The 230,686-nt window shown below is 37.8% G+C and carries 227 protein-coding genes, 1 tRNA gene, 1 other RNA gene, 2 pseudogenes and 3 other annotated features (2 of these 234 only partly in view); of the genes and pseudogenes, 197 read left to right on the forward strand and 34 right to left on the reverse strand.

All coding sequences use genetic code 11. From position 1 onward, the window contains the following. The 32 genes and pseudogenes from BK580_RS06310 to pheA all read left to right on the forward strand — a co-directional run. Positions 1-1,260: the final stretch of a valine--tRNA ligase gene (locus BK580_RS06310; protein ID WP_078379513.1), read on the forward strand. It extends 1,383 nt beyond the left edge of the window; only the last 1,260 of its 2,643 coding nucleotides appear in the window; its start codon lies off the left edge, out of view; its stop codon occupies positions 1,258-1,260. Between the two features lie 67 nt (positions 1,261-1,327). Further along, on the forward strand, positions 1,328-2,638 hold the full coding sequence (locus BK580_RS06315) for a bifunctional folylpolyglutamate synthase/dihydrofolate synthase (protein ID WP_078379514.1): 1,311 nt from the start codon (positions 1,328-1,330) through the stop codon (positions 2,636-2,638). Between the two features lie 103 nt (positions 2,639-2,741). Continuing rightward, positions 2,742-4,478 (forward strand): sensor domain-containing diguanylate cyclase, encoded by a 1,737-nt coding sequence (locus BK580_RS06320; RefSeq protein WP_078379515.1) that lies wholly within the window; start codon positions 2,742-2,744, stop codon positions 4,476-4,478. A gap of 667 nt (positions 4,479-5,145) precedes the next feature. Then, positions 5,146-6,591: a VanW family protein gene (locus BK580_RS06330; protein WP_078379517.1), complete on the forward strand. Its 1,446-nt coding sequence runs from the start codon at positions 5,146-5,148 to the stop codon at positions 6,589-6,591. 32 nt (positions 6,592-6,623) lie between these two features. Beyond that, positions 6,624-8,291, forward strand: coding sequence for a GspE/PulE family protein (locus BK580_RS06335; RefSeq protein WP_078379518.1), 1,668 nt, complete (start codon positions 6,624-6,626; stop codon positions 8,289-8,291). 9 nt (positions 8,292-8,300) lie between these two features. After that, the gene (locus BK580_RS06340) at positions 8,301-9,350 is read left to right on the forward strand and encodes a type IV pilus twitching motility protein PilT (RefSeq protein WP_078379519.1); all 1,050 of its coding nucleotides are present in this window, start codon (positions 8,301-8,303) and stop codon (positions 9,348-9,350) included. Then, positions 9,343-10,551, forward strand: a complete 1,209-nt coding sequence (locus BK580_RS06345) for a type II secretion system F family protein (protein WP_078379520.1) — start codon at positions 9,343-9,345, stop codon at positions 10,549-10,551. The genes BK580_RS06340 and BK580_RS06345 overlap by 8 nt, the downstream gene beginning before the upstream one ends. 95 nt (positions 10,552-10,646) lie before the next feature. Next, positions 10,647-11,090, forward strand: a complete 444-nt coding sequence (locus BK580_RS06350; RefSeq protein ID WP_078379521.1) for a competence type IV pilus major pilin ComGC — start codon at positions 10,647-10,649, stop codon at positions 11,088-11,090. A 2-nt stretch (positions 11,091-11,092) separates the two neighbouring features. Next, positions 11,093-11,845 carry a prepilin peptidase gene (locus BK580_RS06355; RefSeq protein ID WP_078379522.1) on the forward strand — a complete coding sequence of 251 codons (753 nt, stop codon included), beginning with the start codon at positions 11,093-11,095 and terminating at the stop codon, positions 11,843-11,845. A 24-nt stretch (positions 11,846-11,869) separates the two neighbouring features. After that, entirely contained in the window at positions 11,870-12,850 is a 981-nt protein-coding gene (gene pilM / locus BK580_RS06360; protein ID WP_078379523.1) for a type IV pilus biogenesis protein PilM, read from the forward strand. A gap of 2 nt (positions 12,851-12,852) precedes the next feature. Then, positions 12,853-13,473 carry a PilN domain-containing protein gene (locus BK580_RS06365; protein WP_078379524.1) on the forward strand — a complete coding sequence of 207 codons (621 nt, stop codon included), beginning with the start codon at positions 12,853-12,855 and terminating at the stop codon, positions 13,471-13,473. Next, a complete protein-coding gene (locus BK580_RS06370) occupies positions 13,470-14,186 on the forward strand; it encodes a hypothetical protein (RefSeq protein ID WP_078379525.1) in 717 nt (238 codons plus the stop codon). Before BK580_RS06365 ends, BK580_RS06370 begins: the two co-directional genes overlap by 4 nt. 164 nt (positions 14,187-14,350) lie before the next feature. Then, positions 14,351-15,457: a hypothetical protein gene (locus BK580_RS06375; RefSeq protein ID WP_078379526.1), complete on the forward strand. Its 1,107-nt coding sequence runs from the start codon at positions 14,351-14,353 to the stop codon at positions 15,455-15,457. Between the two features lie 219 nt (positions 15,458-15,676). Continuing rightward, the gene (locus tag BK580_RS06380; RefSeq protein ID WP_078379527.1) at positions 15,677-16,234 is read left to right on the forward strand and encodes a Maf family protein; all 558 of its coding nucleotides are present in this window, start codon (positions 15,677-15,679) and stop codon (positions 16,232-16,234) included. 87 nt (positions 16,235-16,321) lie between these two features. Further along, on the forward strand, positions 16,322-16,993 hold the full coding sequence (radC, locus tag BK580_RS06385) for a RadC family protein (protein WP_078382660.1): 672 nt from the start codon (positions 16,322-16,324) through the stop codon (positions 16,991-16,993). Between the two features lie 193 nt (positions 16,994-17,186). Continuing rightward, positions 17,187-18,203, forward strand: a complete 1,017-nt coding sequence (locus BK580_RS06390) for a rod shape-determining protein (protein WP_078379528.1) — start codon at positions 17,187-17,189, stop codon at positions 18,201-18,203. A gap of 19 nt (positions 18,204-18,222) precedes the next feature. Beyond that, complete coding sequence (gene mreC / locus BK580_RS06395; protein WP_078379529.1) at positions 18,223-19,113, forward strand: rod shape-determining protein MreC; 891 nt, start codon at positions 18,223-18,225, stop codon at positions 19,111-19,113. Next, positions 19,110-19,631, forward strand: a complete 522-nt coding sequence (gene mreD / locus BK580_RS06400) for a rod shape-determining protein MreD (RefSeq protein ID WP_078379530.1) — start codon at positions 19,110-19,112, stop codon at positions 19,629-19,631. Before mreC ends, mreD begins: the two co-directional genes overlap by 4 nt. Positions 19,632-19,730: 99 nt before the next feature. Further along, positions 19,731-20,450, forward strand: coding sequence for a septum site-determining protein MinC (gene minC / locus BK580_RS06405; protein WP_078379531.1), 720 nt, complete (start codon positions 19,731-19,733; stop codon positions 20,448-20,450). A gap of 3 nt (positions 20,451-20,453) precedes the next feature. Further along, positions 20,454-21,251: a septum site-determining protein MinD gene (gene minD / locus BK580_RS06410; RefSeq protein WP_078379532.1), complete on the forward strand. Its 798-nt coding sequence runs from the start codon at positions 20,454-20,456 to the stop codon at positions 21,249-21,251. Positions 21,252-21,321: 70 nt separating this feature from the next. Continuing rightward, positions 21,322-22,290 carry a glycerophosphodiester phosphodiesterase family protein gene (locus tag BK580_RS06415; RefSeq protein ID WP_078382661.1) on the forward strand — a complete coding sequence of 323 codons (969 nt, stop codon included), beginning with the start codon at positions 21,322-21,324 and terminating at the stop codon, positions 22,288-22,290. Between the two features lie 248 nt (positions 22,291-22,538). Beyond that, the gene (locus BK580_RS06420; protein ID WP_078379533.1) at positions 22,539-23,312 is read left to right on the forward strand and encodes a M23 family metallopeptidase; all 774 of its coding nucleotides are present in this window, start codon (positions 22,539-22,541) and stop codon (positions 23,310-23,312) included. Further along, complete coding sequence (locus tag BK580_RS06425; protein WP_235864000.1) at positions 23,305-24,174, forward strand: M50 family metallopeptidase; 870 nt, start codon at positions 23,305-23,307, stop codon at positions 24,172-24,174. Before BK580_RS06420 ends, BK580_RS06425 begins: the two co-directional genes overlap by 8 nt. Before the next feature lie 25 nt (positions 24,175-24,199). Continuing rightward, on the forward strand, positions 24,200-25,657 hold the full coding sequence (locus BK580_RS06430) for an Rne/Rng family ribonuclease (protein ID WP_078379534.1): 1,458 nt from the start codon (positions 24,200-24,202) through the stop codon (positions 25,655-25,657). 47 nt (positions 25,658-25,704) lie between these two features. Further along, positions 25,705-25,794 (forward strand) — a sequence feature (ribosomal protein L21 leader region). A gap of 15 nt (positions 25,795-25,809) precedes the next feature. Further along, on the forward strand, positions 25,810-26,118 hold the full coding sequence (gene rplU / locus BK580_RS06435; protein WP_078379535.1) for a 50S ribosomal protein L21: 309 nt from the start codon (positions 25,810-25,812) through the stop codon (positions 26,116-26,118). A 15-nt stretch (positions 26,119-26,133) separates the two neighbouring features. Next, positions 26,134-26,460, forward strand: coding sequence for a ribosomal-processing cysteine protease Prp (locus BK580_RS06440; protein WP_078379536.1), 327 nt, complete (start codon positions 26,134-26,136; stop codon positions 26,458-26,460). A gap of 12 nt (positions 26,461-26,472) precedes the next feature. Beyond that, the gene (rpmA, locus tag BK580_RS06445; protein ID WP_078379537.1) at positions 26,473-26,763 is read left to right on the forward strand and encodes a 50S ribosomal protein L27; all 291 of its coding nucleotides are present in this window, start codon (positions 26,473-26,475) and stop codon (positions 26,761-26,763) included. Positions 26,764-27,089: 326 nt separating this feature from the next. Next, positions 27,090-27,230: pseudogene (locus tag BK580_RS24020) on the forward strand (Spo0B domain-containing protein); the annotation flags it as partial. After that, positions 27,207-27,638: a Spo0B C-terminal domain-containing protein gene (locus tag BK580_RS06450; protein WP_408055256.1), complete on the forward strand. Its 432-nt coding sequence runs from the start codon at positions 27,207-27,209 to the stop codon at positions 27,636-27,638. The pseudogene BK580_RS24020 and the gene BK580_RS06450, both read left to right, overlap by 24 nt. Before the next feature lie 72 nt (positions 27,639-27,710). Then, positions 27,711-28,994 carry a GTPase ObgE gene (gene obgE, locus BK580_RS06455; protein ID WP_078379539.1) on the forward strand — a complete coding sequence of 428 codons (1,284 nt, stop codon included), beginning with the start codon at positions 27,711-27,713 and terminating at the stop codon, positions 28,992-28,994. A 316-nt stretch (positions 28,995-29,310) separates the two neighbouring features. Continuing rightward, positions 29,311-29,754, forward strand: coding sequence for an ACT domain-containing protein (locus BK580_RS06460; protein WP_078379540.1), 444 nt, complete (start codon positions 29,311-29,313; stop codon positions 29,752-29,754). Between the two features lie 49 nt (positions 29,755-29,803). Beyond that, on the forward strand, positions 29,804-30,667 hold the full coding sequence (gene pheA, locus BK580_RS06465; protein WP_078379541.1) for a prephenate dehydratase: 864 nt from the start codon (positions 29,804-29,806) through the stop codon (positions 30,665-30,667). A gap of 126 nt (positions 30,668-30,793) precedes the next feature. Here the strand turns inward: pheA and BK580_RS06470 are convergent, their stop codons facing one another. Next, positions 30,794-31,330, reverse strand: a complete 537-nt coding sequence (locus BK580_RS06470) for a transcription repressor NadR (protein ID WP_078379542.1) — start codon at positions 31,328-31,330, stop codon at positions 30,794-30,796. Positions 31,331-31,347: 17 nt separating this feature from the next. Further along, positions 31,348-32,481, reverse strand: coding sequence for an IscS subfamily cysteine desulfurase (locus BK580_RS06475; RefSeq protein ID WP_078379543.1), 1,134 nt, complete (start codon positions 32,479-32,481; stop codon positions 31,348-31,350). A gap of 150 nt (positions 32,482-32,631) precedes the next feature. Between BK580_RS06475 and nadB the strand changes: the two genes are divergently transcribed. The 13 genes from nadB to yajC all read left to right on the forward strand — a co-directional run bounded on the left by nadB (position 32,632) and on the right by yajC (position 45,078). Continuing rightward, positions 32,632-34,191: an L-aspartate oxidase gene (gene nadB, locus BK580_RS06480; RefSeq protein WP_235864001.1), complete on the forward strand. Its 1,560-nt coding sequence runs from the start codon at positions 32,632-32,634 to the stop codon at positions 34,189-34,191. Positions 34,192-34,205: 14 nt separating this feature from the next. Then, entirely contained in the window at positions 34,206-35,045 is an 840-nt protein-coding gene (gene nadC, locus BK580_RS06485; RefSeq protein WP_078379545.1) for a carboxylating nicotinate-nucleotide diphosphorylase, read from the forward strand. A 14-nt stretch (positions 35,046-35,059) separates the two neighbouring features. Further along, a complete protein-coding gene (gene nadA / locus BK580_RS06490; protein WP_078379546.1) occupies positions 35,060-36,163 on the forward strand; it encodes a quinolinate synthase NadA in 1,104 nt (367 codons plus the stop codon). A 149-nt stretch (positions 36,164-36,312) separates the two neighbouring features. After that, positions 36,313-37,635, forward strand: coding sequence for a SafA/ExsA family spore coat assembly protein (safA, locus tag BK580_RS24105; RefSeq protein WP_139364848.1), 1,323 nt, complete (start codon positions 36,313-36,315; stop codon positions 37,633-37,635). Between the two features lie 234 nt (positions 37,636-37,869). Next, positions 37,870-38,610 (forward strand): NAD(+) synthase, encoded by a 741-nt coding sequence (gene nadE, locus BK580_RS06500; protein WP_078379548.1) that lies wholly within the window; start codon positions 37,870-37,872, stop codon positions 38,608-38,610. Between the two features lie 98 nt (positions 38,611-38,708). Further along, positions 38,709-39,461: a YhcN/YlaJ family sporulation lipoprotein gene (locus BK580_RS06505; RefSeq protein WP_078379549.1), complete on the forward strand. Its 753-nt coding sequence runs from the start codon at positions 38,709-38,711 to the stop codon at positions 39,459-39,461. Positions 39,462-39,882: 421 nt separating this feature from the next. Beyond that, positions 39,883-40,446 (forward strand): intercompartmental signaling factor BofC, encoded by a 564-nt coding sequence (locus BK580_RS06510; protein WP_078379550.1) that lies wholly within the window; start codon positions 39,883-39,885, stop codon positions 40,444-40,446. A gap of 232 nt (positions 40,447-40,678) precedes the next feature. Continuing rightward, positions 40,679-41,290: a Holliday junction branch migration protein RuvA gene (gene ruvA, locus BK580_RS06515; protein ID WP_078379551.1), complete on the forward strand. Its 612-nt coding sequence runs from the start codon at positions 40,679-40,681 to the stop codon at positions 41,288-41,290. Between the two features lie 17 nt (positions 41,291-41,307). Beyond that, a complete protein-coding gene (gene ruvB, locus BK580_RS06520) occupies positions 41,308-42,309 on the forward strand; it encodes a Holliday junction branch migration DNA helicase RuvB (RefSeq protein ID WP_078382663.1) in 1,002 nt (333 codons plus the stop codon). Then, on the forward strand, positions 42,309-42,506 hold the full coding sequence (locus BK580_RS06525) for a DUF2905 domain-containing protein (RefSeq protein ID WP_078379552.1): 198 nt from the start codon (positions 42,309-42,311) through the stop codon (positions 42,504-42,506). The genes ruvB and BK580_RS06525 overlap by 1 nt, the downstream gene beginning before the upstream one ends. Before the next feature lie 79 nt (positions 42,507-42,585). After that, on the forward strand, positions 42,586-43,614 hold the full coding sequence (queA, locus tag BK580_RS06530) for a tRNA preQ1(34) S-adenosylmethionine ribosyltransferase-isomerase QueA (protein ID WP_078379553.1): 1,029 nt from the start codon (positions 42,586-42,588) through the stop codon (positions 43,612-43,614). A gap of 20 nt (positions 43,615-43,634) precedes the next feature. Further along, entirely contained in the window at positions 43,635-44,774 is a 1,140-nt protein-coding gene (tgt, locus tag BK580_RS06535; RefSeq protein WP_078379554.1) for a tRNA guanosine(34) transglycosylase Tgt, read from the forward strand. A 43-nt stretch (positions 44,775-44,817) separates the two neighbouring features. Beyond that, complete coding sequence (gene yajC, locus BK580_RS06540) at positions 44,818-45,078, forward strand: preprotein translocase subunit YajC (RefSeq protein WP_078379555.1); 261 nt, start codon at positions 44,818-44,820, stop codon at positions 45,076-45,078. 53 nt (positions 45,079-45,131) lie between these two features. Here yajC and BK580_RS06545 read toward each other — a convergent pair whose 3' ends face one another. Beyond that, positions 45,132-45,521, reverse strand: a complete 390-nt coding sequence (locus tag BK580_RS06545; RefSeq protein ID WP_078379556.1) for a TIGR04086 family membrane protein — start codon at positions 45,519-45,521, stop codon at positions 45,132-45,134. 178 nt (positions 45,522-45,699) lie between these two features. Between BK580_RS06545 and BK580_RS06550 the strand changes: the two genes are divergently transcribed. Continuing rightward, positions 45,700-46,356 (forward strand): DUF421 domain-containing protein, encoded by a 657-nt coding sequence (locus tag BK580_RS06550; RefSeq protein ID WP_078379557.1) that lies wholly within the window; start codon positions 45,700-45,702, stop codon positions 46,354-46,356. Positions 46,357-46,410: 54 nt separating this feature from the next. On the opposite strand, the gene spoVB is transcribed toward BK580_RS06550, so the two are convergent. Further along, positions 46,411-47,967 carry a stage V sporulation protein B gene (gene spoVB, locus BK580_RS06555; protein WP_078379558.1) on the reverse strand — a complete coding sequence of 519 codons (1,557 nt, stop codon included), beginning with the start codon at positions 47,965-47,967 and terminating at the stop codon, positions 46,411-46,413. A gap of 159 nt (positions 47,968-48,126) precedes the next feature. On the opposite strand from spoVB, the gene BK580_RS06560 reads away from it, so the two are divergent. The 8 genes from BK580_RS06560 to dtd all read left to right on the forward strand — a co-directional run bounded on the left by BK580_RS06560 (position 48,127) and on the right by dtd (position 58,378). Continuing rightward, complete coding sequence (locus BK580_RS06560) at positions 48,127-48,405, forward strand: post-transcriptional regulator (protein ID WP_078379559.1); 279 nt, start codon at positions 48,127-48,129, stop codon at positions 48,403-48,405. 202 nt (positions 48,406-48,607) lie between these two features. Then, positions 48,608-50,860, forward strand: coding sequence for a protein translocase subunit SecDF (gene secDF / locus BK580_RS06565; RefSeq protein ID WP_078379560.1), 2,253 nt, complete (start codon positions 48,608-48,610; stop codon positions 50,858-50,860). A 416-nt stretch (positions 50,861-51,276) separates the two neighbouring features. After that, complete coding sequence (locus BK580_RS06570) at positions 51,277-52,170, forward strand: cation diffusion facilitator family transporter (RefSeq protein WP_078379561.1); 894 nt, start codon at positions 51,277-51,279, stop codon at positions 52,168-52,170. Positions 52,171-52,197: 27 nt separating this feature from the next. Next, entirely contained in the window at positions 52,198-52,485 is a 288-nt protein-coding gene (locus BK580_RS06575) for a LapA family protein (protein ID WP_078379562.1), read from the forward strand. An 86-nt stretch (positions 52,486-52,571) separates the two neighbouring features. Beyond that, entirely contained in the window at positions 52,572-54,917 is a 2,346-nt protein-coding gene (recJ, locus tag BK580_RS06580) for a single-stranded-DNA-specific exonuclease RecJ (RefSeq protein ID WP_078379563.1), read from the forward strand. A gap of 14 nt (positions 54,918-54,931) precedes the next feature. Beyond that, positions 54,932-55,444: an adenine phosphoribosyltransferase gene (locus BK580_RS06585; RefSeq protein WP_078379564.1), complete on the forward strand. Its 513-nt coding sequence runs from the start codon at positions 54,932-54,934 to the stop codon at positions 55,442-55,444. A gap of 280 nt (positions 55,445-55,724) precedes the next feature. Beyond that, positions 55,725-57,923, forward strand: coding sequence for a RelA/SpoT family protein (locus tag BK580_RS06590; protein ID WP_078379565.1), 2,199 nt, complete (start codon positions 55,725-55,727; stop codon positions 57,921-57,923). 14 nt (positions 57,924-57,937) lie between these two features. After that, positions 57,938-58,378 (forward strand): D-aminoacyl-tRNA deacylase, encoded by a 441-nt coding sequence (dtd, locus tag BK580_RS06595; RefSeq protein ID WP_078379566.1) that lies wholly within the window; start codon positions 57,938-57,940, stop codon positions 58,376-58,378. A 45-nt stretch (positions 58,379-58,423) separates the two neighbouring features. On the opposite strand, the gene BK580_RS06600 is transcribed toward dtd, so the two are convergent. Further along, entirely contained in the window at positions 58,424-60,196 is a 1,773-nt protein-coding gene (locus tag BK580_RS06600) for an N-acetylmuramoyl-L-alanine amidase family protein (RefSeq protein ID WP_078379567.1), read from the reverse strand. Between the two features lie 240 nt (positions 60,197-60,436). Between BK580_RS06600 and BK580_RS06605 the strand changes: the two genes are divergently transcribed. From BK580_RS06605 to ssrS, 4 genes are all read left to right on the forward strand, one after another. Further along, positions 60,437-60,613, forward strand: a complete 177-nt coding sequence (locus BK580_RS06605; RefSeq protein ID WP_078379568.1) for an RNA polymerase subunit sigma-70 — start codon at positions 60,437-60,439, stop codon at positions 60,611-60,613. Positions 60,614-60,783: 170 nt separating this feature from the next. After that, positions 60,784-61,067, forward strand: a binding site (T-box leader). Positions 61,068-61,191: 124 nt separating this feature from the next. After that, on the forward strand, positions 61,192-62,472 hold the full coding sequence (gene hisS, locus BK580_RS06610) for a histidine--tRNA ligase (protein WP_078379569.1): 1,281 nt from the start codon (positions 61,192-61,194) through the stop codon (positions 62,470-62,472). 3 nt (positions 62,473-62,475) lie between these two features. Beyond that, positions 62,476-64,248, forward strand: a complete 1,773-nt coding sequence (gene aspS, locus BK580_RS06615) for an aspartate--tRNA ligase (RefSeq protein WP_078379570.1) — start codon at positions 62,476-62,478, stop codon at positions 64,246-64,248. Between the two features lie 65 nt (positions 64,249-64,313). Next, positions 64,314-64,503: non-coding RNA, 6S RNA (gene ssrS / locus BK580_RS06620), on the forward strand. A 727-nt stretch (positions 64,504-65,230) separates the two neighbouring features. On the opposite strand, the gene BK580_RS06625 is transcribed toward ssrS, so the two are convergent. Then, positions 65,231-65,578, reverse strand: a complete 348-nt coding sequence (locus BK580_RS06625) for a sunset domain-containing protein (protein WP_078379571.1) — start codon at positions 65,576-65,578, stop codon at positions 65,231-65,233. Positions 65,579-65,792: 214 nt separating this feature from the next. Here BK580_RS06625 and BK580_RS06630 point away from each other — a divergent pair, with 214 nt between their 5' ends. Further along, positions 65,793-66,560 (forward strand): tRNA threonylcarbamoyladenosine dehydratase, encoded by a 768-nt coding sequence (locus tag BK580_RS06630; protein WP_078379572.1) that lies wholly within the window; start codon positions 65,793-65,795, stop codon positions 66,558-66,560. Between the two features lie 44 nt (positions 66,561-66,604). On the opposite strand, the gene BK580_RS06635 is transcribed toward BK580_RS06630, so the two are convergent. After that, positions 66,605-67,264, reverse strand: coding sequence for an RsfA family transcriptional regulator (locus BK580_RS06635; RefSeq protein WP_078379573.1), 660 nt, complete (start codon positions 67,262-67,264; stop codon positions 66,605-66,607). Between the two features lie 172 nt (positions 67,265-67,436). After that, positions 67,437-68,705 (reverse strand): replication-associated recombination protein A, encoded by a 1,269-nt coding sequence (locus BK580_RS06640; RefSeq protein ID WP_078379574.1) that lies wholly within the window; start codon positions 68,703-68,705, stop codon positions 67,437-67,439. 221 nt (positions 68,706-68,926) lie between these two features. Here BK580_RS06640 and BK580_RS06645 point away from each other — a divergent pair, with 221 nt between their 5' ends. From BK580_RS06645 to BK580_RS06765, 24 genes are all read left to right on the forward strand, one after another. Beyond that, a complete protein-coding gene (locus BK580_RS06645) occupies positions 68,927-69,598 on the forward strand; it encodes a YczE/YyaS/YitT family protein (RefSeq protein WP_078379575.1) in 672 nt (223 codons plus the stop codon). Between the two features lie 34 nt (positions 69,599-69,632). Next, complete coding sequence (gene cymR, locus BK580_RS06650; RefSeq protein WP_078379576.1) at positions 69,633-70,049, forward strand: cysteine metabolism transcriptional regulator CymR; 417 nt, start codon at positions 69,633-69,635, stop codon at positions 70,047-70,049. A gap of 128 nt (positions 70,050-70,177) precedes the next feature. Further along, a complete protein-coding gene (locus BK580_RS06655; protein ID WP_078379577.1) occupies positions 70,178-71,326 on the forward strand; it encodes a cysteine desulfurase family protein in 1,149 nt (382 codons plus the stop codon). An 18-nt stretch (positions 71,327-71,344) separates the two neighbouring features. Then, positions 71,345-72,460, forward strand: coding sequence for a tRNA 2-thiouridine(34) synthase MnmA (gene mnmA / locus BK580_RS06660; protein WP_078379578.1), 1,116 nt, complete (start codon positions 71,345-71,347; stop codon positions 72,458-72,460). 140 nt (positions 72,461-72,600) lie between these two features. Continuing rightward, entirely contained in the window at positions 72,601-73,254 is a 654-nt protein-coding gene (locus BK580_RS06665) for a tetratricopeptide repeat protein (RefSeq protein ID WP_078379579.1), read from the forward strand. Between the two features lie 19 nt (positions 73,255-73,273). Beyond that, on the forward strand, positions 73,274-75,682 hold the full coding sequence (gene recD2 / locus BK580_RS06670) for an SF1B family DNA helicase RecD2 (protein ID WP_078379580.1): 2,409 nt from the start codon (positions 73,274-73,276) through the stop codon (positions 75,680-75,682). Between the two features lie 26 nt (positions 75,683-75,708). Continuing rightward, positions 75,709-76,182: a PRC-barrel domain-containing protein gene (locus BK580_RS06675; RefSeq protein WP_078382664.1), complete on the forward strand. Its 474-nt coding sequence runs from the start codon at positions 75,709-75,711 to the stop codon at positions 76,180-76,182. 12 nt (positions 76,183-76,194) lie between these two features. Continuing rightward, complete coding sequence (locus BK580_RS06680) at positions 76,195-76,392, forward strand: hypothetical protein (protein ID WP_078379581.1); 198 nt, start codon at positions 76,195-76,197, stop codon at positions 76,390-76,392. A 22-nt stretch (positions 76,393-76,414) separates the two neighbouring features. Then, entirely contained in the window at positions 76,415-76,570 is a 156-nt protein-coding gene (locus BK580_RS06685) for a YrzQ family protein (RefSeq protein ID WP_078379582.1), read from the forward strand. A gap of 255 nt (positions 76,571-76,825) precedes the next feature. Then, complete coding sequence (locus tag BK580_RS06690) at positions 76,826-77,716, forward strand: nitrilase-related carbon-nitrogen hydrolase (RefSeq protein ID WP_078379583.1); 891 nt, start codon at positions 76,826-76,828, stop codon at positions 77,714-77,716. 140 nt (positions 77,717-77,856) lie between these two features. After that, the gene (locus BK580_RS06695; protein ID WP_078382665.1) at positions 77,857-79,200 is read left to right on the forward strand and encodes an NAD(P)-dependent oxidoreductase; all 1,344 of its coding nucleotides are present in this window, start codon (positions 77,857-77,859) and stop codon (positions 79,198-79,200) included. A gap of 24 nt (positions 79,201-79,224) precedes the next feature. After that, positions 79,225-80,511, forward strand: a complete 1,287-nt coding sequence (preA, locus tag BK580_RS06700) for an NAD-dependent dihydropyrimidine dehydrogenase subunit PreA (protein WP_078379584.1) — start codon at positions 79,225-79,227, stop codon at positions 80,509-80,511. A gap of 16 nt (positions 80,512-80,527) precedes the next feature. Continuing rightward, positions 80,528-81,952, forward strand: a complete 1,425-nt coding sequence (hydA, locus tag BK580_RS06705; protein WP_078379585.1) for a dihydropyrimidinase — start codon at positions 80,528-80,530, stop codon at positions 81,950-81,952. A gap of 142 nt (positions 81,953-82,094) precedes the next feature. Next, complete coding sequence (locus tag BK580_RS06710) at positions 82,095-83,561, forward strand: NCS1 family transporter (protein WP_078379586.1); 1,467 nt, start codon at positions 82,095-82,097, stop codon at positions 83,559-83,561. Positions 83,562-83,575: 14 nt separating this feature from the next. Continuing rightward, the gene (locus BK580_RS06715) at positions 83,576-83,803 is read left to right on the forward strand and encodes a hypothetical protein (RefSeq protein WP_078379587.1); all 228 of its coding nucleotides are present in this window, start codon (positions 83,576-83,578) and stop codon (positions 83,801-83,803) included. A gap of 72 nt (positions 83,804-83,875) precedes the next feature. Next, positions 83,876-84,109 (forward strand): hypothetical protein, encoded by a 234-nt coding sequence (locus tag BK580_RS06720; protein WP_078379588.1) that lies wholly within the window; start codon positions 83,876-83,878, stop codon positions 84,107-84,109. Between the two features lie 146 nt (positions 84,110-84,255). Next, a complete protein-coding gene (locus tag BK580_RS06725; protein WP_078379589.1) occupies positions 84,256-85,866 on the forward strand; it encodes a PucR family transcriptional regulator in 1,611 nt (536 codons plus the stop codon). A gap of 221 nt (positions 85,867-86,087) precedes the next feature. Further along, on the forward strand, positions 86,088-87,554 hold the full coding sequence (locus BK580_RS06730; protein WP_078379590.1) for a CoA-acylating methylmalonate-semialdehyde dehydrogenase: 1,467 nt from the start codon (positions 86,088-86,090) through the stop codon (positions 87,552-87,554). Between the two features lie 54 nt (positions 87,555-87,608). Next, the gene (locus BK580_RS06735) at positions 87,609-88,967 is read left to right on the forward strand and encodes an aspartate aminotransferase family protein (RefSeq protein ID WP_078379591.1); all 1,359 of its coding nucleotides are present in this window, start codon (positions 87,609-87,611) and stop codon (positions 88,965-88,967) included. 749 nt (positions 88,968-89,716) lie between these two features. Continuing rightward, positions 89,717-90,775: an AI-2E family transporter gene (locus BK580_RS06745; protein WP_235864002.1), complete on the forward strand. Its 1,059-nt coding sequence runs from the start codon at positions 89,717-89,719 to the stop codon at positions 90,773-90,775. 42 nt (positions 90,776-90,817) lie between these two features. Further along, positions 90,818-91,050: a binding site (T-box leader), on the forward strand. A gap of 234 nt (positions 91,051-91,284) precedes the next feature. Then, on the forward strand, positions 91,285-93,918 hold the full coding sequence (alaS, locus tag BK580_RS06750; protein WP_078379593.1) for an alanine--tRNA ligase: 2,634 nt from the start codon (positions 91,285-91,287) through the stop codon (positions 93,916-93,918). 79 nt (positions 93,919-93,997) lie between these two features. Then, positions 93,998-94,264 carry an IreB family regulatory phosphoprotein gene (locus tag BK580_RS06755; RefSeq protein ID WP_078379594.1) on the forward strand — a complete coding sequence of 89 codons (267 nt, stop codon included), beginning with the start codon at positions 93,998-94,000 and terminating at the stop codon, positions 94,262-94,264. A 3-nt stretch (positions 94,265-94,267) separates the two neighbouring features. Then, a complete protein-coding gene (gene ruvX / locus BK580_RS06760; RefSeq protein ID WP_078379595.1) occupies positions 94,268-94,684 on the forward strand; it encodes a Holliday junction resolvase RuvX in 417 nt (138 codons plus the stop codon). Between the two features lie 16 nt (positions 94,685-94,700). Next, positions 94,701-94,985, forward strand: a complete 285-nt coding sequence (locus BK580_RS06765; protein ID WP_078379596.1) for a DUF1292 domain-containing protein — start codon at positions 94,701-94,703, stop codon at positions 94,983-94,985. A 49-nt stretch (positions 94,986-95,034) separates the two neighbouring features. On the opposite strand, the gene BK580_RS06770 is transcribed toward BK580_RS06765, so the two are convergent. Continuing rightward, the gene (locus BK580_RS06770) at positions 95,035-95,487 is read right to left on the reverse strand and encodes an RrF2 family transcriptional regulator (RefSeq protein WP_078379597.1); all 453 of its coding nucleotides are present in this window, start codon (positions 95,485-95,487) and stop codon (positions 95,035-95,037) included. Positions 95,488-95,784: 297 nt separating this feature from the next. On the opposite strand from BK580_RS06770, the gene mltG reads away from it, so the two are divergent. From mltG to BK580_RS06810, 8 genes are all read left to right on the forward strand, one after another. Beyond that, the gene (gene mltG, locus BK580_RS06775) at positions 95,785-96,906 is read left to right on the forward strand and encodes an endolytic transglycosylase MltG (RefSeq protein ID WP_235864003.1); all 1,122 of its coding nucleotides are present in this window, start codon (positions 95,785-95,787) and stop codon (positions 96,904-96,906) included. 277 nt (positions 96,907-97,183) lie between these two features. Beyond that, positions 97,184-97,846: an O-methyltransferase gene (locus tag BK580_RS06780; RefSeq protein WP_139364849.1), complete on the forward strand. Its 663-nt coding sequence runs from the start codon at positions 97,184-97,186 to the stop codon at positions 97,844-97,846. Continuing rightward, entirely contained in the window at positions 97,843-98,769 is a 927-nt protein-coding gene (locus BK580_RS06785) for a peptidase U32 family protein (RefSeq protein ID WP_078379598.1), read from the forward strand. Before BK580_RS06780 ends, BK580_RS06785 begins: the two co-directional genes overlap by 4 nt. 22 nt (positions 98,770-98,791) lie before the next feature. Next, positions 98,792-100,063: a peptidase U32 family protein gene (locus tag BK580_RS06790; protein ID WP_078379599.1), complete on the forward strand. Its 1,272-nt coding sequence runs from the start codon at positions 98,792-98,794 to the stop codon at positions 100,061-100,063. A gap of 4 nt (positions 100,064-100,067) precedes the next feature. Beyond that, a complete protein-coding gene (gene udk, locus BK580_RS06795) occupies positions 100,068-100,703 on the forward strand; it encodes a uridine kinase (RefSeq protein WP_078379600.1) in 636 nt (211 codons plus the stop codon). Between the two features lie 142 nt (positions 100,704-100,845). Next, positions 100,846-101,319, forward strand: coding sequence for a transcription elongation factor GreA (gene greA, locus BK580_RS06800; RefSeq protein ID WP_078379601.1), 474 nt, complete (start codon positions 100,846-100,848; stop codon positions 101,317-101,319). A gap of 48 nt (positions 101,320-101,367) precedes the next feature. Then, complete coding sequence (locus tag BK580_RS06805; RefSeq protein WP_078379602.1) at positions 101,368-103,158, forward strand: peptidoglycan D,D-transpeptidase FtsI family protein; 1,791 nt, start codon at positions 101,368-101,370, stop codon at positions 103,156-103,158. A gap of 94 nt (positions 103,159-103,252) precedes the next feature. Continuing rightward, positions 103,253-103,918: a YrrS family protein gene (locus BK580_RS06810; protein WP_078379603.1), complete on the forward strand. Its 666-nt coding sequence runs from the start codon at positions 103,253-103,255 to the stop codon at positions 103,916-103,918. A gap of 130 nt (positions 103,919-104,048) precedes the next feature. Here the strand turns inward: BK580_RS06810 and BK580_RS06815 are convergent, their stop codons facing one another. Further along, positions 104,049-104,258, reverse strand: a complete 210-nt coding sequence (locus BK580_RS06815) for a DUF2536 family protein (protein WP_078379604.1) — start codon at positions 104,256-104,258, stop codon at positions 104,049-104,051. Positions 104,259-104,415: 157 nt separating this feature from the next. Between BK580_RS06815 and BK580_RS06820 the strand changes: the two genes are divergently transcribed. The 5 genes from BK580_RS06820 to BK580_RS06840 all read left to right on the forward strand — a co-directional run bounded on the left by BK580_RS06820 (position 104,416) and on the right by BK580_RS06840 (position 109,916). After that, positions 104,416-105,057 carry a class I SAM-dependent methyltransferase gene (locus BK580_RS06820; RefSeq protein WP_078379605.1) on the forward strand — a complete coding sequence of 214 codons (642 nt, stop codon included), beginning with the start codon at positions 104,416-104,418 and terminating at the stop codon, positions 105,055-105,057. A gap of 90 nt (positions 105,058-105,147) precedes the next feature. Beyond that, the gene (gene mtnN, locus BK580_RS06825; protein WP_078379606.1) at positions 105,148-105,849 is read left to right on the forward strand and encodes a 5'-methylthioadenosine/S-adenosylhomocysteine nucleosidase; all 702 of its coding nucleotides are present in this window, start codon (positions 105,148-105,150) and stop codon (positions 105,847-105,849) included. A 35-nt stretch (positions 105,850-105,884) separates the two neighbouring features. Further along, positions 105,885-106,808, forward strand: coding sequence for a PLP-dependent cysteine synthase family protein (locus tag BK580_RS06830; protein WP_078379607.1), 924 nt, complete (start codon positions 105,885-105,887; stop codon positions 106,806-106,808). Position 106,809: 1 nt separating this feature from the next. After that, a complete protein-coding gene (locus BK580_RS06835; RefSeq protein WP_078379608.1) occupies positions 106,810-107,946 on the forward strand; it encodes a bifunctional cystathionine gamma-lyase/homocysteine desulfhydrase in 1,137 nt (378 codons plus the stop codon). A gap of 434 nt (positions 107,947-108,380) precedes the next feature. Then, positions 108,381-109,916 carry a carboxypeptidase M32 gene (locus BK580_RS06840; protein WP_078379609.1) on the forward strand — a complete coding sequence of 512 codons (1,536 nt, stop codon included), beginning with the start codon at positions 108,381-108,383 and terminating at the stop codon, positions 109,914-109,916. Positions 109,917-109,963: 47 nt separating this feature from the next. Here the strand turns inward: BK580_RS06840 and BK580_RS06845 are convergent, their stop codons facing one another. After that, positions 109,964-110,143: a hypothetical protein gene (locus BK580_RS06845; protein WP_078379610.1), complete on the reverse strand. Its 180-nt coding sequence runs from the start codon at positions 110,141-110,143 to the stop codon at positions 109,964-109,966. A 257-nt stretch (positions 110,144-110,400) separates the two neighbouring features. On the opposite strand from BK580_RS06845, the gene BK580_RS06850 reads away from it, so the two are divergent. Together BK580_RS06850 and BK580_RS06855 are read left to right on the forward strand one after the other, a co-directional pair. After that, positions 110,401-110,637: a YrhC family protein gene (locus tag BK580_RS06850; protein ID WP_078379611.1), complete on the forward strand. Its 237-nt coding sequence runs from the start codon at positions 110,401-110,403 to the stop codon at positions 110,635-110,637. Between the two features lie 600 nt (positions 110,638-111,237). Next, positions 111,238-111,378, forward strand: coding sequence for a YrzI family small protein (locus BK580_RS06855; protein WP_078379612.1), 141 nt, complete (start codon positions 111,238-111,240; stop codon positions 111,376-111,378). Positions 111,379-111,605: 227 nt separating this feature from the next. Here the strand turns inward: BK580_RS06855 and BK580_RS06860 are convergent, their stop codons facing one another. Continuing rightward, the gene (locus tag BK580_RS06860; protein ID WP_078379613.1) at positions 111,606-112,382 is read right to left on the reverse strand and encodes a thermonuclease family protein; all 777 of its coding nucleotides are present in this window, start codon (positions 112,380-112,382) and stop codon (positions 111,606-111,608) included. 213 nt (positions 112,383-112,595) lie between these two features. Here BK580_RS06860 and BK580_RS06865 point away from each other — a divergent pair, with 213 nt between their 5' ends. Beyond that, positions 112,596-113,552 carry an ABC transporter ATP-binding protein gene (locus BK580_RS06865; RefSeq protein WP_078379614.1) on the forward strand — a complete coding sequence of 319 codons (957 nt, stop codon included), beginning with the start codon at positions 112,596-112,598 and terminating at the stop codon, positions 113,550-113,552. Next, positions 113,549-115,072, forward strand: coding sequence for an ABC transporter permease/substrate-binding protein (locus BK580_RS06870; protein WP_078379615.1), 1,524 nt, complete (start codon positions 113,549-113,551; stop codon positions 115,070-115,072). The genes BK580_RS06865 and BK580_RS06870 overlap by 4 nt, the downstream gene beginning before the upstream one ends. Before the next feature lie 46 nt (positions 115,073-115,118). Here BK580_RS06870 and BK580_RS06875 read toward each other — a convergent pair whose 3' ends face one another. Next, positions 115,119-116,015: a helix-turn-helix domain-containing protein gene (locus BK580_RS06875; protein WP_078379616.1), complete on the reverse strand. Its 897-nt coding sequence runs from the start codon at positions 116,013-116,015 to the stop codon at positions 115,119-115,121. Between the two features lie 203 nt (positions 116,016-116,218). Here BK580_RS06875 and BK580_RS24025 point away from each other — a divergent pair, with 203 nt between their 5' ends. The 4 genes from BK580_RS24025 (at position 116,219) to BK580_RS06890 (ending at position 120,173) form a co-directional block, all read left to right on the forward strand. Then, complete coding sequence (locus BK580_RS24025; protein WP_268877365.1) at positions 116,219-116,341, forward strand: hypothetical protein; 123 nt, start codon at positions 116,219-116,221, stop codon at positions 116,339-116,341. Between the two features lie 26 nt (positions 116,342-116,367). Continuing rightward, entirely contained in the window at positions 116,368-116,604 is a 237-nt protein-coding gene (locus tag BK580_RS06880; RefSeq protein WP_078379617.1) for a hypothetical protein, read from the forward strand. A gap of 298 nt (positions 116,605-116,902) precedes the next feature. Next, the gene (gene sigK, locus BK580_RS06885; protein WP_078379618.1) at positions 116,903-117,616 is read left to right on the forward strand and encodes an RNA polymerase sporulation sigma factor SigK; all 714 of its coding nucleotides are present in this window, start codon (positions 116,903-116,905) and stop codon (positions 117,614-117,616) included. A 784-nt stretch (positions 117,617-118,400) separates the two neighbouring features. Then, on the forward strand, positions 118,401-120,173 hold the full coding sequence (locus BK580_RS06890; protein ID WP_408055238.1) for a M3 family oligoendopeptidase: 1,773 nt from the start codon (positions 118,401-118,403) through the stop codon (positions 120,171-120,173). Between the two features lie 125 nt (positions 120,174-120,298). Here BK580_RS06890 and pssA read toward each other — a convergent pair whose 3' ends face one another. Continuing rightward, positions 120,299-120,838, reverse strand: coding sequence for a CDP-diacylglycerol--serine O-phosphatidyltransferase (pssA, locus tag BK580_RS06895; protein WP_078379620.1), 540 nt, complete (start codon positions 120,836-120,838; stop codon positions 120,299-120,301). A gap of 125 nt (positions 120,839-120,963) precedes the next feature. Here pssA and BK580_RS06900 point away from each other — a divergent pair, with 125 nt between their 5' ends. After that, positions 120,964-121,746, forward strand: a complete 783-nt coding sequence (locus BK580_RS06900; RefSeq protein WP_078382669.1) for a phosphatidylserine decarboxylase — start codon at positions 120,964-120,966, stop codon at positions 121,744-121,746. Between the two features lie 83 nt (positions 121,747-121,829). Here the strand turns inward: BK580_RS06900 and sda are convergent, their stop codons facing one another. After that, complete coding sequence (sda, locus tag BK580_RS06905; RefSeq protein ID WP_078379621.1) at positions 121,830-121,970, reverse strand: sporulation histidine kinase inhibitor Sda; 141 nt, start codon at positions 121,968-121,970, stop codon at positions 121,830-121,832. Positions 121,971-122,430: 460 nt separating this feature from the next. On the opposite strand from sda, the gene BK580_RS06910 reads away from it, so the two are divergent. Genes BK580_RS06910 through BK580_RS06945 form a run of 8 tightly spaced genes read left to right on the forward strand, consistent with a single transcriptional unit; the run spans position 122,431 to position 127,467 of the window. Continuing rightward, the gene (locus tag BK580_RS06910; protein ID WP_078379622.1) at positions 122,431-122,946 is read left to right on the forward strand and encodes a YqeG family HAD IIIA-type phosphatase; all 516 of its coding nucleotides are present in this window, start codon (positions 122,431-122,433) and stop codon (positions 122,944-122,946) included. A 5-nt stretch (positions 122,947-122,951) separates the two neighbouring features. Then, a complete protein-coding gene (gene yqeH, locus BK580_RS06915; RefSeq protein WP_078382670.1) occupies positions 122,952-124,055 on the forward strand; it encodes a ribosome biogenesis GTPase YqeH in 1,104 nt (367 codons plus the stop codon). A gap of 23 nt (positions 124,056-124,078) precedes the next feature. After that, entirely contained in the window at positions 124,079-124,915 is an 837-nt protein-coding gene (aroE, locus tag BK580_RS06920) for a shikimate dehydrogenase (protein ID WP_078379623.1), read from the forward strand. Next, entirely contained in the window at positions 124,909-125,208 is a 300-nt protein-coding gene (gene yhbY / locus BK580_RS06925; RefSeq protein WP_078379624.1) for a ribosome assembly RNA-binding protein YhbY, read from the forward strand. Before aroE ends, yhbY begins: the two co-directional genes overlap by 7 nt. 18 nt (positions 125,209-125,226) lie before the next feature. Continuing rightward, positions 125,227-125,793: a nicotinate-nucleotide adenylyltransferase gene (locus BK580_RS06930; protein ID WP_078379625.1), complete on the forward strand. Its 567-nt coding sequence runs from the start codon at positions 125,227-125,229 to the stop codon at positions 125,791-125,793. After that, entirely contained in the window at positions 125,786-126,364 is a 579-nt protein-coding gene (gene yqeK, locus BK580_RS06935) for a bis(5'-nucleosyl)-tetraphosphatase (symmetrical) YqeK (RefSeq protein WP_078379626.1), read from the forward strand. Before BK580_RS06930 ends, yqeK begins: the two co-directional genes overlap by 8 nt. Further along, positions 126,364-126,714: a ribosome silencing factor gene (gene rsfS / locus BK580_RS06940; protein WP_078379627.1), complete on the forward strand. Its 351-nt coding sequence runs from the start codon at positions 126,364-126,366 to the stop codon at positions 126,712-126,714. The genes yqeK and rsfS overlap by 1 nt, the downstream gene beginning before the upstream one ends. Further along, positions 126,715-127,467, forward strand: coding sequence for a class I SAM-dependent DNA methyltransferase (locus BK580_RS06945; RefSeq protein WP_078379628.1), 753 nt, complete (start codon positions 126,715-126,717; stop codon positions 127,465-127,467). 88 nt (positions 127,468-127,555) lie between these two features. Here BK580_RS06945 and comER read toward each other — a convergent pair whose 3' ends face one another. Then, on the reverse strand, positions 127,556-128,374 hold the full coding sequence (gene comER, locus BK580_RS06950) for a late competence protein ComER (RefSeq protein ID WP_078379629.1): 819 nt from the start codon (positions 128,372-128,374) through the stop codon (positions 127,556-127,558). An 82-nt stretch (positions 128,375-128,456) separates the two neighbouring features. On the opposite strand from comER, the gene BK580_RS06955 reads away from it, so the two are divergent. The 3 genes from BK580_RS06955 (at position 128,457) to BK580_RS06965 (ending at position 132,076) form a co-directional block, all read left to right on the forward strand. After that, entirely contained in the window at positions 128,457-129,116 is a 660-nt protein-coding gene (locus tag BK580_RS06955; RefSeq protein ID WP_078379630.1) for a helix-hairpin-helix domain-containing protein, read from the forward strand. 62 nt (positions 129,117-129,178) lie between these two features. Continuing rightward, positions 129,179-129,748: a ComE operon protein 2 gene (locus tag BK580_RS06960; protein ID WP_078379631.1), complete on the forward strand. Its 570-nt coding sequence runs from the start codon at positions 129,179-129,181 to the stop codon at positions 129,746-129,748. A 15-nt stretch (positions 129,749-129,763) separates the two neighbouring features. Next, positions 129,764-132,076 (forward strand): DNA internalization-related competence protein ComEC/Rec2, encoded by a 2,313-nt coding sequence (locus BK580_RS06965; protein WP_078379632.1) that lies wholly within the window; start codon positions 129,764-129,766, stop codon positions 132,074-132,076. A gap of 130 nt (positions 132,077-132,206) precedes the next feature. Here BK580_RS06965 and BK580_RS06970 read toward each other — a convergent pair whose 3' ends face one another. Next, entirely contained in the window at positions 132,207-132,341 is a 135-nt protein-coding gene (locus tag BK580_RS06970) for a YqzM family protein (RefSeq protein ID WP_078379633.1), read from the reverse strand. A 336-nt stretch (positions 132,342-132,677) separates the two neighbouring features. On the opposite strand from BK580_RS06970, the gene holA reads away from it, so the two are divergent. Further along, positions 132,678-133,706 carry a DNA polymerase III subunit delta gene (gene holA, locus BK580_RS06975; RefSeq protein WP_078379634.1) on the forward strand — a complete coding sequence of 343 codons (1,029 nt, stop codon included), beginning with the start codon at positions 132,678-132,680 and terminating at the stop codon, positions 133,704-133,706. Between the two features lie 545 nt (positions 133,707-134,251). Here holA and rpsT read toward each other — a convergent pair. Then, complete coding sequence (rpsT, locus tag BK580_RS06980; RefSeq protein ID WP_078379635.1) at positions 134,252-134,518, reverse strand: 30S ribosomal protein S20; 267 nt, start codon at positions 134,516-134,518, stop codon at positions 134,252-134,254. 306 nt (positions 134,519-134,824) lie between these two features. Between rpsT and gpr the strand changes: the two genes are divergently transcribed. From gpr to deoC, 13 genes are all read left to right on the forward strand, one after another. Beyond that, a complete protein-coding gene (gene gpr / locus BK580_RS06985; protein WP_078379636.1) occupies positions 134,825-135,961 on the forward strand; it encodes a GPR endopeptidase in 1,137 nt (378 codons plus the stop codon). Between the two features lie 70 nt (positions 135,962-136,031). Beyond that, a complete protein-coding gene (spoIIP, locus tag BK580_RS06990; RefSeq protein ID WP_078379637.1) occupies positions 136,032-137,222 on the forward strand; it encodes a stage II sporulation protein P in 1,191 nt (396 codons plus the stop codon). Positions 137,223-137,240: 18 nt separating this feature from the next. Further along, positions 137,241-137,597, forward strand: coding sequence for a YqxA family protein (locus tag BK580_RS06995; protein ID WP_235864004.1), 357 nt, complete (start codon positions 137,241-137,243; stop codon positions 137,595-137,597). 147 nt (positions 137,598-137,744) lie between these two features. After that, the gene (lepA, locus tag BK580_RS07000; protein WP_078379638.1) at positions 137,745-139,580 is read left to right on the forward strand and encodes a translation elongation factor 4; all 1,836 of its coding nucleotides are present in this window, start codon (positions 137,745-137,747) and stop codon (positions 139,578-139,580) included. Between the two features lie 117 nt (positions 139,581-139,697). Then, positions 139,698-140,837, forward strand: coding sequence for a radical SAM family heme chaperone HemW (gene hemW, locus BK580_RS07005; protein WP_078379639.1), 1,140 nt, complete (start codon positions 139,698-139,700; stop codon positions 140,835-140,837). Positions 140,838-140,918: 81 nt separating this feature from the next. Further along, positions 140,919-141,950 carry a heat-inducible transcriptional repressor HrcA gene (gene hrcA, locus BK580_RS07010; protein WP_078379640.1) on the forward strand — a complete coding sequence of 344 codons (1,032 nt, stop codon included), beginning with the start codon at positions 140,919-140,921 and terminating at the stop codon, positions 141,948-141,950. 128 nt (positions 141,951-142,078) lie between these two features. Then, positions 142,079-142,642 carry a nucleotide exchange factor GrpE gene (gene grpE / locus BK580_RS07015; protein WP_078379641.1) on the forward strand — a complete coding sequence of 188 codons (564 nt, stop codon included), beginning with the start codon at positions 142,079-142,081 and terminating at the stop codon, positions 142,640-142,642. A gap of 232 nt (positions 142,643-142,874) precedes the next feature. Next, on the forward strand, positions 142,875-144,707 hold the full coding sequence (dnaK, locus tag BK580_RS07020) for a molecular chaperone DnaK (protein ID WP_078379642.1): 1,833 nt from the start codon (positions 142,875-142,877) through the stop codon (positions 144,705-144,707). 173 nt (positions 144,708-144,880) lie between these two features. Then, entirely contained in the window at positions 144,881-146,011 is a 1,131-nt protein-coding gene (gene dnaJ / locus BK580_RS07025) for a molecular chaperone DnaJ (RefSeq protein ID WP_078379643.1), read from the forward strand. Positions 146,012-146,035: 24 nt separating this feature from the next. Next, positions 146,036-146,977: a 50S ribosomal protein L11 methyltransferase gene (gene prmA / locus BK580_RS07030; RefSeq protein ID WP_078379644.1), complete on the forward strand. Its 942-nt coding sequence runs from the start codon at positions 146,036-146,038 to the stop codon at positions 146,975-146,977. Between the two features lie 15 nt (positions 146,978-146,992). After that, positions 146,993-147,745 (forward strand): 16S rRNA (uracil(1498)-N(3))-methyltransferase, encoded by a 753-nt coding sequence (locus BK580_RS07035; protein ID WP_078382672.1) that lies wholly within the window; start codon positions 146,993-146,995, stop codon positions 147,743-147,745. Between the two features lie 10 nt (positions 147,746-147,755). Then, positions 147,756-149,120, forward strand: a complete 1,365-nt coding sequence (mtaB, locus tag BK580_RS07040) for a tRNA (N(6)-L-threonylcarbamoyladenosine(37)-C(2))-methylthiotransferase MtaB (RefSeq protein ID WP_078379645.1) — start codon at positions 147,756-147,758, stop codon at positions 149,118-149,120. A 160-nt stretch (positions 149,121-149,280) separates the two neighbouring features. Continuing rightward, positions 149,281-149,952 (forward strand): deoxyribose-phosphate aldolase, encoded by a 672-nt coding sequence (gene deoC, locus BK580_RS07045; RefSeq protein WP_078379646.1) that lies wholly within the window; start codon positions 149,281-149,283, stop codon positions 149,950-149,952. Between the two features lie 106 nt (positions 149,953-150,058). Here the strand turns inward: deoC and BK580_RS07050 are convergent, their stop codons facing one another. Then, the gene (locus BK580_RS07050; RefSeq protein ID WP_328589041.1) at positions 150,059-150,988 is read right to left on the reverse strand and encodes a Na/Pi symporter; all 930 of its coding nucleotides are present in this window, start codon (positions 150,986-150,988) and stop codon (positions 150,059-150,061) included. A 62-nt stretch (positions 150,989-151,050) separates the two neighbouring features. Here BK580_RS07050 and BK580_RS07055 point away from each other — a divergent pair, with 62 nt between their 5' ends. The 28 genes from BK580_RS07055 to BK580_RS07190 all read left to right on the forward strand — a co-directional run bounded on the left by BK580_RS07055 (position 151,051) and on the right by BK580_RS07190 (position 177,249). Beyond that, the gene (locus tag BK580_RS07055) at positions 151,051-151,614 is read left to right on the forward strand and encodes a flavin reductase family protein (protein ID WP_078379647.1); all 564 of its coding nucleotides are present in this window, start codon (positions 151,051-151,053) and stop codon (positions 151,612-151,614) included. 154 nt (positions 151,615-151,768) lie between these two features. Beyond that, a complete protein-coding gene (rpsU, locus tag BK580_RS07060; protein WP_010196218.1) occupies positions 151,769-151,942 on the forward strand; it encodes a 30S ribosomal protein S21 in 174 nt (57 codons plus the stop codon). Between the two features lie 15 nt (positions 151,943-151,957). After that, on the forward strand, positions 151,958-152,401 hold the full coding sequence (locus tag BK580_RS07065) for a GatB/YqeY domain-containing protein (protein ID WP_078379648.1): 444 nt from the start codon (positions 151,958-151,960) through the stop codon (positions 152,399-152,401). A 207-nt stretch (positions 152,402-152,608) separates the two neighbouring features. Beyond that, the gene (locus BK580_RS07070) at positions 152,609-153,943 is read left to right on the forward strand and encodes an NfeD family protein (protein ID WP_078379649.1); all 1,335 of its coding nucleotides are present in this window, start codon (positions 152,609-152,611) and stop codon (positions 153,941-153,943) included. A gap of 22 nt (positions 153,944-153,965) precedes the next feature. Further along, positions 153,966-154,961, forward strand: a complete 996-nt coding sequence (gene floA / locus BK580_RS07075) for a flotillin-like protein FloA (RefSeq protein ID WP_078379650.1) — start codon at positions 153,966-153,968, stop codon at positions 154,959-154,961. Positions 154,962-155,024: 63 nt separating this feature from the next. Beyond that, positions 155,025-155,606: a hypothetical protein gene (locus BK580_RS07080; RefSeq protein WP_078379651.1), complete on the forward strand. Its 582-nt coding sequence runs from the start codon at positions 155,025-155,027 to the stop codon at positions 155,604-155,606. A gap of 110 nt (positions 155,607-155,716) precedes the next feature. Continuing rightward, positions 155,717-156,001, forward strand: coding sequence for a sporulation protein YqfC (yqfC, locus tag BK580_RS07085; RefSeq protein ID WP_078379652.1), 285 nt, complete (start codon positions 155,717-155,719; stop codon positions 155,999-156,001). Between the two features lie 15 nt (positions 156,002-156,016). Continuing rightward, positions 156,017-157,204, forward strand: a complete 1,188-nt coding sequence (gene yqfD / locus BK580_RS07090; protein WP_078379653.1) for a sporulation protein YqfD — start codon at positions 156,017-156,019, stop codon at positions 157,202-157,204. A 3-nt stretch (positions 157,205-157,207) separates the two neighbouring features. Further along, positions 157,208-158,173, forward strand: a complete 966-nt coding sequence (locus tag BK580_RS07095) for a PhoH family protein (protein ID WP_078379654.1) — start codon at positions 157,208-157,210, stop codon at positions 158,171-158,173. Positions 158,174-158,272: 99 nt separating this feature from the next. After that, the gene (locus BK580_RS07100; protein WP_078379655.1) at positions 158,273-160,507 is read left to right on the forward strand and encodes an HD family phosphohydrolase; all 2,235 of its coding nucleotides are present in this window, start codon (positions 158,273-158,275) and stop codon (positions 160,505-160,507) included. Beyond that, complete coding sequence (gene ybeY, locus BK580_RS07105) at positions 160,504-160,980, forward strand: rRNA maturation RNase YbeY (RefSeq protein ID WP_078379656.1); 477 nt, start codon at positions 160,504-160,506, stop codon at positions 160,978-160,980. The genes BK580_RS07100 and ybeY overlap by 4 nt, the downstream gene beginning before the upstream one ends. After that, positions 160,955-161,353 carry a diacylglycerol kinase family protein gene (locus tag BK580_RS07110; protein ID WP_078379657.1) on the forward strand — a complete coding sequence of 133 codons (399 nt, stop codon included), beginning with the start codon at positions 160,955-160,957 and terminating at the stop codon, positions 161,351-161,353. Before ybeY ends, BK580_RS07110 begins: the two co-directional genes overlap by 26 nt. Before the next feature lie 117 nt (positions 161,354-161,470). Then, on the forward strand, positions 161,471-161,869 hold the full coding sequence (locus BK580_RS07115; RefSeq protein ID WP_078379658.1) for a cytidine deaminase: 399 nt from the start codon (positions 161,471-161,473) through the stop codon (positions 161,867-161,869). Further along, positions 161,862-162,770, forward strand: coding sequence for a GTPase Era (era, locus tag BK580_RS07120; protein WP_078379659.1), 909 nt, complete (start codon positions 161,862-161,864; stop codon positions 162,768-162,770). The genes BK580_RS07115 and era overlap by 8 nt, the downstream gene beginning before the upstream one ends. Before the next feature lie 238 nt (positions 162,771-163,008). After that, positions 163,009-163,149 carry a YqzL family protein gene (locus BK580_RS07125; RefSeq protein ID WP_078379660.1) on the forward strand — a complete coding sequence of 47 codons (141 nt, stop codon included), beginning with the start codon at positions 163,009-163,011 and terminating at the stop codon, positions 163,147-163,149. Positions 163,150-163,257: 108 nt separating this feature from the next. Further along, complete coding sequence (recO, locus tag BK580_RS07130; RefSeq protein WP_078379661.1) at positions 163,258-164,019, forward strand: DNA repair protein RecO; 762 nt, start codon at positions 163,258-163,260, stop codon at positions 164,017-164,019. 331 nt (positions 164,020-164,350) lie between these two features. Next, positions 164,351-165,238 carry a glycine--tRNA ligase subunit alpha gene (gene glyQ / locus BK580_RS07135; protein WP_078379662.1) on the forward strand — a complete coding sequence of 296 codons (888 nt, stop codon included), beginning with the start codon at positions 164,351-164,353 and terminating at the stop codon, positions 165,236-165,238. After that, a complete protein-coding gene (gene glyS / locus BK580_RS07140) occupies positions 165,231-167,312 on the forward strand; it encodes a glycine--tRNA ligase subunit beta (protein ID WP_078379663.1) in 2,082 nt (693 codons plus the stop codon). Before glyQ ends, glyS begins: the two co-directional genes overlap by 8 nt. Positions 167,313-167,527: 215 nt before the next feature. Continuing rightward, positions 167,528-168,157, forward strand: a complete 630-nt coding sequence (locus BK580_RS07145) for a transcriptional regulator CcpN (protein WP_078379664.1) — start codon at positions 167,528-167,530, stop codon at positions 168,155-168,157. A 14-nt stretch (positions 168,158-168,171) separates the two neighbouring features. Then, positions 168,172-168,981 carry a pyruvate, water dikinase regulatory protein gene (locus BK580_RS07150; RefSeq protein ID WP_078379665.1) on the forward strand — a complete coding sequence of 270 codons (810 nt, stop codon included), beginning with the start codon at positions 168,172-168,174 and terminating at the stop codon, positions 168,979-168,981. Positions 168,982-169,241: 260 nt separating this feature from the next. Further along, positions 169,242-169,715, forward strand: a complete 474-nt coding sequence (locus BK580_RS07155; protein WP_078379666.1) for a YaiI/YqxD family protein — start codon at positions 169,242-169,244, stop codon at positions 169,713-169,715. A 31-nt stretch (positions 169,716-169,746) separates the two neighbouring features. Beyond that, on the forward strand, positions 169,747-171,561 hold the full coding sequence (gene dnaG, locus BK580_RS07160) for a DNA primase (RefSeq protein ID WP_078379667.1): 1,815 nt from the start codon (positions 169,747-169,749) through the stop codon (positions 171,559-171,561). Positions 171,562-171,606: 45 nt separating this feature from the next. Then, a complete protein-coding gene (gene rpoD / locus BK580_RS07165) occupies positions 171,607-172,731 on the forward strand; it encodes an RNA polymerase sigma factor RpoD (RefSeq protein WP_078379668.1) in 1,125 nt (374 codons plus the stop codon). Between the two features lie 110 nt (positions 172,732-172,841). Beyond that, complete coding sequence (locus BK580_RS07170; RefSeq protein WP_078379669.1) at positions 172,842-173,372, forward strand: hypothetical protein; 531 nt, start codon at positions 172,842-172,844, stop codon at positions 173,370-173,372. Between the two features lie 181 nt (positions 173,373-173,553). Further along, positions 173,554-174,693: an acyl-CoA dehydrogenase family protein gene (locus BK580_RS07175; RefSeq protein ID WP_078379670.1), complete on the forward strand. Its 1,140-nt coding sequence runs from the start codon at positions 173,554-173,556 to the stop codon at positions 174,691-174,693. Positions 174,694-174,902: 209 nt separating this feature from the next. Beyond that, entirely contained in the window at positions 174,903-175,274 is a 372-nt protein-coding gene (cccA, locus tag BK580_RS07180) for a cytochrome c550 (RefSeq protein WP_078379671.1), read from the forward strand. Positions 175,275-175,424: 150 nt separating this feature from the next. Then, positions 175,425-176,144: a tRNA (adenine(22)-N(1))-methyltransferase gene (locus BK580_RS07185; RefSeq protein ID WP_078379672.1), complete on the forward strand. Its 720-nt coding sequence runs from the start codon at positions 175,425-175,427 to the stop codon at positions 176,142-176,144. Further along, the gene (locus tag BK580_RS07190; RefSeq protein WP_078379673.1) at positions 176,131-177,249 is read left to right on the forward strand and encodes a Nif3-like dinuclear metal center hexameric protein; all 1,119 of its coding nucleotides are present in this window, start codon (positions 176,131-176,133) and stop codon (positions 177,247-177,249) included. Before BK580_RS07185 ends, BK580_RS07190 begins: the two co-directional genes overlap by 14 nt. 378 nt (positions 177,250-177,627) lie before the next feature. On the opposite strand, the gene BK580_RS07200 is transcribed toward BK580_RS07190, so the two are convergent. Both BK580_RS07200 and vrrA read right to left on the reverse strand, forming a co-directional pair. Then, the gene (locus BK580_RS07200) at positions 177,628-178,578 is read right to left on the reverse strand and encodes a 4-hydroxy-3-methylbut-2-enyl diphosphate reductase (RefSeq protein WP_078379675.1); all 951 of its coding nucleotides are present in this window, start codon (positions 178,576-178,578) and stop codon (positions 177,628-177,630) included. A 138-nt stretch (positions 178,579-178,716) separates the two neighbouring features. Continuing rightward, on the reverse strand, positions 178,717-179,436 hold the full coding sequence (vrrA, locus tag BK580_RS07205; protein WP_078379676.1) for a VrrA/YqfQ family protein: 720 nt from the start codon (positions 179,434-179,436) through the stop codon (positions 178,717-178,719). 328 nt (positions 179,437-179,764) lie between these two features. Here vrrA and BK580_RS07210 point away from each other — a divergent pair, with 328 nt between their 5' ends. Next, on the forward strand, positions 179,765-181,072 hold the full coding sequence (locus BK580_RS07210) for a DEAD/DEAH box helicase (RefSeq protein WP_078379677.1): 1,308 nt from the start codon (positions 179,765-179,767) through the stop codon (positions 181,070-181,072). Positions 181,073-181,282: 210 nt separating this feature from the next. Continuing rightward, positions 181,283-182,182, forward strand: coding sequence for a deoxyribonuclease IV (locus BK580_RS07215; RefSeq protein ID WP_078379678.1), 900 nt, complete (start codon positions 181,283-181,285; stop codon positions 182,180-182,182). Positions 182,183-182,222: 40 nt separating this feature from the next. Here BK580_RS07215 and BK580_RS07220 read toward each other — a convergent pair whose 3' ends face one another. Next, on the reverse strand, positions 182,223-182,477 hold the full coding sequence (locus tag BK580_RS07220) for a DUF2624 domain-containing protein (protein WP_078379679.1): 255 nt from the start codon (positions 182,475-182,477) through the stop codon (positions 182,223-182,225). 152 nt (positions 182,478-182,629) lie between these two features. On the opposite strand from BK580_RS07220, the gene BK580_RS07225 reads away from it, so the two are divergent. The 5 genes from BK580_RS07225 to BK580_RS23515 all read left to right on the forward strand — a co-directional run bounded on the left by BK580_RS07225 (position 182,630) and on the right by BK580_RS23515 (position 186,859). Further along, positions 182,630-184,042 carry a sensor histidine kinase gene (locus BK580_RS07225; RefSeq protein ID WP_078379680.1) on the forward strand — a complete coding sequence of 471 codons (1,413 nt, stop codon included), beginning with the start codon at positions 182,630-182,632 and terminating at the stop codon, positions 184,040-184,042. Between the two features lie 393 nt (positions 184,043-184,435). Beyond that, on the forward strand, positions 184,436-185,206 hold the full coding sequence (locus BK580_RS07230; protein WP_211279076.1) for a metal ABC transporter ATP-binding protein: 771 nt from the start codon (positions 184,436-184,438) through the stop codon (positions 185,204-185,206). Then, positions 185,206-186,042, forward strand: a complete 837-nt coding sequence (locus BK580_RS07235; protein WP_078379682.1) for a metal ABC transporter permease — start codon at positions 185,206-185,208, stop codon at positions 186,040-186,042. The genes BK580_RS07230 and BK580_RS07235 overlap by 1 nt, the downstream gene beginning before the upstream one ends. Next, positions 186,043-186,462, forward strand: a complete 420-nt coding sequence (locus BK580_RS07240; protein WP_078379683.1) for a Fur family transcriptional regulator — start codon at positions 186,043-186,045, stop codon at positions 186,460-186,462. 232 nt (positions 186,463-186,694) lie between these two features. Next, a complete protein-coding gene (locus BK580_RS23515; RefSeq protein ID WP_169864841.1) occupies positions 186,695-186,859 on the forward strand; it encodes a hypothetical protein in 165 nt (54 codons plus the stop codon). A 154-nt stretch (positions 186,860-187,013) separates the two neighbouring features. Here the strand turns inward: BK580_RS23515 and BK580_RS07245 are convergent, their stop codons facing one another. Beyond that, complete coding sequence (locus tag BK580_RS07245; RefSeq protein WP_078379684.1) at positions 187,014-187,595, reverse strand: 5' nucleotidase, NT5C type; 582 nt, start codon at positions 187,593-187,595, stop codon at positions 187,014-187,016. Positions 187,596-187,798: 203 nt separating this feature from the next. Between BK580_RS07245 and BK580_RS07250 the strand changes: the two genes are divergently transcribed. Continuing rightward, positions 187,799-188,212 carry a DUF4190 domain-containing protein gene (locus BK580_RS07250; protein WP_078379685.1) on the forward strand — a complete coding sequence of 138 codons (414 nt, stop codon included), beginning with the start codon at positions 187,799-187,801 and terminating at the stop codon, positions 188,210-188,212. Between the two features lie 35 nt (positions 188,213-188,247). Here the strand turns inward: BK580_RS07250 and ispG are convergent, their stop codons facing one another. The 3 genes from ispG to BK580_RS07265 all read right to left on the reverse strand — a co-directional run bounded on the left by ispG (position 188,248) and on the right by BK580_RS07265 (position 190,746). After that, positions 188,248-189,345, reverse strand: a complete 1,098-nt coding sequence (ispG, locus tag BK580_RS07255) for a flavodoxin-dependent (E)-4-hydroxy-3-methylbut-2-enyl-diphosphate synthase (RefSeq protein WP_169865251.1) — start codon at positions 189,343-189,345, stop codon at positions 188,248-188,250. A 165-nt stretch (positions 189,346-189,510) separates the two neighbouring features. Next, entirely contained in the window at positions 189,511-189,855 is a 345-nt protein-coding gene (locus tag BK580_RS07260) for a hypothetical protein (protein WP_078379687.1), read from the reverse strand. Positions 189,856-189,963: 108 nt separating this feature from the next. After that, a complete protein-coding gene (locus tag BK580_RS07265) occupies positions 189,964-190,746 on the reverse strand; it encodes a DUF1189 domain-containing protein (protein WP_078379688.1) in 783 nt (260 codons plus the stop codon). 245 nt (positions 190,747-190,991) lie between these two features. Here BK580_RS07265 and BK580_RS07270 point away from each other — a divergent pair, with 245 nt between their 5' ends. The 12 genes from BK580_RS07270 (at position 190,992) to phoU (ending at position 203,866) form a co-directional block, all read left to right on the forward strand. Then, positions 190,992-192,632 carry a Na/Pi cotransporter family protein gene (locus BK580_RS07270; protein ID WP_078379689.1) on the forward strand — a complete coding sequence of 547 codons (1,641 nt, stop codon included), beginning with the start codon at positions 190,992-190,994 and terminating at the stop codon, positions 192,630-192,632. 70 nt (positions 192,633-192,702) lie between these two features. Further along, complete coding sequence (locus BK580_RS07275) at positions 192,703-193,182, forward strand: DUF456 domain-containing protein (protein ID WP_078379690.1); 480 nt, start codon at positions 192,703-192,705, stop codon at positions 193,180-193,182. A gap of 117 nt (positions 193,183-193,299) precedes the next feature. Beyond that, positions 193,300-193,392 (forward strand) — tRNA-Ser (locus BK580_RS07280). Positions 193,393-193,657: 265 nt separating this feature from the next. Continuing rightward, complete coding sequence (gene pfkA, locus BK580_RS07285; RefSeq protein ID WP_078382674.1) at positions 193,658-194,617, forward strand: 6-phosphofructokinase; 960 nt, start codon at positions 193,658-193,660, stop codon at positions 194,615-194,617. A 131-nt stretch (positions 194,618-194,748) separates the two neighbouring features. Then, positions 194,749-195,357 carry a superoxide dismutase gene (locus BK580_RS07290; RefSeq protein ID WP_078379691.1) on the forward strand — a complete coding sequence of 203 codons (609 nt, stop codon included), beginning with the start codon at positions 194,749-194,751 and terminating at the stop codon, positions 195,355-195,357. 210 nt (positions 195,358-195,567) lie between these two features. Further along, the gene (locus BK580_RS07295) at positions 195,568-196,857 is read left to right on the forward strand and encodes an MFS transporter (protein WP_078379692.1); all 1,290 of its coding nucleotides are present in this window, start codon (positions 195,568-195,570) and stop codon (positions 196,855-196,857) included. A 124-nt stretch (positions 196,858-196,981) separates the two neighbouring features. Continuing rightward, a complete protein-coding gene (locus tag BK580_RS07300; protein ID WP_078379693.1) occupies positions 196,982-199,129 on the forward strand; it encodes a peptidoglycan D,D-transpeptidase FtsI family protein in 2,148 nt (715 codons plus the stop codon). Between the two features lie 236 nt (positions 199,130-199,365). After that, positions 199,366-200,346: a PstS family phosphate ABC transporter substrate-binding protein gene (locus BK580_RS07305; RefSeq protein ID WP_078379694.1), complete on the forward strand. Its 981-nt coding sequence runs from the start codon at positions 199,366-199,368 to the stop codon at positions 200,344-200,346. 105 nt (positions 200,347-200,451) lie between these two features. Continuing rightward, positions 200,452-201,402 carry a phosphate ABC transporter permease subunit PstC gene (gene pstC / locus BK580_RS07310; protein WP_408055257.1) on the forward strand — a complete coding sequence of 317 codons (951 nt, stop codon included), beginning with the start codon at positions 200,452-200,454 and terminating at the stop codon, positions 201,400-201,402. A gap of 37 nt (positions 201,403-201,439) precedes the next feature. Continuing rightward, on the forward strand, positions 201,440-202,324 hold the full coding sequence (pstA, locus tag BK580_RS07315) for a phosphate ABC transporter permease PstA (RefSeq protein WP_078382675.1): 885 nt from the start codon (positions 201,440-201,442) through the stop codon (positions 202,322-202,324). Between the two features lie 50 nt (positions 202,325-202,374). Next, positions 202,375-203,178 carry a phosphate ABC transporter ATP-binding protein PstB gene (pstB, locus tag BK580_RS07320; protein ID WP_139364974.1) on the forward strand — a complete coding sequence of 268 codons (804 nt, stop codon included), beginning with the start codon at positions 202,375-202,377 and terminating at the stop codon, positions 203,176-203,178. A gap of 25 nt (positions 203,179-203,203) precedes the next feature. Then, positions 203,204-203,866, forward strand: coding sequence for a phosphate signaling complex protein PhoU (phoU, locus tag BK580_RS07325; RefSeq protein WP_078379697.1), 663 nt, complete (start codon positions 203,204-203,206; stop codon positions 203,864-203,866). A 210-nt stretch (positions 203,867-204,076) separates the two neighbouring features. On the opposite strand, the gene BK580_RS07330 is transcribed toward phoU, so the two are convergent. Then, entirely contained in the window at positions 204,077-204,688 is a 612-nt protein-coding gene (locus BK580_RS07330; protein WP_078379698.1) for a CGNR zinc finger domain-containing protein, read from the reverse strand. A 119-nt stretch (positions 204,689-204,807) separates the two neighbouring features. Here BK580_RS07330 and BK580_RS07335 point away from each other — a divergent pair, with 119 nt between their 5' ends. Further along, the gene (locus BK580_RS07335; RefSeq protein ID WP_078379699.1) at positions 204,808-205,281 is read left to right on the forward strand and encodes a hypothetical protein; all 474 of its coding nucleotides are present in this window, start codon (positions 204,808-204,810) and stop codon (positions 205,279-205,281) included. A gap of 193 nt (positions 205,282-205,474) precedes the next feature. On the opposite strand, the gene lepB is transcribed toward BK580_RS07335, so the two are convergent. Beyond that, positions 205,475-205,996 carry a signal peptidase I gene (gene lepB / locus BK580_RS07340; RefSeq protein ID WP_078379700.1) on the reverse strand — a complete coding sequence of 174 codons (522 nt, stop codon included), beginning with the start codon at positions 205,994-205,996 and terminating at the stop codon, positions 205,475-205,477. Between the two features lie 274 nt (positions 205,997-206,270). Between lepB and BK580_RS07345 the strand changes: the two genes are divergently transcribed. After that, the gene (locus BK580_RS07345; RefSeq protein ID WP_078379701.1) at positions 206,271-206,651 is read left to right on the forward strand and encodes an ArsR/SmtB family transcription factor; all 381 of its coding nucleotides are present in this window, start codon (positions 206,271-206,273) and stop codon (positions 206,649-206,651) included. Beyond that, positions 206,641-208,770 (forward strand): heavy metal translocating P-type ATPase, encoded by a 2,130-nt coding sequence (locus BK580_RS07350; protein WP_078379702.1) that lies wholly within the window; start codon positions 206,641-206,643, stop codon positions 208,768-208,770. Before BK580_RS07345 ends, BK580_RS07350 begins: the two co-directional genes overlap by 11 nt. Positions 208,771-208,863: 93 nt before the next feature. On the opposite strand, the gene BK580_RS07355 is transcribed toward BK580_RS07350, so the two are convergent. Both BK580_RS07355 and BK580_RS07360 read right to left on the reverse strand, forming a co-directional pair. Next, entirely contained in the window at positions 208,864-209,373 is a 510-nt protein-coding gene (locus tag BK580_RS07355; RefSeq protein WP_078379703.1) for an endolytic transglycosylase MltG, read from the reverse strand. Further along, the gene (locus tag BK580_RS07360; protein ID WP_078379704.1) at positions 209,363-209,746 is read right to left on the reverse strand and encodes a hypothetical protein; all 384 of its coding nucleotides are present in this window, start codon (positions 209,744-209,746) and stop codon (positions 209,363-209,365) included. Before BK580_RS07360 ends, BK580_RS07355 begins: the two co-directional genes overlap by 11 nt. A 250-nt stretch (positions 209,747-209,996) precedes the next feature. On the opposite strand from BK580_RS07360, the gene BK580_RS23300 reads away from it, so the two are divergent. Genes BK580_RS23300 through BK580_RS07370 form a run of 3 tightly spaced genes read left to right on the forward strand, consistent with a single transcriptional unit; the run spans position 209,997 to position 213,989 of the window. Then, on the forward strand, positions 209,997-210,479 hold the full coding sequence (locus BK580_RS23300; RefSeq protein WP_169864844.1) for a DUF4912 domain-containing protein: 483 nt from the start codon (positions 209,997-209,999) through the stop codon (positions 210,477-210,479). 1 nt (position 210,480) lies between these two features. Then, a complete protein-coding gene (locus BK580_RS07365; RefSeq protein ID WP_169864847.1) occupies positions 210,481-213,144 on the forward strand; it encodes a glycosyltransferase in 2,664 nt (887 codons plus the stop codon). 14 nt (positions 213,145-213,158) lie between these two features. Further along, positions 213,159-213,989, forward strand: coding sequence for a nucleotidyltransferase family protein (locus tag BK580_RS07370; protein WP_078379706.1), 831 nt, complete (start codon positions 213,159-213,161; stop codon positions 213,987-213,989). 45 nt (positions 213,990-214,034) lie between these two features. On the opposite strand, the gene rpmG is transcribed toward BK580_RS07370, so the two are convergent. Next, entirely contained in the window at positions 214,035-214,184 is a 150-nt protein-coding gene (gene rpmG / locus BK580_RS07375) for a 50S ribosomal protein L33 (protein ID WP_010194590.1), read from the reverse strand. 485 nt (positions 214,185-214,669) lie between these two features. Here rpmG and BK580_RS07380 point away from each other — a divergent pair, with 485 nt between their 5' ends. From BK580_RS07380 to BK580_RS07405, 6 genes are all read left to right on the forward strand, one after another. After that, a complete protein-coding gene (locus tag BK580_RS07380; protein ID WP_078379707.1) occupies positions 214,670-215,242 on the forward strand; it encodes a 5-formyltetrahydrofolate cyclo-ligase in 573 nt (190 codons plus the stop codon). Next, positions 215,220-216,017: a DUF92 domain-containing protein gene (locus BK580_RS07385; protein ID WP_139364852.1), complete on the forward strand. Its 798-nt coding sequence runs from the start codon at positions 215,220-215,222 to the stop codon at positions 216,015-216,017. Before BK580_RS07380 ends, BK580_RS07385 begins: the two co-directional genes overlap by 23 nt. A 101-nt stretch (positions 216,018-216,118) precedes the next feature. Continuing rightward, positions 216,119-217,063, forward strand: coding sequence for an L-lactate dehydrogenase (locus tag BK580_RS07390; protein WP_078379709.1), 945 nt, complete (start codon positions 216,119-216,121; stop codon positions 217,061-217,063). A gap of 79 nt (positions 217,064-217,142) precedes the next feature. Further along, complete coding sequence (locus tag BK580_RS07395) at positions 217,143-217,322, forward strand: hypothetical protein (protein ID WP_078379710.1); 180 nt, start codon at positions 217,143-217,145, stop codon at positions 217,320-217,322. A gap of 181 nt (positions 217,323-217,503) precedes the next feature. Continuing rightward, on the forward strand, positions 217,504-219,219 hold the full coding sequence (locus BK580_RS07400) for a methyl-accepting chemotaxis protein (RefSeq protein ID WP_235864006.1): 1,716 nt from the start codon (positions 217,504-217,506) through the stop codon (positions 219,217-219,219). 147 nt (positions 219,220-219,366) lie between these two features. Beyond that, entirely contained in the window at positions 219,367-220,887 is a 1,521-nt protein-coding gene (locus BK580_RS07405) for a rhomboid family protein (protein ID WP_078379711.1), read from the forward strand. Here BK580_RS07405 and BK580_RS07410 read toward each other — a convergent pair. Continuing rightward, on the reverse strand, positions 220,862-221,743 hold the full coding sequence (locus tag BK580_RS07410) for a hypothetical protein (protein WP_211279009.1): 882 nt from the start codon (positions 221,741-221,743) through the stop codon (positions 220,862-220,864). The genes BK580_RS07405 and BK580_RS07410 overlap by 26 nt on opposite strands. Before the next feature lie 185 nt (positions 221,744-221,928). Between BK580_RS07410 and BK580_RS07415 the strand changes: the two genes are divergently transcribed. The 7 genes and pseudogenes from BK580_RS07415 to BK580_RS07445 all read left to right on the forward strand — a co-directional run bounded on the left by BK580_RS07415 (position 221,929) and on the right by BK580_RS07445 (position 229,982). Continuing rightward, positions 221,929-223,365 (forward strand): spore germination protein, encoded by a 1,437-nt coding sequence (locus BK580_RS07415; RefSeq protein WP_078382677.1) that lies wholly within the window; start codon positions 221,929-221,931, stop codon positions 223,363-223,365. A 162-nt stretch (positions 223,366-223,527) separates the two neighbouring features. Continuing rightward, positions 223,528-223,717, forward strand: a pseudogene (locus BK580_RS07420) (YqgQ family protein). Between the two features lie 16 nt (positions 223,718-223,733). Then, entirely contained in the window at positions 223,734-224,693 is a 960-nt protein-coding gene (locus tag BK580_RS07425) for an ROK family glucokinase (RefSeq protein WP_078379713.1), read from the forward strand. A 360-nt stretch (positions 224,694-225,053) separates the two neighbouring features. Continuing rightward, the gene (locus BK580_RS07430) at positions 225,054-226,955 is read left to right on the forward strand and encodes an LTA synthase family protein (protein ID WP_078379714.1); all 1,902 of its coding nucleotides are present in this window, start codon (positions 225,054-225,056) and stop codon (positions 226,953-226,955) included. 167 nt (positions 226,956-227,122) lie between these two features. Next, positions 227,123-228,316 (forward strand): M14 family metallopeptidase, encoded by a 1,194-nt coding sequence (locus BK580_RS07435; RefSeq protein WP_078379715.1) that lies wholly within the window; start codon positions 227,123-227,125, stop codon positions 228,314-228,316. A gap of 196 nt (positions 228,317-228,512) precedes the next feature. Further along, on the forward strand, positions 228,513-229,646 hold the full coding sequence (locus BK580_RS07440) for a YqgU-like beta propeller domain-containing protein (RefSeq protein WP_078379716.1): 1,134 nt from the start codon (positions 228,513-228,515) through the stop codon (positions 229,644-229,646). Between the two features lie 18 nt (positions 229,647-229,664). Continuing rightward, a complete protein-coding gene (locus tag BK580_RS07445; RefSeq protein ID WP_078379717.1) occupies positions 229,665-229,982 on the forward strand; it encodes an MTH1187 family thiamine-binding protein in 318 nt (105 codons plus the stop codon). A 172-nt stretch (positions 229,983-230,154) separates the two neighbouring features. Here BK580_RS07445 and BK580_RS07450 read toward each other — a convergent pair whose 3' ends face one another. Both BK580_RS07450 and BK580_RS07455 read right to left on the reverse strand, forming a co-directional pair. Next, a complete protein-coding gene (locus tag BK580_RS07450; protein WP_078379718.1) occupies positions 230,155-230,328 on the reverse strand; it encodes a DUF2759 domain-containing protein in 174 nt (57 codons plus the stop codon). 101 nt (positions 230,329-230,429) lie between these two features. Beyond that, on the reverse strand, positions 230,430-230,686 hold the 3' portion of the coding sequence (locus BK580_RS07455) for a hypothetical protein (protein ID WP_139364853.1). The gene runs 229 nt beyond the window's last position; the window shows 257 of its 486 coding nt (coding positions 230-486); the start codon falls outside the window, past its right edge; it ends in the stop codon at positions 230,430-230,432.

A 230,686-nucleotide genomic window follows, 5' to 3' on the forward strand; every position in this document is an offset into this window, starting at 1 on the left:
ACTATGGGTTGGCCGGAAACGGAGTCTCCAGATTATCAACGTTACTATCCAACCGATGTTCTGGTAACAGGCTATGATATTATCTTTTTCTGGGTATCCCGTATGATTTTCCAAGGACTTGAATTTACTGGTGAACGACCATTTAAGGATGTTCTCATTCATGGTTTGGTACGTGACGAAGAAGGACGTAAAATGAGTAAATCCCTTGGTAACGGTGTTGACCCAATGGATGTAATCGAAAAGTATGGAGCGGATTCTCTGCGCTATTTCTTATCGACAGGAAGCTCACCAGGCCAGGACTTACGCTTTAGCTTTGAAAAGGTAGAAGCAACCTGGAATTTCGCAAATAAGATTTGGAACGCTTCTCGCTTTGCACTGATGAACATGGGTGATATGGAATATAAAGATATCGACTTAAGTGGTGAGAAATCTGTTGCAGACAAGTGGATTTTAACTCGTTTAAATGAAACTATTGAAACAGTAACAAAACTTGCAGAAAAATATGAGTTTGGTGAAGTGGGTCGTGCCCTTTATAACTTTATCTGGGATGATTTCTGTGATTGGTATATTGAAATGGCGAAGCTCCCTCTATATGGCGAAGATGAGGCGGCGAAGAAAACTACGCGTTCGATTCTAGCGTATGTGTTAGATAATACGATGCGATTGTTACACCCGTTCATGCCTTTCATTACCGAGGAAATTTGGCAGCAACTTCCACACGAAGGAGAGTCCATTACAATTGCAAAATGGCCTGAGGTACGTGCTGACTTAACTGACAGTGAAGCGGCGGCAGATATGCGATTATTAGTTGATATCATCCGTAGTGTTCGTAATGTACGTGCAGAAGTAAACACACCTATGAGCAAGCAAGTTAAATTACTTATAAAAACGAAAACAGCAGAAATTTCAGCTAAGCTTGAGCAAAATCGATCTTACTTAGAGCGTTTCTGTAACCCAAGTGAGCTAATCATCGGTACAGATGTTTCCTTAAATGAAAAGGCAATGACAGCTGTTGTTTCAGGAGCGGAATTGATTCTTCCATTACAAGGTTTGATTAATATCGATGAAGAAATTGCTCGTTTACAAAAGGAACTTGCAAAGCTTGATAAAGAAGTAGAACGTGTGCAGAAGAAGCTTTCAAACCAAGGTTTCATCGCAAAAGCACCAGATCATGTAATTGAAGAAGAAAAAGCAAAAGAAAAAGATTATGTGGAAAAACGTGAAGCAGTTCATGCTCGCATCGAAGAGTTAAAGGGTTAAAAATTATAATAAGGCGAATCCGATATGGATTCGTCTTTCCTATATAAGAATGGAAGGGACTCTAAAGATGGTACATACATATGAAGAAGCATTAAGTTGGATTCATTCTAGGCTTCGCTTTGGGATAAAACCAGGTGTAAAGCGAATGGAGTGGATGATGGAAAAACTTCAAAATCCACAAAAGAAAATAAAAACCATTCATATAGCTGGAACGAACGGAAAAGGATCAACGGTTACCTATATTCGAAATATTTTGCAACAGGCAGGCTATCGAGTAGGTACATTTACCTCTCCATATATCGAACATTTTAATGAAAGAATAAGTGTCGATGGTGTACCTTTTTCTCAGGAGCATATGGTAGAACTGGTGAACCTGATAAAACCTTTAGCAGAGGAATTAGAGGAACATGATTTAGGAAGTCCAACTGAATTCGAAGTGATCACAGCTATGTCCTTTTATTATTTTTACCATATGGCGGAAGTGGACATTGCCATTTATGAAACCGGACTAGGAGGCAGGTTTGATTCGACTAATATAATTCATCCATTAGTCTCTGTCATAACGAATATTGGGCATGATCATCAAGCCTTTTTAGGAGATACAATTGGCGAGATTGCGTTTGAAAAAGCAGGTATTATTAAAGCTGGCGTCCCTGTTGTTACAGCAGTTGCTCAAGAAGAGGCAATAGAAGTAATCACTACTATTGCAAAAGAAAAACAAGCGCGTCTTTATCAACTTTCACAAGAATTAAAAATAGTAGAGTACCAACTATCAGAGAGCGGAGAAGTGTTTTCTCTTCAAACACCTTTTGGCAAACTTAATGAGTTAACTTTGACAATGAAAGGTCGCCACCAAGTGGATAATGCGGCATTGGCTGTAATGGCTTGTTTATATATCAAGAGCTATTATTCTTTTTTTGTAGAAGAAGAACATATTCGTAATGGGTTAGAAAAGGCCTATTGGGCAGGGCGGTTAGAGGAGTTATCTTCAGAACCGCACATTATAGTAGACGGTGCCCATAATAAAGAAGGAATTCAAACACTTGTTCAAACTGTAAAAAATCGCTATCACGCAAAAAGAGTACACCTAATATTTAGCGCATTATCAGATAAGCCATTAGATGAAATGGTTCAACTATTAGATGAAGTAGCTACCTCGATTACCTTTACCTCTTTTGACTTTCCGAGGGCAGCTACGGCAGAATCACTTTTTGATAAAAGTAATCATTCGATAAAGTGGTTTGAAGAAAATTGGAAAGAGGCAGTGAATTCAATTTTACCAACTCTACATAAAGAAGATTTACTGTTGATTACAGGGTCCCTCTATTTTGTTTCGGAAATTAGGAATTATTTCTTAGAGTCGGGAAAAAGAGAATAGGGAGAATTAGCCTAGATTTATTGTGACAAAAGTTAGAAAATTTGATAAAATTACCTTATTGCCTAATTTAGTTTAAAGTTTCTATCAGAAGGGAGGGGTAAGTATGGTAGCTCAAGCGGTTAGTGGTCGAATGCAAAGGTTTATTTGGGTAGCCTTCTTTTTATTTTTTCCAATGGTTCTTTGGTTAGGATATCATCTTTCTCCAGTTGCCATCGAGGAATTACCTATCCTCCATCTAGTGGGGTTTGCGGTTCTCATTATCATACTTTCCCTTATCCCAATAGTTGTAGGAGATGTCCCACTATTTTTAACCCAAGGGGTATCTCTTGCTGTATTCTTATCTTTTGGGTTATTTGCAGAAATGGTGTTAACACTTATTTCTGTAATAGCTTTAATGACTTATATAAGGGTTAGCAAGCAGAATTTACACAGAATCCCAATTAATTTATTTATGTTTGCTAGTTTATCACTTCTAAGCGGCTTGATTTTTTACCTATTAGGCGGGACACATGGAGATGCTCAATTGTTAAATACCGGAGTAGCTATTCCGATTCTCGCTCATGAGTTTGTCTATTTTACTTTAAATCAAATTTCCTTGTATTTTATCCATATTTCACTATACAAGAGAGAGAGAAAATTCATTACAACAGACTCAAAGTGGGACGGTATCACAAGTTTAATAGTTCTCCCGGTAGGTCTTATTTTGTATGTCCTTTATGAGCAACTTGGAATCGTTGCCATTTTTTATGTAGGTTTACCATTTGTTATTTTAACAATGATTCTCAAACTATATCATTCTAGTCAAAAGGTGAATCATTATCTTCAACAAGCAGCGGGTATCGGTCATCAGTTAACAGAACGTTTAGACACACAGGAAGTTCTTGATGTGTTTTTGGACAAGGTTTCAACCCTTTTTCCTGTAGATTATGCAGCGATAATTGATGTTAACAAAGATGATAAATTGAAGATTCTTCGGGTGATTGATAAGGAAAATACCATTGCCATCAACACGGAATTGCATTTAGTAGACGAGGAATTGTTAGCATATATTTTAGAACGCAGAAAAAGCATTTGTTATTTCACAAAAAAGGAATGGAAACATCTAACTAAAACCCATCTTTCTCCTTCTATTCAAAGTGTCATGTGTGTTCCTGTATCACGAAATCAAAAAATTGAAGGAATTGTTGTTTTAGCAAGTACTTCTAAAAGAGCATATGATAAGTCGCAACTTATGATTGTTGATATTTTAGCCTCTTATTTCGGCGTTGCGTTAGAAAAGGCACGTCACTATCAAGCAACAAAAAATAGAAGCGAGCGTTGTGCACTAACAAAGCTATATAATTACCACTATTTCGAAAATTTATTGGAAAAGGAATTTGAAAAACTTAATAAAGGAGATAATCAGTGTCTTTCCTTGTTGTTACTTGATTTAGATCATTTTAAAAAGGTTAATGATACTTACGGGCATCAGAGCGGCAATGAAGTTCTCCTTCAAGTAGCAGAACGTTTATCAGCCATCATAGGAGATAGAGGAACAGTTGCAAGGTATGGTGGAGAAGAATTCGTGATTCTACTACCAAACATAGATCGAACTAAATGTTTCGAACTTGCTGAAACGGTCAGAATTCACCTTGCCAACCGATCCTTCGCGCTTAAGCAGCATATAGGAGATGCGCAAGTAGCACAGCTTGTTAAAGTTACAGCGAGCATCGGATTTGCTACAGCACCATTTGATGCAGAAGATTGCCTAGAACTTATTCGCCTTGCAGATCGTGCGATGTACGTAGGGGCAAAGCAAGCAGGTAGAAATAAAGTTGCGGAGTATAAGAAGACGTCATAAAAAGAAGAAGGACACACTCATAAATGGGTGTGTACCCTCTTCTTTTTTAGTAAAGAGATTTTATCTAAATGGGTGGGAAAATTCACTGTGAAATTAAGGTTAATTAAAATGGGGATTTTTCCAATCAAGCAAAAAGGGTAGGTATTTTCTATGGGAAGAAGTGTCTTAAAATTGACGGTGGAGAAATTTAATATAATTCGTCTAGTAATCTCCTATTTCCAAAAATCTAGCTTTATTATACAATAACAATATCTTACTTACTTCTACAATTTTTGTAAATATAGAGAGAGTGGTGGAGTTTTGTATACTTATATTGGTGGACTACTTTTTTACCTCGTGGTTTTAGCTATATTATTTAAATTTTCCTTTGGATATAGTAGAAAAGGAAAAGTGACGATCGCAGTCATAATATTTGTTTCAAGTTTAGTTGGTTTTTCTGTATACAAATTGTTTACTCCATTGCATTCGATTTTACTAATAATTTTGCTTCTCCTATTATCTACGATTTTCCTACAAAAGCGTTCCTACATGTACCAGGCAAAGGCTGATAAAAACGAATTTTGATAATGAAAGATGGAAGAAAAAGAATAGAAACATAAGTACTCTATACTTCTATAGGAAAGTGAATATAGAACGATAAAGAATGGTGTATTATGGGGGGAAAAAGATGCAAGGTCTTAAGCTTTTTGGTGTAATGCTTGTTGGAACACTTCTCGTGTTTTTTGCTGGTCAATACGGCCCAATTGTGGTTGCAGATAAAATTATTCCGAAGAAATTTAACAATGAAACGTTAATTGGAACAGAATTGGTAGAAAATAAATCGAAAGCAGAAGCAGCTGCAGAACTTAATGCAGCAGTGGAGTTATGGAAAAAAGAAGGCACTATTTATTTGGAGTGGTCTGGAGAATTAGCTGCAATTGATAAAAACGAGTTTGAATTCCAGATTGAAAAATCAGTAGAAGAAGCTATTGATGGCATGGGAAATAATTTAATGGTAAATCTGCCTGATTTTACATTCTTAAGTATATTAGAGCAATTAACTGGTGATACGCAAATAAACGCAGATATAGATTTAGTAAAGTTGAAAAATGATATTGAAGCAGTAGCATCCAACCTAACGAAGGAAGACACGAGCTTTTCGATTTCAACTTATTTTCTTGATAGCACATCTACGGATGAAATTCTACATGAAGTATCAATGCAAGTAGGGATAAGCATTGCAGGAGAACTAGAAGGTATCTCCTCCATTACTGTAGATTCTAGTTCTGCTTTTTCATTGAAAGCTTGGCTGGAGGAAGCAGAAATAGAGTTGAGTGATGAAAGCAGTAGCGTTTTGGCTTCTTTGCTCTATCAATTAGTTCTTCCAACAAATATGGATATTTTGGAAAGACATATCTCAAAAGAATTACCAGAATGGTCAAGGGCAGGGTATGAAGCCGCCTTTAAAAAAGATAAAATGGACTTTCGAATTTATAATCCTAATAATCATGCATGGACTATAGAAATCACTAGATTAAATAATAATTTAAAAGGGACAGTGAGTGGACAACCCTTGCTTTTGTCCTACGAAATAATTGAAGAAACAAGGGAGAGCTATACGCCTAAAACGATTGTTCAATATTCTGCACTTTTACAGCAGAATCAGAAGCAAATAAAAGAAACTGGAAAGTCAGGGGAGTATGTCGTTCTTAATAGGCAGATAACGGATAGTGATGGAGAGATTGTAGAGACAACACTTATTGCGAAAGATTTCTATGCGCCTATTCAACAAATAGAAGTGCATAGCATAACTAAGCCAACTCCTCCACCGAATCAGGAAAATAATAACGGGACAACACCTAACAACTCTAATAATGGTAACAATGTTGGAAATAATACTGGCAATAATGTCAACAACAATACCAATAATAATTCAGGGAACAACACCAACACTGGGAATAATACTGGAAATAATTCTGGTACCAATTCAGGGAATAATAATACTGGAAACAATGGAACTAATACAGGCACTAACACAGGAAATTCGAATTCAAATGAAATCTCTGGAAGTAATAACTCTTCAAATGGAAATAACGCATCCGGGAATAATCCAACATATCCTGCTGGAAAGTAGATTGAAAAATTAGCATAAAAAGGATGGCCAGAATGATTGAAACGAGAAAACGATTAGGGGACTTATTAGTAGAAGCAGGAATTATTACTGCTGACCAACTACAAGTAACATTAAATGAAAAATCGAAAGGTCAAAAAATTGGAGATGCGCTACTTCAAAGAGGTTACATTACAGAGCAACAATTAATCGAAGTGTTAGAATTTCAATTAGGAATTCCACATGTAAGCTTGTACCGATATCCGTTTGATGAAAATCTAATGCATGTCATTTCCAAAGATTTTGCTAAGCGTAATTTAGTCATTCCTTTAAAAAAGGAACATGATAAACTCTATGTCGCAATGGCTGATCCAATGGATTATTTCTCTATAGATGATTTGAGACTATCGACAGGTTTTGAAATTGAACCAGTAATTGCTACAAAAGATGATATTTTGCGTTCCATTAATAAGTTTTATGAGGTAGAGGATTCGCTAGATGAATTTATGGATATTATCGAGCCTTCTACTGGAGTTAATATAGAGGATGAAGGTATGACACAGGATGATTCACCAGTTGTTCGATTGGTGAATCAAATCTTGCAGAATGCTGTGCAACAGCGAGCGAGTGATATTCATATCGATCCACAGGAAACAAAGGTTGTGGTACGTTATCGGATTGACGGGGTATTGAAAACAGAACGGACCTTGCCCAAACACACACAAAACGTGTTAATTGCCCGCATTAAAATACTTGGAAAAATGGATATTACCGAACATCGTATTCCTCAGGATGGTCGCATAAAAACGAATATGGATTTCCATCCAGTTGATGTGCGTGTATCTACCCTTCCAACAGTTTATGGGGAAAAAGTTGTCTTGCGTATCTTAGATTTAAGTAGTTCTTTAAATGATTTATCTCAACTTGGATTTAACCCGAAAAATTATGAGAGATTTATTGACCTTATTACGAAACCTACAGGAATTATTTTGATAACCGGTCCGACAGGTTCAGGTAAATCATCTACTCTTTACGCTGCCCTTAATCACTTAAATAGTGAAGAAGTAAATATCATTACGGTTGAGGATCCGGTTGAATATCAATTAGAAGGAATAAACCAAATTCAAGTAAATCCTAACGTTGGAATGACCTTTGCCAAAGGACTTCGAGCTATTCTTCGCCAAGATCCAAATATTATTATGGTCGGAGAAATCCGTGATAAAGAAACAGCTGAAGTAGCAATAAGAGCATCTTTAACAGGTCATCTCGTTTTAAGCACGCTCCATACAAATGATGCCATTAGCACGATTACACGATTAATCGATATGCAGGTAGAGCCTTTCTTAGTTGGTTCTTCTGTAAATGGAGTTATTGCCCAAAGATTAGTTCGGAAGGTATGTCGTGATTGTATGAAACAGGACGAGCCTACCATTCGAGAACAGGAGATTTTCGCAAAAAGAGGCTTAACAATTGAAAAGATAGCTCGTGGAAAAGGTTGTGGAACCTGTAACATGACTGGATATAAAGGCCGGATTGCAATCCATGAGTTATTAGTAATCAATGATGAAATGAGAAAAGTCATCATGAATAATCAGTCGGTCTCCAGAATAAGAGAACTTGCATATGAACAGGATACAGTATTTCTCATAGATGACGGTTTAATGAAAGTAAAACAGGGGTTAACAACGACAGAAGAAATTTTGCGTGTTGCTCTCCAAGATTAGGTGGAGTATATGATCAATCAATTACAAGAATGGTTACAATTTGCATTTGATAATAAAGCATCAGATATCCATCTTTCTGTAGGTGTATCACCTGTTTTTCGAGTAAACGGTGAATTAATTAAGTATGTTGATAGAGTGCTTTTACCTGAGGATACGCATACCATTGCCAAAGAAATGATTCCTCCATTTATGTGGTCTACTTTTGAGGACAAAGGAGAATTGGATTTTTCTTATAGTGTCCCTGGCATTTCAAGATTTAGGGTGAATGCTTATAAGCAGCGTTCCTCTATTGCACTTGCTATTCGTATTATCCCAACAAGTGTCCCAAGTATAGAGTCTTTAGAATTACCACCCATTCTCAAAAATCTAGCGGAAAAACCTCAAGGGCTCATTTTAGTAACAGGTCCTACTGGGAGTGGAAAATCCACAACGCTTGCTTCTATGATTGATTATATGAACTCTACAATGAAAAAGCATATTATCACATTAGAGGATCCAATTGAATATTTGCATAGGCATAACTTGTGTATGATAGATCAACGAGAGATTGGTACAGACACCAGGTCTTTTGCAAATGGATTACGTGCTTCCTTGCGACAAGACCCAGATATTATTCTAATTGGAGAAATGAGAGATTTAGAAACGATTCAAACTGCCATAACAGCAGCGGAAACTGGACATCTAGTTTTAGGCACCTTACACACGACAAATGCACCATCTACTATTGATCGAATAATTGACGTGTTCCCAGGCCCACAACAAGCACAAATTAGAATCCAGTTAGCGTCCGTTCTTGTTGCTATTCTTTCGCAACGCTTGTTTCCTTCGATAGATGGTCTATCACGTAAAGTTGCTACAGAAATCCTAATTAATAATTCGGCAGTAGGAAATTTAATTAGAAATGAAAAAATCCATCAAATTCAAAATGTCATGCAAACTAGCAGGGCTCAAGGGATGCATACATTAGAAATGAATATAAAAGAGCTGATACAAACAGGTCAAATCTTGAAATTGTCAGCAGAAAGCTTTATACAGGAGTCGGATAGCTATCATGCCTAAGTTTAAATATGTTGGAAGAGACAGGAACGGAAAACGAGAAGGCTCCATTATTAGTACTTCCCGAAGAGAAGCGTTTATTAAATTAAAAGAGGAAGGTATTCGTGTACTTCACATGGATGAGGTACCAGAGTCCATCTTCACGAAAGATATTACAATTGGAAATCCCGTAAAGCTACAAGATTTTGTTGTCTATTTACGACAGTTCTCTACTTTAATACGTGCAGGAGTACCTGTAGTCGAGGCGACAAATGTCTTGGCAAATCAAACAGAAAGTAAGGCACTTAAACGTGCCTTATTAGATGTGGAAGGAGATTTGCGGCAAGGGAATTCGCTGTCTTTTGCTACGGCAAAATACCCGAAAATATTTTCCACAATGTTTATCAATATGATCAAGGCTGGGGAGGCAAGTGGAGCTCTAGACGAAACCTTGGACCGAATCGCTACACAATATGAAAAACAGCATGAAACCAAACAGAAGATAATCTCGGCTTTAATATATCCAGCAGTCCTTGGAGTTATTGCAATAGCCGTTATTATATTCTTGTTGGTTGGTGTTGTACCTACGTTTGTTTCAATGTTTGCAGACTTCGGAGCACAGCTTCCGTTCATTACGAGATTTGTCTTAGGTTCAAGTGAATGGATGCAATCTTATTGGTGGTTAGTTCTTGGTTTATTTGCCTTTCTTTTTGTTGGAATCTCGATCGTTAGAAAGCAGAAAAATTCAAAGTATTACCTAGATTACTTTTTATTAAAGCTACCGATATTCGGTAAGCTCTTACAAAAAGCGTCGATTGCAAGATTAACTCGTACACTTAGTTCCTTACTTTCTAGTTCTGTTCCAATACTACAAGCAATTGCCATTGTCGAGAAAATAGCAGACAACGAAGTAATTGCAAAAGTCTTGGCAAATGCGAGGGGTTCTTTAGAAAAAGGAGAATCATTAACTACTCCGATGAAAGCTCACTGGGCATTTCCACCACTTGTCACACAGATGATATCCATTGGTGAAAGCACGGGGTCACTAGACGTCATGCTAGACAAGATAGCGGAGTTTTATGAAAAAGAAGTAGATAATGCAACGGATCGATTAAAGAGTTTAATAGAGCCAATTATGATAGTTTTACTCGCTACAATAGTAGGGACTATTGTCACAGCTATACTAGTTCCAATGTTCGATATTTTTAATCATATTCAGATGTAAATGGAAGCAGATTCTTGTTGTTTTTTGTAATCTAGTATAATAGAATTATATTATAAGCTTTTCAATTTATTTCCAATCAGGAGGAAGAAAAAAGAATGATGAAAAAATTCAGAAATTTATTAAAGAATGAAAAAGGTTTAACGTTAATTGAGTTATTAGCGGTTGTAGTTATTTTGGGGATTATTGCGGCGATTGCTGTGCCTAGTATTGGGAACTTGATTGATAATTCAAAGAAGGATGCACATGCAGCTAATGCACAACAAATGATTAACTCTGCCCGATTATTAGTAATTGAGGATACATCAAAATCAGTAGGTTCACAAACTATCACTTTAGATGAACTTATTGACGGGAATTTCATTGAACAAATCGAAGATCCTGACAAAAAAGGTTATACCAATGGAGAAGTAAAATTGGATGAGGGTAAAGTAATTGAAGTAACACTTATAACTTCATTAAGAACTACTAATGCAAAAATTGATGCAAGTAATAAAACATTAAATGTTACAAGAGCTGATGTAAAACCTACAACACCATAATCATGGTATTATATATTTTTTATATTATGATCTTCGCACTCCTCCTAGGCTCCTTCTACAACGTAGTTGGCCTTCGGATTCCTAAGGGGATGTCGATTGTCGCGCCTAGGTCACATTGTACAAGCTGTAAGCAAACTTTGACGGGGATTGATTTGATTCCCGTTCTTTCATATGTTTTTTCCAAAGGGAGATGTCGGTACTGTCAAAAGTCCGTGTCTCCTATTTATCCATTATTCGAGCTTTTAACTGCCGTACTATTTGTCCTAGCTCCCTTGTTCATGGGTTGGACTTATGAACTAGTAATTGCTTGGACCCTCATTTCTCTGTTAATCATCATCGTGATTACGGATATTCATTATATGCTTATTCCTAATAAAATTTTATTGTTTTTCTTTGGGCTTTTTGTGATAGAAAGAGTATTTATACCATATCAGTCTCTCTTTGATCATGGCCTTGGACTGATTGTAGGCTTTGCTATTCCTTTCCTAGTTGCTTTCGTTTCGAAAGGTGGTATGGGAGGAGGCGACATCAAGCTTTTTGCAGTACTCGGTTTTGTTCTTGGGTGGGAGCTTGTTGTGTTAACTTTCTTTTTATCTTCATTAATTGGAATGATAATAGCGCTTATTGGCATGTTTTTTGGTAAAATAAAAAAAGGTGTTCCATTTCCATTTGGTCCATCAATTGCCATTGCAGCACTTATTAGTTATTTTGCAGGTGAAACTCTATTGAAATGGTATTTTTCTCTACTCTTCTAGTAAATCACAAAGGAGTTCTATTGAATGGAATTTTCGTTTTTACAACCTAAACATAATAATTTTATTAATATTACGTTTCGAGACCATGTTATTAGAATGGTAGAGTTAAAAAGCCTGGATCCCTTAGTTGTTAAGAGAACAAAGGAACGTTTTCTGCCCCCTAATATTATTCGCGACGGGAAAGTTGTCGATGAGAATATTTTTCGTCTGATTTTTGAGGAATGTGTGGAAGATTGGGGATTAAAGCGGAAACATGTAAGATTTGTCGTACCGGATCAATATGTGGTGACCAGAAAGCTTTCGATACCATCTAACATTATGGATGATGAAATTATTGGTCATTTATATTTAGAACTTGGTTCCACCATTCATCTTCCTTTTGAAGACCCGGTTTTTGATGTTCATGTTTTACATCGTTCAGAAACAACTGAGTTAGTCCTTTTTGCTTCACCGGAAGAAATAGTATCTGGATTTTCTCGGATTTTAGAAGATTATAAGCTAAAACCGACTGTTGCGGATGCCTCCTCCTTATGTTTATATCGCTTGTATTATGAATTTGGACAGCGTAATGAAAAGGATCATTTGTTAATTATTCATTTTGATGTGAGCTGTATTACCTTAAGCATCTTTATGGGACATGTTCCTGTATTTGTGAGAACGATTGCTGTTCCGCAAGAGTTAAAAGTGTGGGAAGTATCTGAAGCGAATACGCGATTAGAATGGTCTGGTGACATTGTTCAATTTAATGTGTTTTTAGAGGATTTTTTGAAAGAAGTAGAAAGAATTATGAACTTTTTCCGCTATTCCTTAAATCAAGGAACCGAAGAAGTAAAGCGAGTTCTCCTATATGGTGATCACCCGAATCTTCCTTTGGCACTATCGAAATTAAGAGAACGTATGACGGTGAAGGTTGATACGTATGAGCAAGAAGTAAACACACAAGATCAAGAGGTTGTTGACCCTAAGTATTATTTTCCACTCGGGTTAGCTTTAAAAGAGGTGTAGCAGTGAAATCGTTAGTTGAAATAAATCTATTACCTAGAAAACAAGCGCGAAACATTACTACGCCTCTAGTCTATGGAATTTGTACTTTTTTTGTCATATTGGTCGTAGTCTCATTTTTTGTTTTTTCTACCTTAGTCAATCAAGATTTAAACAAGGCTGAGCAGGAACTACAGGCTGCTCAAGCACTACGTGTTGAAAAAGAAGAAGCCATTCTAAAGCCACAAAGCTCTTCTTCTATTCAACGCTTAGAAAACACTATTGTATGGGCGGAAGAATATCCAGTTGAAATGGTACCAGTTATGCAAGAGCTTGTACGCTTATTACCTTCAAGAGGCTTTGTTCAAAATTTTACTTATTCAGAAACAGGTACTTTAAATGTAACGGTGCAATTTGATGAATCAAGAGACGCTGCTTACTATTTACATCATTTGAATGAAGCAAGTTATTTTAAAGTAGTGAATCTAACAAGTATTTCTACTTCTACCATTGATGAGGAAGCTTCTAATGATGTACTTCCAAGGTATATTGCCCAATACGATCTCATATTTGATCGGAACGCAATAAAGACTGCTTTAGAAATAGAAGCAGAGGAAGATGCAGAAGATGGGGGTGGAGAGTCATGATTATAGAATTGCAAAAGAAGCACTATATCATCTTTTCAGCCATCGTAAGCTTTTTAGTTATTGGTATCATTCTATTTTATTATGCTAGTTATGTGCCAAAGCAGACTTTACTTAGTCAAAAGGAACAAGAGATTCAAGTGGAAGAACAATTGATAAAGATGCTGGAGCAACAGCAGGCATCAGCTGGTTCTGGTTTGGGTAACACGATTGAATTGCAAAGAAAAATACCGGTTACCCCATATGTAGAACAGCTTCTTCTGGAACTGGAGAAAGCGGAGGTAGTATCTAACAGCCGAATTACCAATATGACTTTTGGTGAATCCGACTTCACTCCAACTACTACCTTAGATGAATATATTGATTCACACACTATAAATGCAGAAGAGGAAAAACAGGAGCAAGAAGCTGCTTATTTACCGGAAGGGTTAAAAAAGGTAACGGTTAGTCTAACTGTAGAGTCAGAAAACTATGAAGAACTCACCTTGTTTTTGGAAGGATTAGAAAGCTTAACTCGAATCACTCAAATAGAGTCGGTAGCATTTACAGGAATGCCTGAACTAACTTCCATCACACAGGAAATTGAATCACTTACTTATACGGTGCAGGTTTCTGCATTCTATCATCCAGAGCTAAGTGATTTGATAGAGGACCTACCTCCAATTTCTGTACCAGAACCAAGCAATAAAACAAATCCATTTATCGACAATGAATAAATTATTTCCGAGGAAACAGTCGAATCCACAAGTTGCTTGGGGATTGTGTCGGAAAAGAATTAGAACAAGACGACAAAAGTCTTGTTCTTTTTTTTATGCTCTATGATAGGATAAAACAAATCAAATAAAGGCATATTTTGTCATGGTAGACGGAGGTGGAAAATATGGACAGGCAAGAAGTAAGAATTAAGATTAATGGGCAAGAAAAATCATTTCCAAGTAAGAAAAATAAAGAGAAGAAGACGGGGAAGACAAAGACACATATTCCTGAAACGAAAACTAGTTCCTTCCCGGAAAATGACTTGCCGTTGATTATTGTAGATGAAATGGCAGCTGCTGCGGAAAAAAAAGAGGAGGAAGAATTTGAATGGGTGCTACCTAAGGAACCGGAGAAGCAGGTAACACCAAAGACAACACCTTACATTGAAGATTTACGAAACATGAACAAAAACAAAAGCAAAGGGATTACAAAAAAACAACCTACACCTATAAGTAAGAAAAAGAAGCTTACTCCTCCCTCCTTTCCTAAGCAATTATTTTTATCTATTGTAATGGCTGTTGGCATAGGTACTTGCCTTGGTTTCCTTATTTTAGCGATTATGAATATGTCAGATAAGCCCCTAAATCCAGCTCAGCAAGTATCGGGACAAACAACAGATGGTGCAAATGGTGCTACTACAGAAAATCCTGGTACTACTTCTGGAGACCAAACTGTTACGTTATCATCTCTTGGGGTTGCGGTGCTTCAGGCGGAAGTATATTCCAATTCAGAAGCAGCAAATGCTGAAATTCAAAAACTTCAAGAGTCTGGCTTTTCTGCCATATCATTAGACTCCGAACTCTTCTTTGTATTTATGGCGGTTGGGACCGGTTTGGACGGAATGAAGGAGATTGGAAAAGAAGCAGAAAAGAAAGGGTTTAAACCTTATGCAAAAGAAATTACTATCCCTGAAAAAACCTTCTCTTCCATCACCGAACAGGATGCACTTCTACTACAAGAAGGACAAGGACTTTACAAAGAACTTATTGCTACGTCCGCTCTTTTATTACAGGGGGGAGCTATCGATCCTGCAACGGTCGAAAGGATGAATGGGCACTATCAAAAGATTTCGGCTGTAAAAGAAGAAAATACAACGGATGGACCAAAAGAATGGAAAACCTTACTAGTGGGAGCCTACCAAAACATCCAAGAATATCAAAGCTCCAAAGAAACCAATCAACTTTGGGACGCACAACAAAAACTGCTCGAAGCGACTGTTTTCCTTTATTAACCAAAATGGGCCTGGTACTAATTTGCAAATATAGACAATAATCCTGATATGTAAGCTCAACTTTCAAGCAGGCATCAATGGTTTTTTTGATGTCTGTTTTTGGTGTGAAAAATTACTTTGGGTTTAGTTTGGATTTGTTTGTTTTGGGTTGGATTTTTGTGATACGATAGGTCTGTGTCTCTCTCTTGTTTGAATACTATAGAAAAAGGTGATAAAAACATGAAGCCTCTTATTTTAGCCTCTGGATCCCCCAGAAGAAAAGAACTTCTCCAACAAGTAAAACTCTCCTTTGAAGTGAAGGTCAGCAACATAGAAGAAACCTTTGACCCATCTAATGCCCCAGAAGAAATTGCCATGAACCTTGCTTTCCAAAAAGCAAATGATGTTGCGCAGAAGAGTACGGATGCGGTTGTTATTGGATCCGATACAATTGTTGTGTATGACGGTCATGTACTAGGCAAACCGAAAAATCATGATGACGCAAGGTACATGTTAAGGATACTAAGTGGCAATACTCATTATGTAATAAGTGGAGTTGCCATCATTAGTGAGGAGAGGCAAGTGTCCTTCTATGAAAAAACAGCCGTTACTTTTTGGGATCTAACGGACGAAGAAATTGACTATTATATTCAGTCAGGAGAACCGATGGATAAGGCAGGTAGCTATGGTATTCAAGAAGTGGGTGCTCTTTTTGTCAAGGAAATAAAAGGTGATTATTTTTCCGTGGTGGGACTTCCATTGTCTAGAACGGTTCGTGAACTAAAAAGCTTCTTTTAGTGCGGAACATAGCCCTCCAACTAAGAACAGTCAGAAGGCTTACTTAGTAAAGGAGGAACGAAATTGGATACACCAGCAACTACATTAATGATTAGAGACTACCCAGAGGACCAACGACCAAGAGAACGACTCATTCAAGATGGTCCGAAAAGTCTATCGAACCATGAACTCTTAGCTATAATGCTCCGCACTGGTTCTAAAGAGGAATCAGTGGTGCAGCTTGCCAACAAACTTTTAACAACATTCGAAGGTCTCCGGCTATTAAAGGATGCCTCCGTAGAAGAAATGACAAATATTAAAGGAATTGGCACAGCAAAAGCAGTACAAATTTTAGCTGCAGTAGAACTCGGACGCAGGATTCATCGTCTACAATATGAAGACCGTTATGTAATTAGGTCTCCAGAAGATGCGGCTAACTATGTGATGGAGGATATGCGATTTTTATCTCAAGAACATTTCGTATGTTTGTATTTGAATACTAAAAACCAAGTCCTTCATCAGCAAACTATCTTCATCGGAAGCCTTAATGCCTCAATCGTGCATCCGCGTGAGGTGTTTAAAGAAGCTTTCCGCCGATCGGCAGCTTCCTTTATCTGCATTCATAATCATCCTTCAGGAGATCCATCTCCTAGTCGTGAAGATATTGAGGTGACAAAAAGATTAAATGAATGCGGGAAACTTATCGGAATAGAGCTTTTGGACCATTTGATAATAGGAGATCAAAAATTCATTAGCTTAAAAGAAAAAGGCTATGTGTAAGTACTATGCTTTTTTATAATCCTACGCTATAATATTACTCATGAGTTTGGAAGGGACAAACCTTGCCAGGCTTTCATCTTCTTAAAACTAATTTATCCACATGTTGATGAAATAAATGAGGGCACATTTTGTTCGCTTTTATCACTTTTTTACCACAATAAAGCAATAGTATCAGAAAGGGAGATACACATTTATGTTTGGAACGAGAGATCTTGGTATTGACTTGGGAACAGCCAATACATTAGTTTTTATTAAAGGAAAAGGTATTGTTGTGCGAGAGCCTTCTGTTGTTGCACTTCAAACCGATACAAAACAAATAGTTGCAGTAGGTAACGATGCGAAAAATATGATTGGTCGTACTCCAGGAAACGTAGTAGCATTACGCCCAATGAAGGATGGCGTTATTGCTGATTACGAAACAACAGCAACCATGATGAAATATTATATAAAACAAGCATTGCGTAATAAAAATGCTTTTTCACGTAAGCCGTATGTGATGGTTTGTGTTCCATCTGGCATTACAGCTGTAGAAGAAAGAGCGGTTATTGATGCGACTCGTCAAGCTGGTGCGCGTGATGCGTATCCAATCGAAGAGCCATTTGCAGCTGCAATCGGGGCGAATTTACCAGTTTGGGAGCCAACAGGTTCGATGGTTGTAGACATTGGTGGAGGAACGACAGAAGTTGCAATTATTTCTCTTGGAGGTATTGTAACGAGTCAATCCATTCGTGTTGCTGGGGATGAAATGGATGATGCTATCATCGCTTATATCCGTAAGCATTATAATTTAATGATCGGAGAACGAACTGCTGAAGCCTTAAAGCTTGAGGTAGGTTCAGCGGGAGATCCAGAAGGTATTGAACCAATGGACATTCGTGGTCGTGATTTATTAACAGGTCTTCCAAAAACAGTGGAAATTTCCGCAAAAGAAGTGGGAGAAGCGTTAAAAGATACGGTTACTGCAATTGTTGATTCAGTGAAAGCAACGCTTGAGCGTACGCCTCCTGAGCTAGCTGCTGATATCATGGATCGTGGAATAGTTCTCACTGGTGGGGGAGCTTTATTACGTAATTTAGATAAAGTAATTAGTGACGAAACAAGAATGCCAGTTATCATTGCAGAAAATCCATTAGACTGCGTAGCAATTGGAACTGGAAAAGCATTAGATTATATTGACGAATTTAAAAAGAAATCAAGAGATTATCGCTAATAAAAGAAGGTGTTAAGTTATGCCACAATTTTTTCTCAATAAAAGGCTAATTATTTTGTTGGTGAGCCTAATTTTTCTAGTGGCATTGATTGGTTTCTCTTTAAAAGAACGGGACGATGTAACATGGCCTGAACAGTTTGTTAAGGACTCAACAGGCTTTGTTCAATCAATCTTTTATAGGCCCGCACATTATGTTGCGGGCTTCTTTGAGAATATAGGCTACTTAAAAAATACGTACGAAGAGAATAAACTTTTACGTGCTAGACTAGAAGAATATGCTATGTTAGAAACGAAAGTTCACAAGTTAGAACAAGAAAACGAAAAGATTAGAGAAGTAATCGGCGAGCTTGACTCGTTGAGAGATTATGAACCACAGCCTGCAACAGTCATCGGTAGAAATCCTGATCAATGGCGGGAGCAAATTATCCTCAATAAAGGCAAGCAAGATGGCGTGGAAAAAGATATGGCAGTTATAACTGCTGGTGGATTAATAGGAAAAGTGAAACATGCTAATCCTTTTACCTCGTCCGTGCAGCTATTAAGTTCTTTAGATCCGAAAAACCGCATTTCTGCCTATATTCAAGGAGATGAAAGCATCTTTGGACTCATCGAAGGGTATGATGACGAAAAAGGAGCACTCCTGTTAAAACGTATTCCACATCAGGCACAAGTACAAGAAGGACAAACTGTTTTGACCTCTGGTCTTGGTGGGATTTTTCCTGAAGGGTTAATTATCGGGGAAGTCACTGACGTAGTACCAGATGAATACGGGCTAACGCAAATGGCTTACATAAAGCCTGCTGCGAACTTCTATGATATTAGTCAAGTAATGATTGTAAAACGCACCTTAATATCCGGAGATGAAGTAGTACCTGTCGAAGAAGCAACAGAAGAGGGGGATGCTGAGTGAGAAAATATGTCTTACCAGCCCTAATTCTTTGCTTGTTTGTTTTTGAGAGTATGAGTATAGATCTTTTTAACATAAGAAGCATCAATGAAGATTGGATTATTGTTCCGAGATTTGTATTAATTACGCTTATTATCTGTACAATTTATACCGGTCCTTATATAGGGATGATTTTTGGTATGGTGTTTGGCTTCCTTTACGATATTGTTTATACCGAAATATTGGGTGTTTATCTATTCGCATTCGCGATAGCAGCCTATTTTGTTTCGAAAATTATGAAGGTAATACATGCAAATATCTTTATTTCTTTGTTTATGATTCTTTTTGCAATTGCTATTGTAGAGTATCTCGTTTATGGAATTCATTTTTTAATTGGAACAACTGTTATGATGCATCCTGAATTTTTCACTACACGCCTGTTACCTACTCTTGGTTTTAACGGGATTGTTTCGCTTATTATTATTTTTCCTTTGAAACTATTCATGGAAAGATTAGCAATAGAACAAAAAGAGGAACTTTAAGAAAGCTGTCTAGAATAGTCAGCTTTTGTTATACATACCCATTCTATTACTCTCTTTTTTCATTTTTTATAGTCGTAGGAAAAAGGAAATAGAAGGACTATGTCGAATTATATACTTGTTGAGGTGAACGTCGTGAATAGACAAAAACAACAGTATGTAACCATTAAGGGCACTAAAGAGGGCCTAACTCTGCATCTCGATGATACATGCTCGTTTCCAGAGCTACTTGCTGAAATAGAAGCAAAATTGACGTCGAATAGTAATACTGATGATTCTCATTTTTTAGGTGTACGATTAAAAGTGGGGAATCGTTATTTAACTAATAATCAGCAAGAAAAATTACGCAATGTCATTCGAAGTAAAAAGAATTTTATTGTCGAAGAAATTGAAAGTAATGTCATTACAAAAGAACAGGCCATACAGTGGAAAGAAGAAAATGAAATTGTCCCAGTAGCAAGAATGATACGCTCAGGACAAGTCCTTGAAGTAAAAGGAGATCTTCTCTTAATCGGGGATGTGAATCCAGGTGGTACGGTGAAAGCAGGGGGGAATATTTTTATTCTTGGTGCCTTGCGTGGGAATGCTTATGCTGGTCTATTAGGTAAAAATGATGCGATCATTGCAGCAAGTCTAATGAAACCTGCATTGCTATCAATCCATGAAACAATTAACCGCGCCCCGGATCTCAGTGAACAACTTGATGGAAGCAATGAGATGGAATGTGCCTATATAGATAACCAAGAAAGAATTGTTATCGATCGCTTACAATTGCTTTCACATCTAAGACCGATGTTAACAAGGCTTGAAAGGAGAATGTAAGAAGTGGGAGAGGCTATCGTAATTACGTCTGGTAAAGGTGGAGTCGGCAAAACGACAACTTCTGCAAATATAGGAACAGCTCTTGCCTTAGCAGGTAAACGTGTATGTTTAGTAGATACAGATATTGGTTTAAGAAATCTGGATGTCGTGATGGGACTTGAAAACCGCATCATTTATGATTTAGTTGACGTTATTGAAGGACGTTGCAAAACACATCAAGCCTTAATTAATGATAAACGCTTTGAATGTCTAAAGCTCCTACCAGCTGCACAAACAAGTGATAAAACAGCTGTAAAGCCAGAACAAATGAAAAAGCTGATAATAGAATTAAAGCAGGACTATGATTATATTATTATCGACTGTCCAGCAGGAATAGAACAAGGTTTCCAAAACGCTATTGCTGGTGCGGATCGAGCAATTGTCGTTACTACTCCTGAAATTTCTTCTGTTCGTGATGCAGATCGTATTATCGGTTTACTAGAAAAAGAAGAGATTGAGCCACCAAAACTTGTTGTTAACCGAATTCGTAATCATATGGTGAAAAATGGGGAAATGCTAGATGTGGATGAAATTGTTTCCATTTTGGCAATCGATATTATTGGAATTGTAGCAGATGATGACAGTGTGATTCGTGCTTCTAATAGTGGAGAGCCTATTGTGATGGACCCAACAAGCAAAGCATCTATTGCCTATCGAAATATTTCTCGCCGTATACTTGGTGAGTCTGTGCCATTGCAATCCTTAGATGAAGAAAACAAAAGTGTTTTGTTTAAAATTAAGAAATTTTTTGGTGTACGTTAAGCTGAAGTTAAGCCGTCTCTTATAAAAGGGGCGGTTTATTTATTCAATGAGAAAGGTAGGTGTAGTAGCTTTGAAAACTAGTAAAAAAGTTATGCAAAAAATACTAATTGCTTTCTTACTATTACTCTTATTATTTTTTATCAATAACACCTCTTTATTTTCAAAACAAGAAAAAGGTGAGCCGTTGTTATTAGCACACCGCGGTGTTCATCAAACATTCTCGATGGAAGGTATTCAATATGATACATGTACGGCCGAGCGAATTTTTGAACCAGAACATGCTTATATTGAAAATACCATACCATCTATGAAAGCAGCTTTTGAAGCGGGAGCAGATATGGTGGAATTAGATGTTCACCCAACCACAGACGGCGAATTTGCTGTGTTTCATGATTGGACGTTGGAATGCCGAACAAATGGACAAGGAGCGACTAGAGAGCATTCAATGGATGAGCTTCGTGCATTAGATGTTGGCTATGGCTATACGGCTGATGAGGGACAAACCTATCCTTTACGTGGTAAGGGAGTTGGTCTGATTCCTACGTTGGGAGAAGTCTTGCAGCAATTCCCGAATAAAGAGTTATTAATTCATATTAAAAGCGATGATCCAGAAGAAGGAAAGTTATTGGCTAATTATCTTTCAGATTACACGGTCGGAAATTTTTCTAATCTGAGTGTGTATGGAGGAGACAATCCAATTGCTACATTAAAGGAAGAATTACCGGAGCTTCGTGTAATGTCAAAAGCGTCGATGAAGAGCTGTCTAATCCCTTATTTCATTATCGGATGGACTGGTTATGTTCCAGAAACATGTGGAAATAGCCAGCTGCATATTCCTGAAAAAATTGGACCGTGGTTATGGGGTTGGTCCGGGAAGTTTCATGAGCGAATGGAGAAAGTTAATACAAGAGTTATTTTAGTAGCCGGAGATGGCGGTTTTTCTGAAGGATTTGATCAAGTAGAAGATCTTGAGAGAATCCCGGAACATTTCTCAGGTTGGATTTGGACGAATCGGATTGATTTAATCGGATCTGAATGATTAAAGGGATTAGAGTTAAATTTGAATAATACCTATAAGTTAGTAAGTACTCTATGCTTACTAACTTATAGGTGTTTTTTTGTATCGAGAAAAGTAATTTGAAAATGAGAAATAAGCAAGTATAAGCCCTTAGCCACATTCCTAGTTTGGGGAAAGAAAAAATTCCATCTTACTTTTTCTCATACCGTCATATCCACTAAGGACAAGTCATAAAATGGTACAAACATAGTAGGGGGAAGGGTGTTTGTATGAATGAACGGTTAGATGAAATTAGAAGAAGAGCCGCAAAGCGTAAACGAACAAGACAAACGCAGCTCACTAAGCATAAACAAGTATCCTCGTATGTGATGAGAGATGAAGAAAAGTATGGAAACAGCTATACGTCATTTGAAGGTGGGACAGATGGCAACAAGGAGCACCCATTATTTAATAGAGAGTTATTTCTTTTTAAAATTCTAGCCTCAGCGATTTTGGTGTTGGTCATTGGCATTATGTTTCAGAATCAATCGGCTGCACTTGAGAAACCGAAACAGTTTGTTGTTGATACAATGGATAAGAGCTTTCAATTTACTGCTTTTACTTCATGGTATGAGGAGCAGTTTGGGAAACCATTAGCACTATTACCGTCAACACCAAAAGAAAAAGAAGTGGATCAAGTAAAAGTGGAATATGCGATTCCTGCCTCAGGAAAGGTGTTTGAAAGCTTTCAGAGTAATGGACAAGGCGTGATGGTGGAAACGTTGGCTGGTTCAAAAGTGGAAGCCATGAAAAATGGAACTGTTACATTTGTTGGGATTAAACAAGAAACCGGAAAGACCGTTATCATTCAACATGCAGACGATACGTATTCATGGTATGGACAACTAGGTGAAGTGGATGTGAAGTTCATGGATTTTATTAAAACGGGTACAGCGATAGGGAGAACAACAACACTTGAGGATGGCTCCAAAGGAATGTTTTATTTTGCTATTCAAAAAGGAAATGAATTTATCGACCCTATGCAGGTGATATCATTTGAATAATAAATGGCTTAGGCTATTTCAAAAAATCCATATACATCCGATTTTCTGGCTAATGATTGGGCTTGCTATTTTAACTGCGAATTTCTGGGAGCTTTTGATTCTTTTTATCATTGTGCTCGTTCATGAGCTAGGACATTGCGTCGCAGCTACTTTTTATTCATGGAGAATAAAGCAAGTTCTTATTCTTCCTTTTGGTGGGATGGCTGAAATGGAGGAGCATGGAAATCGACCGTTAAAGGAGGAACTGGTCGTTACTCTTGCTGGTCCGATACAACATTTATGGCTTGGGGCGGCAGGCTTTTTTCTCTATAAAATGGGGGTGTTGTCGCCAGGTATTTGGGAGCTGTTTTTTACTTTTAATACGATGATATTCTTAGTTAACCTCCTTCCAATCTGGCCGCTTGATGGTGGAAAGCTGATGAGTATTGCATTAAGTAAATTTACTTCTTTTGCAAAATCTCATGAGCGTACGTTGCAATGTTCTTTTCTATTTTTATCGATTTTTTTCCTAGGTTATTTAGTGATTGATCCTTTGCATCTAAATATGTGGATTATCTCATTATTTCTTTTTTATTCGCTTTATTCAGAGTGGAAGCAACGTCACTTTGTGTTTATTCGTTTTCTATTGGAGAGGTATTATGGGAAAACAAATTCCTTTTCAAGTATCACGCCAATTGTGGTGGATGATACGGAGAAAATACATCAGGTGCTACAACGTTTTAAGCGGGATTGTAAGCATAATATAATCATTATGAAAGGCAATAAGAAGCAGACTCCATTAGATGAAAATGAGTTATTGCATGCTTATTTTAAGGAGAAGTTGACGACAATTGATATAGGAGATATCCTGTATTCATACTAAAAATCGAAAGTCGAGGCTACTCCAATTGATTGAGCTTATTATGAATATGCGAGCAACAGAAAAACGAGTTGCCGTAAAAGAACAAGATAAGATAGTAGAGCTATTACTTGAACGGCCTACTATTCACCATATAGAAGGAAATATTTATGTTGGTCGTGTTGTGAATGTGTTGCCAGGGATGCAAGCTGCTTTTGTAGACATTGGACAAAAGCAACCAGGGTACATTCACCGCGACCATTTGTGTGCGTATCAATTATCTCCACTCTCTAAAGGGGAGAAAGAAAAGAAGAGTATTTCTCATTTTGTTCATCAAGGTGAAGCGATTCTAGTACAAGTGGTGAAAGAGGGAGAAGGAACAAAGGGACCGAAATTAACAGGTCTTATTGAATTTCCTGGATTACATATTGTATATCAGCCTTTTGGAAAGTATAAAGCCATTTCAAAAAAAATGAGTGAACATAAGCGAAAGCAATGGCGCGAGCTCCTTTTTAGCTGGTGTACCGAGGAAGAAGGGGTTATTGTAAGAACAGCAAGTGAGCAGACCCCGGCCGATGTGGTGGAAGTGGAACTGTTAGAACTGCAACAACAATTCATTGAGGTACAAAATAAGATGGCAGAGTCTCCTGTACCAGCCTTGCTTCATAAAGAGGACCATTTTTTATCGAGACTATTAAGAGAGATTCCAAAAAGTGAAATCAAGCTAATTGAAGTGGATGATGCACCAACCTTTCAAGCGTTAAAAAAACAACAATACCCAGTGCGCTTTTATCAAGGCAAGGAAGGCATTTTTGCGAGGCGAGGAATGGAGCAGGAGCTTGAGAAAGCCTTAAAGAAAATAGTGTGGCTTCCAAGTGGAGGGTATATTATTATTGAACATACAGAAGCGATGACGGTTATAGATGTCAACACGGGTAAATTTATAGGGAAATCAGGACTGCAGGAAACAGTGCTGAAAACAAATAAAGAAGCGGCAAAAGAAATCGCTAGGCAACTCCGGCTACGTCAAATTGGTGGGATTATCATCGTGGATTTCATTGATATGGCAAATAAAGATGAGCAACAGCAGGTTCTGCAAATTGTCCAAGCTGAAGTGAAAAAAGACCGTTCTATTGTGCGTGTTATTGGCTTTACTGAGCTTCATCTCCTTCAATTAACTAGGAAAAAAATTCGTGAGCCACTTACTAATTTGTTATTACAAGCATGTGATCCATGCCATGGGAAAGGGGCAGTTTACTCTGCTGAAACCATTGCCTATCAGCTTGAAAGAGAACTTCTTGAATATAAAGGGTCAGATGTCGAAGCGGTTATCATTGAGGTGACCGAAGAAGTGAGGGAGATAGCGATTCACCTCCCAAACTTACTAGAGAGAGTAGGCGTGGAGGTTTTTTTTGCAAAAAAAATCGGTGTGCCTAGTTTTATCGTACGATTTACAGGTACCATAGTGGATGCAAAAGAACGTTTAAAAACGCTAGAACCTTATTGACAGAGGGCTTTTAAATATGCTAAGATGTTCTTTGTTAGTTTGTAGCACCCGTGCTACAACCGCACAGTCCAGGTTCCCCTAAAATATGGACGTTTTTTCGTTACATATGCCTGAAACTGGCGAGTCTGAGTCTATTGAGGAGGTGCAAGAGAATGTACGCAATTATTGAAACAGGTGGTAAGCAAATCAAGGTAGAAGCAGGTCAAGTGATCTACATCGAAAAGCTTGATGCAGCTGCAGGTGACACAGTAACGTTTGACAAAGTTCTTTTCGTTGGTGGCGACAATGTTAAAGTTGGTAGCCCACTAGTAGCAGGAGCTTCTGTAACGGCTAAAGTTGAAAAACAAGGTCGTGCGAAAAAGATTACTGTATTCAAGTATAAAGCTAAGAAAAACTACCGTAAAAAACAAGGTCATCGTCAACCTTACACTAAAGTTGTTGTTGATGCGATCAACGCATAATTTAAAGGTGATTGGATGATTAAAGTTACAATTAAACGAAACGATCATCAAATAATCGAATCGTTTACCATAACTGGACATGCTAACTTTGCCAAAAAAGGATCCGATATTGTGTGTGCTGGAGTATCTGCTGTATCTTTTGGTGCGGTAAACTCTATTATAACACTTTTGTCTGTTACTCCTCAAATTGAGCAAGGGGCAGATGGCTTTCTTCGCTGTTCGATTCCCTCTGACATAGAGGAGTCAACAAAAGAAAAAATTCAATTGCTGCTAGAAGGTATGGTCGTATCTTTAGAGACGATTGAACGTGATTATGGAAATTATATAACCATTTCTAAGTAGGAGGTGGAATACATGTTAAGATTAGATCTTCAGTTCTTTGCTTCCAAAAAGGGAGTAGGTAGTACTAAAAACGGTCGTGACTCACAGTCAAAGCGTCTTGGCGCTAAGCGTGCAGACGGTCAACTAGTTTCTGGTGGTTCTATTTTATACCGTCAACGCGGTACTAAAATTTACCCTGGAGCAAACGTTGGACGTGGAGGAGACGATACGTTATTCGCGAAGGTTGACGGAATCGTTCGTTTCGAGCGTTTAGGTCGTGACCGCAAACAAGTTAGCGTATATCCTGTTGCTCAAGAAGCATAATCTCAGTAAAACTCTAGCCTAAGTTTAAGGTTAGAGTTTTATTTTTTTAGAACAAAAGTGCAAGCTAGGCGCAGGAGATGGACGTAACTACCCTCACTAACCACACGTCCACCATAGCGTTTTTTTATACTTTATTTTTTACTAGAAGAGTTACACAAACAAAGAATCAACCTCATCATTTACAACCAAACTAATACAATTCTACATCTTCTCTTGAATTCCTAACGGTGTCTGGCCCCTATAGGAAAAAAATATGCTATAATCGTATACATATAAGAAGAATATGGAATTATTTCTAGGAGAACCAAAATGATGAAAAAAGAGGTACGTTGGATGTTTTACGCCATTCTAGGCATGATTGGTTGAATCGGTTGCAGCTGATTAAGGCGAATATGTCTTTAGAGCGGTGGGATCGGGTAAATAATTTAATAGATGAGATTGTACTGGAAGCAAATCATGAGTCTAATTTAACCAATTTACAGGCACCTTTGTTGGCGGAATACCTTGTGACATTTCATTGGGAGCCACGTTTGTTCTCTGTGGAATATGAAGTGATTGGGGAAAATGGGATAGATTTATCCAGGGAAGATCAATTGTTATACGAATGGATTTCCTCCATGTTTACAATGCTTGAGAACGTTGTAAACGTCAAAGCGGACAATCATTTGTTTTTAAGTATACAGCTAGAAGAAAAGGAAGTTCGTTTCTTTTTTGAAATAAGTGGAATAATAGAAGATACAGATAGATTATCTGCTTGGATACAAACACAACCGAATTATTTTGTGATTGAAAGTAGCAGTGTATCCCCCGAGGAATGCGTTATACAGCAAGTTTTTACTAAAGGAAATAATAATAAAGCTGACGGTGCTAGTTAGTTTATTTATAAATAGAGAAGAAATATTGCAAGCCATAGTAGGATTTGCATCTTTAGATCGGAGTGAAAAGCAATGTTTGTCGATCAGGTCAAGATTTATGTAAAAGGTGGAGATGGCGGAAACGGTATGGTAGCCTTCCGTCGTGAAAAATACGTTCCAAATGGTGGACCAGCAGGTGGAGATGGCGGGAAAGGTGCGGATGTTATTCTTCAAGTGGAAGAAGGCTTACGTACACTAATGGACTTCCGTTATAAACGACATTTCAAAGCAACTCGTGGTGAACACGGGATGTCCAAAAATCAACATGGTAGAAATTCTGAAAGCATGATAGTTAAAGTTCCTCCAGGTACTGTTGTAATGGATGATGATACGAAAGAAGTGCTAGCTGATCTTACCGAACATGGACAACAATATATAGTAGCCAAGGGTGGACGAGGCGGACGTGGTAACACACGATTTGCAACACCAAGAAACCCAGCTCCAGAAGTTGCCGAAAATGGTGAACCAGGACAAGAGCGCTATGTTGTATTGGAATTAAAGGTTTTAGCAGATGTAGGTTTAGTTGGTTTTCCAAGCGTAGGAAAGTCAACCCTTCTATCGGTGGTTTCTGCAGCAAAGCCGAAAATTGCTGAATACCACTTCACTACGATTGTTCCTAATCTTGGTGTGGTAGAAACAGAAGACAGCCGTAGCTTTGTTATGGCAGATCTACCAGGATTAATTGAGGGTGCACATCAAGGGGTTGGACTTGGTCATCAGTTCCTTCGCCATATTGAGCGGACAAGAGTAATCATTCATGTGGTGGATATGGGTGGTCTTGAAGGCCGAGATCCATACGATGATTATGTCACGATTAACGAAGAGTTAAAGGAATATAATCTCCGTTTAACAGAGCGTGCTCAAATCGTAGTTGCGAATAAAATGGACATGCCAGATTCTGAAGAAAACCTTGCTAGGTTTAAAGAACAGCTTGGGGACGATGTGAAAGTTTTCCCGATTTCTGCTCTTACTCGCAGTGGTTTACGTGATTTATTATACGCAGTGGCAGATGAGCTGGAGCATGCTCCAGAGTACCCACTTTATGAGGAAGAAGCGATTGAACAGCGCGTTGTGTACAAGCATGAAAAAGAAGAAACTGGCTTTATTATCACAAGAGATCCAGATGGTGCATTTGTTCTTTCTGGAGAAGCTATCGAAAAGCTATTTGTTATGACAAACTTCAATCATGAAGAATCCATCCGTCGTTTTGCACGTCAACTCCGTGGAATGGGAGTAGACGAGGCATTAAGACAGCGTGGTGCAAAAGATGGCGATCTCGTTCGTTTACAGGAATATGAGTTTGAGTTCGTAGAATAGAAACAATTCAGAAGAGGGGGAGAATCTTTACCCCTCTTTCTTTACATGGCTTTTTTGTATAGGCAATACAATTATTATCTATGCGAAAAGAGTTTTTCATTGATTGAATAAGAAATAAAAACGCAAGGCGGATGGTGTTGTTAGTAAGGGTAGTGACGTCCAGCTCCAGCGCCTAGCCCCTCGAGGTCACAAGTCATGCCCATCTAGAGGTTAAAAAGCAACCTCAAGCTGTGCCTGCCTTGTGCTCTGCCTGGGCTGAACGAGGCGCTTGCGCTTTTGTTCTTAGAAATCTGTCTGAAACAAGGAGAGATTGTAGATGCTAGAGGAAAAATTTTTTTTGGTACGGGAGGATGTCCTTCCCGAAGCGATGAAGAAAGCGCTTGAGGTCAAAGAAATGCTTGCAAGGGGAAAGGCTGATTCAATTGCTGAAGCAGTTATGCGAGTGGATTTGAGTCGCAGTGCTTTTTATAAGTATCGAGATACTGTCTTTCCCTTTCATACCATGGTAAAAGAAAAAATTATGACATTATTTTTTCACTTAGAAGATCAAACCGGAGCATTATCAGAACTACTTGCAACAGTTGCTTCTGTAGGCTGTAATGTGCTTACTATTCACCAAACTATTCCGTTACAAGGGAAGGCAAATGTAACGCTTTCGCTTGATATGTCTGGTTTAACTGGTGATATTCATGCTTTACTTTCCATGTTAAAGCGATTAGAATTTGTAGATAAAGTAGAGATATTAGGAACCGGTGCCTAAACAATTGCATCGGCTTTTCTATAGAGACTAGCAGAGGAGAGTAGGGAAGATGAATCAGAGAGTTGGATATTTAGGACCAAAGGCAACGTTTACTGATATGGCTGTAACAAGTTTTTTTCCACATAGCGCTAAGAAGGCCTATGCAACAATTCCAGCATGTATGGATGCGGTATTAAATAATGAAGTAGAATTTGCGGTTGTACCGTTAGAAAATGCGATTGAGGGCTCAGTCAATGTGACGCTTGATTATCTAATCCACGATTGTCCATTGCCGATTGTAGCGGAATTAATCGTACCTATTAGTCAACACTTATTAGTGCATCCAGACCATGTGAATAAAGAAGAATCAATCGAAGTGATTTATTCACATTCACATGCGATCGCCCAGTGTCATAAGTTTTTACATAATAAATACCCCAATGCTGTATATGAAACGACTTCATCTACTGCTTCCGCAGCTAAGCTTATTTCTGAACATCGACTATCTAAGCGGGCTGCATGTATTGCTAATTCTTTAGCAGCAAAGGAATACAAGCTATCGGTGTTAGCAGAAAACATCCATGATTATGAAAATAATCATACAAAATTTATTGTGTTACATCAAGATGAAGCAATGCGTCTTGACAATCGTGTACATAATGTTGATAGTGAGAAAACGACACTGATGGTAACACTCCCTTCCGATCAATCAGGGGCGTTGCATCAAGTATTATCAGCTTTTGCTTGGAGAAAACTGAATCTATCGAAAATTGAATCACGCCCGATGAAAACAGGCCTTGGCAATTACTTCTTCATTATCGACGTTAACCAACATTTAGACGAAATCCTACTACCCGGGGCAATCCGAGAACTAGAAGCGCTAGGCTGCGCCGTTAAAATACTAGGAAGCTACACTAGTTATTTATTAAAATAAGGGGAAAAGGTGCTAGGTGTCGTTTCTCCTGTTTTTAAAATTAATATCAATAATAAAGCAAAGGAGTAGAGGGTTCATTACTGAAACCTCTACTCCTTTGTAGTTGCTTAAACTGTTAATAGGTGGTTATTCTAGGAGCATGCCGGCTTTTTTTAGGGCGCTGCATGCGGCGTTGAGCTTTTCTTCGGAATCGGCTTCTAGCGTGTGTAGATGAGTTCCATCGGTTAATTGAGACAGGTAAGCTGCTTTTGTTTCTTGAATTTTTTGAATAAAATCATCGACTTCTGTTCTCGTGCTTACCATCACAGATGCTGTTAAATCACCATAAACAGGGTGTTCTATTTTCACATCTTTAATGGTAACGCCATGATCCACAATTATATAAAGCTCTTCTTTTGTTTGCTCAGGGGTATGAAAAGATACAATTATACGTTCTTGTTTCTTCTTTTCACCAGGAGATCTTAAAAAAACATAGCCTTGACTTGTTGCCAGGATGGGCTCATTTTTTGCTTTTAATAAGGAAATATCCTGAACGATTACTTGTCTACTTACATTTGTTCGACTAGCTAGCTCGCCACCAGTCAACGGTTTATTTTCAGTTTGTAACCAATGTAAAAGGAGTTCTCTTCTCTCTGCTCCGAGCACTTTTTTATCTTGATTCATTTTTTTAACACTCCTTTTTACGCTTTTATTTCATCAATCAAGTCCTTCAGGGCAGCAACAGCAGCTTCCACATGCGCATGAGTTGTATCCTTTCCAAACGATAATCGAATAAATTCTCTAGCTTCTTCTGCAGTTTTCCCCGTAGCCATCATAGTGCGTGAAGGAGATTGGGAACCAACCTGACAGGCACTTCCAGTAGAAATGGCAATTTGTTTACGATTGCATTCTAACATGACATGTTGTCCTTCAATCCCTTGTATGCGAAGTCCAATAATGTTAGGTAAGCATGTTGCATCCTCTGCTTCCAACACAATAGGAAGTGATAACTGTTTCACTTTTTCTATAAAAAAATGTCGTAGCATTTCATCCTTCTCTTGATTAACCTCCATTGAATTATGCATCATCTGAGCTGCTGAAACAAAGGAAGCAATTCCTGGTACATCAACTGTTCCAGGCCGCATTCCACGCTCATGACTGGCACCCTCGTAAAGAGGAAGCCAAGATACAGAGGGGTTGATGTATAAAGCTCCTACCCCTTTTGGACCATAAATTTTATGGGAAGAAATAGAAAGGCTGGACAAATGAAGCTTTTCCACATCTATTGGTATTTTACCAAAAGTTTGGACACAATCACTATGAAAGAGAATATTCTTTTCCTTTAATAAGTTTCCGATGTCTTCTAATGGTTGAACTATTCCTGTTTCTGAATTCGCATGATGGATAGAAACAAGACATGTATCTGCTTTAATGCTTTTCTCCAATTGATGAAGTGAGATTATTCCCTCATGGTCCACATCTAGAAATGTGACCTCATATCCTTCTTTTTCTAGACTCACACATTGTTGATAAACTGAAGAGTGCTCGGTTTTAGTTGTAATTAGATGCCTTCCTTGTTTTTCGTTCCCTTTTAAAAGCGAGCGAATTGCTAAGAAGTTAGATTCACTTCCTCCGCTAGTAAAGTAAATTCCTTCTTTTTTTCCATGGATCATTTTTGCAGTTTCTGACCGACATGTTTCAAGAAGAGCTTGAGAAGATGTTCCAATATCGTGCAAGCTACTACTATTTCCAAAATAATGTTCTGCTACTTGCTGGTATACTTCCAACGCTTCTGCGCTCATTGGTGTAGTTGCGGCATAGTCTAAGTAAATCATGGGCTAACTCCCTTCAAGTTCGAAAAACTAACTAGAAATAGAATACAGTAACTCCGACTCTATTTGTCTGGTAAAAAAAAATTCTTGTCATTAGTTTAAATTTATGTAAATATAGGTGTCAAGACACTTATGTATACAGGGGGTTTTTTTGTGTCTCAAAAGCATAGTGATGTAATTGTTGTTGGAAGTGGTCTTTCTGCTTTATTAACAGCAAATTACTTAAGTAAGCATATGAATGTGATGGTTTTCACAAAGTCTAATAAGTACGAAAATAATTCTTTTCTTGCTCAAGGTGGAGTAGCAGGTGCCATTGCGGTAACAGATACATGGCAGCAGCATTTTGACGATACGCTAGTCGCAGGCTGTGAGCATAATGACAGATTGTCAGTAGAGCTGTTAACAAAGCTTGGCCCTGCATTACTTCAGGAACTTATAGATAGCGGTATGCGATTTGACCAAGATCGAAATGGTAATCTCTCCCTTGGAATGGAAGGTGCTCACTCTGAGCGTCGAATTTTACACGCAGGTGGAGATCAAACTGGAAAACAACTGATGCTATGGCTTCATTCTCAAATTTCTAAATCTGTTACCATCTTGGAACAGGAAACTGTAACAAGTTTGCTAGTAGACAATAGTCGTTGTTATGGAGTCAATACGCTTCGAATTAATGGGGAACGAAAAGAATATCATGCTTCCCATATCATTTTTGCTACAGGTGGAGCTGGAGCACTTTATTCCTATACCTCCAATAACGAAAGTGTTACGGGGATGGCATTAGCGTTAGCTTATCGAGCAGGTGCTATTCTTACAGACTTAGAATTCATGCAATTTCACCCAACCATGCTACGAGTGGGGAACCAAATAGCTGGATTAATTTCAGAAGCAGTTCGCGGTGAAGGCGCTTTTCTAATTAATAATGAAGGTACCAGAATCATGTCAGGCATACATCCACAAGGTGATTTAGCCCCAAGGGATATTGTGTCTCGTGCGATTTTTCATGAAATGGAACAAGGAAGACAGGTTTTTTTAAATATTGAAAACGTACCTCAATTTAAAGAACGCTTTCCTTCTATCACAAAAATGTGTTTAGATAACGGGATTTTCATCGATAAGAAGCTTCTTCCTGTCGTACCGGGAGCTCATTTTTTTATGGGAGGTATTCAAACCGATATTCATGGAGAAACATCGATAGCTGGCCTTTATGCTGTAGGGGAAGTGGCATGTAATGGGGTTCATGGAGCAAATCGATTAGCAAGTAACTCATTATTAGAGGCGATTGTTTTTTCAAGAAAGTTAGCAGAGCATCTTTTAACTAAAAGGATAGAAAACAATGTAATGCCTAAAAAGAAACTAAAAGAATTTTTTTCACATAGAAAAGAAATGATTACTCTGCCGACAAAAGTAGAGATACAAAGCAAAATGATGAAGTACGCTGGTATTGTTCGACATGAAAAAGGCTTACGAGAACTTATAGCATGGGTAGGAGCCTATAAATGCTATTGGGATGAGCTTGATGAAATAGAAGTTTGGTTGTCTTTAGAAGAAATCGAATTAGTTTATATGTTGCAAATCAGCTATTTAATTGCAACATCAGCCTTAACAAGAGTGGAGAGTAGAGGCGCGCATTATCGTTCGGATTTTCCGTGCTTGAATGATGAATGGAGACAGAAAAGAATCTATCATCAAGAAAAAGTAAAGATGCTGGTGTAAAGGAGAGGAATCGGTTGAATAAGTTTAAGCTTCAGGATATGTTACGCGATTTTTTTAAAGAGGATATTGGCGAAAGAGATCTTACATCAGAAGTATTGTTTGATGAAGCCTCTGTTGGTTCTGGAGAGTTTATTGCAAAAGAAAATGGAGTATTCGTAGGTGAAGCCATCATTCAGGAGGCGTTCGTGCTCATCGATCCACAGACGAAGATTACCTTTAAGAAAAAGGATGGTGAAAGGGTCGAAAAAGGAGAAACGATAGCTTCTGTTCAAGGGAAAATGCGAGCGCTTTTAACTGGAGAACGAGTCATCTTAAATCTTATACAGCGTCTAAGTGGGATTGCTACCTTGACGGCAAAAGCTGTAGAGACACTCGATAGTGAAATAACAAAAATCTGTGATACGCGAAAAACTACACCAGGCTTAAGAATGTTAGAAAAGTATGCCGTAACTTGTGGTGGTGGTTATAATCACCGTTTTGGATTGTATGATGGTGTCATGATAAAAGATAATCATATTGAATTTACCGGTTCTATTACAAAGGCGGTCAATAAAGCACGTCAAGGTATCGGCCATATGGTCAAAATTGAAGTAGAAACCGAAACTAAAGAACAGGTGATTGAAGCGGTGAACGCAGGGGCGGATATTATCATGTTTGATAATCGAACACCTGCTGAAATAAAGGAATTTATTCAATATGTTCCAAAAAACGTAACAACAGAAGCATCCGGTGGAATTACCTTAACTAATTTAGCGTCTTACCGAGATACAGGTGTTCACTATATTTCATTAGGTTTTCTAACACATTCAGTTTCTTCTTTAGATATTAGCTTTAATGTAGGCACCAAAGGGTAAAGGGGAGTTAGTTTATGAATATTTTAGATTTAGTCAAAAAGGAAAATACGGTTCTTCCAGCTCGATATCGAGAAATGTCGACAACGGAAATGAAAAGTCGTGTGATAGCCATAAAAGAGAAGCTAGGGGAAGACTTATTTATTCCTGGGCATCATTATCAAAAAGATGAAGTAATCGAATTTGCAGATGCTACAGGAGATTCATTACAATTAGCACAAGCAGCAGGCAGTACAACAGCTTCATATATTGTGTTTTGTGGTGTTCACTTTATGGCAGAAACAGCAGATATCCTTACAAACGAAAATCAGGTTGTCGTGCTTCCAGATATGCGTGCAGGCTGTTCGATGGCCGATATGGCCGATATTCATCAGACAGAACGAGCATGGGAAAAGCTTCAGAAAGTATTTGGAGATACGATGCTTCCATTAACTTATGTTAATTCAACAGCTGCAATTAAGGCTTTCTGTGGAGAGCGTGGAGGAGCTACGGTAACATCATCTAATGCCCATAAAATGGTCGAGTGGGCATTTACAGAAAAAGAAAGAATCTTATTTCTACCTGACCAACACTTAGGTAGAAATACCGCATTTGATTTAGGAATACCGCTCGAAGAAATGGCTGTGTGGAATCCGATAACAGATGAGCTTGAATTTGAAGGAGACCCTTCTACTGTAAAAGTGATTTTATGGAAAGGTCATTGTTCTGTGCACGAAAAATTCACGGTTGAAAATATTAAAGAGCTTCGCAAAACAGTTCCTGATATGAATATTATTGTTCACCCAGAATGTACAAGAGAAGTCGTGGAACTTAGTGATCAAGCAGGTAGTACGAAATATATTATCGAAACGATTGAGAAAGCTCCAGCTGGTAGTAAATGGGCGATTGGTACAGAGATGAATCTCGTTAACAGAATCATTCAACAGCATCCGGACAAAGAAATAGTGTCTTTGAATCCTAATATGTGCCCGTGTTTGACGATGAATCGTATCGACCTACCACACTTATTATGGGCATTGGAAAGCATTGAAGATGGAAATGTAATAAACAGAATCACGGTGGAAGAAGACGTCGCGAAAAACGCAATATATGCACTAGAGAAAATGCTCGCAAATGCATAAGATATAAATGGACATCCAAAGTATTTCTTTGGATGTCCATGTTTTTTATCATATATTTTCCTTTTAAAGCATAAGTTGATGTGAAGAATAGTGGCAAAATGCCCACTCGAGACATAGACTGTAAAGACTTTGCTAAGGAGGGAAAACCCTTGAAAATCCATATCGTACAAAAGGGAGATACATTGTGGAAGATTGCTCAAAAATATAATGTGAATTTTGATGAGCTCAAGAATTCAAACTCACAGTTAAGCAATCCTGACATGATTATGCCTGGAATGAAGATAAAAGTGCCAATGGCAGGTGTACCGGTTAAAAAGGAAGCACAAGTATTAGGAGTAACAAAAGAAGCTCCGAAAGTAATGGGTGTGAAAGAGGCGCCAATCGCGCAGCACCCGTATAAAGAATTGCCAAAGAAACCGGAAGTAAAAGAGGAACCGATTAAAGAGGCTCCAAAAGCGCCATATGTGCCGAAAATACCGCAATTGAAGCCGTATTTTCCAGAAATTGATGTGAATAATTATTACACACTAAATGTCACAAAAGCGCCGGAAGCGAAAGCACCAAAGCAAGTGGCACCAAAGCAAGTGGGACCAAAGCAAGTGGCGCCGAAAGGGAAAAGTCCAGAACCAGAAGTGATGGGTGTAGAGCAACCTCCACCGGCACAACAAATCCCGTATCAACAAATCCCGTATCAACCTGAATATTGTGCCCCTGTCTCGCCAATTATGCCTGGAACAGGGTTACATGGGTATCCTTTCCCGCATGGTGGGCACCATGGACATCATCATGGCCATCATGGTGGTTATGGAATGCCAGGAGGCTATGGGATTCCAGGAGGTTACGGGGTGCCAGGCGGTTATGGAATGCCAGGCATGGTACAGGGAATACAAGGTGGTATGCCACATTTCCCAATGGGTCAAGATATGATGGATGATTCAGAGGATTGGGATGCTGCTCAAATGCAACAACTACAACAGATGGGGCAAATGCCTCAAATGGGTCAACAAGAACAGAGCCCTTCTGCGGTAGCAGGCGTGCAGGATCAAATGGGTGCACAAGGGATGCCTGGATTCCAAGGGATACCACAAGGAATGCCAATGTGGCCAGGCGGTTACCCATGCTATCCAGTTTCTCCAGTTGCCCCTGGACCTGGGTTTGGTCATATGGGAGGATTCCCACAAGGAGCAGCACCAGGACAACAAGCTGTAGCGGGTGCAACTAATGAAGCAGACTGTGGTTGTGGAGGACCTACTCCGCAACAGATGGGTTATCGAGGTCAAGTACCTTATGGATATCCACCAGCTCCGCCGTATGGAATGATGTACCCTGGATACGGTGTTCCACAACCCGGTTATCCAATGGGTGCTCCAGGATACTTTGGACCACAAGGCTATGGATATGGCCCAACTAACGAAGAATATCGTAATAATGGATCCGATTTTGATGGTCCAGAATATGATGATGAAAGCTAATACAAGTTTTTTTTAGAGACGATTTCACTAGAAATCGTCTCTTCTTCTGTCTTTTTTGCTAGTTCGATGGAACCTATCCTCAGTAGGAGTGGTTTAATTCTGCTTTTATTAGTGAAATTACTTAATATAGCTCTCCTTATTTCTTAAAACTTGGAATTTAGGCAAACAATTTTTGACGAATTATCACAAAATGATACAATAATGTATATTGTCATTAGGAGGGAAGAATAAGCAATGGAAGAAAAAATTTCTAAAATTGTACAGTGGATACAAGATAAAGTAGAAGAAGCAGGATTAAACGGTGCCATTGTTGGAGTAAGCGGAGGGATTGACTCTGCTGTAGTAGCTCATTTAATCAAAAGAGCTTTTCCAGAGCAATCATTAGGTGTCATTATGCCATGCAAAAGTGATCCCAAAGACCAAGAATATGCGTTGGAAGTAATCGAAAGCTGTGGAATTAATCACACAACGATTGATCTTTCTCAAACTCATACCGCCCTTTTCTCCGTAATGGAGCAGCAATTAAAAGAAAAAGGAGAATGGAATGAAGCGACTGCACGACTTGGAGATGCCAATACCCGTGCGCGTTTAAGAATGACGACACTCTATGCAGTAGCAAATAACTATGGTTATTTAGTTGTTGGTACAGATAACGCTGCTGAATGGCACACAGGTTACTTTACGAAGTATGGTGACGGTGGAGTGGATCTTGTGCCGCTCGTCCATTTTACTAAAGGTGAAGTTCGTGACATGGCTAAAGTTCTTGGTGTACCAGATTCTATTATTAATAAGCCACCAAGCGCAGGACTTTGGGAAGGGCAAACGGATGAAAATGAGATGGGCACTACCTATAATATGATCGATAGCTACTTAAAAGGAGAACAAATTCCTGAAAAAGATAAGCTAATCATTGATTCCATGCACAAAAGAACTGAACATAAACGTCAGTTAGCATTTGCTCCTCCAAAGTTTTAAGCAGTTGGTTGGAACTGACAAAATAAAACACCCCTTAATTAGTCAAGCTAAGGAGGAGTACATCATGTACTCAATTGACTGGTTAGGGGGTTTTTACATTGAGGAAGTCTGTCTTAACCGTTACTTCAGCTGCATTTTTATTAGGTGGATTAGCAGGATGTGGAACCGGGGATAGAGCCGCAGACAATAGGTATTATGAAGAAACAAGACCTATTGGCTATTATACGAGCGAAAACAACCCATATGTAAACCATGACCGTAACCGCCAAGTGAGCAATGACAGAAGAAGCGCATATCGATTAAATGATAACGATGGCCCATTAAATGAGATAATGGACCGTGCTGTAATCTATGGTGAGCGTAATAATCATAACAATGCCCGTAACCGTACTGCTCCTCTTCCTACAGGGAATAGAGGAGGGATGTTTGGAGATCGAGATCGTGCACCAAACTTTAGCCGTAAAGATATCAACTATCATGGGCAATTAAACGGCCTAGAGCGCACCGCTGATCCATCTTACTACAACAACTATCAAGGCCGTCTAACAGAACAACTTGCTGACCGTGCCTCAAAAGTGAAAGGTGTAGAAGACGTCCGTGCCGTAGCCTATGGCAATGACATCTTAGTAGCTGTTGAGCCACAGAACGGTGCAAGTGAACAAAAAGTACGCCAAGACGTCCGCCGCGCAGTCCAACCACTAGTTAATGGAAAAGACTGTCGCGTCGTAGTAGACCAAGGAGCATTCACCACAGTACTCGGAGTAGACAATGACCTACGTGACGGAGGTCCAGTAGACGACATCAACAATAAAATCCGAGACCTAATCAACACAACCTTACCAAATCGTTAACAACAAGTACCATCAAAAAAGAGGCAGACCACAATCTGCCTCTTTCCTATTTAATCAATAATTTCCTAAAACAACTTACATCAAAAAATTTAAAACCCCCAACTTTCAAAGAACAATTGACAACCAAAGGTTCTCACGTAACTCCAATAAGTTCTCACGCTTCTTTCCAAGGTTCTCACGTAACTCCAGTAGGTTCTCACGCTTCTTTCCAAGTTTCTCATGTAACCCCGATATGTTCTCATATTTAGCAATTTAAATACCCCCCAACCAATCCTACTCACACTTACATTACACGCTGAAACAAAACTATTTTAAAAACTCTAGGTTAAATCTTCCTAAATTGGTCAAACTAAAAAAGTAAAGACTAGCTTAAATACTTTCAGGTAAGAAATCTTATAGAATGTGAGGGGGGTTATCCAAGATGAAACCCATCATTCCAAAACCAACATGGTTTATCGTCGTCGCATTTATTACTACTTGTGGAATACTCTACACCTTTTCCGCTTACCAAAGTGCTGCTGATGAACCCCAGAATGTCAGTGAAGAAGTATTAGACGCCTATGAAGTTAATGCACCTTTAACACTAAAAGTCGTGCTAGAACGCATTTATTTAGATGGAGAAGTTAGTGAGGAAACATTACAAGAAACGGTTTGGGCAATGGAGGATTTTTGGGCAGAATATGAGGAATGGCAAGTAATAGATTTAGATGAAGAGCAAGTTGTTTTTCAACAATATGTTGATGATATTTCACCATTATTAAAGACAAACGGCTATTTCGGATTATCAGGTGACGGAGTCTTGACGATTTTTGAAGGCAAGCCACAAGAAGCTTCAAAAATCATACAATCTTTCTTTCAAATTGATGTAGGGAAATTAGAAAGTCACCAACATCAACAGTTAAAAGGTGGCATAAAAGTAGTAACGAAAGACGATTATGTGCAGGTATTGGAAACATTTAAACGATATTCTTCTCAAAAACAATAAAACAGGCTGGCGATTTCGCTAGTCTGTTTTTCAGCATGTAAAAGAACAAGAAGATAGCTTAACAATTGATTCAAAGTATGCTATCTTTTTCTTTTGGTCCTTTTTAACATAAAAAATCACCCTGCCATTTACAATAATAACGATACAAATCCTTTATCTAATCAAATGATGCTTAGCAGAACTTTATGGTAAAATGGAGAGCAGATGATAATTAAAGGAGAGTCTCGTAACATTGATAGATTTTATTAGAGGTTTCGTGGAATATGTATCCCCAGAGTACGTAGTAGTGGAAGTGATGGGTGTTGGCTACCAAGTTCACACTCCAAATCCTTTCATTTACTCAGTAAATCGAGATAAAGAAGTGACAATTTTTACATATCAGCATGTAAGAGAGGATATTCTTGCTCTTTATGGATTTAAAACGAGAGAAGATAAAAACCTTTTTATGAAGCTGCTTAATGTGACAGGGATAGGTCCCAAGGGAGCATTAGCAATCCTCGCATCTGGTCAACCAGCACAAGTGGTTCATGCCATAGAAAATGAGGATGAAAAGTTCCTTGTTAAATTTCCTGGGGTAGGAAAAAAGACAGCAAGGCAAATTATACTGGATCTAAAGGGTAAGCTAAACGACCTTGTACCAAGTGCCTTTCCTGATCTGTTTCAACCAGGTGTGGATGTACCTAATACAAACACAGACAACGTCGCGCTCGAGGAAGCGTTGGAAGCGTTACAGGTCCTTGGGTATGGCGAACGGGAAATAAAGAAAATCATGCCCGCATTACAGAAAGAAGAGCTAACAACAGATCAATATATTAAGAGAGCGTTACAGCTACTCCTAAAGTAAGGAGGTGAGAGTATATGATGGATGACCGAATGGTATCAAGGGATGCGACACTGGAAGATCAATCCTTAGAATTTAGTTTACGGCCTCAAACGTTACAACAATATATCGGACAAGATAAGGTCAAAGCAAACTTAGAAGTATTCATACAGGCAGCAAAAATGAGGCAAGAAACCTTGGATCATGTACTCTTGTATGGGCCTCCTGGACTTGGAAAAACAACCTTGGCTGCGATTATAGCTAATGAAATGGGTGTGCAGCTTAGAACAACGGCAGGTCCTGCCATTGAACGTCCTGGAGACTTGGCTGCAATCCTTTCTTCATTAGAACCGGGTGATGTCTTATTTATTGATGAGATTCATCGGCTTCATCGATCCATTGAAGAAGTTCTTTATCCAGCGATGGAAGACTATTGCTTAGATATTGTGATAGGAAAAGGTCCTAGCTCCAGATCTGTACGTTTGGACCTTCCACCTTTTACTCTTGTTGGTGCTACAACAAGAGTGGGGCTCCTAACGGCTCCCCTAAGAGATCGATTTGGTGTATTAAGTCGTCTTGAGTACTATAATGAAGAGCAATTAACAGAAATTTGCATGCGTACCGCACAAATTATTGATATTGGATTAGATGAAGATGCAGCTCATGAAATTAGTAGAAGATCGAGGGGAACACCTCGTATAGCAAATAGATTATTAAGACGAGTCCGTGATTTTGCTCAAGTTTTAGGGAAAACTACGATTAATGTTTCTCTAGCAAAAGAGGCATTGGATCGACTACAAGTTGACCGACTCGGGTTAGATCATATCGATCATAAACTCCTAATGGGAATTATTGAAAAGTTCCGTGGTGGTCCAGTTGGGGTAGATACAATTGCAGCAACAATTGGCGAGGAGTCTCACACTATTGAAGATGTGTATGAACCATATCTTCTGCAAATTGGATTTTTACAAAGAACACCAAGAGGTCGAGTAGTGACGGATTTAGTATATCGCCACTTTAATATGGAGGTGCCTAACGAATAATGGAACTTCCTAAGATGTTGATGGTCGTTGGGGGAATCTTACTTTTAGTAGGACTATTATGGCAAGTTATTGGGAAAATCCCTGGAGACATTGTAGTGAAAAAAGGGAACTTCACCTTCTTTTTCCCAATTGTCACCTCTATCATTATTAGTGTGGTACTTAGTCTTATCTTTTATTTTATTGGTCGTTTTCGTTAAAAAGTTATAAATGGAAAAACTTTGTTAAATCAACAGCGGCGTTTAAGAGAGTCAAAAGGAAAGAAGAAAAGGTGAACGTATGAAAATAGAATTATTTGATTTCCATTTGCCAGAGGAACTAATTGCACAAACTCCTCTTGAACAAAGGGAAGCCTCACGATTAATGGTATTAAACAAAGATACAGGTGCAATTAAACACGAAAACTCTTTTCGTTCTATTTTAGAATATGTAAAAGAGGGCGACTGTCTAGTACTAAATGATACGAGAGTATTACCTGCTAGACTTTTCGGTGTAAAGGCTGGAACAGGAGCTAAGATAGAAGTACTACTGTTAAAGCAAATCGAAGGCGACACGTGGGAAACCCTCATTAAGCCAGCAAAACGCGTAAAAGTAGGAACCGAACTTTCGTTTGGCGATGGCAGATTGACAGCTATCTGTGTAAATGAAAGTGAGCACGGAGGACGGCAATTAGAATTTCGTTACGAGGGAATCTTTTATGAAGTACTAGATTCTTTAGGGGAAATGCCACTGCCACCTTATATTAAGGAACAATTAGAAGACCGTGACCGTTATCAAACGGTTTTTGCTAGAGAAACAGGCTCTGCCGCTGCTCCAACAGCAGGTCTACATTTTACAGAAGAGCTTATAGATGAACTTCATAACCGCGGAGTTCACACAGCTTTCATCACACTACATGTAGGGCTAGGTACTTTCAGGCCAGTGAGTGTGGATACAGTAGAAGAGCATGATATGCATGCAGAATTTTATCAAATAACAGAAGGGACAGCACGACTGTTAAATGATGTTCGCTCACAAGGCGGGAAAATTATTACAGTAGGGACCACTTCTACAAGAACCTTGGAGACGATTGCACGAGATCATAGTGAGTTTGTCGAAGCAAGTGGGTGGACCAACATATTTATCTATCCAGGCTATAAATTTAACGCAATAGATGGAATGATTACAAACTTCCATCTACCAAAATCAACCTTAATTATGTTAGTAAGTGCCCTTGCTGGACGAGAACAAGTTATGAACGCATATGAGGAAGCAGTAAAGGAAAGGTTTCGTTTTTTCAGCTTTGGAGACGCGATGCTGATTATATAAGAGGTACTAAGGAGAATCCAATGACAGCAATTAGATATGAATTAATTAAAACATGTAAACAAACAGGAGCACGTCTTGGCATCGTGCACACACCACACGGGTCTTTTGAGACACCAGTATTTATGCCGGTGGGAACATTGGCTACGGTAAAAACGATGTCACCAGAGGACATTAAAGAAATGGGAGCCGGTATCATTTTAAGTAATACCTACCACTTATGGCTTCGTCCTGGAAATGAGATTGTAAAAGAAGCGGGCGGCCTTCATAAATTTATGAACTGGGATCGTGCTATTTTAACTGATTCAGGTGGATTTCAAGTATTTAGTTTAAGTGAATTCCGCAAAATTGAAGAAGAAGGGGTTCATTTCCGCAATCATATGAACGGAGACAAGCTTTTCTTATCTCCAGAAAAAGCAATGCAAATACAGAATGACTTAGGTTCTGATATTATGATGGCATTTGACGAATGTCCACCGTTCCCAGCTACTCATGAGTATATGAAGCGCTCAGTGGAACGTACGTCTAGATGGGCAGAGCGTTGTCTAAACGCACACCAAAGACCACACGATCAAGGGTTATTTGGAATCGTACAAGGTGGAGAGTATGAAGACTTGCGCAAGCAAAGTGCACAGGACTTAATTTCCATGGATTTCCCTGGTTATGCCATTGGTGGATTATCAGTAGGAGAACCGAAAGATGTGATGAATCGTGCATTAGAATTTACAACCCCTTGGTTGCCAACAAATAAACCGCGTTATTTAATGGGGGTAGGTTCACCGGATTCTCTAATTGATGGAGCAATTCGTGGGATTGATATGTTTGATTGCGTACTACCGACTAGAATTGCACGTAATGGGACATTAATGACTAGTGAAGGGCGCTTAGTCGTGAAAAACGCGAAATTCGCCCGTGATTTCGGTCCTTTAGACCCTGAGTGTGATTGCTATACTTGTAAAAATTATTCCAGAGCGTACATCCGTCACTTAATAAAATGTGAAGAAACTTTAGGAATTCGCTTAACAACTTACCATAACCTTTATTTTCTGGTAAAATTAATGGAGCAAGTCCGTCAAGCGATCAGAGAAGATCGACTTGGTGACTTCAAAGAAGAGTTTTTTGAGAAATATGGTTTTAATAAACCTAACGCTAAAAACTTCTAAAACCTCTTCCAATAAATCAAATGAAAGAAAGGAGGAACTATAGATGGATATTCTTGGAGTAATTTGGCCTTTACTATTAATGTTTGCTATTTTCTACTTCTTACTAATACGTCCACAGCAAAAACGTCAAAAGCAAGTTCGTGAAATGCAAACAAACCTGCAAAAGGGAGACAGAATTGTCACAATTGGTGGCTTACACGGAATCGTGGATGCACTTGATGAGGACAAAATCGTTCTAAAAGCAGGTGACGGATCTCGTCTTACATACGATCGTCAAGCGATTAGAGATGTAAACAAAGACTAATTAAGTTTTATAAAAGAGCATGGCCACCATTTTTGGGACCATGCTCTTTTTAATTAGACTTTTGCTACTCCTCCACCACTTAGATTCACCCCAATAATTCCTCCTAAAGTAGCGACTCCAATAAATCCAAGATGAAACAATAATTGATGAATCGAGAATAATGAGTCGTTTCCTAAGTATTGAAATAGGAAAATAACAAGTGTGTAGGCTCCTCCTGTAGCGGCTCCGAGAATCCAGCCTTTTTCTTTCCCTTTTCCTCCTGAAACGAACCCTCCAATAAATAAAGCTAAAAATGATAAAGTTAGTATAATCCACGCTACACTAGACTCTTGTAATGCCGTCAATCGTAATAATAAAGAAAAAATCAAGCTGGTAGCTATCGCAAATATAAAAATGGTGATGAGGCCATACATTATGGCAAGCCCTAGTCTCTTTGATTCCATGTTCCTCTCTCCCTTCCTAGTACATGCTAAGTAATACAAGCATATTCACAACATTTAAAATATAGAATATAAATTTTTTTGGAAAATGCTTCTGTACATGATTTTTTGGGGGGAGTAAAGAATAGAAGTAACATTGTATTCTTTTAGACCTTTGATTACAAAGGAGGCAGACGAAACGATGGAAGAGTACGTTATTATCATTGCACGGACCATTTTCTTATATATCGTGATACTCTTTATCTTCCGTGTCATGGGCAAGAGAGAAATTGGAGAGTTGAGCGTTCTTGATTTGGTTGTATTTATTATGATTGCGGAGTTAGCTGTAGTGGCGATTGAAAATCCGAAAGATGAATTGCTTACCGCCTTATTACCAATGTTCATCTTGATGGGGGTTCAAATAGTCCTGGCATACATTTCCCTTAAGAGTCAACGGATAAGAGATATAATAGACGGAAAGCCAAGTGTCATCATTAATAAAGGGAAAATAGATGAAAAAGCAATGAAAAAGCAGCGTTACAATTTTGATGATTTACTTGTTCAGCTTAGAGAAAAAAATGTTAAAAATGTAGCTGACGTAGAGTTCGCCATTTTGGAAGCATCAGGTAAATTATCTGTTTTTGAAAAAAATCAAGATAAAGAAAACAATGAAGAAGGTACACTTAATTTACCACTTATTATGGACGGGGTTATTCAAGAAGAGCATCTAGTAGAAATCGGGAAAACAAATTTATGGTTACGTCAACAATTACGTGGACTTGGGTATAAAGACTTTAAAAACATTTCATTTTGTAGCTTTAACAATGGGGTGTTTTTTATAGACATAAAGGAGGAGTAAAAAGAAGTGGATTTCTCTTGGAGAGAGCCACTTCTTCTTTGTGCATTTTTTGATTTATTTAGTAATCCACTTCTTAATAAATGGTACACGAGCGAGTTCTTCACGCTTCACTAGACCAAATAACAATAATAAAGCGATATATAAACAGCAAGTCAGTGCAATAAATAGAACGCTTCGTTGACCGAGAGAAACATCTAACAGCAAATGATCATACATCCATTTACCGCTAAGCGTACAAATCGCCATAGTAATTCCGCTCTTTACATAATCCCTCACATATAAAGAGTAAGAGAGAACCTTCATGATTGTCGCCATGTGTAAGAGTGTTACTAGCATCATCCCTATCACAATACCAAGAGCCGCGCCCATAATTCCAAAGGCTGGTTTGCTTGCAAGTACAAAGATTACGGCCGTTTTCACAAAAGCTCCGATAAAACTATTGATCATCGCAGCCTTAGCAAGGTCTAATGCTTGAAGAGTAGCTTGCAAAGGACCTTGGAAATAATAGAACAAGAAAAAAGGCGCCATTACTTTAATATAAATGGCAGCTTTACTACTTCCGTACATTAAGAGCATTATGGGGTCGGCAAAAACAAAGAGTAATACTACAGCAATCCCACCTGTCGCGAAGGACAAACGGAGTGCTTGTTGGAGTCGATGTTCGATTAGAATAGTATTTTTTTTTGCAGCCGCTTCACTTATTGCAGGAACTAAGGCGGTGGATAAGGAATAAGTAATAAAGGATGGTAGCATAAGGAGTGGAAGGGCAAACCCAACAAGCTCCCCGTATTGTTTCGTTGCAAGAGAAGTTGCAACACCAGCGATGGCTAAGCTTTGCGCTACTACAATCGGCTCAAAGAACCAGGCAATGGAACCAATCATTCTACTACCGGTAGTAGGTATCGCAATGCGCATCAAGTCGTTGAAGGTTTGCTTTCCTTCTCCAACATAACTAAAAAACTTAGCCCGTAATCGAAATTTCTTTTTGTTTTTGAAAACGAAAATCATGTAAAGTAAGGAGATTAATTCCCCAACGACAGCAGAAAGCATCGCACCGGCCGCAGCAAATTCTATTCCATAAGGGAGAAGCGCCTTTGTACATGCTGCAACTAACGAGATACGTACCACTTGCTCAATAACTTGAGAGATAGCAGAAGGCTTCATATTTTGCTTACCTTGGAAGTATCCTCGTAGAACAGAAGAGATCGCAATAATCGGGACAACTGGCGCAATAGCTAGGAGCGGATAATAAGTTCTTGGATCAGTAAACAAATGATTCGATAAATATGGAGCTAGGAGAATCATTGCTGGTGTGAAAATTAAGCTTAAGGCTCCCGTCGTTGCAAGCGAGACGACGAGGATTTTCTTTACCTTCCTGTGATTCCCCTGTGCTTCTGCCTCAGCAACAAGCTTTGAAATAGCAACAGGTAATCCTAATTGAGTGATCGTAATAGTAAGCACGAGAGTCGGAACTGCCATCATATAGAGGCCTACGCCTTCCTCGCCTATAAACCTTGCTACCACAATGCGATTAATAAACCCCAATATTCGGGTAATAAATCCAGCTATAATAAGTATTAACGTTCCCTTTAAAAAGGTTTGCTTTGTCATGCTATAACCTGCCTTCTCAATTGACGTCTTATCGTATACAATTATCTATATGCTTGTACATAGGCCAAGCATGACAAGGAATTAGTTGCTTTTTAGAGAGAAAAGTACTTCATTAATCAATATAATTTCAATAGTAGTACTAGAATGGAGGTACAAGCGATGAAAGAAACGAATTATCATGCTTATGATCTTTTCCGAAGTGACTTAACGCCTGTTTTGCAAAGCAAGCTCGAGGAATTTCAACTATTTGGCTATGATACGATATCTGAGAATGAATTATGGGAATGCTTAACGAAAAAAATGTGGAAGCGTCCAGAATCTAAGATGCTACATCAACTTGTAAATGATGTTTATAGCCTAGCGATCACTGATTACATGAGCTATATCACCATTGAAGCGTATAAAGCACCGAATTATTTTTTAGAACGGAAAGATTGAGATTCATTTTCAACAATAATTGACAGTGAGAAAGAGTTAACTCATAATGATTCTTGATGGCAAAATATTGGCTTTTTTTGAAAAAATCATTTTTAGATTTGTGCACTTTTTACATAAATAGAAAAGAGAAGACTATGTTTTCGCCAATTTATTAATTTGAAAGTAAAACTCACCCATTGTAATAACAGAAGGAGGATTTTTCGTGGTTAAAAGAAGTCGGATAGTGGCGTTCTTATTACTTCTCGTTTTGATTGGAAGTTCAATTGGAATTTTCGCCAATCCAGTAGCAAACAATACGAAGTTAGGCTTAGACTTACAAGGTGGATTTGAAGTACTGTATCAGGTTAAGCCGATTAATGAAGAGAGCACCATTGACCGTGATACACTCGTCAGCACTGTAAGTGCCCTTAATAAACGTGTGAATGTATTAGGGGTTAGTGAGCCTAGAATCCAAATTGAAGGCGATGATCGCATTCGTGTGCAGCTTGCGGGGGTTGATGACCAGTCCAAAGCGCGCGAAATATTATCGACAGAGGCGAAATTAACTTTTCGAGACATTGATGATAACTTATTGATGGATGGATCTGCCTTGGCAGAGGGGGGAGCATCCCAATCCTTTGATAGAGATAATAAACCGAGTGTTGCTCTTACTTTGCGTTCAGCTGAGCAATTTGCTGCAGTTACCCGCCAAGTTGTTGAAATGGGGCCAGGACGCAACTTAATGGTTATCTGGCTTGATTTTGAAGAGGGAGTGGACTCCTATCAAGCAGAGGCCCAAAAACAAGATCCAAAGTTTCTTTCTTCGGCAGGTGTTAGCCAAGTTTTTAATGACACCTCTGTACAAATAACCGGTGGAAACTTTACAGTCCCTTCTGCCAAAGAATTGGCGGACCTATTAAATGCTGGTTCCCTGCCTGTAGAACTAGAAGAAGTATATTCTACTTCTGTAGGAGCACAATTCGGTGAAGCTGCATTGGAGACGACAGTTCTTGCTGGTATTATTGGGATTGCAGCTATTTTCGTGTTTATGCTAGTTGTCTACCGCTTACCGGGTATCGTTGCAGTTGTGACCTTAAGCGTTTATATCTTTTTAGTTATGCTTGTTTTTAATCTTATGAATGGTGTATTGACATTACCGGGTGTAGCGGCACTTATTCTAGGGGTAGGGATGGCAGTTGATGCCAATATTCTCACCTATGAGCGCATAAGAGAAGAATTAAAATTAGGTAAGTCTACGATGTCTGCTTTCCGTTCTGGAAATAGAAATTCGCTTTCTACGATTATGGATGCAAACATAACAACCTTACTTGTAGCCGTTGTTATGTTTATCTTCGGGACAAGCTCTGTTCAAGGGTTTGCTACTATGTTAATTGTTAGTATTTTACTAAGCTTTTTAACAGCTATTGTTGGAAGCCGTTTATTACTAGGATTATTGGTGAATAGTCGTGCTTTAAATAATAAGCCACAACTATTCGGTGTGAATAAGAAGGATATATTAGATATCAATCAAACAGATGAATTTACCGAACCACCAAATAAATTCGAAAATTGGAATTTCCTAAAATATCGCAAAAAAATGCTCGTGTTCTCAGGTGTGATGGTAGTAGCCGGTATTATCATTCTAGCAGCTTTCCGGTTAAATTTAGGCATCGATTTTGCCAGTGGGACACGAGTGGAGATCTTAAGTGAAACTTCCCTAACAGTAGAAGAAGTTCAGGAAGAATTTTCTTCAATTAATCTTGAGCCAAGGGACGTCATCTTATCAGGTAATAATAGTGAAATCGCTGTTGCGCGATTTTTAGATAGCTTTTCTCAGTCAGAAATCGCACAAATTAAAGCACTTTTCTCTGAGAAATTTGGATCTGAGCCTAATATAAGTAGCGTTTCTCCGACGGTCGGTCAAGAGCTTGCGCTTAATGCAATTTATGCGGTATTAATAGCGTCTATAGGAATAATCATTTATGTATCTATTCGATTTGAATGGTTATATGCACTTGCAGCAATTGCTGCCTTGCTCTTTGATGCATTATTTGTATTAGTGTTCTTTAGCATTTCTCGTTTAGAGGTGGATATTACCTTCATTGCAGCGATTCTTACGGTTATTGGTTATTCACTGAATGATACGATTGTAACCTTTGACCGGATAAGAGAAAATCTGAAGAAGAAGAAACGAGTCAAAACTTTTGAAGATTTATCTGATGTCGTTAATCGAAGCTTACAACAGACCTTAACTCGTTCGATTAACACGGTAGCCACTGTAATGTTTGCGGTTGTTGCGTTAATGATTTTTGGAAGTGAGTCTATTCTTAACTTTTCTGTAGCTTTATTAGTTGGACTTATTGTAGGAACGTACTCTTCATTATTCGTTGCTGCACAGTTATGGTTAGTTTGGAAGCATAAACAAATGAATAAGGTGAAAAAAGCCCCTGTTGAGGATTTAGAGCCTGAGGTTTAAATAAGGAATGCCGCAGAATAGAATTATTCTGTGGCATTTTTATATATTTTAAAAGTGGGATGTTTCATTTGATTCTTAGGATGCCCTGAAAATACGATGGCCTTTTTGAACACCCTGATGATTTCCGTGCCAGCCGTTCGCTTTCCGCGGGCGGTCTCGGGAGCCTCCTCGGCGAAAGGCGCCTGTGGGGTCTCCCTTCGACTCGCATTCCCGCAGGAGTCTCACGCCTTGCACTACAATCATCAGGGAAGACGGGTTAAACATTAACGTTTAATGTGGAACTTAGTTTCGTATTTTTGTCATCCATTTTCCATAGGGTTAGTCACTTAGATAGCTAATTTCTATAAAGAAAGTTCAAGCTAAGGAAAAGAAGTGGAAGATTTCGGGTACAATAAAGGAAGAAAAGGGGTGGGAGAATGGACCATGAAGAGCGGTTTAAAAAAGCAGAATTTGCCGCTATGCTAGGGGTTGTTGGAAACATCATTTTGGCAATATTTAAAGGGTGGATTGGGGTTATTGCAAACAGCCGTGCGTTAATAGCTGATGCAGCCCACTCTGCTTCGGATGTTACGGCTTCTTTAGCTGTCTATATTGGGCTGAAAGCTGCAAAAAGACCACCGGATAAGGATCATCCATATGGTCATGGGAAAGCTGAAAATATCGCAGCGATCATCGTAGCAGTCATCTTGGTGATTGTTGGATTTGAAATCGGCAAATCATCTTTTTATGCTTTTTTTGAACCGATAGAAGCACCCAAATCGGTAGCAATCATCGCTGTCATTATTTCCATTATCGTAAAAGAAGCAATGTTCCGCTATAAATACAATTTAGGTAAGAAAATCAAAAGCGATGCCATCATCATTAATGCTTTTGAACACCGATCAGACGTTTATGCTTCCATCGCTGTTTTAATTGGAATTATTGGGGCCATCTTTGGTAAATACGTCGGTATTGATTGGTTAGTATACTTAGACCCAGTTGCTGGATTAGTTGTTGCGGTTCTTATTATACTTATGGCATGGAAATTGGGGCAAGAGTCCATTCATAATACTTTGGATCATGTGATGCATGAAGAGGATGCGGAGGAGTTTCGAGAGGTTGTCCTGACTGTTCCTGGAGTAAAAAAAATAGACGAACTTCACGCTCGAGAGCATGGTTACTATGTAATAGTTGACTTGAAAATCTCTGTTGATCCTTATATCACAGTGGAAGAAGGACACAAGATTGGAAAAGTTGTAAAGGCAAAACTTCTTGAAAATAGTGATGTGCAAGATGTTTTTGTCCATATTAATCCATATTCTGATTCATAGGATACTAAATTTTGGGGAGGGGATTAGTTGAAAACACAGTGGTATCTTTTGGCCGGAGTGGTATTTACAATCATTGTTTCAATATTTGCCGTATTGAATGTTGCGCCAGTAGAGGTTAATTTTTTATTTGGTACTGCGGAATGGCCGCTAGTTTTAGTTATTTTATTTTCTACTTTGATGGGGATTGTTATTGCAGGTTCGATTGGAATCTATCAGGTGGTTATCGTAAAAAGAAAAATGCAGCAAAAGAACCCAGAAGCACTTCTGAAGGAAAAAGAGGGAAAAGCAAAGGTGGTAAGAAAACACGGACAATAACGTCGGTGTTTTTCTTTTTTCCAATAACCTTTATTGAAGGCACTACTACTCTCTAGTATAATAGGGAGGCTAAGGGAGGAATTCGTTTGTTAGCTTCTAAATCACGTTGGAATGTAAATAAACCTAATATAGAAAATGTTCAACAACTAGCAGAATCCTTACAGATTGCTCCTCTAATTGCTTCTCTTTTAGTAAATAGGGGACTAGACGAGCTAGAGTCGGCAAAGAAATTTTTAAATACGCATGATCAGGAATTTCACGATCCTTATCTTTTAGAAGATATGGAAAAAGTCGTTAAGAGAATAGAGAAGGCCAAAGAGAATGAAGAAAAGGTATTAGTTTTCGGAGATTATGATGCAGATGGTGTGAGTAGTACCACTGTGATGGTAACGGCTCTCCGTGAGATGGGAGTAATTGTAGAATTTTACATACCTAATCGCTTTACAGAAGGGTATGGACCAAATGAAGCTGCTTTTAGACAGGCAAAGGAAAGTGGCTTTTCCGTTATCATAACGGTAGACACGGGGATATCAGCCTTAGATGAAGCTATTATTGCGAAAGAAATGGGTCTTGATTTAATCATAACAGATCATCATGAGCCAGGTCCTGTATTGCCAGATGCATTTGCTATTATTCACCCTAAAAAGGAGACATGCTCATATCCTTTCAAAGATTTAGCTGGGGTAGGAGTAGCTTATAAGGTTGCACACGCACTCTTAGGTAAGAATCCTGAGCACTTATTAGAGATTGCGGCGATAGGAACGATTGCAGATCTAGTGCCACTTGTGGATGAAAATAGACTGTTAGCTTCCAAAGGGATAAAGAAAATGCAACAAACAAAAAGGGTTGGACTTCTAGCATTGCTTCAAAAATGTGGCGTAGAGCCTCATACCATTACAGAAGAAACAATTGGTTTTTCTATTGGTCCAAGAATCAATGCTGTAGGGCGGTTGGATGATGCAGATCCCGCTGTTCATTTATTGATGACAGAAGATGTGGAAGAAGCAAAACAGCTTGCAGAAGAAATGGAAGCTTATAATAAAGAGAGACAGCAAATTGTGACACAAATTACCGAAGAAGCCATTCGACAAGTGGAGGAAAAATATTCTCCTGATGAAAATGCTTTTATTATTGTAGAAGGTTACAATTGGAATGCTGGTGTGGTCGGGATTGTTGCTTCAAGACTAGTTGACCGCTTCTATCGACCAACGATTGTCTTGAGCTTAGATGAAGAAAAAGGAATTGCCAAGGGTTCAGCCCGTTCCATTATTGGTTTTGACCTTTTTGAGAATTTATCTAGTTGTCGAGATATACTTCCACACTTTGGAGGACACCCAATGGCTGCTGGTATGACATTAAAGCTACAAGATGTCGAAGAGTTACGTACTAGAATGAACGAACGCGCAAATGAGATTTTAACAGAAGAAGATTTCACACCAATCACAGAAGTAGATATTGAGTGCGATTTGGCTGATGTAACGATTGAAACAATTGAACAATTAGAAAGACTTGCACCATACGGCGTAGCAAACCCGAAGCCTAAGGTTTTAGTAAAGAACGCTTTCCCTCAACAGATTCGTCAAATAGGGAATAAGAACAATCATTTAAAATTAGTGGTTGAAAAGGATGGAAGTTCATTAGATTGCGTTGGATTTGGTTTTGGTGAAACCTATCATCATGTATCACCAACGGCTTCGCTTGATGTTTTAGGTGAACTGGCCATTAATGAGTGGAATAATTTCAGGAAGCCTCAGCTTTTTGTGAAAGACTTGCGAGTTTTAGAATGGCAGTTATTTGATATTCGCTCTATTAAACAGTTAAATCAAGCATTACAAGGAATAGATAAAAAGAAATTACAAATACTGTTTTTTAATACGACAACAATAGAAGCACTTAAATTAGGGGAGGAATTTCTTCCTTATACTACACATGTAATAACAGGAACAGAAGTGGACTTAAATGATAAATATGTTGTTTTATTGGATATACCAAGTGAAGAAGAAATGCTAGCAAGTCTATTACAAAGTGCTAATCCTTCACGCATCTATGCTTCATTTTATCAAAAAGAAAATCACTATTTTTCGACAATCCCGACAAGAGATCATTTTAAATGGTATTATGCTTTCTTAACTAAAAAAGGGCCGTTTGATTTAACTAGATACGCAGAAGATATTGCTAAACATCGTGGTTGGTCAAAGGAAACAATAGATTTCATGTCACAGGTGTTTTTTGAACTAGAATTTGTTACAATAGACAAGGGCTTTATCGCATTGAATCATGCGGGGAAAAAACGAGATTTTGAAGAATCTCCTACTTATCGCAAAAAGCAGCAACAAGTGATGCTTGAAAACTTGTTTTTATACTCTTCATTTAAACAATTAAAAGCGTGGTTTGATACTCAGCTAACCAAACAGTGCACTGTTCATTCATAGGAGGAAAAAAGAAGATGGATTTAAAGAAATTTATCACAATCGTTCCTGATTGGCCAAAGCCAGGAATTCAATTTAAAGATATTACAACATTAATGGATAATGGCGATGCATATCGTTATGCAACAGACCAAATCGTGGAATACGCACGTGAAAAGCAAATTGACGTAGTTGTTGGACCAGAAGCTCGTGGGTTTATTATTGGTTGTCCAGTAGCATACTCTTTAGGGGTTGGCTTCGCACCAGTGCGTAAAGAAGGTAAACTTCCTCGTGAAGTAGCAAGAGTGGAGTACGGCTTAGAGTATGGAAAAGATGTTCTAACGATCCACAAGGATGCCATTAAACCAGGACAACGCGTCCTTATCACAGATGACCTTTTAGCAACAGGTGGAACCATTGATGCAACCATTAAATTAGTACAAGAGCTAGGTGGGGTGGTAGCTGGAATCGCATTCCTCATTGAGCTATCCTATTTAGATGGTCGCGATAAATTAGATGGTTTTGATATTCTAACATTGATGAAATATTAAATCATATACAGACTAGAGCAACTCTAATTTGCTCTAGTTTTTCTTATATTCCCCTCAATAACTAAACTTCTTGAACATAAAAAGAAGGGAATTACAGCTTTATTCTTGAAAATAGTCTTTATTTTACAGTGATTCCTAAAAAATATGTCGACAAATCTTTATTTTTGCCACATAAACTCTTTACATTCCCATAAAATTTCACGATAATAATTACAATATATTTTATTTAAACGTTTCAATTTTTCATACAAATAAGAGAAAGTCAAAAGGTGAGTAGAAAATGGCAAATGAGCAAGTGTTAACTGCAGACCAGGTGATAGATAATGCGAGGCGCTATTTAAAGAGCGAGGACATCGCGTTTTTAGAAAAGGCTTATGAGTTTGCTAAAAATGCTCATGCAGAACAATATCGTAAGTCAGGTGAGCCTTATATTATACATCCAATACAGGTCGCAGGAATCCTTGTAGACCTTGACTTAGATCCATCTACTATTGCTGCTGGATTTCTTCACGATGTTGTAGAAGATACTTCTGTAACATTGGATGAAATAAAAGAGGCTTTTAATGTCGAAGTTGCAATGCTTGTTGACGGCGTAACGAAACTTGGGAAAATTAAATACAAATCTCAAGAAGAGCAGCAAGCTGAAAATCATCGCAAAATGTTCGTTGCGATGGCGCAGGATATTCGAGTGATATTAATAAAACTTGCTGATCGTCTGCATAATATGAGGACGTTAAAGCATCTTCCGCAAGAAAAGCAGCGTCGTATATCTAATGAAACACTAGAAATATTTGCACCTCTTGCACATCGTTTAGGAATTTCTAAGATTAAATGGGAATTAGAAGATACTGCTTTACGTTATCTGAATCCTCAGCAATATTATCGAATTGTAAATTTAATGAAACGTAAGCGTGCAGAACGTGAACTTTATATAACAGAAGTTATGACTGAGGTAAATGAACGTTTAGATGAAGTAAGCATCGATGCGGACCTATCTGGACGTCCAAAGCACATCTATAGCATTTACCGTAAAATGGTGATGCAAAACAAGCAATTTAGCGAAATTTATGATTTGTTAGCCGTGCGTATTATCGTTAACAGTATAAAGGATTGTTATGCAGTACTTGGCATTATTCATACCTGTTGGAAGCCAATGCCTGGTCGATTTAAAGACTATATTGCAATGCCGAAACCAAATATGTATCAATCGTTGCATACAACTGTTATCGGACCTAAAGGTGATCCACTTGAAGTGCAGATACGTACTTCTGAAATGCATCAAATCGCTGAATATGGAATCGCTGCTCACTGGGCGTATAAAGAAGATAAAGTGGCAGACGAACGAGCAACTTTAGAAGATAAATTAACCTGGTTCCGCGAAATTCTCGAATGGCAAAATGATGCAACAAATGCAGAAGAATTCATGGAATCTCTGAAGATCGACCTTTTCTCTGATATGGTATTTGTCTTTACACCAAAAGGCGATGTAATTGAGCTTCCATCTGGATCTGTTCCCATCGATTTTTCTTATCGAATTCACTCGGAAATCGGTAACAAAACAATCGGTGCTAAAGTGAATGGAAAGATGGTAACACTTGATTATAAGTTAAAAACAGGAGATATTATTGAAATTTTGACATCCAAGCACTCCTATGGCCCAAGTCAGGATTGGCTAAAATTAGCGCAAACTTCTCAGGCGAAGAATAGAATTCGTCAGTTCTTTAAAAAGCAAAGAAGAGAAGAGAATGTTGAAAAAGGACGAGACCTTGTTGAAAAAGAAGTTAAGGGCATGGATTTCGATTTGAAAGAAATATTAAGCGCTGAGAACATTAATCGAGTTGCAGAAAAATTCAACTTTATGAACGATGAAGATATGTTTGCAGCAGTTGGCTATAATGGTATCACAGCTTTACAAGTTGCCAATCGTCTAACCGAAAAACAGCGTCGCAAGCGTGATCAAGAACAGCAAATAACAGATATCACAGAGAATGCTGAGAAAAAGAAAACCGTACCAGCTAAAAAGAAAAAGGATGCGGGAGTCGTTGTTCAAGGAATAGACAGTCTCTTAGTCCGTCTTTCCAAATGTTGTAATCCTGTTCCTGGTGATGAAATCGTTGGATTTATCACAAGAGGTCGTGGTGTTTCCGTGCACCGAGCGGACTGTGCTAATGTGGTAGCCGAAGGGACTAACGACCGCCTTATCGATGTAGAATGGGAAAGTGACTTTAAAGATAATCGCGAGTATAATGTGGAAATTGAAATTACAGGCTATGATCGTCGTGGCTTATTAAATGAAGTGTTACAGGCGGTTAATGAGACAAAAACAGACATAAATGCCGTTTCAGGGAGATCAGATCGCAATAAGATGGCAACCATTCATATGGCAATTGCGATTCATAATATTAGCCATTTGCATAAGGTAGTAGAGCGAATTAAGCAAATTCCTGATATTTATGCTGTGCGAAGAATTATGCAATAAGTGAGGGTTTTCCAATGAGAGTAGTGTTACAACGAGCCAAAAAGGCTGAAGTACGTGTAGATAACGAAGTAGTAGGTAAGATTGATAAAGGTTTAATGCTACTTGTCGGGGTCACTCATGAAGATTCCGTACAAGACGCAGCCTATGTCGCAGAAAAAATTGTGAACTTGCGTATCTTTGAAGATGAAAATGAAAAAATGAATCTATCCTTATTAGACGTGGAGGGCCAGATCCTTTCCGTTTCCCAATTTACATTATACGGAGATTGTAAAAAAGGAAGACGTCCAAACTTTATGGATGCAGCAAAACCAGATCATGCCCAAATGATCTATGAATTTTTTAACGAAAACCTACGTGATAAAGGGATAACTGTTGCCACTGGTGAGTTTGGTGCCATGATGGAAGTAGATTTTATTAACGATGGGCCTGTGACTTTAATCGTAGAGAGTAAATAGAGAAAACATAAAAAGACAAGTGCTGGTTTAACAGCACTTGTCTTTTTAGTTGTCTTTGAAATATTGAGCTAAGCCTTGATAAATAGCAGTCGAAGCTCTTTCTTGGAAATCACTCGAAAGCACCGTAAGCTCTTCTCCACGATTACTAATATAACCAAGTTCAAGCAATAATGATGGCTGACGATTTTCTCTTAGAACAAGGTAATTATCCTGACGGACATTGCGATCTCGTAAATTGGTTAACTGTATGAGCGATTGGTGTACATAATTTGCTAAATACTTATCAGGAGCTTGATAGTAATATGTTGTGGTCCCAGTCACACTTGAATCATCGATACTATCATAATGGATACTAATAAATGCATCAGCACCGTGATAATTAGCTGTTCGTGCTCTTGCAGGCAAGCTGACAAATGTATCATTTTGTCTCGTTAAAAAGACAGTTGCACCCGCAGCTTTTAGTTTATCCTGAAGTAATCTGGATGTACGTAGAGTCAAATCCTTCTCATATGTTCCTTGCACACCGATAGCACCCACATCTCTACCACCATGACCTGGATCAAGGACAATCACTTTATTTTTTAAGTATTGTTCCGCTCCTGCTCTAGTAATCGTTGGTGTTTGCCCTTTTGTCGCAACAATCCATCCTGCTACATATGCCTCTGTACCATCTGATAGTTCAATTTTGTACCAGTTATTCTCGATACCAATGATTGGAAAAGAATCACCTTCATTTGCTCGATAAATAACTTTAGCAGAAGTGGTAGGTTCATTGCGGATATTTGTTCCGTTATCGAGAATAATGATGCTTCCTTCCCCATTTAAGGTGGAATGGTTAACGGATAATGGTTTTTTTTCGAGGAACCAACCGGCTACCCAACCAGTTCTTCCGTTGTCATACTCGATTTCGCACCAATTATTTCTCTCACTAATGATGGTCACATTCGTACCTTCTAAAATTTGATCCACAATTTCCCCATTGAGATTAGGTTCTTCTCTAACATTTAACCCTGAAACAGATATTGTGGCACTAGTTTTACTCCCACTTTCAGAGCTTTCGTTAGAACTATTGTGATTTTCTAATTTTGCGTAGTCGTGATGAATCCATCCGGTTTTCTTGTCATAAGAAATTTTTAGCCAATTAGACCTTTTCTCTACAACATTTACTATTTTTCCTTCTGAAAGAGAATCTAGCACTTCACTCTGAGTAGATGGTTCGCTTCGAACATTCAAACCATCTGTAGTAACGGTTGCTGTTTGGTTCGTTTTTGGAGCAGGTTGATTTTCGGAATCATCTGTTGTTTCCTTCTGCTTTTTAGCATGAATACTAACAAATTCATTCGATACCCAGCCTTCTATTCCATTAGTTCTAATTTTCACCCAGTTCTCATTTTGATCGATATAGCTTACCTGGTCTGTACTGTGAATAAAGCCTACCACGTTAAAATTCGTACCTGGTCCTGAACGAACTCGCAAGTCATCGGTTAATACTTGAACTTCTGAAGAAGTATTAGAGCCCTGTGGGGTAGGGGTAGATTGGTTGTTTTCTGATACAAGATAAGTTGCTACCCAACCAGCTTTGTTGGATGTAACTTGGATCTTCAACCATTCTCCTTGAGTTTCCACAACAGGATAGGTTTCTCCCCGTACGACTTTGGAAATAATAGTAGAATTCGCGTCCGGTTTTTCACGAACATTTAGGACATCTGTTGCTACTTCAATGGTTCTATTTGCAAATGCAGCTGGGACGTCCAAAAAAGAAAAAATAGTAGTAAAAAATATAATTCCCACAATAAAAGTATGTAATTTTTGACGCAATGATGGAGCCTCCTATTTGAATGGTTAACCTTTGACTTTCTATATAATTATAAAGAAATCCTGCAAATAGTGAAAGATTTTTATAAAAAGGGGCAAGCTAGAGGTTAGTGTATAAAAAGTTTAAGCACTTTCTTAACACCGAAAAATGCTCTTATGTTAGGGAATAGCTTAAGGTCATGAGTGGCTATGCACGAATCATATTCTATTTTCGAATAAGTAATTAAGAAGGGGCGAGTCAAAATGAAATTTAGTGAAAAAAATAATCATGCATATGGAAGTAGAGATGTGTTTGGTGTGAGTTTCCATGATTTTATCGAAAAAGAGAAGGATTCTACCTACTTGGAGCTTGCTTCTGAGTTTGGAATAACAGTACGTGATGTGAAAGGTTTAAAAAAACACTTGAATCGAATTCAATAAAACCTTGACAATTGCTTTTGAATCTATATATACTAGCAAGTATCAAACTTACACATTTAAAGCATAAGTGTTCGTTCCACATAATCTAACATTAAGATATGGGAAGACATTAGAGCTAAAATAGTATGTATCAGTTTTAGTACATATAAAAGCCATTTCGGCTACATACAATCATACCAATGATGGAGAACAGTAGTTAAGATACCACTTGGAAAGAGAAGAAATGCCTTAGGCTGAAAGCATTTCCCCATGCTGACTTAATGAATGAACACTCCGTAGGATTCTTTCTGAAAAAGCATGCTATTTTTAAAGTAGAATAGCAAAAGCTCTATTAGGTGTAGAACGTTGCAGGCGTTAACTGTTTGAGTGGAAGCATAACTCAATAGCTCTCATAAGCTATTCAACCATGCTTCAATTAGGGTGGCACCACGGGAAATCAACTCCCGTCCCTTGTTTAACAATTGTTAAGCAAGGGACGGGAGTTTTTTGTATTTATTGGTAATTGGGGTCAGACCCCGTTTTACAATAAATTGAAAAAGGGGCCAGGCCCCAATTGGGAATATAAGGAGGAACTATTGATGGCGATTCAGATACCGCGTGGGACACAGGATATTTTGCCTGGTACGGTGGAGAAGTGGCAGTATATTGAAGCGAAGGCGAAGGAGATTTGCCAGCTTTATAATTATAAGGAAATTAGAACCCCGATTTTTGAGAGTACAGAGTTGTTTCAACGTGGTGTTGGAGAAACAACGGATGTGGTTCAAAAAGAAATGTACACATTTGAGGATCGTGGGGGAAGGAGCCTTACATTACGTCCTGAAGGAACAGCTTCAACTGTTCGTTCTTATGTAGATAATAAAATGTTTGGTTCTCCAAACCAACCAACCAAGCTTTATTACGTAGGACCAATGTTTAGATATGAACGCCCTCAGGCTGGACGTTTCCGTCAATTTGTCCAGTTCGGAGTGGAGGCTTTAGGAAGTAATGATCCATCCATTGATGCAGAAGTAATCGCATTAGCTGTGGAGCTATACAAAAGTCTCGGCCTACAAAAGCTTAAAGTCGTAATTAACAGTCTAGGAGATAAAGAAAGTCGACAAGCACACAGAGAGGCGCTTATTCAACACTTCCAGCCTCACATTAGCGAGTTTTGTGGTGATTGCCAAGGACGTCTAGAGAAAAATCCCCTAAGAATTCTAGATTGTAAGAAAGACCGCGATCACGAACTAATGGCAACTGCTCCTTCTATTTTAGAGTATTTGAATGAAGAGTCTAAAGAGTATTTCGATAAAGTAATTGCTTATCTATCCGCTCTAGACATCAACTATGAAATTGATCCTAACCTAGTACGTGGACTTGATTATTATTACCATACTGCTTTTGAAATCATGAGTACTTCTGAGGGGTTTGGTGCCATCACAACGCTATGTGGTGGAGGAAGATACAATGGTCTTGTTCAAGATATCGGTGGACCAGAGACACCTGGTATTGGTTTTGCTCTTAGCATCGAACGATTGATTGCAGCCATGGAAGCTGAGAAAGTTGATTTTCCAGTTGAAGAAGCGATTGATTGCTATGTGGTTGCTTTAGGAGATGCGGCAAAAGAGACAGCAGTAAAGCTTTTATTTGATTTAAGAAAAGCCGGTATCGTTGCAGAAAAAGATTATCAAGATAAAAAATTAAAGGCGCAGTTTAAAGCAGCAGATCGTCTTCAAGCAAAATACACCATTGTGTTTGGTGAAGATGAACTACAAAAAGGTGTCGTTTCTATGAAAGAAATGGAAACAGGCCAACAACAAGAAGTTGCTTTAGCAGAAGTAGTAGCATTCTTATCGGAAAAGAAAAGTGGGGAGAGATAATATATGTTAGGTAGAACATATTTTTGTGGAGAAGTACCTGAAACAGCTATTGGTGAAGTAATTGAATTAAAAGGATGGGTGCAAAAGCGTAGAGATCTTGGAGGACTTATCTTCCTGGACCTTCGTGATAGAACAGGGTTAGTGCAAATCGTTTTTAACCCAGATGTATCTTCAGATGCCTTGCAAACAGCAGAAAATGTGAGAAACGAATATGTATTATACATTAAAGGCACAGTGGTTGCTCGTGATGGGGCAACGGTAAATCCTAACCTAAAAACAGGAAAAATTGAAGTACATGCAGACGCGATAGAAGTTTTAAACGCAGCAAAAACTCCACCTTTTGTTATTGATAACAAGACAGAAGTAAATGAGGATGTTCGCTTAAAATATCGTTACCTTGACCTTCGTAGACCAGTAATGTTCGATACATTAAAAATGAGACATGAGGTTACACGATCGATTAGGGAATTCTTAAACAATCAACAATTCATTGAAGTTGAGACACCAATTTTAACAAAGAGCACACCAGAAGGAGCACGTGACTATTTAGTGCCGAGCCGTGTACATCCAGGAGAATTCTATGCATTGCCACAATCTCCGCAAATTTTCAAGCAGCTTTTAATGGTATCGGGTGTGGAACGTTATTACCAAATAGCTCGTTGCTTCCGTGACGAAGATCTGCGTGCAGATCGCCAACCTGAATTTACCCAAGTCGACATTGAGACTTCCTTCCTTTCTCAAGAAGAAATTATTGGGATGATGGAAGAGATGATGACGATGGTAATGAAGGAGGCAAAAGGAGTAGAACTTCCAGCTTCTTTCCCTCGTATTACGTACCAAGATGCAATGAATCGTTACGGATCCGATAAGCCAGATACTCGATTTGAAATGGAGTTAGTAGACCTTTCCGAGCAAGTGGTTGATTGTGGATTTAAAGTATTTACAGGAGCGGTAGCAAACGGAGGTCAAGTGAAAGCAATCAACGTAAAAGGCTCCGCAAGCAAATATTCCCGTAAAGACATTGATGCCTTAACAGAATTTGTATCTGTATACGGTGCTAAAGGGTTAGCTTGGTTAAAAGTAGAAAGTGATGGTTTAAAAGGACCTATTGCCAAATTCTTTAACGAAGAAGAACAGCAGAGCTTTATTCAAACGCTTGAAGCTTCTGAGGGTGACTTACTTCTATTCGTAGCAGATAAGAAATCAGTGGTAGCAGATGCACTTGGTGCGCTTCGCTTAAAGCTAGGAAAAGAATTAAGTCTAATTGATGAAAGCAAATATAACTTCCTCTGGGTAACGGACTGGCCATTATTAGAATATGATGAAGAAGCAGGTCGTTATTTTGCAGCCCATCATCCATTTACAATGCCAGTACGCGAAGATCTAGCCCTGCTAGACTCAAATCCTAGTGAAGTTCGAGCTCAAGCATATGACTTGGTACTAAATGGGTATGAACTAGGTGGAGGATCCCTTCGTATCTACGAACGTGACATCCAGGAAAAGATGTTTGAAGTACTAGGCTTTACAAAAGAAGAAGCAACAGAGCAATTTGGGTTCTTATTAGAAGCATTTGAATATGGAACACCTCCACATGGTGGAATTGCACTTGGCCTAGACCGATTAGTAATGCTACTTGCAGGTAGAACAAACCTTCGAGACACCATTGCCTTCCCGAAAACAGCAAGCGCAAGCTGCATTTTAACTGCTGCACCAAGCCCTGTTGCAGGTGGGCAATTAGACGAATTACATTTGTCACTAGCTGTAAAAAAAGAGTAGATTTTCCTATAAGGTGATCTCTTGCAAAGAAATAATGGCTGTGTTATGATGTTTTCAAGAAGTTGCAAGTCCTGATGTGTTCGTCGTATAACCTATTGTTTTGACCGAACAATAGATTATACGGGAGTTCAGAGTTTTCGTCGCTGCGTACATGCCTCCTTGGCTGAGGACGTACAAATGCATGAAACAGAACACCCACCTGCTCGTGAGCGGGTTCAAAACGAAGGCATCGACGACGGCACGATTGGGACTTGCCTACATAACGGATTTAAAAACCAACATTCTGATTTCAGGATGTTGGTTTTTTTGTTGTTAAGGAAATTATATAAATCCTCAGTGTATACTATGAGAAAAAAGGGAACGATCAGAGTGTGATCGTTCCCTCAAAAACGAAAAATGAGAAAAAGAGGGAACGATCAGAGCATAATCGTTCCCTCAAAAACGAAAAACGAGAAAAAGGGGGAACGATCAGAGCGTGATCGTTCCCTCAAAAACGAAAAACGAGAAAAAGGGGGAACGATCAGAGCATAATCGTGCCCTCAAAAACGAAAAACGAGAAAAAGGGGGAACGATCAGAGCGTGATCGTTCCCTCAAAAATGAAAAACGAGAAAAAGGGGGAACGATCAGAGCATAATCGTTCCCTCAAAAACGAAAAACGAGAAAAAGGGGGAACGATCAGAGCGTAATCGTGCCCTCAAAAACGAAAAACGAGAAAAAGGGGGAACGATCAGAGCATAATCGTTCCCTCAAAAACGAAAAACGAGAAAAAGGGGGAACGATCAGAGCATAATCGTGCCCTCAAAAATGAAAAACGAGAAAAAGGGGGAACGATCAGAGCGTGATCTATAAGGGTTAACAAATGTTAGGGAAATCGTGTAGGTCAAGGATGTGCCACTTTAAAATAGCTCCTAAAATACATAATAGTCCATTCAAAAAAATAGAACGACTTAACAAGAAGTCATACCCTCACTACCTAAGCAATTATCTCGCAGACCTACGATATCCACTAGCTTGTGCATCTTCTTCTGTCTCAAACCACTCTACTGGATTAGTTCTTTCGTAAAAAGCCCCACCAGGTAGATGATAAATAAGTTCACCGCGTGCGTTTTTATTTCCTTTTATTAAAGGGGGCGTTACTTCTTGCGTAAGTTGCTCTTGTTTTGTTTGTTCTAAAGTAGCGGCAATAGCTGCGATTGTTTGGCTTACTTGAAAGGTAGTTGTTTTTTTAACTAGCATTTGTTTGTTCTTTTGATTTAGTTTGAAAATGGCTAAAAATCCACCTGCCAGTAAAAAAAGGTAAGAGAAGAACTTAATCAAGTTTTTCAACATAGATTCCCCACTTTCTGTCAACTATGGTATTTGGGATATTAACTTAGTACATCCCAATCCTATTCCCTCTATTATAAGGTATACAAACCTATTTCGTAATAAAAAGAAATTCCTATAAGACTACTTGCTTTTCGTCTAAAGTATGTTATATTCGATTTCGGGTACAATCTTTACAAAGACAAAGCTACAAGAAATAGATGGAGTTGATATGAAAATGTTACACCAATTTTCGAGAAATGAACTTGCAATAGGCAAAGAAGGAATAGAAACTTTAAAAAATAGTACGGTTGCTGTCCTAGGTATAGGAGGAGTTGGGTCTTTCTCTGCTGAAGCTTTAGCTCGCTCTGGAGTAGGTCGCCTGATATTAGTAGATAAAGATGATGTGGACATTACAAATGTAAACCGCCAAATTCATGCTTTAATGTCTACAGTCGGACAACCCAAAGCTGATTTAATGAAGGCACGTATTCTGGACATAAATCCAGACTGTGAAGTAATTGCACTGAAAATGTTCTACACAGAAGAAACTTATGAAGAATTCTTTAGTTACAATCCTGATTACGTTATCGATGCTTCAGATACCATTTCTTATAAAATTCACCTTATCAAAGAATGCTTAAAGCGGAAGATACCAATGGTTTCTAGTATGGGTGCAGCGAATAAGATGGATCCAACTAGATTCAAAATGGCGGATATTTCTAAAACGCATACGGATCCAATTGCAAAAGTCATTCGTACGAGACTTAGAAAAGAAGGAATTCATCGTGGCATTAAGGTTGTTTTTTCTGATGAAAGCCCAATTATTATTCGTGAGGAAGTAAGAAAAACAGTAGGGAACGAGCAAGCTCAAATTCGTAAAGCGAAAATGCCACCTTCCTCAAATGCATTTGTCCCTTCTGTAGCAGGACTTATTTTAGGTGGTTATGTTATTAATGATTTGTTAAAAGATGTTCATATCCAACGCGTAGGTGGCAAACAATAAAAAAAGAGGATGATCTTGGGCGATTGCTCGAGATCATCCTCTTTTCACATTACTTCATCTTGAAGTGTTGTCATTTTTCTAGCACGGTCCATTATTTGAACAAGCATTTCATAATCATCATTGATTAGACTCTGCTGTTCTTCTAATTTATGAAGTTGTTCTTCTAGTGCTAGCTGTCTTCTCATTAATGATTGATTCTCTTGTTTCAGACGGTCATTTTCCAACTGTAAACCTTGACCAGATTGTTGTTCCTTCTTTAAGTTTTGCAGAAAATATAAGCAATCTTCTAATGTGATGTTTCCATCATTAATTGGTAACGGTTCATAAGTCTCTTCTTCTTGTGTTTGAGTGGAACTTGACATCTCCCACATAGGACGAGAAGTAGTAGGGGCAGGTAACCATTCCATTTCTAATTGAGGCTTGCTTCTTTCTAATATTGGCTGTTCTTGTTGTTCCTTTTTCTGTTTATCAAATGCTCGTTTACGCTCTTTCCGTTGTTTTTTCGCAATTGCTACAGCAGGCTCATAGTTCTTCCTTACTTCTGCATTCCATCTAAATCCACATGCTGCCGATGTTCGATTAAGTGCATCTCCCACCTCTTCAAAGGCAGCTAATTGTGTTCCACCATCTCGTACGTATCGTAAAACGGTTTCCGCTAGTAATAAATCGTCTTCATGTGACCACGCATCTTGACGTACTTTCATCTGTTACTACACTCCTTTGAACGGACGTTTTTTTACCATCATTGACAAGTTAACAAAGAAGTATACGGTTTTGATGTTGGGAGTTGTTACAGAATCATTTTAGAGTAGTGTGGATGGTCGGGGAATTCATGAAAAATGCCTTGCATATCAAATCCTGCAAGGCATTTTACCATCATTTCTTTTTTGTTTTTTCATAAACTTGCGCTAATGCTGTTTCAAATTTACTGGTCTTCTTTGGTTTATAGTAGGATTTATGTTTCAGCTTGTCTGGGAGATATTGCTGAGCAATCCAGCCTGTCGGATAATCGTGTGGGTATAGGTAATTTAAACCGTTTCCTAAATCGGCAGCTCCTTTGTAGTGGGCATCTTTCAGATGAGCTGGGACATCACCAATAAGTCCCTTTCTAATATCTGCTAATGCTTCATCCAGTGCTTTATACGCAGAATTTGACTTTGGTGACAAGCACAGTTCAATTACCACATTAGCTAAGGGGATTCTTGCTTCAGGAAAACCAAGTCTTTCAGCAGCTTCAATTGCCGCAAGTGTTCGAGCGCCTGCTTGCGGATTTGCCAAACTGATGTCCTCATAGGCTATTACAAGTAAACGTCTTGCAATACTGATTAAATCTCCAGCCTCAATCAGTCTTCCTAAATAGTGTAGTGCAGCATCTACATCGCTACCACGAATAGATTTTTGAAAGGCAGATAGCACATTATAATGTCCATCTCCATCTTTGTCATGATAGAAACTCTTTTTTTGCAAACACTCTTCTGCTGTACGTAAATCAATGACAATCATATTTTCATCATTTGGTGTGTTAGACAGTACAGCTAGCTCCAGTGCATTCAAAGCGGAACGAACATCTCCTCCACATCCATTTGCGAAATGTTCCATTGCTTCTGGCTCAAGAAGAATCTCATACTCCCCAAGTCCCCGTACTCGATCTTGTAATGCCTGTTCAATCACTGCTTTTATATCTTCGACAGATAATGGATGCAACTCGAAAATTTGACATCTACTTCGAATTGCTGGGTTAATGGCATGGTAAGGGTTACTGGTTGTTGCCCCAATTAGGATAATGCTGCCACTTTCCAAATGTGGTAAAAGGAAATCTTGTTTTGCTTTATCTAATCGGTGAACCTCATCCAATATAAGAATGACTTTTCCGGACATTTTCGCTTCTTCTGCCACAATTGCCATATCTTTTTTATTATGTACTACTGCATTTAAGGTGCGAAATGCATAATTTGTACTCCCGGCGATTGCAGTGGCAATGGATGTTTTTCCAATTCCAGGTGGACCATAGAGGATCATGGAAGATAAGTGTTTGGCTTTAACCATTCTGTGAATGATCTTCCCTTCCCCCACAAGATGCTCCTGTCCGACCATTTCTTCTATTGATCTTGGCCTCATGCGAAATGCCAATGGTTTTTGACTCATTGTTTATCCACCATCCTACTTACTTTAACATCTTAGTCTAATACCCACTGTACCACAATTAAAGTCATGGTTAGAAATGTAAAGCATGAAGTTCTATGCTATAATGGGATAGATTTTAGTGGAGAATGTTTGCAAATCTCTCCTTATTTTTCGTCGGGGATTAAGACATGAATTATTTATAGAGAAGAGTTTTGTAGATAAACAGAAGGGTAGTCGAATGTATGTTAGGAGAGCGGAGTGTAGGCAGAAGAGTATTCTTGGCCAAATGGTCGATTTACTTTATTGGTTTATTAATTATGTCGTTTGGAATTGTCCTAATGATTCGTGCAGATTTAGGGAGTGCTCCGTGGGATGTTTTTCACATCGGACTCTTTTACCAAGTTGGTCTAACTATTGGTACCTGGTCTATTATTGCAGGCTTTTTTATTTTGATGATCTCTTCATGGATTTTAAAGAGGTTACCTTCCATTGGCGCTTTTTTAAATATGCTCATGGTAGGAATCTTTATCGACATGTATCTCCATATCAATTATTTGCAAACGCCTGATTCTTTTTTGGGTAAAGTAGCTATGCTGATAATAGGTGTTGTAGTAATTGGGATAGGTATTGGTGTTTACATTTCTTCCCGTTGCGGAGCGGGTCCACGAGATAGTTTAATGATAGCATTAACAGAAGTTACGGGTTGGAAAGTGCAACATATTAGATTAGTGATGGAATTAATAGTATTATGTTTAGGATGGCTTTTAGGAGGACCTGTTTTCATTGGTACTATCCTGTTTTGCTTAACTATTGGTCCAATTGTAGGGTGGACACTTCCTGCATGTCAAAAACTAACTGATATGATTCTTTATAAAATACAGAACAAAAATAATAAATTAACCATGCAAATATAAGTGACTAGACAGAGAGAGTAGGGGTGTTTTAGAAATGAAAATTTCAACAAAAGGGCGTTATGGTTTAACGATTATGATTGAGCTTGCTAAGAATGTAGGTGCAGGACCGCTATCTTTAAAAACGATTGCCCAAACGCATGATTTATCAGAGCACTATTTAGAGCAGCTAATCGCACCGTTGAGAAATGCAGGTTTAGTAAAAAGTATACGTGGTGCATATGGTGGTTATATTTTAGCTGATGAGCCAGAAAAAATTACAGCAGGTGATATTATCCGCGTACTGGAAGGACCAATAAGCCCAGTGGAAGTTTTAGAGGATGAAGAGCCAGCAAAGCGTGAACTTTGGATTCGTATTCGTGATGCAGTGAAAGATGTATTGGATAACACTACCTTAGATGATTTGGCAAACTATACTGGCGGAGATCAAGAATCTTATATGTTCTATATCTAGAACAGAGACACTTAAGAATCCTGAATACTTCCAGTGAGAAGCTTGTAACAGTGGAGCTTGGATAGTAATCAATTCTTATAAAAGTTACGCATATTAAAAATGGGAGACTTAAGAAAGGAGGCGTCCCATTGAAACAGATTTACTTAGACCATGCCGCAACTGCACCAATTCATCCAGCTGTCGTCGATAGTATGCTTCCTATCATGAAAGAGCATTTTGGAAATCCATCAAGCATTCATAGTTTTGGTCGTAAAACTAGGCACTATGTAGATGAAGCAAGAAACGTTGCAGCGAAAAGTATTGGTGCAAAGGAAACAGAGATTATTTTTACTAGCGGTGGTACAGAATCGGATAACTTAGCTCTTGTTGGAGTTGCGCGTGCCAACAAAGAACGTGGAAATCATATTATCACGACATCGATTGAACATCATGCGGTTCTTCATACATGTGAGCAGTTAGAAAAAGAAGGATTTCGTATTACGTACTTACCTGTAAATGAACTTGGGCTTGTAAAGGTGCAGGATGTAGCAGCAGCTTTAACGGCTGAAACCATACTAGTTACTATTATGTTCGGCAATAATGAAGTGGGTACGATCCAGCCGGTGAAAGAAATAGGAGAGCTCTTAAAGGACCATCAGGCATACTTTCATACGGATGCTGTTCAAGCTTATGGTTTGTATTCGATGGATGTAACAGAGCTTGGAATTGATTTTCTTTCTATTTCGAGCCATAAAATCAATGGACCAAAGGGTGTTGGTTTTTTATATGCACGTACGGGCACTAACTTTTCACCGTTGTCTTATGGTGGTGAACAAGAACGGAAACGACGTGCCGGAACAGAAAATGTGGCTGGTATAGTTGGATTAATGACAGCAATCGAGCTTTCTATGGAGCAAGCAATGGAAAAAGCGGAACTGTATAAAGAGTTCAAGCAAATCATGATAAGTACATGGGAAGAAGAAAAGATAAGCTTCGAAATTAACGGTTCAACTGACAAGGTACTTCCACATGTCATGAATGTTTATTTTTCAGGAACCAATGTCGAATCCTTATTAGTTAATTTAGACATTCTAGGCATCGCCGTATCTAGTGGATCTGCTTGTACGGCAGGTTCTATTGATCCGTCCCATGTTTTAGTTGCAATGTTTGGCAAGGCTTCCGAGAGAATTGCTTCTTCTATTCGGTTTAGCTTTGGTTTAGGTAACACAAGAGAAGAGATAGCATTTGCTGCAAAGGAAACCGCAAATGTAGTAAGAAGATTAACAAGAAATAAGTAATAATACGGGGTGAGCAAAGTGAATAAAGCACCAAAGGATACCCGTGTAGTAATAGGAATGTCTGGTGGAGTAGATTCATCTGTGGCGGCTCTTCTTTTAAAAGAACAGGGCTACGATGTAATTGGAATTTTCATGAAAAACTGGGATGATACCGATGAGTTTGGTGTTTGTACAGCAACAGAAGATTACAATGATGTTATTCGTGTTTGTAATCAAATCGGTATCCCTTATTACGCGGTTAATTTTGAAAAACAATATTGGGACAAGGTTTTCCAATATTTCTTAGATGAATACAAAGCAGGGCGCACACCAAACCCGGATGTCATGTGTAACAAAGAAATTAAATTTAAGGCATTCTTAGAACATGCAATGGATTTGGGTGCGGATTATTTAGCAACAGGTCACTATGCACAGGTTGAGTTCCGCGACGGTGAGTACAAGATGCTTCGTGGGTTAGATGAAAATAAAGATCAAACCTATTTCTTAAATCAACTTGGACAAGAGCAACTTTCTAAAGTGATGTTCCCAATTGGAAATATCGAGAAAAAAGAAGTGCGCAAAATTGCTGAAAGAGCTAATCTAGCTACGGCTACAAAGAAAGATAGTACAGGAATTTGTTTCATTGGGGAACGAAATTTCAAAGAGTTCTTAAGTGGTTATCTTCCAGCACAGCCTGGAAACATGGTTACACTTGATGGAGAAGTGAAAGGTAAGCATGATGGTCTAATGTATTATACAATTGGACAACGTCATGGTCTTGGAATTGGTGGTAGTGGGGACCCGTGGTTTGTGATTGGGAAGGATTTAGAAAAGAATATGTTGTTTGTCGGTCAAGGCTTCGAAAATGAACTTCTTTATTCCGATTCCATTACAGCAACAGATATAAGCTGGGTTTCAGATAAAGTCAAAACAGGTGAATTTGTCTGCACAGCTAAATTCCGTTATCGCCAACAAGATAACAAAGTAAGAGTACAGCTTTTAGAAGACAACTCAGTAAAAGTTATCTTCGATGAGCCCGTTCGTGCTGTTACACCTGGACAAGCAGTCGTCTTCTATCAAGGGGACGAATGTCTTGGTGGTGGAACCATCGATCACGTCTTTAAAAATAATGAAAAACTTTGGTATGTAGGTTAGTGTGAAAACCTCAACTCTATGATGGGAGTTGAGGTTTTTCCTGTGTTATACTGGAAAGGGAAAAAAGATGTAAAAATGTATCAATCCAGATGGTGATTACCAACTAGAAATAGCGTAAAAAGAATAAGAGGTGCTTATAAATGAAAGATCATAATGCAATAGGAATTCAATATTTACAAGAAGGAAAATACGAAGAGGCACTAGCTGCTTTCTCAGAGGAAATCGAGCAAAACCCAGACAACGCAGTGGCGTATGTGAATTTTGGTAATGTGTTAAGTGCTGTTGGGGAACTAGAAAAAGCCATGAAGTTTTTTGAGCGTGCATTGGCAAAAGACGAGAATATGGGCACAGCGTATTATGGATTAGGAAACGTATACTATCAACTAGAAAAGTGGAACGAAGCGAAGGATAATTTTGAATTGGCCATGAAAAAAGGGGTAAATGATAGCGATATTTACTTTATGCTTGGTATGACACTGTTACAGTTTGAGCAGCCAAAGCTTGCTCTTCCTTATTTTCAACGTGCTGTAGAACTTAAGCCAGAAGACAGTGAAGCAAGATTTCAATACGGCTTATGTTTAGCTGGACAAGGTTTAATTAAAGAAGCTACTGAAGCATTTGAAGAGGTAGTGAAAAGCGATGAAAGTCATGCTGATGCTTACTACAATTTAGGTGTAGCTTATGCATATCAAGAAAATAGAGATAAAGCGTTAGAGATGTTAGATAAGGCTCTTGATGTGCAATCAGATCACATGCTTGCGGGACACGCAAAGAAAATAATTATGGATAACTAGGGGACGGAGGGATATTCCCATGAAAGACCAAAAGCAACAATCCTCTCTCGACTTATTCGAGGAAAAAGAAAAATTTATAAAAGGATCACAGCTTGTAACAATCTTCCACAATGACTCCAATTTGTATTCTGTTGTTCGCATTCGGGTGGTCGAAACTAATTTGAACTATGAGGAAAAAGAAGCGGTCGTGACAGGGTATTTCCCTCGTATCCATGAGGATGAGACATACATATTTTTTGGACAAATGAAAGAACATCCACGTTTTGGACTTCAATTTCATGTAGAACACTTTCGAAAAGATATCCCTCAAACACGCCATGGAATCGTGCAGTATTTATCAAGTGATTTATTTTCTGGGATAGGAAAAAAGACAGCCGAGAAAATTGCCGATTCTCTTGGAGAGAATGCCATCTCAAAAATCTTAGAGAATCCATCTATTCTTGACGGGATACCAAAGCTTTCAGGTGATAAAGCGAAGCAATTATATGACACATTAATGGAGCATCAAGGCTTAGAGCAAGTAATGATAGCTTTGTCGCAATTTGGTTTTGGTCCTCAATTATCAATGAAGATTTATCAAACCTATAAAGAGGAAACAATTGCCAACCTGCAAAAAAATCCTTATCAACTTGTAGAAACTGTAGAAGGAATTGGATTTGCTAGAGCGGATGAACTTGGAAGTCATTTTGGGATTTCAGGGAATCACCCTGATCGCATTCGTGCAGGATGTTTATATATACTTGAGCAGCATTCTATGCAGGAGGGACATTGCTATGTGACGGATGTCCAACTAGCAGAAGACGTTGTTAAGTTATTGAATGAAAAACAACACGGTCTAGTTTCGGAGTCTGACATTTCTCGGGAAATTTTGCAACTTACAGAAGAAGGGAAGTTGAAATCGGAAGAGGGGCGTGTATATTTGCCTACTCTTTATTTTTCAGAACAAGGTTTAGTGACGAATATCAATAGAATTTTGGATCAAAAGCAGTATGAAGAGCAGTTCCCTGAATCCGAATTCCTATTAGCGCTTGGTAATTTAGAAGACCGTCTAAAAGTCCAATATGCCCCTTCTCAAAAAGAAGCCATCCAACAAGCTTTGTTAACACCGATGTTACTTCTTACAGGTGGTCCTGGTACAGGAAAAACAACCGTGATTAAGGGAATTGTTGAACTCTATGCTGACTTACATGGTTGTTCGTTAGAGCCAAAAGATTATGACAAGGAAAATCCATTTCCAATAATGCTAGTTGCTCCAACTGGTCGAGCTGCAAAACGCATGAGTGAAGCAACTGGGTTACCTTCCTTAACTATTCATCGTTTACTTGGCTGGAACGGATCAGAGGGATTTCAGTTTGATCAAGATAATCCGATTCCGGGCAAGCTACTTATTGTCGATGAAGTATCGATGGTAGATATTTGGTTAGCAAACCAATTGTTTAAGTCGCTGCCAGAAGACATACAAGTCGTCCTCGTTGGAGATGAAGATCAGCTACCTTCTGTAGGTCCAGGGCAGGTTTTGACGGATCTACTGTCGTCGCAAGCAATTCCCACTGTTCAGTTAACCGATATATACCGACAAGCCGATGGGTCTTCTATTATCGAACTTGCTCATGATATGAAAGAAGGAGTAATACCAGCTGATATCGCGGTTGCAAAGAAAGATCGTTCATTTATAAAATGTGGGCAAGGGCAAATTCTAGATGTAGTCAAAAAAGTCTGTGCTAATGCTAAAAATAAAGGATACACAGCAAGGGATATCCAGGTTCTCGCTCCTATGTATCGTGGCAATGCAGGGATCGATAAATTAAATGAAATGCTCCAAGAACTTTTTAACCCCAAAAGTGAACAGCGAAGAGAGTTGAGTTTTGGAACAGTAATCTATCGTACAGGGGATAAAGTGCTACAATTAGTGAATCAGCCTGAAAGTCAAGTGTTTAACGGGGATATTGGTGAGATCGTTTCGATTTTTTATGCAAAGGAAAATACAGAAAAGCAGGATATGGTGATTGTCTCTTTTGATGGCAATGAAGTTACCTATACAAAACAGGATTTAGGTCAAATAACGCATGCTTATTGCTGTTCGATTCATAAATCACAAGGTAGCGAATTTCCTATTGTTGTGCTGCCAGTAGTAAAAAGTTATTTTAGAATGCTTCGCCGTAATTTATTATATACAGCCGTTACTAGATCAAAGCGATTTCTAATTCTTTGTGGAGAAGAAGATGCATTGCAAATAGGTGTGAAACGAACCAATGACCAATTGCGTCAAACCTCTTTAAAAGAGCGTCTGCAGCAAAAAGTTCCAGTGATAGCTATCGGAAATGCGGAAGATGCAATGATTATTAAGGAAATTCCATTTTGGAATGATGCAAATATTGGAATGGAAAACCTTACGCCGTATGACTTTATGGAGGATGACGAAAGATAATAATGTTCGAAGAGAGGTGGTTTTCTTTGAGAACATTTTCACGAGTAGTTGGGATGCTAATATACGATGTGGCATCTGGAAATAAGGTAGGCAGAATCACAGACTTTTGCATTGTAGAACCTGGTCAAGTAAAAGGGCTACTTATAGATGGGAAGGGGATTTTCCATCGCACAAAATTTCTTCCGTATGAATATATCCAATCCTTTGGAGATGATGGGGTAATGGTGGACCCTAAAGAGTTCTCTTCGGTAACAAAAGAAGATGGACAAGTATATTTTCTCAAGTACCATGGGATAAAGGGGAAATCCTTTTTAACCGGTGAGGGGAACAAGCTTGGTCTTCTGGATGATGTATATTTTGAGGAAGAAACGGGCACAATCGTAGGATATGAAGTTACGGACGGTTTTTTCGCAGATATGGCAGAAGGGAAAAAGGTAATTAATCACCCATCTGATTTAATCATAGGGAAAGATACCGTCGTCGTTTCTGTATTAACCTAACGAGAGGTGTCTATGGTGGTTCTTTCTTGTCCTAACTGTAAAAGTAAAGATATAGGAAAAATTGGAGTAAATCAGTTTTATTGCTGGGGTTGTTTTATTGAGCTTTCTGTCTCTCAAGGCGTGGTCCACACTCATCAAGTAGAGGAAGATGGGACACTCAGTTCATTGGATGACTTGTTTCATGAAGACGATCGACAAATAAGTATGTAACAAACAGTTGGGAGTGAGTCGCATGAATAGAGCAATGACATCTTTGTTAATGTTAGGTGTAGGAGTAGCTGCTAGCCGACTAAGTAAGAACAATGATGTACAAAACTTTTTTGGAGATATGACTTCCAAACGAAATATGAAGAAAATAAGAAAAAAAGCGAAACGCTTATTTTCTTAGAAGAGAAACCCGTTCCTGCTTATGTAGGAGCGGGTTTTATTTTGAAATTATAAAGTTTACATAGAACAGAGCGGAAATTTGAACAGTTCGTTTCCTCATTTTACAGTTTGGACAGTCTACCCCATACATCATTTAACATTGTGTATAGTGAAAAAAGCTATGGTAGGCAGTACAATATACATAAAGTTCAAATTATTCTAAATTATTAGCAAAATGACTTGTTCCGTTACTAATCACATCGAAGGGGGTAGAAATATGTCTGATAAAGTGATGATTGGCTTAATCCAAGCTTCGAATGATGTAGATGGAAATGAGCCTGTGGAGGTTCACAAAAAAGCCGCGATTGAAAAGCACATTAAATTGGTTAGAGAAGCAAAGTCAAAAGGGGCACAAATTATTTGTCTACAAGAAATTTTTTATGGTCCTTATTTCTGTAGTGAGCAAAATGCTAAATGGTACGAAGCCGCAGAGGAAATACCCAATGGTCCAACCGTTAAGCTATTTCAAGAACTAGCAAAAGAACTCGAAGTTGTGATTGTTCTGCCTATTTATGAACGTGAAGGAATCGCAACTTATTATAACACCGCAGCCGTCATTGATGCGGATGGAAGTTATCTGGGGAAATATCGCAAGCAGCATATTCCGCAAGTTGGAGTAGGAGACAAGGGACATGGATTTTGGGAGAAATTTTACTTTAAGCCTGGGAATCTAGGCTATCCAATATTTGATACAGCTTATGCGAAGGTCGGGGTGTACATATGCTACGATCGCCATTTTCCAGAGGGAGCTCGCCTCTTAGGTTTAAAGGGAGCAGAAATAGTATTTAATCCTTCAGCAACCGTCGCTGGACTTTCTGAATACCTTTGGAAGCTTGAACAGCCAGCCCACGCTGTAGCGAATGGTTATTACGTCGGTGCAATAAACCGTGTGGGTGTAGAAGGACCGTGGAAAATGGGCGAATTTTATGGTCAGTCCTACTTGGTAGATCCCAGGGGCTCTTTCGTATCAATTGGAAGTAGAGATAGTGACGAGGTCATTATTGGGGAAATGAATAAAAAGCTTATCCGAGAAGTGAGAGATGTATGGCAGTTTTATCGTGACAGAAGACCAGAAACATATGAAGAAATGACAGCACTTTTGCCGTAGTGGCTTAAAAGGGATGACTCTTTCGTTAAATTTGTGACCTAATTACTTCATAAGGAGGACACATTGAATGGAGTTATCCCTTTTTAATATTCATTAAAAAGAAAGGAGATGTTCCAGTGAAAGCGACAAAAAGAATTGATATGGAGAACTTATCTTTAAATTTTGTAGAAGCGAAGCCAGGCTTAACAGATCGAGAAGCCATTGAAGAAGCGAATCGATGTTTGTATTGTTATGATGCTCCCTGTATTATCGCCTGTCCGACAAGTATAGATATCCCGACTTTTATAAAAAAGATCGCATCTGGAAACTTGAAAGGATCGGCGAAAACGATTATGACAGCGAATCCTGTTGGTGCTAGCTGTTCGAGAGTCTGTCCAACGGAGGAACTATGTGAAGGAGCTTGTGTGCTGAATCATCATACAAAGCCAATAATAATTGGGGATTTGCAAAGATATGCGACAGATTGGGCTATGCAAAACGAGCAAAATCTTTTTGAAAAAGGAGCATCTAATGGGAAGAAAATTGCTGTCATTGGGGGAGGGCCAGCTGGGCTATCGGCAGCAAGGGAATTGGCATTACTTGGATTCCAAGTAACTATTTTTGAAGCGGAGGCAGAAGCAGGTGGACTCAACACGTATGGCATTGTTTCTTTTCGCTTGCCAAAAAAGGTTTCCTATTGGGAAGTCGAGCAGGTGCGTAGCTTAGATGTCACGATTAAGACGAATACAAGAGTTGGATTCGATATTAAAGTCGAGGAAATCTTATCACAATTCGATGGTGTCATCTTAGCAATCGGGATGGCAAATGTTCCGATGCTAGGTATAGAAGGAGAAGAGCTTACAGGGGTTTACGATGCAATTGATTTTGTAAAAGAAACGAAGACAGCGCCAATTAGCGATAAGTTTAAAGGGAAAAATGTCGTTGTCATTGGAGCTGGAAATACAGCTATAGATGGAGCGACCTGTTCGGTGCGACTTGGAGCAGAAAACGTAAAAATCCTTTATCGAAGAACATTAGAAGAAATGACTGCCTACGATTTCGAATACGAATTTGCGAAACAGGATGGAGTAGAATTCCGCTGGCTAACAGCCCCTAAACGTATTATTGGAAATGAAAATGGCGATGTAACGCAAATAGAATGTGTCCGTATGGAGCTCAGCTCACCTGGTGCAGATGGTAGAAGAAGGCCAGTGATGGTAGAAGGGTCGGAATTTATTTTAGACGTAGATGTCGTGATTAAAGCGATTGGTCAGACGAGATATACGCCGTTAATCGAGCAATTTGGCCTCGAGCATGACGGAGGAGTAGTGAAAATAAATTCAGTAACGCATGCCACATCTAACGAAAAAGTATATGCATGTGGTGATGTCATCTTTGGTAAAGGTCAAGGAGAAGCGATGGTTGTTACAGCGGCAGAGCAAGGGAAGAAAACTGCCTATGCATTGTATGAGAGTTTAGTAAAAAGAATCACAGAGACTGCTTAAATAAAGTGGTGAGGGGGGAAAGTATTGGCAGACTTATCGATTAATCTTGCAGGAATAAAATCACCCAATCCTTTTTGGCTAGCGTCTGCACCACCAACTAACTCAGGCTATCAGGTGCAACGTGCCTTTGAAGCTGGTTGGGGTGGAGCGGTATGGAAGACACTGGGAGACCCAATTATTAATGTTTCATCTCGATTTGCAGCAGTAAGCTTTAACGGTCAAAGAGTGGCCGGTTTTAACAATATCGAGCTGATAACAGATCGTCCGCTTGAAGTGAATTTAAAAGAAATAGCAGAAACGAAGAAAAGATTTCCAGACCGTGCATTAATCGCTTCACTCATGGTTGAGCCAAAGCAAGAGAAATGGCATGAAATCGTGAAGAAAGTAGAAGCGGTAGGGGTGGACGGATTAGAACTGAATTTTGGCTGTCCACATGGTATGGCCGAACGTGGGATGGGTTCAGCTTCAGGTCAAGTTCCGGATCTCGTTGAAAAACAAACCTACTGGGCCAAAGAAGCTGCCAGTACACCTGTCATCGTGAAATTAACTCCTAATATAACAGACATAACTGTAACAGCTGAAGCGGCAGTTAGGGGTGGAGCTGACGCTGTAAGTATGATAAATACTATTAACAGTTTGGCTGGAGTGGATATAAACAGTTGGAATACGATTCCTCATGTTGCTGGTAAGGGTGCGCATGGTGGATATTGTGGCCCAGCAGTTAAACCAATTGCACTAAATATGGTGGGAGAATGTGCGAGAAATCCAAGAATTAATGTGCCAATATCAGGAATGGGTGGAGTATCTGATTGGCAAAATGCTGTAGAGTTTATGTTAATGGGAGCAACTGGTGTACAGGTTTGTACTGCTGCGATGCACCATGGATTCCGAATCGTAGAAGATATGATTGATGGACTATCTCATTATCTAGATTCTAAAGGCATTAATTCTGTGATGGACATTGTAGGAAAATCAGTGACGAAATATTCTGATTGGGGAAATTTAGATCTTAACTATAAAGTAGTAGCAAGAATTAACCAAGACACCTGTATTAACTGTAATAAATGTCATATTGCCTGTGAAGATACTTCCCATCAATGCATTGATATGCTAAAGGACCCATCAGGAAGGTCATTTTTAAAGGTTCGCGAAGAAGACTGTGTAGGGTGTAATTTGTGCTCCATAGTTTGTCCAGTAGATGATGCGATTTCAATGGTGGAACTGCCACATGAACAACCACCAATGACGTGGAATGATCGACAAACTGCTTTAGGTTTGTTAAAGCAAATGGAAGTAGACACGGTTAAATAAGGGGGAATGAAAAAGGATGACAAGAAAAAAACTGATTAAAAACGGGATAATTGTTACAGCAAGCGATTTATATGAAGCGGACATATTAATTGAAGGGGAAACAATTACAGCAATCGGAAAAAATCTTTCTTCGCAAGACGCAGAAATAGTGGATGCAAAAGGCAACTATGTATTTCCAGGCGCAATTGATCCACATACCCATTTAGATATGCCATTTGGTGGGACGGTGACAAAAGACGATTTTGAATCAGGAACTATGGCTGCTGCCTTTGGTGGTACGACGTCCATTATAGATTTTTGTTTAACGCAAAAAGGAAAGCCTTTGAAGGAAGCGATCAAAACCTGGCATAACAAATCAAAGGATAAAGCAGTTATTGATTACAGCTTCCATTTAATGATAGGGGAGATCAATGAAGAGGTCCTAGCAGAATTACCAAATGTAATTGACGAAGAAGGCATCACCTCTTTTAAAGTGTTTATGGCTTACAAAAATGTGTTTCAAGCAGATGATGCAACACTATTTCGTACTTTAATTGCTGCCAAGGATCTTGGTGCACTTGTAATGGTTCACGCTGAGAACGGGGATGTTATTGATTATTTAACAAAAGAGGCATTAGAAAATGGAAATACAGACCCAGTTTACCATGCATTAACACGGCCTCCAGAGGTAGAGGGAGAGGCAACGGGAAGGGCTGCTCAGCTAACCTCTCTCGCAAATTCTCAGCTTTATGTCGTTCATGTATCCTGTGCTGATGCCGTTGAAAAAATTGCTGAAGCAAGAAATAAAGGGGTAGATATTTGGGGAGAAACGTGTCCGCAATACTTAACTTTAGATATAACCGATTTAGAGAAACCGGATTTTGAAGGAGCAAAATATGTGTGGTCTCCGCCCTTACGCGAAAAATGGCATCAAGAAGTGCTTTGGAATGCGTTAAAAAGTGGTCAGCTTCAAACACTTGGTTCTGACCAATGCTCCTTTGATTTTCAAGGGCAAAAGGACTTAGGGAAGGGCGACTTTACGAAGATACCGAATGGTGGTCCGATGATTGAAGACCGCGTCAGTGTCTTATTCTCTGAAGGGGTGAAGAAAGGGAAAATTTCGATTCACCAGTTTGTTGATATTGTGTCCACTCGAGTTGCAAAGCTGTTCGGAATGTTTCCGAAAAAAGGAACGATTGCTGTTGGTGCTGATGCTGATTTAGTTATATTTGATCCAAACAAGGAACGAGTAATTTCCGCATCGACACACCATATGGCTGTTGACTACAATGCCTTTGAAGGGATGAAAATAACAGGTGAGCCAGTTTCTGTTTTAGTTCGAGGTGAATTTGTTGTTCAAGATAAGCAGTTTGTTGGTAAAGCTGGAAGTGGACAATATGTAAAACGAGCAAAATATGGCACTACCAAATTATTAAAGCAAAACGAGACACTCTCTATTTAACATTTAAACTTCTACCCCACAATCAAATGCAGCCTAGCCTTCCAATTGCTTGACCTACATGAAGTGAATAGGTCAGGCAATTGTTGTCTTGTCGGAAACTTTTGGTTTATATGCTAGTAAAATTGATGAATGAGGTGTTGCAATGAAAAGAAGCTCTAGTTACTTAAAGTCGCCTGATTTATTTCCAATCTCTCATGCTGGTAGAAAGATTGGTACTTTTGGGTTTGCAATGATGTGGGTTGGAATGGCCGTAGTACTTGCGGCGTTTGCGATTGGTGGTGCAGGCGTTCAATCCTTATCGTTGCAATGGGTTGTACTTGCAACCATTATCGGGAGTGTAGGAATCGGGCTTTGCATGACTATTACAGGAGATATTGGAATTGAACATGGTTTGTCCTTTCCAGTCTATATGCGAGCCCCGTTTGGAACGATTGGTACCCATATACCATCGGTTATCCGTGGTCTAACCGCTTCTTTTTGGTTTGGTATTAACACATTCTTTGGGGCAACAGCGATGAATGCTATATTGTTCACACTGTTTGGGTTTGATAACTGGTTTATATGTTTTCTTTTATTTGCAGCTGTTCAATTAATCAATACAGCACTTGGTATTAAAGCTGTAGAGCGTTTCGCCGATCTTGCTGCACCTATAATTATTATTATTTCGGCGTGGATGTATGTTGCCTTATCGGATCGGGCTTTAGAACAAGGGAGGCACGTTTGGACGTGGATTGAAAGTCCTGTAACTGGTGGAGCAGCCGTTACCGCGTTTTTAATCGTTATTTTTAGCAACATGGGGTTCTGGGCAACCCTCGCAGCCGATTTTTCTTCTATCTCGCGTTTTATAAAAGCGCCGAAATACGAACGAAACTGGTTCAAACGGAATAAATCTAGCATTGTAGGTAGCGTTATTGCATTACCGCTTACACAAACATTCATGGTAATAATCGGAGGGGTTGCTTATATTGCGGTTTCTAATTATGATCCAGTGATAGCTTTACAGGAAGCTGCCACAGGTTTCGTATTAGGTATCCTTTTACTGATGATTGTTTTTGCACAATGGTCTACGAATGTTTCGGCGAATATTATTCCAGCCGCAACCATTTTCTCGAATGTCGGTGGTCCAAAGGTTCCTTTTTGGGCTGGTGTTTTTATCGCTGGGATTGTTGGTTCAGTCGTTCAGCCTTGGAATTTATTTGATATTTTAATTCCTCTTTTACTATTAGTAGGCGGGATACTCTCTGCTATTGTGGGTATATTGTATGCAGATTATTATTTGCTTCGGAAACGCAGAGTGAATGTACATGAACTATATGAAGCGGATGGTCAGTATAAGTATTTTCACGGATTTAATATCGCTGGATTTATCGCTTGGTTTGCTGGCGGTATTACCTCTTATTTCTTTCCGAATTATTCCTTTATTGTTGGCTTTTTAATTGGTGCAGGAGTTTACTATGTGTTGGCTAAGTTTTGGTATTTCAAAAAATATCAGCAGGCAGAGATCTTAGACCCCGATGATGAAAAATATTTAGGAATCACAGTAGGAAGAGATTGGATTATAGAAGATGAAATAGATGAATCGGTAGAACCGAAAGAACTTTCAAGTTAACGAGGAGGAAAACAATGAGCGATTATCAGCAGTTTTTAGCGGAGCGAGATAAAATAGATTTTTTTATAAATAAAGGGTTTAGGATTAAGGACGTAGAAGAAAACTTAGAGGGAGCTTTTCTATTATTAGAAAATAGAACAAATCAAGAAAAACCACAAGAAGAAACCTTACACATTAAACATGCAGATTCAAGAAAGTATTTCACGTCCATTTTGATTCAACAGCTACAAAGAGAAAAATAAACAAAAACCCTCATAGATTTCTAAAAGAAAGAATAAAATCATGTAAACTGCATCGTGAAAGGAGTTTTTCTAATGGAATACCAATTAAAATGTAAAGAGAGTGCTTATCCTTGTGAAGTGACAATTGATGAGGATAACAATAGGTTTACGATTCGAAAAGCAGATTCTAGTGGTGAATTTTTTAATTCTCCTGAAGAGTTAGTGTATTGGATTTTAGAAAACTGGGATTCTAGCGATTTTAATGATGAAGGTGAATTTCAAGAGATGGTCAAAGAAATTCAACTTTATTTTCCAATTAATAATTAATCGACCAATGAGGTGACAGGTACTAATACTAGTATCCTGTCACCTTTTGTTCTTTTGTGTCAGAATGTTTAAAAATATAAAGTGATACTATAAGTTATAATGGATGTAGTTGATAGAATCTGATATTGCAAAAATGAGGTGAATGAATGAAGGGTATGCTTTCTTTGCAAGAAATTATGCGACGTAGGCATTTTGATAAGGCGGAAGTAATTGCTGGTGAAAAAGGGATCCATCGTTTAGTGAAGTGGGTTCATGTTGTAGAAGTCACCAAGATTGAAAAGTTGCTAAATGGTCAAGAACTTATCCTCTCGACAGGTGTTGCCTTTGGAGAGAACCCTAAAGCGTTTCGATTTTTTGTTCAACAGTTGATTAACTGTAATGCTGCTGGTTTATGTATTGAAAAGGGGAGGTACACCTCGACAATACCACAAGAAATAATGGATTTAGCAAATGAAAATCAGTTTCCTCTTATTCTGTTTTATGAAGAGGTATCTTTTGTGGAAATAACGCAAGATATTCATTCTGTATTGATTAATCAACAATACCAGATGATCTCTGAGTTAGAAATGTATGCCCAAACCTTAAACAAAAAGCTTCTAACCATCTCCAATGAAGAAGAAATTCTTACCTACCTTCACGAACATATTGGTACGCAAATTATTTATGAAAAAGAAAATCAAGAAAGATTTTTCATTCCAAGTGTTCCCATTCATAAGCGAAAAGATTTAGTGAACTCCCTACCTCATCATGAAGAAAAAGTAAATTACTATTTGCAACAACCCATTTTAGTGTTGGATAAGCAGTATGGTGTCATTCATCTATATTCCAAAGATCGTAATTTAAGTGAATTTGATTTGCTTATGCTAGATAGAACGATTACTGCACTTGCGCAGCACTTGTTACGAGGACTATATGTGGAGGAAAAGAGAAGATTAGAAGAAAGTGAGTGGCTGCGCAGCTGGTTAGATGGTGGGCAGTCGCTTGATTCGATTCGTGAGTTTTTAACGAGACATGATGCAATTTTTAACAAGGGTGGAGTTGTGCTCCTCTGCAAAAAAATTAGTCAAGAATCGCCTTCGCTTGATAAAACTTACTTAACCTTATTGTTTCGCTCGATTTTTGAACAACACGGATTTTCTGTTTTTTTTACAGAAATGAAAAACACCTTAACTGTTATTCTATTAAACCGAAGAGAAGGAGGAAATTGGAAAGAAAGGCTCAAAGATGGAGTGTCGAGTTTAGTGGCTAAGCAATGTGATAAACATGGTAAGTCAGTGCTACGCTTAACCATAGGTAAATATATTCAATCATTAGAGCACTTAACCAAAAGTTATTGGACTTCTTGGGAAGCGTTGCAAATTCAGGAACAACTCTTACAAGGGGTTTATTTATCATACTTTGAGGATTTACATATATATCGTTTGATCTCCTATATGCAAAAGCAACATGATCTACGAGAATTTGTTATGGAATATTTAGAGCCTGTAATGGAGTACGATCAAAAACATAATGGGAAATTGCTTGAAACCCTCAAAGTTTATTTGGCATGTAATGGATCGAAAAAGGAAACGGCCAATAAGCTTTTTATTGTAAGGCAAACATTATACCACCGAATTCAGAAGTTAGAGACTTTACTAGGTGCTGATTTCATGAATGCAGAAAAGCGTCTTGTAATTGAGTTCATGATTATGGTACATGAGTATTTACATTCAACGAGTAGTTATTTCGAGGATGAAAGTAAGTCATATAATGCATAAAGAGGAGAAACCAGCTACTTTTCCTAGTTGTAGGGATAAGGGGTGAGGTTTCTTTTTTTTTGTATCTGAGCGGGGTATTTGAAATTCTATTTAATGGACTAATCAAAATGTGGAGGGCAGAGTTCAATAGGTTTTACACTTTGTCTAATGAAAGCCTTTCTATTTTGTCGGATAATAGGCATAAGTTCTAAATATTCCAATAATTATATAGGAGGTATCGCATGACAATTACGTCAAAAGAGACAATTGTGTTGCAAAATTATATAAATGGAAAATGGGTTAATTCGAAAGGGTCAGAATTAGTGGATGTCATTAATCCTGCAACAAATGAATGCCTAGCAAAGGTTCCTATTTCAAGAAATGAGGATGTAGAAGAGGCAGTTAAAGCTGCAAAGGTAGCATTTCAAGTGTGGAAAAACACGCCTGTACCTAAGCGTGCACGCATTATGTATGCCTATCATCACCTTTTATCAGAGAACCATGATGAACTTGCGAAGTTGATTGTGTTGGAGAATGGTAAAGCCTATAAAGAAGCTTACGGAGAAGTGCAACGTGGTTTAGAGTGCGTGGAATTTGCAGCAGCGACGCCAACGCTGATCATGGGTGAAACTCTGTCAAATATTGCAGAAGAAATTGATTCTAGTATGTATCGTTATCCATTAGGTGTAGTTGGAGGAATTACACCATTTAACTTCCCTATGATGGTACCGTTATGGATGTTTCCGCTTGCCGTAGCTTGTGGCAATACATTTGTGCTAAAGCCATCTGAGAGAACACCTCTATTGGCCAATCGTCTTGCTGACCTTTTTTCACAAGCAGGAGCACCAGATGGCGTTTTAAATATTGTTCATGGAGCACATGATGTGGTAAATGGTTTATTGGATCACGATGATGTTAAAGCGATATCGTTTGTAGGTTCTCAGCCAGTAGCGAAATATGTGTATGAAAGGTCTGCGGCTAAAGGGAAACGAGTACAGGCATTATCAGGAGCGAAGAATCATCATGTTGTTATGCCAGATTGTGATATAGAAAAAGCGGCACAACACATCTTAACCTCTGCTTTTGGAAGTGCAGGCCAACGTTGTATGGCTTGTAGTGCTGTAGTAGTTGTAGGGAATAATGAGAAGTTTATAGAAGAATTGAGATTGAAAGCAGATACGTTATCGATCGGAAATGGGATGGATGAAGAGGTCCTTCTTACTCCAGTCATTCGTGAGAGTCACCGAGAAAAAGTGCTAGGGTATATCAAACAAGGAGTTGTGGAAGGTGCTTCACTTATTCGAGATGGAAGAAAAGAAATGGAGGAAATGACAGAAGGTAATTTCTTAGGACCAACGATTTTTGATCATGTAACACCAGAAATGACAATTGCCAAAGAAGAAATTTTTGCTCCTGTTTTAAGCCTATTACGTGCTAAGGATTTAGAAGAGGCGCTAGAACATATTGAAAAATCTCGCTTTGGAAATGGAGCTACAATCTACACAAAGGATGCTAAAGCAGTTAGACAGTTCAGAGAAGAGGCAGATGCAGGAATGATTGGAGTTAATGTAGGTGTTCCTGCAACGATGGCATTCTTCCCATTTTCGGGCTGGAAGGACTCCTTCTATGGGGACCTGCACGTCAATGGCAAAGATGGACTTAACTTTTACACTCGCAAAAAAATGATTACCTCTAGATTTGACTTTTGATTGTGTTCACAAAAAAGTAAAATGGGGTCTGGCCCCTAAAAGGGTGGGATAGCGATGGTTAAAATCGATCAGACACAAGGGCAGGATTTACTAACGAAGGATGAACGCTTTGTGTGGCATTCTATGAAGCCTTTTAGTCCGCAGGGGACGATGGTGGTAAAGGAGGCAAAGGGTGCTTGGGTAACAGATATTGATGGGAAGCGGTACCTAGATGGGATGTCGGGGCTTTGGTGTGTAAATGTTGGATATGGGAGAACAGAACTTGCAGAGGCAGCCTATGAGCAATTAAAAGAGCTCGCTTATTTTCCGTTAACACAAAGTCATGTTCCTGCTATTAAGCTTGCGGAGAAGTTGAATGAATGGCTAAACGATGAATATGTGATTTTCTTTTCCAATAGTGGTTCAGAAGCAAATGAAACGGCTTTTAAAATTGCACGTCAATACCATTTACAACGAGGAGAACAGAGTAGGTACAAAATTGTCTCAAGGTATCGCTCTTATCATGGAAATACAATGGGAGCACTTGCTGCAACGGGTCAAGCACAACGGAAATTTAAATATGAACCACTTGCCCCTGGTTTTGTTCATGTTGCTCCTCCTGATACTTATCGAATGGAGGAAGAGCTCTCAACAGAACCAAGTAAGCTTCGTAGTGTGAAGGATGTAGATCAACTGATGACATGGGAGCTTAGTGAAACAGTTGCAGCAATGATTATGGAGCCAATCATTACCGGTGGAGGTATTTTAACGCCACCAGATGGATATATGTCTGCCGTAGCAGAAGTGTGTAAAAAGCACGGAGCTTTATTAATTGTAGATGAAGTAATTTGTGGGTTTGGCCGTACAGGAAAACCGTTTGGCTTTATGAATTACAATGTGAAACCAGATATTATTACGATGGCAAAAGGAATCACTAGCGCTTATCTTCCTTTATCCGCGACAGCAGTGAAAAAAGAGATATACGAAGAATTTAAAGGTTCGGAGGAATACGATTATTTACGTCATGTTAATACTTTTGGGGGAAGTCCGGCTTCGTGTGCACTTGCACTAAAAAACCTAGAAATTATGGAAAACGAAGGGCTTATCGAGCGTTCGGCAGAAAAAGGTACAGTATTGCTTAGTGAACTGAAATCCCGACTTTCGACACATCCACTAGTAGGAGACGTTCGTGGGAAGGGGCTTCTTGTAGGTATCGAGCTAGTTTCAAACAAGGATACTAAGGAACCTATTGCTATGGACAAAATTAATAGTGTAATTGCCAATTGCAAACAAAATGGGCTCATTATTGGAAAAAATGGAGCAACAGTTGCTGGCTACAATAACGTCCTTACATTAGCACCGCCACTTACTATTACAGATGAGGATTTGCAGTTTATGATTAAAACTGTCTCTGAAGCCATCCATGCTATTTAGTAAGGGTTATAATCTTTAATAATTTGTAAATAGAACACCAAGACGCTCAGATATTTCTCTCTGAGCGTTAATTTTCGTAATTAATCATTAGTCGTCTCTGCCCTGAAAATAGAATGTCGCCTTTAAACACCCTATAGATTTCCGTGCCAGGTGTTCGCTTTCCGCGGGGCGCTTGTGGAGCCTCCTCGGCTTTGCCTGCGGGGTCTCCACAAAGCGCTACTTCCCGCAGGAGTCTCACACCTTGCACTCCAATCTACAGGGGAGACGAGTCAAACATGTCGTATATCTAACATAATGGATCTAGGGGTAAACACCGACATTTAACTGAGCCTATGATAAAAAAATAGCTAGTAGCCCGAATGTGTATGCGATAATTATGAAAAAAATGCCCTTTGAGTACTTTTTAGTCCATTTTTGAACAAACCGTTTTGATAAAGTCCTATCATCGTGGATGGAAGTCTTAAATTCTTTCCTGAATTTTAACAGTTGAAAGTTTAAATACAAAATCATGCTTAAGGAGATTAATGATAAAGCCATTTTTAGCCAATACATAACAAGGCCATCCTCTCGTACATACATGTTTTTCGGTTGAAAACTATTCCTAAACGGGGTCATAGCACTTTTACTCTATAAAATATGTTATCAGATTTGTAATTTTTGTTCTACTAGTAAATGGAAAAATGTCAGTGTGATATAACCGTATAATTATTGGAAATTAAATAGACAATAACGAGTAGGAGGCGTTTCGCTTGAAAAATCAGTGGAAATGGCTTTTACGCCTAGGTACACTTCTACTCGTAATGATTATCTTATATGTATTTATGCAACTAAGACCATTTTGGGCACCGATTTTAAAGGTTGTAATAACGGTTAGTATCCCTTTTTTTATCAGTATTTTTATTACTTATCTTCTGCATCCATTTGTAGAACACACCCATAATAGAGGTTTACCACGACCCTTCGCAATTCTTATCATCTATTTGTTGTTTTTTGGTGGAATTGGCTTGGTTGGATATAAAGGAATTCCGGTTATCATTGATCAGCTTTGGGAACTATCGGATAACTTTCCACGACTCGCAAAAACGTATAGTGATTGGATTAAACAAATACATATCAGTACCTCAAGTTGGCCAGATGGCATTCATGACAGGGTAGATAAAACTTTTGCCGAATTTGAAGAGATGCTTTCGAATCTACTCGTAAAAGTAATAAATGGCTTAAAAGGAATACTTAACTCTATTTTTATTTTAATTGTAATTCCTTTTATCGTGTTTTATCTACTTAAAGATTATGATCAAGTAAAAAAAACAGTTTGGTATGTAACACCTAGAAAATGGCGAAAACCAGGTATGGCATTTTTAAATGATGTGGATAAGTCATTAGGTAGCTATATTCGTGGGCAATTAACAGTTTGTCTCGTTATTGGTTTGTTGGCTACTATCAGTTTATGGTTGACAGGGATGAAGTATCCTTTAGTACTTGGGGTTATAATTGCGATTACAAATATTATTCCATACTTTGGCCCGATAATTGGAGCATTCCCAGCAGTCATTATTGCAGCAACCATGTCAGTCAAAATGGTGTTTATTGTGATTCTTATCATCTTTGGTTTACAGTTTGTTGAGGGGAATATACTCTCGCCGTTAATTGTCGGAAAAAGTTTGCACATACATCCAGTTCTTATCATTTTGGCCTTGATCATCGGTGGCGAAATTGCTGGGGTGATTGGATTGATTTTGGCAGTTCCTATTTTTGCAGTATTGAAGGTGACGATTACTCATATAAGTAATCATTTTATCAAGCATTGACAAACAGGGAGGCTGTTGCATATAATCTTTACAAATACATATCTCAATTCAAAGAAGGATCGAGTATGTTACAGCCCATCCTAAAGTAGGTTAAACCCTCGCTTGCAGAGAAGAATTCCTTGGCTGAAAGAATTCTAGGATGAAGAGTAACAGAACGCTAATCTAGAGTGCAGAGTAAAATCCTGCCGGCATGCACCGTTAAAGCATCTGAGAGATGGTAGAAGATAATTCTGCCATAATCAGGGTGGTACCGCGAGTTAACTCTCGTCCCTGTTTTTGGGGACGGGAGTTTTTTGTTTTTTTATTAAAAGGTTCTGATGATATTTGACTATGCTAAGCTGTTGATTGGAGCGAAAGTCGTAGACTCCTGCGGGAGAAGCGGTGTAAGGGAGACCCCGCAGGCGTTAGCCGAGGAGGCTCCCTCCATACCCGCCCGCGGAAAGCGGAGACTTTCGCGGAAATCAACAGCGGTGTTTAACAGAACTTATTAAAAAAGGAGGAAAATTTCAATGAAGCACTTAACTTCAGCTCAAGTAAGACAAATGTTTTTAGATTTCTTTAAAGAAAAAGGCCACTCGGTGGAACCTAGTGCATCACTTGTTCCGCACGAAGACCCATCCCTACTATGGATCAATAGTGGTGTTGCAACACTAAAAAAATATTTTGACGGGCGAGTAATCCCGCAAAATCCACGTATTTGTAATGCGCAAAAATCAATTCGTACGAATGATATTGAAAACGTAGGAAAAACAGCGCGCCATCATACTTTTTTTGAAATGCTAGGAAACTTTTCAATAGGAGAGTACTTTAAAAAAGAAGCAATGGATTGGGCATGGGAATTCTTAACTAGTGACAACTGGATTGGTTTTGACCCTGAAAAACTTTCCGTTACAATTCACCCTGAAGATGAAGAAGCGTATCGCTACTGGAACGAAAATATCGGAATTCCAGCTGAACGAATCATTCGTTTAGAAGGGAACTTCTGGGATATTGGAGAAGGACCAAGTGGGCCGAATACGGAGATTTTCTATGATCGTGGCGAAGCATATGGTGATGACAAAAATGATCCAGAATTATATCCAGGTGGCGAGAATGAGCGCTACTTAGAAATATGGAATCTTGTATTTTCTGAATTTAATCATAATCCAGATGGTACGTACACACCACTTCCGAAAAAGAACATAGATACTGGAATGGGCCTTGAGCGCATGGTATCTGTTATTCAAGATGTTCCTACTAACTATGATACAGACTTATTTATTCCGATAATTGAAGCGGCTGAGCATGTGTCAGGTGAAAAGTATGGGGTAGAAAAAGAGAAGGATATCGCATTCAAAGTAGTGGCAGATCACATTCGTACGGTTACCTTTGCAGTCGGAGATGGAGCATTACCTTCCAATGAAGGTCGTGGCTATGTTCTTCGTCGTTTACTTAGAAGAGCAGTTCGTTATGCTAAGCAATTAGGAATCAATCGTCCGTTTATGCATGAGCTCGTTCCAGTTGTAGCAGAAATTATGGTTGATTTCTACCCAGAAGTAAAAGAAAAACAAGACTTTATTCAGCGTGTTATTAAAACAGAGGAAGAGCGCTTCCATGAAACGTTAAACGATGGTTTAGCTATCCTGTCTACGTTAATAGCAAAGGCAAAAGAAGAAGGAAAAACCGTGATTGCTGGCGTTGATGCTTTCCGTCTTTATGACACATATGGTTTTCCGGTAGAACTAACAGAAGAATATGTCGAAGAACAAGAAATGACATTAGACCATGGTGGCTTTGAAAAAGAAATGCAACTACAACGTGAACGAGCTCGCTCTGCGCGTCAAGATGTAGATTCCATGCAGGTTCAATCAGGCGTTTTAGGTGATATTCAAACAGAAAGTAATTTTGTTGGATATGATCAGCTTACAACAACTACGACTCTTACTGTATTAGTGAAAAATGGAGAGCTTGTTAATCGTGCAGAGGCTGGAGAAGAAGTGCAAGTAATGCTTCTGGAAACTCCTTTCTACGCAGAGAGTGGTGGGCAAATTGCGGACCAAGGCTATCTTGTAACAGAAAGTGGAAGAGCGTTTGTGAAAGATGTGAAAAAAGCGCCAAACGGACAAAATCTTCATACAATCGTTATAGAAGAAGGTGTGTTATCGCTTGAGCAGTCTGTTCGTGCAGAAGTGCATCAACTAAACCGTGCACAAGTTGTAAAGAACCACACGGCAACTCATCTATTACATCAGGCTTTAAAAGATATACTTGGAACACATGTTAATCAAGCTGGATCTCTCGTTACAGCAGACCGACTTCGCTTCGACTTTTCTCATTTTGGTCAAGTGACAGAAGACGAAATAGAGAAAATTGAAGGTATTGTAAATGAAAAGATTTGGGCGAATCTGAATGTTACGATGGAGTATAAATCGTTAAATGAAGCAAAAGAAATGGGCGCAATGGCGTTATTTGGTGAGAAATATGGAGATATCGTTCGGGTCGTTCAAGTGGACGATTATAGCTTAGAACTATGTGGAGGCTGCCATGTTGCCAATACTGCTGTTATTGGTTTGTTTAAAATTATTTCAGAGTCTGGAATTGGCGCAGGGACACGTCGTATTGAAGCTGTAACAGGTGAAGGGGCATATCGCTCTTTAAACGAACAAGTACAACAGTTAAAGGCAGCAGCTTCTAAGTTGAAAACAAAGCCTCAAGATGTTGGAAACAGAATCGAAGTCTTACTAACAGATATGAAGGACCTTCAAAGAGAAAACCAATCTCTTGCTGCAAAATTAGGTAATATTGAAGCATCTAGTCTTTCTAGCAAAGCAAAAGAGGTAAATGGAGTAACCGTGCTGGTAAGCAAAGTTGCAGGTACTGACATGAATAATCTACGTACGATGGTAGATGATTTAAAAAATAAACTAGGTTCTGCTATTATAGTACTTGCAAGTGTTCAAGAAAGAAAAGTAAATATTTCTGCAGGTGTAACAAAAGATTTAATTGAAAAAGGACACCATGCTGGAAAAATCGTAAAAGAAGTAGCAACACGTTGCGGCGGCGGCGGTGGCGGGCGTCCAGATATGGCCCAAGCTGGCGGAAAAAACCCAGAACAAGTCGACCAAGCTCTACAATCTGTAGAAGAATGGATAAAATCCGTTTAACATTGAGGAAATTTGGTGTACAATAAAGGTAACAATTGACAAGCTCCTTTAATAGAAGTCTAAAAGAGAGGTGCAAATGATGAGCTCCTTTGATAAAACTATGAAGTTTAACTTCCAAGAAGATACAATGGAAGCCAATGTGAATGAAGTATTAACGACTGTTTATGAGGCACTGCAAGAGAAAGGGTACAACCCTATCAATCAAATTGTTGGGTATCTTCTTTCTGGAGACCCTGCTTACATTCCACGTCATAAAGACGCAAGGTCTTTAATACGAAAAATTGAGAGGGACGAGCTAATTGAAGAATTAGTAAAGTCTTATCTAAATCAGCATCGCAAGGAGTAGTACATGCGCATTTTAGGCTTAGACGTTGGTTCCAAAACAGTAGGAGTTGCTATCAGTGATGAAATGGGATGGACTGCTCAAGGATTGGAAACGATAAAAATTGATGAAGCAATTAAAAATCTTGGCTTTAAGCGATTAAAACAAATTATCGCGGAATACAAGCCAGAAAAAGTAGTCATTGGACTTCCTAAAAACATGAATGGCACAATTGGACCACGTGGCGAAGCAAGTCATCATTATGGTGATATGCTAACGGCAAAAACGGGACTACCTGTCATCTATTGGGACGAACGACTTTCTACTGTAGCTGCGGAAAGAATTTTACTATCTGCTGACGTAAGTAGAAAAAAACGAAAACAAGTAATCGACAAAATGGCTGCAGTAATGATACTTCAAGGATACTTAGATAGCCAACAATAAACATGAGGTGAATGAAATGGAACACGGAGAAAAACAAATTACAGTAGTAGACGAAGACGGTAACGAACAGCTTTGTGAAGTGTTATTTACATTCGAATCAGAAGAATTCGGTAAATCATATGTTCTTTACTACCCAATGGGAGCAGAGAATGACGATGAGGACGATATCGAGATTCACGCATCTAGCTTCGTACCTAGCGAAGAAAACCAAGAAGGCGAACTTCAACCTGTCGAAACGGACGAAGAGTGGGACATGATTGAAGAAATGTTAAATACATTCATGGCAGAAGACGAAGAATAAGATTTTAGTCTAAAAAAAGCAAGTCTGGTGAAAACCAGACTTGCTTTTTTTATGGGGAAGAATCCAAATTATTAAATAGTAAAGATGCTACTTGATCTTTGTTAGAAAGGAGATCTTCCAATGTAAATTGATCCAATACAGACAAAAATGCTTGAGTTGCTTGATATAGGATGCCTTTTAGCTTACATACAGGTGTAAGAATACAGCTATTATGATCTTGAAAGCATTCTACCATATGAAAATCCTCTTCGGTTTGCCGAACGATTTTTCCAATTTGAATACTACTTGGGGAAACGGCAAGCTTTAACCCACCATTACGCCCACGAATGGTTTCTATGTAGCCTAATTTTCCTAAGTGAAATATTACCTTCATTAGATGGTTTTTGGAAATATTATAAGCGCTAGCAATATCTTTAATTTGTACTAATTTATCTGTTGACGGAGCACTTGCTAAATATAGTAATACTCGTAATGAGTAATCGGTATACAATGTTAATTTCATATTTCGCCTCCCTTTCCATCTTAACATAAAGTAGGTGGTGCATAAAAAGTTTTGCTCTTTAGGATGGCGTCTATCTTGGAGAGAGATTCACCCTTGAATGAAAGATAGATACAGTGCAAAAGCTAGAAATAGCTTTATTCAAAAGATTTTTATAGATCAAATGACCTATGAAAACCGTTGGGGAATAAGAAAAGATGAATCCTTAATGTGTCTAATTACCAAAAGTGCAAATTTTTTTGTCAAAATTTATAGGAATTTGTTGTATAATTAATAATTGTGCGAGAGGGGGTCTTTTTTTTGTCTGAGAAAAAGAAAAACTATATGGAAGAAAAATTAAAAGAAAAGCACCACGAGGCGAAAATTGTTCGCCGTATCGTTTTTACTGTATTTGTTATTTTAATGCTTGCCCTAACTGGAGTAATTGGAGGCGGATATTTTTATATAAAAAATGCTTTAAAGCCAGTTAATGAAAACGTGGAAACAACTGAGAAAATTGAAATTCCTATTGGTTCTTCTCCAAGAACGATAGGGGTTATATTAGAGGATAATGGAGTTATTCGCGATGCGAAAATCTTTCGTTATTATGTGAAATTTAAAAATGAATCAGGATTTCAAGCTGGAGAATATGCATTTAGTCCAGCAATGACATTAGATGAAATTATCGAGCAATTGAAGCAAGGGCGTGTTCATCAAGATGTCGTGTTTCAATTAACTATTCCAGAGGGAAGACAGCTTGAACAAATAGCACTTATACTTTCGAATCGTACTAATCATGAAGCCGAGGATTTTCTTGAAGTTGTCAATGATCCAGACTTTGTGGCAAAAATGATTGATAAATATCCATCTTTCTTATCGGAAGATGTATTGAATGAAAATGTGAAATATCCATTAGAAGGATACTTATTCCCAGCAACCTATCCATTTTATGTCGAGGATCCGACTGTGGAAGAAATAATTGAAACGATGTTACAAAAAACTAAGGAAGTTATGGATGAATATGCAAATGATATGAGAGCAAAGGATTTTACTCCTCATCAGCTGCTTACCATGGCGAGTTTAATTGAAGCGGAAGCAACAAACCAAACAGACCGAGAATTAATTGCAAGTGTGTTTTATAATCGACTTGCTATCGACATGCCATTGCAAACAGATCCAACTGTATTGTATGCACTTGGAGAACATAAAGAACGAACACTGTATGAACATTTAGAGGTTGATTCTCCGTATAATACGTATTTAAATAAAGGGATGCCGCCAGGACCTATTGCTAATGCAGGAACATCCTCTATTGATGCAGCGTTAGTACCTGCTGAATCGGAATTCTATTACTTTTTAGCTACTCCGGATGGAGAAGTGCTCTTTAATGAAACACTGGATGAGCATAACGAAGATAAAGATAGATATATCACAAATCAGTAAAGATTAATGAATAGTGGGAATGCGAAATTAATTCGCTTTCCCACTATTTTTGTGATAAAATATATCGAGTTGTTTAGAAATAGAAACTTTGATTAGAGGGTTCCCCAACTAGGGGTGAACTCTATTTTCGTGTGTAGACTTAATATAATTTAAATGCATATATGGTTGAATTTTGCTAATAACTTTTAACTCTAGTGGCTAATTTCGATGGGTTTATCGGAACTGATCGGGCTGCGCTCACTTTTTTAAATAGTAAATAAAAGGGAGGAACCATTACTTGGGTATTAATCATAATAAAGTAGTCTCCTATCTTGATACGCTGATCTTACCAAGGAATGAAATGGTGACAAAGCTGGAGAAACTTGCGGAGAAAGATCAAGTTCCCATTATGGATTTAGTCGGGATGGAAGCTTTACTTCAGTTGCTTCGCCTATCGCGCCCAAAGAAAATTCTTGAAATTGGAGCAGCGATTGGCTATTCATCTATTAGAATGGCACAAACATTGTCTGATACGCAGATTGTAACCATTGAAAGAGATGAAACCAGATATCAACAAGCAAAAGAGCATATTGTAGAAGCTGAATGTATCCACCAAATTCAGTTGATTTTTGGAGATGCATTAGAAGTGTTCGATCAAGTAAAAGAACAAGGTCCCTATGACTTGATTTTTGTGGACGCAGCAAAAGGCCAATACGAACGATTTTTTACGATGTATGAACCACTATTAGCAATAGATGGAGTCATTATTACCGATAATGTTCTCTTTAAAGGATTAGTGGCAGAAGAACACGAGCAGGTTGAACCAAAAAGAATTCGAAATTTGGTCAAAAAAATAGATAACTACAATCGCTGGTTAATGAGTCATCCGAGTTATGTGACATCGATCCTCCCCGTTGGAGATGGTATTGCAATTAGTAAACGAAGAGGTGAAAAAGCATGAAAAAACCAGAACTTCTAGTAACACCAATTGATTTAGCTAATATGCGTGAATTAATAGAGGCTGGTGCAGATGCGTTTGTCATTGGAGAACAGCGCTATGGTCTGCGACTTGCTGGTGAGTTTAATAAAGACCAAGTGAAAGAAGCAATCGAATTAGCTCATGAACATAACAAAAAGGTTTATGTCGCAATGAATGCTCTTTTCCATAATGAAAAAATAGACGAGCTCACACAGTACTTAATTTTCTTAAATGAAGCCAAAGCAGACGCTGTTATTTTTGGAGACCCCGCTGTATTAATGGTAGCAAAGGAAGTCGCTCCGACTATGAAGCTACACTGGAATGCAGAAACGACAGTTACAAATTACTATACCTGTAATTATTGGGGTAGAAAAGGTGCAAAACGTGCTGTCTTAGCCCGTGAACTTAACATGGACAGTATTATTGAAATGAAGGAAAATGCAGAAGTAGAATTAGAGGTGCAGGTACACGGAATGACCTGTATGTTCCAATCAAAACGTTCTTTAATTGGCAACTACTTTGATTATCAAGGGAAAGCCATGAAAGTGGAAAAAGCCCAAGAAAAAGCAATGATTCTTCACGATAAAGAAAGAAGCAATAAATACCCTATTTTTCAAGACGAGAATGGAACACATATCATGAGTCCTAACGATATGTGTATCATTGACGAATTAGAAGAAATGATTGATGCCGAAGTAGATAGCTTTAAGATAGATGGTGTATTACAAACATCTCAATATATCGTCGAGGCAACGAAAAGATATCGCCAAGCAATCGACCTTTGTGTGGATAATCGAGAAGAATACGAAGATGTAAAAGAAAATCTTTTAGCGGAACTGGAAGAGTTTCAACAAGAGCATCGTCCACTAGATACAGGCTTTTTCTTTAAAGAAACAGTTTATTAAGAAGCAAAGGAGGGTCTAAAGTATGACAACTTACATTAATGATAAAATTTCAATAATCGAAAATGGCAAACGTGTAATTGTAAAAAAGCCTGAGTTACTTGCACCAGCGGGCAATTTAGAAAAGTTGAAAATTGCCGTACAGTATGGCGCAGATGCTGTTTTTATTGGTGGGCAGGAATATGGTTTACGTTCTAATGCAGACAATTTTACTCATGAAGAAATGGCAGAAGGAGTAAAATTCGCTGAAAAATACGGAGCAAGAATTTATGTTACAACCAATATATTTGCACACAATGAAAATATCGATGGACTAGATGATTATTTAATCGGCTTAGAAAATGCAGGAGTTCATGGTATCATCGTAGCTGATCCATTAATTATTGAGACATGCCGTCGTGTAGCACCTAAATTAGAGGTGCATTTAAGTACACAACAATCCTTATCCAACTGGAAAGCTGTTCAATTCTGGAAAGAAGAAGGGTTAGAACGTGTTGTTTTAGCTCGTGAAACAAGTGCAGAAGAAATACGTGAAATGAAAGAAAAGGTTGATATCGAAATCGAAACCTTTATTCATGGAGCGATGTGTATTGCTTATTCTGGTCGTTGTACCTTAAGTAATCACATGACAGCTCGTGATTCAAACCGTGGTGGATGCTGTCAATCCTGTCGTTGGGATTACGACTTATATGAGTTAAATGACGGACAAGAGCAAGCACTCTTTACTGAAAATGATGCTCCCTTTGCAATGAGCCCGAAAGATTTAAAACTTATCGAATCAATCCCTAAAATGATCGAGTTAGGAATTGACAGTTTGAAAATTGAAGGTAGAATGAAGTCTATTCATTATGTTGCAACAGTTGTAAGTGTTTATCGTAAAGTAATCGATGCTTATTGCGCGGATCCTGAAAACTTCGAAATTCAAAAAGAATGGTTAGAAGAGCTAGACAAATGTGCAAATCGTGAGACGGCTACGGCATTCTTTGAGGATGTTCCTGGGTATAAGGAGCAAATGTTTGGCAATCATAGCAAGAAGACAACATTTGATTTTGTTGGGCAAGTACTTGACTACGATAAAGAAACTCAACTTGTCACATTACAACAGAGAAATTATTTCAAGCCTGGTGAAGAAGTAGAATTCTTCGGTCCAGAAATCGAGAATTTTAAACAAAAGATAGAGAAGATTTGGGACGAGGAAGGCAAGGAGCTAGATGCTGCGCGTCATCCATTACAAATTGTGAAATTTAAAGTCGAAAAGCCAATCTATCCGAATAACATGATGCGAAAGGGGCAGTAATTGGATGAGCAAGAAACCAATCGTCATCGGAGTAGCCGGTGGATCTGGCTCGGGGAAAACGAGTGTAACAAAATCAATATTTGATCATTTTACAGAGAAGTCCATTTTAATGTTAGAACAAGATTATTATTATAAAGATCAAGCTGATGTACCTTTCGAGGAGCGCTTGAAAACAAATTACGATCATCCGCTTGCTTTTGATAATGACCTTTTAATTCAACATATTGAGCATTTATTGGGTTATGATTCCGTGAATAAACCTGTTTATGACTATACGATGCATACAAGATCCAGTGAGGTAATAAATGTAGAACCGAAGGATGTTATCATTGTAGAAGGAATATTGGTATTAGAAGACGAACGTTTGCGTAACTTAATGGATATCAAGCTTTATGTAGATACAGATGCGGATATTCGTATCATCCGCAGAATGTTGCGAGATATTAAGGAACGTGGTCGTACCATTGATTCTGTCATTGAACAATACGTAACCGTTGTACGTCCAATGCACAATCAATTTATTGAACCAACTAAGCGTTATGCGGATATTATCATCCCAGAAGGTGGTCAAAATCACGTTGCGATAGATTTAATGGTAACAAAAATTCAAACAATTCTTGAACAAAAAGACATTTTGTAATAACATATGAGAAGTTAGAGAATTTTCCAATTGTGGAAGGGAACTTTTGATGTATGCCATGTAAATGGATACATCTTTTTCCACATTTACATAAATACAAGCGTAAATTGGGGAATGTGAATATTAGAAGGAGTGATTGTTGATGGCGGCAGAAAAAGTATATCCAATGACACAAGCAGGCAAAGAAAAGCTTGAGCAAGAATTAGAAAATTTAAAATCAGTTCGACGTAAAGAAGTAGTAGAGCGTATTAAAATAGCACGTAGCTTTGGGGACTTATCTGAGAACTCTGAGTATGACTCTGCTAAGGAAGAGCAAGCCTTTGTAGAAGGTCGTATTACACTTTTAGAACAAATGGTTCGTAATGCGAAAATCATCAAAGAAGATAAAGGTACAGATGCAGTTGGTTTAGGTAAAACAGTAACATTTAAGGAACTTCCGGATGGAGAAGAAGAGACGTACACAATTGTAGGTAGTGCAGAAGCTGATCCGTTTGAAGGAAATATTTCTAACGAATCTCCAATGGGAAGCTCTTTAATGGGTAAAAAAGTTGGAGACCAAGTTGCGATTCAAACTCCAGGTGGAGAAATGAACGTGAAAATCGTTACAATTAAATAAGATTAAAATGTATACACCTCGTCCAAACTGTTGACGAGGTGTTTTTATATGCAACGACTAATAAAAAGAAGAATCGGTAATCTCAGTTTAGCAATAATTTTATTGTTCGTGTTATTAGTAGGTAGACTTGTACAAATTCAGCTAATTAGTACGGAATCTTTCTCAGATGAGCATATTAATCTAATTGAAGCCAGTGTAAAGCAGCGTACTCAATCGTTAGTTATCGATGAAGGCAGAGGGAGGTTTATTGATCGCCATGGTAAACCATTAACCCATGATTATTATCCTAGCTTAATCTTATTTCCTTTTTTAAATGGATTGGATTGGCCAAAAGACGAACTTGCTTCCATTCTTGGCATATCTGCAACGAATATAGAAAGCTTGCTTAAGAATGCAGAGAAGCCTGTTGTAGTCTCTGAGTTTAAGGGACCAGTCAAGCTAGATGAAGAACAAATGAAGAAAATTAATGACCTTGATTATCCCGGTGTGGTTGCATTATATCGGCAGTTTAAATTAGAAAATCAAGTTGCACAACAAGTTATTGGGTTGATTGGGGAAAATGAAGAAGAGTTCTTAAAGCGTTATACAGAGAAGGTATCGAAAGAAAACTACTCTCCTAAGACTCCAATAGGTATCACGGGTCTTGAACATGCATTTGATGAATTCTTGTTACCAGAAGGCCAAACAAAGCTTCTTTACCATGTGGATCGTTATGGTGGACCGCTATTTGGGATAGATGTTCGCTACACCGCTCCAGCCAACCCGTATTATCCAGTATCAGTTAAAACAACACTTGATAAAGATTTGCAACAAATGGCTGAGAAAATTTTAAATGATTACGAGGTGAAAAAAGGCGGGCTAGTATTATTGGATATTCAAACGAATGAAGTATTAGCGATGGTATCAAGACCTTCCGTAAATTCGCAAACCCCATTTGAAGATGAAGGAACAAAAAATCACATGCTCGAGCGTCATTTTCCTGGTTCTGTTTTTAAAACAGTTATCGCAGCAGGCGCCATTGAAGAAAATATTGTAAATGCTCAGTCCACGTTTGATTGTAGTTTAGACATTCAAGGGAAGCCGCTTTCAGAAGAAAAAGACCGTAAAGGAGTATTGAACTTCGAGGATAGCTTTGCCCAGAGCTGTAACTATACTTTTGGTGAGCTTGGCAAACAATTGGTGGAAAAGGACAAAGAGGCAATAGAGACAATTGCAAATATGTTAGGCTTGACGTCGAAAGTGGGCTGGCAAGGTGATGTGTTTCACTTTCCTTCTTTTTCACAAATTCCTTATGAAGAGCAAGGAATTGTCTGGAATAATGAGGAAGATAAAAAAGTAAGTTTAGCAGTGTCGCAAACTTCTATAGGACAAAAAGAGGTCCGCCTTACTCCGCTTGCTGTTGCGAATATGATGGCGACTATTGCAAGGGGAGGTACGTCCAAAGAAGTAAAGTTAGTAAGTGATATTGTCTATAAAAACGGGGCAACGCTTTACTCCTTCCCAGAGCATGATATGGACAATGAGCAGCTCTCTAATTATACAATCATGCAGCTGCAGCATCTTTTACGTGAAGTGGTTACGAATGAAACCGGAACAGGACGCCGTTTTCAAAGCTTGCCTTATGAAGTTGCCGGCAAAAGTGGTACAGCCCAGACTGGAAAAAAGGTAGAAAATGGAGAAGAGTTAGTTAATCGTTGGTTCGCAGGCTATTTCCCATTTAATCAACCAAAATATGCCATGGTAGTTGTAGAACTAGATGTCTTGTATGAAAATAATGTCTCGAGTGTTTATTATGACATGGTAAATAGTATTCATAACTGGGAAACTCTAGAAAGATAATACCAATCCTTTTCACTGTGCAATTTAGAGTAATGGTGTTACAATTAACTCTTGTAATTATACTACTAATGGCTTTGACTAGGAGGGACTTGGATTGTCTTTAAACTTTAGAGATGGCTCACGTTATGGCCGAACGACAAAGCGTAAAAAAACCAATCTAATATTAAACGTTTTAATCGGTATTGTCTTTATTTTTATCATCTTTTTAAGTTCGCAGTTGTTCTTCGGTAAAAACACTACGGAGCCTGCCGGCAAAGAAGTAGACACGAACGAACAAGAGCTAAATGATTCAGCAGAGCAAGATGCAGAAGAAGAGAATGGATCTACACCTGCCGAAGAAGAGGAAGAAGCGTCAAAAGAAGAAGAAAAACGTGAAGACGAAGAAGAAATTGATGAAGATACAGAAGAAAATGAAGATGGGGAAGCCCAAGTTTCTGAGAACTCAGATGATCCAAATGTCATCAAAACAATAACGAACCCAAGCTGGGCACCAGTTGGGACGTCACAATCAGAACCCCATGTCTCGATTTATGACGAAAGCCATGTCGACTGGAAAGAAAAACTTAACGCCATCACAGCTGCTACTGGCTTAAGTGGGGACGCCTACACGCTATACTATCTCGGAAATGGTGGCAGTGAACATCATGCTATTGCATCGATAAAAGATAAAGCGTCTGGTGAAAGCTTTAAGGTTTACCTTGAGTGGGTAACTGGAAAAGGATGGAAACCATTAAAAGTAGAACAGGTTAAAGCGTTATAAAGATTTGGTATAGCTTTGCGAAAAAGAACAGATCAACCCTTTTGGGTGGGTCTGTTCTTTTAATTTTATTAACATTTAAAGATGGTTCTAAACAATAAGTATTAACTACTTATCTAAGCAACAAAAATGTTTATTTCCCCTGTAATCTAAAATGCACCACCGCACTATAAAACCGTCTTCCATCTTCAGCCACATGCATTTGATGCGACACAGAATGAACACCCAATAGAATAGCTCTATTATGGTCAATTTTCTCATTAATCTTTTTTTCTAACTCCTTTATATCAAGAGCTTCAAAAAATTCTACTTTGTCTTCCAATAGTTTGAAATCTAAGTTCATAGTCGTAAAAGTCCCCTTCTAGATGCTAGTTTGTCCATCCATCGTACCAAACAATTTGATTGATGAAAATAGGGAATTATGATAGATTAAGAACAGTTAATTCTTTAAATCATACTATACTCATAGGAATTATATAAATTATTGTGGAGTGATCATCATGGGAAGAGAATTTGTTGAGCTATTTAATGATTGGGCGAACTATTATGATGCGACAGTTAGTGGGAAAGATAAGGAGTACGCGGAAGTATTTCGTGGTTATGATGATATTTTAGAGGATGTTGCTTCTAAAGCTATTGGACCTGTGCTTGAATTTGGAGTAGGAACAGGGAATTTAACTAATACCCTATTAAAAAAAGGGCATAAGGTATTTGGAGTCGAGCCATCTAAAACAATGCGTGAAAAGGCTGCAGAAAAGCTACCTGCAACTTTTTCATTGCAGGACGGGGACTTTTTAAGCTTTCCAACACCATCTGAACAAGTCCAATCGATTGTTAGTACGTATGCCTTTCACCACCTAACAGATACGGAAAAAGCCGAAGCAATTCAGTACTATGGAAACTTACTCGAAAAAGGTGGTAAAATAGTATTTGCTGATACGGTGTTTGAAAACAAAGAAGCGTTTAAAGCAACGATTGAGCAAGCTGAAAAACATGAGTTTCTAAACTTAGCGAAAGATTTAAGTACGGAATATTACACAACGATGGATGTTTTGCAGGAAATCTTTCAAAAGAACGGTTTCACAGTAGAATTTCAACGTTTTAATCATTTTGTCTGGGTAATGGAAGCAATCAAACAATAGCTAGTTGGTACCTCTTGTTGTAATTTCTCTCTTTTCAGAGATACAAGAAGAACCATTAGCTAATTTCTATGAAAAGAGGGAATTGAACAAATGAAAGTAGCAATTATCGGAGCAATGGAAGAAGAAGTAACAATTATGCGCGAAAAAATAGAAGGAATCGAAACGACTACTGTTGCTGGTTGTGAGTACTATGCAGGTACGCTTAATGGTGTGGACGTAGTATTATCGAAATCGGGTATAGGAAAAGTAAATGCTGCTCTTAGTACAGCGCTGCTTTTAGAAAGATTTCAACCGGAGATTGTCATTAATACAGGATCTGCAGGTGGATTTTCGCCCCTTTTAAATGTCGGGGATGTCGTTATTTCTACTGAGGTTCGTCATCATGACGTAGATGTTACTGCGTTTGGATATGAGTATGGACAAGTACCTGGGCTTCCGGCAGCATTTGAAGCAGATGCCAAGTTAATAACAATTGCTAAAAAAGCGGCGGAACATGTATCAGGCATGCAGGTGGTAGAAGGATTAATTGCCACTGGGGATTCTTTTATGAATGATCCTATTAGAGTAGAAGCAGTTCGTGAAAAAATGCCGGAATTACAAGCAGCAGAAATGGAAGCGGCGGCGATTGCGCAAGTATGCCACCAGTTTAACGTTCCCTTTGTTGTAATACGTGCATTATCAGATATTGCAGGTAAAGAATCAAATATTAGCTTTGATCAATTCTTAAGTAAAGCAGCATTACATTCGTCTATGTTAATTGAAAATATGTTAGGTGAACTTAAAAACGCCTAATTACTAAAGGCAATGTGTGTGAAGGAGCTAATACCATGAATGTATTTAAAAATGTGAAAGAATTAATCGGAAATACCCCTGTAGTGGAGTTATCCAATTTCCCATTACCAGAGGGTGTGCGTTTATTTGCAAAGCTTGAGTTCTATAATCCGGGTGGTAGTATCAAAGACCGTCTTGGAAAAGAGTTAATAGCAGATGCTGTTGAAAAAGGAAAATTAAAAGAAGGCGGTACGATCATTGAGCCAACAGCCGGAAATACAGGGATTGGCTTGGCGCTTGCAGCGGTAGGAACTAGCTATAAGGTAATGGTTTGTGTCCCGGAGAAATTTAGTATTGAAAAACAAGAATTAATGAAAGCGCTTGGTGCAACAATTGTACACACGCCAACAGAGCTTGGTATGAAAGGTGCAATTAGTAAAGCAAAAGAGTTAAACGAACAAATCCCGAATTCCTATTGCCCACAACAATTTGGTAATCCAGCAAACCCTGATACTTATTATAAAACATTAGGACCAGAGCTTTGGAACCAATTAGGCGGTAAGGTTGGTGTGTTTATAGCTGGTGCTGGTACAGGTGGAACCTTTATGGGAACGGCGAAATATTTAAAAGAAAAAGATGCTACTGTAAAAACTGTTATCGTAGAGCCAGAGGGTTCTATTCTAAATGGTGGGGAATCTGGTCCCCATAAAACAGAGGGCATTGGTATGGAATTCTTGCCTGCCTATATGGATGAGGCGTATTTTGATAGCATCCATACGATTTTAGACGTGGATGCATTTAATCGTGTGAAAGAGCTCGCAGAAAAAGAAGGGTTATTAGTTGGAAGCTCTTCCGGTGCAGCGTTACATGCAGCGCTAGAAGAAGCGAAGCATGCTAAGCCTGGTACGAATATTGTGATGATATTTGCCGATAGCAGTGAGCGTTACTTAAGCAAAAAGATTTACGAAGGAGGAATTTAAATTGAATAAAAAAACGAAGCTCATACATGGAGGAATCTTCGGTGATCCTCATACTGGAGCAGTTTCTACACCAATATATCAAGTTAGCACCTATAAACAGGAAAGCGTTGGAGTATTCAAGGGGTATGAGTACTCAAGAACGGGAAACCCTACTCGCTTTGCTTTAGAAGAGCTAATTAAAGATTTAGAGAACGGAAAAGCTGGCTTTGCTTTTGGTTCTGGTATGGCGGCAATTACTGCAGTTATGATGTTATTTAATAGTGGTGACCATGTAATATTAACGGACGATGTTTACGGTGGCACATACCGTGTGATGACAAAGGTATTAAACCGCGTTGGGATTGAATCAACGTTTGTGGATACAAGTAATTTGGAAAACGTCGAGGCGGCAATTCAAGAAAACACGAAAGCTATTTTTATTGAAACGCCAACTAATCCATTATTAAAAATTACAGATATTCAAAAAGCAAGCCTGCTTGCAAAAAGACATAATCTGTTAACAATCGTAGACAACACATTCAGTACGCCATACTGGCAAAATCCGATTAATTTAGGGGCAGATATTGTCCTTCATAGTGCGACTAAGTATATTGGTGGTCACAGTGATGTTGTAGCTGGCCTTGTAGTCGTTAATTCTGAGAAGCTTGCTGAGGAGCTTCACTTTGTACAGAACTCAACTGGAGGCGTCTTAGGGCCTCAAGACTCCTGGCTACTAATGCGTGGTATTAAAACACTTGGCTTACGTATGGAAGCTACTGAAAAAAATACTCGTCGAATCGTAGACTTTTTAGAAAGTCATCCACTTGTTGGAAAAGTTTACTACCCAGGATTAGAAGAGCATCCGAATCATGAAGTAGCGAAGCAGCAAGCTGGTGGCTTTGGCGGTATGGTTTCCTTTGATATCGGAAGTGAAGAGAAAGCAGATCAACTGTTAGCTAAAATAAAATACTTCACACTAGCGGAAAGTTTAGGAGCGGTAGAAAGCTTAATTTCCGTACCTGCTCGTATGACACATGCTTCCATCCCAGCAGATCGTCGTGCAGAGTTAGGTATTACTGATGGATTGGTTCGAATTTCCGTGGGAATTGAAGATGTAGATGACTTAATTGCTGATTTAAAACAAGCGATTGAAGGATAAGGATTTAGAGGCTGGGACAAAAGAGTTTTAGTCTAAGAAAAACCCGACTAATTTGAGTTTTAAGATCAAATTAGTTCGGGTTTTTTATGTGTTCAACTATACGTTATTTTTTTAGGCGACTCCAGCGGTTGATTGGAGTGCAAGACGAAGACTCCTGCGGGAGAAGTGGCCAATGTGAGACCCCGCAGGAGTGCCGAGGAGGCTCACGGGTCACCCGCGGAAAGCGAAGTCTTGCACGGAAATCAATAGCGGTTTTTAGAGCCGGCACTTAAATTGTTCGTCTTTCGTAAGCGTTTTTTTAGTTTTGTCCCATCCTCTTTTATGGAACAATTATACTAGTGATGTAAGTTTATTATTCGCTATCCGAAACAAATCTGATATAATGAGTATGAATGTACATAATTTTCTTAATAATCGCATTAGGGGGAATTTTAATGTCAGCTTTACCGGTACTAGAAGATATTCAGCAAAAGGTAGACCAGTTTAAAAAGTTAGATGAAAAGCTTTGTCATTACAGTGATGTTCTAGGGCTTCTTGGTTGGGATTCTAAAACAAAAGCACCGAAAAAAGGACGACCTTTGTTTGCGAAAGCAATTGGCACATTATCGACAGAATCATTTAAGCTTTCTATCTCAGAAGAAATGGGTGAATGCATAACCTATTTAACAGAGGAAAAAGTGTGGGAGCAATTAGACGAAGTAACACAGGCCTGCGTAAGAGAACGCAAGAAAAATTACGAAAAGTCGAAAATGATTCCGGCAGATGAGTTTCAAGAGTATGTAATTTTAGTAAATAATGCAAATCGAGTATGGGAAGAAGCACGTGAAAATAATGATTTTGCGTCCTTTGCACCTGTGTTAGAAAAAGTACTAGCATTTAAGAAGAAATTTGCAGAGTACTATGGTTATGAAGGTCATCCTTATAATGCGCTGTTAAATGAGTATGAGCCTGGTTTAACGGTTGAAAAACTAGATCCTCTATTCAAGGAACTACGCCAGAAGAGTGTTGATCTTTTAAATAGAATTAAAGCATCTGAGTCACAACCACGTGCAGATATATTTGCACAAGAATATGATATAGAAGCACAAAAGAAATTTAATGAGTATCTATTACCACTGATTGGCTTCGATATGGAGGGTGGACGCTTGGATGAAACAGTACACCCTTTTGCCCAATCAGTGAACACGGGAGATGTACGGATTACCACCCGCTACTTAAAGGATAATGTTCGTTCTGCGATTTTTGGTACGATTCACGAGGCAGGACATGGGATGTACGAGCAAGGCGTTAACGCAGAATATGAAGGAACGGTCATCCGTCGCGGTACGTCCTTTGGGATACATGAGTCCCAGTCGCGTTTCTTAGAGAACATGGTTGGACGAAGCAAAGAATTCTGGACCTACTTCTATAAAGATTTGCAAAGCTATTTCCCAGAACAACTAAACAATGTGTCTCTTGAAGATTTTTATGCTGCCACAAACCGTGTCGATCCATCATTAATTCGCGTAGAAGCAGATGAGTTAACATATAACCTACACATAATGATCCGCTATGAAATTGAAAAAGCATTATTTGGCGGTGAGATAGAAGTGAAGGATCTACCAAAAGTGTGGAATGAAAAAATAGAAGAATATCTTGGGATTGTTCCACCTTCTGATACATTAGGTGTACTCCAAGATATTCACTGGTCTTTTGGAGGATTTGGCTATTTCCCTTCCTACTCATTAGGAAATTTATACGCTGCACAAATTCTCTATACTTTCCTAAAAGAAGTGCCAGACTTTTACGATAAAATTGAACAAGGAGACTTTCTAGCTATCCGTAATTGGTTAAAAGAAAGTATCCATCAATACGGAAAACTTTATTCTCCAAACGAGCTAATCGTCAAAGTGACAGGAGAAGAGCTAGATGCTAAATATCTCATTAAGTATCTAGAAGATAAATATTCCGCGATTTATCAGTTGTCATAAGAATAAGAAGGGAAAAGCCCGCTGATACCAGTGGGCTTTTCCTATTCTTATTCATCGTTATCCTCAGTTTCTTTAATGTAAAGAGTATTTTCTCTTTTTTCTTGATTTTTCTTTTCGTTACTTGGATTAGGTTGGTTTATGATAATAATTTCTTCTGTTGTGTCACTTTCCGTAGAACAGGCCGTTAATAGAATGAAGGTACAACCAATTAGGAGCAGTCTTTTCATATTCTCGACCTCCTTTTAAAAACTTATTGCCTATTATAACGAAAAAACACCTGCATTTAAATTAACAGCCCTTTATAAAATGAGATTGAGCAAATATCACTAGTTTTATAGAATTTCCGATAAAATGCAATAGGCAGAAGGGGTTAGATGAGGGGATTGAACGGTGAATTTTGACACAAACACAGAATAGATGGAGATATTTACAAGAGAAGAAACCTATTAATCTATGTTAAAGTAGTAAAATGAGGTGATAGTTAATGAATACAAAAGAGCTTCAGATGAAAATAAAAGACTATACGCGATATGCAATGATTTTAACAACAGTAAGTGCGTTCTTATATATAGGAGTCGCTTTCCAGCATGCTGGAAAAGAGGCAATACAGATTTATACGATGATGGGTGCAACGGTGTTGTTTTTAAGTAGCGCCATCTTCTTTGTTTTAAAGACAAGAAAATTCAAGAAACAACTACAAGAGCTAGAGCACGACGAGTAAGAGCCTTTCCGTTCGATGGAAGGGTTCTTTTTTTGTCGACCGGAGATAGTCAAGGCACTCCGCTTGTCTGGTTGTCTAGCTACGTCGGCTAGCTCCTCGAGTCATAAGCCATCTTTCCGCCGGAGGTAAAACCCAACCTCCTGCGAAAATCTGTCTTATGCTTGTCGGAGCTGAGCAAGCCGACTCCGCTTTTCTTATAAAAATTTAGAATTATGAGAAAAAGGTATTTACAAAAGGTATTATCTTGGATATAATTACCTCTGTAAGTAAAATATGCAAAGGAGGTCGAAGAAAATGATGATGAAAAAGTGGATCAACGTAACACAATTAAATAATATAAATCTATTCGACCTATCTGGAGCGACGTGCGCATAATTTTACGTTTTTTTAACGATAAAGCTAACTTTCCAGCCGCAGGAGAATAGATTCCCTGCGGCTTTTTATGTCTATATGCATGAACATCTACCGCAGGGGTGCTATTATCCATGCGGTTTTTTGTGTGCACATTTTAATCAGGCTATGTTAATGCTTATTGTTTATTCTTGACTATCACCAGCGGCGTTTAATAGAGCCTATAATCATTGAAGGAGGTGAGGCACCATGACCCTACATTTATTATTTGTTACCATTACTGTGAAACGAAGAGAACAAAGTATAGAAGAACAATTACATGAAGAAACATTTATTAAATCTTTAAATGATTCAAAGGACCGTTTGTATAATGAAGTGCGTTTCTATTAAGAGATTTTAAAAACAGAAGAAAGGAGTGATAAGGATGAAGAAAAATCATTTTCATCAAAATTGGAAAAGCGTGGAGGAAGACTTCACCTAGTTATCTTTGAAAGGAGTCTTTTATGTTTTTAAAACTAACCCTGTTACCTTTTTGTATCACCCCATGGATCAAAAGAAAAGGGAAACTATAAAAAACGGACGAGAGTATCGAATGGAAGATACTCTCGTCTTTTTTATCACCTTTTTGATTTTCGAAACCCGGCATCGGTTGCTTCTTTTTCTGTATCAAAACATTCCTCTGGGTTGGTACGTTCATAATACATTCCGTTTGGCATATGATAGATTTTTTCCCCACTCGAGCTGATGTTGCCTTTAATGTGACAGTTTGCTAGTTTGGTCTCTTGTTTTTTGGGAGTAGGTTCCTCTACAAATTCTGGATAGAAGCCGTCCTCTTGTGCATAATTTTCTACACTCCAGATTCCAATTGCATTATTTTGTGCTTCCTTTTGTATCGCTTGGAATTGGTCTACATATCGCGTATTTGGCGGATAAATATAGGCAACTCTCGCTAAGCCTCTTTGTAGAAGAGCTTCCTGAACCGATTCACCTTCTACGTATAAATAAGCTAACAGTCTTCCGTATCTGTCACGCTCTCCCACATCCATTTCAATTTCAACGGTTCCGTCTTTTAATAACTCCTCGACAAACTCTTTTGCTTCTTTTCCAAATGGCTGCGGTCCACTCATACGTGGATGGTTAGTTTCAGGGGTATCTACTAACAAAAATCGAAGACTTTCTTCCTTACCATTGATGATGGCTTTAATGGTATCACCGTCAATCACTCTTGTGACAGAGACTTTTGTACGGGGAAACTCGCTTTCGTTTTTGGATGTATCTGTTTCTTGCTCATCTAGCACACTTTCTTCGATAGGAAAGGATGTGCTTTTTTCTATTCCACAGCCAGTAACTGTAAGGAGTATAATCAAACTAATAACATAATATAATTTTTTCATAGGTGTCACCTTTCTTTGCGCGGGTAAAATACAGTTCATTATAACATGGAGGATTTTTCGTATTGGGAAAATTAATTAAAATCCTACTTATGAACGATAGAAAAGTGTTTAAACTATGAAAGATAAGGGTATTTATAGTTTGTACTTTTGTTAGAAAACATAGGAAGAATGCGAGTTGCAAAGTACAAGTTTAACAGGGCAGGAGTGCGTCGATTGATTACTTTTCAGGATGTAACAAAAACGTATGAAGATGGGACAGTAGCCGTTAATAATGTCACACTAGACATACATGAAGGTGAATTTTTTGTGTTAATTGGTCCGAGTGGTTGTGGAAAAACAACGACTTTAAAAATGATTAACCGCCTACATACTATATCAAATGGGGACATTCTCATTGATGGAAAAAGTATAAGTGAACATAATATTCATGAATTACGCTGGAATATCGGCTATGTTCTGCAGCAAATTGCTTTGTTTCCACATATGACAATTGAAGAGAATATCGCAATAGTCCCAGAGTTAAAATCATGGAAAAAGGCAGATATTACGAAAAGGGTAGATGAGCTTTTAGAGCTTGTTGGTCTGGAACCTGATACATATCGCAAGCGCAAGCCATCCGAACTTTCTGGTGGCCAGCAACAACGTGTTGGGGTAGCTAGGGCATTAGCGGCGAATCCTCCCATAATATTAATGGATGAGCCTTTTAGCGCACTAGATCCATTAAGTCGAGAACAACTCCAGCAAGATTTCTTAAAGCTAAAAGAAAAAATCAGAAAAACGATTGTATTCGTAACGCATGACATGAATGAGGCTTTAATACTTGGAGATCGAATATGTTTAATGAAAGACGGTGAAATTGTTCAAGTTGGTACACCTGAAGAATTTTTGAACAAACCTAAAAACGACTTTGTGAAATCTTTTATTGGGAACAAGCAAAGTATACTACTAATTAAATTGGAAGAAATAGTATCAGAAGTGGTTAGTGAGCAAGAGGTTGAATCCGGAGTTGCGTTAGACCAGGAAGCAACTTTAGGAGATGCACTTGAGTTATTGCAACACCATGATGCAGTAACGATAACGAGTGTGAATGGAACCCTAGGTGTTCTTACAAGGCAAAAGGTACTTCAATACATCTATAAACATAGCCAAGAGGGAGGGACCATAACATGACTTTCCTTCAAGAATTAGTGGAAGCAAGAGGGGCACAACTTTGGACTGCTTTGCTTGAACATATCCAAATCTCCGTTATCGCCCTTGCAATTGCGGTAGTGATATCTGTTCCACTTGGGGTATTTCTAACGAGAAAAGAAAAAATTGCAGAACCCATTATTGGCGTTACAGCAGTCTTGCAAACCATTCCCTCATTAGCATTATTAGGTTTATTAATACCTTTAGTAGGGATCGGTTTTGTCCCAGCAGTTATTGCACTATTTTTATATGCGTTACTTCCGATTTTACGAAACACCTATACAGGAATTAAAGAAGTGGACCCATCGTTAAAGGAAGCGGCAAAAGCGATGGGTATGACATCCTTAAAAAGATTGTTTCGCGTAGAGTTGCCATTGGCATTACCAGTCATAATGGCAGGTATACGAACAGCTATGGTACTAATTATCGGAACTGCCACCATAGTTGCACTAATCGGTGCAGGCGGTCTTGGTAGTTTAATTCTTTTAGGGATTGATCGCAATGATAATGTGCTTATTCTTTTAGGCGCAATTCCAGCAGCACTACTCGCTATCCTTTTTGATATTATCTTACGGTCAATTGAATCTGCCTCAAGGAAGGGAGCAGGTAAAAAAGCCCTAATCATTGGACTAGTAGTTATTATGTTATTCTTATCACCATTTGCAATCATGCGTGCTACGGAATCTGATATTGTCATCAGTGGGAAAATTGGTGCAGAGCCAGATATTATTATCAATATGTATAAACTATTAATTGAAGAAGAAACTGGTCTTTCGGTGGAATTAAGACCATCTTTAGGTAACACAAGCTTTGTGTACCGAGCCTTGAAAAATAAAGATATCGATATCTATCCTGAATATTCGGGAACCGCGATTATGACTCTATTAGAAGAGGAACCTGTTAGTTTAGATGAAAGGGAAGTTTTTGACCAGGCGAAAGATGGTTTAATGAAGCAGGATAATTTAGTTTATCTAGAGCCAATGGGCTTTAATAATACTTATGCTTTAGCGATAGCAGAAAACTTTGCTGAACAAAATGAAATCACCACAATTTCCGATTTAGATGAGGCGAAAAATGAAATAAAGGCAGGATTTACGCTAGAGTTTTCAGATCGAGAGGATGGATACATAGGAATTCAAGAAGTCTATGGCCTAACCTTTCCAAATTTAACCACCATGCAGCCTAAATTGCGCTACCGAGCAGTTGGTACTGGAGATATCAATCTTGTAGATGCATACTCCACAGATCCAGAAATTAAACAATTCGACCTACGTGTATTAGAAGATGACAAAAATCTATTTCCACCATACCAAGGGGCTGCCTTGTTAAGAAATGAAACCTTAGAGGAGTACCCAGAACTTGAGGGAATTCTAAACAAACTAGCGAACCAAATAAGTGATGATGAAATGCGAGAGATGAACTACCAAGTAAGTGTGGAAGGAAAGAGCACTTATGAAGTGGCAAAGGAGTTTTTAGATCGTAAGGGGTTGTTGGGGGAATAGAGAGAGAATTTAGAAAGTAAAAAAACTAGGCTGACAATTAGGTGGCCTAGTTTTTTATTATGTCTTTACATCTTAATTCTTTGATTTTATTTTTTATGTGAACGACAAAAATTTTATTATCTTGTAAATCGAAAATCTCGATTGATCTTTCGAGATTATTGATCGCATTTTTATTTTCATCAATGAGGCTATAGTTATAGCCGATGTGATAATAAATGTCTCCTAGTAAATACATACTATCATGTTTTACACACCATTTTATTGCTTCAAAACACGTTTCATTAGACTCAGAGATTCTTTTTAAGCGAGTTAGTGCTTTTGCCTTATTATATAAAAGCTTAGTCTTTATGGTACAATCATGTATATAAGGTATTTTCTTATAATGAGTTAACCCTGCATTAAAAGTGTCTAACGATTTAATGTATTCTTCAACCTCAAAATAGATAATAGCTATACTATTGATGATTTCTATTTCTCTTTCGCCTAAAAGCTTTGAAGTCATTTTTGTCATATCTAAAGCTTCGTTGAATAATTTAAGTGCTGTATTTTTGTTTTTTTGCAGATGATACACACAGATTCCTTCATTCCAAATTAGGAATTGAGCATACTTTCTGTTATTTAAAAACAGGTTATTCTTTTTTTCAGCTTTAACAATTTCATGAACTTCTTCGTAGTTGCATTTGTTCAGCAAATCCCTAACTTCTGTAAAGACTTCTTTTACATACGATAATCTAGGGTTTGCAGCAAGGTCATAAAAGTAATTTATATCGACGCCTAGTCTTTCAGCAATGTAATATAAAGTATTAGCTAAAGGATAAACTTCCCCTTTCTCAATTTTACTTATTTGCGACTGGGTACATATACCTTCACTAAGCTCTGCTTGAGATAAGTTTAATGCAGACCTCAAACTCTTAATTTCCTTCCCAATTAAAGAGAAATCCATGTGTATCCCCCCTAAAAATATTCCTATAATTATATTTTTACTGAGAAATGGAGTATATTCGAGAAAACCACATTCTATATGGCTCTAATCGACTATAATGCTAAATACACTCCTATTAAAAATAGTGTATTATTCCTATTAATAGATAGTTTATTAAATATTTAAAGATTTTTAAACAAAAAACTTTTGGAGGTAGATTTTAAATGAAAAAATTTCTTGTTACTTTTCTAGTGGTTTCCATTACTCTTTTTGGTGCTAACGTGTTCGGTTCATCTGCAAGTGCTTCTGAGAATTTCACACCAACTGAATTACCAACAAGACATTAATTACTAGCTAAAGGAGGGTTTTTACTATGTCATTGACAAGTACAAGCACTTTAGAGCTTACATGCTTTTGGTTTATCGTTGTGGATCGTGAACAAAAAGAGCGTAGACGGTACCGTGTTGCCCAGCTTGTAGATTACAAAAATAAAACTTTTGCTGAAGTTTCAAAGTGGTTTGAAACATTGTTTCAAGAGTACAGCGTCATTAAAGTTGGCAGAGGAACGATTCCTTCTAAGCTTAAAAAGCTACCTTATATTCAGTACTAAGTCTTCCTGTTTAAATAGGAAGATTTTTTTTGTTAGAAATGTGTTTGTATTTGGTAATCAGGTTCAGGCCAGGAGGCAGAGAATAAAGTCAATTTTTATTTATTAACAGTGAACACTAGTTCTTATTCAAATTGTACCATTATTCGAAAGAATTGGTAGAAAAATTAATGGAATCTCTAAAAAGAAAAAACGAGGCAATTATAAAATATTTTTTGTTGTGTACTTGCACGGTTAGGACTCCTTATACATATGAATTAATACTAGGCTCTTGCCTAAGCATTGTTATGGAGGTGAAAGTGTGTCAAGTATATTAGCATCGGTAGGCTACTTAATTAAAGAACTTGTCTTTCTAGTTTCTTATGTCAAAAACAACGCATTTCCACAACCATTATCTTCAGCAGATGAAGCAAAATATTTGGGGCTCATGGCGGAGGGCAATGAACATGCAAGAAATATGTTAATTGAACATAACCTACGTTTGGTTGCACATATCGTTAAAAAATTCGAAAATACTGGGGAGGACTCTGAGGATTTAATCTCCATTGGAACAATTGGGTTAATAAAAGCTATCGAAAGCTTCCATCAAGGTAAGGGAACGAAACTCGCGACCTATGCCGCTCGCTGCATAGAAAACGAAATACTTATGCATTTAAGGGCATTAAAGAAGACCAAAAAAGACGTTTCATTACATGATCCAATCGGCCAAGATAAAGAGGGTAATGAGATCAGTTTAATTGATGTGTTAAAGTCCGAATCTGAGGATGTTATTGATACCATCCAGTTGAATATGGAATTAGAAAAAATAAAAGAATATATTGATGTACTTGATGAGCGAGAACGAGAAGTCATTGTTGGACGCTTTGGCCTTGATCTAAAAGACGAAAAAACACAACGTGAAATTGCAAAAGAGCTTGGCATATCGAGAAGCTATGTCTCCCGCATCGAAAAACGAGCACTGATGAAAATGTTCCACGAATTCTATCGAGCAGAAAAAGAGAAGAAAAAATCTTAACAGAAACATACTAAGACAAAAGAATATTTGATAAAGAAAAATATGAACTAATATGCGAAATTCTATGTAGAGTTTTGCATTAGTTCGTATTTTTTTAGTTTGATTCTGTTTAAGTCTGATTTTTAGATAACCTAGCTGTTGATTGGAGCACAAGGCGAAGACTCCTTGCTCAGAGATAGCGTTTTGTGGAGACCCCACAGGCAAAGCCGAGGAGGCTCCACAAGCGCCCTCTGGATAAGCGAAGCCTAGTGCGGAAATCAACAGCGGTGTTTAACAGATCCTTTATATATTAAGGCTCTCTTTAGGTTAAATTGTTCGTAAATGAAGCTGGGAATTTAATATTCACGTTACACGATCGTTACATATTTGTTATAAAAGTTTTGGGTTTTCTCCGCTTTTGCCCTGTCTCTTTTTTGGAGCTTGCATATGTTAGTAGTATAGATACCTATTGGGAGAGGGAGGTGTTGGTATGTACGGGTATCCTTATGGGCCGTGTTGTCCACCGCCATGTCCTCCACCATATAGACCAGGTGGGTTTTATGGAGGATGGTTGTATGGAATAGTTGTCGTCCTCTTTATTCTCTTATTACTCGGTGGAGGGCACTATTATAAGAATTATCTTGTGAGATAGGCTTATGCTTCCTAAGCATAGGCTTTTTTTAACTGTTACTCTAAACGAAATATTCGTGACGCGAATATTTCGCTTCTCCATAAGTTCGAATAATGGAAATATTATAACTTTTACTTTATAATAAACCATATGAAATTAAAGGGGGATATGAAGGTGACTACTAAAACTTATGAAGAAACTTGGGACTTAGATGTGTTCTTTGAGGGAGGAAGTGACTCAGCAACATTCGCTACATACATAAATGAGATTCAAGAGGAATTAAAAGCATTTGAACAACATATTGCAACGTTTGAGGTGTCTGAGTTAGAAAAAGTATTAAGAGACTATGAGGTAGTAGTAAAAAAGGTTGTACAAAGCTCTGCATTTGTAAATTGTTTACTTGCAGCTGATGTTACGGATAAAAAGGCATCGCAGTTGCAGGGACAAGTAGCTCAAATTCATGCGAAATTACAAGTTTTACTTGGTTCTTTGGATAACAAACTAGTGTCAATTAATGAAGAATCATGGATAACTCTACTAGAAAAGGAAGAATTCAAAGTATTAGAATACGTATTAAATGAACGTAGACGACGGGCGAATGATAAGCTTTCTGCCGATCAAGAAAAACTCGTTACTTCTCTTGCTGTAGATGGATATCACGCATGGGGGAAATTATATAACTCATTGGTCGGGACGATAAAGATTCCAGTTGAGGAAGATGGGAAAGTGAAGGAGCTTTCTGTTGGACAAGCTCAAAATAGGTTCTCAAATGGCGATCGTCAAGTTCGTAAAACAGTGGCAAAAGCATGGAAAGAAGCTTGGGAAGGACAAGCAGATATAATTGCAGCTGCACTCAATCATTTAGCTGGTTTTCGATTACAAGTATATGAACAAAGAGGTTGGGAGTCTGTATTAAAGGAGCCTTTGGACAATAACCGAATGAAGCAAGAAACGCTTGACACTATGTGGCAAGTTATCACAGATCATAAAGGAACGATTGCAAAATACTTAAAAAGGAAAGCAGAACTACTTGGATTAGAAAAATTAAGTATGTATGATGTATCTGCTCCATTATCGGCTGAAGAAACAAAGCTATCCTATCAAGAAGGTGCAGACTTCATTATTGAACAATTTTCAAAGTTTGGCCCGTCACTTACGGAGTTTACGAAGAAAGCATTTGAAGATCGCTGGATTGAAGCAGAAGATCGATCTGGTAAACGTCCTGGTGGTTTCTGTACTAGTTTCCCTGTATCTGGTCAGTCCCGTATTTTTATGACTTATTCTGGAACACTTTCGAATGTTTCTACATTGGCGCATGAGTTAGGACATGCCTTCCATCAGTATGCGATGCATGAAGTACCTACATTAAATAGATTCTATGCAAGTAATGTAGCTGAAACAGCGTCTACTTTTGCAGAAATGATTGTTGCGGACGCGGCAGTTAAGTTTGCAAAGGATGAAAAAGAAAAAATTTCTTTATTAGAGGATAAAATTCAACGTAGCGTAGCTTTCTATATGAATATTCACGCTCGTTTCATATTTGAAACAAGATTTTATGAAGAGCGAAAAAATGGATTAGTAAGTGTAGAAAAGCTGAACGAGTTAATGATAGAGGCACAAAAAGAAGCGTACTGTGATGCTATAGATGATTATGATCCAACATTCTGGGCATCTAAAATGCATTTCTTTATTACCCAAGTTCCATTTTATAACTTCCCATACACCTTTGGTTATTTATTCTCATTAGGAATTTACAGCCAAGCCTTAGAAGAAGGGGCAAACTATGAAGAGAAATATATTGCGCTGTTAAAGGATACAGCATCCATGACGGTGGAAGACCTTGCAATGAAGCATTTAGGGGTAGACTTAACGCAACGCGATTTCTGGGAGCAAGCAGTTTTAAAATCGTTAGAAGACGTAGAAGAGTTTTTAGAACTAACAAAATAAGAAAAAAGGCGATTCACTTTAAATTCGTGAATCGCCCTTTTTTTTGTTTCCTTTTGATTATCACACAGATAAATAATATATGTATCTTTAATTTCTAAAAACAAACATTTATGAACATATTAACGTTACATCTTCTTCAATTTGAAAGTTCCAATCATTAAGAATGCCATAATCAATAGAACAAACATATACACTTGAGATGGGATGTAGGGCTCGGCAAGAAAGCTTAAGGTTACAAAGCAGCCAGCGGCCGTTATTGGAAGACCAGTAAAATAGCCATTACTTTCCGTAATGTTAAATTTCGCTAATCGAAAAGCTCCGCAACTGATATACAAAATAGTGAAGAACATTCCGGAAATTCCGTATTCAAATAAAATTCCTTGATAAATTAATAGTGCAGGGGCAACACCAAATGATATAATATCACTCATGGAGTCCAGTTGTTTGCCGAGTTCTGATTCTATGTTGAATTTACGTGCTACCATTCCATCAAACCGATCTGCAAAAGCAGCAATGAAAATGAGAAGTAAACTTAAACTTAACTGTCCTTTTAACGTATATAGAATAGCGAATCCGCCTAATCCTAAATTTGTTAAGGTGAAGAGGTTAGCAGTTTGGGATTTTAGTTTTTTTAGCGTATGATCTACTACTTCCGATAGTATCATTTTCCGTATGCTCACTCCTTCCTATTAATAAGGAAAGGTAACTCCTTATTGTTAACAATTACTCCTATTTTATGCTTTTAAATTGACTTCGTAAAGATATTTTTGGTCCTTTGGAGGGATATATGTTGTTAAAAAATTTGTACAGATTATCGATTGAATTGACTAATCATAAATACTCTTCTATGGCTGTTAAACGCTTTGCTTCATCTAAAATGAGCAAACGATTTATTCCGTCATTTGCAAGTGTTTATAAAATTAATACGGAAGAAATGCAGGAAGAAATTCACACCTTCCCAACGCTGCAACAGTTTTTTATCCGAAGTTTGAAGCCAAGTGTTCGGCCTATTAATCAAGAGCTAGATTCTGTAGTAAGTCCGGTAGATGCCGTTGTAGAGAAAATGGGTTCTATTACGAACGATTTGCAGATGAGAGCGAAAGGAATTAATTATTCAATAGAAGAGATGCTTTCGGATGAACAAATTGCGCCAAAATATATGGGCGGTACTTATATGGTATTATATTTAAGTCCTAGTCATTATCATAAAATCCATAGCCCAATTTCAGGCGAAGTTACGAAGCAATGGACATTAGGTGGTAAATCGTATCCTGTTAATCAACTTGGATTAAAATATGGGAAAGAACCACTTGCAAAGAATTACCGCAGGTTAACAGAAATTGAACATAATAAAAAGCATGTGGCTTTAGTGAAGGTTGGAGCTATGTTTGTTAATAGCATTGAGCTTACGCATACAACTAGTACCCTTAGTAAGGGTGAGGAAATGGCATATTTTTCTTTTGGTTCTACTGTCATTCTGCTGTTTGAAAAGAATGCTTTCCAATTAGATCCAATTATCAAAGAAAAACAGGAAGTCAAAGTTGGACAAAAGATTGGAAAATGGTTGAGCTAGTGTTGTTAACTAGCTTCTCTTTTGTTTTTAAGTCGAGGAAGCGACAATTTATCGCAATAAAAAAGAGCCGAAATATTGGCTCTTTAGGATGTAGCTTTTATTTTATAGCTTAAGGAACGGCGCTTTATTTCGTGTTCAATTAACTGGATGAAATCTGAGCTAAGTTTTAATTCCGTTGCTTTATAATAGGATTCAAGTAATAATTCATCAGAAAGTTTTCTCATCTGGTTGGCCTCTGCCCTACACCTCCTAGTGTTGGTCCATATGTATAGTCGACTCCAAAATGTTTGATTTCTGTTCTATATCATCAAGTAAGGTCATATATTGTTTAGTTTAGGTAAGTTTGTAACATTACTCTAACATGTATTGTTTTTTAGAACAACCGTTCTGTTATCCACAGGGTGAAGTGGATAACTTGTGAGTATATTGTTTATAATTACCAATAAACCAAAGGCAGTAGTATGTATAGTGTAGATAAGGTTATCCACAAGTGATTAAACTAATTGGAATTGTCGAAAAATATTTATTTTTAAGCATAATTTATATATAGAAACCTTAGTGAAACACTATTATTATCTACAATTTACTTGGAACCTTGAAGGAATTTGGTTAAGATGGTAAAGTGTAATTTTGTTTCGGAAAACATTTAAATGAAATTAATGAATCAAATAGAGGGTGAGCCGAGTGCTAAAGTATTTTTTACCAGCAGAACATGTGAAGAGTGTTTTTGATATAAAGCCAGAAACACTAAAAGAAAAAGGAATAAAAGGTATCATAACCGATTTGGATAATACGTTAGTAGAATGGGACAGACCTGAGGCTACTCCCGATTTAATTGAGTGGTTTAAAGAGATGCAAGCAGCAGGTATCTTCGTTACGATCGTTTCTAATAACAAGTTAAAACGTGTGAAATTCTTTTCCGATCCATTAGGTATTCCATATATTTATGAAGCGCGAAAGCCTCTAAGGCGTGCTTTTCGAAGAGCGCTACGTGAAATGAATATAGCTCCACAAGAGGTAGTTGTGGTAGGAGATCAACTGTTAACAGACGTATTAGGTGGTAATAGACTGGGACTACATACCATTTTAGTAGTACCAGTGGCGAAATCGGACGGATTTGTTACAAAATTTAATCGCAAGGTTGAGCGAAGAATTTTAACATGGATGAAGCGAAAAGGTATGATTTCTTGGGAGGATTAATGAATATGGAAGAACAAGTGGTATGTATAGGGTGTGGCGTAGGGATTCAAACCGAGGATAAGTCTGGTTTAGGATATGCTCCATCTTCTTCGCTGACTAAAGAAACGGTTATTTGTCAGAGATGTTTTCGGCTGAAGAATTATAATGAAATTCAAGATGTTTCACTAACAGATGACGATTTTATCAAAATTTTGAATTCAATTGGTCATTCTGAAGGATTAGTGGTCAAAATTGTCGACATTTTTGATTTCGATGGCAGTTGGTTGCCAGGTTTGCACCGATTTGTAGGAAATAACAAAATCCTGCTTGTCGGGAATAAAGTAGATTTACTTCCTAAATCAGTGAAACCGAATAAAGTGATTAATTGGATGAAACAGGCAGCGAAGGAATTAGGATTAAAGCCAGAAGATGTATTTTTGATTAGTGCAGATAAAGGTGCAGGTGTAAAAGAATTAGCTGCTGCTATTGAAGAACATCGAAATGGTAAAGATGTATATGTAGTTGGGTGTACAAATGTTGGGAAATCAACCTTTATTAATCGGATTATCCGTGAGTTTACAGGAGAGAAGGATGTTATTACAACTTCTCAATTTCCAGGAACTACGCTTGACTTAATCGATATTCCTTTAGATAATGGCGCATCGCTATTTGACACACCAGGTATTATAAACCGTCATCAAATGGCTCACTTTGTTGATAAAAAAGATTTAAAGATTATTTCACCGAAAAAAGAAATTAAGCCAATGGTCTTTCAATTAAATGAGGAGCAAACGCTATTTATTGGTGGCTTAGCAAGATTTGATTTTGTTAAAGGTGGAAGAAACTCCTTTACTTGCTATTTTTCAAATAACCTATATATTCACCGTACTAAGCTCGAAAATGCGGATCGGATGTATCAAGAGCATTTAGGTGAACTTTTACAACCACCTGGAGAAGCGTATGCAGAAACTTTCCCAGAGCTAACAGCACATGAATTTACCATTAAAGAAGAGAAAACGGATATTGTGTTTTCGGGACTTGGTTGGATAACGCTTAATGAAGCAGGTTTAAAAGTGGTAGCTCACGTTCCAAAGGGTGTCGGTGTAATGATTCGTAAGTCCTTGATTTAATCAGTAAAGGAGAATAGGGAACTATGAAAAAGCTATACGGTGTAATCGGTAGTCCTATTCAACATTCCATGTCTCCGCTCATTCATAATGATGCTTTTCTTCAATTAGGCATAGATGCTCATTATCATGCGTTTCATGTGTTGCCTAAAGACTTGGAGGCTGCGGTAGTTGGATTAAAAGCTTTAGGTGTAGCTGGTTTTAATGTAACCATACCACACAAAAAAGCCATTATCCCTTTACTTGACGAAGTGGACAATACGGCCTTAAAGATTGGAGCCGTTAATACGGTGGTAAATGAGAATGGCAAATGGACAGGTTATAATACCGATGGTCCAGGCTATGTAGCGGCATTAAAGCAGATTACCGCAACAGAAAATAAACATATACTTATCATTGGAGCGGGTGGGGCTGCTAGAGCTATTCTATATTCTTTAGTGAAGGAACCTGGAGCGAAGGTAGATATTTTTAACCGAACACCAGAAAAAGCCCAACATTTAATCGAAGAATTTTCATTACAAGGTACTAGTCGGGCAGTAACGATGGCCGAAGTGGTTGGGAATATGCCAAACTACGATGTGATTGTACAAACTACATCTGTTGGAATGCACCCTCATATAGAAGATAGTCCTGTGCAAATAGCGACACTCAAAAAGAATGCGATTGTAAGTGATATCATTTATAATCCATTAGAAACAGATTTATTAAAACAAGCAAAACTAAAAGGTGCCATTACACAAAATGGTGTACAAATGTTTGTGTATCAAGCAGCTCTTGCGTTTCAGTATTGGACAAACCGTGTCCCTGATGTGCATAGAATGGAAAAAATAGTAACAGAACGACTAGGAGGAACAACATGTTAACAGGTAAACAAAAAAGATTTTTACGCTCTAAGGCTCATCATTTAGATCCTATCTTTCAAGTAGGTAAAGGTGGCGTCAATGATAATATGACGAAACAAATTTCCGAAGCACTTGAGGTTAGAGAGTTGCTAAAGGTTAGCATCTTACAAAACTGTGAAGATGATCGTACAGTGGTAGCACAAGAGCTAGTAAAAGGTACAAAGGCAAAACTTGTTCAAGTAATAGGAAACACAATCGTTCTTTATAAAGAGTCGAAAGAAAACAAACAATTGGAACTACCTAGATCTAGATAACTAAAGGGGGGGAATATGATGAAAAAAATAGGCATCATGGGTGGAACATTTGATCCGCCTCATCTTGGTCATCTTTTAATAGCAAAGGATGTACAATACGCCTTGTCGTTAGATGAAGTGTGGTTTATGCCTAATCACATCCCTCCACATAAACAATTAAAGTCTTTAACTAATACAGAACTTCGAATTGAGATGCTAGAAGCTGCCATTCAAAATCAGCCGTCTTTTCGTTTGGAAACGATTGAGCTCGAAAGAGAAGGCCCTTCTTATACATATGACACCATTATCCTGTTGAAAGAACGACACAAGAATACGGAATTTTATTTTATCATTGGCGCCGATATGGTGGAATACCTTCCAAAATGGCATAGAATAAAAGAATTAGTGGAACAAGTGAATTTCATTGGTGTGAAAAGGCCAGGTTATTCGATTACCACTAATTTTCCAATTATCGAGGTTGAAACACCACAATTTGATGTTTCTTCGACGATGATAAGAAAACGTGTTAAAGAGGGAATGACTGCTCAATTTTTAGTTCCTGAGCAGGTCCAGCGTATTATAGAGGAGAAGAACTTGTATGAATAGAGAAAAAGCGCTAGGAATCGTTCAAAAGCAATTAACCGAACGTAGGTATCTTCATACTGTAGGTGTGATGGAAACAAGCATCCAGTTGGCACAGCTGTATAAGGTGGATGAAGAAAAAGCAGTACTTGCAGCGATTTTTCATGATTATGCTAAGTTTCGAGATAAAGAAGAAATGCGCCGTATCATCCTTGATCAAAGTATGCCTCAAGATTTATTAGCACACCATGATGAATTATGGCATGCACCTGTTGGAGCGTATTTAGTGGAAACGGAAGTAGGGCTTACTGATAAAGATGTATTAGAGGCAATAAAATGTCATACTTCTGGTAAAATAAATATGACGCCATTAGATAAAGTACTCTATGTTGCAGACTATATTGAACCAAGTCGTGACTTTCCTGGCGTGGAACAAGTAAGAGAAACAGCGAAAACAAGCTTAGACATTGCAGTAATACAGGCGATGAAAAATACGATTTCCTATTTGTTAACGCGAAATCAACCAGTATACCCAGACACTTTTCACGCTTATAATGATATGACAATGAGAGTAAGAGGAAGGAAGTTAACGTAATGACCAATGAATTATTACAACTAGCTGCTCAAGCAGCAGATGACAAAAGAGCAGAAGAACTAGTAGCTTTGAATATGAAAGGGATTTCACTTGTATCAGACTATTTTTTAATCTGTCATGGTAACTCTGACAAACAAGTTCAAGCTATTGCACGCGCCATTAAAGAAGTTGCAGAAGAAAATGGACAGCAGGTTCGTAGAATGGAAGGCTTTGATGAGGCTCGTTGGATTCTTGTGGATTTAGGTGATGTAGTTGCGCATGTATTCCATAAAGATGAGCGTGGCTATTATAACCTAGAACGTCTATGGGGAGATGCTCCAAGAGAAGACGTTTTAAAAGAGCTAACGTAAATGGCTTACGGACAATTTGCCTTTATCTATGATCATTTAATGGAAGACGTTCCTTATGATCAATGGGTCACTTTTGTAAAAACGGTGAAAGAAAAATACCACCCTACGAAAGATAGCTATACAGTGGTAGATGTAGGTTGTGGTACAGGTGAATTAGCCATCCGATTTGCAAAAGAAGGTTGGAATGTTGCTGGAGTAGATTTGTCAGAAAGTATGCTTGCGGTAGCACATGAAAAATCAGCAAAAGCCGGTCTGGCTATTCCTTATTATGAGCAAAATATGACTGAGCTTGATGGTTTTTCAGGAGCAGATTGTATTACGATATTTTGCGATTCGCTCAATTATTTAAGAACAATAGAAGAAGTTCAACAAACCTTTAAGGCTGTTTATGATCAACTTGATAATGATGGAATTATTCTATTCGATGTTCATTCACTTTTCAAAATGACACAAATATTTATGAATGCAACCTTTACGAATTCTGAGGAAGACGTAGCATACATATGGAATTGCTTTCCGGGTGAAGAGCCTAACAGTGTGGAACATGAGTTGAGTTTCTTTGTCTTGAATGAGGATACAGGACTTTATTCAAGATTTGATGAAGTTCATTATCAGCGGACGCACTGTGTGGAAGTGTACAAAAAATGGCTGGAGGAAGTTGGATTTACGCTACTATCTGTTACCGGTGATTTTTCAGTCGATTTCTTAGCAGATCAATCTGAAAGAGTGTTTTTTGTGGCACAGAAAAAATAATGAAAAGAGGTGTCCTTTGTTGGGCACCTCTTTTCATGTGAAAAAATAATTATTAATAAAGGGTTTTGGATGATTATAACGAATATGTTTAGTGAAATTGTTTTTTTACCTCATTTAAATCCTCATCAAACTTTTCATGTGTCTTTTGGATAAGATGATGAAACACATCACCTAGCTCATTTTCTAATACTTTTATGCCTTCTCCTGTTACACCACCCTTTACACAAACCTTTTCTTGTAATGTAGGTAATGTATAGAAATTCTTTTCAATTAATTTCCCCATTCCGACAATCATCTCACTTGCTAACGCGGTTGCTTGTTCTTTTGAAATTTCTGTTTCACTTACCGCACCATCTATAAAGCGTTGCAAAAGATAGCTAAAAAAAGCCGGTCCGCAGCTCACAATATCTGACGCCACTCTCGTCACATTTTCATTTATGACGATAGGTGTTGAGATCTTTTCACAAAGCTGTGTTAAGTATTCCTGATACTCCTCTTGCAAATCCTCGCCAAAGGTTACAAGGGTGACTCCCGCTAGTGCTCGGTTTGTGATGCTCGGAATAATTCGTGCCACCTGACAGGATACAAGTGACTGAAGCTGTCCCACTGATACGGGACTTGTAATGGATATCACACATTTATTTGATGTGAGTAAAGGGTCTATTTTCATTAAAAGGGGGTGAATATCTAATGGTTTCACACAAAGAAATATAATATCAGAAGCAGCGACAACTTCTTCCGCAGTTGCTTTTACCGCTAATTCTTCATAAGTATGTTGAATAATATAGGCCTTTTTTATTGAACGATTTGTTATCGTTAAATTTTCAGGAGGTACTGCGCCTGCTTCGATAAATGCTTCGATTAGTACTTTCCCCATATTACCTGTCCCAATGATTCCAATTTTCATTTTCTTTCCCTCCTTCTTCCAAAAAGTTTCTCATACACTATATGTTTTTATTGTCCGTAATATGAATAGAAGGTGAAATCGCATGAAAGAAATCATATATATTCACAAAACAAAAATTATAATTGGAACAATCGGATTCATACTGTTTCTAGGGTTCCTTTGGTCCAAACATCTGTCATCAGAAAATACCCTTCCTCAAGCAACGTTAGAAATAGAAGGAGTATTTGGAGAGACCGAAACTGAAATCGAAGCTGAAACAGAAGATGAAACCAATACAAAAGAGCAGCCATTCTTTATCTTGGTTGATATTAAAGGTGCCGTTCAGATGCCGGGCGTTTATGAGCTGCAAAGTAACAATAGGGTGATAGATGCGGTGGAGAAAGCCGGTGGATTCTTAGAAAATGCGGATACTCGAAAAGTTAATTTAGCCTCCTTGTTAGTAGATGAAATGGTGATCTATGTTCCCGAAGAGGGGGAGGAAATCGATGAATCACAACTCACCCATTCTGTTACCAGCACCAATGAAAAAGAGAGCGTTGATGGTGCTAAAATAAATATAAATACAGCGACTGAAGAGGAACTGACCAAGATTTCTGGTGTTGGGCCAGCAAAAGCGAAAGCGATTGTCACTTACCGAACAGAAAATGGATTATTTAAATCAATCGAAGAGATTGTAAATGTTTCGGGGATTGGTGCTAAGTCACTTGAAAAAATAAAAAATGAAATTACTACTTCAAATTAAATTGACGCGGGGTTAGATGTGTCGATAAACTAGAGATATTGTTGAAAGTTGGAGGGGTTTTTGTGAAAAGAATATCTTGGGATCAGTATTTTATGGCTCAAAGTCATTTGCTAGCATTGCGTAGTACATGTACGCGACTAACTGTTGGGGCAACCATTGTTCGGGACAAGCGGATTATTGCAGGCGGCTATAATGGGTCCATTACAGGTGGCGTCCATTGCGTAGACGAGGGTTGTTATGTGATTGATAATCATTGTGTAAGAACTATCCATGCAGAGATGAATGCACTTCTCCAGTGTTCTAAGTTCGGTGTCCCAACAACTGGAGCGGAAATATATGTCACTCATTTCCCTTGTTTGCATTGTTGTAAAGCAATCATACAAGCAGGTATTAAATCGGTATATTATGCGATGGATTACAAAAACCATCCTTACGCACTGGAAATGTTTGAACAATCAGGTGTAAAGGTGGAATATGTGGAACTTAAAGATATGGCTGTTAGTCTAAATAATCCTGATAAATTAGCGTTTATTCAACGGTTGATTAGTAAGTTAGAAGAAGCTGGCGCAAGTAATGAGGAAATTAAAAAGTGGTATGAGGAAGCGAACCATCTCTTTTCCACACAAGCTTAAGGGATAGGGGGAATTATGAGAAAAACAGGGTATTACGCGTACATTGCCATTTCCTGTTGCTTTGGAATAGCAGTCACCTCTTCATCCTTTCATGGTGGACTGCTCTTCCTCTTTTGTTGTTATGCTTACTGGATATTCATTAAAAGTAATAGTATCCCGCTTAGTATAAGCGTTATTTTTTCAGCTATTTTGTTCAGTATCTACATGAATGTGACAGATTCATTCAACTTTTCAAAACATTCCCCGTCAGACCAACATTTTAATACGCAACTAGTAGAACCTATCAATATAGATGGTAATAAGGTTACCTTTGAAGTGAAAACTGAAAAAGGAGAAAGGCTTCCCATCGAATACTATATGGACAAACAAGATGAGCTTGCTTCCTTTAGTGGACTTCAAATAGGAGATCTTTGCCAACTTACTGGTGTTCTCCAAAAGCCAACTTCTGCCACTAATCCTCATGCCTTCGACTATCAAAAATTCCTGTATTATCAGCAAATTCATTGGACCTTAACCCTTACAAAACCACCTGTTGGCTGTAATGCGCCTACAAACAAAACCTTCCTACAACAGATAAAGCAATCCCGTGAAAATGGAATTCAAACTATTAAGGGTCGTTTCACTCAACCTGTAGCAGGATTTATGATTTCGCTAATATTTGGTGATCGCTCTTATATTGAACAGGAGGTTTTGGATTCTTATCAGTTGCTAGGAGTTATTCATATTTTGGCCATCTCTGGGCTTCATGTTGGTGTAATCACATCGGCGATTTTTTTAATCGGGATTCGAATAGGCGTCACAAGACAATACATGAACGGTATCCTCATCACATTACTTCCTTTTTATATAATTATAGCTGGAGGTGCTCCTTCAGTTATGAGAGCAGCGTTAATGACAGGTATCGTCCTTTTGTATATGTTAGTGAAAAGGCGTTTCTTATCGATAGACGCCATAGGCATTGCGTGCATACTTATCTTGCTTATTGACCCTTACTATTTATTCCATATTGGTTTTCAGCTTTCTTTTCTTGTCAGTTTAGCTTTGTTGCTTTCTGTTAAAAGAATTAGAAATATCACAAATAAAACACTCCAAGTTTTTTATGTCTCCCTCATCGCACAAATTGCTTCATTGCCTGTTATTTTATACAATTTTTATCAGCTATCTATTTGGAGTCCCTTACTAAATCTTCTTGTGGTCACGTTTTTTTCTCTCTTTGTGCTACCATACTCCTTTGTGCTATTCCTATGTATGTTTCTAGCACCTTTTTTACTTCCTTTTCTGATCCCGATATTAAGCATTCCATTAGGTCTATTGAATGATTTCGTTGTCTGGGTGTCAACCTTTCCTTTTGGAACGATGATGTTTGGGAAGCCTTCTATTTGGATAATCGCCAGTTATGCGGTAGCGATTGTCTTTCTGTTTTATCAAATAGAGGTATTAGTTAAAAGAAACTTATATACTGCCATTGTTTGTTTTTTTCTATGTTGTATTATTCATTGGAATAGCGGTTACTTTGATTCTAAAGGAAAAGTGGTAGTAATTGATATAGGGCAAGGGGAAGCCATTTTTATTAAGTTACCTTATAAAAAGGCTACATATTTAATCGATACTGGTGGGTTGTTTATATTTCCTGATGAAGAATGGAAAAAAAGGAAAAATGAATTTGATGGAGGGGAGAAAATCCTACTTCCTTTTTTAAAAGCAGAGGGTGTTAGAAAATTAGATAAATTACTATTAACTCATGGAGATTACGACCATATCGGCAATGTTCCGAGTGTTTTGAGAAACATCAAAGTAAAGGAAGTATATGTACCTTATGGATTTGGAAAGGGAGATTTTGAACAAGAAATTATAATGGAATTGGAAAATAAAAAAATTCCTCTTACAGTTGTAATGGATTATAAGGGGTGGGAAATTCAGAATCAGCGCTTTCATCTGTTGCATCCCTCATTTGCCTATGATGCAAAAAATGACGGTTCAATCGTTCTATATGCTGAATTGGGTGGACTGACCTGGCTTTTTACAGGGGATATCGAAGAGAGAGGGGAAAAAGATTTAATAAATAAATACCCTCATTTAAAAGTCGATGTGTTGAAAGTTGCACACCATGGAAGTAGATCGTCAACAATTGCTCCATTTTTAAACCAGATTCATCCCGAATATGCTGTTATATCAGCTGGTAGAGAGAATCGTTTTGGTCATCCGCATGATGAAGTGATAGAAAGGCTTGAAGAGATAGGTGTAAAAATTTATCGTACCGATCAAAAGGGAGCGATACTCTATACTTTCACACTTCGAGGAGGAACGTTTTCCACTGTTTTACCATAGGATACATTAGAAGAAATGAAAAAGAGACTGCCTAAGTTGCAGTCTCTTTTAAGACGAAGCTTTCAGTGATATCCTCATTCTTTCCACAACGGGCATTGGAAAAGAATCAATACGGTATGTATCCCCGTAATTAAGATCCTAAGTATTGTATAAGGGTTGCCATAAGGAAAATCGTTGCGAAAAAGCCGAAGGATACGACAAAACCGACACCAGAATCAACTGCATCGTTACGTTTACTTTGGACGCTTTTCTCAAATTCGTTCATAAGTATCCCTCCTTATCACTCAATAGTATAAGCTATTCGAAAAAAAAAATCTACCTAACAAATTTGCATTTCCACCTTTGACAAGAGTTGTCACAAATAGTTCGGAAATAACAGGAGAACATAGTATTACACCAAAAGTGTTCAATCGTTAACAAGTAAGTTACCTGGGGCTTACAAAGTTAACGTTCATATAAAATGGGGATTAGTTTTTTGTACCTAAAACTAATCTCCTTTGACTTTTATTGAAGCTTTATAGTCCTTTTCTAGGCTTGTCAACACCTCTCTTTCTCATGTACGATAGTAGTAACGTGAATGAAAACAGACGGGAGCAATAGCATGGGATTTGAAGCATTGAAAAAAATTAAGGCAAAACATTTTGCGCCTATCTACTTATTATTAGGAACAGAAGGATTTTTATTAAAAGAAGTAAGAGATAGTATTATCGAACATGCTCTTGAGGTGGAGGAGCATGATTTTAATTTGTCATTTTACGATATGGAAGAGCAATCTGTCGATATTGCAATAGAGGATGCAGAAACCCTGCCATTTATGGGGGATCGTCGAGTCGTCGTTATTACGAACCCATTCTTTTTAACTGGAGAAAAAAATAAAAGTAAAATAGAGCATAATACAGAACGTTTTCTTTCTTACATACAGCAGGCTGCCCCTTATACGGTATTGGTGGTTCAGGCACCTTATGAAAAGCTCGATGAACGTAAAAAGCTTGTAAAACAGCTAAAGAGCATAGCGGAAGTGATAGAAGCTCAGCCGCTGGGAGAACGAGACCTTAAGTTGTGGATGAAGGATAGGGCAGAACAAAGTGGAGCTAATTTGAAAGACGATGCAGCGGAAGAATTATTAAAAATAGCAGGTGTGAATTTATCTGTTTTGGCACAAGAAATCAATAAAATGGCGATGTATATAGGTGCAAAAGAACAAGCGATTACCGTGGAAACAGTAAAGCTTTTGGCTGCAAAGTCAATTGAGCATACTATTTTCGAATTAATAGAAAAGATGGTGCATCGCAAAATTGATGAAGCACTGAGAATTTTTTACGAATTGATTCAAAATAATGAAGAGCCAATTAAGCTGCACGCGCTTATTGCGAACCAATTTAGATTATTGTATCAAGTAAAAGATTTAAGTGAACAGGGATACAGTCAACAAAAAATGGCTGGTATCCTGCGTGTCCATCCATATCGCGTAAAGCTTGCTGCGCAACAAAGCAGATACTTTTCTAGGGAAGAACTCATGAGGTTGATGAAGGACCTTGCAGAGGCGGACTACGAGATGAAGAGTGGGAAAGTGGACAAACAGCTAGCGATTGAGATGTTGTTGCTTAGATTAGCCCCTGAGAAGGCTTAGACAGATGTAAGACATATATGATTTGAGAAAAAGTGCTTGGCCAATATATATGGTCAGGTGCTTTTTTGTTGTTTAAGAAGATGTAGCGTAATTCGGTCCTCAAAAATAAAAAAGGGAACGATTAACATGAAATCGTCCCCTTATCCCTCGTAAGAGATAAATTGATCTTGAATAATCAAACTCAAACACCTTTTTAGGCTCTGTTATGGTTCATTGTTGATTTCGTGTAGGTATGGGAATTCATAGGCGGAGAATTTCCGACTAATGTATATCGAGAAGCTTAAGAAGCAGATATAAGCGGAGATATTCCGATTAACTGCTCTAAATAAGATAAAATCCAAGGATTTGGATAATATAAACGGAAAAACTTCCTTTATTTTTAAGGAAATATGGGTATTTCCAAATTTAAGCGGAATTTTACCGTTTATTTTTCAAACAAAGTAAAATCAACATTCACTTTTAACAGAGCCTTATCAAAAGAGTTTATTATTAGAGAACTTCTAAAAAAGGCAAAATAAAAAACGACCCTAGTGGATCGTCTTTTGTTAGGCAGTAGCGCCGTTTACTTTTTTCGCTAGGCGAGATTTTTGACGGTTTGCTGCGTTTTTGTGGATGATACCGTTTTGAGCAGCTTTGTCTAAACGCTTAGCAGCTTCTAAGTAAGCAGTTTTTGCACCTTCAACATCGTTGTTAGCAACAAAAGCTTCTACTTTCTTCACAGCAGTACGCATAGAAGATTTGATAGTAGCGTTATGAGCACGACGTTTGTCGTTAGTTTTCACACGTTTAATAGCAGATTTAATGTTTGGCATATCTTTCACCTCCATACAATTCGACGATCGAGAATATATAAACTCGACATTTCTATACTTATAAGAACAAGTGATATTCTATCAAATCTAAGATGATTATGCAATAGGAAGTCAAGGTGATTTTCTTGAAAGTAGCAATGGCCCGGTTTAGAAATGAAAAAAACGAACCTAGCTTTGTAGCTGTTAAGCTACGGGAGACTAGAGGATGCTTTTGATTTCATGAGATCTTCTTACTATTGTTCCATGCATGAAAATTTTTTTGAAGGTAAAGATAAAACTAAAATTTGGTAATGTAGGAGGTTCATTATGAATAATCAATCATTAGATTTAAGTCAATATAGTGTAAGAACCGATTTAGCTGTGGAAGCCAATCAGATAGCTTTAGAAAAACAACAAAAGGAAGCCACTACGCAACCGGCGACCCAGCCATCATCTGCCATTGAAGGTGTCGTAGTGAAAGAACGTGAAGCTGAGGGGATAACGATCACTACTGTGACAATTTCTGATCAAGGGGCTGAAATGACAGGAAAAAAACCAGGGAATTATTTAACGCTAGAAACTACTGCAATTAGGCAACAAGATACAGATCTTCAACAAAAAGTAGAGAAAGTCTTTGCGAAGGAATTTAGCGCTTTTATGGATGGATTAAATATTTCAAAAGATGCCAGTTGCTTAGTGGTGGGGCTTGGAAATAAAAACGTCACACCTGATGCACTTGGGCCTTTAGCTTGCGAAAATTTACTAATTACTCGACATTTATTCTCTTTACAACCAGAAGCAGTGCAGGATGGGTTTCGGCCAGTTAGTGCCCTCACTCCTGGTGTCATGGGTTTAACCGGAATTGAAACAAGCGACATTATTATTGGGGTAGTTGAAAAAACAAAGCCGGACTTCGTCATAGCAATTGATGCTCTAGCAGCTCGGTCGATTGAACGAGTAAATGCAACTATCCAAATTTCCGATACAGGTATTCACCCTGGTTCTGGAGTTGGGAATAAGCGAAAAGAGCTTAGTATCGAAACCTTAGGAATTCCCGTCATCGCAATTGGAATTCCAACAGTTGTTGACGCGGTGTCGATGGCGAGCGATACAATAGATTTTATTTTAAAACATTTCGGAAGAGAAATGCGCGAAGGTGATAATCCATCTAGGTCTTTAGTTCCCGCTGGAATGACCTTTGGTGAAAAAAGAAAACTAACCGACGAAGACCTTCCGGGAGAAGAGCAACGTCAAAATTTCCTTGGTCTGGTTGGCACACTACCAGATGACGAAAAGAGACGCTTGATTCACGAGGTGTTATCACCGCTTGGGCATAACTTAATGGTTACGCCAAAAGAAGTGGACGACTTTATTGGAGATATGGCAAATGTAATTGCTCAAGGGCTTAACTCAGCATTGCACGCTCATGTCAATCAAGACAATGTAGGTTCTTATACCCATTAATCGACAATTGTTCTACTCTTTCTTGTTAATGCATACACATAGTAGCAATTAGCGTAGAAAGGGTGAAAGCATGAAGGGCTACCGCTCGTCAAACGTCATCGTAACAGTAAATGGGACAAGCTTAAAAAAAGCAATCGTAGCAGTGATCTTAGGATTCTTTCTCGTATTTGCGGTATCCGGTGTAATGACAGCATTGAAACCGGAGTATCGAGTTACCTCGAGCTCCATCAATGAATTTTCCAAAAGGCTGACTGGAGAATCACTATTATATATTTTAGGATATACCAATGCTTACTTTACACAAGGACTTTCAGAAGAGGCGAAGAAACCAAATTATGCCTCTGTTGTATTTGAAATTACAACAAATATTAATTTAGATGATCCTAGAAGTTTAATTCGAAACGAGATACCGGGATTTTATCTTTATGATGGGGAGATTCTTGTTGCAGGGGAAGGGATTAATTATACCGATATGCCAGTAGAGTCTTCACCGCCAATGGAAGTTCTTTTAGAAGAACGACAAGCTTCTATAGTTGAAATAGAAGAAGAGGAGGAAAGTGAAAATCCTCCTCCGGCACAAACTACTGGAGACAAACGGACGGTATTTATTTATCATTCTCATTCTCGTGAATCCTTCCTACCTTATTTAGAAGGAGTAACTAATCCAGATGCGGCGAGCCATCCAGAAGTGAACGTTACTCGTTTAGGGAAAAAACTTCAAGAAGAGCTATCACAAAGAGGGATTGGTACCGATATGGATGCGACCGATACAGCGTTGGAACTTAAAAACCGGGGTTGGCAGTATGGGCAATCCTATGATGTAACAAGACCGATTGTAAAAGAGGCGATTGCTACTAATCAAGACCTCAATTACTTTATCGATATTCATCGAGATGCTGGACGTAGAGAAAGCACGACCATTGAGATCGATGGGAAATCATATGCTCGCCTTTATTTTGTTATCGGAAAGAAAAATCAAAACTATGAAAAAAATCAATATTTAGCGGAGAAGATACATGAGCAACTGCAGAAAAAATACCCTAAATTAAGTAAAGGTATTTTTGATCCTCCTGCTGTTCCAACGAGAAATGGTTTATATAACCAAGATCTTTCTCCAAACTCGATGCTTATAGAAGTAGGCGGAGTTGACAATACTTTTGAAGAGATGAATCGAACTCTAGAAATTTTTGCAGACGTTTTTAGTGAAATTTATTGGGATGCAGAAAAAGTGGACGGTGCAACAGAGGGAGAACGTCAATAAACAGAAGGAGCTGAAAGTATGATGAAGAGGTTTATGTTCATGTGCTGCCTTATTACCACGGTACTATTTCTTGGAGTACTTTTAGGAATGCAGCAGGCGAATGAAGGCATGCGGAAAATGAAGGGCTATGACGATCCTTCTTTTAAAGGACAAGCCTTTCATGTAGTGGAAACATCAGAAGGACTTAACGGTACGTTTTTAGGACGTGAAATTACATCGCAAGATATTAAAGAGAAGCAGGAAAAATTAGAAGGAATAAAAGCATTTAACTTTTTTTCTTCATTAGGAAAAAAACTTGCAAATGGTGTGTCGGATTTAATGGCAGGGCTGTTAAATGAAGCAGCTGATAAAGTGGAAGAGCATGTGAAGGATTAAGGGTGGCGGTTCTCTTAAATGGAGGACTGCTTTTTTTGTACTAATAATAGTTGGTTATCCCCTTTTTCGAATTAACATTGAATCTTAAACCTTGTATTGATATAATCAGAAATAGTGTAGTTTGCCGATATTGTAGGAGTGAAAGCAATGAACAGAGAAGAAAGATTAACACGACAATCGAAAATTAGAAATTTTTCTATAATCGCCCATATTGACCATGGGAAATCGACGTTAGCCGATCGAATTTTAGAAAAGACATCCGCACTAGCGCAAAGAGAAATGAAGAATCAGCTTTTAGATTCTATGGATTTAGAGCGTGAACGTGGAATTACAATTAAATTAAATGCGGTACAGTTAAAATATAAAGCGAAAGATGGAGAAGTGTACATCTTCCATCTTATTGATACTCCGGGACATGTGGATTTTACATATGAAGTTTCTCGAAGCTTAGCTGCCTGTGAAGGGGCAATTTTAGTTGTAGATGCCGCGCAAGGGATTGAAGCCCAAACGCTTGCGAACGTTTATTTAGCGTTAGATAATAATCTAGAAATCATGCCGGTAATCAATAAAATTGACTTACCAAGTGCTGAGCCTGAGCGCGTACGTCAAGAAATAGAGGACGTAATTGGCTTAGACGCTTCGGATGCTGTTTTAGCTAGTGCTAAAGCAGGAATTGGTATAGAAGATATATTAGAACAGGTAGTAGAAAGAATTCCAGCGCCAGTTGGAGATCCAGATGCTCCATTACAAGCGCTAATCTTTGATAGTTTATTTGATCCATACCGCGGAGTTGTAGCTTACATTCGTGTGGTGCAAGGTACCGTTAAGGTTGGGGATAAAATTAAGATGATGGCCACTGGAAAAGAATTCGAGGTTAATGAGGTGGGCGTATTTACACCTAAAGCCTTGATGCTTGATGAACTAACGGTTGGTGATGTTGGATTTTTAACAGCAGCTATCAAAAACGTTGGGGATACTCGAGTTGGTGACACGATAACGAGTGCCAAAAATGGTGCTATAGAGCCACTTCCAGGTTACCGAAAATTAAATCCAATGGTGTACTGTGGACTTTATCCAATTGATTCTGCCAAGTTTAACGATCTTCGTGATGCATTAGAAAAACTAGAGCTTAATGATTCTGCCCTGCAGTATGAACCAGAAACATCTCAAGCGTTGGGCTTCGGTTTCCGTTGTGGTTTCTTAGGATTACTGCACATGGAAATTATTCAGGAGCGTATTGAGCGTGAGTTTAATATTGATTTAATCACAACAGCTCCATCCGTTATCTATCAAGTACATTTAACAAATGGAGAAGAACTGAGTGTAGATAACCCATCTAATATGCCTGATCCACAAGTGATTGATCATGTGGAAGAGCCGTATGTAAAAGCAACAGTAATGGTTCCAAACGATTATGTTGGAGCGGTAATGGAGCTTTGCCAACAAAAACGTGGAAACTTTATTAATATGGAGTATTTAGATGACATTCGTGTAAGTATTATTTATGATATTCCATTAGCGGAGATCGTGTACGATTTCTTTGATCAATTAAAATCTAATACAAAAGGTTATGCTTCTTTTGATTATGAATTAATTGGGTACAAGCCTTCTACTCTTGTGAAAATGGATATTCTTCTAAATGCAGAAAAAGTAGATGCGCTATCCTTTATCGTTCACAGAGATTCTGCCTATGAACGTGGAAAAATCATCGTAGAGAAATTAAAAGAGCTAATCCCAAGACAACAGTTCGAGGTTCCGATCCAAGCAGCTGTTGGTCAAAAGATTATAGCTAGGTCAACTATTAAATCGATGGGTAAAAACGTTCTTGCTAAATGTTACGGTGGAGATATCTCTCGTAAGCGTAAATTGTTAGAGAAACAAAAAGAAGGTAAAAAACGTATGAAGCAGGTTGGTTCTGTTGAAGTACCACAAGAAGCCTTCATGGCCGTCCTGAAAATGGATGATCCGCCAAACAAAAAATAACTATATGCATGAACAAGGATACCGCAGACTAACTGCGGTATTTTTTCAAGTGAGAGGTTTTATTAATAACCTTGTGCTAAGCTATAAGTTAACAAACTATTGAAAGTGTGATTCTTTATGATTAAATCAGCTTATATTCATATTCCTTTTTGTGAGCATATTTGTCATTACTGTGATTTTAATAAAGTGTTTTTAAAAAATCAGCCAGTGGATGAATATTTAGCGTGTATGGATGTAGAAATGAAAAATACAGTTGAACGTTTTCCTACCAATCATTTAGAAACAATCTTTGTTGGTGGTGGGACTCCAACAGCTTTAAATGAAAAACAACTCGAATACCTTCTTCACTCTATTCAACAAAATTTTGATGTAACCTCAAATTTAGAATATACCTTTGAAGCAAATCCCGGAGATTTATCACTTGAAAAGCTACGGTTGTTAAAAGAGGGTGGAGTGAACCGTCTGAGTTTTGGTGTGCAGAGCTTTAATGATGAGCTTTTAAAAAGAATTGGAAGGTCTCATTGTAAGGAGGATGTATTTCAATCGATTGAATATGCGCGGAAGGCTGGTTTTGAAAATATTAGTGTAGATTTAATCTACAGCTTGCCTGACCAAACCGTCCAAGATTTTCAGGATACATTACACACGGCTTTTTCTCTTGGAATGGAGCATTATTCCGCATATTCTTTAATCATCGAACCGAAAACGGTTTTTTATAACTTGATGAATAAAGGAAAACTTCCACTTCCAACACAAGAGGAAGAAGTGAAAATGTATGACATGCTTTTAAATGAAATGGAAAAGCATGGTTACCCTCAATATGAAATCTCTAATTTTGCAAGAAAAGGCTTTGAGAGTAAACATAATATTACGTATTGGGATAATGCGTACTACTATGGTATTGGCGCGGGGGCTCATGGATATTTAGATGGAGTGCGTCGTGCTAATCATGGTCCGTTAAAAAAATATATGGACGCCATTGAGGAGACTAAGTTCCCGTATAAAGAGGAACATTCTGTAACAAGAGAAGAGAAAATGGAAGAAGAAATGTTTTTAGGACTCCGTAAAACAGCTGGTGTCTCTCTCTCCTCTTTTGAAGAAAAGTTCGGGGATGCTCTTTTGTCTATTTTTAAGAATCCTATTGAAGAAAATATTAAAAAAGGATTATTAGAGCGGCAAGGTGATTATATTCGCCTAACTAAAAAAGGAAAATTTCTTGGAAATGAAGTTTTTCAAGCTTTTATTGGTGCGATCTGATTGACATGTGAATGGGTATTTGGTAATTTATTTATAGAATTAGCACTCGGAGTTAAGGAGTGCTAACAGAGGTGATGCTGAGTGCTTACTGAACGACAGTTGTTAGTTTTACAAGTAATTATTGACGACTTCATCCGTTCTGCACAACCTGTTGGCTCGAGGACGCTCTCAAAGAAAGATGAAATTTCCTTTAGCTCTGCAACAATTAGGAATGAAATGGCGGATTTGGAGGAATTGGGTTTTATTGAAAAAACACATACGTCCTCAGGAAGAGTTCCTTCCGAAAAAGGGTATCGCTATTATGTGGATCACCTGCTTTCGCCTGAGAGATTAACGAATCAAGATGTGTTTGAAATAAAATCAATCTTTAGGGAGCAGATTTATGAACTAGAAAAAATTGTTCAAAAATCAGCTCAGATACTTTCCGATTTAACAAAGTATACGTCGATTGTCCTCGGACCAGGATTTAGGGATCATAAGCTTAAGAATTTGCAAATTATTCCTATTAACCCTGAGCAGGCAGTTGCGATTATTGTAACGGATACAGGTCATGTGGAAAATCGCATGATTACATTTCCAACCAATATGGATGCTTCTGATATTCAAAAGATGGTCAATATTCTAAATGAACGTTTAGTAGGTGTTCCGCTTTCTGATCTTATAAACAAATTATATAAGGAAGTAGCAACATTGCTACGCTCTCATATAGGGAACTATGAAAACATCTTAAAATCGTTGAGCACATCGCTTTATATGGAAGAAAAAGATAAAGTGTTTTTCGGTGGAAAGACTAATATGCTAACGCAGCCTGAATTTAATGATATTAATAAAATTCGTTCGCTTATGCTCTTGATTGATCAAGGAAAAGACCTGTCTCAACATATTCGTGCAAAAGAAGCGGGTATTCATATTAAGATTGGAAGCGAAAATAATATTCCTGGGATGGAAGGTTGTAGTATTATATCTGCTACCTATTCTCTCGGACCTGAACAGTTAGGTACGATTGCTTTACTAGGTCCAACTCGTATGGAATATTCTCGTGTAATTAGTCTCCTTCAACTCGTCAGCACGGATCTTACACAAGTGGTTAACAAGCTGTATCAAAAAGACTGACCATGGAAATATTGTTAGATAGGTCTCTGGCTAGTATGGATACATGAGGAACGATAGTTTTTTAGTTTTGTGTGTCTTGTCGGAGCTGAACGAGCCGGCTCCGCATTTCTTTAAGGGAGGTGAAACCATTGGTAGAAAAAAATGAACAAGCAACTGTTGAGAATGAAGAGGTTACAGTAGAAGGTACTGAAGAGGCGACTGAGACTGTGGTAGAAGAGGTAGTAGAAGAAGTATCAGCTGAACAACAAAAAATCTCAGAATTAGAAGCGAAACTGGAAGAATCCGAAAACCGTTTGCTTCGCTTACAGGCTGACTTTGATAACTTCCGTCGCCGTACAAGACTTGATCAAGAGGCTGCACAAAAATATCGTGCACAAAATCTTGTTACAGATATACTTCCTGCTCTAGATAACTTTGAGCGTGCGCTTAAAGTGGAAGCAGAGGACGAACAGATTAAAACATTTTTACAAGGCATGGAAATGGTGCACCGTCAGTTAGTGGAAGCACTGCAAACTGAAGGATTAGAAGCTATTAGTGCAGTTGGTCAAGCATTTGATCCACACCAACACCAAGCAGTAATGCAAGTAGAAGAAGGCGAAGGGGAATCCAATACTGTCTTAGAAGAATTCCAAAAAGGATACAAACTTAAAGACCGTATTATTCGTCCAGCCATGGTAAAGGTAAAACAATAAGGCTCTTTTCGTAAAGATTGTTGTTTTAAGCTGGTGAAAAGTCGGCATTTGGACTTTTTACCGTCATTTTACTTAGAAAATAGAAGGAAGGCCCTCGATTACATGATGGAAAAGAGCACGATTGCAACGATAATGACGGGTTGATTCTATTTACGAAAAGCAACAAAGTATGCGAAAACAGCCAACAATAAATAGACACTACATATAAAAGTAGCATTAGGAGGAAAACAAGATGAGTAAAATTATCGGTATTGACTTAGGTACAACTAACTCATGCGTTGCTGTCCTAGAAGGCGGCGAGCCAAAAGTAATTCCAAATCCAGAAGGTAACAGAACAACTCCATCTGTGGTTGCATTTAAAAATGGAGAGCGTCAAGTTGGGGAAGTTGCAAAACGTCAATCTATTACAAACCCAAATACAATCATGTCCATCAAGCGTCATATTGGTACGGACTATAAAGTAGATGTAGAAGGCAAAGAGTATTCTCCTCAAGAGGTTTCAGCAATTATTTTACAACACTTAAAAGGATATGCAGAAGAATACTTAGGAGAAACAGTTACAAAAGCAGTTATCACTGTTCCTGCTTACTTCAACGATGCAGAGCGTCAAGCTACTAAAGATGCTGGTAGAATTGCTGGACTTGAAGTAGAGCGTATCATCAACGAACCAACAGCAGCTGCACTTGCTTATGGTTTAGATAAAATGGACGAAGATCAAACAATCCTTGTTTATGACCTTGGTGGTGGAACGTTTGACGTTTCTGTATTAGAACTAGGAGATGGCGTATTCGAAGTTCGCTCTACAGCTGGTGACAACCGCTTAGGTGGGGATGACTTTGACCAAGTAGTAATCGATTATTTAGTTGCTGAATTCAGGAAAGACAATGGAATTGACTTGTCTAAAGATAAAATGGCATTACAACGTTTGAAAGATGCAGCTGAAAAAGCGAAAAAGGATCTTTCAGGTGTAACAAGCACGCAAATTTCTTTACCATTTATCACTGCTGGAGAAGCGGGACCACTTCACTTAGAAGTAAACCTTACTCGTGCTAAATTTGACGAGCTATCTTCTTCACTAGTTGAACGTACAATGGGACCTGTTCGTCAAGCGTTACAAGATGCAGGTATTTCGGCTTCTGAGCTTGATAAAGTAATTCTTGTAGGTGGATCTACTCGTATCCCTGCGGTACAAGATGCTATTAAGAAAGAAACTGGAAAAGAGCCTCATAAAGGGGTAAACCCTGATGAAGTAGTTGCACTAGGAGCAGCTATCCAAGGTGGAGTATTAACTGGTGATGTAAAAGACGTTGTACTTTTAGACGTAACACCACTTTCTCTAGGAATTGAAACAATGGGTGGAGTGTTTACGAAGCTAATTGATCGAAATACGACAATTCCAACAAGTAAGTCTCAAGTATTCTCAACAGCTGCTGATAGCCAAACGGCAGTAGATATCCATGTGCTTCAAGGGGAGCGTCCAATGGCAAACGACAACAAAACATTAGGTCGTTTCCAATTATCAGACATTCCACCAGCACCACGTGGCGTACCACAAATCGAAGTGTCATTTGACATCGATAAGAATGGTATCGTAAATGTTCGTGCGAAAGACCTTGGCACAAACAAAGAACAAAATATCACAATCAAATCTTCTTCTGGTTTATCTGATGATGAAATCCAACGCATGGTTAAAGAAGCGGAAGAAAATGCAGATGCAGATAAGCAACGTAAAGAAGAAGTAGAACTTCGTAATGAAGCGGATCAGCTAGTATTTACTACTGAAAAAACACTTAAAGAGCTAGAAGGTAAAGTGGAAGAAGCAGAAGTGAAAAAAGCAGAAGATGCAAAAGAAGAATTAAAAGCTGCAATCGAGAAAAATGATTTAGCTGAAATTCGTACGAAGAAAGATGCACTTCAAGAAATCGTTCAACAGCTTTCTATGAAGCTTTATGAGCAAGCGGCACAACAAGCTCAAGGTGAACAAGGAGCAGAAGGTGATTCCGCTAAGCAAGATGATAATGTTGTTGACGCAGAGTACGAAGAAGTAAACGACGATAAAAAGTAATAGAGTCTTCGGACTTTTGCATTCATGATAAAAGAAAGTCGGAGCGATGGCTTTGACTTTCTTTTTCATGTAAAAAAAAAGCATAATAGGTTAATCGGGGATCCTTTTATTGCTTTTTTAGCAATCAAAATGATACAATAACCTTTATGTGAATGAATCGGGAGTGGGTATTAATGAGTAAACGCGATTACTATGAAGTACTTGGCGTCAGTAAAAGCGCGTCGAAAGATGAATTTAAAAAAGCATATCGAAAGCTATCTAAACAATACCATCCAGACATCAATAAAGCTGCGGATGCAGCCGATAAATTTAAAGAAATTAAAGAAGCTTATGAAGTATTGAGTGACGATCAAAAAAGAGCACACTATGACCAATTCGGTCATACGGACCCTAATCAAGGATTTGGTGGCGGCTCTGACTTCGGTGGTGGCTTTGGCTTTGAAGACATTTTTGAAACATTCTTTGGTGGTCAAGGCGGCGGAAGAAGACGTCGTGATCCGAATGCACCTAGACAAGGAGCAGACCTACAATATACGATGACTCTTTCTTTTGAAGAGGCTGCTTTTGGAAAAGAAACGAATATTGAAATTCCCGTGGAAGAGACATGTGATTCATGTTCGGGTACGGGAGCTAAGCCAGGAACGAAGGTAGAAACTTGTTCAAACTGTCGTGGCTCAGGCCAAGAAAGTGTGGAACAAAATACTCCTTTCGGGCGCATTGTAAACCGTAGAACATGTACAGTATGTAAAGGAACAGGGAAATCGATTCCACACAAATGTTCTACTTGTCATGGGGAAGGTCGCGTGAAGAAGCGTAACTCCATTCATGTGAAAATTCCAGCAGGTATTGATGATGGTCAACAATTACGTGTGGCTGGAAAAGGAGAAGCTGGAGTAAACGGTGGACCTGCGGGTGATTTATACATTGTTTTCCATGTGCGTAGACATGAATTTTTTGAGCGTGATGGCGATGATGTTTATTGTGAAATGCCAATTACCTTTGCACAAGCAGCTCTTGGGGATGAAGTGGAAGTACCGACCCTTCAAGGAAAAGTTAAACTAAAAGTTCCAGCTGGTACACAAACAGGCACCAATTTCCGTTTAAAAGGGAAAGGGATTGCTAATGTTCGTGGGTACGGTCAAGGGGATCAACATATAAAAATTCAAGTAGTCACTCCTACGAAGCTTACAGAGAAGCAAAAGCAATTAATGCGTGAGTTTGCTGAAATTAGTGGTCAAACACCAGATGAAAACGAAGATGGTTTTTTTGCGAAAGTAAAACGCGTGCTTAAGGGAGAAAATTAAAGAAGTCGGATTGGAGTTGGTATTATGAAATGGTCAGAAATTAGTATTCATACGACAAATGAAGCGGTTGAACCTATTTCACATATTCTTCACGAGGCAGGTGCTAGTGGAGTCGTGATTGAGGATCCATTTGATCTCACGAAGGAAAGAGAAGATAGATTCGGGGAAATATACCAACTCAATCCTGACGATTATCCAGAAGAAGGCGTTATTATGAAAGCCTATCTGCCAGTAAATAGCTTCTTAGGTGAAACGGTCGAGGGTATTAAAGAAGCGATTAATAATCTTTTACTATTTGATATTGACTTAGGGTTAAACAATATTTCTATCAGCGAAGTAAATGAGGAAGAATGGGCGACTGCTTGGAAAAAGTATTATAACCCAGTGAAAATTTCTGAGAGATTTACAATTGTTCCAACATGGGAAACATATGAACCAGTTAGTTCAGATGAAAAAATTATCGAGCTTGACCCTGGAATGGCGTTTGGAACAGGAACGCATCCAACTACAGTACTTTGTATTCAGGCCATTGAAAGAACTGTCAAGCCAGCTGACAAGGTAATAGACGTTGGAACTGGATCAGGCGTATTGAGTATCGCGGCAGCAATGCTCGATGCAAAGGAAGTTTTAGCGTTAGATTTAGATGAAGTGGCAGTAGAATCTGCTAAGTTGAATATTAAGCTAAATAAAGTACATCCTTCTGTAACAGTAAAACAAAACAATCTATTAAATAATGTGGATGGACCTGTCAATGTTGTGGTCGCCAATATTTTAGCAGAGGTTATTGTACGCTTCACAGATGATGTATATCGTGTTTTAGAAAACGGCGGGACGTTTATCTCTTCTGGGATCATCAGTATGAAAAAGCAAGAAGTAAAAGATGCCCTTATTAAATCGGGTTTCAAAATTGAAGAAACGATGATGATGGAAGATTGGGTTGCGTTTATTGCTAAAAAAGAACTATAAGAGAGCGTGATGGTCGTGCAGCGTTATTTTATCCATTCCAATCAAATAAACGATTCTACAATAACAATTACCGGTGAAGATGTTCATCATATTGTAAGAGTTATGCGTATGAGCGTCGATGATCAACTATTATGTAGCTGTTCTGAAACTAGACAAACAGCGCGATGTCAAATTGCTGAAATTACCAATGATATGGTAGTAACACATATTGTAGAATGGATAAAGGCTGAGACTGAAATGCCAGTCCGTGTTACGATTGCGAACGGGCTGCCTAAAGGGGATAAATTGGAGCTAGTGATTCAAAAGGGAACGGAACTTGGAGCTGAAATGTTTATCCCTTTTAATGCTGGCCGTTCTATAGTGAAATGGGATGAAAAAAAGGGCAAGAAGAAAGTGGAAAGATGGAACAAGATTGCCAAAGAAGCGGCAGAGCAATCCCATCGGTCTTTCATTCCAGAAGTCTTAGCACCAATGTCTTTCACGGAGCTTATAAAAGCTAGTGAGAAGTATGAATATAAACTTGTTGCATATGAAGAAAGTGCAAGAGATGGAGAGCGTTCTGCTTTTGCATCTACCCTTCAAAATATGAAAGCAAATGACTCTATTTTTGTGATCTTTGGACCTGAAGGTGGATTAACAGATAAAGAAATAGAAAAGCTTACTCAACATGGATTTGTATGTTGTGCTTTAGGCCCAAGAATTTTAAGAACGGAAACAGCGCCGTTATATGCACTAAGCGCTATTTCTTATCATTTTGAATTAATGTGAGGTGAAAACCATGCCAACTGTTGCCTTTCACACACTTGGATGTAAAGTAAATCATTATGAAACAGAAGCAATCTGGCAACTGTTCAAAGAAAGTGATTACGAAAGAACGGAATTTGAAGGAACTTCAGATGTGTATGTCATTAATACCTGTACGGTTACGAATACAGGGGATAAAAAAAGTCGCCAAGTTATTCGCCGTGCAATAAGAAAGAATCCTGATGCAGTAATCTGTGTAACAGGCTGCTATGCACAAACGTCTCCAGCAGAAATCATGGCCATTCCTGGCGTGGATATCGTTGTAGGAACACAAGATCGTGTGAAAATGCTCGAATATATTGAGCAGTTCAAAAAAGAACGTCAGCCTATCAATGCTGTAGGAAATATCATGAAAGCTCGCGTTTACGAAGAGCTAGACGTACCAGCATTTACAGATCGTACGCGTGCTTCTCTGAAAATTCAAGAGGGCTGTAACAACTTCTGTACGTTCTGCATTATCCCTTGGGCACGTGGCTTAATGCGTTCACGTGATCCGCAAGAAGTTATCACACAAGCTCAGCAATTAGTAGACGCAGGATATAAAGAGATTGTCTTAACTGGAATCCATACCGGTGGTTACGGTGAGGATATGAAAGATTATAATTTTGCGATGTTGCTTCGTGAGCTAGATGCAAAAGTAGTCGGGTTAAAACGAATTCGTATTTCTTCTATAGAAGCGAGTCAAATTACTGACGAAGTGATTGAAGTACTAAATAATTCAGACAAAATTGTACGTCACCTTCATATTCCGATTCAATCAGCCTCTAATACGGTCTTAAAAAGAATGCGTCGTAAATATACGATGGAGTTCTTTGCAGATCGTTTAAACCGTCTGAAAGAGGCATTACCTGGACTTGCGATCACATCAGATGTTATCGTAGGTTTCCCAGGTGAAACAGAAGAAGAATTTATGGAGACCTACAATTTTATTAAAGAACATAAATTCTCAGAGCTTCACGTCTTTCCATATTCCAAACGCACAGGAACTCCTGCAGCAAGAATGACGGATCAAGTGGACGAAGAAGTAAAAAACGAAAGAGTACATCGTTTAATTGAACTATCCAATCAATTAGCAAAAGAATATGCTTCATTATTTGAAGACGAAGTACTAGAAGTAATACCTGAGGAACAGTATAAAGAAGAACTAAACTCTGGTTTATATGTCGGATATACAGACAATTACTTAAAAGTAGTTTTCCCGGCAAATGAAGAAATGGTTGGAAAACTTGTCAAAGTTAAAATTACCGAGGCAGGCTATCCATATAATAAAGGCCAATTTGTTCGCGTTTTAGTAGACGAGGTTAGTATGAAAGAAGAAAATGTTCGATTAACATCATAATTATTATCGAAAAGTGATTCCAATCTGGTACAAGCTGGAATCACTTTTTTTTATTGCCTTGAAAAAGATACGGCAATACTAATCATTGTACTCGCCAAAAAGTAATAAACATGTTATGATGTTAGAGGTCAGACCTCTTATATTTGAAAGGAGCATGAACATGCATACTAACATTGGAGAACTTATTGATCATACATTATTGAAAGCGGATGCTACTAAAGAAGCAGTCGTAACACTTTGTCAAGAAGCGAAGGAATACAATTTCGCATCTGTTTGTGTAAATCCAACATGGGTAAAGACTTCTGCAGAACTACTTGAAGGTACTAATGTGAAGGTTTGTACAGTTATTGGTTTTCCATTAGGCGCTAGCACTCCAGAAGTGAAAGCATTCGAAACGACTAATGCAATTGAAAACGGTGCCACTGAAGTGGACATGGTTATCAACATTTCTGCTCTTAAAGATGGCGACAATGAGCTTGTAGAAAGAGATATTCGTGCAGTGGTTGATGCTGCTAAAGGAAAAGCTCTAACTAAAGTTATCATCGAAACTTGCCTTTTAACGGAAGAAGAAAAAGTAAGAGCATGTGAAATAGCTGTAAAAGCAGGAACAGACTTTGTAAAAACTTCTACAGGATTCTCTACAGGTGGAGCAACAGTTGCTGACATCGCCCTAATGAGAAAAACAGTAGGACCTGACATTGGAGTAAAAGCTTCTGGCGGAGTTCGTGACGCACAAGGTGCAAAAGAAATGATTGAAGCTGGAGCAACAAGAATCGGAGCTAGCTCTGGTATTGCTATTGTAAATGGTTTAACAGCAGATAGCGATTATTAAGATATAGATGAATAGTGCCCAGCCTATTGGGTGCTTCAGACTGTAGACGAAATCGATGAAAATCGAGGATGCCTACAGTCTTTTTATTTTGGGTCCATTCAGGCCGCTACCTATGTAACTTCTCTATAAATCGAGAAAAAGGTTTTACGAAAGGAAGGGCAATAAACGAACAAACAAGATTAAAAATGACGCTTGAATGAGCAAGTTGTACATCTGCATTAGCTGCTAAGGCCTCCACAAAATTACTTAACAGAGGAATTAAAGGAAAGAAAATCAAGACTCCGAAAATATTTAGCCAAATGTGGGCATAAGCAGTAAGTTTTGCCTCTTTGATTCCGCCAAAACTTGCCATATAAGCGGTGACACAAGTCCCTATATTCGAACCTAACATAATAGCGATTCCTGCTGGAAGTGAGAGTAACTCATTATTTAAAAAGCTCATACTAATGCCGACCGTAGCAGAGCTTGAGTGAATCATTGCCGTTATTATAGTGCCAAGTATCACCCCAATGAAATGATGTTCATTTGTTAATAATAAAAAATCCTGAACATTGGAATAGAGAGATAACGGAAGAGCTAGTCCTTCAAATCCCTTCATTGCGACAAACAGGCACCCTAAACCAAAGATAGAAGAACCGATGCTAAACGGTAATTTTCTTTTCGAAAACAAACAGAAGAATCCGATGAGTAGTAGTGGTAGCACATAATTGGATATATCTAACGTAATTAACTCAGTAGTTAAGGTTGTGCCAATATTGCTCCCGAGCATGATTCCGATGGATTGATAGAAGGTTAAGTAGCCTGCTGCAACTAATCCAACGGTAATTACCATAACAGCTGAACTACTTTGAAGAAGTGCTGTTATTACAGCACCCACGATCATCCCTTTAATTGGATGATCTGTAAAATGCCGTATATAATCCTTTGTTCTATTTTCAGACAGTTGCAAAAGACCTGTCCTCATGACAGTCATTCCAAATAAAAAAATCGCTAAGTAAACAGAAAATAACGTTATAATGGTAAACAAGCTAATCACCTCTCTCCAAATATATGGAGGAGAGTGGACAAGAATGACAAAAATAAAAGGGGATATTTCGGATGAGGACATGGGTATCCAACACTGTAATGCATAGTTATCCTGGAATGGTTGCATTGGTTACGACGGAATGGGCTGGTAAACAAAATATAATGGCTGCTGGCTGGCATAGTTATATATCTTATGAACCACCCATTTTCGGGGTTGCTATCGCCAAAGAAAGGTTTTCACATCAATCGATAGAACAATCCGGTGAGTTTGCAATAAATTTTGTTGCAGAAGGATATGCAGATTATATTCAATATGCTGGAACAATTAGCGGTCATAAAAGTGATAAACTGGAGCAATTAAACGCATCCTATACAAAAGGGAAAGAAATTGGAGCACCGATCTTAGAGAATGCTTACATTGCTTACGAATGTAAAGTAATCGATCAACGAACTTATGGGGATCACGATTGGTTTGTGGGAGAAATTGTAGGCTTCTATAAAGACGAAGCTGTTTTTCAAGATAATGGACTACCAAATTGGGAAAAACTTTCTATCCCACTTTATTTGGGGAGATCTCAGTATATGATAGCGAATAAAGAGGCAAAGGTAATTGACCTATATCAAGATAATAAATAAAGGTCAGATTGTTTAGAAGCAATTCCTTATAATTGTTGACCATCACAAATGAATATATTATAATTGGGAAGTACATGTTCTATACATGCTTTTTTTCGTATTGAACATATTTTTCTGAAAATGTTAGTGGTTGTTCTGGAGGGAGGGAATTAGAATGTCGAAAACAGTTGTTCGTAAAAACGAATCGCTTGAAGATGCTCTTCGCCGTTTCAAACGTTCAGTTTCAAAAACTGGTACGTTGCAAGAAGCAAGAAAGCGTGAATTCTATGAAAAGCCAAGCGTAAGACGCAAGAAAAAGTCTGAAGCTGCTAGAAAGCGTAAATTTTAACAAGAGGGTGTAAGAATGAGTCTTCTCGAGCGTTTAAATACCGATATAAAGCAAGCAATGAAGGATAAGGACAAAGAGAAGCTTTCCGTACTCAGAATGGTTAAGTCTGCGATTCAGAACGAATCCATTAAGCATGGTAGAGATTTAACTGAAGAGGAAGAACTTACCGTATTGTCTCGTGAATTAAAGCAACGTAAAGACTCCCTCCATGAATTTGATAAAGCCGGTCGTGAAGACTTGGTTCATAAATTACAAGGTGAACTTACGATAGTCGAACATTACATGCCTGAACAGTTATCCGAAGAGGAAGTATCAGCAATTGTCCAACAGACAATTGCTGATGTGAATGCTACGTCAAAAGCTGATATGGGTAAAGTAATGGGGGCTTTAATGCCTAAAGTAAAAGGCAAAGCGGACGGTAGCCTTGTTAACAAACTTGTACAACAACATCTTTCATAAAAACAGTAAAATAGCACCTTACTTCTGTAAGGTGCTGTTTTTACATTTACCCTTACTATTTCACCGTTTCAACCTTACACCGCCACATGCTGTTCTATTCTTTTAAAAAAATACATAAATTTTTGAAACTTAATGGTTATCTGTGCGTATTACTTATTAGGTACGGTGAAATATAAATATGAAGGAAAAGGTGGAGAGGAGGACAATATGAAAAAAGTTCTTCGTATAAGTTATCTTAGTACTTTTTTGCTTGCTTTAATTTTATCGGTATTACCCATTTTGCCTTCCCAAACGGATAGTGCAGATAAGCTTGTTTACGTCATCCCTGTAGAAAATACAGTGGAAAGTGGCTTGCTTGCTTTTATTAACAGGTCGATCAATGAGGCAGAGGCTGCTGGAGCTGACTTAATCATTTATCAGCTACATACTCCAGGAGGAGCAGTGGACGCAGCTAGTGAAATATCGAAAAAAATTCAAGCAACCTCGATTCCAAGTGTCGCTTTTGTAAACACAAGAGCTTTATCTGCTGGAGCCTACTTAGCATTATACGCGGATCAAATTTATATGACTCCTGGTGCAACTATGGGGGCTGCTGCAGTTATTACTGGAGATGGTAATGCTGCAGATCAGAAAGCGCAGTCTTACTGGTTGCAAGAGATGGAAAATGCCGCAGAATCAACTGGAAGAGATCCTAAATACGCTTTAGCGATGGCTGATACGGAAATTGATCTTCCAAAAGTAGGAGCGCCAAAGGGGACTTTACTTACACTTGGTCCAAAAGATGCGCTCGAGGTTGGCTATTCTGAGGGAACCGTGTCAAACTTAGATGAGCTTATACAAACATTGGGCTTTGAAGGTGCCGAGGTTGTCAGTGCTAAAGTCTCCTTTGCTGAGAATATCGCACGCTTTATTACACACCCAGTAGTCGTGCCAATTTTATTATCCATTGGTTCTTTAGGGCTTGTACTTGAGCTTTATTCACCTGGATTTGGTATTCCGGGAGCCATGGGCATTAGTGCATTATTGTTGTTTTTCTATGGGCATTTAGTTGCTGGATTAGCTGGGATGGAAACAATTATTCTGTTTGTCGTAGGAGTAATACTGATTGTCTTAGAGATATTTGTGCCTGGGGGGATATTAGGCGTGTTAGGGTTAGGAGCAGTAATTGTTAGTTTCTTTTTAGCTGGAGACGATATAGCTAAAACGGGTATCGCATTGTTAATTGCTATGTTAGTTACAATTGTAGCTATGGTATTATTGTTTACTGTATTCGGAAAACGAATCCGGATGTTTGACCGCATTATTTTGCGGGATTCTACGAACACAGAACAAGGATATGTTTCCAATGTGTCTCGAATCGAATTAGTTGGTCAAGTAGGGGTAACATTAACAGCATTAAGACCTTCAGGAACAGCCGTGATTAATGAAGAAAGAATCGATGTTGTAACAGAAGGTATGTTTATTGAGTCTAATAAAAAAGTTACAATTGTAAAAGCAGAAGGATCACGTATTGTCGTAAGAGAGGTCCATTCAGAAGAATAGAATGTAAGGAGGAAATAATAGTATGTTAGAGCCAACATCATTAATTATTTTAGTAGCAGTTGTATTAGGAATTATCTTTTTATCTGTATTATTGACTTTTGTCCCAGTTATGCTATGGATTTCAGCTTTAGCTGCAGGGGTTCGTGTTAGTATCTTCACCCTAATTGGAATGAGATTAAGAAGGGTTATTCCGAGTCGAGTTATTAATCCCTTAATCAAAGCACATAAAGCTGGCGTAGATGTAACGACAAATCAATTAGAGAGTCACTATTTAGCAGGAGGAAATGTGGACCGTGTTGTAAATGCTCTTATCGCAGCTCAACGCGCAAACATTGAATTACCATTTGAACGCGGAGCAGCTATTGATTTAGCTGGTCGTGATGTACTTGAAGCAGTTCAAATGTCCGTTAATCCAAAAGTTATCGAAACTCCATTTATCGCCGGTGTAGCGATGGATGGTATTGAAGTGAAAGCAAAAGCCCGTATTACTGTTCGTGCGAACATTGAACGTCTAGTAGGGGGTGCCGGTGAAGAAACGGTTATCGCTCGTGTAGGTGAGGGTATCGTAAGTACCATCGGTTCTGCTGATAATCATAAAAAAGTATTAGAAAATCCAGATATGATTTCTCAAACAGTTTTATCTAAAGGTCTAGATGCAGGTACAGCTTTTGAGATCTTATCCATTGATATTGCTGATATTGATATCGGTAAAAACATTGGTGCAGAGTTACAAACTGACCAAGCAGAAGCAGACAAGAAAATTGCTCAAGCAAAAGCGGAAGAGCGTCGTGCAATGGCCGTTGCACAAGAACAAGAGATGCGCGCTCGCGTAGAAGAAATGCGTGCGAAGGTTGTGGAAGCAGAAGCAGAGGTACCACTTGCGATGGCAGAAGCATTACGTACTGGAAATATCGGAGTAATGGACTATATGAATATCCAGAATATCACTGCTGATACTGAGATGAGAGATTCTATCGGAAAATTAACAGATCAGCCAGAAGATGGGGAAAATAAGTAATAAATACCACGGGGAAACACTTGTGTTTTCCCCTACTCCTTAATGAAGGGAGGAGATTTTGTTTTGGATGCAATATGGGAACTAATACGTCAAAACCCATTTCTTTTAATATTGCTACTTGGTGCGCTTACAGGTTTTTTTAGAAAAAAGCCGCAAGAAGAGGAACAGAAAAAACGTCAGCAACAGAAACGACAAACTGAGCAGACGAATTCTCAATCTTCTTATCCAAATAGAGAAGATGTTCGTCAAGAAGCTAAGCCTGTTCAAACGGAAGAAAAGCCGCGTTTTGATTGGGATATTGATATTTTCCAGGAGACGAAGGAAGAATTGGAGAAGAAAGTTCGAGAAACATTCTCTCCATATATGGAAAAGAAGAAAGAACAAGTTTCCACTATCCAGGATAATATGAAAGATAAAGTTCAAGAACTCTCCATTAAACAACAGGAGATATCTAGAAATAGCCCTATTTTAAAACAAGAGCTACAGCTTTCAGAAGGTAAAGTAGTGAATGATAAATATAAAATCAATCCGAAAAGAGTAGTAGAGGGAGTTATGTGGTCTGAAATTTTAGGGCAACCACGCTCTAGAAATCCACATCGACCAATTTACTCTCAACATTTTTCTGCTGCAAGAAAAAAAAGGTAAAGGAAATCCCATGCCGGTAAGTCGGTATGGGATTTTTTATTATGAACATCGAAATTCAGTGATAGAACCCTCTTTTTTCTCATACACATGAGAGGAAAGGGGGTTTTTCCATGCTCAAAAAGTTTCGAGCGAGAATGAACAGCTGGATGTCAGAAAATATGGAATTGCCCGCAGATGTCATGATGGATCTGCCTCGAATAACAATGATTGGACAAATACATATATATATTGAAAACCATCGTGGATTGCTTACCTTTAGTGACACGGAAATCCGCCTCATGCTAAAGCAAGGTCAGCTTCTTGTAAAAGGCGAGTCGTTTGTCATAAGGACGATACTTCCAGAAGAAATTTTACTTGAAGGAAAAATAAGCCAAGTACTCTATTTGAATGAATAATTTAGGAGGATTTTCATGAAAAATCAATGGATTAACTTTTTTTCTGGAAGTGTAAAAATCATTATTCATGGTAGAGGGGTGGAAAGATTCCTCAATGATTGTACAAGGCATGGAATACAAATATGGCAAGTGAAGAAATTGGGTGCTGAAGCCTACACATGTTATGTTTTATTGAAAGACATTAAAAAGCTAAGGAGCCTTATTAAGAATCAAGAATGTAAATTTCGCTTCTTAACTAGAAAGGGCTTTCCGTTTCTCTTGCAATACTCTTTAAGAAACAGCGGAATAGTTACAGGTGTAATTCTTTGTGTACTTACCATCTTTTTATTATCAAATATGGTATGGAGTATTGAAATTAAAGGGGCAAATCCAGCAACAGAGCATAAGATTGTGCAAGAATTGAACAAGCTTGGGCTTAAAAAAGGAAAGTTCCAATTTTTTATCCGTGATGTCGAAAGTATCCAAAAGTATTTAGCCGATACAATTAGTGAAATTACTTGGGTTGGAGTGGAATTAAACGGAACCTCTTACCATTTTGAAGTCGTAGAAAAAAATGAACCAGAAAAAATAGAACAACTTTCTCCACGCAATTTCCGCGCATCTAAAAAGGCTGTCATTGCAAAAGTGTTTGTTGAAAAAGGACAACCAATGGTACAGATAAACGATCATGTGGAAAAGGGAGACTTACTAGTGTCAGGTCTAATTGGAAAAGAAGATAATAAAAAATCTATCGCTGCAGTTGGGGAAGTGCTTGGAGAAACATGGTACATGTCTGAGGTTAATATTCCTTTAAAACAAACTCTCTCCGTACTTACTGGGGAGGCATATAAGCAGCATTATGTTAAAATAGGAAATATAGAAATACCAATTTGGGGATTTTTTCAGCCTGATTATAAACAAACAAAAGAATATAAAGTAGAGCGTCCGGCTTACTTTTGGAAATGGAGGCTGCCAATCTCTTATGCTGGGAAAACAATTCATGAAACGGAAAAAGTCGAGAAAAATTATGATGTGGAAGAAGCAATAGAAGAGGCACTTGTCATATCGAAAAAAGAATTAGCAGGAAAATTAGCAGAAGACGCAGTGATTAAAGGAGAAAAAGTTTTGCACCATGAAACAGAGAATGGTAAAGTAAAAATATATATTCATTACCAAGTCATTGAAAATATTGTAAAAATAGAGCCAATTATTCAAGGAGACTGAGGAATGTCAGAAGAACTAGTGATGATGAAACAACAAGTAAATAATCCGAATGAAGCTATTGCGCTTTTTGGCAACCAAGATGTTCATTTAAAAAGAATTGAAGAAGAATTGAAGGTTTCAATTGTAACACGTGGTGAAGCTGTTAATATCTCTGGTGATATTAAAAATGTAGAAATGGTCGATTGTGTCCTACAGAACTTATTATTGGTGATTAGAAAAGGTATCTCCATTAGTGAGCGAGATGTGGTCTATGCCATTCAATTAGCACGTGAAGATAAGCTAGATTCTTTTCAAGATTTATACGAGGAAGAACTTACGAAAAATGTTAAAGGGAAATCCATTCGAGTTAAAACTTTAGGACAAAGACAATACGTTTCTGCTATCAAGAAAAAAGATTTAGTTTTCGGAATTGGACCAGCTGGAACCGGGAAAACCTATCTAGCTGTTGTTATGGCAGTTACAGCATTAAAAAACGGACAGGTAAAACGGATTATTTTAACACGTCCTGCAGTAGAAGCTGGAGAAAGCTTAGGGTTTCTTCCAGGAGATTTAAAGGAGAAAGTGGACCCGTACTTAAGACCACTTTATGATGCTCTACACGATGTATTTGGGTCAGAACATACTCAACGATTAATTGAACGAGGAACCATTGAAATTGCGCCGCTAGCGTATATGAGAGGTAGAACTTTAGATGATGCTTTTGTTATCTTGGACGAGGCCCAAAATACTACAGCCGCACAAATGAAAATGTTTTTAACAAGACTTGGCTTTGGTTCTAAAATGGTTATTACAGGCGATGTATCTCAAATTGATTTACCTAAGGGAATGAAGTCTGGATTGAATGTAGTAAGGGATATTTTGAAAAACACTTCAGGTATTCAATTTATCGAACTGGAGCAATCTGATGTAGTTCGCCATCCTTTAGTTGCGAGAATTATTGCAGCTTACGAAAAGTTAGAAGAAAAATAAAAAGCCCCTTTATTGGGGCTCTTTCGCTTGTAGAAATCTGTCTTATGCTTGTCGGAGCTGAGCGAGCCGCTTACGCTTTTCTATGAAGGAGGGGAGTTTATGAAGAAGGGTCGTTTTAGGTGGTTTACTTCTTTTCAGCAAATAAAAGGGTTTAAATTTTATCATATTATTATCTATTGTTTACTTGGTATTGTTATGTTTGGACTAATGTATAGCAATGTAAAGCCAGAAGAGATCAACGTAGAGTTATTCTCTCAGGCTGAAAGAACGATTGTCGCCCCGCATAATTTTGAAGATCGTGAAGCAACAGAAATGAAAAGAAGAGAAGCTGCAGATAGTATAGATGATCAATATCGTCATGATAGAGAAAAAGCAATTCAACAAGCGGACAGAGTACATAAGATATTTGATAGTGTAGAAGAAGTGAAAAAAAAGATAGAAACGATGGAAAAAGTACCGGAAACAACCAATCCTGTGGAATCTGAGGATTCACAGGAAACCGAAACCCCAGAAACAGAACCTCTTAAATTATCCGTAGAGGAAAAGTTGAATCTGCTGAAAGAAAATCTTACTAGTCAAGTTACTGAAGACTGGAGGACTTCTATTTCAGATGAAGAATATACAATGTTATTAGATATGTCTGAAGCTGATTTATCACGCTTAAGGAATGCGACTGTAACTGCTTTAAATAATGCGATGTCTAAGAAAATTCGCATCGAAGAAGAATTAAGGAATGCTAAAAATGCAGCAGTTCAGGAAATACAGGATTATGCAAATTTCCCGATAAGTATAAGGAGTATAGGGATTAATATCGCCAATTTAGCGATTATACCTAATGTTATTTACGATTCTGAATTAACACAAGATTTAAGGCAACAAGAAGAGGATAAAGTCGATCCAGTTCGGATTTCGCAAGGTGATGTCATTGTGAAGGCTGGGGAATTTATTGACCGAGAAAAGTTTAGAGTTTTAGATGCAGCTGGTTTTGTTGATCAATCTAATTCCATTACCCCTTTTGTTGGATTAGCTATCATAATATCATTGGTGGTATCTGCCTTATCGTATTTGTTTAGAAATATTGATACAACCATTCATAGTAAAAACACTTATCTAACCATGTATTTACTTATTTTTACTATTACGTTAGTTTTGTTGAAAATATTCAGTCTGTTCCAAACGATAAATACAACTGAAATAGGTTATATTGCTCCAGTGGCAATGGGAGCAATGTTAATCAAAATGCTCATTGACGATCGGATTGCCATAATTTCAAGTATCATTTTTGGAATTAGTGGAAGTCTCATATTTAATACGGTGCCAGGTGCAATGAACTATACAGTTGGAGCATACCTGATTATTTCAGCCGTTTCTGCAGTATTATTCTTGAATCAGCATAACCGTAGATTAACGATTTTACAAACAGGGTTATTTGTTTCCTTAATTAACGTAGTAACAGTAATCGCCATGATGATGCTAACTAACCGGGATTTCTCAGGTGTTAGTGAGCTGGTTGAAATAGGGACACATGCCACAATGGCAGTAGGGTCAGGAGTCGTTTCAGCTGTGTTAACCATAGGGATACTTCCGTTTTTCGAAGTAGGATTTGGGATGTTATCTACAATGAAATTACTGGAGCTATCAAATCCAAACCATCCGTTATTAAGAAAAATTTTGATGGAGACTCCAGGTACTTATCACCATAGTGTTATGGTTGCAAATCTTTCTGAATCTGCATGTGAAGCGGTGGGGGCAAACGGACTCTTAGCAAGAGTAGCGTCGTATTATCATGATATTGGTAAGACGAAAAGGCCGCATTATTTTATTGAGAATCAATTGGGAAGCAATAACCCACATGACAAATTGCCTCCGCAAACCAGTAGAAATATTATAATTGCACACGCTACAGATGGGGCTCAAATTTTACGTGAGCATAATATGCCAAAAGAAATTATAGATATTGCCGCACAGCATCACGGTACTTCTTTGTTGAAATTTTTCTATCATAAAGCAAAGGAAAAGAATGATGGAATCACTGAATCGGAATATCGTTATCCAGGGCCTAAAGCTACTACGAAAGAGGCTGCAATAGTTGGTACTGCAGATAGTATTGAAGCGGCAGTTCGGTCTCTAAATAATCCAACTCCAGATAAAATAGAATCTATTGTTAAAGCTATTATTAGTGATCGATTACAAGATGCCCAATATAGCGATTGCTCTTTAACCTTTAAAGAACTTGAAACCATCGGACAATCATTTTGTGAAACCTTACAAGGTATCTTTCATTCGCGAATTGAATACCCAGAAGCAACAAAGAAAAAGGGAGATGAGGAATAATGTTGGAAATCGATATGATAGACGAAACCTCAGAAATATCAACTGAAAAATGGACGGAAATTAAAGAACTGCTACTTTTTGCAGCAAAGTCGGAATCCGTCGTCGAGAAGGCGGAGCTATCTGTAACTTTTGTTGATAATGAAAAAATAAAAGAAATTAATCGTGACTATCGTAATAAAGACCAAGCAACGGATGTTATCTCTTTTGCAATGGAAGAGATAGGAGAAGGGGAAATAGAAATAATTTACGATGATGAGGCCCCTAGAGTACTTGGAGACATCATCATATCCGTTCCTAAGGCGATGGAACAAGCCGAAGAATATGGTCATTCATTTAAAAGAGAGCTTGGTTTTTTAGCCTTGCATGGTTTCCTTCATTTATTAGGTTATGATCATGAAACAGAGGAACAAGAGAAAGAAATGTTTCAGAAACAAAAGGAAATTTTAGATGCTTATGGCCTCTCAAGAACGTAATAAAAAAGGATATCGTGGGTCTTTTACCAGAAGTTTTTTCTACGCGTTTGCCGGACTATTGTTTGTGCTTAGAACTGAGAGGAATATAAAGGTCCATGTTACAATTGCTATTTTTATGATAGCGTTATCCTATTATTTAGGAATTACAAAGCAAGAGTGGCTAGTGTTATTTTTGGTAATTGGTGGAATGTTAGTTATAGAAATCATGAATACTGCCATAGAAAATGTGGTAGATCTTGTAACAGAAGATTTTCACCCTCTTGCTAAAATCGCCAAGGATGTGGCGGCTTCGGCTGCCTTAGTTTTTGCTTGCATCTCTGTTATAATAGGGGTAATCTTATTTGGGCCTTATTTGCTTGCTATTGTCAAATAAATTGAAAATTTAAAATTTTTTATATTTTTATTTAATTTTAGCGTGATTTACAATGCAATTTAAGGTAAAATATAAGTAACGCGACCCTGAAGCTTATTGAAGAAAGGAAGAAACATATTGAACATCGAAGCTTTAATTAAAGAAGCAAAAGCAGCAAGAGAATTAGCCTATGCACCCTATTCTAAATTCAAAGTAGGTGCAGCCTTACTAGGAAAAGACGGAAAGGTCTATCGCGGATGCAATATTGAAAATGCTGCATATAGTATGTGTAATTGTGCAGAACGTACAGCCCTCTTTAAAGCGTATTCAGAAGGCCAAAAAGAGTTTGACGCCATTGCTGTTGTCGCTGACACACGTCGTCCAGTTCCGCCATGTGGAGCGTGCCGCCAAGTTATATCGGAGCTATGTGCGCCTGAAACGAAAGTTATCCTAACCAACCTCCATGGTGATGTGCAAGAATTAACTGTAGCAGAGTTACTGCCAGGAGCTTTCTCACCGGAGGATTTAAATGATTGAAGCTAATTATAAGTCAGGATTTGTTTCCATTATTGGTAGGCCAAATGTTGGTAAATCAACATTTTTAAATCGTGTTATCGGTCAGAAGATTGCCATTATGAGTGACAAACCACAAACGACTAGAAATAAAATACAAGGTGTATATACTCAAGATGACGCACAAATTGTCTTTATCGACACTCCTGGTATTCATAAACCTAAGCATAAATTAGGTGATTTTATGATGAAGGTGGCGCAAAATACGTTAAAAGAGGTTGACCTTGTCTTATTTATGATTAATGCAAAAGAAGGTCTAGGAAGAGGAGACGAATTTATTATTGAGAAACTGAAAGAAACGAATACTCCAGTTTACTTAGTAATAAACAAAATTGATGAAGTGCACCCCGATGAACTCCTGCCATTGATGGAAACATATAAATCATTGTTTCCATTTAAAGAAATTGTTCCTATTTCTGCACTTCAAGGAAATAACGTGGAGACCCTATTAGAGCAGATTAAGAAATTCTTGCCAGAGGGACCACAATATTACCCAGCGGACCAGGTGACAGATCACCCAGAACGTTTTATTGTAGCAGAGCTAATTCGTGAAAAGGTTCTCCATTTAACGAGAGAGGAAGTCCCTCACTCCATCGCTGTAGCTATTGACTCTATGAAAAAAAGAGAACGTGGAGATATCGTGGATATTCAGGCAACGATTGTGGTAGAGCGCGATTCTCAAAAGGGTATAGTCATTGGTAAACAAGGAAAAGTTTTAAAAGAAGTGGGACAAAAAGCAAGAATCGATATTGAAGCGCTATTAGGCTCAAAAGTCTTTTTAGAACTTTGGGTGAAGGTCCAAAAGGATTGGCGTAATAAACAATCCCAACTACGTGACTTTGGGTTTAACGCAGACGAATATTAAAGAAAAAACGAAACTGGCTCACTCTATTTATGACTAGATAGCCAGTGCTCAAACTTAAATAAATAATACATTCTTATTGCAAAAAAAATAAAAGACGAGCGGACAATCATAGCAGTTAAATTTGACAGGGAATTTACAAAATTTATCTAACATGTTTTGGCCCTTGAACGGTCATCATAGTCATATAGGAATTGGAATAAGTATGCTGGTCTTTACTACAGAAAGGGTGGGGTTAACAATGTTGGATTTTACCTGGAAAGTCTTTAAAGAAACAGGTAATATTGATACCTATCTTCTTTTTAAAGAGCTCGAAAAGGAGAATGTCGATATACCCGAACAATCAGAAGAGCTGGCGCATCGCGACTTACCAATTTCATAATGATGGCTAATACAAAGGCAATTTACATCGTGTAGATTGCCTTTTTATGTTGTGGTGCTTACAATATGAGTTAAAAGAACTTTATTTAGTGCGGGAAGGTGTGCGAATTTGCTACATAAGTGTGAAGGTATTGTAATTAGAACAAACGCCTACGGAGAATCAAATAAAATTGTCACACTTTACACCAAAGAGTTGGGAAAAGTTGGTGTTATGGCAAGGGGAGCAACGAAGCCTAGTAGCAGGCTTACATCCGTTTCACAACTGTTTTCTCACGGAATGTATCTTTTTCAAAAGGGAAGTGGCTTAGGAAGCTTGCAGCAAGGTGAGATTCTAGAATCGATGCGTTCAATAAGAGAGGATATATTTTTGACTGCCTATTCTTCATATGTCGTGGAATTACTGGATAAAGTAACAGAGGAAGGAAGGCGTAATCCTCATTTGTATGAGCTACTTTATTTGATGCTTCACTACATCAATGAAGGGATAGATCCAGAGATATTAACCTTTATTTATGAAGTAAAGATGCTAGAAGCGATTGGAATAACACCAGAATTAAATAAATGCGCTTCTTGTTCATCTACGGAAGGTACCTTTGCGTTTTCGATTAAAGAGGGTGGCTATCTTTGTCATCGTTGTTTCCATAAGGATCCTCACCTTATTAAAGCATCGCCAGCTACATTACGGCTCCTACGAACCTTTTATTACTATGATTTAAACAGGATAGGAAACTTATCATTAAAAGAGGAAACTAGAAAAGAATTACGCTTTATTTTAGATGAATATTATGACGCGTATTCGGGGATAATGTTGAAATCTAAACGCTTCTTAAAGCAAATGGATTCGTTAAAGGTAAATCTTGATAAAAAATAGGCAGGCGAAGGTTGACTTTCCGAAAAAAATCATTTATTATCCAATTACGTTCATAATGATTGCAGTGAAAGAGAATAGTACCTGTTCCGCTCTAATAAAGCGAACCTAGGATAGTGAGAGCTAGGGGTTAGAGTTGCAGGGAAGGCGCTCTGGAGCAATACGGATAAAGTGGTAAAGAGATGAGATGCTCTTTACAAATAGGGTGGAACCGCGGGAAAACCTCTCGTCCCTATGCTGATGAAAGTTGGCATAGAGATGAGAGGTTTTTTCTATTTTTCATTCTTTATTGCCAACAAGGAATGTAAGAAATAAGAGTTGGAGGGATTGAAAGTTGAACATTCAAAATATGATTTTAACATTACAAAACCATTGGTCAGAACAAGGTTGTATCTTAATGCAAGCTTATGACGTGGAAAAGGGTGCTGGTACGATGAGCCCATATACCTTCCTAAGAAGTATTGGTCCTGAGCCATGGAATGTTGCCTATGTCGAGCCATCCAGAAGACCTGTTGATGGGAGATATGGAGAAAATCCAAATAGACTATATCAGCATCATCAATTTCAAGTAATAATGAAGCCATCACCTGATAACATACAAGAATTATATTTAGAGTCTTTAAAGAAGCTTGGTATCGATCCATTAAAGCATGACATTCGTTTTGTAGAGGATAACTGGGAGGCGCCAACGCTTGGTGCTGCTGGACTAGGTTGGGAAGTATGGCTTGACGGAATGGAAATTACACAGTTTACGTATTTTCAACAAGTCGGCGGTTTAGAGTGTAAACCAGTTTCGGTAGAAATTACGTATGGAATTGAACGCTTAGCATCTTATATACAGGATAAAGAGAATGTATTTGATCTAGAATGGACGGAAGGGTTTACAGTTCGTGATATTTTCCTTCAACCAGAATATGAGCATTCTAAATATACATTTGAAACTTCGGATCCAGATATGCTGTTTACTCTTTTTGATATTTATGAAAAAGAAGCACATCGTCAAATGGACTATGGTTTAGTTCATCCTGCGTATGATTATGTATTAAAATGCTCCCATACCTTTAATCAATTAGATGCGAGAGGTGCCATCTCTGTGACTGAGAGAACAGGCTATATTGGAAGAGTTCGAAATCTAGCTAGAAAAGTAGCAAGGACTTTTTACGAAGAGAGAGAAAAGCTCGGTTTTCCAATTTTAAACAAGAGGGAGAACATAAATGAGTAAACGAGATTTTTTAATAGAAATTGGATTAGAGGAAATGCCAGCTCGGTTTGTTACCGACGCAATGAACCAGTTAGAGGAAAAGGTGAAAAGTTGGTTAACGAGTCATCAGTTAGAGTTCGGTTATGTTCATGTTTATTCTACACCACGTCGCTTGGCTGTGTTGGTAGAGGACTTAGTTGAAAAGCAAGCGGATGTAACGTTAGAAGCGAAAGGGCCAGCTAAAAAAGTAGCCCTTGATACGAACGGAGATTGGTCTAAGGCAGCACAAGGCTTTACACGTGGGCAAGGCTTGACTGTAGAAGATATTTATTTTAAAGAAATTAATGGAGTAGAATACGCTCACGTTAAAAAGCATGTTACAGGTAAAGAAACGAAAGCAATTTTAGAAACAATTGCACCTGTATTAACAAGTATTCATTTTCCGAAAAATATGCGTTGGGGAAGTGAGGAGTTACGCTTTGTTCGTCCGATTAAATGGCTAGTCGCTTTATTCGGAGAGGATGTAATTCCAGTCCAAATTACAAACGTTCATTCTGATCGTGTGTCAACAGGGCACCGCTTTTTAGGTGGCCAAGTAGAGCTAAAAGAAGCGGTTAATTACGTAGAAGCTCTGCTTTCCAATTACGTTATTGTGAATGCCTTTGAACGGAAAGAAGCGATTAGACAGCAGCTTACTATTATTGCAGATGAAAATAACTGGGATATTCCAGTGGATGAGGATTTATTAGAAGAAGTAAACAATCTGGTCGAGTATCCAACCGCACTTTTCGGAACATTTGAATCTGAATATTTATCCTTACCAGAAGAAGTGTTAATTACATCAATGAAAGAGCATCAACGTTATTTCCCAGTAAAAAGCAAGGAAGGAAAACTACTTCCTTATTTTGTAACCGTTCGTAATGGTAATCATGAGAACTTAGATAATGTTGCAAGAGGGAACGAGAAGGTGTTGCGTGCAAGGCTTTCTGATGCTGCTTTCTTCTCAAGGGAAGATGAAAAGCTTGTGATCGAAGAAGCTGTAAAAAGATTAGATAAGATTGTTTTCCACGAAGAAATAGGAACGACAGGAGAAAAGGTGAAAAGAGTTCATGGATTTGCACTTGAACTGGCTAATCTTCTGCAGGTTGGTAAAGAAACGAGAGAGAATGTGAGTCGTGCGGCGTCTATTTACAAGTTCGACCTAGTGTCCCATATGGTGTATGAATTTCCAGAGCTTCAAGGAATCATGGGGGAGAAATATGCGATTGCCAAGGGTGAAAATCCTATTGTTGCACGGGCAATAAATGAACATTATATGCCACGTTCCGCTGATGATGACACGCCAGCATCAGATGTAGGGGCTATTCTTAGTATCGCAGAGAAATTGGATACCATTGTTGGTTTCTTCGCAATTGGTGTGATTCCCACAGGATCTCAAGACCCATATGCCTTAAGACGACAAGCATCAGGGGTTATCCAAATATTAATAAAAAAACAATGGTCTATTTCATTGGAAGAGCTTATTAAAAAATTTGTTGCACATTACAAAGAGCAAAGTATTGGCAAACGTGATCAAGAAGCTATTACTGCTGAAGTAATACAGTTCTTTAAATTACGTTTAAAAAATAACCTATCTGAGCGTGGTATCCGTTACGATATCGTGGATGCTATTTTAGAATTACCACTGCAGGATATGGGCTCTAGTGTGAAAAAGGCTGAAACTTTAGAAACGAAAAAATCTGATGAAAATTTTAAAGAAATTATGGAATCCTTGAGTCGTGTGCGCAATATTGCCAAGAAAGCAACCGCAGAGATGGAATTAACAGCAGCTTTATTACAAGAAAAAGAAGAACAACAATTGTATACACTTTACTTGGATAAAGAAGAAAAAGTGTTACAAGCTGTAAACGATCAAGATTATCATGAGGCATTCAATGAGTTAGCTTCGTTAAAGCCAGCAATTGATGCGTTCTTCGAAAATATCATGGTTATGACAGACAATGAACAAATAAAGGCAAATCGTTTAGCGTTAATGAGAAAACTGGCTAGCCTAATTTCTGTATTTGGTAATATTAATGGGATTATCGTAAAGTAATATTGTGAGACAAATGATACGTCGTATGATAAAATAAGAAATCTTGAGGAAGGCTGACTAATAATAGTAAACTATATTTAGTCAGCCTCTTTCCAATTGTAAGCTTCTTCAGTATAATTAGTATATAATATTTACATATAAAGTATGTCACAATTAAAATGAAATATTTTATTGACTAGATAAGTATCGCATTTATAATAAGGTGGTGAACGACAATAGAACTGAATAAGCGGCAAGAACATATTTTACAAATTGTAAAAGAGCAAGGACCTATTACCGGAGAAGCTATTGCAGATCAACTTCATTTAACAAGAGCAACCTTGCGACCCGATTTAGCGATATTAACAATGGCAGGCTACTTAGATGCTAGGCCACGTGTTGGTTATTTCTATACTGGTAAGACAGGTTCACAATTACTTTCGGATAAAATTAATAAGATACAGGTTCACGACCATTCATCGATTCCAGTAGTAGTCCATGAAAGCGTATCTGTGTATGATGCAATTTGTACGATGTTCCTAGAAGATGTTGGTACATTATTTGTAGTGGATAATTTTTCAATAATAGTTGGCGTGTTATCGAGAAAAGATTTACTGCGTGCGAGTATCGGCAAGCAGGAACTTACTTCGGTTCCTGTTAACATCATCATGACTAGAATGCCAAATGTGACCTATTGTTTTAAGGATGACTTAATTATTGATGTTGCAAAGAAATTAATCGAAAAGCAAATAGACGCTCTTCCAGTCGTAAAGCAAACAGAAAAAGGTTACGAAGTGATAGGAAGAATTACAAAAACAAACATTACCAAAGTGCTGGTTGCCTTAGCGCATAACGAAATTATCTAGATTGGAGGAGAATCATGGAAAAGCGAACCGTTTATATAGTTTCAGATTCAGTTGGAGAGACGGCAGAACTTGCTGTAAAAGCTGCGATTAGCCAATTTAACGGAGCGAACTTTCATTTGAAAAGAATTCCTTATGTGGAAGATATCGCAACAATAAATGAAGTGATCTCCATTGCGAAATTAAATCATGGACTTATTGCTTTTACGCTTGTAGTTCCTGAAATGAGAAAGCACCTTATTGCTTCGGCGCTAAAAGAGGGTGTATCTGTGTATGACATTATCGGTCCATTGGTAGATTTGATGGAACAGGAATATAATGTGAAGCCGAAATATCAACCAGGTCTAGTCCGTCAGCTTGACGATGACTATTTTAAAAAGATAGAAGCTGTTGAATTTGCTGTTAAATATGACGATGGACGGGATCCACGAGGAATTATTAAAGCGGATATTGTCTTGGTTGGGGTATCACGAACGTCAAAAACACCATTATCTCAGTATTTAGCACATAAACGCTTGAAGGTAGCGAATGTCCCGATAGTACCAGAGGTAGATCCTCCAGAGGAGCTATATAAAGTATCACCAGAAAAGTGCTTTGGTTTGAAAATTAGCCCAGAAAAGCTAAATGATATAAGAAAAGAACGACTAAAGGCATTAGGTTTAAATGATAAAGCAGCCTATGCGAATTTAGAAAGAATTAAAGAAGAGCTTGCATTTTTTGATACAGTCGCTAATAAAATAGGTTGTGAGGTTATCGATGTGACCAATAAAGCTGTGGAAGAAACAGCCAACTTGATTTCTAACATCTATAATAACCGACTAAAGTAGGAGAGCGCTTATAAAAGAGTGCTCTTTTTAATGAAATTTTACTTGCATTATTATGAGTATATTAGTGGTCAATTCAAAGAGTTTATATTATAATAAAAAATTGTGATAAAAAAATTCCTGTATAGGGTTTAGAGTTCCAGTTAATCGAATAAACTAAAACTAGCTATAAGTCAATAGTTAGAAATGAGTTTCGTTCGACAACTATAAAAAACATATCGAAAAAAGAAGGTTTTTGGGAAGGGATGTAGAAACCATTTAACATGCAAAATAATAATCGGAAGCCTATTATTTTGGTGGATGCAGATGCTTGTCCTGTAAAGGAAGAAATAAGTAGTATTAGTCATACATACCATCTAGATGTTTACTTTGTGGCATCTTATTCCCATGTAGTGAAAAATGAAATTCTAGGTACTTGGGTATACGTAGATGATGAAAAAGAATCTGCAGATTTATATATACTAAATCACGCCCGCAAAAATGATGTAGTGGTAACTCAAGATCTTGGGTTAGCCAGTATGCTGGTATCACGTAACGTTTATGTTCTTTCTCCGCGTGGAAAACAATACGAAGAGAGTGAAATGGAGTTGCGCCTACACATGAGATTTTTATCGGCAAAGGAACGGAGACAAGGAAACCACTCAAAAGGCCCAAAAGCTTTTTCTTTGCACGATCGAGAAAACTTTGTACATTCATTTCAAAAAACATTGTCGAATATTGCAGGAATTCTGGAATAGAAAGCGAAATAGTTAATCACGGAGTGTTGTTATGAACTATAGAATTCCTGAACAAACCATTGATCAAATTAGACAATCAACCGACATTGTGGATGTTATTAGTGAATATGTACAGTTAAAAAAACAAGGTCGCAACTACTTTGGACTCTGTCCTTTTCATGGTGAAAGTACACCTTCGTTTTCTGTGTCCCCGGACAAACAGATCTTTCATTGCTTTGGATGTGGAGCTGGAGGAAACGCGTTTAATTTTATCATGGATATCGAAGGGGTCAGTTTCGTAGAGGCTGCCGAAAAGCTTGCTAAGTCATCAAGCATTGAAATGGAAGTCCCGAAAAATGCTCAGGCAGAACCATTAGGTCAGTCTAAAGAAACAAAATGGATGCTGGATGCCCATTTGCTCTTACAGAAATTCTACCATCATTTACTCTTAAATACAAAAGAAGGTCAAGAAGCCTATGACTATTTAAAAGCTAGAGACTTTACGGACGAAATGATGAAAAAGTTCGGAATTGGTTATGCGTTAAATAGTTGGGACTTTGCCTTAAAGTTCTTATCAAAAAGAGGCTATAATCAAAAGCTGCTTGAAAAAGCAGGGCTTCTAATTGAAAAGGAGCATACTGCAGAGTATTTTGACCGCTTCCGTGACCGAATCATGTTTCCTATTCATGATCATAAAGGGAATGTTATTGCTTTTTCAGGTCGGGTGCTAGGAAAAGGGGAACCGAAATATTTAAATTCTCCAGAAACGGCTCTTTTCAATAAAAGCAAAATACTCTATAACTTTCATCAAGCAAGACCGCATATACGAAAGCAAGAGCAAGTAATACTATTTGAAGGATTCGCTGACGTAATTGCAGCAGATCAAGCTGGTCTGCCTCACTCTATTGCCACGATGGGAACTTCCTTAACGGAGGATCAGGCGAGGATTATTAGGCGTCATGTGGAAAGTGTTATCGTTTGTTATGATGGCGATAATGCCGGGATAGAAGCTGCATACCGTGCTGCAAAAATATTGATTGAACAAGGGTGCTATGTTCGTGTAGCGCTCATGCCAGATAAATTAGACCCTGATGACTATATCCGCAAAAAAGGGCCAGAGTCATTTAAGCAGGATGTAATAGGGGCAAGTTTAACGTTTATGGCATTTAAGTTGCAGTACCTTCGCAGAGGCAGAAACTTAAAAGACGAGGGAGAAAAAATTCGGTATATAGAAGATGTACTCAAAGAAATAAGCTTGTTAACCAAAGCGGTGGAGCGTGACCATTATCTTCGTCAACTATCAGACGAATTTTCGATCTCGCTGGAAGCTTTAAAGGAACAACAATTTCAGGTGTATAAATCTCTTAACCAAAAAAAGGATTATCGAGAGCGGAATAGAATAAATATATCTAATCAGCCAAAGCTCTTCTCTCAAACGTTAAAACCTGCCTATCAAAATGCTGAACGCTTTTTATTAGCACATATGCTAAAAGATCGAGCAGTTTCAGACAAAGTCCAAGCTGCTATTGAAGGTACTTTTATCCTAGAAGAACATCGGGCTATCGCCGCATATCTTTATGCTTTCTATGAAGAAGGTTATGAGCCGAACGTTAGTGTATTTATGGAGCGGATTCCTGAACAGGCGCTTAAGACAAAGATATCTGAGCTTGGAATGCTTACGCTTGAAGAAGAGTTAAGTAATGCCGTTCTTCAGGATTACATGAAACAGGTGTTTAATTACCCAAAGTTGTTAACAATAAAAGAAAAAGAACAAGAAAAGAAACAAGCAGAAATGCAAAAAGACTTTATACGAGCTGCACAAATCGCGATGGAAATAATCCAAATGAAAAAAGAGTTAAAACAATAAATATGCCTCTTTATCGCGTTTAATGTTGGAAGGAGGGGACTGTTGATGGCTGAAAAATCAGCACAATCAAAAGAGATGGAAACGGAATTAACCATCGATCAAGTAAAAGACCAATTAACAGAAGTTGGGAAGAAACGTGGAGTCCTAACATACGAAGAGATAGCAGAAAAAATGTCCGGTTTTGAGATGGAATCAGACCAAATGGATGAGTATTACGAATTTCTCGGTGAACAAGGTGTAGAAATAATTGGTGAAGCAGAATCTGATGACGATCCTAATACTCAACAATTAGCTAAGGAAGAAGAATTCGACCTTAATGATTTGACAGTTCCACCTGGAGTGAAAATTAATGACCCTGTTCGTATGTATTTAAAAGAAATTGGCCGTGTGGATCTATTATCTGCTGAAGAAGAGATCAGCCTCGCCAACCGCATCGAAGACGGTGATGAAGAAGCGAAACGTCGCTTAGCTGAAGCGAATTTACGTCTCGTGGTTAGTATTGCCAAACGATATGTTGGTCGCGGTATGTTATTCCTTGACCTTATCCAAGAAGGTAATATGGGATTAATCAAAGCTGTAGAAAAATTTGATTACCGAAAAGGATTCAAGTTTTCTACATATGCTACATGGTGGATTCGTCAAGCAATTACTCGCGCGATTGCAGACCAAGCAAGAACTATTCGTATCCCGGTTCATATGGTGGAAACAATTAATAAATTAATTCGTGTTCAACGTCAATTATTACAGGATCTTGGCCGTGAACCAAGTCCAGAAGAAATTGCAGAAGATATGGATCTTACTCCAGATAAAGTTCGTGAAATTTTAAAAATTGCACAAGAACCTGTCTCGTTAGAAACTCCTATTGGAGAAGAAGATGATTCCCATTTAGGTGACTTTATTGAAGATCAAGATGCAACTTCACCATCTGAGCATGCTGCTTATGAACTATTAAAAGAACAACTAGAAGATGTCCTAGATACCCTTACAGATCGCGAAGAAAATGTTCTAAGACTTCGCTTTGGATTAGATGACGGACGTACTAGAACACTTGAAGAAGTGGGGAAAGTGTTCGGAGTAACTAGAGAACGTATTCGTCAAATTGAAGCAAAGGCACTTAGAAAATTAAGACATCCAAGTCGTAGTAAACGATTAAAAGATTTTCTTGAATAGGCTTCGCTTTGTTAGAAATAGTTTACTTTAAGAGTGAACTATTTCTTTTTTATCATTTTATTTATTTTTAATTTTCAGTTATCTGCACCTGCAATAGGAGTGTTTTAATAATGAATAAGCTTAGAAAAGAAACAATTATCCATGAAATTAAGTACTGGAAGGAGAGCCGCCTTCTTCCAGAAAACTATTGCGACTACTTATTGGCACTGTATACGGAGGGAGAAAAAAGCAGCGAAAAGAGTAAACCTTACAATAAGAACCTGTTCAAACTTTTTCTTGCATTCCTAATTCCGATGTTCATACCAATAACATTTCTTGTCATTTATTTTACTGAATTGTCAATTGATTTGCAAATGGTCCTCATGATATTTTTTATTTTCTTATCATTTTTTGGATATTATATTTTTCGAAAAGAACATTTTTTTGTTCATATACCGATCATTGTTATTGTATTGTTAGTTCTGCTTTTATCGTTGAAATTAGTAGAACTAATGGATTATCAATCCACTATAACCCTTATCGTTGTTGGTGTTCAAACGCTTATTTGGTTTGTGATTGGGTATATAAAAAAATGGTATTACTTAACTATTATTTCCATATTAAGCATTGCCCTGATGATTGGAGTTATTATATTAATGTAATTAACATAAAATTTAGTTATTTTAAAAAGTTGAGAATATTCCCTCCTTTCTATTATAATACATTTGAAAGCGTATTCAATATGTAATGTAAGTATTGGGAATTACTTTTCTAAATAAATGAAGTGTAAAACATTTTTTGATAATTAGAAAAGTTTTTCATAATCATCAAGGGGGGAAAATTATGAATTTTGATTTAACGACAGAACAGGCAATGATAAAAAAAACAATCAGGGAATTTTCAGATGAAGTGGTCGCACCGGGTGCTCTTCAGCGCGACAGGGACAAAAAATTCCCAATCGAAGTTTTTCATAAATTATCTGAATTAGGAATGATGGGATTACCATTTCCAGAAGAATACGGTGGAGCTGGAGCCGATACAGTTAGCTTCGCCATTGTCGTAGAAGAGTTAAGTCGTGCTTGTGGATCGACTGGGATCACTTATTCTGCCCACGTATCATTAGGTGGTGCACCGATTAATTTATTTGGAACAGAGGAACAAAAACGTAACTTTCTAGTTCCAATTTGTACAGGAGAATCATTAGGTGCTTTTGGATTAACAGAGCCTAATGCGGGGTCTGATGCAGGTGGTACACAAACAACTGCTGTAGAAGATGGAACGGATTATATAATTAATGGAAACAAATGTTTTATTACGAATGCTTCTTACTCTAAACATTTGGCCCTGACTGCAATTACAGACAGAAAAGGTGATGAGAAGGAAATCTCTGCAATAATTGTACCTACAGATGCACCAGGATTCCAAGTAATTGATAATTACGAAAAAATGGGGCTGAATGCTTCTAATACAACAGAATTAGTCTTAGAGGATGTACGAGTACATCAAGAGAACCTATTAGGGAAACGTGGAGAAGGCTTTAGGCAGTTTTTAATCACGCTAGACGGCGGACGTATCGGAATAGGCGCAATGGCTTTAGGGATAGCTCAGGCGGCTTTTGAGCGAGCGCTCGCTTATTCAAAAGAACGTAAACAATTTGGTAGATCCTTATCGAGTTTCCAAGTAAATCAATTCAAGCTTGCGGATATGGCGATGAAATTGGAACTGGCAAGAACGATGGTTTATAAAGCTGCTTGGTTAAAGGATCAAGGTAGACCTTTCTCCAAAGAAGCATCCATGTGTAAGCTTTATGCTTCTGAAGTTTGCATGGAGATTGCCGACCAAGCCGTTCAACTTCACGGTGGATACGGATATATGAAAGAGTATCATGTGGAAAGATTCATGCGAGACGGAAAGCTACTAGAAATCGGTGAGGGAACATCTGAGGTTCAAAGAATGGTTATTGCAAGGCATCTAGGTTGTTAAAAATTTATAGTAAAAAAATATTTTTGAGGTACAATAAAAAATGGGCTAAAAATAAAACCTTCATCTTTGATGAAGGTTTTTGTCTAAACTGTGAATTTAAAGCAGAAGTTGGCATTTTGGTCTTTTCCTATAGTAAAATATAAAGTAAAATAGAGAGTGCTTGTATAAGTTTAGACATACGTACATGTACATAAGGAGGTTTGAATAAAATGAATCGTAATCCACTAATCCCTTTTGCATTTATTGCGGTTTTAGGACTAGGATTAATGTTCTTATTTTCTTTTATTGGTTTAGATCAAGCCGAGAAAATTGCTAGCGGTGATGATGGAGAACCAGTAGAATTAACAGCAGAAGAACTTTACCAACAAAATTCTTGTATTGGCTGTCATGGGAATGATCTTGCAGGTGGTGCGGGTGCACCAGCTCTAGTAGACGTAGGCGACAGACTTTCTCCAGAAGAGATTAAAGAAGTAATCATTAATGGACAAGGAACAATGCCTGCTGGACTAGCTAACCCTCAAGAAGCAGAAGTTTTAGCTGAATGGCTTGCAAACTATGGTGAAGAAGGCGGAGAAGAGTAATTTACTTTTTCCCAGAAATGTTTTTCATATAAAAGGTCCTTTGCATTTGTGAAGGATTTTTTTTTATACTTAGTATAGTGGATTTCAGGTAAGTGAACTTTGGAACAATCTTTTTATGAACAAAATACATAGTAATTGTGGTGACTAATAGTGAATGAATTGAAATTATCAAAAAGGCTAGAGGCAGTTTCCTCTTTTATTCCGAAGAATAGTATTTTAGCGGATATTGGTTCCGATCACGCGTATCTCCCTTGTTATGCCTATTTGAAAGGGCTGATTGAACGCGCAGTGGCTGGAGAAGTAGTGGAGGGGCCCTATCAATCGGCAAAAGAACAAGTTACTAAAACAGAACTAACAGCTGTCATCGATGTCCGCAAAGGAAATGGACTTGAGGTGATTTCCCCTAATGAAGTAACATGTATCACTATTGCCGGCATGGGTGGAACATTAATTCAATCTATCTTGGAGAATGGCAAAGAAAAACTCGAAGGTGTTCAAACTCTTATTCTACAACCAAACATTGGCGCGAAAAAGGTCAGAGAATGGTTGGTAGCGAATGAATGGGAGCTTGTAGCGGAAAAAATTTTAGAAGATGAGGGCAGAATTTATGAAATTCTGGTAGCGGAGCGTGGAGATAGCGAAAAGCCTTATGAGAAGAAAAAAGCCGCATCTCTTTTATTAGGTCCTTTTTTAGCAAAGGAAAAGAATGCTGTATTTATACAAAAATGGTCTCAGGAATTGGAACATTGGAAGAAAATAGTGAGTCAGCTAGAGGTAGCGGCTCCGACAGAAAGTAATCAGGAAAAAAAGAAAGAACTTCAATATAAAATTCAACTTGTGGAGGAGGAATTAGACGTTGAAAATAGCTAATGGTCATGATGTTATTCAATGGTTTGAACAGTTTTCTCCTAAAAGATATGCAATGGAAGGAGATAAAATTGGCCTTCAAATTGGTACATTAAATAAACCGATTAAAAAAGTAATGGTAACGCTAGATGTACTAGAAAATGTTGTCGACGAAGCGATTGAAAAAGAGGTAGATCTCATTATTGCCCACCATCCACCGATTTTCAGAGCACTTCAAAATGTTACAGAAGACCATGCAGCAGGAAAAATTGTTACAAAATGTATTAAACATGATATTAGTGTTTATGTTGCTCATACGAATTTAGATGTTGCGAATGGTGGAGTGAATGATTTGTTAGCGGAAGCGCTTGATCTTCATGATACGAAGGTGCTTGTACCTACCTTCACCGAATCACTTAAAAAGCTAACTGTGTTTGTCCCTATAACGCATGCAGAGGAACTACTGAGCGCTTTAGGAAATGCTGGTGCAGGACATATCGGCAATTATAGTCATTGTTCTTTTAGTGTAGGTGGAGAAGGACGCTTTATGCCTCTAGAAGGGACTACTCCTTTTATCGGTGAAAAAGACATGTTGGAAAAAGTTGAAGAATACCGAGTGGAAACAGTATTTCCGGCATCCTTGGAGAAGAAAGTCATTAGTGCAATGATCAAATCGCATCCCTACGAGGAAGTCGCTTATGATATTTATGCGTTAGAAAACGAAGGAGAAAAGCTTGGTTTAGGGAGAGTTGGTAAGTTACCCAATCCACTTAGCTTGTCTCAATTTGCAGAGCATGTGAAACGGACTTTAGATGCAAAGAATGTAAGAGTGGTCGGCAATCTTGACAGCAAGATAAATAAAGTTGCCGTTCTTGGTGGAGATGGAAATAAATACATTCAGCATGCCAAGTTTTCGGGAGCGGATGTGTATGTAACTGGTGATTTGTATTTCCATACAGCGCATGATGCCATGGCAATTGGGCTGAACGTAATTGACCCTGGCCACTACGTGGAGAAAATCATGAAAAAAGGAACGGCAAAAAAGCTGGTCGAAGCAGCTAATGAGAAGAAATGGAAATTAGATGTGTTGGTCTCCGAATCGAACACAGACCCTTTTACTTTTATGTAGTAGAGAGAGTTAAATGATGATGGAACGGGAAATGGAAATCAACTTGGAGTTCAGCGTGTGGTTCCGTGTTTTCAAAGTAGACACTCATACAATGTGTAAAGAAAAATCACACATTCTGAGAGGGTATGCTTTTTCGTTTTTTCAAAAAGCATGACCTCAGGCACGCACTCTGGGATCATGCTTTTCCTTCTTTTCAAATCCATGCCCTCGAACACTCACAAACACCTATAACGGAAATCTACGTGGAGTCCGAACAGGTAACCTTCCTATTTTCAGAGCAGCTCTTTCAACAGCAGAAAGTACGAAACAGTAATCTAAATAAAAAAGCTGCTTAGAAAGTCAATGAATCGACTCTCATAAACAGCTTTCCTAAAAAAACTATAACGTTTTCGCCTTCTTCACTTTCGGCAAAATTTTCTGCAATGGCACATTCTTCGTCGTATTCCAGGTTTCCTTGTTTAAAGGATCAAAATTCTCGATAAATGTGATAACTTCTTTTGTAATAGGCGTTGGCGTCGATGCTCCAGCAGTAACTGCCACTTTTTTCGCGTTCTTTATCCATTCAATATTAAGCTCACTAATATCAGAGATACGATACGCTGTTGTACCAGCGATTTCAAGGGATACTTGAGCTAAGCGGTTGGAGTTGTTGCTCTTAGGATCTCCAACTACAATAGTTACATCTGCTTCCCCAGCTTGCTCGGCTACAGCTTCTTGCCTTACTTGGGTAGCTAAGCAAATTTCTTTGTGTTGTTCAACGTGAGGATACTTCTCTTGAACCTTCACCATAATATCGGTAACGTCCCATTGACTCATCGTTGTCTGATTTGTAACGATGATTTTTTCGTTTTGAATATTTAGCTGGTGTACATCTTCTTCTTTTTCGACAAGATGAACGATGTTAGGGGCAACACCAACCGCGCCTTCAGGTTCAGGATGTCCTTTCTTCCCAATATAAATAACATCATAACCTTCTGCTTCTTTTGCTCGGATCAAATCATGTGTTTTTGTTACGTCTGGACATGTTGCATCTATTGTTGTAAGCCCTTTTTCTTTTGCGAGGGCTTTAACCTCAGGGGATACACCGTGTGCGGTGAAAATAACCGTACCTTGCTCGATCTTGTCTAATATTTCGATACGATTAGCTCCATCAAGTGTAATAATACCTTCTTCTTCAAATGCATCTGTAACATGTTTATTATGAACAATCATACCAAGAATGTAGATTGGGCGTGGTAACGTTTTATCTAAAGCTGCATTTCTTGCAATAACCATAGCATCCACTACGCCATAGCAATAGCCACGTGGGGCAATCTTAATAATCTCCATACAATGTTACCCTCCTTAAATCAATAAAGCTCTTTTGGAAAACAAAACAATAAAGAGAGTGATACACACTCTCTTGTTTCTATAATCTTATTATAATATAAGATGGAGGGATAGTAAAAAAAGAAGAAATAGGTAAGTCTATACATAAAGTTTAGGAGAAGATTCTCCGGCAGTTTTTGTAATGTTTGATTTAGATGTTGATGTTGTGTCCTTTGACTTTTGTTTTTTAGGTTTAGCAGCAGTTGCTTTTGCCTCATTGCTTCCAGAGTTAGAACTCTTTTCTTTATCAGTTCCTTCTTCATTATTAGTTGTAGAGGTATCTTCATCTTCATCATCAGAAGTATCGACATTTTTCAATTCACTGTATAACTTGAGCATAGCAGGGACATTCCTTACAAGAGGCCCATATTGCTGAACCATCGGCATTACAGACTCTGCCATTTTAAGAGCTTTTTGAACATTTGTTAACATCCCGGTTAAATTACTAGGGTTTGCAAGCTGTTGGAGTGCACCGGAGCTAGCTAGTTGGCCAAGGCCACCACCAGTATTGGCAAGTTGACCAAGTCCCCCCATATTTCCAATGCTCCTTGCTCCAGTTCTGCCGAGTAATTTAGCTAGTAATCCGCCACCACCTCCGTTAGTCCCGCCAAAATTAGCTCCGCCAAAATTTCCGCCACCCATAAATGCTCCTCTTCCACCACTCATAAATGAAGAGGGGTTTCTCATCATCATTGGATTAGACATATTTGGTATGTTTCCCATATTAGGTGGTTGCATTTGTTGGAATGGTGACATTCCACCTCCAAATTGAAAGGGCGATACATTTGGTGGCATAGGTCGGTTTGGTCCAAAAAACATGGTAATCCTCCTTCCTTTCTAAAAAAATTTCATTAGTTTGCATACGTAAGAATGATTAGATTGGTAAAAATATAAATGGTTGATGAAATTTTCATGCAATCTCGTTTAGGCAAGTGATTAGTCTTATATAATTTATGCTAATGACGGATGAAATGTTTATCGTCCTACAAGAATGGGCACAACCGTAATGTAGCCAAAAAGCTGAAAGTCATCTATAATAGAAGTTTGGGTTAAAATACGACAAATTTAATACAACAACAACTTAAAATTATGACTTTGTACATATAAAATACATGATTTTAATTAAGCTAAAATCGGAGGAAACTAAATGAATACTACATTTGAAAAGTTTAATGTTAAGCCGTTTATATTAGAAGCGGTAAAAGAGCTTCGTTTTCAAAAGCCAACAGAGGTACAAGAAAGAATGATTCCATCTTTATTAAATGGAGAAAGTGCGATAGGTCAATCACAGACTGGTACTGGAAAAACGCATGCCTATCTAATACCTATCTTAAGTAAAATTGATCCTGCCGTACAAGAAGTACAAGCTGTTATTACTGCTCCAACACGTGAATTGGCAAATCAAATTTACCAAGAAATATTAAAAATGACAAAGTTTTGTTCTCCAGAAGAAATGATTACCGCTCGTTGCTATATTGGTGGGACAGATAAACAACGTACTATAGATCGCTTAAAGCAGCAGCCGCAAATTGTGGTAGGTACACCTGGCCGTATTAAGGACTTAATGAGCGAAAAAGCATTACAGGTCTATACTGCTCAAACGATTGTTGTAGATGAAGCTGATTTAATGTTAGATATGGGATTCATTGAGGATATTGATAAAATTGCGGCAGCTATGCCTAAAAATCTGCAAATATTAGTTTTTTCCGCTACTATTCCAGAGAAACTAAAACCGTTCTTGCGTAAATATATGGAAAATCCAAAATATACACATGTTGCCCCTAAGCAAGTGACTGCTGCAAAAATTAATCATTTGTTAATACCAGTAAAGTCAAAAGGGAAAATGAAACTATTACATGATGTTTTAGTGCAATTTAATCCGTATTTAGCTATTGTATTTACGAATACGAAGAAAAAAGCGGATGAGGTTGCGGATTCTTTAATTGAGCAAGGATTAAAAGTAGGAAGAATTCATGGTGATTTGAATCCACGTGAACGTAAGAAAATGATGAAGCAAATTAATGAACTTGAGTATCAATATGTTGTAGCAACTGATTTAGCTGCTAGAGGAATTGATATTGATGGTGTAAGTCATGTTATCAACTATGAAATTCCAACTGACTTAGATTTCTATATCCATCGTGTAGGTCGTACTGGACGTGCAGAGTATTCTGGAAAAGCGATTACGCTTTATGAGCCAACAGATGAGAATGCATTAGTTCAAATAGAAAAACTTGGGGTAACATTTACTCAAATGGATTTAAAAGGTGGAGAACTTGTTGAGATAGGAGTTCGACATAAGCGTCAAAACCGCCAGAAAAAGGTTAATGAAATTGATCTAGCTGCTAAAACATCTGTGAAAAAATCAGAAAAAGTAAAACCAGGTTACAAAAAGAAATACAAGTATGAAGTAGAGCAATTCAAAAAAAGACAGCGTCGCTTAAAGAAAAAATAATAGAAAAAGCATACAGATAACCTTTCTAGATATCATTATGATAAAATAATAGATGATTTTTAATAAATATTAGATACTGCCTAGCTCCGACAACAGCTTGCATGCATAAGTCACTTTCTTCTAGAGGATACAAAAATCCTCTTGCTTAAAATTGTCTTATCGTGTTAATGCTGTGTAAGGGGCTTTACGCTTTTCTTATGAGGTGATGTTGTGGAAAATTTACTTATTGGTTCGCATGTATCGATGAGCGGAAAAAAGATGTTGTTAGCTGCAAGTGAAGAGGCAGCTTCCTATGGGGCGAATGTATTTATGGTATATACTGGTGCTCCTCAAAATACGAGAAGAAAAAAAATAGAAGACTTAAATATCGAAGCTGGTCTTCAACATATGAAAGAGCACGGGCTAAAGGAAATTATTGTTCATGCTCCATATATTATTAATATCGGCAATTCTGAAAAGCCAGAAACGTTTGAACTTGGAGTGAATTTTTTAGCCGAAGAGGTTAGAAGAACAGAAGCGATTGGTGCAAAGCAAATTGTCCTTCATCCAGGTGCCCATGTGGGTGCTGGTGCAGAAATTGGTATTTCCCAGATAATAAAAGGATTAAACGAAGCACTAACGAAGGAACAGAATGTACAAATTGCCTTAGAAACAATGGCGGGTAAAGGTTCTGAATGTGGAAGAACCTTTGAAGAAATTGCAGCAATTATTGATGGCGTTCATTTAAATGAAAAGCTTTCTGTTTGTTTTGATACTTGTCACGTTCATGATGCAGGTTATGATATTGTGAATGATTTTGATGGAGTGTTAAAGCAGTTTGATGACATCATTGGCTTAAATCGCATAAAGGTACTTCATATTAATGATAGTAAGAATGTTTGTGGAGCAGGAAAAGATCGACATGAGAATATCGGATTCGGTAATATCGGGTTTGATGCCTTAAGCTATATTGTGCACCATGATCAACTTTCCGCTGTTCCTAAAATTTTGGAAACACCTTATGTTGGAGAAGACAAGAAAGATAGAAAGCCTCCATATAAGCATGAAATTGAAATGTTAAGAAACAAAACATTTAATGAAAATCTATTATCAAAAATTCTTCAGGGATAAAATAACGAAAGGAGCAGGGCTTTACGCCCTGCTCCTTTCGTTATTTTGTAAATTCGGTGAAAAGCTGGTTTACTTTTTTTGCTGTTTCATGGCCCGTAATTTTTGCGACATCCTTCATAAGCTGGATGCGTTCAGAAGTATTAAAGACATTTACTTTTTTTGATTGTAAAAGTGCGGATATTTTTTTTGCTTGATCATTGGTCAAGGAAATATCATACTGTAATCCATAGTGAATGAGTTCATCAGGTGTAATATTATTAAGCTTTTTATTTACGATTTGTTGATAAATATTCATCGTATCCCTCCCAAGTTAACATATGTGAAAAAAACAAAACGGGTACCATTACGAAATAATATGACAATACTTAGGAAATTATTGTATAATTAAAAAAAAGCTGATAATTGTTGAGGAAATTAGAGACATAAGGTTTACAAGGGGGAGTCGCCTTGTCAGTTATAATAGATCAGAAAGAACAAGGTATATTTCATGAACTAAGTTCAGATTTGCGTTTAATATTGAATAGTAATGGGGCAATTGAGGAATGGAATGAACAAGCGGCTGCATTTTTCTCCTTAATAGATGAAGCACAATCCTTTTTTGAAACACTTCCGACAAGCTATCGCCAAGAGGTTTTTACATATTTTAAGGAAATGGCAAACTCTATCGGAGAAACGAGAAAAAAGATTTTATTCCATAGCATTAACGGAAAGTATGTAGAAGTTGTTTATAATGGTAAATTTGAAAACAATCGCATTTACTTATCCGGTCATTTAATTGAATCGAATGATAAATTAAGTATCTTACCATTACATTACGGAACAATTGAACAATCTTTGAAATTAAATGAATTTACAACGAACTCTTTGGATATAGCAATTTTAGTACTTACAAAAAACTCTACTATTGAATATATTAATAAGCGATGTCTTACTTTATTGGAATTAGATATTGAAGATGATTCTTATCGAAATGCTGATTTTACTCAAGTAAACACGCCGAATTTTTTAAAGCAAAAAATTCTAGAAATACATAATGAAGTGTTTGATAACAAAAGTTTTAAAGAACGGATCTGCTACGATGACGAGATGCTTTTTCAAATTCAAGGAATTTTCTTTGAACATATGGAAAAGACCTTTTTTATTATCCATGATCGATCCTACCAGCAGAAGTTTGAGAATCTGTTAATTTATAAGCAACAAATGGAATCTGTATCACAAATATCTGCAGGAATGGCACATGAGCTTAGAAATCCGCTTTCAGTCATAAAAGGCTTTATCCAGCTTTCTCAGATAACGAATAATTGGAGTAAGTACTATGACACTATAATGGCGGAAATTAGTCGAATGAACTCCATCATTGAGGATTTCTTGTCTGTTTCACGAAAAAAAGTTAACAAACAGGCAATACAACCTCAGCATATTTTTCAGTCGTTAGTTTATATTTTTCAGTCAGAATGCCTATTACATAATATTGATTTTGATTTTGAAATAGAAAAGGTAGAAGAAGAGGTAGTAGTAAATGAGGCAATGATTAAGCAGGTAATGTTGAATCTGTTAAGAAATGCGATTGAAGCATTTCCGGAATATCAAAAAAATAAATTTTTCTTATTGCGTGCCAAAAAATCAGATGTGTTTTATGAAATTACTGTGATGGACAATGGGAAGGGAATGGCGGAGGACGTTCTAGACCGAATTGGGAAACCTTTTTTTACAACGAAAGAAAAAGGAAATGGACTCGGCATTCCACTATGTAAAAAAATTATCGAAGACCATGATGGAGAATTATTTATTGATAGTAAATTAGGAGAGGGTTCTACTTTTTGCTTTCGCCTACCTCTTCAACAAAAAAAGCCTGAATAGAGGCTTTTTTTGTTAGATATAATTAATCTTACAGTTGATTGACCCAAAATCAAAAGAGAATCTAACAGAAAACCTTTTCAGGGGTAGACACCCATGCAAATCAAAGAAAAATTGCACTATGGATAATGAAAAAGTGGAACGTCAAGTATCCCTCGCCTCCCCTGATGATTGTAGTGCAAGGCGTGAGACTCCTGCGGGAATGCGAGTCCCACAGACGCCTGGCCCGGAAATCTACAGGGAGTTTAAAGAGGTCACCATATTTTCAGAGTAGCCCAGGTTTAAATTGTTAATGGTTCGATTTATTTACTTTTTCCCCTGTCTCATGTATACTAATCTATTGTTATAAAAATCGTAATGATTCTTATCTTGTAAGGTGTGAAAAAGATGAAACATATAGAAAACGTATTAGAAATAAAAGATTTATCTTTCAAATATGAAAAACAAAATGTACTAGAGAATATTCATTTAAGTATCCCGAAAGGTGCGTTCTTAGGCCTAGTTGGCCCGAATGGATCAGGGAAGTCGACACTCTTAAAATGCATTCTCGGTTTATTAAGGGCGCAGCAAGGGTCGATTCAATTGTTTGGAAAAGATATCAGGAAATTTAAGGATTGGAATAAAATTGGTTTTGTTTCGCAAAAGGCAAACAGTTTTAATTCTGGCTTTCCTGCAACTGTCTTTGAAGTAGTTTCGACAGGCCTTGTATCGAAGGTTGGTTTATTACGCTTCTTTAATAAAACTCATAAAAAGCAAGTATTAGAGGCCATTAAAGCAGTTGGAATGGAAGCATTCGCTAATAGGAATATTGGGGATTTATCCGGTGGTCAGCAGCAACGTATATTTATTGCTAGAGCTCTAGTAAGCGAACCGGAATTATTAATATTAGATGAACCAACTGTTGGAGTCGACATTAAAAACGTTCAAAATTTTTATCAAATGCTTGAAAAATTGAATAAAGAAATGGGTATCACGCTTGTACTAGTAACTCATGATGTTGGAACGATTACAGAAAAGGTAACGCATGTAGCATGCTTGAATAAAAATTTACACTTTCATGGTGTAACGGATGAATTTGAGAAACTACGGACCAATGATTTATCTAGTTTTTATGGCCATGAAGTGCATGTTCTAAGTCATAATCATCATGATGGAGGGCATGTTTAATGATAGATGCATTTATACAGTTTGAATTTTTAAGAAATGCTTTTTATACTGGAATATTGATTGGATTTTTGGCTCCCTTATTAGGGGTGTTTGTAGTTGTTAGGAGATTGTCCTTAATAGCAGATGCGTTAAGTCATGTTACCTTAGCGGGAATCGCAGCGAGCTTATTATTAGAAAAGAGATTTGGTATGTTTGTTGGATTAAGTCCAATCTATTTCGGAATGGCTTTCTCGGTAACGGGCGCCCTTTTTATTGAAAAATTGCGAGGTGTTTACAAACATTACCAAGAGTTAGCGATCCCGATTATTCTTTCTTCTGGAATTGGACTTGGTGTCATTTTCATTTCCTTAGCAGATGGATTTAACACGGATTTATTTAACTTTCTCTTTGGTAGTGTAAGCGCCGTGACAAGTGCTGATTTTTGGACGATTTTTGTCATTGCCATTATAGTAGTTATGACACTAACTGTGTTTTATAAAGAAATGTTTATTTTATCTTTCGATGAGGAGCATGCAAAAGTTTCAGGAGTTAATGCTCGAGTCTTCCATTTGATTTTTATCATTATGGTTGCTCTTGTTATTGCTGCTTCCATGAGAATAGTTGGGATATTATTAGTATCTTCCTTGATGACGTTACCAGTGGCAGCGAGTATGCGATTGAGTAGAGGCTTTAAACAAACTATTTTTCTTGCCATTCTGTTTGGAGAAATCGCTGTGATCGGTGGTTTAATTACCTCCTTTTATTTAGATTTAGCACCAGGGGGAACGATTGTCATTATTTCTGTGCTCATACTTATCACTACAATTCTTTGGAATAAAATAAGGAGAGGGAACTAGATGAATGTATCGCAGGCGCTATTATTAATGAAAAATCAGGGATATAAATATACAGGAAAAAGGCAAGAGATGCTCGAATTATTTGCAACTGAAGATAAATATTTAACGGCTAAAGATGTACTCGATACAATGAAGGACAATTATCCAGGATTAAGTTTTGATACGATTTATCGCAATCTTGCCCTTTTTGTAGAGTTAGGCATTCTTGAGAGTACGGAATTGTCAGGTGAGAAGCATTTCCGTTTTACATGTGCTACAAGTCATCATCATCATCATTTTATTTGTTTAGTTTGTGGGAAAACAAAAAAAATTGAAACATGTCCGATGCGTGAATTAGGCGAAAATTTGAATGGGTATGAAGTAACGGATCATAAATTTGAAATATACGGAAAATGTCCAGAATGTCTAGCTACGGCATAATCGAAAACGGCTGCTTATAGTAGTCGTTTTTTATTGTTATTCTCTTTTGGCTGTTTTTTTAGGATGGCTCTGTTAAGTACAGTGTTTAACAGAGCAGCAAGAATTAGAAAGCGTACACCTTTTAACGGAAAAATTCATATATAGGTACTATAGTTCTATAAATATGTAATGCCCTCTCAAAATCGAGAAAGTTGTCGAACTTTCTTATATATGAAAAATAAGGGTGTATGCAATGTCTGGAGAAAAAAAGCATGAGTCTAACTTAAATACGGAAGACCTTGTAGTTATTTTAGAAACAGCGAAAGAAATAGGTACGACAAATAAGGATATAGATACAGTAGATTTTATTAATCGCATGAAGAAGCAATTAATTCGTGCGATGACGAAATCAGGGTAATGAACAAAGGTGTAATCACTTCGTTCTGGAGTGTTTTTTATACTTTCTTACCATATTAAAAAAGCTGACTGAAATCACATAATGTGTTTCAGTCAGCTTTTTTATTTGGTAATAGGTTGATGAGGATGTGTTGAAAACAGATTGAGAACTCGTTCTAATTCTGAAGGGCTGTTACATTGAAAATGCTTTGGACTGTTTTCTCAGCTTCTAACCAATTGTTTACCCGGTATACATTCTTTGGAATAGGGCTTCTGTTATAGGGTGTGTCAAAAAGAATAACAGGAATTTGACATTCTTCACTAATGTCAACTGCATTATCATGCTTATCCTCGAAGAAGAGGTCGATTTTATGTTCTTTTACGGCACTAATTTTATTATGGCTGCCAATAAGTTCAAGGTGATCGTAATTGATATCTTGTTTTGCAAACCAATTGTTTGTAACTTCAAAAAGATGATTTCTTCTAGCGCTTATAAAGTAAAGGTTAAATTCTGCATGCCATTTTTTTACGATTTGTTTTGCACCTTGTGCCAAAGGGGCATCCTTATAAATAAGGGGTTCCATTTCGTCCATCCATTTCCAAAATTCTTCTTGTGTTAACCCCATAAGTGGTGTTAAGTCATATTCTTTTATATCATCGAGTGTAATATTTTTATTAAGTGTTTTATTTATATATGGAACAAATGTAGTGGGGCAAGTTAGTGTTCCATCGATATCAATGCCAAGTCTTTTTCTCATGGTGTTCCTCCAATCTTTAATTCACTCATTCATCTTATCATATTTTGTCCCATTTTTATTATTTGTGGGCTTATTTTTCCTAGTGTTGTAAGAGTTGTATGGGTGTCTATCTTCATATCGGAAAACATTAACATCTATGTTTTACTCGGTCTTGTTTATAATAAGTAATGCTCCTATCTTCTATATGAAAGCGAGGGATAAGAATGGCAAGTGAATTTGAGAATAACGAAGAAAAACTTGACCGTTTTGATTCAGACTTAGCTTACGAAGAACCTCATGTAGCAAGAGCAAAGGGCCAGCGTGACTATTTGGAAGAAAATGCGGCGGAAGTTGCTGCTGTTCCGACTAGACTTCACTCAGATATATACAGCGATAGGGAAGAAGTATTTGAAGAGGAACGAAGTGATGTTATGGGGATGAGTGGAAGAGGTCTTGGATTTTTAGGACTTATTCTATCCGTACTATCCTTGTTCTTCATGCCTGTTATATTGGGTGCTGCTGGAATTATAGTCGGCTTCATTGCGCGCAAAAGAGGTGCAACAGGGTTAGGAGCTTGGGCGATTGGTTTAGGTATTGTATCGATCGTTGTTGGTTTATTCGTACTTCCATTGTTCTAAGAGGGCAAGAAAAAAAGCTTGACACTTCAATAGTGTCAAGCTTTTGCCTTTTCTTCTTCTTGTTTTGCGAAATATTCTTCCGCAATCTTATCAATTTCTTTCTTTAATTCTTCAACCATTGTAGCTTCAGGTACTTTTCGAACGATTTCCCCTTTACGGAAAAGAAGGCCTTCCCCACGCGCTCCTGCAATTCCAATATCAGCTTCACGAGCTTCACCAGGACCGTTTACAGCACAGCCTAAAACCGCAACCTTAATTGGTGCCTTTATCGTTGAGATGTATTCTTCTACCTCATTTGCGATACTAATTAAATCAATTTCAATTCGACCACATGTCGGGCAAGAAATTAAAGTAGCTGCATTAGAAGAGAGACCGAATGACTTTAGAAGCTCACGAGCAACTTTCACTTCTTCAACAGGATCGGCACTTAGGGAAATACGTAAAGTATTACCAATGCCTTTGCTGAGAATTGCTCCCAGTCCAGCTGCGCTTTTTACTGTTCCAGCGAAAAGTGTTCCTGACTCCGTGATTCCTAAATGAAGGGGATAGTCAAATGCTTTTGCAGCCTTTTCATAAGCTTCAATTGCCAAGTTGACATCGGATGCCTTCATCGACACGATGATATCATGAAAATCAAGGTCTTCAAGAATTTTAATATGATGAAGGGCACTTTCAACCATTCCATCAGCTGTTGGATAGCCGTACTTTTCAATAATACGTTTTTCTAAAGAACCAGCATTTACACCTATACGAATTGGGATTCCTTTTGCTTTAGCTGCATTTACAACAGCTTCCACTTTTTCACGGCGTCCGATGTTCCCAGGGTTAATACGTATTTTATCAATACCACCATCTATAGCTTTAAGCGCAAGCTTATAATCAAAGTGGATGTCTGCAACTAATGGTATATTTATTTGTCTCTTGATGTCTGCAATGGCATTAGCAGCACGCTCATCAGGGACAGCAACCCGAACAACCTGGCATCCTGCTTCTTCTAAACGTTTAATTTCTGCAACAGTTGCTTCTACATCATGTGTTTTCGTAGTAGTCATACTTTGGATAAATAGTTCATTACTACCGCCGATTGTTATATCTCCTACTTTAACAGGGCGGGTCTTTGTACGATGTATCATTTCATTCACGAGTGAATCGCTCCTTTTAGGAATGATCTAAAGATCAAAACATCTATCATTCATCAGATTACCTTTAATTCAAAAAAAAAGCTAGTATTATCCACTAACTCCCAACATATTTTAACAATCGTTTATGGTTATGACAAGTGAAAATGTTTTACCATTTTAGTATATAGGGAACCTATATGATTTACCAATTTGTATTTTTTCAGGTGGGATGCCATCGTTTAAAGTCTGGAAGTCTTCGATTAATTGTGTGATAGAAACAGGAATAGGTTTATTGGCAATTCTTTCTGCAATTGTTAATACTGTATCGCCAGCCTTTACTTCCACATCTATATAGTTGTTAGTTGAATTTGGTAACTCAGAAGGCTGTTCTGTTACATCAGGAACACTCATGGTAGTTGTTACTTGTTCTTGATTAATGCTTGGGATTGTACCATTTGAGAGGTCATAGTAAATGCTAAAGATGGTAATACAAATAAGTGCTGCAACGAATAGTCGAATCATTGTCACGTTCCTCCTTGAGAACAAAGCTTAATTCACTATATGCTTGTCCTCAAGAGTTATGACTAATGTAAAATAAAAAACCACTGGCTACTCCAGTGGTTATCTTTACTATTCTATAGGTTTTTGTTGTTTCACTTTGATTTCTTTCATTACTAAAAATAGAACGAAGATGGTAACCGCAAAGTTTAACAAAATGGCACCTGGAATTTGAACGCGCAGTAAATCCATTATTGCAAAGAACACACTAGGAATAGTGAGGGCATAGGCAGATAAAATCCAGGTATGACGAAAACGAAGATTATGACGTTTTAAGCTGTTTTTCAGTACTAGCCCAAGTAATCCTAAAATCGTAATTTGAATAAATTTTATAGCACTGAAGAAGATATAACCTGCAAGTATTAATAAAGTAACAATTATAGGTAAACTTGATTCAACTGACTCTATTAAAGAAACGAAGTCGGCTTTATCAAAATATACACCCTGTAGATCATTGAATGGGATATATTCCAACGTGTTTCCATATTGAAAAATTGCTTCATTTTTTTGAATAGCTAATACCTCTGGGTAGGCTCTAATCTCATCGATAGATAATTCGTTTTCAGGATCGAATATAATTGTAGTATCTTGATCTTTTAAAATGAAAGGTTCATCTGTTTCAGCATGAAATTGTCCATCTTCTAAATAGAAATCAGGAGTATCGGCTTTAAAAATTGTTTGTGTAGATGAGACAAATTTAAAAACATCGGTTCCAAGATTCACAAACAGGGGAATAGAAGTAATAAGTACAAGAAAAAATACAAAAAGAATCGTTTTCCCTATTCCTTGAAAACGAAAACTAGCCATATCCTTTGGAGAGTATAGGCTTTTTATAAATTGAGTAAAAATATTCAAATTTATCAGTCCTTTTATTTATAAAGTAGTGATTTTACTTTCTTTATGTTACCTTAATTTGGTTTTCTATACAATATTTAATTAAAGAGTCACATCTGTATGTAAATCGAAAGGCGTATATTGTTAAGATAATGTAAATTTATTGTGAATTGTATTTACAATGAGGAGGTATTAGGTTAATAATTGTATTTGGTTTTGTAGATTTTTGTCGATATTGATGCGATTTGATTAAGGGGTTGAATGTATTGGACTTGGATGTTCAGAGGATAATTTTTGAATTTGTCGGTGGTCTTGGTATTTTTCTATTTGGGATAAAGTACATGGGTGATGGATTGCAAAAATCAGCAGGTGATAAGCTGCGAGATATTCTAGATAGATTTACAACAAATCCGTTTATGGGAGTACTTGCTGGAGTTTTAGTAACAGCTCTTATACAATCTAGTTCTGGTACGACGGCACTAACGGTAGGGCTAGTTAGTGCAGGATTCATGTCATTACGACAAGCAATTGGTGTCATAATGGGAGCAAATATAGGAACGACAGTAACAGCATTTATCATAGGAATAAAAATTACTGATTATGCACTGCCTATCATTGCGTTAGGTGCGATCTTGTTATTCTTCTTTAAAAGTCAAAAACTTCACTACTTAGGCCAAATAATTTTCGGCTTTGGCGCACTTTTCTTAGGGTTAAAGATAATGGGTGATGGGTTAAAACCATTAACAGGATTAGATGCTTTTTATGATTTAACACTTTCATTGAGTCATAATCCAATTCTTGGTGTTGTTATAGGGACAGTTTTTACTGTTATTGTTCAAAGTTCGAGTGCGACCATAGGGATACTCCAAGAAATATATGGTCAAGGTGCTATTAATCTTCAAGCTGCGTTACCTGTTTTATTTGGTGACAATATCGGGACAACTATAACAGCTATCCTTGCATCTATTGGTGCTTCTGTAGCTGCAAGAAGAGCAGCATTGTCTCATGTATTGTTTAATCTGATTGGTACTGTATTAGTCTTAATAGTCTTAGGGCCCTTTACCAAGTTAGTTGAATATTTACAAGGGATTTTAGGTCTTAATCCACAGATGACGATTGCGTTTGCACATGGTATTTTCAATTTCTCAAACGTTATCATTCAATTTCCTTTTATTGCATTGTTAGCAATCATTGTAACGAAGCTAATACCAGGTGAGGACAGCGTAGTAGAGTATAAAGCTAAGCATCTAGACCCAATATTTATTGAGCAATCTCCTTCTCTTGCGTTAGGACAAGCAAAAGAGGAAGTATTAAGAATGGGTGAATTCTCTGTTGCGGGATTAGAGGAAACAGAAAATTACCTGAAAACGGGCTCACCAAAACATTCAGAAACTGCATTTCAAATTGAGGATGCGATTAATAATCTAGATCGTAAAATTACAGATTATTTAGTAAAACTCTCGTCTAGTTCATTAACAGAAAATGAATCCGAGGAGCACTCTATGTTAATGGATACGGTTCGTGATATCGAAAGAATCGGAGATCATTTTGAGAACATAGTAGAGCTTGTCGATTATCAAATTTCGAATAAGGTGAAATTAACCGGATCTGCGGATACAGATTTAGAAGAAATGTTTGCTTTAACAATTACAACTGTGAAAGAAGCCATAGAATCGTTAAGATCAGGTGATAAGGAACTTGCACAGGATGTTAAATTAAAAGAAGATCAGATTGACAAGATGGAACGTACTCTTCGCAAGAAGCACATCCTACGTCTGAACGAAGGGTTATGTTCAGGTCAAGCTGGAATTGTTTTTGTTGATATCGTAAGTAACTTGGAACGTATTGGTGATCATGCTGTAAATATTGCAGAAGCAGTTTTAGGGGAAGACCACGGTACGTTATAATAGATTTAACTAGAAATGCCAGACTCTTTGAAAGGTCTGGCATTTCTTCTTATAAGATTGGAGGAATTCGATGGATATCGTATATTGGATTATTATTATAGCGCTTTTTGTGGTTGCATTTGGTGGTCTAATCTATCCGATAATTCCAAGTGTTCTTTTCATTGTCGGAGGTTTCTTACTATATGGTGTGTTCTTCTCCTTTGAGGAATTGAATATCTGGTTTTGGCTCATCACAGCATTATTCGTCATACTTTTATTTGTTGCTGATTATTTCGCTAACCTGTTAGGAGTGAAAAAATTCGGAGGTAGTAATGCATCGATATGGGGTAGTACGATTGGTTTGTTAATAGGCCCGTTTGTTATTCCGGTTGCTGGGATTATCTTAGGTCCGTTTTTAGGAGCAATCCTCGGTGAATTACTTTTTAATAAGAAAGACATGAAAGCGGCAGTGAAAATAGGGTTTGGGTCTGTAGTTGGCTTGTTTAGTAGTGTAGTTGCCAAAGCAATTATTCAGGCTATTATGATAGTTTGTTTTTTAATTTTTATCTAGTAATAGGTATTGACAAAATTAGTGGAATTATGATAAATTTTATTATGTCCTGTTGGGAAAGTAGAAGGACAGCGATAAATCTGGTAAGTATTTTACTGGTTTAGTTTTTCATAATACGGAGGAATACCCAAGTCTGGCTGAAGGGATCGGTCTTGAAAACCGACAGGGGTGTCAAAGCCCGCGGGGGTTCGAATCCCTCTTCCTCCTCCATACATAAATTATACATGAGCATTCAATCATTTAGGTTGAGTGCTCTTTTTGTTTCGCGAATAAAATTAAAAAGGCCCACGAAGTATGTTAACTTTTGCGTTTCCTTTACTTAAATACAAAGATGAAAAAAGAACGGAAACTTTTCAGTAGGTTAATATTAGCTTTTTCCTAACATGGAATGGTTTAATATGGATATACTAGGGTTGTTTATGTCATGCGTTTTTGTGAAATAGAAATGGTATATATTCAAAAGGGAGTGAAGAATTTGAAAACTATAGGAGTGCTGACAAGTGGTGGGGACTCACCTGGCATGAATGCAGCGGTTCGTGCAGTGGTAAGGAAAGCGATCTATCACGATTTAAATGTTTATGGGATTTACCAGGGCTATTCAGGACTGATGACTGGTAATTTTAAAAAATTAGAGCTTGGTTCTGTTGGAGATATTATTCACCGCGGTGGAACCATCCTCTATACAGCAAGAAGTGAGGACTTTAAAACTGCTGAAGGGCAGCGTCAAGGCATAGAACAACTTAAAAAACATGGGATAGAAGGTCTGGTTGTTATTGGCGGGGATGGATCCTTCAAAGGTGCTCAGAAATTATCAGAACAAGGAATCCCTTGTATAGGGTTACCAGGAACGATTGATAATGATATTGCTGGGACAGATTATACTGTGGGCTTTAATACAGCTCTTCATACAGTTATTGATGCCATTGATAAAATAAGAGATACAGCAACTTCTCATGAACGTACTTTTATTATAGAGGTTATGGGGCGTCATGCTGGAGATATTGCCTTGTGGGCAGGTTTAGCCGGAGGCGCAGAAACGATTATTATTCCAGAAATTGAGTTTAAATTATCCGATGTGGTTGGTCGTATTAAAAGTGGTCAGCAACGTGGAAAAAAGCATACTATCATTGTTTTAGCAGAAGGTGTTAGTAATGGAATGGATTTTGCGAAATTAATAAAAGAAGAAACGAATCTAGACACACGTGTTACGGTATTGGGGCATATTCAAAGGGGTGGTAATCCAACAGCGTTTGACCGAGTTTTAGCAAGCAGACTCGGTGGGCGAGCGGTAGAATTACTTATAGAAGGCAAGGCAGGTCGTGCCGTGGGGATGGAACAAAATAAAATTGTCGATTATTCCTTTGACGAAGTATTTTCCCTTCCGCATAAATTTGATGAGAGTATGTACAAATTATCTCAAGAACTCTCTATTTAAATAAAATGTTGCAGATTGAGCAGATTAATTGAAACTTCCGACAAGTTTTGGTAATCTGAAACTAATGAATCAGGAAAGAATTCTTCTTTTCGTGATTTAAGCTCTACATAATATATTAGGAGGAGATACTTATGGCATTCGAACTACCACAATTAACTTATGCATATGACGCATTGGAGCCTCACATTGACAAGGAAACAATGAACATTCACCACACAAAGCACCACAATACTTATGTAACAGGCGTTAACGCTGCATTAGAGGGTCAAGCTGAACTTCAAGGTAAAAGTGTTGAAGAGCTTGTATCTAACTTAGATGCAGTTCCTGAAAACATTCGTACTGCAGTCCGCAATCATGGTGGTGGACATGCAAACCATAGCCTATTCTGGAATATCTTAACTCCAGGTGGCTCTAATTCTCCAACAGGCGAATTAGCAGATGCGATTACTAGTAAGTTCGGTAGCGTTGAAAACTTCAAGGAAGAGTTTGCTAAGGCTGCTACAACCCGTTTTGGCTCTGGTTGGGCTTGGCTTGTAGTAAACAACGGTGAACTTGAAGTAACAAGCACACCAAACCAAGACTCTCCTCTAATGGAAGGTAAAACTCCTGTTCTTGGCCTTGATGTTTGGGAGCACGCTTACTACTTAAACTACCAAAACCGTCGTCCAGATTACATCTCTTCATTCTTCAATGTAATTAACTGGGATGTAGTAGGAAAGCTTTATAACGAAGCGAAATAATAACGAATGAAAACTCTCGTCCACCATGGTCGAGAGTTTTTTTATTCTATAAAAAAGTATAAAAACGCACGATGGATAGTGTGTTTAGTAAGGGTAGCAACGCCATTAAATATAACCAGTTTGCTTCGAGTGCTGACCAGGCACTTAAAAAAACATACATATCTCCACCTCCTTTAAGCCACAATAAACGTAGATAAAGGAGCGATCATAATGGTTGGATTAAAAAAGTTGATCGGTGATGTAGAGGTGAATAAGGACTTGCTAATGCTATTAGTGATTGGTGGGTTATATTCCCTAAGTATCGCTTTATCAAATACGTTTGTTAATGTGTATCTTTGGAAGCAATCAGGTGAATTTAAGGATTTAGGATTTTACAATTTAGCGATTGTAATTTTTCAGCCCATAACCTTCATATTAGCAGGAAGGTGGGCAAAAAAAATTGACAGAGTAATTGTGCTACGATTAGGTGTTGTATTCTTAGCACTTTTTTATTTGTCTGTCTTGTTTATTGGTGATAAAGCATCTACCTATTTACTTGTCCTGGGTTCCTTGTTAGGAATAGGGTATGGTTTTTATTGGCTTGCTTTTAATGTCTTAACATTTGAAATTACGGAGCCAGAAACGAGAGATTTTTTTAACGGATTTTTAGGGATCTTAACATCTGTTGGAGGAATGATAGGACCAATTGCTGCGGGGTATATTATTTCAACACTTGAAAAGTTCACTGGATATACGGTGATTTTTACGATCTCTTTAATACTATTCTCAGCTGCTGTTATCCTCAGTTTATTTATTAAGAGAAGAGGAGCAGAGGGTAGTTATGAAGTGAAAAGAATCCTAAAAGAAAGAAAAAACAACAACAATTGGCGCTATATTACCGATGCCCATTTCTTTCAAGGCCTTCGAGAAGGTACGTTTATTTTTGCAGTTTCAGTATTGGTTTATATTACGACCAATAGTGAGATGGCATTAGGAACGTTTGGGTTAGTAAATTCAGCGGTGGCATTTGTCTGTTATTTTTTTGCAACGAGACTCATAAAGAAACACCATCGAAAAAAAGCAATCCTCTTTGGTGGACTTATCCTTTATGGTTCAGTGTTCTTTCTTGTATTTGAACTTACATATGTGAAATTGCTTTTATATGCGGTGACCATTGCTATAGCTTATCCACTACTATTGGTTCCCTATGTTTCCTTAACATATGACGTTATTGGTAGAAGCTGGAAAGCGGCTGAAATGCGAATTGAATACATCGTTGTAAGAGAAATTTTCTTAAATAGTGGCAGAGCAGTTTCGATAATTCTATTTTTAATAGCCGTAATCTTCTTTGATCAAGAAAAAAGTATTCCTGTATTGATGTGTGTAATTGGGGCTGGGCATGCTATGATTTATCCGTTTGTCCGAAAAATTGAATTTGATGCAGAACCGGTAAATCAAGGGGAGGAATCACATGCAATTGTGTCTACTTTACGAGATGGAGAAGGGGAATCCAAACCTTAGTACTATTTATTAATAGATATTTGAAGTGTTTTCTTATACAATATAGATAGACATAGACACCTAAGAGATTTACTATTAGGTGTCTTGCTTTTTTTGAAAAATTTCAAATGAAAAGGTGTAGGGTATGACAAGTCAAAAACAAAAAAAGAAGAAAAAGAATTATGTCCCCAATCGATTAAATCTCTTGTTTTTTGCGGTGTTTTTGTTGTTTTCTGCCCTAATACTTCGCTTAGGATTTGTCCAGATTGTATTTGGAGAAGACTATCGCAAGGAAGTAGATAGAGAAGAAAATGTAACAGTGAATACACTTGCTCCTAGAGGTAAGATATTTGACCGGAATCAAAATGTAGTAGTGGATAATACTCCGCTTAATGCCATCACATATACAAGAATGCAATCAACAACTGCAAAAGAACAACTAGAAATAGCAAAAAAACTTTCTGAAGTAATCACATTAGATACAAAAGTAATTCAACCACGCGATGAACAGGATTATTGGATTCTTACTCGTCCTGAAGAAGCAGAGGCATTGATTACGGACGAAGATTTGCAAAAGGTTAAAGATGGAGAATTAGAAGAAAAAGATTTATACCAGCTTCAATTAGACCGTATTACAGAGGATCATATTAAGCAAATTACGGACGAAGAAAGAGAAGTATTGGCGATTTTCCGTGAATTCAACAAAGGGTATGCCTTAACCCCGCAGATTGTTAAAAATAAAGATGTAACAGATCAAGAATACGCCATTGTAAGTGAAAGGCTATCTGATTTAATTGGTGTAGATATTATGACAGATTGGCAACGAGAATATGTATTTGAAGATACGCTCCGTTCTGTTTTAGGAAGAGTGTCGACGTCTGATAGTGGTATTCCAAGTGAACGAATTCAAGAGTTTTTAGCAAGGGGATATAGTCGAAATGACCGTGTAGGTTTAAGTCAAATCGAGTCCCAGTACGAAAATATTCTTCAAGGCCAAAAAGCAAGAGTCAAAAATATAACGGATTCATCTGGCAACCTTCTGCGTCAGGAAAGAGTTTTTGACGGACAACGAGGGAAAGATTTAGTTTTGTCTATCGATATGGAATTACAACAAATGGTGGAAAAAGTATTAGAAGAAAAGATCTTACAGGCTAAAGCGAACCCGAGTGCTAGAGCAACCTTTTTAGATCGTGCTTTTGCAGTTGTGATGAACCCGAAGACGGGAGAAGTACTATCGTTAGCAGGTAAGCAGATCGAAAGAGGAGAAAGTGGGCAATACGAAGTGTTAGATAATGCACTTGGTGCTATTCAAGAAGCTTATGAGCCAGGGTCTACTGTAAAAGGAGCGACTGTGTTAGCTGGTTTTCAGCATGGCGTCATTCAACCTAATAGCTATTTATTTGATACCCCACTGTTTCTAGGGAGACAGAAACAACGAAAAGCATCTTATACTAATATGGGAAGTATTAACGATTGGACTGCTTTGGAAAGATCGTCCAATGTATATATGTTTAGAACAGTTCTTGGTATTGCAGGTGCAACCTATCGACCTAATGAGCCAATTGCTATAAGTCCAAATTCATTTGATGTTTTTAGAAGCTATTTAGCACAGTTTGGTTTAGGTGTACCAACAGGAATTGATCTGCCAAGAGAATCTTCTGGAGTAACTGGTACGGAGACGCTTCCTGGTTTGCTACTGGATTTATCAATTGGTCAGTATGATACGTATACTACTTTACAATTAGCGCAATATGTATCTACGATTGCAAATGGTGGTTATCGAATGAAACCGCAACTTGTACGTGAAGTAAGGGAGCCGATAGAAGAAGGTGGCTTAGGGCCAGTTCTTCAACCATTTAAACCTGAGATTTTAAACAGATTAGATATGAGTGATAATGAAATTAAACGTGTTCAAGATGGATTCATTAGGGTTTATCATGGATCTCGAGGCACCGCTAGTAAATCGAAAGTGAAAGAGTTTAAACCAGCAGGAAAATCAGGAACTGCTGAATCGAGTTATTATCAAACTTTAAGTGATGGGACTCGCGTTAGGCATGATACACTTAACTTTAATCTAATAGGCTATGCTCCATACGATAATCCTGAAATTTCGTTTGCCATCATGGTACCGTACGCTTCTACTGACTTTAACGTCACGGGTGGAATTAGTACAGAAATAGGCGACGAAATCATGAAAGCCTATTTCGATCTTAAGAAAAAACGTGCCCAAGGACAGCCGAAGCTCCAAGATCAGGAACAGAATAATTCAGAAGATGAAACAGAAGAAGAATAAATACAAACAAAAAAGTACTCAGTTTGAGTACTTTTTTTGTGCTTTTAAAGTTATTTTCTTTCGGATAAAAAAGTCTATAGTACAAAAATCCGTCAAATTCCCCTATAATATTGCGAATTTTTTAAGTTTACATAACCTTTACACTTGATTCATACCCAATTAACACAATAGTTATATTCTATTACTCGTAAGGTAAAACAAACAGAAAACAAAAAAACCTTAGGGGGAATTAAGCAATGAAAAGCTTCAAACGATTATTTTTAGTAGCTATTATCACAGCATTAGCAGCATTAGCAGCGGCATGTGGAAATGAAAACAATGAAGGTAGCCAAGGTACTACCAAGCAAACATCATCTAGCGAGGAAGAGTTAGAAGGTAGTGTTGTAATCGATGGTTCCGGAACTGTTTATCCTTTCATGGCAAGAATGGCTGAAAACTATATGACAGAAGCTCAAGAAAATGTATCGGTTGAGGTTAGTCGTGCAGGTACTTCTGCTGGGTTCAAGAAATTCTTAGTAGAAAACGGTACAGACTTCAATGATGCATCCCGTCAAATAAAAGAGGAAGAACTTGCAGCAGCTGAAGATTTGGGTATTGAAGTGAAAGAATTAAAAGTTGCGCTTGACGGTTTAACCATTGTTATTAACCCTGAGAACGACTGGGCTACAGAGCTTACAGAACAGGAAATAATCGATATATTCCTTGCGGAAGCTGGAAAAAAGAATTGGTCTGATGTGCGATCTGATTTTCCAAATGAGCCAATCAAAGCTTATGGTCCAAATGAAAATCATGGTACGTATGAATTTTTCTGGCAAGAAATTCTTGGAGAGAAAGATCTAGCAGAAGGTACTAATTTACAACAAGAGTATTCTACTTTAGTTGACCTAGTATCTAAAGAAAAAAATGCTATCGGATTCTTCGGTTATGGTTACTATGCGAATAATAAAGATAAATTAACGGCAGTGAAAGTGGACTTTGGTAACGGACCTGTTGAACCATCTCTTGACACAATCAAAGAAGATGGAGATTATGCAAACTTCACTCGTCCAGTATTCACTTATTTAAATACAAACTTGGCGAAAGAAAAACCACAAGTATTAGACTTTGCAATCTACTCTATGCAAAATGCGGCAACTGTAGCTAGTGAAACAGGGTTTGCGCCATTATCAGATGCAGAACTTCAACAATTAGTGAAAGAATTAGAAGAACTGAAATGATTTAACAAGGAAGATGAGGGGCTTTAGCTGCTCATCTTCCTATACGTTTTTAAATATATGCTTTGAATGGTCCTTGATTATTAATTGGTGAAGGATGAAAGGGGTATTTCAAAATTGGCTAATCAGAAAGAGAATCTTAATGTAAGAGAATTAATAAATGAGAAAAAGAACACGGTGAACCTAAATGGAATACTTGAAAAGGTTATGCCAAAGTTTTTACTTGGAATTGCAGCTATTTCTATTTTTACAACACTTGGTATTATTCTTACTTTATTATTTGAAACCATTGAATTTTTTAAAGAAATCCCGATTTTGGAATTTTTCACTGGTACTGTTTTAAAACCTTTAGGTGAGAATGCACAATTTGGCGTTTTACCGTTATTAACTGGTACATTGATTTCTTCTTTAATAGCCATGCTTGTTGCGATACCAATTGGATTAATGTCAGCAGTCTATTTAAGTGAATATGCATCAGATAAAGTAAGAAGAGTTTTCAAACCGATTCTTGAAATTCTTGCCGGTATACCTACAATAGTTTATGGGTTTTTTGCCTTTACTTTTGTAACACCGTTGCTAAGAGCAATTATTCCAGGTCTTGAGCCAACGAATATTCTCAGTCCAGGAATTGTGATGGGAATTATGATTATCCCAATGGTTGCTTCCTTATCAGAAGATGCGATGAGCGCTGTTCCTAACTCTATGAGAGAAGGTGCTTTAGCATTAGGTGCAACAAAATTAGAGGTTTCATGGAAGATAGTCGTTCCAGCAGCTATTTCCGGAATTGTAGCATCGTTTGTTCTAGGTATTTCACGTGCTATTGGAGAAACGATGATTGTTACTATTGCAAGTGGAAGTTCAAAGAATTTTACGTTTGATGTGACTCAATCGATGCAAACGATGACTGCTTATATTGTCGAAGTAACAGGAGGAGACGCACCAGCTGGTTCCACCCTCTATTATAGTTTGTATGCTGTTGCAATGACACTTTTCGTTTTTACTTTAATCATGAATCTAATCGCGCAGCATGTTTCTCGCAAGTATAGGGAGGAATATTAAGATGAAGTATATGGATGTTACTCAAGTTCAAAAGAAGATGAAATATGTGGATGCTATCCAAGTTCAAAAGAAAATGAATACAAGACTACTGATAAATAATATAGCAAAAGCATTATTTTTAGCTTCAACTTTAATCGGTTTTATTGTTCTGGTTATTCTATTTTACCGTGTTATTTCTCAAAGTATGGGATGGATTGATCTTCAATTTATTACGAATAAACTTTCTACGATGGCGGATAGAGCAGGGATTATGGGAGCTATTCTAGGAACGTTATGGCTTATGATTGTTGTTGCACCTATTACCTTGTTCCTTGGTGTTGGAACAGCTATCTATTTAGAAGAGTATGCGAAAAAAGGACGTCTTCAAAGATTTCTACAAACAAATATTTCTAACCTAGCTGGTGTACCATCGATTGTATTTGGAATTTTAGGCTTAACGATTTTTGTAAGAGCAGCAGGTTTAGGAAACATTGTTTTAGCAGGTGGATTAACGATGTCGCTATTAGTACTTCCAATCGTTGTTGTAGCAAGTCAGGAAGCGATTCGCGCAGTACCTGGATTTTTAAGAGAAGCTTCCTATGGAATGGGAGCAACAAAATGGCAAACGATTAAAAATGTTGTCCTACCAGCATCGATACCTGGTATCTTAACAGGAGCCATTTTAGCATTATCTAGAGCAATAGGGGAAACTGCTCCACTGGTGGTTCTGGGAATTCCAGCTCTCTTAATTCCTTTACCTGATGGTATTTTTGATAAATTCACTGTGCTCCCGATGCAGATTTACTATTGGACAATAGATTCTGCCCTTGTAGCAGAATATGCGAATTTAGCTGCTGCGACTATTGTAGTACTACTATTCGTATTGCTAGTAATGAACTCGATTGCCGTTATTATTCGTAATAAATTTCAAAGAAGATTTTAATTCTGGAGGAGGAAACTTCTATGCAAATAGTAGTACCTGAACGAGAAAATATGAATATCCAAACTTCAAATACAGAATCATTTAATACTCAAATACCTAAAAATATTGTGTATAACACAAAGGATTTAAGTCTTTGGTACGGGGAAGATATCGCTTTAAAAAATATTAATCTACCGATATATGAAAATGAAGTAACGGCTATTATAGGGCCGTCAGGTTGTGGGAAATCAACCTATATTAAAACGTTAAATCGTATGGTGGAATTAATTCCAAGTGTACGAGTTTCTGGAGATATTCTATACCGCGAGAAAAGCATTTTCCATAAATCATTTAAAGTAGAAGAACTGAGAACAAATGTAGGAATGGTGTTCCAAAAACCAAATCCTTTCCCGAAATCGATCTATGAAAATATTGTCTATGGGCCGAAAATCCATGGCATTCGCAACAAAAAAATATTAGACGAAATCGTGGAAAAAAGCTTACGTGGCGCTGCAATCTGGGATGAAGTAAAGGATCGCCTTCACGAGAATGCTTATGGGTTATCTGGTGGACAACAACAACGTTTATGTATTGCTCGTTGTTTAGCAATTGAGCCTGACGTTATCTTAATGGATGAACCAACTTCAGCACTAGATCCGATCTCTACTTTAAAGGTGGAAGAGCTAATACAAGAATTGAAAAAAGACTATAGCATTGTAATTGTTACACATAACATGCAACAAGCTGCGCGTATTTCAGATAGAACAGCATTTTTCTTAAATGGAGAAGTAGTAGAGTATACAGAAACAGATAAACTATTTTCCAACCCAACTGATAAGCGTACAGAAGACTATATTACAGGACGTTTCGGATAATTTTATTCGGCAAGGGGAGAGCTCATTGACAGTTCGTGGACAGTTTCATGTGGATTTAAATACCTTGAGAGATAAACTATTGGAACTTGGAAGCTTAGCAGAAATATCGTTAAGCAAATGTATTCATACTTTGATAAATAGAGATGTTGATCAGGCATTACAAATTATTGAAGATGATTACAGGGCAGATCGCTTAGATGAAGAAATAAATGACTTTGCGATTCTCTTAATTGCAAAGCAACAGCCAGTGGCAGTAGATCTTCGTAGAATTATCGTTGCTATAAAGATTTCAACTGATGTAGAACGAATCGCTGATTTTGCGGTGAATATAGCTAAATCGACAATCCGCATTGGTGAAGGATCGGAAAACCTTATTCCGATAGAAAAGATAGTGAAGATGCATAATATTGCATCGGAAATGCTGTCTCTTTCACTTAAGGCGTATTACGATGAAGATATCGTGCTAGCAAAAAAAGTTGCAGAAATGGATGATCAAGTGGATGAATTATATGGCGAGAACATCCGTGAGTTGCTAAAGCTGACAAAAGATCATCCTAATATGATTCCCCAGATTACTCAGTTATCTTTTATCTGTCGCTACATTGAAAGAATGGCTGATCACACCACAAATATTTCTGAAAATGTCTTTTACCTTGTAAAAGGAAAGCACTATGAATTAAATGATTAACTCTTAGAAGCTTTGTCTATAAACAAATAGGCAGAGCTTTTTAGATTTTGGCTACCTTTTAATAGTAAGGTTACCTGTTAAAGTCCCTGATGATTTCCGTACCAGGCGGCAGCGATCGCAGGCGGTCACGGGCGCTGGGATTTGTATCGTGCCCCAAATACTACAAAATCAAGAAAATAGGGAGCATAGAAGGAAAGTGACCGAGGATGGTCACTTTTCTTTTTGGTAAAATCGTCGTGCTTTGGCACGATTGCCGCAATCGGCCATGGAACACCAGCGGCGGCTCCGGTTGCGGCTTGTATCGAAGAATAACCATCCACAAGGGTCTCCCTCACATTGTTTGACTCGTTCCAGTTCGTTTTTGGAAACGAGTAAATCTACAGCAGATTGCAAAATCGGAGGGAGCATAGCATCCAAGTTTTTCTTGGTATACTTGAACGTCAAAGTATAATGATTCTTTTCATGGATCACTTGCAAAGTTTGATAGAAGTGGGTCACATATTCATTGAGACGTTCTAGGTCTGGCGGGTGAGGCGATGTTTCCATTGAAACGGACATGAAGATTCGATACATGACTTCCCGCATTTCGATTGCCTGTTTCAGAACATCTCCCGCTTCAGACGGTTTCTCCTCTGCTTTTAAAAGAAGTGCTTTTGCTTGTTGTCCGGTCAAGACTTTAGCATGGATGCACCAGTCGACCAATTTGGCGTAACTAGTATACCAATCCCGCCTTTTCTCCGCACTTTCACGCCAACTGACGGTATTGATGAAATCCATACACAAACGTTCTCCGACCATCATATAAGGGTTTGTTTCCGACATAATTAAAACTCCTTTACTGTAACCATCATAATACATATTGACAGTTAGAAGCAACTCAGTTAAACTATAACCATCTAAAGTATTTTTGGTGGTTAAATATAAATTCAGGAGGTACTTAGATGAACAATCCGATGTTGGCAGCTGTTAGAACGTTGTTGAAGGAAACATTTGAAGGACCTGAAAAAAACGCAAGTTGGTACACAGAAGCGAAGCCTGGTAGTGGTTTATTCGGAACGCTTGAAAAATTATCAGCAGAAGATGCATCGATACCTGTCAATGGTACGACAATCGCTGCACAAACCGATCATACCCGATATTACTTATGGGTTGCGAATTCCTACTTAAATGAAGAAGAACCCACAAAGGACTGGAAAGCATCATGGAAAATCACAAACGTTGATGAAATCACATGGGCACAATTTAATAACGAGCTTAAACAAGAATACACAACACTACTTAAAAAGGTTGATTCACTTGACTCCTCAGATGAACTGACCTCGAATGGCCTGTTGGGAGCGATCGCTCACTCCGCCTACCATCTCGGTTCGATACGACAGATGATCAAAGCGATCGAAGTCCCAAGCCAAACATAAGAATTAATAAAGCTCCAAGGAATCATTCCTTGGAGCTTTCAGCTTGTAGAGAAACCCCTTGTTTTTCTACAAGTTTTTTTGTAGTCAGCATGAAAAATAACATTCTGAATAAGCGGAATTAGGCTAAATTTGGCATGAAGTTGGCCCTGATTTTGCCAATATCAAGAAATAAAGGTATGATGCTTACTCTTTTTTACTTAGGTATTCCTATATCATTTAGAGGGAAAAAGCGTAATTTCACCTCTCCAACTACAGCGTCTTCGGGAACAAATCCATATGTTCTACTATCCTCACTGCCCAAGCGGTTATCTCCCATGACAAATAAGGAGTCTAATGGCACTATTACTTCAAAGTTCTCGGTTATCTCATGAAGTACTGCTGCTTTATTGGCAATCAAATAAGGTTCTTGAATCAATTGGTTATTTATGTATAATTGATCGTTTTCCACTTTCACCGTATCACCTGCAAGCCCGATCACTCTTTTTATATGCTTATCATCTGAAGTAGGAGCATGAAATACAATCATGTCAAAATGCTCGATAGCACTCATTTTCACAACCATTACTTTGTCATTATTATTAAATGTTGGATTCATAGAAGTCCCTTGAACAGTCACGGGGATAAAAATATAATGGCGACAAATTAAAACAAGGATTAAAGCAAAACTTATATATTTAATCCATGAAAAAATTTCTTTCTGCGAGTTCTCTTTCATATGCTATTCCACCTTGCTTCGCTAATTTTTTTTGCTTGTTCCTATCTGTATCCACCCCTGTCTCCTTTCTAAATTGTTTTTATAAAGAACAATTCCACTCCTATCTAATACGTGTAAATCGAAAGAAAAGTTTCTGATATTGTAAAAACTGTATGTAGATACTTGTTCTTTTTATCCTTTCTGTTGACATATTTCTTCTGTTTATCATATACTAATATTCAAACGAACATTTGAATGATAAATTATAGCCATACTATAAATGAGGGTGATAAGAATGCCAACAAAATCAAAATTAACGGATAGCTGCACAGTTGAATGTGGGGATTTGAGTAAGGTTAAGGTAGTACAAAATGAAATTAGTGACGAAATGACATTTGATGTGGCGAAAATATATCGCGCTTTATCTGATCCAACAAGGTTGAAAATAGCACAGGCATTAAATTTAGTGGAAGAGCTATGTGTGCACGATGTTGCGACGATTGTACATTCAACAACTGCTACAGCTTCGCATCATTTAAGACTGTTAAGAGATTTAGGATTAGCAAAATATCGTAAAGATGGAAAGCAAGTTTTCTACTCTTTAGATGATGATCATGTGAAACAACTTATTGATATTGCATTTGCTCACCAAAAAGAGGTGAAAAATCGTGGCTGAGGAACAAAAGAACGTATATAGAGTACAAGGTTTCACTTGTGCGAGTTGCGCGCAGAAATTTGAAAACAACTTAAAAAGTTTGCAAGGTGTGCAAGACGCGAAAGTGAATTTTGGTGCATCGAAAGTGACGGTGCTCGGAACAGCATCGCAAGCAGAACTAGAAAAGGCAGGGGCGTTTGAGAATTTAAAACTAGCGCCGGAAAATGAGGAAATACCTGAAGAGCCTCAGGTGCCATTTTATAAAAAGCATCTAAATGTTATCTTATCTTTCTTATTTTTACTAGCTGGATGGGTCTCTTTTTTTCAACTTGGTGAAGAGAACTTGGGAACAATTGCATTATTCGCTTCTTCTATCATAATTGGTGGATATCGCTTGTTTTTTACGGGGTTAAGGAATTTAGCTAGACTAGATTTTGATATGAAAACGTTAATGACTATTGCAATTATTGGAGCTGCGATTATTGGGGAGTGGGGAGAGGGTGCTACGGTTGTCATTCTTTTTGCAATTAGTGAAGCATTAGAATCCTATTCGATGGATAAAGCACGAGCCTCTATTCGCTCATTAATGAATGTTTCACCTAAAACCGCTACACTTTTAGTTGAAGGTAAAGAAAAGCAGGTATCGGTTAAAGAAATAGAAATTGGCGATATTATGCTGGTTAAACCCGGACAAAAAATTGCCATGGACGGTTCTATTATGAAAGGAACAGCAGCGATAAGTGAAGCGGCAATTACAGGAGAAAGTATCCCTGTTACGAAATCGTTAAATGATCCAGTATTTGCTGGAACCTTTAATGAAGATGGATTACTAGAAGTTCGAGTTACAAAACGTGTAGAAGATACGACTATTGCAAAAATCATCCATTTGGTGGAAGAAGCACAGGCAGAGCGAGCACCATCGCAAGCATTTGTGGATAAGTTTGCGAAGTATTATACGCCAATGATTCTTGTTGTCGCTGCTCTTGTAGCGATTATTCCACCATTATTGTTCTCTCTGTCTTGGGAAACTTGGATTTATCAAGGATTAGCGGTTCTTGTAGTAGGTTGTCCATGTGCACTTGTTATATCTACTCCTATTTCAATAGTTACAGCGATAGGCAATGCTGCACGTAATGGCGTACTAATTAAGGGTGGCGTCTATCTAGAAGAGGTCGGAAATATAAAAGCTATTGCCTTTGACAAAACTGGTACCTTAACAGTGGGGAGTCCAGAAGTGACGGATGTGCATTCCTTTGAAATGGCAGAAGATAAGCTAGTAGCAATAACTGCAGTGCTTGAAAGTGGCTCGACACATCCTTTAGCAGTTGCGATTATTAAGACTGCGGAAGAACGTGAAATAGACCTTGCTCAATTTAACTTAGAGAGTTTTGAATCAGTGACTGGCAAAGGGTTAAAAGGGATGATTGACGGGAATGTATATCAAGTAGGTAGTCCGCAATGGTTCAGCACGGAAAATCATCCACATATAGAGCATCATTCTTCAATGATTGAGCAGCTACAAATGCAAGGAAAGACGGTTGTTGTGGCTGGAAATGAGGAGCGGATTTTTGGATTAATTGGTATTAGGGATCAAGTAAGACACTCAAGCAAAAAAGTAGTGAAGGAACTCAAGGAACTGGGTTTAAATGAAATAGTAATGTTGACAGGGGATAATGAAAAAACTGCTAATGCTATTGGCAAAGAAATTGGTTTAAACCATGTTAAGGCGAATCTCTTGCCACAAGATAAATTACAGTTCATCAAGGATATACGTCAAAAGCAGCGGAATGTTGCAATGGTAGGTGACGGGATTAATGATGCGCCCGCACTAGCTGCCTCCTCTGTAGGAATTGCAATGGGAGGAGCAGGAACAGACACCGCGCTTGAAACAGCTGATATTGCATTAATGGCGGATGATCTACAAAAGCTTCCTTTTACAATCAAGTTAAGTAGAAAAGCTTTAACGATTATTAAGCAAAATATTTCCTTTTCACTTGGATTAAAGATACTAGCTCTACTACTTGTTATTCCAGGCTGGCTAACACTATGGATCGCGATTTTTGCTGACATGGGTGCTACATTACTTGTTACCTTAAATAGTTTACGATTATTAAAAATAAAAGATGAAAATGAAAATTAAGATGTTCTTCATTCTTATCTAAGCAAAGCAAAAGAGCCCAATGTTTTACTGGGCTCTTTTGCTATTATAACAAGCTTTAACTGTGTCATTGAATTATTGTCTAATTAAAACTGCTGCAGCTTCTTCATGGGTCATGTTCTTTTTCAACTTGAAGGTACCAGCCCTTACACGAGTTGCTATATCTAAATCTTCTAGATATTTATCAAACTCATCAGCGTCTTTAATAACTCCGGCAGACTCTAAAAGTTCTGTTACTTCATAAGTTGCCATTCCATCAGGAATTGTCACATTAAAAGGCTCGTTGGACTCTTCTTTTGGTTCTTCTTCTTCTTTTGGTTCTTCTTTAGGATCTTCCTCTTTTGGCTTTTCACCAGCGCTTGTTTCTTCCTTTTCTGCTGGTTTTTCCTCAGTTGTTCCTTCTTCTATGGAAGGAAGAAGAGCTTGATATTCTTCCTTTGTAAGTAGGTGCATATTGTTTTCCTTAACATATGCACTTATTTCTGCCTCATCCAATGTGCTTGAGCTTACAATCGAATAAGCGACTCCCATAACCCCTGTTGCGAAAATAATTCCAATTGCGAATGCCCGTAAACTAGTTTTCATTGACTGGGTTCCCTTTCAACTTTGCTGATTGTAAAACACTTTCTACTTTTTCGATAGAAGTGGATGTGAATTGTGAAATTTGGGAGGCAGTGTAGCCTTTTTTGAAAAGGGAGATTGTTACATCTTCTTGGCTTACATCTTGATGAGCATTCGTTTTTTCTTTAGGTTTTTTATTAGGTATAGGTGTTGCTCCAATTAGCAACTCTTCTTCTAACACTTTAATTTTTCTTTCTAGCTTATATTTATCCTGTACAACATCAAATGATAACTGTTCAACTTCTTCTTTAAGTTCAGAATATTTGTCGCCAACAAAGAAAGATAGTGCGATTAGACCAATAGCAATGGCCAATAATAGAATACTTACAATTAACATATTGTCACCTCATAAAAGTTTCTCTCTTTTTTATATCATAGTCATAAGAAAGGAACATACTTCTTCGACACTTTTTTTAAAAAAGTTTGACGTATTTGTGAATTATTCTGAGGAACGGTCATAAAAAATATGACTTTTTTATGAAGATTTTACAAAAAAGCTTAAAAGACGACAAATTTAGGCGGTTGTAGTAGGGAATTTTTACATGATATGATAAATGAAAGCCCATTTAATGTTGGAGGTAACAAAAGTGAAAGTAGTTAAAAATGCTTCTAAACCTGATCGGAAACAAGAGTACCTCCATGTATGTAATTATAGTAGTGAACTATACTCTCACTGGAACATTCATGATTGGCGTTATAAGTTTGCTCATATGTTCAATCAAAAAGAACTTCAATTCTTAACCATCAGAGTGATAGGTTGGCAGGAAAACGCTCAAAACATGATGGTGAATGCGAAATATACAGATATAATAGTAAATAAAGAAGTACAGGATCAATTTCTTCCAATACTGTCACACTTTCATGTCTGTATTGTAGAAATTGGATTAGGCGATGGAGATAATTTTTTCCCTATAATGCAATCTAAAAAGCTTTATCTTTATGATGCGAAGGAAGATGATAGAAGTTTTCTTCTTCATCAATGTAAGTGGAACTCTTGTTACCTCGATCAAAAAAAATCGTATTCGCAATTTTCGACATACACATATTATGAAAACCTGGGAGGGGAATAGTGTGAACAAAACCAATATGATGTTAAGTCTACAAGCACACTTTCCTGTGATTCACAAGGATGATTTTCATCTGGAACAACAATTTTTTGAACGTTTAAGCAATATCTACCTTCCAATTCTCTCCCATATCAGAAACCACCTTTTAAAAGAGCCGATAACAATGGCTTTTTCCCCTTCCTTTCTAGAAGTCCTATCTAACGTTCGCCTGATGAAGCGCTATTATACATACTTGCAGAAAAAACAAGCACTTATAGAAAATCAGTGGGTACAATCACAACAAATAAAAGAAAAAGCTATTTTTTTCTTTTATAGAACTAAAATAAAAAAACTAATGGAATTTTTTTTAGAATGTGAAGGGGAATTCATCCTGATTCTCAAAGATTACATTAATACTGGAAGAATAGTGGCTGTTAGTAGTTCTGGTGCTTACTTCCCTTTTATTCAATCAAAAGAAGGACTACAACTTCATGTGGAATTGTCTGTGAATGCCTTTGAAAAGCATCTCGGTTTTTCACCAAAAGGTTTTTGGAGTCCTTATGGTGTTTATTCGATTACATTAGATAAGCTTCTCTCGGATAAAGGTATCGAGTACGCCTATATTAGTGAACAAATAATAAGCGGCCAGTCAAGGGAAGTGAAAGATCCAGTCGTTTCTCCACATGGATTATTATTAATTCCACATGCAACAAATTTAATAGATTTAGTGATCGGGGAAAAAGGTTATCAAACAGGTGATAATTATCTTGATCCTTTCTCGGATATTGCCTACGAAAGAAAGTGGGATGAACTGAAGAATTTCACAATATGGGAGGATTTTCGAGCACCTACAGGCTTAAAGCTAAGACAAAAGGGAAAGGGAAGCCGTACTGCTACTTGGTACGATGTAGAAACCGCACGAGAATGCTTAGATAAACATGCTAATCATTTTATGGAACAACTCGAAATAGTACGGAACGAAGAAGTTCTTTCTATCAATCTATCACTATATCAACTTGGTAATGACTGGTTGGAAGCTCCTTATTTTCTACAATTAATAATGAATAAAGTTATTACAAGAAATTCTTTCGAATGGATAACACCAGAACATCTAATTACGAAGAAATCCAGCTTCTCTTCCCTTTCATCTTTCTCACAAAAGGGTTGGTGGAGCACCATCAATCCGAAAGCATATTTTTCAGAGAAGTCTCAAGAGATGTTTCGCGAGCTAGTGAAAATGGAACAAAGCTTAAAGATAGAAGTAAACGGCGGCAAGAGTGAATGTGCAAAGCACTGGTTAATGGCAAATGATTACGCCTTGTTAAAGAGTAGCAATCAAGATGTGGTAAAGCGTTTTTATGTATATAAGGACTCCTTCTATTCAGACTTAAAACAACCTATTATGGAAAACAATCTAACAATTTTTAATTTTCCAATCAATCCAGATGTATTCTATTCCACTAATAAGACTCATAATCATTTGATACGAGAAGAAAAAAAGACGGGAAAGCAACGGATATTAATGCTTTCCTGGGAGTATCCTCCTTCTGTTATGGGGGGACTAGGTAAGCATGTTAGGGAACTGTCGAAAGCTTTATCAATGGAAGGGTATGATGTGAGTGTGCTAACGCCTAGTTTTATTGGTGCCCCTTCTTATGAAAGAATAGATAATACTTATGTTTATCGAGTGAAGGAATTTTATCAAACAAATGATGACTTTCACCATTATGTCGCAAGGTTTAACTTGAATATGGTAGAGCTAGCCATAGAGCTTCATCGTCAACGGAGCTTTGATATCGTTCATGCACATGATTGGATGGTAGGTTTGGCGGCGAGGTCCATTAAAGAGGCACTCTCATTACCATTAATTACAACCATTCACGCTTTAGAAATAGGACGTATTCAAGGTAATCAAATGTCACAAATGCAGCAGAAAACGTATCATCAAGAAAAACAACTAATGATGGAATCAGATATAATTATTGTGTGTAGCTCCTATATGGAAGAGGTACTACATCGGGAATATGCTTTTCGAAAAGAAAAGGTGCATGTTATTCCTAATGGCGTGGGAGAGATCCCATATGAGAGAGCTAATGAAAGTATCCAAAGGTTACTAAATAAATATGACTATAATCATCTAGTCCTTTCATTAGGAAGAATCGTTCTCGAAAAAGGGTTTGATACCTTCATACAAGCAGCGGTTATCATCTTAGAAAGCTATCCGAAATGTTTATTTATAATAGGTGGAAAAGGCCCGTTGTTAGTTAAGTTTCGGGAACAAGTCGCTAACCTTGGCTTGGAAAACTCGATTATGTTTATTGGTTTTTTACATGAACATGAAAAAGCATATTTGTTGCATCAATGTGACATGTTAGTTGTTCCAAGTCACTATGAGCCTTTTGGGATAGTTGCGTTAGAAGGAATGATTGCAGCCAAACCAGTTATCGTTTCAAAAACCGGTGGATTAGCTTCTATTGTGGAAGAAGAGCATTCTGGCTTGCTTTTTGAGTCGGGTGTTACTAAGCAGTTAGTGAGTAAAATCGAAAGGCTCATTGAGAATCCGGAAGTTGGAAAAAGGTTAGGAAAGAACGCGAAGAAAATCGTGAAACAAAAATATAGTTGGGAAGATGTAAGAAGAAAAACAGTAGCAATCTACGACATGACAATCACTACTTCTTCCGTCCAATAGGAGGGATTATTACTATGAAGGCAGTTATTTTAGCAGGAGGAAAGGGATCACGCCTGTTGCCATTAACGAAAAAACTACCTAAGCCGCTAGTGCCTTTATTAAACAAACCTGTGATGGAATATAGTATCGAGCTGCTTAAGAAGCATGGCATTACAGATATTATTGTGACGCTTCAATACTTAGGTGATAAGATTATGAGCTACTTTGGTGACGGATCGAAATGGGGAGTGAACCTTACCTATCAAATAGAAGATTTTGCATTAGGTACAGCAGGAAGTGTAAAAAACACGGAGCAATTATTAGATGAACCTTTTATCGTAATTAGTGGTGATGCTCTAACAGACTTTGACCTAATTGACGGCTTAGTGTTTCACCTTCAAAAAAGAGCGCTGCTGACTGTCTTTATGAAAGAGGTAAAAAATCCAACTAAATTCGGCATCATCCAAACAAATGATGATGGCCAAATCCAAAGGTTTTTGGAAAAGCCTCAAAAAGAGCAAGAATTCAGCAGAGTAGTGAATACAGGTATTTATATAGTAGACCCCTTAGTCCTAAGCTTTATGGAAAAAGATAAGCCTTATGATTTTAGTAAAGAGATATTTCCTAAGTTAATCGAAAATAATATGGGGCTCTATGGATACAAATCTAAAGGATACTGGAAAGATATTGGGAGTCATGAAGACTATCGTCAAGCCCAATATGATATGTTAGAACATAAGATTCAAGTTCCAGTTATGGAAGAAGAAGTGATGCCTAAACTTTGGGTAGGTAAAAATGTGAAGTATGTAAAAGGATCAAATTTAAAGGTGACAAACAGAAAAGATGCTTCGCTGATAAAAGTATAAGTATAAATAGAACAAAAAAAATAAGCAGACAGGAAATCCTGCTGCTTATTTTGTTTCACGGTGAACTGTTACTTTTTTCAATCTTGGGCTATATTTTTTAAGCTCAAGACGATCTGGGTTATTACGTTTATTTTTAGTAGTAATATAGTTACGATCTCCAGTTTCAGTACAAGCTAAAGTTACATTTACGCGCATCATTATCCCTCCAAACATATAAAGCATTCAATTCAGACCTTACTATAATATCACTTATTTTTTATGAATTCCAGTCTTTTTTAGCGCATGGGAAATTTTTAAAGTAAATCGGTAGAATTCCTAGCGATTCATTAGAACGAAAGTGCGATTCTTGGTATATTTTAATTAGAAAACCACACTAAAAATCATGCTAACTTTAAATGGAGTCATTTAAAACAGATACCAAGATCAACAGGGCGTTAAGGGGGACGCTGTATTTAAAGTGATGTTTAACACCGTCCCCCCTGTTGATTGGAGTGCAAGGTGAGAGACTCCTGCGGGAAGTAGCGTTTTGTGGAGACCCCGCAGGCAAGCCGAGGAGGCTCCACAAGCGCCCCGCGATCGCTGCCACCTGGCACGGAAATCTACAGGGCGTTCAAAGGTCTCACCGTATTTTCAGGATAGCCCAATAAATAGAATTAGTACCCGATAGGAGTGTTAACAAAATGAACAAAGGAAGTTTACGACAGGAAATGAAAGCAACCTTGGCTACCATATCCAAGGAACAATATACATATGCCTCCAAAAAAATACAAGAAGCCCTTTATGCAACAAAAGAATGGCAACAGGCAACTATTATTGGCGTCACAGTTTCAAGAGTACCCGAAGTTTCTACAAAAGCAATCATCGAACAAGCATGGCAAGAAAACAAAAAGATTGTAGTACCAAAATGCTTTCCAGCAGATAAGAGCATGGAGTTTTATTTTTTGGAAAACCTTCATGACTTAGAAACCGTTTACTTTGGATTAAAAGAACCAAATCCAGCAACCTCTCTATTATGCGAAAAAGCTAGGATTAATCTTATGTTAGTTCCAGGAGTGGTATTTGATATAAGGGGATATCGGATAGGCTTTGGAGGGGGATATTATGATAGGTATTTAGAAGACTTTAACGGGGAAAAAATCTCTTTAGCTTTTGAAGAACAGGTGAAGAAGGAAATTCCATATGATGCCTATGATATCCCAGTAAACAAATTAATAACGAATGAGGAAATCTATGAATGTCATACTAGAAAATGAAGTAATTCTCTTAGTCAGTTTAGTTCTTCTTGCATGGATGGGGTATAAATTCAGAGCACTATCTCTATCTGGTGCTTTTGGAACCTTCGTAGTTGGAGTATTGATTGTTATTGGATTTAAAGGTGAGGGACTTATCTTAATTGGTGCTTTTTTTATTTCCTCCAGCTTTTGGAGCAAATTTAGCAAAAAGAAAAAAACAAAAACAGTGGATTTACAGGAAAAGGGCTCACAAAGAGATATTATCCAAGTATTTGCTAATGGTGGAGTTCCTGCCGGTTTTAGTTTGGGCTTTTTCTTCTTTCCGTCAGAAGCATGGTTAGTTGGTTTCATAACAGCAATCGCGGTGGCAAATTCCGACACGTGGGCTTCAGAAATTGGTGTCTTAAGCAAGAAAAAGCCTATTTCCATAAAGACCTTAACTCCAGTGGAGAGTGGACAATCGGGAGCAATAAGTGGTCTCGGTACAGCTGCTGCAGTAGTAGGATCTGCTTTTATCGCAGTTATAAGCATGTTCCTCTGGGAAGAGATAACGTGGTCAATGTTAGTTGTGATTACCTTATTAGGGATAATTGGTTGTTTTGTTGATACGGTGATTGGAGCATCTCTTCAGGCTATTTACCAATGTCAAAATTGTGGGAAAGTAGTGGAGAGGAAATTTCACTGCGAACAAGCTACAACGTTAATAAAAGGTGTCACTCTCGTTAATAATGATGTAGTGAACATTTGCTCCATTTTAATCGTTACAACCCTTGCATGGGTTCTTTATTGGGTTTAAGTAATTTGTCATAGAATAGATACATATTGCTCACTACTTCACAAACTTTTGTTTTATAATTAAATTGTAGATTAAACCTTGTTTAGAAATGGGGAGTTAGCATGAGAAACGGAATCAGCAGAGTAGCATTAATTGGTACAGGTTTTGTAGGTTCGAGCTATGCATTTGCATTATTAAATCAAGGTGTAACAGAAGAATTAGTGTTAATTGACTTAAATAAAGAGAAATCAGAAGGCGATGCGATGGATTTAAATCACGGAATCGCGTTTGCACCAACCCCAACAAAGGTGTGGTATGGAGACTATCAAGACTGTGACAAAGCAGATCTCGTGGTGATTTGTGCAGGGGCAAATCAAAAGCCAGGTGAAACTAGACTGGATTTAGTGGAAAAAAACACAAAAATATTTAAAAGTATCGTCGACCAAGTAATGGCTAATGGCTTCGACGGAATTTTTCTAGTAGCAACGAACCCGGTAGATATTTTAACATATGCCACTTGGAAGTTTTCGGGATTACCGAAAGAAAGGGTCATTGGCTCTGGGACCATTTTAGACACAGCGAGATTCCGTTATCTACTTGGAGACTATTTTCAAATTGATGCAAGAAACGTTCATGCCTACATTATTGGTGAGCATGGAGATACAGAACTGCCAGTATGGAGTCAAGCTGACATTGGCGGGAAGAAGATACTTGATTTGATGGCTGAAAAAGAAGAATACCAAGAGGAAGATCTAGAAAACTTATTTGTTAATGTTCGAGATGCGGCCTATCATATTATAGAACGTAAAGGCGCCACCTATTATGGAATTGCTATGGGGTTAGTGCGCCTTACTAAAGCGATTCTCCGAAATGAAAATTCTATTCTAACAGTATCTGCATACTTAGATGGTGAGTATGGAAGTGACGATATATATATCGGTGTACCTGCGATTGTGAATCGTAACGGAATTAGAGAAATTGTTGAAATTGAATTAAACGATAAAGAAAAAGATCAATTTAAACATTCTGTGGAAGTACTAACAAACATAAAAGATAAATTCTTTTAATTTATTTCAGAAAAAACATGTCTAAAATTGGGCATGTTTTTTCTGTATTTGATGCATGATAAAAGCAGGAGGGATGATAATGGGATTTTTAATAAGATTAATACTTATCACCGCAGGTACATATGCGATTTATCAAAGACGTTACAAGATCTTAAACTATATTTTAGGAATTAGCTCTATTCGGAGATTTGTCGTGGCATTTGGAATGGATATTCCGTTTGTTCGAGATCGTTTTTTGCAGACGGTCTTCCGAGGGTAGTATTATGCAACTTGAAAGAAAATGAAAACACCTAGCCTTCCGCTTTCAAAAAAGCCAGAGGTTGGGTGTATTTTTTATGAACTTAGAATTGGAGGAGAACTATACATTAAATTAACATGGGCTTAATATTTCAGCTATATAATTTTCCATAGTAGCAGAATGAATTACTGGAGGGTACATCTTGGGGAAAAGGGCTGAAATAAAATTAGGGATTAGAAAAATTGTCGGGAATCTTTTAAAAAATAGTAAATTGGGAACCCGCTTGTTTGCACTGTTTGTATCTTTATTAGTCATCTCTATTGTAGTAGTGGGATTAAGTTCTTATATAAAATCAAAAGAAATGACGATGGAGATGATGGAAAATAGATTAATTAGAGAATCAGAGTTGATGGGTCATATTGCTGAAAATTTAAAATTTCTCTATATAAGTGATGAAGAGTACTTTATGCAACAGCTTGAAGTGAATATCCGGTCTCAGCAGGAAAAGCTTAAAGTGGATGGTATTACTTCAGAATTTTTCTACATAGTGGATCAACATGCAATTCCATTTAAAGTAAGTGAAGATGTTATACCTTCTATCAATGAATCACTTATTAATCAAATTACAGATAGTAAAAGTGGGGTTATCCATAGCAAAATTGAAGGAGTAGACTATACAATTACATATCAGGAGATGAAGGAGATAAATGGAATATACGTGTTGCTTATTCCTACAAAATCTTATTTGGGGCCGGTAAACAGTATGGCCTATTTTACTATTTTTATCGTGATAATCAGTGTTCTAATTTGTACACTACTACTTATCCTTTTTGTAAGGACTCTTACAAAACCTCTCTCCGAACTGAGTGATACGATAAGCCAGGTGCGACAGGGTTCTTTAAATCGGTCAAGTTCTATCAAGACAACATTACCAGAAATACTCTCATTACAAAATAGCTATAATGCCATGATTGATCAAATGAGATCGATGGTTCATGAATTGAAGGAAACAACAGTTAAGCTAGAAGAAACAGGCGTGGAATTGAAAATTTCATCAGAATACTCTCTTGTTTCTAGCCATCAATTGGTTACAGCCATTAATTTAGTGAAACAAGGAGCAGAGCAAACTGCAAGTAGCTCAGAAAGTAGTGTTACCAGTTTTAATGATATGAAGGATAAGATTGAAGATACATTAGTAAATATGAATATTGTATCCGACAGTTCCGATGCGATGAGCTTATCTGCAGAGTACGGGGAGAAAACAATAAGTCAGTTAATTACTACGATCCGTACCTTTGAGGAAGACTTCGCTCATTTAAATAAGACCATTATCCATGTGAAGAATTATTCTTCTTCCATAACTAATCTAGTTGGACTTATCAAAGGGATTACCGAACAAACTAAATTGCTTGCACTTAATGCAACCATTGAAGCAGCTAGAGCAGGAGAAGCGGGAAGAGGCTTTGCCGTGGTTGCGAATGAAGTACGTAAGCTTGCAGACCAATCATCAAGTGCTGCCGAAGAAATCACGAATTCTATACATAAAATGGAAGGTGTTACGATAGGTGCTACTCAAGAGTTTGACCAAATGCTTTCTAAAGTCCAAACAAATCTATCAATGGCTAATGAATCAAAGCTGTCATTTGACGAACTAATGCAAGAAATTGCAACTGTGAGTAAGAACTTACAAGGAATGCAGACAACATTACAAGGTTTGGAGTATCTCTTACCAAACTTGGAACAATCAGCAGATATGCTGCTTTCTGTATCGCAGGAGACGTCTGCAAGTTCTGATGAAATGCTAGCAGCAAGTGAAAAGCAAATTCAACAAATGGCAGGAACGAATAACATTGGCCTTCGACTACATAAACTCTCTACATCCTTATCACAAATCACACAGAGATTTAAAATAGAATAGCTAGCAAGAATAATTCTATACGTACCATTCTAAAGGGAAGCTACCTTCATATAGTAAGGTAGCTCCCTTTTTGGTATTAAAAGCGATAAAAATTTTTACTTTTCATTTCGTACCATATAAAATAGGAAGTAGTATGGAGGTGCTTCGTTGAAACAAGATTCTGTTTTCTGGCAATTGTTGAACAGCATAGTCGTTCAACATCAATATCGAATTATACATATAACGCCTGATCAAAAAGAGGTTTGGTTAGAGGGCCTTGAAAATAAACAGGCACCAATCATCCGTGTCTTTCGCTATGACTTAGATTGGAGCAATTGGCTTCAACGTGATATGGAGAAAGCCGCTTTCCAAGTGACCAACTTTAAAAAACAATTAAGAAAAAGTAAATTAAGAGCATTAAATGTGTATGTATCATCTTATCCTCCTGTAGATGATTGGGAGTTTAGAGTGAAGGAACCTTTTATTAAAGATAATGTAGAAGTGAACTCCGTCATCGTACATGGTGGTAATGTTCAAGAGGCATGTCAACAAATAACTAGTTCGATTGGAAAAGAAATAGAGGTACAAGATGAGGTTGAACTAGATGATTTAGCTTTACAGCAATTAAAACAAACAGTGCTAACCTCATCGGCAAATCGCATGAAAAAAGAAAGAGAGCTATTTCAAAATGGTAAGCCGTTGTTTACCTACTTTTTTATTGCTCTGCAGTTGTTTTTTTTCTATCTTTTAGAAACAAATGGGGGCAGTCAAAATTCGGAAACCTTGATAAAGTATGGAGCGAAGTACAATCCCTTAATCTTAGAGGGGGAGTGGTGGAGATTTATCACACCAATAATCCTTCATATTGGCGTTCTCCATCTACTACTTAATACGCTTGCACTCTATTATCTCGGAACCGCAGTGGAAAGGATATACGGGAATTTCCGTTTTCTCCTCATTTATTTGTTCGCAGGATTTTGTGGATCTCTTGCTAGTTTTGTCTTTACCCCTTCGCTTTCAGCAGGTGCATCTGGTGCGATATTTGGGTGTTTTGGTGCCTTGTTATTTGTTGGAATTGCGTACCCGAAACTATTCCTACGTACAATGGGAACGAATATCTTAGTTCTAATCGGTGTGAACCTTGCAATTGGTTTTGCTATTCCAGGCATTGATAATGCAGGACATATCGGTGGCTTAATAGGAGGCTTCTTAGCAGCTGCAATTGTGCATCTACCAAAACATATAAAGCCGCTTCCTCAAATATTAGGATTTATCCTGGCAATATCTCTTACTCTGTATATGTTAGACTACGGCTATCGTAACGATAATCCATTTACTGTACTTACTCAAGCTGAGACACTCATCCAGGATGAAGAATATACAGAGGCTTACGATCTGTTATTATCTATGGAAAACCAGCAAGAAAAATATCCAGAAGTACTCTTTTACCTTTCTTTTATTGATATAAAGCAAGGAAGGCTAGAAGAAGCAGAGCAGCGATTAGTTAAAGTAACCTCGATAAAGCCAGACTTTCATGAAGCACATTATAATCTAGCTTTGGTCTATCTAGAAATGGATGAAGTAGAAAAAGCAGCGGCATCGATAAATCGAGCGATAGAAATCGAATCAACAGGCGATAACTATATAAATCTTCGAACAGAAATTAATCGACGGCTAGATTCTGACTAAGTTTAATTGATTCTCCTTCTCGTGTTTCAATTAAGATAAATAAATGAGAGTAATCTTTCGCAATTAATATTAATGGCAGGGAACTATCTATTGGTGGGATAGTTGTTCCTGCCGTTGTTTTTATCCCCAAGAAGTATTCCTTATACAAACTCTCCCACAACTTTCCTATTATTATCTTGGAGCGAACTTTATCAATTCCTAGCAATCCACTTTCTTGACTATCAATAATCTCTTCAAGTGAATAAAAGTCATAGTTATGAACCGGAATATCGAAAAAATCAATGGCTTTTTCCCAATAGTATTCTAATTGCTTTGTCGTAACCTTATCTAATATTTCTTTCCATTCTTTTTGTTCTTCTGATTTTACTTCTTTAAAAGATTGTAAAGTACTAAAAGAAGAATCAATAATGTATAAGTGATCTTTGCTCATTTTATGGGTACTCGTAATCGTTTCGTCAGAATGATGAATCTCGCCATGATGAAAGGTGAGTGCGAGAAAGCGACTGCTATCCTTACCAGAATAGGTCGCATACTGCGTTAACTCACTACTATTACCCTTCCAATCAGATAAAATCGCCTTTAATCGTCCATCTTCAAACAATAAAGAAATATCTTGTCTTAGGTAAACACTATCACTAGTTTGAGACTGTACTTCCCAATTTACGATATATTTCTCTTTATCCTTGTCATTTAATAAAACTAAATCAGTTTTTGCGATTTTCATTTCTACAGTTGGATCAATAGGGAAAAATATAATACTTTCAACTACCTTATTAGAAAAAGCAATAGAAAGAAGACTGTAAGTTAAAAGGGAGAGAATTAGCCCGATTCCAATTATTTTTAGTTTCTTCATCATGGTCCTCCAGTAAATAGGCTTGCTATCAACTTATGAGCTTGTCTCTTTTTTTATGAAGAGATTATCTCTGCCATCGTAATAAGTTTTAGGATACTGGTATTTTTTTTTCGAATAAGTAAAAAATGTAAAGAGCAAGATGCAACGAGGAGGAGCACACCTTGACTTGGAATAAGCCAACGAAAAAGATGACAGGTAATTTTGATGAAGATATAGGCTATTTAAAAGAAAGACTTGCAGTTGATAAAAGTTTTGACCTTATTTTCCTTGACCTTTATTATGCGGGTAGAAAGGTAGGCTTGTTTTTAGTAGATGGGTTTGGAAAAGATGAAATCATGCTATTTTTGATGAAATTCCTTTCTGAACTTGAACCAGAACAGTTAGAGGAAAATCCGCTAGAAAAGTTATTACAAACATATATACCATATGTAGAATTAGAGAAAACAGATGATTTAGAACAGGTTGTGGATCAAGTCTTAGCTGGCCCAACTGCTATCGTAGTTGAAGGATTACAGGAAGTAATATTGATTGACTCGAGAACCTATCCTGTTCGAGGTCCAGAAGAGCCTGATATGGAGCGAGTGGTGCGTGGCTCAAGGGATGGATTTGTTGAGACCATTGTATTTAACTGTGCTCTAATTCGACGGAGGGTAAGGGATCGTTCTTTACGAATGGAATACTTGCAAGTAGGCAGACGTTCTAAAACAGATATTAGCCTCTGTTATTTAGAAGAAATTGCTGACCCTCATATTGTTCAGGAAATAAAACAAGCCTTAGAAAAAATTGACACAGATGGATTGCCGATGGCTGAGAAGACTCTTGAAGAGTTTGTTGGGGGACGACATTGGAACCCATATCCAACCGTTCGATATACAGAAAGACCAGACACAGCAGCTGCCCACCTCTATGAAGGGCATGTCTTAGTTATAGTCGATGGCTCACCAAGTGTCATTATTACACCTTGTACATTTTGGCATCATCTGCAACATGCAGAAGAATATCGGAATAAACCATTAGTAGGGGCTTATTTAAGATGGGTAAGATTTCTCGCTGTTTGGGCGTCCTTATTTATCTTACCTTTATGGTATTTATTTGCCCAAAATCCACAATTATTACCTGGAGTTCTTTCCTATATCGGGCCATCTGAAATAGGAACTGTTCCACTTATTGCGCAAATCCTTATCATCGAAGTGGGAATGGACATGTTACGAATGGCCGCAATTCATACACCAACCTCTCTAGGCACGGCACTTGGATTAGTTGCTGCTATCTTAATCGGGGATGTAGCAGTGAAGGTGGGACTATTTGTTCCAGAAATTATTCTATACCTAGCAATAGCGGCAATCGGAACATTTTCCACACCAAGTTATGAACTGAGTTTAGCAAATCGACTGTATCGGATAGCATTGCTTCTGCTCACGGCACTTTTTGGCGTACCCGGTTTTATGATAGGCCTTGTGCTCTTTATCTTAGTACTGTTAGCGATGAAATCTTTCAATGTTCCATATATGTGGCCATTTATCCCGTTCAACTATCGTGCATTTCGAGATGTCTTAATACGAGCACCAATTCCGTTGAAAAATAGAAGGCCAACTATTTTACACCCTGAAGATCCAGACAGATAAAGAGCCGGTAACCCGGCTTTTTGTCTTGATAGGGAGTATATCTGTTTGGGTGGAGAAGGCTTACTTTATCATCGCGCAGTTTATCTTGACGAGAATCACGAATCCTTTATACTAATAAAGAGAATGTCTTTCTATATGTGAAAGGCGAAAAAAGGTGAAAAGATGAAATCGACTTTAGAAATAAGACAGCTGCTGAAAAACTATGGTACATACATCTATACAGGAGATAAATTAGCTGATTTAGAGCTGATGGAGGACGAGTTAAGAGAATTATATCGTTCTAACGTTATATTCTTCTAGCTTTCAAGCGGCAATGATTTTACTACGACAAGAAATATCCAAACAAAGATAAAGAAAAGGTGAATAGTATGGAGAACAAATGGTTAGTTGGCGTTGATTTAGGTGGCACCACGATAAAAATGGCCTTTATAAGTCAATATGGTGAAATCGTTCACAAATGGGAAATACGCACAGACATTAGCGAAAAGGGAAAGCATATTACAACTGACATCGCAAAGGCGATTGACCACAAATTAAACGAGCTACAAGAGCCGAAATCTAAACTATATGCAATTGGGATGGGTGCTCCTGGGCCGGTTAACAAGGCGACAGGTTTAATTTATGAAGCAGTAAATCTAGGGTGGGAAAACTACCCTTTAAAAGATCTATTAGAGGTTGAAACAGGTTTACCGGTAGTAGTGGACAATGATGCCAACCTTGCAGCAATCGGTGAGATGTGGAAGGGTGCGGGCGACGGATCAAAGGATATCATCTGTGTCACACTTGGAACTGGTGTAGGTGGTGGAATTATTACTAATGGAGAAATCGTGCACGGTATTAATGGTGCTGGAGGAGAAATTGGGCACATCACGGTAATCCCTGAAGGTGGAGCTCCTTGTAATTGTGGAAAAACTGGTTGTTTAGAAACGATCGCATCAGCAACAGGTATTGTAAGAACTGCTTTGGAAGAAATTAAGTTGTATCCAAATAGTCCTCTTGCAAAGATTGCTAAGGGAGAGGGGCTTTCAGCTAAGAAAATCTTTGATCTTGCAAGTGAAGGAGAAGAGGCAGCGACTGCAATTGTTAATAAAGTAACAGCGCCACTAGGTTTAGTGTTAGCTAACTTAGCAAATGCATTAAACCCCGAAAAAATTGTTATTGGTGGAGGCGTATCTCGAGCAGGTGAAGCTGTGCTATCTCCGACCCGTCATCATTTTGAGAAGTTTTTATTCCCAAGAACAAAAGTCGGTGTGCAGATAGTAGAAGCGACGCTTGGTAATGACGCAGGAGTAATTGGAGCGGCGTATTTAGCGAAAACCAAATTATAATTCGTTTTTTCGTTTAAATTTTTTATCAAACGGGTAAATTGGTAAAAAGAAGCGGAAACCACTGATATGAAGGCTTCTTTATGGAGTCTTCATTTTTATTTTAAAATTCAGAAAATATAAACTTCGTTATTTGTTGAAACTTTTGAGAGTGTTCAACGTCTATATATAGAGTAAGTTGAATAGCCTAAATACTACTATTCTATCGATCAGTTATGTTCACAGTATTAATTATCCATTGATTTTTTGTTAAAAAAGTTTTAAGATATGTCGTAGTCATTTTTTCATAACCTTTAAGTTAGAAAAAAATTATTTAAAATGAATATAGCTTTCCTGTCTTTTGTTTTTAAGGAGGTAAAAAAGATGAAGCAAGCTTTCAAATCAAAAGTTCCTTTTATCCTAATTGCAGTAGTGTTGCTTTGGATAAAAACGTATATCGTGTATAAAACAAGTTTCGATATTACAATTGAATCCGTAAAACAAGAATTTATTTTATTTATTAACCCATTAAGCTTTATTTTACTAATAGTAGGTTTATCCCTCTTCTTTAGTGAAAAAGGGGCAAAACGTTATTTAATTATTACTAGCTTTATCGTTACATTTGTCCTTTATGCAAATGCGGTATACTACCGATTCTTTAATGACTTTATCACCATTCCTTTATTGTTCCAAGCTGGTAACATGAGTGACCTTGGTGGAAGTATTACAGAATTAATGCACCCCATTGACCTACTAATGTTTGCAGATGTTGCGATATTAATAGTACTTTCTAAATGGACACCATCTTTTGTGAGTTTTGCGACATGGCGTCCAAAAGTTCGTAAATTGTATTTCTTATCGATTGTCGGTATTTTCTTATTCAACCTTGGATTAGCTGAAACGGAAAGACCCCAATTGTTAACACGTACGTTTGACCGTGAGATCTTAGTGAAAAACTTAGGAACTTATAATTATCATGTGTATGATGCGGTATTACAATCGAAAACGCGTGCTCAACGTGCAATGGCGGACGGCAGTGAGTTAGCAGAGATTCAGAACTATATTAATGCTAACTACAAAGCTCCTAATGACGATTATTTCGGAGTTGCTGAAGGTAAAAACGTAATTGTTGTAAAGCTCGAGTCTTTACAGAGTTTCGTTATTGATAATGAAATCAATGGAGAACCAGTTACACCATTTTTAAATGAAATCAAAAATCAAAGTTATTATTTTAACAATTTCTTTCATCAGACAGGGCAAGGTAAAACATCAGATTCTGAGTTTTTATTAGATAATTCCTTATATCCAGTTGGACGTGGGGCAGTATTCTTTACACATGGTACAAATGACTACCATACTGCAACTCCTAATGTAATTAAGGAAGAAGGATATAAGCCAGTAGTATTCCATGCAAACAATAAAAGTTTCTGGAATCGTGATGTGATATATGATGCTTTAGGTTATGAAACTTACTATGATATCGATAGCTATGATGTAAATGAAGAAAACTCTGTAGGTTGGGGATTAAAGGATGTAGATTTCTTTCAACAATCGATTCCTTATATGCAAGAAATAGACCAACCGTTTTATGCAAAATTCATCACATTAACAAACCACTTCCCATTCGTTTTGGATGAAGAAGACAGATTTGTTGATGAGTATGATTCAAATAGTCGTACTTTAAATCGTTATTTTCCTACAGCGCGTTATTTAGATGAATCAATTAAAATTTTCTTTGAAGAGTTAAAAGCTGCAGGATTATACGAAAATTCCGTAATTATTATGTATGGTGATCATTATGGTATTTCTGAAACTCATAATGATGCGATGAGCCAATATTTAGGGAAAGAAATTCGTCCTTTCGAAACAGCTCAGTTACAACGTGTACCAATGATTGTTCATATTCCAGGTGTAACGGATAAGAATCCTAAGGAATTTGATACAATCGGAGGACAAATCGATTTAAAACCAACCATTAAGCATTTAATTGGAATGGAAACGAAAAACGATATTCAATTCGGAGAAGACTTATTCTCTGAGGAGCGTAGTAATTTCGTAGTATTCCGAGATGGTGGCTTTGTAACAGATGAGATACTCTATACAAAAAATGCTTGTTATGACAAAGCAACAGAACAAGAGATCGACCAAGAAGCATGTGATCCTTTTATTGAAAAAGCCAAGAAAGAATTACAGTACTCCGATAAGATTATTTATGGTGACTTATTGCGATTCTATGATGGTACTTCCATTCAATTGGATGAAACAAAACTGGATGAAAATAATTAAAAGGTTATAAAAGGAAGTCCCGCGAAGCTATGCTTCGCGGGACTTCCTTGTTCATCACGGTAATTCTACAAAAACGGAATGAATTTAACGTTCTATGGCCGTCCTTACCCACATAAGGTAATAACAACGTTGGATGTATGGACAATTAGTGGGTGGTGATTTTAACGATGCAAGTAATTGCTAGAAAAGGGGATTCGTTTTGGTATTATAGCCAGTTGTTTGGGGTTCCGTTAGTATTAATTGAGGAATCAAACTTAAAATCTAAGGCTGACAATCTAATTATTGGCTCCGAGGTAGCGATACCTGGCTTTCAAATGAAAAGATATAATGTGATGTCTGGCGATTCGTTTTGGAGCATCGCGATGAAAACGAAAATGCCTATAGATGCCTTAATTTTATTAAACCAGAATCATAACCCCTCTGTTTTACAAGTAGGGGAAACCCTTAACATTCCAATAAGAGTTACAACAAGAATGGTGGATCCCCAAAAAAAGTATGATTCAAACGAGTTATCTCGTGATATCCAAAGTTTATTCCGTGTTTATCCATTTCTGAAACGTTCTATAATTGGACAATCTGTACTGAAAAAACCACTGTGTCATATAGAACTTGGCAAAGGAAAGAAGAAAGTGCATTGGAATGGCAGTTTTCATGCGAATGAATGGATAACTACTTCTGTAATAATGACTTTTCTAAATGATTACTTAATAGCAATTACAACCAATGAAACACTGAGAGGAATTCCTTTAGTACCTATCTATGAGCAAGTAACTTTATCACTTGTACCAATGGTTAATCCTGATGGAGTAGACCTTGTATTGAATGGCGTTCCAGCAAAGGAGAAGTATAAGTGCTCTGTTTTAGAGATGAATCAAAATAGCCATGACTTTACAGGGTGGAAAGCAAATATTAGAGGGGTAGACTTAAATAATCAGTATCCAGCATGTTGGCAAATTGAGAAGGATAGAAAAGTACCAAAAAGCCCTGCCCCCCGCGACTATCCGGGAGATGCTCCATTGACGGAACCTGAAGCGATTGCGATGGCTGAACTGACGCTACAAGAAAACTTTGATATGGTCGTGGCGTTTCATACACAAGGGGAAGAATTTTATTGGGGATATGAAGGATGTGAACCTGAGGAGTCTGCGAAAATGGCAGCAGAGTTTGCACGTGTAAGCCTGTATAAGAGTGTACGATATGTAGACAGTCATGCTGGATACAAAGATTGGTTTATTCAAGAATTTAAGAAGCCTGGTTTTACATTGGAGCTAGGAAAGGGAATTAACCCGTTACCACTTTCACAGTTTGATCAAATTTATCAAAAGGTCTTTGGTATTTGTTTGGCATCTTTGTATTTGTAAAAAATATATTTAGCAGCGTTTCATTTTTGTAAATGAGATGGCTGCTTTTTTGTTTTGCAGTAAATGTCAACATTTTTCTAAAAATGTAAAAATATATTTAATTGTATTGTCAGGGAATTTTAACTTTTGGCTCTTGTAATGAAACTTTTCCTAGTTCATAATCGTAAGTATTATAGGAAATAAAAGGGGGGATGGGATGAAACTAAGAGTAGTGTGCATAAGTGTAATGATGTTTCTTTTAATAGGTTGTCAGCCTTCTCTTAACCCCAAGGAAGTTTCAGAGGCTCCCTTTCTCTCTAACCGTACCGTTACAAAGCAGATAAATCCATTGTTTTTTGATTCCGAGGCGATTTTACAACTAAATGTTCCATTTGAACAGTTTTCATCAATAGTAGAATGGTTAAATGATGAAACGGTTTTATATACAGTTGATACAGCAACGCAATCTGAGGTACATACTTTTAATATTCGAACAGGAGAAACCTCACTTTTTTTTGTTTCTGATTATCCGGTCCTTTCAGTGGAAGCAAATGCAGCTCATAAATTATTTGTGATTCAAACTGCTCCATCATTTTCAGAAGGGAATATAAGTGTCGTGGATTCTGACGGTGAACTTGTAACCAACTGGAGTTTTCCTGCCTCACAGGACTTAGTATACTCATGGAACCCGTACACTGATAAGCAAATTGCCGTCTCTTCTTTTTTAGAAGATTGGTCATATGAAGGATTCCTTTTAGATGTAGTGACAAAGGAAAAGGTGGAACAGGAATTTGCTAATCCATTTATTCAGTGGATTGAAGAAAAGAAGGTTGGCTATATAAAATGGAATCAAGATGAACCTTCTCTATCTGCCCCTTTGTATACTTTTGATTTAGTAACAGGTAATGCGCAGCAACTAATAGAAAACGTGATTATGTTTTCTGCTTTTTCGGATTATATTATGACAGTGACTAATAATTCAGTTGTAGAAAGCATGGCAGATTACACGTTCATGAAGGTCAACGATGTGGAAGTGAAAAAACAGTTTACAGCCCCGTTATTATCGATGTACTCCAATTATTTAACGCCATTTTATGAGTATGTAGATACTTCTAGTTTGTTCTATACGTTTTTTCCTGAAGAAAGTGGCTCTATTGAAAGCTACACTAAAGCCTTTCAATTAGTAACCTTTGATGTGAGAAGTGGAGAGTTAGAGGTACAGATGGAAGGGTTAGAGAATAAGCCACTTAAATTCTCCCCTAACGGTGTATATTGTTTATATGGCCATCAATTCGAGCAGCTCATTGTTATTCCAAATAAAAAAGTGGTAGACTTAATAGATTATTCGTAATAGAAAGGTGAGAGTAAGATGGCAATTGTTGATGTAACAGTCATTCCGATTGGAACAGACGGTCCTAGCGTAAGTGATTATGTAGCAGATATTCAAGAGATTTTAGTGGGCTTTCAGAAAGAAGGGAAAATTGAATTTCGGTTAACTCCCATGAGTACGATTATTGAAGGAAATCTACCTGAACTTTTTTCTGTTATTCAAGCAATCCATGAGGCACCTTTTCAAAAGGGCCTTCAGAGAGTAGCGACTAATATTCGAATAGATGACCGCCGTGATAAAAAAGTAAAAATGGAAGATAAGCTGAATTCAGTAGAAGTAAAGCGAGCAAATCGCTAAAAAATCGCCAAGTATCCATAAATAAGGATACTTGGCGATACTTGTTATAAATTCATTTTGGGAGAATTTGCTTTATTGAATGCAGGGGTCGTCATTAAAATCATTTTTTCTAAAATAGTTCAAAAAAAGAGTATCCCGCATTTAAGCGAAATACTCTTTTTTGCTTTTTTGATTAGTGTGCTACAGGGTAGCCAGATTCAATAATAGTCATAACCGTAAACCAACCGAATACTGCAACTGTTCCAAAAGCGAATAGTACGGCTAAGAAGTTCTTCTCACGTAAAGAACGAACGATAGCAAATAAAGCTAAGATCGTTACTAGACCAAAGATAATAACTAATGGCATGTTAACGCTCCTTTCGGAATCATTTCTATTTGAATGAAACTACGAAAAATAAAGTATGTAATAAGACATTACACTCCTTCTATATTTTAAATCTTTTCCTACTATTTGTCGAGGTCCAAAAATGACACTTCTATGTCATATGCTTGTGCAACTTTTTGGATGAACTCTTGACTTTCTCGATCAAAAAAATAGAGTTTTTTATATTGTTCCTCGTACGCAATAATTGATTCATCCATCTGAATTAAAGCCATAGAGATGTCTTCTTGTTTTCCGCTCGTAATTTGAAATGAAGAAATCATTTCGTGATAAAGATAATGATTATCCTTAGCTGTTACAAAACCATAGTCAGTGAAAATAG

The organism is Sutcliffiella halmapala, from assembly GCF_002019665.1.
In the GTDB taxonomy this organism is placed as follows: domain Bacteria; phylum Bacillota; class Bacilli; order Bacillales; family Bacillaceae_I; genus Sutcliffiella_A; species Sutcliffiella_A halmapala.

What these genes read in the sequence shown, in the direction of transcription:
- BK580_RS06315 (WP_078379514.1), top strand. Translation starts at nt 1,328, where the DNA reads ATGGTACATACATATGAAGAAGCATTAAGTTGGATTCATTCTAGGCTT.
- BK580_RS06320 (WP_078379515.1), top strand. Translation starts at nt 2,742, where the DNA reads ATGGTAGCTCAAGCGGTTAGTGGTCGAATGCAAAGGTTTATTTGGGTA.
- BK580_RS06330 (WP_078379517.1), top strand. Translation starts at nt 5,146, where the DNA reads ATGCAAGGTCTTAAGCTTTTTGGTGTAATGCTTGTTGGAACACTTCTC.
- BK580_RS06335 (WP_078379518.1), top strand. Translation starts at nt 6,624, where the DNA reads ATGATTGAAACGAGAAAACGATTAGGGGACTTATTAGTAGAAGCAGGA.
- BK580_RS06340 (WP_078379519.1), top strand. Translation starts at nt 8,301, where the DNA reads ATGATCAATCAATTACAAGAATGGTTACAATTTGCATTTGATAATAAA.
- BK580_RS06345 (WP_078379520.1), top strand. Translation starts at nt 9,343, where the DNA reads ATGCCTAAGTTTAAATATGTTGGAAGAGACAGGAACGGAAAACGAGAA.
- BK580_RS06350 (WP_078379521.1), top strand. Translation starts at nt 10,647, where the DNA reads ATGATGAAAAAATTCAGAAATTTATTAAAGAATGAAAAAGGTTTAACG.
- BK580_RS06355 (WP_078379522.1), top strand. Translation starts at nt 11,093, where the DNA reads ATGGTATTATATATTTTTTATATTATGATCTTCGCACTCCTCCTAGGC.
- pilM (WP_078379523.1), top strand. Translation starts at nt 11,870, where the DNA reads ATGGAATTTTCGTTTTTACAACCTAAACATAATAATTTTATTAATATT.
- BK580_RS06370 (WP_078379525.1), top strand. Translation starts at nt 13,470, where the DNA reads ATGATTATAGAATTGCAAAAGAAGCACTATATCATCTTTTCAGCCATC.
- BK580_RS06375 (WP_078379526.1), top strand. Translation starts at nt 14,351, where the DNA reads ATGGACAGGCAAGAAGTAAGAATTAAGATTAATGGGCAAGAAAAATCA.
- BK580_RS06380 (WP_078379527.1), top strand. Translation starts at nt 15,677, where the DNA reads ATGAAGCCTCTTATTTTAGCCTCTGGATCCCCCAGAAGAAAAGAACTT.
- radC (WP_078382660.1), top strand. Translation starts at nt 16,322, where the DNA reads ATGATTAGAGACTACCCAGAGGACCAACGACCAAGAGAACGACTCATT.
- BK580_RS06390 (WP_078379528.1), top strand. Translation starts at nt 17,187, where the DNA reads ATGTTTGGAACGAGAGATCTTGGTATTGACTTGGGAACAGCCAATACA.
- mreC (WP_078379529.1), top strand. Translation starts at nt 18,223, where the DNA reads ATGCCACAATTTTTTCTCAATAAAAGGCTAATTATTTTGTTGGTGAGC.
- minC (WP_078379531.1), top strand. Translation starts at nt 19,731, where the DNA reads ATGTCGAATTATATACTTGTTGAGGTGAACGTCGTGAATAGACAAAAA.
- BK580_RS06420 (WP_078379533.1), top strand. Translation starts at nt 22,539, where the DNA reads ATGAATGAACGGTTAGATGAAATTAGAAGAAGAGCCGCAAAGCGTAAA.
- rplU (WP_078379535.1), top strand. Translation starts at nt 25,810, where the DNA reads ATGTACGCAATTATTGAAACAGGTGGTAAGCAAATCAAGGTAGAAGCA.
- BK580_RS06440 (WP_078379536.1), top strand. Translation starts at nt 26,134, where the DNA reads ATGATTAAAGTTACAATTAAACGAAACGATCATCAAATAATCGAATCG.
- rpmA (WP_078379537.1), top strand. Translation starts at nt 26,473, where the DNA reads ATGTTAAGATTAGATCTTCAGTTCTTTGCTTCCAAAAAGGGAGTAGGT.
- obgE (WP_078379539.1), top strand. Translation starts at nt 27,711, where the DNA reads ATGTTTGTCGATCAGGTCAAGATTTATGTAAAAGGTGGAGATGGCGGA.
- BK580_RS06460 (WP_078379540.1), top strand. Translation starts at nt 29,311, where the DNA reads ATGCTAGAGGAAAAATTTTTTTTGGTACGGGAGGATGTCCTTCCCGAA.
- pheA (WP_078379541.1), top strand. Translation starts at nt 29,804, where the DNA reads ATGAATCAGAGAGTTGGATATTTAGGACCAAAGGCAACGTTTACTGAT.
- BK580_RS06470 (WP_078379542.1), bottom strand. Translation starts at nt 31,330, where the DNA reads ATGAATCAAGATAAAAAAGTGCTCGGAGCAGAGAGAAGAGAACTCCTT.
- BK580_RS06475 (WP_078379543.1), bottom strand. Translation starts at nt 32,481, where the DNA reads ATGATTTACTTAGACTATGCCGCAACTACACCAATGAGCGCAGAAGCG.
- nadA (WP_078379546.1), top strand. Translation starts at nt 35,060, where the DNA reads ATGAATATTTTAGATTTAGTCAAAAAGGAAAATACGGTTCTTCCAGCT.
- nadE (WP_078379548.1), top strand. Translation starts at nt 37,870, where the DNA reads ATGGAAGAAAAAATTTCTAAAATTGTACAGTGGATACAAGATAAAGTA.
- BK580_RS06510 (WP_078379550.1), top strand. Translation starts at nt 39,883, where the DNA reads ATGAAACCCATCATTCCAAAACCAACATGGTTTATCGTCGTCGCATTT.
- ruvB (WP_078382663.1), top strand. Translation starts at nt 41,308, where the DNA reads ATGGATGACCGAATGGTATCAAGGGATGCGACACTGGAAGATCAATCC.
- BK580_RS06525 (WP_078379552.1), top strand. Translation starts at nt 42,309, where the DNA reads ATGGAACTTCCTAAGATGTTGATGGTCGTTGGGGGAATCTTACTTTTA.
- queA (WP_078379553.1), top strand. Translation starts at nt 42,586, where the DNA reads ATGAAAATAGAATTATTTGATTTCCATTTGCCAGAGGAACTAATTGCA.
- tgt (WP_078379554.1), top strand. Translation starts at nt 43,635, where the DNA reads ATGACAGCAATTAGATATGAATTAATTAAAACATGTAAACAAACAGGA.
- yajC (WP_078379555.1), top strand. Translation starts at nt 44,818, where the DNA reads ATGGATATTCTTGGAGTAATTTGGCCTTTACTATTAATGTTTGCTATT.
- BK580_RS06545 (WP_078379556.1), bottom strand. Translation starts at nt 45,521, where the DNA reads ATGGAATCAAAGAGACTAGGGCTTGCCATAATGTATGGCCTCATCACC.
- BK580_RS06550 (WP_078379557.1), top strand. Translation starts at nt 45,700, where the DNA reads ATGGAAGAGTACGTTATTATCATTGCACGGACCATTTTCTTATATATC.
- spoVB (WP_078379558.1), bottom strand. Translation starts at nt 47,967, where the DNA reads ATGACAAAGCAAACCTTTTTAAAGGGAACGTTAATACTTATTATAGCT.
- BK580_RS06560 (WP_078379559.1), top strand. Translation starts at nt 48,127, where the DNA reads ATGAAAGAAACGAATTATCATGCTTATGATCTTTTCCGAAGTGACTTA.
- BK580_RS06570 (WP_078379561.1), top strand. Translation starts at nt 51,277, where the DNA reads ATGGACCATGAAGAGCGGTTTAAAAAAGCAGAATTTGCCGCTATGCTA.
- BK580_RS06585 (WP_078379564.1), top strand. Translation starts at nt 54,932, where the DNA reads ATGGATTTAAAGAAATTTATCACAATCGTTCCTGATTGGCCAAAGCCA.
- BK580_RS06590 (WP_078379565.1), top strand. Translation starts at nt 55,725, where the DNA reads ATGGCAAATGAGCAAGTGTTAACTGCAGACCAGGTGATAGATAATGCG.
- dtd (WP_078379566.1), top strand. Translation starts at nt 57,938, where the DNA reads ATGAGAGTAGTGTTACAACGAGCCAAAAAGGCTGAAGTACGTGTAGAT.
- BK580_RS06605 (WP_078379568.1), top strand. Translation starts at nt 60,437, where the DNA reads ATGAAATTTAGTGAAAAAAATAATCATGCATATGGAAGTAGAGATGTG.
- hisS (WP_078379569.1), top strand. Translation starts at nt 61,192, where the DNA reads ATGGCGATTCAGATACCGCGTGGGACACAGGATATTTTGCCTGGTACG.
- aspS (WP_078379570.1), top strand. Translation starts at nt 62,476, where the DNA reads ATGTTAGGTAGAACATATTTTTGTGGAGAAGTACCTGAAACAGCTATT.
- BK580_RS06625 (WP_078379571.1), bottom strand. Translation starts at nt 65,578, where the DNA reads ATGTTGAAAAACTTGATTAAGTTCTTCTCTTACCTTTTTTTACTGGCA.
- BK580_RS06630 (WP_078379572.1), top strand. Translation starts at nt 65,793, where the DNA reads ATGTTACACCAATTTTCGAGAAATGAACTTGCAATAGGCAAAGAAGGA.
- BK580_RS06635 (WP_078379573.1), bottom strand. Translation starts at nt 67,264, where the DNA reads ATGAAAGTACGTCAAGATGCGTGGTCACATGAAGACGATTTATTACTA.
- BK580_RS06640 (WP_078379574.1), bottom strand. Translation starts at nt 68,705, where the DNA reads ATGAGTCAAAAACCATTGGCATTTCGCATGAGGCCAAGATCAATAGAA.
- BK580_RS06645 (WP_078379575.1), top strand. Translation starts at nt 68,927, where the DNA reads ATGTTAGGAGAGCGGAGTGTAGGCAGAAGAGTATTCTTGGCCAAATGG.
- cymR (WP_078379576.1), top strand. Translation starts at nt 69,633, where the DNA reads ATGAAAATTTCAACAAAAGGGCGTTATGGTTTAACGATTATGATTGAG.
- BK580_RS06665 (WP_078379579.1), top strand. Translation starts at nt 72,601, where the DNA reads ATGAAAGATCATAATGCAATAGGAATTCAATATTTACAAGAAGGAAAA.
- recD2 (WP_078379580.1), top strand. Translation starts at nt 73,274, where the DNA reads ATGAAAGACCAAAAGCAACAATCCTCTCTCGACTTATTCGAGGAAAAA.
- BK580_RS06680 (WP_078379581.1), top strand. Translation starts at nt 76,195, where the DNA reads ATGGTGGTTCTTTCTTGTCCTAACTGTAAAAGTAAAGATATAGGAAAA.
- BK580_RS06685 (WP_078379582.1), top strand. Translation starts at nt 76,415, where the DNA reads ATGAATAGAGCAATGACATCTTTGTTAATGTTAGGTGTAGGAGTAGCT.
- BK580_RS06690 (WP_078379583.1), top strand. Translation starts at nt 76,826, where the DNA reads ATGTCTGATAAAGTGATGATTGGCTTAATCCAAGCTTCGAATGATGTA.
- BK580_RS06695 (WP_078382665.1), top strand. Translation starts at nt 77,857, where the DNA reads ATGGAGAACTTATCTTTAAATTTTGTAGAAGCGAAGCCAGGCTTAACA.
- hydA (WP_078379585.1), top strand. Translation starts at nt 80,528, where the DNA reads ATGACAAGAAAAAAACTGATTAAAAACGGGATAATTGTTACAGCAAGC.
- BK580_RS06710 (WP_078379586.1), top strand. Translation starts at nt 82,095, where the DNA reads ATGAAAAGAAGCTCTAGTTACTTAAAGTCGCCTGATTTATTTCCAATC.
- BK580_RS06715 (WP_078379587.1), top strand. Translation starts at nt 83,576, where the DNA reads ATGAGCGATTATCAGCAGTTTTTAGCGGAGCGAGATAAAATAGATTTT.
- BK580_RS06720 (WP_078379588.1), top strand. Translation starts at nt 83,876, where the DNA reads ATGGAATACCAATTAAAATGTAAAGAGAGTGCTTATCCTTGTGAAGTG.
- BK580_RS06725 (WP_078379589.1), top strand. Translation starts at nt 84,256, where the DNA reads ATGAAGGGTATGCTTTCTTTGCAAGAAATTATGCGACGTAGGCATTTT.
- BK580_RS06730 (WP_078379590.1), top strand. Translation starts at nt 86,088, where the DNA reads ATGACAATTACGTCAAAAGAGACAATTGTGTTGCAAAATTATATAAAT.
- BK580_RS06735 (WP_078379591.1), top strand. Translation starts at nt 87,609, where the DNA reads ATGGTTAAAATCGATCAGACACAAGGGCAGGATTTACTAACGAAGGAT.
- alaS (WP_078379593.1), top strand. Translation starts at nt 91,285, where the DNA reads ATGAAGCACTTAACTTCAGCTCAAGTAAGACAAATGTTTTTAGATTTC.
- BK580_RS06755 (WP_078379594.1), top strand. Translation starts at nt 93,998, where the DNA reads ATGAGCTCCTTTGATAAAACTATGAAGTTTAACTTCCAAGAAGATACA.
- ruvX (WP_078379595.1), top strand. Translation starts at nt 94,268, where the DNA reads ATGCGCATTTTAGGCTTAGACGTTGGTTCCAAAACAGTAGGAGTTGCT.
- BK580_RS06765 (WP_078379596.1), top strand. Translation starts at nt 94,701, where the DNA reads ATGGAACACGGAGAAAAACAAATTACAGTAGTAGACGAAGACGGTAAC.
- BK580_RS06770 (WP_078379597.1), bottom strand. Translation starts at nt 95,487, where the DNA reads ATGAAATTAACATTGTATACCGATTACTCATTACGAGTATTACTATAT.
- BK580_RS06785 (WP_078379598.1), top strand. Translation starts at nt 97,843, where the DNA reads ATGAAAAAACCAGAACTTCTAGTAACACCAATTGATTTAGCTAATATG.
- BK580_RS06790 (WP_078379599.1), top strand. Translation starts at nt 98,792, where the DNA reads ATGACAACTTACATTAATGATAAAATTTCAATAATCGAAAATGGCAAA.
- udk (WP_078379600.1), top strand. Translation starts at nt 100,068, where the DNA reads ATGAGCAAGAAACCAATCGTCATCGGAGTAGCCGGTGGATCTGGCTCG.
- greA (WP_078379601.1), top strand. Translation starts at nt 100,846, where the DNA reads ATGGCGGCAGAAAAAGTATATCCAATGACACAAGCAGGCAAAGAAAAG.
- BK580_RS06805 (WP_078379602.1), top strand. Translation starts at nt 101,368, where the DNA reads ATGCAACGACTAATAAAAAGAAGAATCGGTAATCTCAGTTTAGCAATA.
- BK580_RS06815 (WP_078379604.1), bottom strand. Translation starts at nt 104,258, where the DNA reads ATGAACTTAGATTTCAAACTATTGGAAGACAAAGTAGAATTTTTTGAA.
- BK580_RS06820 (WP_078379605.1), top strand. Translation starts at nt 104,416, where the DNA reads ATGGGAAGAGAATTTGTTGAGCTATTTAATGATTGGGCGAACTATTAT.
- mtnN (WP_078379606.1), top strand. Translation starts at nt 105,148, where the DNA reads ATGAAAGTAGCAATTATCGGAGCAATGGAAGAAGAAGTAACAATTATG.
- BK580_RS06830 (WP_078379607.1), top strand. Translation starts at nt 105,885, where the DNA reads ATGAATGTATTTAAAAATGTGAAAGAATTAATCGGAAATACCCCTGTA.
- BK580_RS06840 (WP_078379609.1), top strand. Translation starts at nt 108,381, where the DNA reads ATGTCAGCTTTACCGGTACTAGAAGATATTCAGCAAAAGGTAGACCAG.
- BK580_RS06845 (WP_078379610.1), bottom strand. Translation starts at nt 110,143, where the DNA reads ATGAAAAGACTGCTCCTAATTGGTTGTACCTTCATTCTATTAACGGCC.
- BK580_RS06850 (WP_078379611.1), top strand. Translation starts at nt 110,401, where the DNA reads ATGAATACAAAAGAGCTTCAGATGAAAATAAAAGACTATACGCGATAT.
- BK580_RS06855 (WP_078379612.1), top strand. Translation starts at nt 111,238, where the DNA reads ATGACCCTACATTTATTATTTGTTACCATTACTGTGAAACGAAGAGAA.
- BK580_RS06860 (WP_078379613.1), bottom strand. Translation starts at nt 112,382, where the DNA reads ATGAAAAAATTATATTATGTTATTAGTTTGATTATACTCCTTACAGTT.
- BK580_RS06870 (WP_078379615.1), top strand. Translation starts at nt 113,549, where the DNA reads ATGACTTTCCTTCAAGAATTAGTGGAAGCAAGAGGGGCACAACTTTGG.
- BK580_RS06875 (WP_078379616.1), bottom strand. Translation starts at nt 116,015, where the DNA reads ATGGATTTCTCTTTAATTGGGAAGGAAATTAAGAGTTTGAGGTCTGCA.
- BK580_RS24025 (WP_268877365.1), top strand. Translation starts at nt 116,219, where the DNA reads ATGAAAAAATTTCTTGTTACTTTTCTAGTGGTTTCCATTACTCTTTTT.
- BK580_RS06880 (WP_078379617.1), top strand. Translation starts at nt 116,368, where the DNA reads ATGTCATTGACAAGTACAAGCACTTTAGAGCTTACATGCTTTTGGTTT.
- pssA (WP_078379620.1), bottom strand. Translation starts at nt 120,838, where the DNA reads ATGATACTATCGGAAGTAGTAGATCATACGCTAAAAAAACTAAAATCC.
- sda (WP_078379621.1), bottom strand. Translation starts at nt 121,970, where the DNA reads ATGAGAAAACTTTCTGATGAATTATTACTTGAATCCTATTATAAAGCA.
- yqeH (WP_078382670.1), top strand. Translation starts at nt 122,952, where the DNA reads ATGGAAGAACAAGTGGTATGTATAGGGTGTGGCGTAGGGATTCAAACC.
- aroE (WP_078379623.1), top strand. Translation starts at nt 124,079, where the DNA reads ATGAAAAAGCTATACGGTGTAATCGGTAGTCCTATTCAACATTCCATG.
- yhbY (WP_078379624.1), top strand. Translation starts at nt 124,909, where the DNA reads ATGTTAACAGGTAAACAAAAAAGATTTTTACGCTCTAAGGCTCATCAT.
- BK580_RS06930 (WP_078379625.1), top strand. Translation starts at nt 125,227, where the DNA reads ATGAAAAAAATAGGCATCATGGGTGGAACATTTGATCCGCCTCATCTT.
- yqeK (WP_078379626.1), top strand. Translation starts at nt 125,786, where the DNA reads ATGAATAGAGAAAAAGCGCTAGGAATCGTTCAAAAGCAATTAACCGAA.
- rsfS (WP_078379627.1), top strand. Translation starts at nt 126,364, where the DNA reads ATGACCAATGAATTATTACAACTAGCTGCTCAAGCAGCAGATGACAAA.
- BK580_RS06945 (WP_078379628.1), top strand. Translation starts at nt 126,715, where the DNA reads ATGGCTTACGGACAATTTGCCTTTATCTATGATCATTTAATGGAAGAC.
- comER (WP_078379629.1), bottom strand. Translation starts at nt 128,374, where the DNA reads ATGAAAATTGGAATCATTGGGACAGGTAATATGGGGAAAGTACTAATC.
- BK580_RS06955 (WP_078379630.1), top strand. Translation starts at nt 128,457, where the DNA reads ATGAAAGAAATCATATATATTCACAAAACAAAAATTATAATTGGAACA.
- BK580_RS06965 (WP_078379632.1), top strand. Translation starts at nt 129,764, where the DNA reads ATGAGAAAAACAGGGTATTACGCGTACATTGCCATTTCCTGTTGCTTT.
- BK580_RS06970 (WP_078379633.1), bottom strand. Translation starts at nt 132,341, where the DNA reads ATGAACGAATTTGAGAAAAGCGTCCAAAGTAAACGTAACGATGCAGTT.
- holA (WP_078379634.1), top strand. Translation starts at nt 132,678, where the DNA reads ATGGGATTTGAAGCATTGAAAAAAATTAAGGCAAAACATTTTGCGCCT.
- rpsT (WP_078379635.1), bottom strand. Translation starts at nt 134,518, where the DNA reads ATGCCAAACATTAAATCTGCTATTAAACGTGTGAAAACTAACGACAAA.
- gpr (WP_078379636.1), top strand. Translation starts at nt 134,825, where the DNA reads ATGAATAATCAATCATTAGATTTAAGTCAATATAGTGTAAGAACCGAT.
- spoIIP (WP_078379637.1), top strand. Translation starts at nt 136,032, where the DNA reads ATGAAGGGCTACCGCTCGTCAAACGTCATCGTAACAGTAAATGGGACA.
- BK580_RS06995 (WP_235864004.1), top strand. Translation starts at nt 137,241, where the DNA reads ATGATGAAGAGGTTTATGTTCATGTGCTGCCTTATTACCACGGTACTA.
- lepA (WP_078379638.1), top strand. Translation starts at nt 137,745, where the DNA reads ATGAACAGAGAAGAAAGATTAACACGACAATCGAAAATTAGAAATTTT.
- hemW (WP_078379639.1), top strand. Translation starts at nt 139,698, where the DNA reads ATGATTAAATCAGCTTATATTCATATTCCTTTTTGTGAGCATATTTGT.
- dnaK (WP_078379642.1), top strand. Translation starts at nt 142,875, where the DNA reads ATGAGTAAAATTATCGGTATTGACTTAGGTACAACTAACTCATGCGTT.
- dnaJ (WP_078379643.1), top strand. Translation starts at nt 144,881, where the DNA reads ATGAGTAAACGCGATTACTATGAAGTACTTGGCGTCAGTAAAAGCGCG.
- prmA (WP_078379644.1), top strand. Translation starts at nt 146,036, where the DNA reads ATGAAATGGTCAGAAATTAGTATTCATACGACAAATGAAGCGGTTGAA.
- mtaB (WP_078379645.1), top strand. Translation starts at nt 147,756, where the DNA reads ATGCCAACTGTTGCCTTTCACACACTTGGATGTAAAGTAAATCATTAT.
- deoC (WP_078379646.1), top strand. Translation starts at nt 149,281, where the DNA reads ATGCATACTAACATTGGAGAACTTATTGATCATACATTATTGAAAGCG.
- BK580_RS07055 (WP_078379647.1), top strand. Translation starts at nt 151,051, where the DNA reads ATGAGGACATGGGTATCCAACACTGTAATGCATAGTTATCCTGGAATG.
- rpsU (WP_010196218.1), top strand. Translation starts at nt 151,769, where the DNA reads ATGTCGAAAACAGTTGTTCGTAAAAACGAATCGCTTGAAGATGCTCTT.
- BK580_RS07065 (WP_078379648.1), top strand. Translation starts at nt 151,958, where the DNA reads ATGAGTCTTCTCGAGCGTTTAAATACCGATATAAAGCAAGCAATGAAG.
- BK580_RS07070 (WP_078379649.1), top strand. Translation starts at nt 152,609, where the DNA reads ATGAAAAAAGTTCTTCGTATAAGTTATCTTAGTACTTTTTTGCTTGCT.
- floA (WP_078379650.1), top strand. Translation starts at nt 153,966, where the DNA reads ATGTTAGAGCCAACATCATTAATTATTTTAGTAGCAGTTGTATTAGGA.
- yqfC (WP_078379652.1), top strand. Translation starts at nt 155,717, where the DNA reads ATGCTCAAAAAGTTTCGAGCGAGAATGAACAGCTGGATGTCAGAAAAT.
- yqfD (WP_078379653.1), top strand. Translation starts at nt 156,017, where the DNA reads ATGAAAAATCAATGGATTAACTTTTTTTCTGGAAGTGTAAAAATCATT.
- BK580_RS07095 (WP_078379654.1), top strand. Translation starts at nt 157,208, where the DNA reads ATGTCAGAAGAACTAGTGATGATGAAACAACAAGTAAATAATCCGAAT.
- BK580_RS07100 (WP_078379655.1), top strand. Translation starts at nt 158,273, where the DNA reads ATGAAGAAGGGTCGTTTTAGGTGGTTTACTTCTTTTCAGCAAATAAAA.
- BK580_RS07110 (WP_078379657.1), top strand. Translation starts at nt 160,955, where the DNA reads ATGCTTATGGCCTCTCAAGAACGTAATAAAAAAGGATATCGTGGGTCT.
- era (WP_078379659.1), top strand. Translation starts at nt 161,862, where the DNA reads ATGATTGAAGCTAATTATAAGTCAGGATTTGTTTCCATTATTGGTAGG.
- BK580_RS07125 (WP_078379660.1), top strand. Translation starts at nt 163,009, where the DNA reads ATGTTGGATTTTACCTGGAAAGTCTTTAAAGAAACAGGTAATATTGAT.
- glyS (WP_078379663.1), top strand. Translation starts at nt 165,231, where the DNA reads ATGAGTAAACGAGATTTTTTAATAGAAATTGGATTAGAGGAAATGCCA.
- BK580_RS07150 (WP_078379665.1), top strand. Translation starts at nt 168,172, where the DNA reads ATGGAAAAGCGAACCGTTTATATAGTTTCAGATTCAGTTGGAGAGACG.
- BK580_RS07155 (WP_078379666.1), top strand. Translation starts at nt 169,242, where the DNA reads ATGCAAAATAATAATCGGAAGCCTATTATTTTGGTGGATGCAGATGCT.
- dnaG (WP_078379667.1), top strand. Translation starts at nt 169,747, where the DNA reads ATGAACTATAGAATTCCTGAACAAACCATTGATCAAATTAGACAATCA.
- rpoD (WP_078379668.1), top strand. Translation starts at nt 171,607, where the DNA reads ATGGCTGAAAAATCAGCACAATCAAAAGAGATGGAAACGGAATTAACC.
- BK580_RS07170 (WP_078379669.1), top strand. Translation starts at nt 172,842, where the DNA reads ATGAATAAGCTTAGAAAAGAAACAATTATCCATGAAATTAAGTACTGG.
- BK580_RS07175 (WP_078379670.1), top strand. Translation starts at nt 173,554, where the DNA reads ATGAATTTTGATTTAACGACAGAACAGGCAATGATAAAAAAAACAATC.
- cccA (WP_078379671.1), top strand. Translation starts at nt 174,903, where the DNA reads ATGAATCGTAATCCACTAATCCCTTTTGCATTTATTGCGGTTTTAGGA.
- BK580_RS07200 (WP_078379675.1), bottom strand. Translation starts at nt 178,578, where the DNA reads ATGGAGATTATTAAGATTGCCCCACGTGGCTATTGCTATGGCGTAGTG.
- vrrA (WP_078379676.1), bottom strand. Translation starts at nt 179,436, where the DNA reads ATGTTTTTTGGACCAAACCGACCTATGCCACCAAATGTATCGCCCTTT.
- BK580_RS07210 (WP_078379677.1), top strand. Translation starts at nt 179,765, where the DNA reads ATGAATACTACATTTGAAAAGTTTAATGTTAAGCCGTTTATATTAGAA.
- BK580_RS07220 (WP_078379679.1), bottom strand. Translation starts at nt 182,477, where the DNA reads ATGAATATTTATCAACAAATCGTAAATAAAAAGCTTAATAATATTACA.
- BK580_RS07235 (WP_078379682.1), top strand. Translation starts at nt 185,206, where the DNA reads ATGATAGATGCATTTATACAGTTTGAATTTTTAAGAAATGCTTTTTAT.
- BK580_RS07240 (WP_078379683.1), top strand. Translation starts at nt 186,043, where the DNA reads ATGAATGTATCGCAGGCGCTATTATTAATGAAAAATCAGGGATATAAA.
- BK580_RS23515 (WP_169864841.1), top strand. Translation starts at nt 186,695, where the DNA reads ATGTCTGGAGAAAAAAAGCATGAGTCTAACTTAAATACGGAAGACCTT.
- BK580_RS07245 (WP_078379684.1), bottom strand. Translation starts at nt 187,595, where the DNA reads ATGAGAAAAAGACTTGGCATTGATATCGATGGAACACTAACTTGCCCC.
- BK580_RS07250 (WP_078379685.1), top strand. Translation starts at nt 187,799, where the DNA reads ATGGCAAGTGAATTTGAGAATAACGAAGAAAAACTTGACCGTTTTGAT.
- ispG (WP_169865251.1), bottom strand. Translation starts at nt 189,345, where the DNA reads ATGATACATCGTACAAAGACCCGCCCTGTTAAAGTAGGAGATATAACA.
- BK580_RS07260 (WP_078379687.1), bottom strand. Translation starts at nt 189,855, where the DNA reads ATGATTCGACTATTCGTTGCAGCACTTATTTGTATTACCATCTTTAGC.
- BK580_RS07275 (WP_078379690.1), top strand. Translation starts at nt 192,703, where the DNA reads ATGGATATCGTATATTGGATTATTATTATAGCGCTTTTTGTGGTTGCA.
- BK580_RS07290 (WP_078379691.1), top strand. Translation starts at nt 194,749, where the DNA reads ATGGCATTCGAACTACCACAATTAACTTATGCATATGACGCATTGGAG.
- BK580_RS07295 (WP_078379692.1), top strand. Translation starts at nt 195,568, where the DNA reads ATGGTTGGATTAAAAAAGTTGATCGGTGATGTAGAGGTGAATAAGGAC.
- BK580_RS07300 (WP_078379693.1), top strand. Translation starts at nt 196,982, where the DNA reads ATGACAAGTCAAAAACAAAAAAAGAAGAAAAAGAATTATGTCCCCAAT.
- BK580_RS07305 (WP_078379694.1), top strand. Translation starts at nt 199,366, where the DNA reads ATGAAAAGCTTCAAACGATTATTTTTAGTAGCTATTATCACAGCATTA.
- pstA (WP_078382675.1), top strand. Translation starts at nt 201,440, where the DNA reads ATGAAATATGTGGATGCTATCCAAGTTCAAAAGAAAATGAATACAAGA.
- pstB (WP_139364974.1), top strand. Translation starts at nt 202,375, where the DNA reads ATGAATATCCAAACTTCAAATACAGAATCATTTAATACTCAAATACCT.
- BK580_RS07330 (WP_078379698.1), bottom strand. Translation starts at nt 204,688, where the DNA reads ATGTCGGAAACAAACCCTTATATGATGGTCGGAGAACGTTTGTGTATG.
- BK580_RS07335 (WP_078379699.1), top strand. Translation starts at nt 204,808, where the DNA reads ATGAACAATCCGATGTTGGCAGCTGTTAGAACGTTGTTGAAGGAAACA.
- lepB (WP_078379700.1), bottom strand. Translation starts at nt 205,996, where the DNA reads ATGAAAGAGAACTCGCAGAAAGAAATTTTTTCATGGATTAAATATATA.
- BK580_RS07345 (WP_078379701.1), top strand. Translation starts at nt 206,271, where the DNA reads ATGCCAACAAAATCAAAATTAACGGATAGCTGCACAGTTGAATGTGGG.
- BK580_RS07355 (WP_078379703.1), bottom strand. Translation starts at nt 209,373, where the DNA reads ATGAAAACTAGTTTACGGGCATTCGCAATTGGAATTATTTTCGCAACA.
- BK580_RS07360 (WP_078379704.1), bottom strand. Translation starts at nt 209,746, where the DNA reads ATGTTAATTGTAAGTATTCTATTATTGGCCATTGCTATTGGTCTAATC.
- BK580_RS07370 (WP_078379706.1), top strand. Translation starts at nt 213,159, where the DNA reads ATGAAGGCAGTTATTTTAGCAGGAGGAAAGGGATCACGCCTGTTGCCA.
- rpmG (WP_010194590.1), bottom strand. Translation starts at nt 214,184, where the DNA reads ATGCGCGTAAATGTAACTTTAGCTTGTACTGAAACTGGAGATCGTAAC.
- BK580_RS07380 (WP_078379707.1), top strand. Translation starts at nt 214,670, where the DNA reads ATGAACAAAGGAAGTTTACGACAGGAAATGAAAGCAACCTTGGCTACC.
- BK580_RS07385 (WP_139364852.1), top strand. Translation starts at nt 215,220, where the DNA reads ATGAATGTCATACTAGAAAATGAAGTAATTCTCTTAGTCAGTTTAGTT.
- BK580_RS07390 (WP_078379709.1), top strand. Translation starts at nt 216,119, where the DNA reads ATGAGAAACGGAATCAGCAGAGTAGCATTAATTGGTACAGGTTTTGTA.
- BK580_RS07395 (WP_078379710.1), top strand. Translation starts at nt 217,143, where the DNA reads ATGGGATTTTTAATAAGATTAATACTTATCACCGCAGGTACATATGCG.
- BK580_RS07410 (WP_211279009.1), bottom strand. Translation starts at nt 221,743, where the DNA reads ATGATGAAGAAACTAAAAATAATTGGAATCGGGCTAATTCTCTCCCTT.
- BK580_RS07415 (WP_078382677.1), top strand. Translation starts at nt 221,929, where the DNA reads ATGACAGGTAATTTTGATGAAGATATAGGCTATTTAAAAGAAAGACTT.
- BK580_RS07425 (WP_078379713.1), top strand. Translation starts at nt 223,734, where the DNA reads ATGGAGAACAAATGGTTAGTTGGCGTTGATTTAGGTGGCACCACGATA.
- BK580_RS07430 (WP_078379714.1), top strand. Translation starts at nt 225,054, where the DNA reads ATGAAGCAAGCTTTCAAATCAAAAGTTCCTTTTATCCTAATTGCAGTA.
- BK580_RS07435 (WP_078379715.1), top strand. Translation starts at nt 227,123, where the DNA reads ATGCAAGTAATTGCTAGAAAAGGGGATTCGTTTTGGTATTATAGCCAG.
- BK580_RS07440 (WP_078379716.1), top strand. Translation starts at nt 228,513, where the DNA reads ATGAAACTAAGAGTAGTGTGCATAAGTGTAATGATGTTTCTTTTAATA.
- BK580_RS07445 (WP_078379717.1), top strand. Translation starts at nt 229,665, where the DNA reads ATGGCAATTGTTGATGTAACAGTCATTCCGATTGGAACAGACGGTCCT.
- BK580_RS07450 (WP_078379718.1), bottom strand. Translation starts at nt 230,328, where the DNA reads ATGCCATTAGTTATTATCTTTGGTCTAGTAACGATCTTAGCTTTATTT.